The sequence below is a fragment of the Janthinobacterium sp. GW821-FHT03C10 genome (genome assembly GCF_059420865.1).
Window position 1 is genome coordinate 398,833 of sequence record NZ_JBWKUN010000004.1, and the last position, 221,773, is coordinate 620,605.

Below are 221,773 nucleotides of genomic sequence, written 5' to 3' on the forward strand. Positions count from 1 at the left end.
TGAAGGGCGCGCCGAACCGCTTTATCTACGGCACCTCGAAGGCGGCCGTGGTGGGCATGACCAAGTCGGTGGCCGCCGATTTCGTCACGCGCGGCATCCGCTGCAATGCGATCTGCCCCGGCACCATCGAGTCGCCCTCGCTGAAGGAACGCATTGCCGCCCAGGCGGCGGCGACGGGCGCGAGTGTCGATGAAGTGCAAGCCGCTTTCGTGGCCCGCCAGCCGATGGGCCGGGTGGGCAGGGCAGAGGAAATCGCCGCCCTGGCCGTGTATCTGGCTTCCGACGAATCCGCCTTTACGACCGGCATGACTCACGTCATCGATGGCGGCTGGTCTAACTAAGGACATCCGACCAAACCTACTGCGCGTCGCGATATGCGGCTTGCGATGCTCACTGTACATTCGTACAGCTGCGCTTCTCGGCCACATCTCGCTTCCGCTCGCTACGGTTTTGTCGGGTGTCGTGAAGGCGCGGGCCTGATTGCTACCGAACTTTTTATGTTGTTTGATGTTTACTTGAAAGTTTAATCATGAAACTGATGCGTTATGGCGCCAAGGGCGCTGAAAAACCTGCCTTGATCGATGCTGACGGCGCCGTGCGCGACCTGTCCGGCGTGTTGCCCGATATTACGGCCGCGACCCTGGGCAAGGATGGCCTGGCGACCCTGGCGGCCATCGATATCGGCAGCCTGCCGGTGGTGGCCAACCCCGGCCGCATCGCGCCGCCTTGGCAGGGCGTGGGCAAGTTTTTATGCGTGGGCCTGAACTACGCCGACCATGCGGCCGAATCGGGCATGGCCGTGCCGTTTGAGCCGGTGCTGTTCATGAAAGCCACCAGCGCCATCATCGGCGCCAACGACGCCGTCGTGCTGCCGCAGGATTCGCAGAAAAGTGACTGGGAAGTGGAGCTGGGCGTGGTGATCGGCACCACCGCGCGCTATGTGAGCGAAGCGGAGGCGCTGTCGTACGTGGCCGGCTACTGCGTTGTCAATGACCTGTCCGAACGCGAATACCAGCTCGAGCGCGGCGGCCAGTGGGACAAGGGCAAGGGCTGCGATACCTTCGGCCCCATCGGCCCCTGGCTGGTCACAAGCGATGAAGTGGCGGACCCGCAAAACCTGGGCCTTTGGCTGGAAGTGAACGGCAAGCGCGTCCAGGACGGCAATACCAAAACGATGGTCTTTGGCGTGGCGAACCTGGTCAGCTACATCAGCCGCTTCATGACCTTGTACCCGGGCGACATCATCAGCACCGGCACGCCACCGGGCGTGGGCATGGGTCAGAAGCCGTCGGCCGTGTACCTGAAACCGGGCGACAGCATGCGCCTGGGGATCGACGGCCTCGGCGAACAGCGGCAGACCGTGCATGCGTGGAATCCGCAGCTGATCGACAGTTAATACGGCAGCAGACCGGCGTGCCGCCAAGATGCTCAGACATCGGCGCGCCGGCCTATGGCAGTGGAGTGGAGGAGACACACCATGAATCAATCCGAAGAGATACTGGCGCTGAACAAGGTCAGCAAGCGCTTTCCCGGCGTGCTGGCGCTGGACAACGTCAGTTTCAGCCTGCGCAAGGGCGAGGCCCATGCGCTGTGCGGCGAAAACGGCGCCGGCAAGTCCACCCTGATGAAGGTGATGAGCGGCGTGTACCAGGCCGACGAGGGGGAACTGGTCTACAAGGGCAAGGTGTGCTGTTTTGCCAGCAGCGTGGATGCGGAGGCGGCCGGCATCGCCATCATCCACCAGGAACTGAACCTGATCCCGCACCTGAGCGTGGCGGAGAATATTTTCCTGGCGCGCGAACCGGTGCGCGGTATCTTCATCGACCGCAAGAAGATGCGCGCTGATGCGCAGGCGCTGCTGGATCGCTTGAAACTGCGCATCGACCCGCGCCAGCTGGTGAAAAACCTGTCCTGCGCGCAGCAGCAGATGGTGGAAATCGCCAAGGCGCTGTCGCTCAATACGGAAGTGCTGATCATGGACGAGCCCACGTCGTCGCTGACGGAAAGCGAGACGGGCCAGCTGTTCGACATCATCAATGAACTCAAGCGCAACGGCGTGAGCGTGGTCTACATCTCGCACCGGCTCGAAGAAATGCAGCACATCATCGACAGGGTGACGGTGCTGCGCGACGGGAAATTCGTCTGCACCGACGATTTTGCCAGCACCACGCTGGACGCCATCGTGGCCAGGATGGTGGGCCGCACCCTCGATGAAAAATTCCCCGACCGCGTCTCGACGCCGACGGCTGAAGTGCTGCTGCGCGTGAGCGATTTGCACCGCAAGGATGTCTTCGGCCCGCTGAGCTTTGATTTGCGGCGCGGCGAGATCCTCGGCTTTTCCGGCCTGATGGGCGCTGGCCGCACGGAAGTGGCGCGCGCCATCTTCGGCGCCGATCCGCTCACCGGCGGCGCGATCCACCTGGGCGACACGCAAGTATCGATCACCAGCCCCATCGACGCCATCGGACACGGCATCGCCTACCTGTCGGAAGACCGCAAGAGCCACGGCCTGGCGGTGCGCATGTCGGTGGCGGCCAACCTGACCCTGACGAATGTTTCGGCGCTGGCCAACCGTTTCGGCTTCATCGATTTTGCCAGGGAAGAGGCGGTGGCGCAGCAGTACATCGCTGCGCTGGGTATCAAGACGCCGACCTCGCAACAGGTCGCCCGCAACCTCTCGGGCGGCAACCAGCAAAAGATCGTCATCAGCAAATGGCTGTACCACGAATCGAAAATCATCTTCTTCGACGAACCCACGCGCGGCATCGACGTGGGCGCCAAGTTCGCCATCTACCAGCTGCTCGACAAGCTCGCATCGGAAGGCATCGGCGTGGTGCTGATCACGTCCGAGCTGCCCGAGATCATGGGCATGACGGACCGCGTGGCCGTGTTTCATGAAGGGCGCATCAGCGGCATCGTCAATACGCGCGAGTCGTCGCAGGAAGAGATCATGCAGCTGGCGTCGGGGCGCGTAGCCAGTCCCGTTCCTGGCCAGACGGCAGTCCACTAAAAACAGAAAGCTTAAAAAAATGAATAAAGAACTGATCCAAAAATTCGCCGCGCTGGGCAGCCTGTCGCTGTTGCTGCTGGTGTTTTCCCTGACCAGCAACGCCTTTTTCTCCGTCAGCAACGGCATGAGCGTGGCCTTGCAAGTGACGTCGATCGCCTACCTGGGCATAGCCGCCACCTGCGTCATCATCACGGGCGGCATTGATCTGAGTTCCGGCTCCGTGCTGGCGCTGGCCGGCGTGGCCGCCGCGCTGCTGGTGAAAAGCGGCGTGCCCGTGCCGGTCGCCATGCTGGGCGGCGTCGTGGTGGGCGCCATGTGCGGCGCCGTCAACGGCTTTTGCATCACGCAGTTGAAACTGCCGCCCTTCATCGCCACCCTCGGCATGATGCTGATCGCGCGCGGCCTGGCGCTGCAGGTGACGGGCGCGCGCGCCATTTCCGGCCTGGGCGAGTCGTTCGGCGAACTGGGTAACGGCGTGCTGTGGCGCATCGAGCGAGACACGGGCGGCACCTTTCCCGAAGTCGTGTTTCCCGGCATTCCGTATCCGGTGGTGCTGATGGTGGTGATCGCCGTGGCCGTGTCCATCATGCTCAGCCGCACCACCTTCGGCCGGCATATCTATGCCGTCGGCTCGAATGCGGAAGCGGCGCGCCTGTCGGGCGTGAAGGTGGGTCGCGTGACCCTGCTGGTGTACACCCTGTCCGGCGCCCTGTCGGGCCTGACGGGCTGCGTGCTGATGTCGCGCCTGGTGACGGCGCAGCCGAACGAAGGCGTGATGTACGAACTCGATGCGATCGCCAGCGCCGTCATCGGCGGCGCCTCGCTGATCGGCGGCATCGGCACCATTTCCGGCACCGTCATCGGTTCCTTCGTCATCGGCATCCTGCGCAACGGCTTGAACATGAACGGGGTATCGAGCTTTATCCAGCAAATCATTATCGGACTGGTCATCCTGCTGACCGTCTGGATCGATCAGAAGCGCAACCGCGCCTGAAGCAGCAGCTGAAAGTAGTCACATCCATAAATCTATAATTACATGAGGACGACAATGAACACCATCAAAGCCATGTCACTCGGTCTGTTGACCGCAGCCTTTGCCCTGAGCGCCAGCGCCGCCTTCGCCGCCCCGGGCGAGATCGCCGTGATCGTCAAGACGACCAATTCCAACTACTGGCAAAACGTCAGGAAGGGCGCCACGGCCAGCGCCGCCGACGCCAAGGGGTACAGCCTGACCTTCCAGGGGCCGGCCTCGGAATCGGCCATCGCCGACCAGGTCAGCATGGTGGAAAACGCCGTCACGCGCAAGGTGGCCGGCATCGTGCTGGCCGCGTCGGACCCGGACGCGCTGGTGCCGGCCCTGAAGAAGGCGTGGGAAGCGAAGATTCCCGTCGTGCTGATCGATTCGCTGGTGGCCGACAGCGGCAAGCGTTATTACCAGTCCTTCCTGTCGACCGACAATGAAGCGGCCGGCGAGCAAAGCGCCAAGGCCCTCATTTCGCAGGTCGGCAAGACGGGCAAGATCGCCGTGATGTCGTACGTGGCGGGCGCCGGTTCCGAGACGGGCAGGGTGGGCGGCTTCAAGCGCTACATCGAAAAGAACTCGCAGCTGCAGATCGTCGGCACGTATTACTCGCAATCGCAGATGGCCACGGCGCTGAACCAGACGACCGACGTGCTGGCCTCGAATCCGGACTTGAAGGGCATCTTCGGCGCCAACGAGCCGACGGCCGTGGGCATGGGCCGCGCCATCGCGCAGGCGGGCAAGGCCGGCAAGGTGATCGCCGTGGGCTTCGACGGCAATGAGGACCTGAAAAACTTCGTCAAGGACGGCACCCTGTATGCGACCGCCGTGCAGGGTTCGTATTCGATGGGCGCGCTGGGCGTGAAAACCCTGGTCAGCCTGATCGAAGGCAAGAAGGTCGCACCGTTCGTCAACACGGGCGTGGTGATCGTCACCAAGGCCAATGTCGATCTGCCGGAAGCGAAGAACGTTTTATATTGAGCCTCAGCTCATCTTCAGGCGCTGCTTCAATTCCTTGAGCAATCGTGGCATGTCGGGACCACGTCGGCTTGCTATTTGGTTCGTCGGCTTACGCCGTTCCGGCTAAGCCGACCTACCCGACCTACCCGGCCTGCGCATGCATCGTGGCGTAGCGTAGGTCGGCTTAGCGCGCAAGCGCGTAAGCCGACATCGCGCCATGCGCCGCCAGGACCATGTCTATTTGGTTCGTCGGCTTACGCCGTTCCGGCTAAGCCGACCTACCCGGCCTACCCGGCCTGCGCATGCATCGTGGCGTAGCGTAGGTCGGCTTAGCGCGTAAGCGCGTAAGCCGACATCGCGCCATGCGCCGCCAGCACCATGTGACTTGCTATTCGGCTTTGCGGCGCTCCTGCGCCCGCTGCCATTCTAGGCCCGGGCGGTCGACGCGGAATTGCAGCAGCCGTCCCTGCACCACTTCCGTCACGTACGCCGTGCGGCCATCGGGGCCGCCAAAGGTGATGTTACTGGGTTTGGCACCGGGCACGCTGATCTCGCGCAAGATGCGGCCCTGCGGCGACAATTTGACGACGCTGCCCTTGCCGTAGCGCGTCACGTAAAGGTTGCCGTCCACGTCCACGCGCATGCCGTCCATGCCGAAATCGTCGAACTTGATCAGCAATCGCTTGCCGCTCAGGCTGCCGTCCGCGGCGATGTCATACATCCAGATATTGCGCTGCACGCTTTCATTTACATACAAAATCTTACCGTCGGGACTCACTTCGATGCCGTTGGCCGTGCCCATGGTGTCGAGCGCCAGTGTCACCGTGCCATCTTGCGCGATGCGCCACACGCGGCCCGTGTTTTCCTTCCAGTTCGGGTCGCTCGCATACAGCACGTCGTCGGCCGTGATGGCGATGTCGTTCGGCTGCGTCATGCGCGGCTCGCGCGCGTGGATGGACAATGCGCGCGTGGCCGGATCGACCAGGTAGATCGTGTGTTCCATGTAGTCGGCCAGGTACATCTGCCCCCGGCTGCCGAAGCGGATACCGTTGGCGATGCTGTTACCGGGCAGGGTCAGGTAGACCTCGCCAGCGCCGCCGGGGCTGACCTTGCCGATGGTTTGCTGGCGCGCAAAGTTGACGGCATAAATATTGCCATCCGCATCGACGGCGGGCCCTTCGATGCCCTTGGTAAAGGAATGCGGGGCGGTCAAGGTGGTGGCGAGGAACAGCGTTTCGTGCGCGGGCTGGCTGGCGCAGGCGGACAGGCTGGCCAGCGCGGCGGCCAGCACGGCGGCGCGCAGCGACGGCAGGGCGGTTCGGAAATCGGGCATCAAGGTTCTCTGTATGGCAAGGGTGGCGTATGTTACCCGACGCACAGCAAGCGGGGCACCATTCTCAGCCTCACCTCAGGCCGCCACGACGACGAGGTCGGGGAAGTCGTCCTGCCAGCCTTCCCACTCGTCTTGCAGATGGGCGTGCATGCCGGCCCGGTCTTGCGCCAGATCAAACGCGTCCGCGCTGGCCAGCAGAAAATGGGCAATGGCGCGCAAGGTGGCCGGGTCGGCCTGGATGGTCACGTCGGAACAGGGCAGGGGCCGTTCTGCGGCCTCGTCCTGCAGATAACAGTGCAGCGAGAAATGTGTGCTCATGAGCTTCGGTGGTTGATGTAGGCGCCCAGCATGGCGTGTGCGTTCAGTGCGGCGCGGGCCGCTTCCAGTTCCCCGGGCTGCAAGTACCAGAAGATCCAGCCGGCATGTTCTTCACAGCGGCCATGGGCTTGCATCGCAGCGCGCAGCGCTTGCCGGCGCCCGGGCGGCAGCGCATCCAGCCCGGCTGGCGTGAAACCATTGATGGGATAGACATCGCGCAGGTGCGCATCTTGCAGCCCGCGCCGCTTGATGGCGGCCCAGTTATTTGCGGGGCAAGGCGTGCCAAAGGTCATCGGGTGGGCCTCGTCGACCTGCCGGTAGCCGAGTGCGTAGCCGGTGCCATAGCCCTGCGTTTCAGCGTAGCAGTATACATATTCGCAATGGTCAAACAGGCCGGGTATGGCCCGCGCACCGTCGAACAGCGGCGCCAGCGCAAGCTTGCTGGCGCGTATGGACAGAATCAGCTCCGAGTCTGACGAATACATGGCCTGCGCGTCGCAGTTGACGGCCTCGTCAGCTTCGTCGGGCGGCACGATACGCGGCGAAAGCAGTCCGATGCTGTTGGTCTCTGGCGCGAACAGCATCTTCTCGTAATATCGCTGTGAGAACTTGACGATCTTGCCGCGCTTGTTACCGTAGCGCTCGACGGGTTCGCCGATGTGCGCGAACCAGGCGAACAGCTGCGCGCTGGCCGTGGCGGGAATAAAGGGGCTATTTTTCTTGAATTCGCCTACGAGGAAGTGATATTGGTCCATGTGTCGTTGGAGTGTATGGGCAACGCGCATGATGCCACGCGCGGAACCACACGGCTAGCGTGCGCACAGCAGGAATGGTGCCGGACGGGCGGGAGAGAAAAAGATGCACGGCAGGACGGCGCAACGGCCGGCTTGAGGCGTATGATGGAAATACGGATGTGGTTGCCGCAAGGCAGTGCGACCGGCACGCGACAGCACGTCCTGCAGGTTTTTTTTCGTGGTTTTGGTAGTAACAACGAGGAGACATCATGGACAAACCCGAATTCATCCTGGCCGCCAAGGCCATGGAAACCCTTGAAATGTATCAAACGTTCTACGGCCATTCGCAGGAATACCAGGCGCACCAGCAAGAGGTATTGAAACTGCTGCGCCACAAGGGCGCCTCCCTGCTGGTGTCCGAACATGGCCCGGCGAAGTTTCTATTGGCGTTCGCCGATGCGCTGGAGGCGGCGGGCTTGCCGGGCGAGTATGTGCCGTTGAGTCGAAGGTAGGAGGGCTGCAGCGCCATGTGCCTGGCCTTGGTTCTACCAAAGTCAGGCAAAATTCAGGCTAGCAGATCGCTCCATGCATTCCTTTTTCCGTACGCAAATCGAGTCCGAAATAGCATGCGTATGCTGCTCCTTTTGTATGAGCGCAGGTAATGTCCCCCCTGCGCAGCTCCCGGTAGTCTGCCGAGGAGCTGCATGCCTGCTCCTGTTTCACGTCGGGCCCGATCTGGGTAAATAGTTCCCGTGCCAATTCCCCTTTGTCCATGATTGCCACTTTTCGGTCGTTTCGCGTGGGCGGCAGCATTTCGGACAAGGTTCCACCATAGATCTGATAGTCACCCCGCAAGGGCCGTGGTTCGCCACTCCAGACCGGCTGCTTGTCAGCGGCTTGCGACGGTGAGAATAGCGCGAGCGCCATGGTGCAGCATGCAAGCCGAGTATTCATCAGTGCTCTCTGATTTCAATGTTCATATGGTCATCGTGCCCTTGCAGAGACCGGACTCGCCCACCGGCGATCGTCTTTTGCACCTCGCCATCGTTAAAGAAGACCTTGGTGACCATGGGATGTTGCAGAAACAGGCGTATCAATTTGATGGTGGCGTTCCGGTCATACACGTCATCAAAGCGCGACACGCGTGCGGACTGGCCTGCCAGTTTGTCTTTACGTAATGGGCGTATATCCATTCTTTTGTGACGAAGTGTGAGTATGTCGCTGCCTATTTGGTGCACACTTTGCCGGATATCAAACCGGGAGTGTATCCATGACCAGGTCACGCAGCTTGCCGCCACGATTGTTGGGAGCGGGCTTCCGGGGATTTTCCTTGCTGCCGCTGGCGATCGCATTTGTCGTGCTGGTGTGCCTGTCGCTCCTGGCGACCCAGTTATGGATGACCTTGCGTGCACGGGAAGTGCAACTGCATGAAGCGGCCCGTGAAAGCGCCAATCTGGCGCAATCCGTTGCCCAGCATGCCTATGACACCATCAAGGAGGCCGATACGGTGCTGGTCGGCCTGGTGGAGCGGGTGGAAACAGATGGTGTCTCCGATCTTGAACTGGCCCGCATCCATAAATTGCTGGTCACCCGCGTAGCCGAGCTGCCGCAACTGCACGGCATCTTCGTCTATGCCAGCGATGGCAGCTGGCTCGTGAACTCTCAGAAAACCTTGTTGAGCAATCTGAATAATTCTGATCGCGATTATTTCAACTACCATCGAACGCATGCTGACCGGGGGCCGTATGTCGGTCCTCCCGTGCGCAGCAAATCGACGGGACACTGGATTGTTACCGTGTCGCGGCGGATCAATATGCCTGACGGAAGTTTCGGCGGCGTGGTGCTGGCGACCATCGATATGCATTATTTCAGGCTGTTTTATGAACGTTTTGCGATAGGCGAAAAGGGCGCCATTTTCATTGCGAATCGCGCGGGTATTCTTTTATTGCGCAGGCCATTCGATGAGAGTTTGCTGGGGCGCGATCTTTCTCAGTTTCCCTTATTTCATGATTATTTACCGAAAAGCCCCGTCGGCACGGCCGTGATCAAGTCGAGAGTCGATGGCGTGACGCGTATCAATAGCTATCGAAGAGTCGAAGAATATCCGCTGGTGGTCTCTGCCGCATTGTCACAGGATGAAGTCCTCGCTGCATGGCGCCTCGATACGGTGATGCAAAACGCCGTGGGCGGGATGCTGGTACTGTTGATCGCGTTTATCGGATACCGCGTGGTGCGGCTGATCGATTTGCGGGTAAAAAGCGAGGCAGGACTGGTCGAGGCGCGCAACGAGTTGGAATTGATCAATGAAACCCTGGCCCGCCTTGCCAGCCAGGATGGATTGACAGGGCTGGCGAACCGGCGCCACTTCGATCAGTCGCTGCTTGCCGAGTTCAGCCGTGCGCAGCGTGAAAATAGCTCACTTGGACTGGTGTTGATCGATGTCGACTTCTTTAAACAATACAACGATATCTATGGTCATGTGGCCGGTGACGAATGCCTGAGAAAACTCGGCAAAGTGGTGGCCTACAGCATGCGCAGGCCGGGCGACCTTGCGGCACGCTATGGCGGCGAGGAAATGGTCATTTTATTGCCGGGGACGGATCTGCCGGGCGCATTGAGGGTGGCGGAAGACGTCCGCCAGGCCATGCAATCGCTGGGAATCGAGCATCGGGGCAATCCTCTCGGCGTGGTGACGGCCAGCGTCGGCGTGGCGGCGTTGATGCCGACGTACCTGGAAAACCAAGCGGTCGAGTTGGTTGAGCTCGCGGATAAGGCACTCTACAAGGCCAAGGCATCGGGGAGAAACCGGGTCTGCTATGCGTCTGCTTGCGACAGTGCCGAGCAGGCTGCGACGGCTTTGGCGTTTCGATAGCCTTTGATGAAGGCTGATGGCGCTGCGTCGGGTTTGCCCTGCGCTGCGCGTGCGCCAGCCTTGTCCATGTACAATCGGCAACATCCGGATCGACGTATCCGCCCCTTGATTGCGGAGCATGCCCCGAAGGTGACAAAAACATTGCAAACCTGGCTGTTGGCCTGGCGGCAAGCCTTCACGTGCGTCGGCCTGGGGCTGCGCGATACTCGTCATGGGGGACTGTGGTGGCGCTCCGCGCTGTGGTGCATGGCGGTCGTGGCGCTGTGGCTGGGACTGTATAGCTATTTCGGCCGTTTTTTTGTCGAACTCGGCGCCATGCTGGCGTTGGTGTCCGTCACCGGCTTGCTGGGCCTGGGCGTGATGGATGGCGTCGGGACACTGGCCAACGGGCCGGCCACCATCTCGCAGATGGGCAATATCGCCGGCGGTCTGGGCAGCGCCGCCAAAGCCATGCTGTCGATAGGCCAGATCGCCCTGGCGCTGCTGGCGCTGGCTGCATTTTTCTACGTGATGGTCTTTATCGTCGGCGCCATCGGCACGGCGCGCTTGCCGCTGCGCTGGCTGTTGCTGGAACGCGCCAAGGCCGTGGCGGCGCGCCGCTATGCCGCGTGGCAGGCGCCGGCCGGCGTGCAACTATCCGCCGCGCGCCCCGCCTGGCGGCGGCGCCTGTTGCTGCTGCTTTCCCTGCTGATCCCCGTGTGGGCCATGTGCGTACTGATTGCGTACTTGCTGGCCTGGAACGTCCAGGCGATCTACGGCGCGGCGGCCGAAGGTGTGCTTGGCGCGGATCGGCAAGCGGCGCTGCGCCGCGAGCAGGGTCCGGCGATTGTTGCCCTGGGCCTGCTGCTGTGCTTGCTGATGCTCGTCCCGGTCCTCAATTTATTGGTGCCAGCCTTGCTGTGCAGCAGCGTGTGCCACTTGCAGCGCCGCGGCTGGCGTGCCAGCGGACACATCAATCAACCTGGAGTGAACAAGGAGTAAGCATGAGTGAACACGCAAGTCGCGGCACCCTCGAGCGCGCCATTCAAATCGCCGCCGCCACCCATGCCGGCCAGACGGACAAGGGCGGCGCGCCGTATATCTTGCACCCCTTGCGCGTCATGCTGCGCGTCGCCCCCGGCGCCCAGCAAATCGTCGCCGTGCTGCATGACGTGGTGGAAGACAGCGACGGCAAAGTCACCTTCGACGACCTGACGCGCGAAGGATTTTCCCAGGAAGTCATCGACGGCGTGCGCGCCGTGACCAAGGTCGAGGGCGAGTCGTACGAGGCCTTCATCGCCCGCGCGGCCTTGAACCCGGTCGGCAAGGCCGTCAAGCTGGCGGATCTGGCTGAGAATAGTGACTTGTCGAGGATAGGGGAGCCGACGCAGAAGGATATGGAGCGGGTAGCAAAGTATCGAAGGGCTATTAAGCAACTCATATCGTAGCAATGATTTTTTCATGCCGAGATCGTATCCGAGTGGATCTGGCCCCCGGGATCACCGGGTACGGGCAAGAGCCTTGCGGATGGCTTGCTCGATGGGACGGTCTATCAGTGCCAGGACGATGACCACGACAGCGGTAACAATCAGTCCCTCGAGTAAAGCTGGATCCGGGAAAAGTTGCTGATTGGCTATAGGAGCGGGCACTGTTGCACGCTTCCAGAGAAGCAGCGCCAGGGCGGCGCCAGCGGCGAGCAGCATCGCCGGTCGACGATGGTGCAAGCGGGCGATCTGCCCCATCAGCAGCAGCGCGATACCCCACGCAAAAGGATAGAAGCCGTGATCGAACAAGATCATGCGCTCATCATAGTATGCGCCGGTGTACCAGGCAAAACGGGAGAAGCCGAAAAGACCATAAGCGACGAGGGCCACTGCCAGCACGAGGAAACTGGAGGAAAGCAGGCGAGCAATTTTCATGGTTGGGATTTCTTTGCCAATGCTTCGAGATCGCGTTCGGCCAGATGGTGCTTCTGCTTGGTGACTTGGATAATCTTGCCTTTGCTGAAGATAACTCGCTGGCCATGCCTGTAATCCTGCTCACTATTTTTTTCGCCGCCGCCATTGATGTTCGGGTTGGCCTGGTCGGCGTGACCGATAACAACGGACGCAGACTTGCCCGCTTTGGCAAGTTGCGTCGAGAAGTCCGCCGTGATGCTTGATAATGTCTTGGGCCACCCGGATCTGGTGCTGCTCAATGGTGCTGGACTTGTCGCTTGCTTTGTAAGCTTTGATGACATTGCGAGTGGCCCGGCGCTATTGTCGCCTGGTGTTGCTGCGCCACCCCATAAAAGTAAGCGAACTTTACGTTTGTAGGGGACGGGAACGACGGACTCCTTTTCATAGTTAGTCTTGACCTTGTCGAGCATCATGCCCCCTGTTTTTTCTTTTCGGCGTCTTCGCCAAAATAAACGGACAATTCCTCTGGCTGGTAGGTCGCCACCCGTTCGCATAAACCATCTTCATCGGTGAGGCTGGTGTAGACTGAACCATCGGGAGCTTCGATGTAATAGGCAAGTTCCGGGATCGGCTCGCCCGTCTTGTGATCAACGACCCATATCTGTTCATCCGGGCTATCGTCCGGGAATTTTGCCAAAGCCGAGGCTGCGGCACCAGCAGCAGCCACCAGTGCCGGGGTGGCGGCAGCTTTCGAGGACCCCGCACCCGCGTCGCCGCTGCTCCACTCCACCGTATCGGTAAACTGTGTAGGGTTGAGAGTCGCGCCGCAAGCGGTCTTCATGCCTGCCACGGTGACGCCCCTCCCGTACAGGATCGTGGTGAGAACGCCCTCGGCAATGGGGAAGATGCCTTTGCACTTGGGACATTGAACTTTGTGTCCGATATAAGCGATGGGCTAGCCCATGCATATGTCCGTCGTCGAGCCTTCCAGCACAACGCTGCCATGGCTTGTCGGGTCACCCTTGCGTATGATTTCACCGGCCATGAGAGTCCCAATTTTTAGTATTATTAAATATAGCATATTTATTAATTGCATTAGCTTTAAGCTGGTGTTCGGTTAATTTGGGCCATTTTTGGAACGCAGGGAGTGGGATATAGAAAAACACATGCCTGAAGACATCTACGTTGGGGAGGACGGTGAGTCGTGGCTTTACCGTTTTCCGGACGAGCTGACGAGCCTTCTCGCAAACTCAAGTGCGGATGGGTTGGAGAGCGCATCAGAGCAATGGGCAAAAATTGAAGAGATCGACTGTAATGCAGCAGATTTGCGACCGCTCTTGAAGGATTTTCAATCGCTCGCACGGCAGGCCGCCACCACGGGACAGTCCATTTATCTTTAGGGCTGTCTCTAAGGCGTCTTTGTGGCAACCGTACCATCGCTGAAAGATCCGCGTTGGGGCGGACACTCGCCAATTCGTCTGGTCGCACAGGTTCCGTAGTGCAGACTCAAGCCGGCGACGTAGTGGCAAGCGATAATTGGCTGCTGGATTTAAGCCCCTCGCTGTTTTAATCTCTGGGCCCGCTGGCTCAGCTACAAGTCAGGTTGCGACATGGAGCATTCGTTTTCACGCTTGATAATTGCGGCTGGTGTGGCTTGTTTAGTCATGGGCATGGCCGCTATTCAACAAATGCGGCTTAATCGTCCCATCGGTAAAGTAAAATATTTTCTGCTTAAATTAGCGGCGTTAGTCTGGCTAGTGAGTGGACTATTTGTCGGAACGCTCTACAGTCACGGAGTCGATGTGGCGTGGTACATTTTTGGTGTCGCCGTTAGCCTGGCCGGATGTGCCGTTGCAGGCATTGTGGTGTTTGCTTGGCCTTTTTTCACAGGACGTAAGCCGGACAGTTAATATACTTTATGAAGTTGCATCACTTATGAATTTAGTTGCAGACCGACATCTTTACGCTATATGCAAACCGATTCTATGAACCAAACTCTTGGCTTTGCCTCACTAATTGGCTTTGCAAGCGCACTGATTGTGCACATTGCGGCATTGATGGGAGTCAATGTGTCTGATAAGTTTCCTGCGATCTGGTGGCTGCACGTCGGCATTTTCGTTGTGTTCATTCCGTTTGTCTTCTCCAGTCGAAAGTCACTCGGCCCCAAACCAACGTTCGCTGAACTACGCGCAGCTTTTCCAAAGTGGGTGGTCGGACTGGGACTCTGTATTTCTGCTTACGCATTGGTGAATTTTGCACTCTTCATGATGAAAGCGGCGGGCGGCAATCCTTCGATCGTTGACGGGAAATTTGTGCTATTGAACCGTGGAAATTTCATTCGCGAACTGACCGCCGTGGAGTATTCCACTTTCAAGGTAAATCAAGTGCGTGGTTTCTCCGGGCACTGGCTAGTGTTCTACTTTGTGCCATTTGCGTATTTTATGTTCCATAAGAGATCTGAACCATTCAATTCGACGCCTTCGGCGCGGCTGCATTGATGCATGGGATTTTTCTGTCCAAGTGGCCGTATCAAGCAATACTGATGGCGGTAACGACGCCGAAACTGTCGCAGTCCAGGCGCCATCAATCGTCATGACCCGAAAACACAATGAGACTGGGCTGCCGAGGTCGCTGTTATGAAGTCCGGCCTGCCCGGACGTGTGGGGGGGAAGCGGACGGAGCCGATTAGCGCTGCGAATCGCCATCAGTAGCCTAAGGCCGCGATCCTCAGCGCGGGAATTTATACCGTACCAGCAGCGTAGGTCCTTTGCCGCCGGGTGGCGTCAGCAGTATCTCGTCACCCGGCTGCATCTCTTCATACATTACCGTGCAACAGGTCGGCATCGAGTGGCCGCGCGCGGGATAAACGCCAACGTCGGTGTGCAGGTTCGCAGCGCGGACGTCCACGCTGGTCTCGCCGGCCTTTCCTGCTTCTTTCAGCAGCTTGCGCAGTGCGGTGACGAAGTCCCCTTTGCTGAGTCTGGCCGGTGCCTGGTTTGTTTGCGGGCGAGCGGTTGCGTCGTTTTTCATGCGATTTCCTTCAGTGTATACATTCCCGCCACTATATCATTGGCCCCTGATGGAGCGAGGGTCAGGTCCGGCATTCGCACACAGCCTGAGCAGCCAACGTTGTCGTTAGGAAAAACCGCCGGCGGCGCAAAACCTAGCCGGAAGAATCGGAGAGGGTTGCGTTTGCAGGCGCAACCCGGTTTTGCGGCGCCGAGCTGCGCTCGCCGAAGGCCCCGCAAAACCCCCGCGCCCGTACCGGACGCGGATGCGCTGCCCGCGTTCTGCATGCATGGAACAAATAAAAAGGGCCTCCCCGCCAAAACGGGGAAGCCCTTTTATTTATTCAGTGGTGGAGACGGCGGGAATCGAACCCGCGTCCGCAAGCACTCCACAGACAGTTCTACATACTTAGCACTATCATTTAATTTAACTCAGCCAGCACGGATGTGCACGTTATGGGCAAGCGAGTTACCTATTATTTAGTCGGACGCTAAGTAACCCAGCATACGACGAGTCCCTGTAAATGACTCTAGAGCTTTTGACGGCCCACCCCAGGGACGAGGTGTTCTAGAGCTAACAGCGATTAAGCTGCCAGTGCGTACGAGTTATCGTTTGCAGTTAAGTTTTTTCTGGGTGTATTTACGAGGTAACCAGCCCTCGGTATGCCCTGCGCTGCTTTGCAACCCACGTCGAAACCAGGTCGTCCCCACAGAACCTTCATTGTAGCGCAATCTTCACACTCTTGCATGATGCATTCGCGGTAATGTAGTGGTTGTATTTACGAGGTGGCCAGCCCTCGGCATGCCGTGTGCTGCTTTGCAACCCACGTCGAAACCAGGTCGTCCCCACAGAACCTTCATTGCAGCGCAATCTTCACGCTCTTGCATGAGGCACTCGCAGTAATGGATAGACGGCCAGGCAGGCGCAGTTTCAAGCCATCAAGCCGCCAGCTGCCGCTCCTGCGCCGCCTTCACCACGCCAGTCACCAGTTCCAGCAACGCTTGCGGCGTATCGAGCAGGTGGTCGGCGTTCCAGTGTTGCGGCTCGACGGGGCCGCAGTAGCCCCAGGCGCAGGCCACCGTGCGCATGCCGGCGGCGCGGCCGGCCTGGATGTCGCGCAGGTCGTCGCCCACGTACCAGCACTCTTCCGGCGCCAGGTCCAGGCGGCGCGCCGCTTCCAGCAGGGGCGCGGGATGGGGTTTCGGGTGCGCCATGGTGTCGCCCGAGATCACGCAGCCGGCGCCGCCCAGGCCGATCTGGCCCACCAGCGGGTCGGTGAAGCGGGCGGCCTTGTTGGTGACCACGCCCCAGGCCAGGCCCAGCGCCTGCAGGCCGTCGAGCATGGCGGGGATGCCGTCGAATAAACGGCTTTCCACCGCCAGGGCCGCTTCGTAATTGTTCAGGAAGCCGTCTTTCAGGGCTTCGTAGCCGCTTTCGCCAGGGGCTATGCCATACGACGCGCCTATCATGCCGCGCGCGCCGGCCGAGGCCGTGGGGCGCAGGATGTCATACGGGGTCGGCGCCAGGCCGGCGCGCGCGCGCAGCAGGTTGATGGCCGCTGCCAGGTCGGGCGCGGTGTCGGCCAGGGTGCCGTCGAGGTCGAACAGGATGGCGCGCGGGGCTGGCAGATGGTCAGTGATCATGGCGGGCAAATTGTGTCAAGTGGGAATGAAAAATGGCGGCCGCAGCCGCCTTGTATTGTGCGTGATGGTTACAGCGGCCGGGTGCAGGCGACCAAATAATTGACGCTGGTATCGCTATTAAGTGAGTAAATCTTGGTCAGTGGATTGTAGCCCATGCCACGCATGCTGTTGACGTCCAGGCCGGCGCTGCGCACGTATTGCGACAGTTCGGCCGGGGTGATGAATTTGTCATAGTCGTGCGTGCCTTTCGGCAGCAGGCGCAGCAGGTATTCGGCGCCCAGGATGGCAAACAGGTACGCTTTCGGGTTGCGGTTCAGGGTCGACAGGAAGACGTGGCCGCCCGGTTTCACCAGCGTGGCGCAAGCCTTGACGATGGCGGCGGGGTCCGGCACGTGCTCGAGCATTTCCATGCACGTCACGACGTCGTACTGGCCCGGCTCTTCCTCGGCCATGGCTTCGGCGGCGATCAGCTTGTAGCGTACCTTGGCGCCTGATTCCAGGCTGTGCAGGTCGGCCACCTTCAGGGCCTTGTCGGACAGGTCGATGCCCGTCACGTCGGCGCCCTTGCGGGCCATCGATTCGGCCAGGATGCCGCCGCCGCAGCCGATGTCGATCACGCGCTTGCCGGCCAGCGGCACTTTCGCGTTGATCCATTCCAGGCGCAGGGGGTTAATTTCGTGCAGGGGACGAAACTCGGAAGTGGGGTCCCACCAGCGGTGGGCCAGCTCACTGAATTTTTGGATTTCGAGAGGGTCGGCGTTCATAGGTCGAATAATAGCGGCAATTTTACAATTGGGCAGCCACGGACGAAAAAAAACCCCGCCGTGGCGGGGTTTTTCATGCTGTTCTTGACTTGCGCGATGACTCGCGGCAAGTCCAGGGGTTCAGCTATTACTTGTTGCGGGTACCAACAACTTCGATTTCCACGCGACGGTTTTTCGCACGGCCTTCGGCAGTTTTGTTGTCAGCAACAGGTTGTTTCTCGCCTTTGCCTTCGGTGTACACGCGGTTGCTTTCAACGCCTTTGGTGACCAGGTAGGCTTTGACAGCATCAGCACGACGTACCGACAGTTTTTGGTTGTAAGCATCGGTGCCGACGGAGTCGGTGTGACCCACAGCGATGATGACTTCCAGGTTGATGCCGCCCAGTTGTGCGGTCAGCTCGTCCAGCTTGGCTTTGCCTTCTGGCTTCAGCGTAGCTTTGTCGAAATCGAAGAATGCATCAGCGGCGAAGCTGACTTTTTCCGAGGTAGGAGCAACGACGACTGGCACTGGCACGACTGGTGCTGGTGCTGGAGCTGGTACGACTGGCGCTGGAGGTGCTACGCATTTGCCGTCTTGCAGGGTTTCTGGCTCTACGCACAGTGGCACGTCGCAACCTGGCACTGCGTCAGCAGGTGTCCAGTAGCCGGTGCGCCAGCACAGGCCGAATGGGTCACGCACGATCACGCCGCGGGCATCTTGCACGTAAGCGCTTTTTGGGCTTGGTGCTTTGATGTCAGTGGTAACTGGCGCGAATGGTGGGGAGGTTGGGGTTTGGGCCGAAGCCGAGCCAGCAATCACTGCGGATGCAGCGAAAAACAGCGTTACAAATTTATTCATTCTTTTTTCCTTTCGGGGGGTGATATCCGCAGAACAACACTGCGCTACTGGTGCTACGTGCCAAGATTTTATCATGTAGACCATATGCGCTCGTTTCAGATTGCGAAACTAGCAATTAACTTCCCAGTCATTTTGCCACACGCATCAGGGGCACACGACCGTGGTTAAATCAAAGCTTGCCCGATTTTAGACCGTGCGTTGTTTTTGCGCAACGAAAATGCCCATTTGTAACGCATCTGTAACAATTGATCGTTTTTTTTGCCACTTTTAAGGGCAGATGTCTTGAACTGATATTGCCATTGTGCATTATCGACAGGTCAATATGCGCGGCCCCGGCGCAAACTGGCAATCTTGCCGGTATGGCCAATTTGTACAGGTAGCTGGGCGCGCATGCTAAAATCGTGCGCTTGACTGTTAAGAGTGCCGGGCAAATGCCCACGGCGGCACTGCATGGCCAGCACCTACCCTTGCGGTACCCGTACTGGCCTTGCCGTCAGCCCGCCGATTTGTTCTGGCACTCTGCGACATGGAAGCCGGGCCACGCCAGCAGCGCGCGGCGCGGCGTCCACGACGACAGCCACCCAGGATATGCAGTATTGCGTCATACATTGCGTAACAGATAAGTTAACCACAGCCTGAGATCAGTCGAACCGCCAATGGATCAATTCGCAAAAGAAACAATTCCTATTTCCCTCGAAGAAGAGATGCGCAAGAGCTACCTCGATTACGCCATGAGCGTGATCGTCGGCCGTGCCTTGCCCGATGCGCGCGATGGCTTGAAGCCAGTGCACCGCCGCGTCTTGTTCGCGATGCATGAAATGAATAACGTGTGGAACCGCCCTTACGTCAAGTGCGCCCGCGTGGTCGGCGAAACCATGGGTAAATACCATCCCCACGGCGATGCCTCGATCTACGACACGCTGGTGCGCATGGCGCAAGATTTTTCGCTGCGCTACATGCTCGTCGATGGCCAGGGCAACTTCGGTTCCGTCGACGGCGACGGCGCCGCGGCGATGCGTTACACCGAGTGCCGCCTGGACAAGATCGCCAGCGAGCTGCTGGCCGATATCGACAAGGATACCGTCGATTTCCAGCCCAACTACGATGGCAAGGAAAAGGAACCGACGGTCTTGCCGACGCGTATCCCGAACCTGCTGATCAACGGCTCGTCCGGTATCGCCGTCGGCATGGCGACGAACATTCCGCCACACAACATTACCGAAGTCATCGACGGCGCGCTGCACGTGCTGCGTAACCCCGAATGCACGATCGATGAATTGATCGAGCTGATCCCGGCGCCGGACTTCCCGACGGCCGGCATCATCTATGGCGTGTCCGGCGTGCGCGACGGCTATCGCACGGGCCGCGGCCGCGTCGTCATGCGCGCCAAGACGCACTTCGAGGAATACGGCAAGGATGGCGGCCGCATCGCCATCATCGTCGACGAACTGCCATTCCAGGTCAACAAGAAATCCTTGCTGGAACGCATCGCTGAAAACGTGCGCGACAAGAAGCTCGACGGCATTTCCGACATCCGCGACGAATCCGACAAGTCGGGCATGCGCGTGGTGATCGAGCTGAAACGGGGCGAAGTGCCGGAAGTGGTGCTCAACAACCTGTACAAGCAGACCCAGTTGCAAGACACCTTCGGCATGAACATGGTGGCCCTGGTCGATGGTCAGCCGAAGCTGCTGAACCTCAAGCAGATGCTGCAATGCTTCCTGTCGCACCGCCGCGAAGTGGTCACGCGCCGTACCGTGTTCGAACTGCGCAAGGCGCGCGAACGCGGCCACGTGCTCGAAGGCCTGGCTGTCGCGCTGGCCAACATCGATGACTTCATCGCCATCATCAAGGCCGCGCCGACGCCGCCGATCGCCAAGGTCGAGCTGATGGCCAAGGCCTGGGATTCGTCCGTCGTGCGCGAAATGCTGGCCCGTACGGGCGACGGCACGACGCCGGGCGGCGTGGATGCCTACCGTCCGGAAAACCTGCCGAAGCACTACGGCATGCAGGCCGATGGCCTGTACAAGCTGTCGGACGACCAGGCGCAGGAAATCTTGCAGATGCGCCTGCAGCGCCTGACGGGCCTGGAGCAGGACAAGATCGTCAACGAGTACAAGGACGTGATGGAACATATCGCCGACTTGCTCGACATCCTGGCCAAGCCGGAACGCGTCACCGTCATCATCACCGATGAAATGACGGCGGCGAAGAACGAATACGGCGCCGGCAACAAGGACGTGCGCCGCTCGCAGATCGAGTTGAACGCGACCGACCTGGAGACGGAAGACCTGATCACGCCGCAGGACATGGTCGTGACCCTGTCGCACACGGGTTACATGAAGGCGCAGCCGATCACCGAATACCGCGCACAGAAGCGCGGCGGCCGCGGCAAGCAGGCCATGGCGACGAAAGAGGAAGACTGGATCGACCAGCTGTTCATCGCCAATACGCACGACTACATCCTGTGCTTCTCGGATCGTGGCCGCATGTACTGGCTGAAGGTGTGGGAAGTGCCGCAAGGCTCGCGCAATTCGCGCGGCAAGCCGATCGTCAACATGTTCCCGCTGCAGGACAACGAAAAGATCACCGTGATCCTGCCGCTGTCGGGCGAGAACCGCACGTTCCCGGAAGACCATTACGTGTTCATGTCGACCAGCCTCGGCACCGTGAAAAAGACGCCGCTGAAGGACTTCAGCAATCCACGCAAGGCCGGCATCATCGCGGTCGACCTGGACGACGGCGACTTCCTGATCGGCGCGGCGCTGACGGACGGCCAGCACGACGTGATGCTGTTCTCCGATTCGGGCAAGGCAGTGCGCTTCGACGAAAACGATGTGCGTCCGATGGGCCGCACGGCGCGCGGCGTGCGCGGCATGAACCTGGAAGAAGGCCAGCACGTGATCGCCCTGCTGGTGGCCGAGAACGAGCAGCAGTCGGTGCTGACGGCCACGGAAAACGGCTACGGCAAGCGTACGCCGATCACCGAGTACACGCGCCATGGCCGTGGCACGAAAGGCATGATCGCCATCCAGACCAGCGAGCGCAACGGTAAAGTGGTTGCCGCGACACTGGTCGATGCCAGCGATGAAATCATGCTGATCACCACCGGCGGCGTCTTGATCCGCACCCGCGTGTCGGAAATCCGCGAGATGGGCCGCGCGACGCAGGGCGTGACCCTGATCGCCGTGGAAGACGGCACCAAGCTGTCCGGCCTGCAGCGCGTGGTGGAAACGGATATCGACGAAGTCGAGCTGACGACGGAGGCGGGCACGGATGCCGCACCGGCAGCGGCCGAACCAGCCGATCCTGTCGACCCGGCCCAGCCGGAGTAAGATGATTGGGGCTCTTTCGGGAGCCCCAATTGCTATTGGCGTGCCTTTTCCTGGCGCCGCCAGCACAATTTCGTAGGTCGGCTTAGCCCGTCGGGCGTAAGCCGACATGCATCGCCGGCAGTGCCCTTTTACCAGTCATTCAACATCCCGCATGCCATGAGAAAAATCGTCGCCACCTTCTTCGCCGCGTTTTCGCTGGCCTTTCTTGCGACCCTGCCGGCCCTGGCCCAGAGCACGCAAGCCACGCCCGCCCGCCAGGCGGCGCCCAGCCCCGCCATGAAAGTGGCCGTGCGGCGCATGCTCGACGCGATGCAGTTCCCGCAGCTCACGCGCAGCATCTTCGACCAGATGCTGCAATCGGTGCCGGCCATGATACGCCAGTCGGCGCAGCAGCAAATCAACAGCAACCCGAAACTGGATGATCAGCGCAAGGCGCGCGCGCTGGCCAGCGCCGAGGAAGAAATCCCCCTCGCCATCGCCACCCTGACGCAGGTACTGGCCGACCCGACCCTGATCGACGAGCTGGGCGACGAGATGGTGCCCCTGTACGCGCGTTTTTACACGGTGCCGGAAGTCGAGCAGCTGACGGCCTTCTACAAGACGCCGCTGGGACGCAAGATGCTGGCCACCATGCCGCAACTGTCGGCCGAGTCGATGGCCATCAGCCAGCGCGTGCTGATCCCGCGCGTGAACGCCGTGCTTGACCAGGTCATGCGGGCGGCCACGCAGTCGCCCCAATAAGATTCCCATTTTGCCAAGGACCGTATCGTGACCCATATCTACAATTTTTCAGCCGGCCCCGCCGTCCTGCCCAAGGAAGTGCTGGCGCAAGCGGCCTTTGAAATGCAGGACTGGCATGGCAGCGGCATGTCGGTGATGGAAATGAGTCACCGTGGTCCCGAATTCATTTCGATCTACCAGCAGGCGGTGGCCGACCTGCGCGAGCTGCTGGCCGTGCCCGAGAACTATAAAATCCTGTTCCTGCAGGGCGGCGGACTGGGCGAGAACGCCATCATCCCGATGAATCTGGTGGGCCTGGCCGCGCAGCAGCCGGCCACCGTGGACTTCGTGCACACGGGTTCGTGGTCGGGCAAGTCGATCCAGGAAGCGGCTAAGTATGCCAGCGTGAACGTGGCCGCGTCGTCCAAGGCTGCCAGTTTCACGGGCGTGCCGCCCGTCGCCGAATGGAAGCTGACGCCGGGCGCGGCCTACCTGCACATCTGCACCAATGAAACCATCGACGGCGTGGAATTCCAGCAGGCGCCGAACGTGCCGGTAGGCACCACCATCGTGGCCGACATGTCCTCGCACATCCTGTCGCGCGTGATCGACGTGTCGCAATACGGCGTGATCTTCGGCGGCGCGCAGAAAAATATCGGCCCGGCCGGCTTGACCCTGGTCATCGTGCGCGAAGACTTGCTGGGCAAGGCATTGCCGATGTGCCCGTCGGCTTTCGACTGGACCATCGTGGCCGAGCATGAGTCGATGTACAACACGCCGCCCACCTACGGCATCTATATCGCCGGCCTGGTTTTCCAGTGGCTCAAACGCCAGGGTGGCGTTGCAGCCATGGAACAGCGTAATATTGAGAAAGCGGCGCTGCTGTACGCGGCGCTCGATGCGGACGACTTCTACCAGAACCGGGTCGACCCCGCATACCGCTCGCGCATGACCATCCCGTTCTATCTGCGCGACGAAAGTCTGAACGACGCATTCCTGGCCGGCGCCAAGCAGCGCGGCCTGCTGCAACTGAAGGGCCACAAGTCCGTCGGCGGCATGCGTGCATCGATCTATAACGCGATGCCGATTGAGGGCGTGCAAGCCCTGGTGAATTATCTGAACGAGTTTGCCGGACGCTGAGTCGCTTAAGCGACCGCGCCGGCCCGCCGCCGGCGCAGGCCGCGCGGCCATCATTGAAGTACAGCTGACGAAACAAACAACCATGACCGATAAATTGAAACCGCTGCGCGAACAGATCGATGCGATCGACGCGCAAATCCTCGAACTGCTGAACCGCCGCGCGCAAATCGCCCAGCAGGTGGGCCACGTGAAGGCCGAGACGCAGGCGCCCGTGTTCCGCCCCGAGCGCGAGGCGCAGGTGCTGCGCGGCGTGGCCGAGCGCAATCCCGGTCCCATGGGCGATCGCGAAGTGCAGACCATCTTCCGCGAAATCATGTCGTCCTGCCGCTCGCTGGAAAAGCGCGTCACCGTGGCCTACCTTGGCCCGGCCGGCACCTTCAGCGAACAGGCCGTGTATCAGCAGTTCGGCAGCGCCGTTGAAGGCTTGCCGTGCGCGTCCATCGATGAAGTGTTCCGTTCCGCCGAGGCGGGTACGGCGGACTTCGGCGTGGTCCCGATCGAAAATTCCTCGGAAGGCGCCGTCAACCGCACGCTGGACATGATGTTGCAGACGAGCCTCATCATCAGCGGCGAGGTGGCGATCGCCGTGCACCACAGCCTGATGACGAAGAGCGGCAACATGGACGGCGTCACCTCGATTTGCGCCCATTCGCAGGCGCTGGCGCAGTGTCAGGTGTGGCTGAACCAGAATTATCCGCACGTCGCGCGCTACGCCGTGGCTTCGAACGCGGAAGCGGCCCGCATGGCCGGCGAAGACGGTAGCGTCGCGGCGATTGCCAGCGAACTGGCCGGCGCGCAGTACAAGCTGGGCGTGGTCAAGGGACATATCCAGGACGATCCGCACAACCGCACGCGCTTTGCCGTCGTGGGCACCTTGCAGACGGCGCCGTCGGGCAAGGACCAGACCTCGCTGGTATTGGCCGTGCCGAACAAGGCGGGCGCCGTGTACCAGCTGCTGGCGCCCCTGGCCAAGCACGGCGTATCGATGACGCGCTTCGAGTCGCGCCCGGCGCGCATGGGCAGCTGGGAGTATTATTTCTATGTCGATGTGGAAGGCCACGTGCAGGACGCGGCCGTCGCCCAGGCGCTGGCCGAGCTGCAGAGCAATGCGGCGTTTTTCAAGGTGCTGGGGTCGTATCCGGTCAGTCTGTGACTTCGTTGACTGGTGTCGGATTACGCTGCGCTAATCCGACCTACGGTAAGCTGTAGGTTGGGTTAGCGCAGCGTAACCCAACAACAACAGTCACCAGCCTAATCATTCACCAACTTTTAAAGAGCACCATGTCTAAAAATATCGGTCCAGAATACGTCCGCGCCATCGCCCCTTACCAGAGCGGCAAACCGATCGCGGAAGTCGCGCGCGAATTCGGCCTCGACGAGGCAGCCATCGTCAAGCTGGCGTCGAATGAAAATCCGTACGGCATGCCGGAATCGGCGAAGCAGGCGATGATCGCCGCCATCGATGACCTGGGCCGCTACCCGGACGCCAACGGCTTCGACTTGAAAGCCGTGCTGTCGAAGCGTTACGACGTGCCGGCCGACTGGATCACCCTGGGCAATGGCAGCAACGACATCCTGGAAATCGCCGCGCACGCGTTTGTCGAGCACGGCCAGTCCGTCGTGTACTCGCAATACTCGTTCGCCGTGTACGCGCTGGCCACGCAAGGCCTGGGCGCGCGCCACATCGTCGTGCCGGCGCAAGCCTACGGCCATGACCTCGACGCCATGGCGGCGGCGATCGCCGACGATACGCGTCTGGTCTTCATCGCCAATCCGAACAACCCGACCGGCACCTTCCTGACGGCCGCGCAGCTGGAAGCCTTCCTCAAGAAAGTGCCGGCGCACGTCGTCGTCGTGCTCGACGAGGCGTACAACGAATTCCTCTCGGCCGACGAGCAGTACGAGTCGACGGCGTGGGTGCGCCAGTATCCGAATCTGGTGGTCTCGCGCACCTTGTCGAAGGCGTATGGCCTGGCCGGCCTGCGCATCGGCTTTGCCATCGCCCAACCGGTGCTGACGGACCTGATGAACCGCATCCGCCAGCCGTTCAACGTCAACTCGCTGGCGCAGGCGGCCGCGATTGCCGCCCTGAACGACAAGGCCTTCCTCGAACAAAGCGCGCGCAACAACGCGGCCGGCTACCAGCAATTTACGGAAGCGTTTGCGCAACTGGGCCTGGAATACGTGCCGTCGCACGGCAATTTCGTGCTGGTGAAGGTGGGAGACGATGATGCGGCAGGCGCGCGCGTCAACCTGGCGCTGCTCAAGCAGGGCGTGATCGTGCGCCCCGTCGGCAGCTACGGCTTGCCGCAATGGCTGCGCATTTCCATCGGCCTGCCGCAGGAAAACGCCATCTTCATCGCCGCGCTGACGAAAGCGCTGGCCTGACCGTATGACGACGCCTGCACTGAACAAGGTCGTTATCTTTGGCGTGGGCCTGATCGGCGGCTCGTTCGCGCGCGCCCTGAAGCACGCGGGCGCGGTCGCCACGGTGGTCGGCATGGGCCGCTCGCCGGCCTCGATGGCGCGCGCGCTGGAACTGCGCATCATCGACGAAATCGGCGGCGATATGGCGCAAGCCATGGCCGGCGCCGACTTGGTGCTTCTGGCCGCGCCCGTGGCGCAGACGGGCACCATCCTGGCCTCCATCGCGCCGCACCTGCAGCCGGGCACCGTCGTGACTGACGCGGGCAGCACGAAAAGCGACGTGGTGGCGGCCGCGCGCGCAGCGTTGGGCGGCAAGGTGGCGCAATTCGTGCCCGGGCACCCGATTGCGGGACGCGAGACGAATGGCCCCGACGCGGCCATCATTGATTTATATCAAGGCAAGAAGGTGGTGCTCACGCCGCTGGCGGAAAATAGCGCCGCCGATGTGGAACGGGTGGCGGCCGCGTGGCGCGCCTGCGGCGCCATCCTGCACACCTTGAGCCCCGAAGAACACGACAAGGTGTTTGCCGCCGTCAGCCATCTGCCGCATTTGCTGGCTTTTGCGCTGGTCGACGACATCGCCAACAAACCGCACGCGGGCCTGCTGTTCCAATACGCGGCCAGCGGCTTTCGCGACTTTACGCGCATCGCCGGCTCATCGCCGGAGATGTGGCGCGACATCAGCCTGGCCAACCAGCCGGCGCTGCTGCATGAACTGGACGCCTACCTGGCGCAGTTGACGACCTTGCGCGCCCACCTGGCCGCGAACGACGGCGCCGCCATCGAGGGCGTGTACGCGAACGCCCAGCACGCGCGGCAGCAATGGATCGAGGCGATCGAAACGGCGGAAATGCCGGCCGCGCCCACACGATAAATACTCAAGGATTCCAGCATGACCCAGACCAAGCACTACCCCCACCATATCGATCTGAAGCCGGTGATGCACGCCGAAGGCACGGTGCGCTTGCCCGGTTCGAAAAGCATTTCCAACCGCGTGCTGCTGCTGGCCGCGCTGGCCAAGGGCACGACGAAGATCATCGACCTGCTCGCCTCCGACGACACCTTCGTCATGCTGACGGCATTGACGTCGCTGGGCGTCAAATGGACGCAGGATGAATTGACGGGCGACCCGGCCACGGCGCACCAGGTGCACCACGTGGAAGGCTGCGGCGGCGCGTTCCCGCACCACGAGGCGGACCTGTTCATGGGCAATGCCGGCACGGCGATCCGCCCGCTGACGGCGGCGCTGGCCGTGATCGGCGGCGACTACACCCTGCACGGCGTGTCGCGCATGCACGAGCGCCCCATCGGCGACCTGGTCGACGCGCTGAACGCCGTCGGCACGCAGATCGAGTACACGGGCGAGCAGGGCTTCCCGCCGCTGCGCATCCGCCGCGGCCACATCCACGCGCAGCGCATCGCCGTGCGCGGCAACGTGTCGAGCCAGTTCCTGACGGCCCTGCTGATGGTGGCGCCGCTGATGGCGCGCGACCATGCGGTCACCATCGATGTCACAGGCGAGCTGATCTCGAAGCCGTATATCGAGATCACCCTGAACCTGATGCGCCGTTTCGGCGTGACGGTCGAGCATGACGGCTGGCAGTCGTTCACCGTGCAACCGGGTCAGCAGTACCAAAGCCCGGGCACGATCCACGTCGAGGGCGACGCCTCGTCGGCCTCGTACTTCCTGGCGGCCGGCGCCATCGGCGGCGGTCCCGTGCGCGTGGAAGGCGTGGGACGCGACAGCATCCAGGGCGACGTGCGCTTCGTCGAAGCCTTGCAGCAGATGGGCGCGACCATCACCATGGGCGAGAACTGGATCGAGGCCCGCTCGAACGGCGTGCTGAAAGCCGTCGACATGGACTTCAACCATATCCCCGACGCGGCCATGACGATCGCCGTGGCGGCCCTGTACGCGGACGGCACCTCGACCTTGCGCAACATCGCCAGCTGGCGGGTGAAGGAAACGGACCGCCTGGCCGCCATGGCGACGGAATTGCGCAAGCTGGGCGCCGAAGTGGAAGAGGGCGCCGATTACCTGCGCGTGACGCCGCCGGCCGAGATCCAGGCGGCGACCATCGACACGTATGACGACCACCGCATGGCCATGTGCTTTTCGCTCGCCTCGCTGGACGGCGCCGCCCGCCGCGGCAACGAGATGCGCATCAACGACCCGAAATGCGTGGCCAAGACCTTCCCCGAGTATTTCGCCGCCTTCGCGGGGATTGCCAAAGATACATTAATTTAATTGATAAATAATACAATGCCGAACTCCACCATCCCAGTCATCGCCATCGACGGCCCCACCGCTTCCGGCAAGGGCACGGTGGCGCACCGCGTGGCCGACAAGCTGGGTTTTCATTACTTGGACTCGGGCGCGCTGTACCGGCTGACGGCCCTGAGCGCGCTGCGCCGCGGCACGGACTTGCGCGACGAGCACGCGCTGGCCAAGCTGGCTGAACACTTGCCTTGCCACTTTGCCAATGGCGAGATCCTGCTGGCGCAGGAAAACGTCACCGAGCACATCCGTGCCGAGGAAGTCGGCAACACGGCGTCGAAAATTGCCGTGTTGCCAACGGTACGCCAGGCCCTGGTCAGCTTGCAGCTGGGTTTTCGCAAGACGCCTGGCCTGGTGGCCGATGGGCGCGACATGGGCACGGTGATCTTCCCGCATGCCCAATTGAAGGTGTTCCTCACGGCCAGTGTCGAGGCGCGCGCGCAACGGCGCTACAAGCAATTGATAGACAAGGGTTTTTCTGCTAAGATGGAAGACCTTCTGATGGATTTGCAGGCGCGGGACGAACGTGATACTCACCGTGCGATTGCGCCGCTGGTCCCCGCGGAAGGGGCGCATGTCCTCGATACGTCGGAAATGACGGCAGATGATGCCGTTGAAGCCGTGTTGAAATGGTATGCAGCTGCAGCAAAATAGCGTGTTGTTGTGCTATGTGGTGCCCGTTGACGGCTCCTGGCCTGTCCGGGTGTGTCAAAAACCTAACCCAGTTTAAGTCGCATCGTGCGATCTCTGCTGGATAACCTGTGTGAACCCTATGTCTACTGTTACAACTAACGAATCTACCGGTATGGAAAGTTTTGCTGCGCTCTTCGAGGAATCGTTGTCGCGTCAAGATATGCGCTCCGGCGAAGTTATTTCCGCTGAAGTCGTGCGCCTCGACCACAATTTCGTGATCGTGAACGCTGGCCTCAAATCCGAAGCATTCATCCCTGTCGAAGAATTCAAGAACGACCACGGCGAACTGGAAGTCAAAGTTGGTGACTTCGTTTCCGTGGCGATCGAATCGCTGGAAAACGGTTTCGGCGATACCATCCTGTCGCGCGATAAAGCCAAGCGTCTGGCTTCGTGGCTGGCTCTGGAAAAAGCGATGGAATCGGGCGAAATCGTCGTCGGTACCGTCAATGGTAAAGTCAAAGGCGGTCTGACCGTGTTGACCAACGGCATCCGCGCATTCCTGCCGGGCTCGCTGGTTGATACCCGTCCTGTCAAAGACACCACCCCATTCGAAGGCAAGACCCTCGAATTCAAAGTGATCAAGCTGGATCGCAAGCGTAACAACGTGGTTCTGTCCCGCCGCGCCGTCATCGAAGCTTCGATGGGCGAAGAGCGTCAGAAACTGATGGAAACGCTGAAAGAAGGCACGGTCGTGACCGGCGTCGTCAAAAATATCACCGACTACGGCGCGTTCGTGGATCTGGGCGGTATCGATGGCCTGCTGCACATCACCGACCTGGCATGGCGCCGTGTACGTCACCCGTCGGAAGTACTGACGGTTGGCCAGGAAATCACCGCCAAGGTCCTGAAGTACGATCAAGAGAAAAACCGTGTTTCGCTGGGCGTGAAACAACTGGGCGACGATCCTTGGACCGGTCTGTCCCGTCGTTACCCACAAAGCACCCGTCTGTTCGGTAAAGTAACGAACCTGACCGACTACGGCGCGTTCGTTGAAGTGGAACAGGGTATCGAAGGTCTGGTACACGTTTCCGAAATGGACTGGACGAACAAAAACGTTGCTCCTAACAAAGTTGTCCAACTGGGCGACGAAGTAGAAGTGATGGTTCTGGAAATCGACGAAGAGCGTCGTCGTATCTCGCTGGGCATGAAACAGTGCAAAGCCAATCCATGGGACGACTTCGGTGTTACCCATAAGAAAGGTGATAAAGTCCGCGGCGCGATCAAATCGATCACCGACTTCGGCGTGTTCATCGGCCTGGCCGGCAACATCGACGGTCTGGTGCACCTGTCCGACCTGTCCTGGACGGAAACCGGCGAAGAAGCCGTGCGTCGCTTCAAGAAAGGTGACGAACTGGAAGCCATCGTTCTGGCCATCGACGTTGAGCGCGAGCGCGTTTCCCTGGGCGTCAAGCAACTGGAAGGTGACCCATTCAACAACTTCGCAGCCATGAACGACAAAGGCTCGCTGGTAACCGGCACCGTTAAATCGGTTGAGCCTAAAGGCGCCGTGATCCAACTGTCCGAAGAAGTCGAAGGCTACCTGCGCGCTTCCGAAATCTCGCGCGACCGCGTTGAAGATGCTGGTACGCACCTGAAAGTCGGCGACACCGTCGAAGCAATGGTGTTGAACATCGACCGCAAAGCCCGTGGTATCCAACTGTCGATCAAAGCGAAAGACAACGTGGAAACCCAGGAAGCCATGCAGAAGATGGCAGCTACCGACAACAACGCAGCTTCGGGCACCACCAGCCTGGGCGCCTTGTTGAAAGCTAAGTTCGATAACAAGAACTAAGACTTCGCGGATACTGGCAGATGACAAAGTCCGAGCTGATCAACCGCCTCGCTGAGCGTTATTCTCAGCTGGTGGCGAAAGATGCGGAGTATGCCGTCAAGACCATTCTCGATGCGATGACCAACGCCCTGGCGACCGGTCAGCGTATCGAGATCCGCGGTTTTGGCAGTTTTGCCCTGAACAGCAGGCCCCCGCGCATCGGCCGCAACCCGAAGTCCGGCGACAAGGTGATGGTTCCTGAAAAACGGGTACCCCACTTCAAACCGGGCAAACAGTTGCGCGAGCGGGTGGACGCGATGGTCGGGCAACCGATCATCGAGGATTAATCGTCTGCTGGAAGGCGACATAAAGAGCGGCGTCCTTGGATGCCGCTTTTTTTTGTTAATATGCTGTAGAGCACTGCTCAAACCTACTGCGCGTCGCGCTTTGCGGCCGGCGATGCTCACCGTACTTCAGTACGGTTGCGCTTCTTGGCCACAAATCACTGCCGCTCGCTGCGGTTTGATCAGCACTCTACGTTTGTGCCATGTGGCACGGGCATTTTTTTGTTCACTCTGGACCTATCGATGAAAATCATCTCCACCATCGTTGGCTGTGTTCTTTTCGTCCTGTTCTTCAGTTTTGCGCTGAAGAATGCGCAGGTTGTCGACCTGCATGTTTTCCTCAATTATGAAATTCGCGGCCCCCTGGTCCTGATGCTGCTGGGCTTTTTTGTCGCCGGCGCCAGCCTGGGCGTATTGGCCCTGACGCCGACCGTGTTCCGTCACCGCCGCGAAGCGAGCAAGCAAAAAACCACCATTGCCGCGCTGCAGACCGTTGGCGTGGCCAGCAATGTCCAGCCGCAACCGGACAGCGTGAGCGCGCAGTAAGCGCCGCCGTCGCTCCTATCTCTCTTACTCGAATAAAAACAATCGCATGGATTTTGAACTCTGGTGGCTCTTGGGTATCCCCGTGTTTTTCGCGCTGGGCTGGATTGCCGCGCGCGTGGACATTCATCAACTGGTGTCCGAATCGCGCAGCCTGCCGCGCAATTACTTCAAGGGCTTGAATTTCCTGCTCAATGAGCAGCACGACAAGGCCATCGACGCCTTCATCGAAGTCGTCAAGCTGGACCCGGAATCGGCCGATATGCACTTTGCGCTGGGCAACCTGTTCCGCCGCCGCGGCGAAACGGAGCGCGCCATCCGCGTGCACCAGAACTTGCTGGCGCGCCCGGACTTGCCGCTGGAACAGCAGGGCCACGCCGCCTACGAGCTGGGCATGGATTACCTGAAGGCGGGCTTGCTGGACCGCGCCGAAGAAACCTTCAACAGCCTGGTCGACACGCAATATGCGGCCCAGGCGCGCCGCGCGCTGCTGGAAATCTACCAGCGCGAAAAGGAATGGCCACGCGCCATCGAAGCGGCCGTGGGCTTGCAGGAATCGGGCGCTGGCGCGCGCCAGAAGGAAATCGCCCAGTTCTATTGCGAACTGGCGCATGACGCGCTGGTGCACATGAAGCCGGACGACGCCATGCCGCTGCTGGAAAAAGCCCTGCAGACGGATCGCAAGAGCGTGCGCGCCACCATTCTGACGGGCGACGTGCTGCTGGCGCGCGGCGACGTGGAAGGCGCGCTGACCACCTGGCGCCGCGTGGAGCAGCAAAGCGTGCCGCACGTGGCCCTGGTGGCGCAGCGCCTGATGGATGGCTACACCAAGGTGGGCCGTGCACAGGAAGGCGTCAACCTGCTGCGTTCCTACCTGGAAGAGGCGTCGTCGATCGACCTGATCGAAGTCGTCTTCAAGGCCGTCATCGAACTCGACGGTGTGGAAGCGGCGAAGCAGCTGGTCAGCGCCGAGCTGCGCCGCACGCCGACCCTGCTGGGCCTGGATAAGCTGCTGGAAGCGCGCATGATGGATGCGCCTGCCGCCATCTGGTCGGAACTGTCGATGGTGAAAAACCTCGTGCACGGCTACACGCAGAAGCTGGCCCGCTACCAGTGCAGCCATTGCGGCTTCAAGGCGCGCCAGTTCTACTGGCACTGCCCTGGCTGCAACAAGTGGGAAACCTACCCGCCGCGCCGCACAGAAGAACTTAACGTCATGAACTGATTCGTACACGTCACCTTGCCCTGAGCAATGTGGCGTGTACTTCTATGTAAGACCTGCTTTTTATCCATACGGTACATCCATGAAAATCACTATTATCGGCACCGGCTATGTTGGCCTCGTGACCGGCGCCTGCCTGGCGGAACTGGGCAACGACGTCTTTTGCCTCGACCTGGACGCACAGAAGGTCGCCTTGCTCAACAGTGGCGGCATCCCCATCCATGAACCTGGCCTGGAAGAAGTCGTGGCGCGCAACCGCGCCGCCGGGCGCATGACCTTTTCCACCGACGTCGAGGCCGCCGCCGCGCACGGCGCGATGCAATTCATCGCCGTCGGCACGCCGCCCGATGAAGACGGCTCGGCCGACCTGCAATACGTGCTGGCGGCCGCGCGCGGCATCGGCAAGTACATGACGGACTTCAAGGTCATCGTCGACAAGTCGACCGTGCCCGTCGGCACGGCCGAAAAAGTGCGCGCCGCCATCCAGGGCGAACTCGACGCGCGCGGCGTGGCCGCCACGTTCTCGGTGGCGTCGAACCCGGAATTCCTCAAGGAAGGCGCGGCCGTCGAAGACTTCATGCGTCCGGACCGCATCGTCATCGGCGTCGACGCCACGCCGGACGGCGAGCGCGCGCGCGAATTGCTGAAAAGCCTGTACGCGCCGTTCAACCGCAACCACGAGCGCACCTACTGGATGGATGTGCGCTCGGCCGAATTCACGAAATATGCGGCGAATGCCATGCTGGCCACGCGCATCTCCTTCATGAATGAGCTGGCGAACCTGGCCGACAAGGTGGGCGTCGATATCGAGGCCGTGCGCCACGGCATCGGTTCCGACCCGCGCATCGGCTACAGCTTCCTGTACGCCGGTTGCGGCTATGGCGGTTCCTGCTTCCCGAAAGACGTGCAGGCGCTCGAGCGCACGGCGCGCGGCCACGGCCAGGAATTGCTGATCCTGCGCGCCGTCGAAGCCGTCAACGACCAGCAGAAGCAGGTGCTGGGACGCAAAGTGGTCACTCGCTTCGGCGAAGACTTGACGGGCCGGCATTTCGCCGTGTGGGGCCTGGCCTTCAAGCCGAATACGGACGACATGCGCGAAGCGTCGGCCCGCGTGCTGCTGGCCGACCTGCTGGGACGCGGCGCCAGCGTGGCCGTGTACGACCCCGTCGCCATGGCCGAGGCGCGCCGCGTGCTGCAGCTCGATTTGACGCCGGCGCAATTGGCCAGGGTGCGCTTTGCCGACAGCCCGAAGGATGCGCTGCAGGACGCCGATGCGCTGGTCATCGTGACCGAGTGGAAAGCCTTCCGCAGCCCCGACTTCGAGCAGGTCAAGGCGCGCCTGAAGCAGGCCGTGATCTTTGACGGGCGCAACCTGTTCGAGCCGGCCGTCATGGCCGAGAATGGCATCGAATACCACGGGATCGGTCGCTCGATCCTGACGCGCGCATGAGCGCCCAGGAGGTGGTCGCCTTGACGGCGCCGGCCGCGCTGGCCCAGGTACGCCTGCTGGTGGTGGGCGATGTGATGCTGGACCGCTATTGGTTCGGCGACGTCAGTCGTATTTCGCCGGAAGCGCCCGTGCCCATCGTGCGCATCGAGAAGCGCGAAGAGCGCCTGGGCGGCGCGGCCAACGTGGCGCGCAACGCGGCCGCGCTGGGAGCGAAGACGAGCTTGCTGGGCGTGGTGGGCGACGACGAGGCCGGCAGCCAGGTCGAGCGCCTGCTCGAGGGGGGCGGCATCCACAGCTATCTGCAGCGCGATGCGGCCATTTCCACCATCATCAAGCTGCGCGTGATCGGCCGCCAGCAGCAGATGCTGCGCATCGACTTCGAGGATGCGCCCAGCGATACGGTGCTGCGCGACAAGCTCAAGCAATTCAATGCCCTCTTGCCGCACTACGACGTGGTGATCCTGTCGGACTACGCCAAGGGCAGCCTGGTGAACGTGGCCGAGATGATCAAGGCGGCCCGGGCGGCCGGCAAGATCGTCATGGTCGACCCGAAAGGCGATGATTTCAGCCGCTATACGGGAGCGTCAGTGCTTACTCCGAATAAATCGGAACTGCGCCGCGTGATCGGCAACTGGAGCACGGAAGAGCAGCTCACGGAACGCGCGCAGCAGATGCGCGCGCAGCTGGGCCTGGACGCCTTGCTGCTGACCCGTTCCGAAGAAGGCATGAGCTTGTACACGGCCGACGAGGTGCTGCACATGCCCACCGATGCGCGCGAAGTGTTCGACGTCTCGGGCGCCGGCGACACGGTGATCGCCACCATGGCGGCCATGCTGGGTGCCGGCATGGGCCTGGGCGACGCCGTGCGCACGGCCAACCGGGCCGGCGGCATCGTCGTCGGCAAGTTGGGCACGGCCACCGTCACCCGCGACGAGCTGTTTCCGCAGTAAGTATGCTGTATCGCCTGCGCCGGCCTGTTTGATCTGGCGCAGGTTCTCCCACCGTTCCGCCGTCCCGTCTTGTCAACCGTATCACGTCCCAGCCGTTAAAGCCGTTAAGGCGCTGCTCTTCCTTTGCGTTCGAGTCATCTTGAAACCACATTACGGAGAGATACCCATGTTCAAAAAAATACTGCTGGCCATCGCCACCTTGATCGCGACGATGGGCTTTGCCTTTGCCCAGGTCGATGTCAACAAGGCGGACCAGGCGGCACTCGACAGCGTCAAGGGCATCGGCCCCGTCACGTCGAAAGCCATCATCGATGAGCGCGCCAAGGGCGGCGCCTTCAAGGATTGGGCCGATTTCGAAAGCCGCGTGAAGGGCATCGGTCCGAAAAGTTCCGTAAAGCTGTCGGAAGCGGGCTTGCAAGTGAATGGCCAGGCCAAGTCCGGCGCGCCCGCGGCGCCCGCGACGGCGGCGAAAGCTGCCCCGGCAAAAGCTGCTGTGAAGGAAGTTGCAGCGAAAGAAGCCGCACCGAAGCCAGCTGCTGCGACCGACACCGCTGCGGCGCCGGCCAAGACAGCCGCTGAAGCGAAAAAAGAAGCTGCTGCCGCGAAGAAAGAAGCCAAGGCTGCCGCCGCTGCCGCCAAGAAAGAAGCCGCCGCGGCCAAGGTGGTGCCCGCCGCCGCGCCTGCCGCCGCCGATGGCGCCGCGCCAGTGAAGACGGCCGCCGAAGCGAAGAAGGAAGCTGCCGCTGCCAAGAAAGAAGCGAAGGCTGCTGCCGCTGCCGCGAAGAAAGAAGCGAAACTGGCTGCCGCCGAGGCGAAGAAGGCAGAAGCAGAGAAAAAGTAAGCGTGTTGCTGTAAGGCGTGTTGCGTGGTGGTGCCGCGCAGCACGAAAAGAAACCCCCGCGTGGTACCGGCCGCGCGGGGGTTTTTTTATTCTGCAGCCTGGACTTCTTGCTTGCCGGTGTGCCGGAATGGCGCAGCCAGTTGCCCCGCCAGCGTCTTTGGCATGGGAGCCTCGATGCCGCAGGCGGCCGGCCAGGCGCGCGGCAGGTGATATGTGCCGAACAGCCGGTCCAGCAGGGGCAGGGTCGAGGCGTAGTTGCGGTTGATGTGCTCGAATTTGCTGTGATGCCAGTGGTGGAAGGCGGGCGTGGCTACCAGCCATTCCAGCGGGCCGAAGCGCCAGCGCAGGTTGGCGTGGATGAAGAAGCCCCAGACGGTACCGATCAGCAACAGCAGCACGGGTGCGGCGCTGCCTGCCGCACCGGGGCTGGCCAGGCCCAGCAGATACAGGGGTGTCAGGCCGAACAGGCGCGTGACGACCATGTCGACGGGATGGGTGCGGGTATTGGCGAGGAAATACAGCTGTTCCGTGCTGTGGTGTACGGCGTGGTAGCGCCACAGCCATGGAATTTCATGGCTGAGCCTATGCCCCCAGTAAGTGCCGACTTCGCCAATCAGCAAGCCCAGCACGAGCTTGCCCCACAGGGGCAGGATAGACAAGGTGGCGGGAATGGCGTCTGGCAGCCAGCGCTGGCCAGCGACGGCGGCCAGGGCCAGCGGCACGGCCAGCAAGGCGGCCGGCAGCAGGCTGCTGATGAAATAAAAACCCAGGTCGCTGAACAGTTCCGTGCGGGAACGCCCCGCACGGGGTTGGCCAAAGAAGCGCTCGAGCGGCACGAAGAGCGCGGCCAGCAGCACCAGCCACAGGCTCAGGCGCAGTACATCGACGACGATGCCAGGCAAGGTGGTCAGCAGGCTCATTTGATTCCGTCAAACAATGGCAAAGTGTCGCTGTCTCAGGCCGCACGGGCCGTCTTGCGGCGGCGCGTCATGAAAGCCAGCAAGCCCAGGCCGCCGATCAGCATGCCCCAGGTCGACGGTTCCGGCACGGCCGAGACCAGCGACACGCCATCGAGCAGCATGAACGGCGGCGCGCCCGTCGGGCTGCCCTTGGCCATGAACGACAGCAATTCGCTGCTGTTCGTGGCCGTGAAGGTCATGCTGGCCTGGTGCCAGCCCGTGAAGCCCTGGCTGACATTGGCCAGGGATGCCGTTTGCTGCTTGCTGCTGCCCAGCGCAACGTCCCAGTAATTGATGGGATTATCGCCGCGGAAACCCACTTGCTGGCCAGCGCCGTACGAAAAGCTCAGGACGTAGGCCTGGCCGGCCACCAGGCCGCTCACCTGCTGCGTGACGGGGCCAGGAAAATAATCCCAGTCGGCGGCCAGCACATTGCCGCCCGTGGGGCTGACGCCCAGGCCGTTTTGCGGGCCGCGGCCGCTGTAGGAGTTCGGTCCCCACAGGGCCAGCGCCGTCGCGGCGTTGGTGTCGTCGATGTTGTTGCCGTTCAAGACGAAGTTATAGCCCTTGCTGGACCAGTCGCTCAGGTAGGTGCGGTCGTCGCGGGCGTATGTGCCTTCGTTCAATTGTTTCGAGGTGCCGTTACTGGTCAGTTCAAAATCGCCATTCTTGACCAGGTTGGTCGTGGCGGCCTGGGCGGCAGTGACGCACAGGGCGGCGGCCAGCGCCAGCAGGGTAGATGTTTTACGCATATACAGCTCCAAAAGGGACAGGGTCGTGTTGCAGTCTGTCGGCGAGCTTTTGGCCAACGTTGGATTCAATCGCGGAAGGGGCGAGAAGGGTACTTCAGGGACAGCGGCGGTGTCTCGTTGACGCCATTGACGCGATTATAGCAGTGTTTGGCAAAACGGCATCTAACATGTCTCGAAAACAACAAATATTTTTAAGTGGCAACCTTGTCAGGATTAACGTTTTTATATGCCATGCGCCTCTACAGCTGCGACTCGATCGGCAGCCAGCGCATCACGGATATCAGCAGGCGGCGCCAGAAGCCCGTTTCAGGGTCCTGTGTCCACACTTTGGCGGGCTGCTCGGTGGCGTCGGCCCAGCGCAGGGCGCCGTTGTCGAGGAACAATCGATAGCTGGTGTCGCTCGCCGTCGAGTGCAGGAATAGCGCGCGCATGTCGGCCGCCAGCGCGGCATCGTCGAACAGCACGCCCATTTCCGTGTTCAGCTGGGCCGAGCGGGGATCGAGGTTGAAGGAGCCGACGAAGCCCCGCTGGCCATCGACCACCACGGCCTTGGTATGCAGGCTGGCGCGGCTCGACCCCATCAGGCTGATGCGCTTGCGGTGCTGGGTCTTCAATTCAAACAGGGCGACGCCGCCATCGAGCAGCGCCTGGCGGTAGCGCGCATAGCCCGCATGCACGAGGGCCACGTCGGTGGCGGCCAGCGAGTTGGTCAGCACCTGGACCTGGACGCCGGCCGCGACTTTTTCGCGCAGGCTCTGCGTCAGCGCCGCGCCGGGCACGAAATAGGGCGAGGTCAGCAGCGCTTCTTCGCGCGCGTCCGTCAGCAGGGGCAGCAAGCTGTGCATGAGCCAGTGCTCGCTGCGCTGCAAACTGGCCATGGGCGCGGCTTTTTCCGGCGGGTCCGACAATACCTTCACCTGCGCGCTCCAGTGCAGGCGCAGGCGTCCGTCCAGGTGCGCCTGCAACTGGCCCGCATCGGTCAGCTGGCGCAGATACGGCGAGGCGCCCAGCTCGCCCGTGAGGGCATCGAGGCGGGCGCGCACAGTCTGCAGTTCCGGCGCGCCTGCATCCTTGCCGGCGTGCAAGGCGCCGATGGGGAGGACGGCGCGGCTGTTCCAGAAGCGGTCGAAGATGTCGCTCGTCTGCTGGACGGCGGGGCCCACCAGCAACAGGTCGGCATCCTGGAAATTGACTTGCTCGGCGGCGTCAAAATATTCATCGCCGATATTGCGCCCGCCGACGAGGGCGACCCTACCGTCGACGATCCAGGCCTTGTTGTGCATGCGCCGGTTCAGGCTGACGGCGCGCAGTGCCATTTCCACGGCGCGCAGCCAGATGCCGTCGCGGTTGCGACTTGGATTGAAGATGCGCACGTCGATCAGCGGATGGCTGTCGAGCGCGAGGATGGCGGCGTCCTGGCCGCGCGCATTGATATCGTCGAGCAACACGCGCACGCGCACGCCGCGGTCGGCTGCGCGCAGCAGTTCGCGCACCAGCAGGCGTCCCGTGACGTCGTTATGCCAGATGTAGTACTGCAGGTCGATGCTGCGGCCCGCTTCGCGCGCGCTCAGTGCGCGCAGGGCAAACGCTTCCAGATTGTCGTCAATCAGGGCCGTGCCGCTGTGGCCCGGGCGTTGCGCCAGCTGCGGCGCCAGCACGCGGTCGAGCAGGGTGGCATCCGTCGCCACGGGCAAGGCCGTGCCCGGCGCGCCCAGCGAGCGTTCGGCGAAGCGCCCGTAGCTGTACAGGGCAGCGATGCTGAGCACGGCAAACAAGGTGGCCAGCAACAGCAATTTGACGAGCATGCGGCGCACCGTCAGCGGAGCGCGCGCAGGCTGCGGCGTGCGGGATGGAGGACGGTCTGGCGCATGCTGTGTCTTTCGTGAGCGACGGGGAGTGGCCGATTGTAGCAGTTTCTACAATGCACGATTTGCGACCTGGGACATCCTTGCTTGCCGTCAAAAATGCGAGAATGATCACTTGTTAATGATCGGGAGACGGCGGCATGGTACGGATTTTGACGGCAATGACGGCAGCCATGCTGTCGGCTAGTGTGGCGGAGGCGCCGGGCGCCGAACCGGCACAGCAGCAGATACGGCAGGTGGTGGCCGACATCTCGCCGCAGCGCATCGAGGCGCATGTGCGCAAGCTGGTCGGTTTCGAGACGCGCCACACCATGTCCGATACCGTGTCCGACACGCGCGGCATCGGCGCGGCCCGGCGCTGGATCAAGGCCGAGCTGGAGCGCTGTGGCGCGCAGGCGGGCGGACGTCTGCAGGTAGCGTTCGACAGCCATGTCGCGCCCGTGTCGAAACGCATCGCGCGGCCGACGGAAATCGTCAACGTGGTGGCGACCCTGCCCGGCAGCCAGCCGCAGTCGGCCGGTCGCATCTATGTCGTCAGCGGCCATTACGATTCGCGCGCCACCGACGTGATGGATGCGCAGGGCGACGCGCCCGGCGCCAACGACGACGCGTCCGGCACGGCGGCCGTGATCGAGATGGCTTGCGCGATGGCGCGCTACCAGTTCGACGCCACGCTCGTCTTCATGGCCGTGGCGGCCGAGGAACAGGGTTTGTTGGGTTCCGGCCATTGGGCGCAGCAGGCGAAGTTGAACAAGCTCAACATCGCCGGCATGCTCAACAACGACATCATCGGCAGTTCGCGCGCGGAAGACGGCAGCGTCGATGGCGGCCAGGTGCGCCTGTTTGCCGAGGGCATCCCGGCCGTGAAGGAGATGAGCGACGGCGTGCGCGCCCTGGTGGCGACGGGCGGCGAAAACGATTCCATCTCGCGCCAGCTGGCGCGCCATGTGAAACAGGTGGGCGAGCGCTACGTGCCCGGCTTCAAGGTCAACGTCATCCAGCGCGCCGACCGCTACCTGCGCGGCGGCGATCATATGCCGTTCCTGGCGCAAGGCTACGCGGCGCTGCGCTTCACGGAACCGCACGAGGATTTTGCGCATCAGCACCAGGATGTGCGCGTGGAAAATGGCGTGCAGTATGGCGACCTGCCGCAATTCGTCGACTACGACTACGTGGCGAAAGTGGCGCGCGTGAATGCGGCGGCGCTCGCTTCGCTGGCCCTGGCGCCGGCCGCGCCCGCCGGCGTGCAGGTGCGCACGGCCCAGCTGGAAAACGCCACCGCACTGGTATGGCAGCCGAACACGGAACCGGACCTGGCCGGCTACCGCATCGTCTGGCGCGCCACGACGGCAGACCAGTGGCAGGGCGCGCAGGACGTGGGCAAGGTCACCGAGGCCAAGGTCAAGCTGTCGAAAGACAACTATTTCTTTGGCGTCCAGGCCATCGATCGCGACGGCAACGTCAGCGTGGCCACGTATCCCATGCCGCTGCGCTGATCAGGAGCCGACGGGCAGGCGCGCAAGAAAGCCGTGGATCTGGGAAACGACCGCCGCGCCTTCGCCCACGGCAGCGGCCACGCGCTTGGTGGAACCGGCCCGCACGTCGCCGATGGCGAACACGCCCGGCACGCTCGTTTCCAGCGCGGCCCGCTCCGGCAAGCCCGGTGGCGGGTAGGGTAAATGCGCGGTGTGGCCGTGGGCGCGGCATTCGGCGCGCGTGACGTCGAAGCCCGTGCGGATGAAACCCTGCTCGTCGACGGCGACGGCGCAGTCGTGCAGCCAGTCCGTGTTCGGATCGGCGCCGACAAACAGGAACACGCGGCGCACGGCGCAATCGCACTCTTCCCCCGTGTGGTTGTTGCGCCAGCGCACCTCCGTCAAGCCATCGTCGTCGCCCTCGAGGGCGATGATTTCCGTATGCGTATGCAGGGCGATGTTGGGCGTGGCGGCGATGCGCTCGATCAGGTAGCTCGACATGCTGGCCGCCAGGCCCTCGCCGCGGATCACCATGTGGACTTTGGCGGCGTGGCCCGAGAGGAACACGGCGGCCTGGCCGGCCGAGTTGCCGCCGCCGACGAGGATGATCTCTTCCTGCCGGCACAGCTTGGCTTCGATGGGCGAGGCCCAGTAATACACGCCACGTCCCTCATACGTTTTCAGGTTGGCCAGCGAGGGGCGGCGGTAGCGCGCGCCGCACGACAGCACCACCGTGCGGGCGCGCACCTGCGTGCCGTCGCACAGATTGACGCGCAGGGGCCAGGTGTCGCACAGCAGGTTGGCGGCGCTGGCCGGGGTGGCGATCTCGACGCCGAACTTTTGCGCCTGCACATAGGCGCGCCCCGCCAAGGCCCGGCCGGAAATGCCGGTGGGGAAACCCAGGTAATTTTCGATGCGCGCGCTGGCGCCCGCCTGGCCGCCGTACGCGCGCTGTTCCAGCGCCAGAACCGATAGGCCTTCCGAGGCCGCATACACGGCCGTGGCCAGGCCGGCGGGACCGGCGCCCACCACCAGCACGTCGAAGAGTTTGTCGCCGGATAAATCGGGCAGCATGCCCAGGCAGCGTCCCAGTTCCGCATTGCCGGGATTTTTCATGATCTTGCCGTCCGGACAGACCACCAGCGGCCACTCCTGCGGCGTGGGCTGGTAGCGACCGGCCAGCGCGGCGGCGGCCGCATCGCTGGCCGGATCGAGCACCGTGTGCGGATGGCCATTACTCGACAGAAAACTTTGCAGGTGGAACAGATTGCCATTGCCGCGCGGGCCCACCAGCACGGGGCCGCCCGAATTCGATTCGATCAGCGCCACGCGGCGCAGGATCAGGGCGCGCACGATGCGTTCGCCCATCTCCGCTTCGGCGACGATCAGCGCGCGCAAGGATTCCGAACTGATGTCGAGCAATTCCACCGGCCCCACGGCGCTGCCGTTGACGAGGGTGGGGCGGCCGGACAATTGCGCCACCTCGGCAATGAAATGGCCGACGCCCACTTCGCGCAACTGCGACGCCTGCCCCAGCACCTCGTGGCGCTTGATGCTGACCCGGCCGGACAGTATCACCAGCATGCCGAAGCTGCTGCTGCCCGCCTCGAACAGCGTCTCGCCATCGGCGAAGCGCCGCAGCGTGCCATAGCGCTGCAAGCGCTGCAGTTCGAGCGCATTGAAGACGGGCGAGATCTGGTGGCTGCGGCCCTGCAAGTCGAGCGTGGCGAACTGGACGGGATCATCCTGCGTCGTTTCGGGAATGAATTCGGGTGTGCTGCTGGCCATGGCGGGTCCGTTCGGAGGCTGAATAAGCAAATAACAAAAATAACTAACAGTGACGAGTCTAGCGCATGCGGCGCCCGCCCGCCGCAATATCCCTTGCGCACGCCCGGAAATGGCGGGGCGGCAAGCGCCATGCGGCCAGTGGCGGCGCAGCCGCGCACGCGCGCGGGCCCGGATGCCCCCGCCGATGAGCGATACGCCGTCCAGCATCTCATATTAGAATGGGTCCTTGTTGAATCCACTCAAACAGACACGATGGCTTACAAGACACTTGAAGATACGATAGGCAATACCCCGCTGGTGCAGCTGACGCGCTTGCCGGGCGCCGATGCGCTTGCGCGCAACAACGTCATCCTCGGCAAGCTGGAAGGCAACAATCCGGCTGGCTCCGTGAAGGACCGCGCGGCCATGTCCATGCTCAAGCGCGCGGAAGAGCGCGGCGTCATCAAGCCGGGCGATACGCTGATCGAGGCGACCAGCGGCAATACGGGCATCGCGCTGGCCATGGCCGCCGCCTTGCGCGGCTACAAGATGCTGCTCTTGATGCCAGACAACCTGAGCGTGGAGCGCCGCCAGAGCATGGCCGCCTACGGCGCCGACATTTTATTGACGCCGAGGACGGGCGGCATGGAATATGCGCGCGACCTGGCCGAGCAGATGCAGAAGGATGGCCGCGGCGTCATCCTTGACCAGTTCGCCAACGAAGACAATTCGCGCGCCCACTATGAAAGCACGGGACCGGAAATCTGGCGCGATACGCATGGCCGCGTGACGCATTTCGTCAGCGCCATGGGCACGACGGGCACCATCATGGGCGTGTCGCGTTACCTGAAAGAACAGAATCCCGCCATCCAGATCATCGGCGCCCAGCCCGAGGAAGGTTCGCAGATTCCCGGCATCCGCAAGTGGCCGGAAGCGTACTTGCCGAAAATCTACGACAAGTCGCGCGTGGACCAGGTGGAATACGTGAGCCAGGGCGTGGCCGAGCGCATGGCGCGCAGCCTGGCGGCGGAAGAGGGCTTGTTCTGCGGCATCTCGGCGGCCGGTGCGTGCGAAATCGCGCTGCGCATCTCGCAAACGGTGGAAAACGCGACCATCGTGTTCGTCGTCTGCGACCGCGGCGACAGATATCTGTCCACAGGTGTTTTTCCTGCGTAACGGCGAAGGATGTGAAGTGAGGTCGGCCAGAACGGCCTGAGAACTGCTGGAAATACCCCCTCCCCTGGCGGGGAGGGAAAACCTGCGAAACCGGCAGGATCAGCCTTGTGGCGTTTCGCCTTCTTTTGGTTTGAATTGCTTGTCGCTGATGCGGAATTTGTTACGACGGTCACCCATCAGGTAACGCAGGTCGCGGATGCTCAGATCGCTGACTTCGTGCATGCGGATCAGCAGCGATGCGCCGACCGGCAGGCGGTGATGGCGGATTTTGCTGATGACCGGTGGCGCCACTTCCAGCGCGCGGGACAAGGCTGCGTCGTTTTTCAGGCGCAGGTTTTCGATCAGGGTATCGAGCAGTCTGTTTGGGTTGTACTGGAGCAGATCGTCGGAGTCCGAATCGCTGTTCATATCAATGCCGACTTGGTTTGTCATGATGTTATTGTTCCTTCTGTAGTTGCACTGCAAAGTAAAAAACACTCGGAGCTCGCTCTTGCTGCGTTCATGTTCATTCTTTACTAAAAGGAACGAATTCACACACGGTACGATCCGGGAGACAGTTTTTCATGATATATACACAATTGTACAACAGGATTCAATTTCAAGCTGGAAAGCCCGATAATCTTGCCTTGTACAGAATTGGTGTTGTCTAGTTGCAACACCTATTTATTCTTTATTATGCTCTATGATAGAACAAAAATTGTACTTTGACAAAAGTTAAGTATAAAACCATTACTGCATCCCGTGCCGCACAAAGGCTGGCGAGCGAGGCTGGCACATGTTATCGGCCCTACCATAGTCTTGTTTGCTGGCCGCTTCAACATCCCTTACGCTTTCTTACAAGTAATATTATAACTTTACACTGACTTTCGGTTAGCGTGCGCGCACTTGGCTGATGGCCCTGCCCAAGTCGATCACTGACATGGCATAAAAATAACTTCTGTTGTACTGAGTTATAGCAAAGAAGTTATTGGTTGCCAAGTGATACTCAGTTGCTTCTGAACCATTTTGTAAATCGATCAGGCCGAACAACATGTTCTGGGGCGTGGACGGGGCGGCACTCACGCCGGCCTCCTGTAATTCCGCCAGCCGGTACTTGGCCTGCAAGCCCTGGCCGATGAACTTTTCCCACGTGCGGCTGGCCGAGACGGTGACGGGATACGTGCTGATGGCGGGGTCGTCGCGGCGCCAGCCATGTTCGACGAGGAAATGCGCGACGCTGCCGATGGCGTCGGCCGTGGAATTGCGCAAGTCGATGTGACTATCGCCATCGAAGTCCACCGCATATTTCATGATGCTGCTGGGCATGAATTGCGGCAAGCCAATGGCGCCCGCATACGAGCCAAGCAGGGTCAATGGATCGATGCCATCCTTGCGCGCATACAGCAGCGCGTTTTCCAGTTCGCCCTTGAAAAATTCCATGCGCGCGGCGCGGTTCGGGCTTTCCGGATAGGAAAACGCCAGGGTGGTCAGCGCGTCGAGCACGCGGAAACGGCCCGTGTTGCGTCCGTACACGGTTTCCACGCCGATGATGCCGACGATGATCTCGGCCGGCACGCCATATTCGCGCTCGGCGCGCGCCAGCGCTTGCGCATTCTCTTCCCAGAATTTCACGCCCGCATTGATGCGCACCGGTTCGATGAAGCGGGCGCTGTACGCTTGCCAGTTCTTCGGCTTGCCGGGCGGGGCCGGTTTCATCAGCTGCACGGTCGACTCGACATAGCGCACCTTGCCGATCAGGGTATCGAGTTCGGCGCGGTCAAAGCCATGCTTGGCGGACATTTCATCGAGGAAGGCGCGGACTTCTTTCCAGTTGGCATAGTCGACGAATTCGCCTTCGAAGTCGAATTTTGCCGGTGCTTTTTTAGCTGCCGCCTTGGCGGGCGGGGCCTTGGCCGCGCGCACGGCACGGGCGCGGTCGGCGGCGGAAATGTTGCTGTTTTCGCCGGCGTGCGCGGTGGCCAGGCACAGGGGAAGGGAGAGGAGCAGGGACAGGGCGGAGGTTTTGATCGGTAACAAGGAGCGTCTCATCGGCATTGGGTTAACAGGCGGCGCAAGCTGCGCCGCGCGCGGAGTTGTTCGTCTGGGTTGGCATTACCATACTTCATCGCGGCATAGATTGCCAGAAACTGTGCGATGGCGGCGTGCGCCTCTTGTGTGGCCTGGCCCGCGGCCAACCTGGCAGCATAACCGTGCGGGCCTTCATGCGGCGCACGGCTGTAGCCGCGCCGCGCCTGCTGGCGGCAAAACTGCGCGTACAGGCGGTCGAGCGGATCGCCTTGCCGCGCCTGCCGCCACCAGACCAGTGCGCCGGCCACGGCGGACAGCAGGGCCAGCACGGCGCAAGCGAGTGCCAGCTTGTTCGCTGGCAAGTTTCTCAAGCCATCGAGCATGGCGCGCTGGCGCTGCGGCGTGGTGTCGAGCACCCAGCTGCTCCAGGCGTGCTCGGCTTGCTGCCATTGCTGGCGCCACGCGGCGAGCGCCCCTGGCGCGCCGCCGTCGAGGCCGGCCAGGGCGCGCCACGCCGTCAGCGGCGACGGGGGCGGCGGCAGGGCGGCGTCGAGGTTGCGCTCCGTGCGCAGGGGGGCGACGGCGCCGGTGGGATCGATGCGCACCCAGCCCCGGCCCGCCAGCCACACTTCGCTCCAGGCATGGGCGTCGGACTGGCGCACGCTCAGGCTGTTGCCGGTACCGTTGCGCAGGCCGCCCTGGTAACCGGTGACGACGCGCGCGGGAATGCCCATGGCGCGCATCAGCACGACAAAGCTGCCCGCATAATGTTCGCAAAAGCCCGCCTGCGTGCCAAACAGGAAGTCGTCGACGCCATGCTTGCCCAGCAGCGGCGGCTGCAGGGTGTAGCGGAAGGGCGCGCGGCGGAAGTGCTCGAGCACGGCGGCGACGGCATCGGCGGGCGCCAGCGCCTGCGCGCCATGGCCGCGCAGGGCGCCGGCCCAGGCCACGCTGCGCGGATTGCTGCCAGCGGGCAAGGCCAGCCATGGCTGTTGCTGCGCGGCCGGCAAGCCGGCCTGCAGCCGGTAACGCGGCTGGGAACTGACGCGATAACGCACGGTCGAAGTAATGGGCTGGATGGTCAGCACTTCCAGCGCGGACGAGACGACATACGGGTTGCCGGGCAAGCGTTCGATGCTGCGCGGCACGTCGAGCGCGAAGATGCGCCGCTGGCCGCTCGCCTGCAAGGTCACTTCATATTGGCTGGGCTGGCCTTCCAGCGCGATGTCGATGCGGCTGTCGCCGGCAGGCGCGTGCCCTTTCGCACCCCGGCGCGTCCAGGTGGCGCCGTCGAAGTCGCCCAGCACCACGCCGCGCCAATACAGCTGGTCTTGCGGCGGGAGCGGTGTGGAAAATCGCGCCGTGAAAACGGGTGCGCTTGACAGGGCCAGCGAGGCAATGGCACCCGGCTGCATGCTGTCGGACAAGCCCGTGCGCGCCTGCGCACCGTCCGATGCGGCGCCCCACAAGGGGCCGTCCACGCGCGGCAGGGCAAGAAACATCAGGGCCGACAGGGGGATGGCCAGCGCCAGCATGCGTCCCAGCAAGGCCAGCCTTTGCGCCAGGCGCGGCTGCACGGCGCCGTACTGGGCCGACAGCAGGGCGGCCAACAGGACGATGACGGTGGCCAGCATCCAGACGGCGCTGAGGATGCCTTGCGCATGAAAGAAGTTCGCCAGCAGCAAAAAGAAACTGAGGAAGACGAAGACGAAGATGTCGCGCCGGCCATGCATTTCCAGCGATTTCAAGGCCAGCAGCAAGGCCAGCAGAGCCACGCCGGGATCGCGTCCCAGTACGGTGCCATAGCTGGCGTACACGCCGGCGATGCCCAGCAGGGCCAGCGGTGCGAGCATCGCCAGCGGCGGCTGGCGCCGACCCCGCACGGTGATCGCGGCGCGCCACAGCAGCAGGGCGGCGGCCGCCGCCGACAGCCACGGGGGCAGGTGCAGCGCGTGCGGCGCCAGCACCATGGCGGCGGCCAGCAACAGCAGCACGATGTCGGCCTTGTCACGCGGCAAGTTTGCTAGCCATTGCCTCATGCCATGACCTCATGCTGTGGCAAGCCGTGCAGGGCCAGCGCGCGCAGGCAGGCGTCGCGCTGGCTGGCGCCCAGGCCCGGCGCCACGGTCAGTGCGCCCAGGCGCAAGCCGTACGGCAAGCCCGTGCGTTCGGCCTGCAGCACCCAGGCGGCCAGGCGCGACAAACGCGCTTCCGGCGCCAGCGCGTGCAGGGCGGCGTGCTCAAGCATGATGCTGCCGTGAGCCATGCCGGCGGGCGCGTCGACGGCAGGCTCGAATTGCTTGCTGAAGACATGCTCACCGTCATGGCGGGCGATCTGGCGCCAGGCCAGGCGGTGCAAGGGATCGCCGGGCTTGTAGGCGCGCACGCCGGCCAGCTCCAGGACGCCGCCGGGCGAGTCTGGCGGCCGTGTCTGCTTTGCCTGCCGCACCGTGCCGGCAGGCAAGGGCAGCGGCGGCGCGTTGTGCTCGGGCTGCGGATACACGAGTACGCGGGCATCCGGCTGCCAATGGCACCAGGCAATAAACAGGCCCAGCGGAAAACTGCCGGACAGGCGCACGGGAGGAGCAGTGAGCCAGCCGCGTTGCGGCGCCTCCACGACGATGCCGACGGCCGTTTCCCCGTGGGCGGCGATGTCGGCCAGGCTGGGCGCTGCCGGTGAATCGCTGATGGCCAGGTGGATCGCATGGCGCGGGCGCGTACTGCGGTTGATCAGGCGCAAGGTGAACGAGGCGTGGCTGCCCGCGAACACGGGGCTGCCCGGCGTGGCGGCCAGCGCCAGGCCCGCCAGGTTGCGGCTGGTAAACAGCATGTCGGCGATGGCGCAGGCGGCGGCGAAATATGTGAGCGCATAACCGAGGCCCAGGCGGTAATTGACGGCGGCGATCCACAGCGCCAGCAGCAGGGCGGCAAACGCCAGGCCCGCGCGCGAAGGGCGGACGTGCACGCGCTGCGCGCCCAGCCAGGGGCGCGGCGGCAGCCAAGAGACATTGCGCCAGCGCATGCCGGTCAGACGGGTATGCTCAACAGCATGTGCTGCAGCAGCGCGCGGCTATCTGTGGATCCTTGCGCCGCATGCAGGCGGTGGGCGCAGACGGGCAGCAGCACGGCTTGCACGTCGTCGGGCGTGACGTGGTCGCGTCCGGCCAGGGCGGCCCAGGCGCGCGCCGCCTGCAGCAGGGCCAGCGCGGCGCGCGGGCTCAGGCCATCGGCAAACACGCCCGGCGCGCGGGTGGCGTGCACGAGGGCCAGCACGTAGTCGACGACGGCGGCCGAGGCGTGGATGGCGCGCAGGCCCGCTTGCGCCTGCAGCAATTCTTCCGCGTTCATGACGGCCGGCAAGGTGTGCAGCATGGCGCGGCGGTCGGCGCCCAGCAGCAGCGCCCGTTCGGCGGCCGCATCGGGGTAGCCCAGGGTGACGCACATGAGGAAACGGTCGAGCTGCGATTCGGGCAGGGGGAAGGTGCCCAGCTGGTGCGCGCAGTTTTGCGTGGCGATGACGAAAAACGGCTGCGGCAGCGCATGCGTGACGCCATCGAGCGTCACTTGCCGCTCTTCCATCGCTTCGAGCAAGCCCGATTGCGTCTTCGGCGTGGCGCGATTGATTTCGTCGGCCAGCAGCACCTGGGTGAACAGGGGGCCGGGATGAAAGAGGAAACTGGCGCTGCCGCGGTCATACACGCTCATGCCGGCCACGTCGGCGGGCAGCAGGTCGCTGGTGAATTGCTGGCGCTTCCATTGCAGGCCCAGCGTGATGGCCAGCGCATGGGCCAGCGTCGTCTTGCCCACGCCGGGCACGTCTTCGATCAGCAGGTGGCCGCCGGCCAGCACGCAGGCGAGGGTCTGGCGGATCTGCAAGTGTTTGCCGACGAGAACTTCGCCGATCTGCTGTGCGGCCTGGTGTATTTTCGAAAACATGCTATTTCTATCACAGTAAGACGGATTATTTAATTTACAATCGCTTTGGCCAGGTCAAACGGCGCCGCCCGCCACCTGCGCGCTCGTGGTAGATTAGAGAGGCAGCAAGGACGGCAAGGGCGGCACAGACCAGCCAGTGATTTTATGCGAGAACGCGCAAGGCGGACAGGAATGCCATGCGGTGTTCCCGGAGAATGGATAGAGACAGAGGTAACCAGTACAGCGCATGAGCACAGCCATTTATACCCATCCCGATTGCCAGCGCCATGAAATGGGCGACTGGCACCCTGAATCGCCGGCCCGCTTGCAGGCCATCAACGATCAATTGATCCTCGCGCACATCAGCGACCTGATCGAGCATCGCGACGGCGCGCGTGCGCAATTGTCCGATATCGAGCGCAACCACAGCGCCACGGCCATCGGCCTGGTGCGCGACAATGTGCCGCCCGAGGGCGACTACTATCCGCTCGACGGCGACACCCTGCTCAACGCGCACAGCTACGAGGCGGCGCTGGCCGCCGCTGGTTCGGCCGTGGCCGCCACGGATGCCGTCATCGATGGCGAGATCAGCAACGCCTTTTGTGCGATCCGCCCGCCCGGCCACCATGCGCGGCCCAGCGAACCCATGGGTTTTTGCCTGTTCAATAATATCGCCATCGCCGCCAAGCATGCGCTTGACGTGCGCGGTCTCGAGCGCGTCGCCATCGTCGATTTCGACGTGCACCATGGCAATGGCACGGCCGAGTCCGTGGCGCACGATCCGCGCATCCTGATGGTGAGCTTTTTTCAGCATCCGTTCTATCCGTACAGCGACGTGGAATCGTATACCGACACGCGCGTCAACGTGCCCGTGCCGGCTCGCTCGAAGGGCGACGCCGTGCGCCAGCTGGTGCTCGACCACTGGCTGCCGGCGCTGCACCGGCAGCAGCCGCAGATGATTTTCATTTCCGCCGGTTTCGACGCCCACCGCGAAGACGACGTGGGCGGCATGGGCCTGGTGGAGGCCGACTATACGTGGATGACGCAGCAGATGATGGCCGTGGCCCATCAGTATGGCAAGGGCCGCATCGTCAGTTGCCTGGAAGGGGGCTACAACCTGTCGTCCTTGGGCCGCAGCGTGGCGGCGCACGTGAAGGCGCTGGCGGAACTGTAACGGTGCAGCGCACTACAGCAAGGTGGGACGGCTGCCGGAGTTCGTGTGGCGGTGGGTCTGGTAGTCGAGCGCGTCGCCGGCCATGAAGCGGCGCCAGGCTTGCGTGTAGACGAGCGATGATTTATCCGCATCAAAACTGTCGAGCTGCAGCATGTCGCGGTGGTGCTTGATTTCATTGACCAATTGGTCATACAGCATTTGCAAGCCATAGCTGTCGGCGCTCTGGCGTTTCAATCGCTCTTCCAGCTGCGCCACTTGCCCCTGCAATTGCCGGCATTCCCTCTTCCAGTCATTGCGCGGCACGCGCTCGGGCGCCTTGCCAGTGTGTTCCTTCATCATATCGAACTATCCCCATCGTCTATCTCCCTGCACCTGGCGCTAGCCAGCCTGGAAATAATTGCTTTTCATTTAAGAGGCGATATTAGAGCACACTTTTTTATTACTCTCAGTAAATATAAAAATCCTTGTGGAAATATTTGACCTGGCTCGCCCGGTGCGCATCACTGGCGCTGCACCGCCTTCAACGGCGCCGCAGGGGCGGCGCCGGCCATTTTTTCGTCGTCGGCGTAGGTCAGGGTCAGCAGGGTATTGTCGTCCCAGCCCACGTCATGCAGCGGCGGCACGTAGCGCTGGCGGTCTTCCGTGACGCGGATGTCCAGCGTGCGCTCGCCCGAGCGCGCCTGCACGGCAAGCAGCTTGCGGGCCACGGGAAACGGCACGTGGATCAGCGACGAGTGGCACGGCCCGCCGGCCAGGCGGAACAGGTTGCGCCGGACAAACGGCAGATCATCCTGCTCGACGGCCCAGCGGATTTCGCATTCCAGACGCAGGTCGCCCAGGCGGCGCACGTTCTGGGGCAGGCCCGGCGTGTGGATGTCGGCGCGCCAGCGCAGGGTGTCGCGCTTCTTGTTGCTGACCAGGTCGGCATTCGCATCGTAGGCGGTCTTGTCGCGCGTCAAGGTGAAGCCGCCGTCCGCGGCCAGCGGCACGGGGATGGACAGGTTGTCGGCCGACAAATGCAGGGTCACGCCATCGAGCCTGGCCTTCGGCGTGGCGGGGATCAGCATGAAACGCAGCGGCGCGCCCGGCGCCAGGCGCTGGTGGTCGGCATACGCATCGAGTCCCTTGAGCATGGTGCGGTAGGGGCGCAGGTCGGGATCGCGCGTGCCTTGCACATCGACAATCTGCTGCATTTCCTGGTTCACTGCATCGCCTGGCCCCGCCGGCTGTTCCTGGGCCATGGCGGGCAGCAGGCAGGCGCAAAGGGGGGCGAGGAGGAGGAAACGGGGAAGATGCATGGAAGGCGTGCCAGGTTGTGCTTGCAATGGGGAAACCGGCCAGGCTGGACGGACTGCGGATATTATCATTCGTGTAACTGCTAAATTATCACCAATTGTCTCGTTCGCGTCGCACGGCTGGCGCTGGCGGCGGAAAATGGGACGTCGCGGCGGCAACCACGTAAAATAGCGGATTGACCGAACGATTTTGAAAGCAAGAGCATGGCGATACAATGGTACCCAGGACACATGAACGCGGCCCGCAAGAAAGCGGCCGAAACCATGGAAAACACCGATCTGGTGATTGAAGTGGTGGACGCGCGCCTGCCGGCAGCCAGCTGCAATCCCATGGTGGACGAGCTGCGCCTGTTCCGCCAGCGCCCTTGCCTGAAAATCCTCAACAAGACCGACCTGGCCGACCCTGCGGCTACCGCCTCCTGGGTGGCGTACTTCAATGCCCAGGAAGGCGTGACCGCGTATGCGATGACGACCAAGAAGCCGGGCGACGTGGCGCGCATCCCGGAACTGGCGAAATCGCTGGCGCCGCACCGCGGCGTGCCGACGAAACCGCTGCGCATCATGATCATGGGCATCCCCAACGTGGGCAAGTCGACCTTAATGAACGCGCTCTTGAAAAAACGCGTGGCCAAGGTGGGCGACGAGCCGGCCGTCACAAAAATGCAGCAAAAGCTGTACCTGGACAAGAACACCATCCTCGTCGACACGCCCGGCATGCTGTGGCCGAAGATCGCCATCCCCAGCGACGGCCTGATGCTGGCGGCCAGCCACGCGATCGGCTCGAACGCGCTGATCGAAGAGGAAGTGGCCGTGTTCCTGGCCGAGGAATTGCTCAAGCGCTACCCGGACTTGCTGGCAACCCGCTACGGCACCAAGATCGGCGAAGTCGACGCCATCGGCGTGGTCGAGGGCATCGCCGCCAAGCGCGGCTTCCGCATCAAGGGCGGCGACTATGATTTCGAGAAAGCGTCGCACACCTTGCTGCTCGACTACCGCAGCGGCATCCTGGGCCGCATCTCGCTGGAAACGCCGGACACGCGCGCGGCCCTGCTGGCCCAGCATGCGGCCGAAATGGCGGAAAAAGCGGCCAAGGCAGCGGAAATCGCGGCCGAAAAGGCGAAGAATGCGGCGCGGGGCAAGCGCGGCACCTGATTCAAGTTATACCCTCTATGTAAAAAGCGCCGCGACATCACTGTCGCGGCGCTTTTTTTATGCGGTGACGGATTATCCGAATCTGAAACTGGTCACCGCCAGCGCGCCAAAGAAATCCTCCTCGTGGTACGCCACGTGGGCCGCTTCCTGCTCGGCCGCGCCGAGCGCCACCATCAGCGGCAGCAGATGGTCTTCCTGCGGGTGGGCCTGGCGCGCGGCCGGCGCCCGGTCCCAGGCCAGCAGCTGTTCCAGCCTTTGTTCAGGCGGCAAGGCCATCGTCTGGCGCAGCCAGGCGTCGAACTGGTGCGAGGCGACGGCGCCCGCCTGGCCGAACTGGCGCAGGTTGTGGTAGCTGAGGCCGCTGCCCAGTATCAGCACGCCTTGCCGGCGCAGGCCGGCCAGCGCGCGGCCCACCTCGAAGTGCGTGAGCGGGTCGTAGCCGTGTTTCAGCGACAGCTGCACCAGCGGCACGTCCGCTTTGGGGTAGATGGGGAACAGGGCGCTGAAGGTGCCGTGGTCGAAACCGCGCTCGTGGTCGAGGCGCGCCGGATGGCCGGCCGCGTCGAGCAACTGTTTGACCTGTGCCGCCAGTTCCGGCGCGCCCGGCGCCGGGTACTGGATTTGATACGTGTGCGGCGGAAAGCCCGAATAATCGTAGATCATGCCTGGCTTGGGGCTGGCCGAGACGAGAAACTGCGGCCCTTCCCAGTGCGCCGTGACGACCAGCACGGCTTTCGGGCGCGCGCCGATCTGGCGCGGGATATCCTGCAACGATGCTTCGAGCACGTCGTAGCGCCCGCCGAACTGGTCCTTCATGAACGGCCACGGGCCGCCGCCGTGCGACAGGAAATACGTGGGGAAGGTGTGCTTTTGCATGGCGGCTCCGGAGTGGAATGACTGATGCTGTCGATGATAGTCATGCGCGGTCAGTTGATCAAGATCGCAATTATTGATATATCATTTCCATTTTGTTGATGATGGGGCAGTCATGGATACCTTGCGCAGCATGCGCGTGTTTCGCGCCGTGGTGGAGCTGGACAGTTTCGTGCGGGCCAGCGAGCGCCTGGACCTGTCGCCGGCCATGGTCAGCAAGCACGTGATGCACCTGGAGCGCCACCTGGGCGCGCGGCTGCTGAACCGCAGCAGCCGCCACCTGAGCCTGACGGAAATCGGCAAGGTGTATTTTGAACAGTGCCGCGACATGCTCGACAACCTCGACGAAGTGGAAGCGACCGTGGGCCGCACGACGGTGGTGCCGCGCGGCATGCTGCGCCTGAGCGCCCCCGTCTGGTTCGCCAACGCCATCTTTACGCGCACCCTGGCGGCTTACCGCGAGCGCTTCCCGGAAGTGACGTTCGACATCGATTTGAGCGGGCGCGTGGTCAACCTGGTGGAAGAGGGATTTGACCTGGCCCTGCGCGTGAGCCAGGCGCCGTCGCCGGCCCTGATCGCGCGGCCCATCGGCAGCATCGCCTTCCACCTGGTGGCCGCGCCCGCCTACCTGGCGCGCGCGGGCCGGCCGCAGCTGCCGCAAGACCTCACGCAGCACGCCATGATCAGCTATTCCTTGTTAGCGAACGGCAATGAGCTGGCCTTCGACGGGCCGCAGGGACGCGAGACGGTAAAGTTTACGCCCGTGCTGCAATGTAATAACGAAAGCTTGCTGCACGCGGCCGCGCTCGACGGCATGGGCATCGCCCTGTTGCCGTCGTGGCAAACGGATGCGGACCTGGCGGCGGGGCGGCTGGTGCGCCTCTTCGACGATTTCAAGCTGGCGGGCGGCAAGGTCTACGCCGTCTACACGAGCCGCCGCTACCTGTCCTCGAAGGTGCGCACCTTCATCGACTTCCTCGCCGATGAAGGGCGCCTGGGGGCTTGATCACGCGAGCGAGCGCTTCACGTCGATCAGCGCGAACAGGCGCGCGCTGCGCATCCACGCCAGCACCAGCGCCGCCAGCTGCGTCGCCAGCAAGCCGGCCGCGATGGCCAGCGGACCGGGGCCGGCCAGGTTCAGCCGGGCCACGCCCAGCAGCGCATACAGGCCCAGTCCCAGCACGGTGATGACGAAGTAGATGGCCAGACAGGCCAGCGGACGCCGGCGCAGCATGCCGAGACCCCGCCACCAGGCCTTGACGGCCGACGTGCGGCGCCGGTCGACGGCCAGCGCCGCGCGGCCCGCGTCGAGCGTGGCGCAGGCCAGCAGGAACAGCACGCCCGTGAACAGCAAGGCCAGGTGGCGGGCCAGGTCGGCGTCCGCTTCCAGGATGGCTGTCGCCGTGTGCCTGCCGGCCAGTTTCAGCGCGCCGGCACCGATCGCCAGCGCCACGCCCAGCGGCACGATGCTCCACAGCAGCATGCGCAGCATGCGGCCGTATTCGCTGAAGGCGCCCGTCAGCAGGGCACCGAAACCCGGTGGCGCGGGGGCGCGCGCGGCCGTCGCCACCAGGCCGCTCAGCAGCGGCGACAGCAGCAAGGCCAGCACGATGGCGGCGATGGCGGCCTGGCTGATGGCGGCCCCGTTGCGTCCCGCATTGGCCACCAGGTCGGCCACGGTCATCAGGTCGAGCTTGTGCGCCAGGGCCGCCGCATGCACGGCGTTATCGAGGCTGGCGCCCAGGGTGCGCCAGATGGGAATGACGGCAACGATGGCGGGAATCAGCAGCAGGCCCGCCCATAGCAGCAGCAAGCGCCATTGCAGGGCGGCGCGGCTGGCGCGCATGGTCAGGGTCAGGCCGCTGGCCCGTGTCGTGGAAGTGGCGCTCATACGATGGCGATCAGGGAAAGCAGGTATTGGAAGGCGGCGGCGATATCGAGGCCCCAGCGCCGCGCGGCGGACGTGTCGGCTTTCAGGGTGCGGCCGTCATCGAGCTTGTTGACGTCGAGGTAGTGCACGCGGTCGGGATCGAGTTCGGCAGAGACAGCCTTCACGGGCTTGCTCCAGGTGTAGCGCTGCCACAGCTGCTCGTTGTCCCATACCACGCGTTCGGAGCTGCCGTCGGCGAATTTCACCTGCAGCACCTGCGGCACGGGCGCGCCGCGGCGGCGCAGCACCACGCTGGTCAGATAGGGATACGGTCCCGTGCCCGGCTTGGCGTCCGGATGCGCCTCGTCCCACGCTGCGCGCACCTTGTCCTCTTCCTTTTCCAGCGCCTCGGGCGTGCGTTCCACGCGCTTGCCGTTCACCAGCGCCAGGCCGGCCAGCGGCGTCTGCTCTTCGCTGGTGAAGCTGCCGATGCGGTCGTCGATATTCGCGCTGGCATGGACTTGCTGCGCGAAGACTTGTTCCACGATGCGGCGCTGGCCCGTCGCCTCGGCCAGCGCTTCGCGCAGGTCGGCCACGCTGGGGTGGCGGAATTTCCACTGTTCGTAATAGGCCTTGAAGCCCCGTTCCATGGCCTCGCTGCCGATGCGCGCTTCCAGGTCGCGCAGGGTGACGGCCGTGCGGCTGTACACGGGCCCCACGCCCTGCAGGCGGTTCCAGGCATTCTGGCCCAGCGGGTCGGCCGCATCCTGGCGTGGCGCGGCCATGCGCTCGGCCTCGAAGACCTTGAAGGCGGGAGCGAAGCCCAGGCGCTTGAGCAGGGGCGTGGTGGCGTGGATGTCCTGGCCGCGCGCGCGCAGCATGCGCTGGTCCCAGTACTCGTTCAAGCCTTCGTCGAGGATGGGTTCCTCGAACTCGTTCGATGCCAGGATGCCGTAGAAATAGCCATGGCCGAATTCGTGGATGGTGACGAAGTCGAGGCCGAATCCGGCGAGGGTCTTCGGCTGCAGGCTGGCGTAGCTCGCGGCTGTGATGAAGGTCGGGTATTCCATGCCGCCCGCTTCGGCCGCATTGAACGGCGGGATCACCACCGTCAGGGTCTTGTACGGATACGGGCCCAGGGTGCGCGAGAAATAGGTGAGCGAGTCCTTGGCCGCCTGCAGCGCCGGCGCCGCATTCGATGCATATTCGGGCGGGTACAGCACCTGGATGGCCACGGGAGGGCTGCCAGGACCGCTCCAGCTGCCCGTCAATGGCGGCGCGCTGCGCTTGTCGGCCGTCCAGGCGAAATCGTGCACGTCGCCCTGCACGTAGTGATGCGTGAGCATGCCGTCCTTTTCCTGCGGCGCGCCCTGCAGTTCGCCCGTGGCGCCCACCGTGTAGCCCTTGGGCACGGTCAGCTTCACGTCGTAGTGGCCGAAGTCGGCGTAGAACTCCGAATTCAGGTGGAATTCGTGCGCGTTCCAGCGCGGCGCGGTGGCGCCCCGTTCGCCGGGCAGTTCCAGCACGGCGATCTTCGGGAACCACTGGCCCACCAGGTGGAAGCTGCCGAAATAGCCGGTGCGCGCGATGACGCGCGGAAGCTGGTCGAAGAAGCGGATGTCGAGCGTCGTCTCGGCGCCCGGCGCGACGGCCTGCGGCAAGTCGACGCGCACGACGGTGCGGTCGGTGGCCGGGCCGTTGTCGGGCTGGACGAAATGCCAGGGCGCCCTGGCGCCGTTCTGCGTCATGCTGCGCAGTTCCATGTAGCCCCACTCGCCGTCGCGCGTGCCGACGCCCGAGCGAAAGCCCGTGTCGAACTTGCGCTTTTCGGTGAAGAAGGTCGAATGCTCGCCTTCGAACGCATTCAGGTACAGGTGCAGGTACACGCTGCTGACGGCTTGCGCGCTGCGGTTGCGCCAGCGCAGTTTCTGCCGGCCGTCTATCGTGTGCTTGACGGGATCGAGCGTCGCTTCGATCTGGTAGTCGACCACGCGGTCCGACAGGGTCGCTTGCGCGCCCGTGCGCGCGCCGCCCCAGGCGTTGCTGGCGCTGGGCGTGCTGACGGCGGCCGCATGCGGCGAAGCCAGGGCGATGCCGTCGGCGGACGGCGCCAGCGGCAAGGGCGCGCCGGCCGGCTTGCCGTGGTCCGGCTGGGCGAGCAGCTCGGCCTGCAGGGCCAGGCCTGCCAGCAGCAGGGCGGCGATGGCAAGGGCTTTGAGCTTGCCTGGGAGGGGGACAAGGCGGCGGCGCGGCGTGCTACGACTTTCCATGCGTGACTCCCACAGTGGCTTGTTGATTTTCAAATGCGGTCGGCTGCGCCCAGGATCGCCGGGCGCTCGTTAATATACCTGTAAAAATTACAAATAAGCAATAAATTATGCTGGCAGCCCCGCTCGCTGTTGCGGCGCCGCGCGCCGTGCGTATAATGATTCGCTTTTGCCATCCTCCCGTTTCACTACCGTGCGTGCCCCGGTAGCGCACCCAGCTTTCCGCCATGATGCCTGCCCCTTCCGTCCTGACCATCGCCACGCGCACCTTGCTGTTGTGCGCCCTGGTCATGCCGGCGTGCGCGCAGGAGCTGGTGCCGCCGCCCGTGCCGCAGGCCGGCGTCACGCACGGCGACTTGTCCGCCGAACTGGCGCAGGGCGGCCAGCACAGCGTGCGCGCCGCCCTGTCGCGCGACCAGGACGGCATGTCGCTCGACGCGGCCATCGACGGTCTGCGTAACGGCAATTACCGCGATGGCAGCGTGTTTCACCAGCGCGGCTTCAACGGCGGCGCGGAATGGAAGCTGCGCCAGGGCCGCTTCGGCTTCAGCGCCGACCAGTTGAAGCAGGACACCCGCTATCCCGCGCCCGAGGCGCCGTTCCTGTCCTTGCTGGCGGCCCGCCCGGAAGACCTGTACCGCTATGAGGTGCGGCGCGCCAGCGCCTTCGTGCAGCGCTATGTGGGCAGTTTCGAGCTGGGCGTGGAATTGTCGCAGCGGGAAAAGCGCGCCACGGCCCACTATGCGGGCGAGGATGGCAGCAGCGAGTCGAGCTACAGCAGCCGCCGTCGGCAACTGGCGCCCCGCGTGCGCCATTACGGCAAGGTGGGCCGCGTGGGCACGGATACGGAAGTGGGCCTGGACCTGATGCAGTGGCAGCGGCGCTCGGGTCGCGCGGGCGATGCGCAGCGCCGCCAGTACTCGCGCGCGCTGCTGCTGCGCGAAGAGCTGGCCTTCGGCGGCGCGTATGCGCCGCGCCTGCTGCTGGGACTGCGGCATGAACAGTTCCAGCTCGACCCGGCCGACATGCCGGCCGGCGGCAGCGACTGGGAAAACCAGAATGCCTGGGACTTGCAGGGCAGCCTGCAGCTGCGCCCGCAGCTGAGCGTGTATGCCAAGGCCGCGCGCAGCTACCGCATCGACGACGATGGCTATACCCGCGCCGGCTACCGCCCCCTGGCGGGACAGCTGCGGCGCGAAACGGAGGTGGGCGCCACCTACGGCGACGCGGCGCGCAGCGCTTCCGTGCGCGTGTTCGGCGAGCGCCTGAGCAACCAGATCGTCTTCGACCAGAGCCTGGGCCAGCTGGGCTTTGCGGGCAACCTCGATCCCTCGCGCCGTGCCGGCATCGCCATCGAGGCCAGCATGGCGCTGGCGCGCGACTGGCGCCTCGACGCCCAGGTGCGCCAGGTGCATGCGCGCTATGACGATTACGCTTACGACGGCCCGGACATCGCCCTCGTACCGAAGACCCTAGCCAGCCTGCGCCTGTACTGGACGGGGCAGGGCGGCGCCAGTGCCGACGTGGGCGTGCAATGGCTGCGCGCTTTGCGCTACGGCCCCGATTTCGCCGGCAGCTGCCTGGCGCAAGTGCCCGCGTTCGCCACCGTGGACGGGCGCTATGTGCGCAAGCTGGGCACGTGGGAGCTGGAACTGGCCGGCAGCAACCTGGCCAACCGCCGCCATTACGGCGATGCGCCGGGCTGCCGCTCCAGCATTTACCTCAACGATGCGCGCCAGCTGCGCGTGTCGGCGCGCTACCATTTCTGAGGCAGCGGCGCGGCGGCGCTTAAAAGCGGCTTAATCGGGCGCAAACGGGGTGCGTAAAAGCGATTTTTTTCCGGCCGGGCCTCATCGCCCGGCGCAAAAAGTGGTAATCTCGCCCCGTTCACGACCACTTATGATGAAGGATTATTATGCGTTTTCTGCGTTTCTTGCGTCCCCTGCTTGCCGCCGTCACCCTGGTGGCGGCCACCGGCGGCGCCATGGCGGCCGATACCGGCTTTACCACGCTCCCGACGCCAGTGCGCACGGACACGGGCAAGAAGGTGGAAGTGGTCGAGTACTTCATGTACTCCTGCCCGCATTGCTATGCGCTCGATCCGCTGATGCACGACTGGGTCAAGAAGCAGGGCGACAAGATCGCCTTCCGCCGCATCCATCTGGCCTTCTCCGGCCCGAAGGATCCGCAGGCGCATGCCTATGCCACCCTGGAAGCGATGGGCCAACTGGACCAGTTCCACGACAAGATCTTCCGCGCCATCCACGTCGAGCGCAACCGCCTGAACCGCGATGACGCCATCCTCGACCTGCTGGTGAAGAACGGCATCGACAAGGCGAAGTACCTGGACATGTTCAACTCGTTCGGCGTGCAGACCAAGCTGAAACGCAACGAGCAATTGATCGCCGCCAGCAAGATCGACAGCGCGCCGACCATCGTCATCGACGGCCGCTTCGTGACGTCGCCGGCGCAGTTGTCGCGTCCTGGCCAGTCCGAGCCGCAGACCCAGGCGGCGACCCTGCGCGTGATGGATGAACTGGTGGCGCGCGTCCTGAAAGAGCGCGCTCCCGCGCCAGCGAAGAAGTAACACTGGAGAACACCATGAAACAGCTGCCCTGGACCCTGTGCGTGCTGGCCCTCGCCCTCGTGGCGTGGTTGTCGATTGCCATCGTCAACGTGGAAAACCAGCGCAATGCGCTGGCCAGCAAGGCTTGCGTGGACCCCGCGTTCAAGAACGAGGTCGATGTGAAATGCCTGGCGTCCGTGCAGACGCGCGAACACTGGTGGCAGCACCTGACTTACGCCATGACGCACTTCCGAAATTGAGTGCGCCTGCCAGAAAAACCCGCCTTGCGCGGGTTTTTTTTCGTCCGCGTATGATGACGCCACAACCATCGAGGAGGGACAATGAAGGAAGTGATCCTGATTACGGGCAGCAGCCGCGGCATCGGCGCGGCGACGGCGCTGCTGGCGGCGCGCCAGGGCTATGCCGTCTGCGTCAACTATGTGCGCGATGCGCAGGCGGCCGGGGAACTGAGCGCGCGCATCGCGGCCGAGGGCGGCGAAGCCATCGCCGTGCAGGCCGACGTCAGCGATGAAGCGGACGTGGCGCGCTTGTTCGATGAAGTCGATGCGCGCCTGGGCACGCTCACGGCGCTGGTCAACAACGTGGGCGTGCTGGAGCAGAAATGCCGGCTCGTCGACATGTCCGTGCAGCGCCTCGAGCGCGTGCTGCGCACCAACGTGATCAGTTATTTCCTGTGTTGCCAGCAGGCCGTGCGGCGCATGTCGACGGCGAACGGCGGGCAGGGCGGGCGCATCGTGAATGTCTCGTCGGTGGCCGCGCGCATCGGCTCCCCGGACGAATACATCGACTACGCGGCCTCGAAAGGCGCCGTCGATACCCTGACCCTCGGGCTGGCGAAGGAAGTGGCGGCCGAGGGCATCCGCGTCAACGGCGTGCGGCCCGGCATCATCTACACGGACATCCACGCCTCTGGCGGCGAACCGGGGCGGGTGGCGCGCCTGGCATCGGGCGTGCCCATGCAGCGGGGCGGCCTGCCGGAAGAAATCGCCGACGCCATCCTGTACCTGCTGGGGCCGGGCGCGACGTATGTGACGGGCAGCATCCTCGACGTGGCCGGCGGGCGCTGATTTTCAACGCATTTTCAACTTATTTTCAACCCTTGCAAGCAATTGCTTCAAGCGCGGGACCAATTATCAAGCAGGGCAAGCGAGTCCAGAATGACGGGGTGCTTGCGCACGCCGATCAACTCATTTGGAACCACCATGCCCACTTTTGCTCCCGCCATCCTGGCCCTGTCCCTGCTGGCCGCCGCGCCAGCCCATTGCGCCGCCAATCTGCCCATGCCCGCCCACCTGTCCGGCGCGCAAGCCGACGCCACGGTGGCGCTGGCCGCGCGCCGCTATGCCGCGTTCTGGGAAAGCGGCGATCCGGCCCTGGCGCGGCTGGCACTGGCCGACGATTTTATGGACCGCACCTTGCCTGCGGGCCGGCCTCAGGGACTGGCCGGCCCGCTGCAGGCGTCGCAGGTGTTCCACGCGGCCGTGCCGGACTTGAAGGTGGCCATCGAGGAGATGCTGGTGGCGGGCGACCGGGTGACTTTGCGCTTGCATTTCACGGGCCGCTTCACGGGCGTCTTCCCCACGCCGCAGGGACCCTTGCAGGGGCAGGGCCAAGCCATCGATTTCCATGCGTTTGATTTATATCAGGTCAATGCGCAGGGGCGCATCAGCGATAACTGGCACCTGGAAGACAACCTGACCCTGCTGCGCCAGCTGGGCGTGCTGCCGCGGTAAGGATGGCCGTCAGGCTTGCAGCGCGGCGAACTGCCGCACGAGGAAGTCGGCCAGCAGGGCGACGCGCGGCGGCTGGAAGCGGCTGCGCCGGTACAGCAGGTTCAGGGGGACGCTGTCGGCAAAGTAATCGTCGAGCACCGTCTGCAAGCGCCCCGCGCGCAGGTCGTCGCCGATGTCGAGCAGGGATTTGTAGGCATAGCCATGGCCGGCCACGGCCCAGCGGCGGATGATTTCGCCGTCGTTGCTGTGCCAGTCCCCCGGCAGGCGCAGGCTGTGGCGCTTGCCGTCTGCGCGGTAGCGCCATTCCTGCGGCGCGCCGTCGCCCGCCGTGAGCACGAGCGTGGGCAGCGAGGCCAGGTCGCGCGGCATGGCCGGCACGCCCACCCTGGCGGCCAGCGCGGGCGCCACGCACACGACGCGCCGTCCCGGGTGCAGCAGGCGCGCCACCATGTCGCTGTCGGGCAGCTCGCCGTAGCGGATGGCCAGGTCGATATCGTCCTGCACCAGGTTGGCCGTGATGTCCGTCAGGGTCAGCGCATGGCGCAGCTGCGGGTGCAGCGCGGCGAAGCGATCGAGCATGGGCAGCAGCAGCTGGCGGCCGATGTCGGACGGCGCGGAGATCCGCACCACGCCGCGCACGGCGCCGTCGCCTCCGTGCAAGCCGTCTTCCGCCTGCGCCAGCAAGTCCAGCGCCTGCTCGCTGTACTGGCGGTAGTGCAAACCCTCTTCCGTCAGGCGCAGCTGGCGCGTGGTGCGCTCGAACAGGGTGGCGCCCAGCGCCGTTTCCAGGCGCGCGATGGCGGCGCTGGCGGCGGCCGGCGACAGGCCGTGCTTGCGGCCGGCCGCGGAAAAGCTGCCCAGCACCGCGGCGTCGAGGAACAGGGCGATTTCCGCCAGGCGTCCGGCGCCGCCGCGCATCATGATCATGCCGGGTGCGCGGCCGCAGGCTTGGGCGCAGGCGCAGAATGGGGCGCCGAGTGGGGCGTGATCACGACGGTGCAGGTGGTGCCGGCCACCAGGACCTGATTCCTGTCTTGTTCATCTATGTGGATGCGCACGGGCACGCGCTGCGCCAGGCGCACCCAGTTGAAGGTGGGGTTGACGTCGGCCAGCAGTTCGCGGCCCGTGGCGGCGTCGCGGTCGGTGATGCCGCGCGCGATGCTCTCGATGTGGCCGTGCAGGGTGCCGCCGCTCATCAGGTTCATTTCCGCCTTGTCGTCCTGCGCCAGCATGCCCAGCTTGGTCTCTTCGAAGTAGCCGACGACGTAGTACGAGGCGCTGTCGATGACGGCCAGCTTGGCCGCGCCGACGGCGGCGAAATCGCCCTTGTGCACGTTCAGGTTCGTCACGTAGCCGCTGACGGGGGCGCGCACGGTGGTGCGTTCCAGGTTCAGTTGGGCCAGCGTGCGCGCGGCCACGGCGGCCTGCACTTGCGACGAGGCCGAGCTGGCGGCGTAGGCCGCGCTTTCGCGGCTTTCCGTCGAGATGATGCTGGCGTCCAGATTGGCGCGGCGCTGCGCTTCCTTGCCGCGGCGGCCCATTTCCGTTTTTTGCGCGGCCAGCACGGCGTCGGCCTGGGCCAGCGCGCTGGCATAGCGTTCCTTGTCGACGACGAACAGGATATCGCCCTTTTGCACCACCTGGTTGTCGCGCACCAGCACCTCCGTGACGGTGCCGGCCACGTCGGCGCTGATGTTGACGATGTCGGCCTTGATGCGGCCGTCGCGCGTCCACGGCGATTCCATGTAGCGGTCCCAGACGGTCTTGCCTATCCACAGGGCTGCTGCCAAGAGCAGCAGGGTGATTGCATAGCGGGTCAGTTTGCTTACCATGTCGGCAGCCTTTCCTTGATGGGTTGAACAGTTTTTTTTATTTGTAAAGCGATAGAGCCAGCGCGCCGAAGATGGCGATGAAGATGCACAGCCGCGCCAGCGACGGGTGCCACACCATGCGGTACACGCCCAGCCAGCCCAGCACGCGGTCGAGCAGGGTTTGCAGGCCGATGCTGAGGATGAACAAGGGCAGCAGGGTAGGAATCAGAATTCCGAACAGGGCGAATTCACGCGGCATGGTGGTCTCCGGCGCCAGGCGCCATGTGGTCGAGTAATGAGGTGTAGATCGAATGCAGGTCGGCCAAGGCCGTTTGCAACCGTGCGCTGCGTTCGGCTGTCGCTTCCGCTTCCGCTTGCGCCGCGCGCACCACGGCGCCCGCCTGCAGGGTGGCGTCCAGCGCCGCTTGCAGTTGCGCATCGCCGCGCGTGCGCAGCCAGGCGGCGATGCCGTCCACGCACTGCTGCAGCGCATGGCGCGTGGCGCCCGGGCGGGCGGTCGCGATCAGTTCGCGCAATTCGATCACGGAATGGCCGATTTCCAGCAGGGTCAGGGCCTGGCGCACGACGGCGCGCGTGGCCTCGCCCGGCGCCGGTCCGGCCGCCGCATTGAGCTGGCTGAGCAGGTCGCGCACGCGGTTGTCGAAGCGATGCTTGACGCGTCGCGCCGGCGCCGTGCACGCCTGCAGCGCTTCGCGCCACAGGGCCGGGCCGATGTGGTCCTTGTGGCCCATCGTGTGCTCGGGCAGCAGCACGGCAAACACGAGGGCGGCCAGCATCAGGCCGACGATCAGCGCCATGCCCGTGTTCAAAAAGGCCGCGCCATCGACGTGCATCAGATTCGTCGGCGCCATCTGCGTGATGAAGGTGGACACGCCCAGGCCCACGCCCAGCTTGGCGGGATTCGTCATCAGGTACAGGCCGACGGCGAGGAAGGGCGCAAAGCTGAGCACCAGCATGGGGAAGCCGTCGCCGTGCACCAGCACGAAATACACGCAGACGAGCGACAGGGGCATGGCGATCAAAAAGCCCGTCAGCACTTGCCGGATCATCAGGATGGGGCGCGGCGAGGACGAGGCCAGCGCGCAGAACACGGCCGCCATCAGCATCGCCGTGCTGGCGTAGGGCCAGGCGAGGAAGTAGGCGCCCAGCGCCAGCAGGGCCAGGCTGATGCCGGCGCGCGCGCCGCTGGCGAGCACCAGCGCGGGCGGCGTCTTCGGCGCATACGCCTGCGGCGTGCTCACGTCGAGCGGCGTGTCGTGCACGAGGCTGAAATACACTTCGTGAAAGCGGCTCATGTCGCGCGCGAAGCGCTCGAGCAGCTCGCAGACGGTGTCGAAATCGATGCGCTGCGCATGCGCGATGGCCGCGCCGTCGATGTCCGCGCGCGCCTGCGCCAGCGCCGTTTGCAGATGCCGCTGCATGGTGTCGAGCGAGTCTTGCGACGGCGTCGCTTGCAGCGCCTCGGCGACGATGGCGTACAGCGGCGCACAGGCCTGCATGACCTGGGTTTCGCCATCGCGCTGCAGGCGGTCGAACAGACGGTGGAAGGTATAGAAGGTGGTCAGCGCCGTCATGAAGGTGGCGTTGAAGGCGTGCAGCTTGCGGTTCTGCGCGCGCACGTGGCTCACTTTGCTGGTGACTTCGAACAGCGCGGCCGAGCGCCCCAGTTCCAGCGCCGCCACGTCGGCGGCAAACTGCAGATGCGTCAGTTCCACCTGCGCCGGCGTGAGCTTTTGCTGCAGCACGTCATGGCAAAAGGCGAGGAATTTGCCGTAGCGGGCCTGCACCGTGCGCATCACCTGCGTGCCCTGGTGGCGCGGCAGCAGTACGCTGGAGACGGCGGCCGAGCAGATGATGCCCAGGCCCACTTCAGCCACGCGCGTGACGGCCAGCGAGAATACCTGCATCGGCTGCTCGATGGCGGGCAGCACGATCATGCAGGCCGTGTAGCCGGCCAGCACGTACACATACGATTGGGCGTTGCGGTGCAGGGCCGAGCCGCTCGTGCACAGGCCCACCCACAGGGCCAGGCCGGCGAACAGCAGCACGGGCTGCTGCGGGAACAGGCCGATCAGGGTCAGCGCGGCCGTGCATCCCAGCAGGGTGCCGCACAGGCGGTAAAAGCTTTTTTCCAGCACCATGCCGCTGCTGGGCAGGGCCAGGATGATGGTGGTGGTCATCGCCGTACTGGGCGAGTCGAGGCCCAGGCGGTAGGCCAGCCACAGGGCGCAGAACGCGGCGATGAGGGTCTTGCCGACGTAGATCCAGCGTTCGCCTTCCGTCGCGCGCCAGTCCTGCAGCGCCAGCGCCAGCCAGTGGGCCGCCCGGCTCAGGGGGCCATATGTGGGTTTTGTTGCTGTGGCTGGCGTCATCGATAGGCTATCAGTTCTGGTTGTTGAGATTGTTCAGGTTGCGCAGCTGGCGCATGTACAGCTTGTCGAGCACTTGCAGCTCTTCTTCCGTGAACCCGTCGTACAGGGCCGAGGTTTCCTGGTACACGTCGGGCAGCGCCGTTTCGATCAGCGCGCGGCCCTTGTCGGTCAGCGAAATCATCACGGAGCGGCGGTCGCCGGGGCGCGTGCCGCGGTGGATCAGGCCACGCGTTTCCAGGTCGTTGCACACGCGCGTCAGGTTGGCCGGCTTTTCATGGCAGGCCATGCCCAGGGTGCAGGCGTTCGAGGTTTCGTCGTCCGTGCCGTACAGCACGGCCAGCACCATGTAGCTGGCATCGACCAGGTCGTGCTTTTTCAGCGCGGCATTGGTCAAGTCCTTCATGCCTTTTTGAATGTGGTACGTCATGCGCAACAGGCGCATCAGTTCCATGGGGAAGCCTGGCATGCGCGTGCGGATGTTTTGCAGCCGCTTGGAGGTGGCGTCAAAAGCGGTCATGTCATATTCCTTCATGTGTGAATAAAGCTCCGATTGTATCTTGTTGGGCTAGGGCAATGCCAGGATTGCAAGCTTAGATCCCGCCTCCCAATGCATTCATCAAGGAAACGTACAGATCGAGCTCGCGCGCCCCATTTTGCGCCTGCTGCTGTTCTTCCGCCAGCAGCGCCACTTGCGTGTTGAGCATGGCGATGGCGTCGCTCATGCCCGCCTTGTAGGCTTTTTCCGCCAGGTCGCGCGCGCGCTGCGCCGTGGCCAGCGCCTGCACGGTCAGCTGGTGCTGCTTGGCCAGCGATTGTGCTTTGGTGACGGCGTTGGCCACGTCCGACATGGCGTTGATGACGGTGGCGTTGTATTGCTCCACGGCGCCGTCGTACACGGCCGTCTGGCTGCCCAGCTGGGCGCGCAAACGGGCGCCGGCAAAGATGGGCAGGCTCAGCGCGGGAGAGGCGCCGCGGATGTCCGAGTTGGCGTCGAGAAAATGGCTGAAACCGAAGGCCTGGAAGCCGGCAAAGGCCACCAGGTTGACGTTCGGGTAGAACTCGGCCTTGGCCGCATCAATGCGCTGCGCCGCCGCTTCCACTCGCCAGCGCTGGGCGGCGATGTCGGGCCGGCGGCCGATCAGGTCGGCGGGCAGGGCTGCGGGAATGGCCAGCGGCTGGTCCAGGCGCAGCACGGGGCGCGTGAGCGCGGCGCCGGCGCCCGGGCCCTTGCCCGCCAGCGCGGCCAGCTGGTTGCGCAGCAGGGCCAGCGACTCAGCCGACTGCTCCAGCTGGCGGCGTCCCGCGGGCAAGGTGGTTTCGATCTGCGCCACGTCAATGTCCGTGCCGATGCCGGCCGCCTTGCGCTGGCGCGTGATGTCGAGGATGCGGGCGCGCTGCGCCAGGCTGCGTTCGATCACGTCCTGCAGCTGGAATTCATACGACAGCTGGATGTAGGTGCGCACCAGCGCCGTTTCCAGGGCCAGGCGGGCCATCTGCGATTCGGCCGACGCCATCTGCACGTCGCCCAGGGCGGCGGACAGGGCGGCGCGGTTGCGGCCCCACAGGTCCAGGTCGTACGAGGCCGTGACCGTGGCCTGGTTGCGCCACGCGTAGTTGCCGGCCAGCGGCGCCGGCGTGCTGCCGTGCTGCGAATACAGTTCGCGGTTGATGGAGACGTTCGCGTCCGCCTGCGGGCGGGTCTTGTCTTCCGCCGCACCGGCCAGCGCCTCGGCCTGGCGCACGCGCGCCTGGGCGCCGCGCAGGGTGGGGCTGTCGGCCAGCGCCTGCTCCATCAAACGGTTCAATTGGGGGTCGTGCAAGTCTTGCCACCATTGCGTGCGCGGCCATTGTATGGCGGCGCTGGCGGCGGCATCCATGGCCTGGCTGCCCTGCAGTTTATTGGCGTCGAGCATGGCCGATTGCGGCGCGATATGGCCCATGTCGGCGCAAGCGCTCAAGGCAAGGATCAGGCTGGCGGCAAGCAGACGGCGGTGCAGGGACATGCAGGAACTCCGGGAGAGATATGTTGGGGGTGCTGCTGGGGAATCACAGCTCGCCGCGGGGAGCTTCGGGAGTGGCCCGAGTGCTGCGCCGCAACTGAGTTGTTACTGACTGAAACCGGCTGACTGGTTTCTTATTGCACGACGTGCTTGGCCGTTTGCGCGACATCAAAGTCCGCTTCCGTTTGCGGGATCAGGCCAGCCTTGCGGGCGGCGTAGAACTCGGCCATGACTTGTTCGCGCGTCACCTTGCTGGCGGCGGTGGCCGGCGTTTTCGGATAGTCGACTTCGCTGGTGGCGATTTCGCCGGCGTTGCGGGCACGGATGTATTCGGCCGTGACGTCAGCGCGCGTGAGTTGCTGGCTGGCAGCGGCAGGCGCGGCGCTTTGGGCGAAAGCCGAAGTGGCGGTGGTGATGGCAAACAATGCTGCGATGAGTGATTTGGCTTGCATGATAAGACTCCAAAATGTGCATGATGGCTGGGTGGATGGGCCGGATCGCCACGTACCGGTCGGTTCGGCGGCGCTGCGCTGGTGGGCGCCGTGCCGCCGATGAAGCAATTTCTGGATGAGAAGATGCTTACTTGAATTAACTATAGCAATGAATAGTACATTTGTGAAGTAATTTCTGAAAATATTTGTGCGCCGCCGCATTTTCCCCTCGTAAAAGGCCGGGCAGGCGTGCGCCGCTGGACTGGCCAGGAGAGTAAGCTGGTTTTTTTGTTAACGGGAGTCAGCCATGAGCAGCAGCACACTCGATCCGGACAATTTGCCCGTCACGCCCGACCGCGTCCTGGGCAGCGGCCATGGCAAGGGCGCGCTCGGTCCCAGCGACAGTTCCGACAGCGGCAGCGACATGCAGGGCGTGCCCGGCCAGGATGTTGAAGCGTTGGAGAACGACAGCGATGCGGCCGGCACGGGCGAACGGGCCGGCGTGGAGCCGCGCAATACGGCGCCCGATGGCGGCGACATCGACGTCGATCATGTGGAAAGCCTGGCGCCCGTAACGCCGGCGGAGGAGGGCGAGGGGGAATTGCCGCCACGAATTACTGTCCCTCCCGCGCCATCGGCGTAAAATGCGGGCAAGGCGGCATGCGCGCCGCCATGGCCAGCCGGCCTGCACAGGATAGGATGTCAGAGGATGCAAACGCAGATGTCGGAAGAGAAAGAAAAAGACTTGATGTCGATGTACCGCGAGACGCGGCCACGCGAGTTTTTTGGCGAAAAAAGTAACACCAATCACCTGGCCTGGAGTGCGCTGGTGATCTTGCTGGCGCTGGCGTTCTGGCTCGTCGTGGCCCTGGCGGCGGCGGAAAACCAGCGCTATGCCCTGGAAACGAAGGTGTGCCAGGATCGCGTGTTCCCCACGGAAATCGACACGTCTTGCCTGAAACAGGTCAGGTCGCGCGATCACTGGTGGCAGCACGTGGGCCACGCGCTGCTGCGGATGGGCGCCTGACCCGGGTGTGAGCCGGCGGTGGTGGGAGCCGCCGCAGTGACAGGGGAACGGGGCGACAGGTAAATGGGGCAATAGTGCGACAGTGCGGGAGGCGCCATGCCACGCGATCACTCGCGCGAGCAGCCGCAATGGCTGCTGGCGCGCCACAGTGCCTTGACGGCGCGACAGTTGCTGCGCGCCTATGGCTTGCTATGCCTGTTTTCCCTGACGATTGCCGCCGCCTTTGCGCTGCGCGGCCTCTGGTACATTCCCGTCTTTTCGTTCGCCGAGCTGGGCCTGGTGGCCGTCGCCCTGCTGCATTACCTGCGCCATGCGCGCGACTATGAGCACATCGCCCTGCGCGATGGCGAACTGATCATCGAACAGGTCAGCGCCGGCCACTGCCGGCGCCACCACTTTTCGCCATGGCGCACGCGCGTCGAAGTGCCGTGCTGGCCGCGCCAGTTGATACGCATCAAGGATAGCGGTCATGGCGGCGCGCAGGTGGACGTGGGCGTCTTCGCCACGCCCGAACGGCGCCGGCAGGTGGCGCAGGAGCTATGCGCGCTGCTGCCAACGCCCCTGTCGCCGCCAGCGCTGCCCTGAACGCCTTACACGGCCCGCGACGGGCCTTCCCACAGATTGATATGGCCTTCGCGTGCCTGCACGTCGATGGCGGCCAGCTCGTCGGCCGTGAACGACAATTGCTGCAGCGCGGCCACGTTTTCGCGGATTTGCGCGCTGCTGCTCGCGCCGATCAGGGTTGAGGTGACGCGCGCATCGCGCAGCACCCAGGCCAGCGCCATCTGCGCCAGGGTCTGGCCCCGCTGCGCGGCGATCTGGTTCAGGGCGCGCACGCGGGCCAGGTTTTCCGCACTCAGGTGCTGTTGCAGCAGCGAGCCGCCGCCGGGGCGGTTGACGCGCGCATCCTGCGGCACGCCATCGAGGTATTTGTCGCTCAATAAACCCTGCGCCAGCGCCGTGAACGTGATGCAGCCCATGCCCTGTTCTTGCAGGGTGTCGAGCAAGCCGTCTTCCTCGATCCAGCGGTTGAGCATATTGTAGGCCGGCTGGTGGATCAAACACGGCACCTTCCACTCTTTCAGCAGGGCGGCCGCCTCGGCCGTCTTTTGCGGCGAATACGACGACAGGCCCACGTACAGTGCCTTGCCCTGCTGCACGGCGGTCGCCAGCGCGCCCATGGTTTCTTCCAGCGGCGTGTCGGCGTCGTAGCGGTGCGAGTAAAAGATGTCGACATAGTCGAGACCCAGGCGCCGCAAGCTCTGGTCCAGGCTGGCCAGCACGTATTTGCGCGAACCGCCGCCCTGGCCGTACGGGCCCGGCCACATGTCCCAGCCCGCCTTGGTGGAAATGATCAGCTCATCGCGGTACGGTAAAAAATCGTCGCGCAGCAGCTTGCCGAAATTGCTTTCCGCGCTGCCGTAGGGCGGGCCGTAGTTGTTGGCCAGGTCGAAATGCGTGATGCCCAGGTCGAAGGCCGTGCGCAGCATGTCGCGCTGCGAAGCCAGATTGTTGCTGTCGCCAAAGTTGTGCCACAGGCCCAGGGACAGCAGCGGCAGTTTCAGCCCGCTGCGCCCGCACGTGCGGTATGGCATGCTGTCGTAGCGGTTCTCGGCGGCGTGGTAGGTCATGGCATCTCCTTGTAAATGAATCGCCTATTTTGGCGCAAAATCAAGGTGTGCGTGCGTGCGCCTTGCGCGCGGCGGGACGCGCCTTACAATGGGCGTTCAGGAATCTCGCAAGGAGCGGTCATGGAAATCGAATTGAAATTGCTGCTGGCGCCGCAAGACGCGCCCCGCCTGCGCGCCCACCCGCTGCTGGCGCAGGCTGCGCAAGCAGAGGTGCAGGTGCTGCAGATGCACGATATCTATGTCGATACGCCCGATTTGCAGCTGTGCCGCCACCACGCGGGCTTGCGCGTGCGCCAGGTGGACGGGCACTGGGTGCAAACCCTGAAGGCGGGCGGCACGGTCAACGGCGGCTTGCACAGCCGCCACGAATGGGAAGGCGACGTGCCGGGGCCGCAGCCGGATCTGGCCGCGCTCGACTCTGCCATCGGCCGCAAGCAGCCCGTCCGCGCGCTGCTGCGCCAGGACGCCGTCCGCGACGCCTTGCGGCCCGTGTTTACCACGCGCATCGAACGCACCGTCTGGCAGCTGCGCACGCCGCAGGGCGACCAGATCGAATGCGTGCTGGACCAAGGTGTCATTGAAAGCGGCGTGGACGGGGCCGATGGTGCCGATGGTACCGTATACAGCGTGCCCGTCAGCGAGGTCGAACTGGAATTGAAGCAGGGGCAAGCTTCCAGCCTGTTCGACGTGGCGCTGGCGCTGCTGCGGGACGTGCCGCTGCAGCTGGGCCACATGAGCAAGGCGGAACGCGGTTACCGCCTGGCGGTGCCGCAGCCTCTGCAGGCGGTCAAGGCGCAGCCGCTGGCGCTGGACGCGGCCATGTCGGTGGAACAGGTGTTTGTGGCCATCGCCGGCAATTGCCTGGAACAGGTCAGCGGCAACCAGGATGGGGTGGCGGCGGGCGAGGACGTGGAAAGCGTGCACCAGATGCGCGTGGGACTGCGCCGTTTGCGTTCGGCGCTGGGCATGTTCAAGTCCCTGCTGGTGCTGCCGGACGCCTTGAAGGCCGAACTCGACTGGCTGGGCGGCGCGCTGGGCGAGGCGCGCGATTGGGATGTGTTGGCTGGCAATACCCTGGCGCAGCTCGACGGCGAGGCGCAGGCCGATGCGGCGGCGCTGGCACAGGCCGCGCACGCGCAGGCGCGGCTCAAGCACCAACTAGCCGCCCAGGCCGTCACCTCGGCGCGCTGCACGGCCTGCATGCTGGGCTTGCAGCGCTGGCTGCAGGCGCGCGCCTGGCGCGATGGCTGTTCCGCGCGCCAATTGCGGCGCCTCGATGCGCATGTCTCGCCGTTTGCCCGCGCCACCTTGCGCAAGGACCAGCGCCGCCTGATGAAGCGCGGCAAGCGCCTGCTGCATGCCACGCCGCAGCAGCGCCATCAAGTGCGCATCGCGGCCAAGAAGACGCGCTATGCGACGGAATTCTTTGCCTCGCTGTTTGCGGGCCGGGCCGTGAAACCGTATGTGGGGCGCTTGTCGGCCTTGCAGGATGAACTGGGCTGGCTCAACGACGTGCAGGTGGCCGACCGGTTGCTGCAGCAATTGCCCGAAGTTCAGGCGGGCCAGGCCGACCAGGCTGACCAGCCAGCCCAGGACGGATTGCGGCTGCACGCGGCCTTCGTGCGCGGCTATCTGGCGGCGCGCGCGCAGGCGGACGGCAGCGATGGCCGCATGCACAAGGCCTGGCGGCGCTTCAAGGCGGCCCGCTTGCCGGCCTGAATCCGCTTTTATCGGGCGTGAGGCCCGGCCAGATCAAACCAGGCTAGGCCAGCGGGCGCTGCAACCGGCGCTCGAGGATGGCCAGCGGCGACTTGTGGGGCGCTGCCATGGCGCGCACGGGCAGCAGCCAGGTTTGTTCCAGCGCATGCTGTCCCCGCAGGGCCGCGTGCGATACGGCGTCGCTGAAGACGATCCACGTCTGGCCCGGCGCGAACGCGTGCGTTTGCTGCTCCACCTGCGCCTGGTAATCGAGATCGGCCTTCATGGCGTCGTGCAGCTGCAGCATGTAGTGATCGTAGGCCGTGCGCCGCGACTTGGTGACGCCCAGCCATTGCAGCAGCGCCGCCAGCACGGGTTGCGGACGCTTAGCAAGGGGTAGAAAACGCTGCGCCACCTGCTCGAACGGCGCGCCCAGTTTCCACACGCGGGGCGCGCCGCGCGGATCGATGTTGGTGAAGACGCGCAGGATGCGCCGGCCCTGCGTGGGTGAGGAAGGAAAGCTGTCGACGTGCAGGCGCGTATCGTCCTTGCGCCACGAGGTGATGCGCCCGGCGATTTCCACGGGGCGAAAGCTGCCCTTGCCTTGCTGCAGATGAGGAACATAGCCGGGCAGCAAGCCGGCCAGCAAGTGCCGCGTGTGCCGCGCATAGCGCCGCATCAGCGCGGCCAGCAGGGCCGCATCGCAGGCCTCGCCCTGGCCGCGCACGCCGCGCGCCGCTTCCCAGCTGATGTTCTTGGCGCCGCTGGCGCTACCCACAGCGCCGTCGAGCAGGGCATGCTCTTCCGGTTGCAGGGGAAAGCCCAGAGCCGGCAAGAGCAGCACTTGGCCATCTTCGAGCGCCTGCAGCGCCGCCGCTTGCTGCGCGGCGCTGCCGCTGGCGTCCCACCGGGACAGGGAAATGTCGATGAGCTTGCTCATGGCGCAAACGGGAAGACATGGGAGCGGCCAGTATGGGCGCTTGCCGCCCGCTCCCGTTTGCGCTGGCGCAGACTTACATCACAGTTTGCTGTTCTGGCAGCCGGCGCTCGCGCATTCGCGCACGCGGTCCTGCAGGAATTGCGCGCGTTCGATGGTGGTCTTGGTGGCGCAATCGAGATTCACATAGAAGCCCGACGATTCGCGTTTGGAGCAGCTGTCGTTGCGGTTGGCGATCCATGCCAGCTGGCCCGATTTCAGCTTCTGCTTGCCGCCGGCATCGAGCTTGGCGGCGAGTGTCTTGTAGTTGGCGTTGAGTTCCTTGTCCGCTTCCTGGTACACCTTGTTGAGGCAATACAGGCCGTCGAAGTCGTTGCGCGGCGTGTCGCAGGCCGAGTTGGCGAAGGCGGAACCGGAGGCAAACACGAGCAGGGCAAGGATGCATTTTTTCATGGCGGGCTTTCAGGAAGTGGTGGGGCAGGATCGGTGAGCAGTACAGCGCTCTTGCGCATCGTATAACATTTTCTGTCGAGGCCGCGGACGCTTGCGGGCGTGTCCGCCAGCCCCGCCAGCGCCGTCAGTAGGCCAGGCGGCCCGGCACGCTCACTTCGACCTGCGTACCGGCGCCGGGCCGGCTGTCGATGCGCAGGCTGGCCCCGATGCCGGCGGCGCGCTCGCGCATGCCGACCAGGCCCCAGTGGCCGGGCCGCTGGCCCGTTTGCGCCACGGCGTCATCGAGGCCGCAGCCGTCGTCGCGCACGCGCAGGGTGAATGCCTGCTCCGCATAGTCGAGTTCCAGCACGATGTTTGCCGCCTCCGCATAGCGCGAGGCGTTGAACAGCGCTTCGCGCGCGATGGCATAGACCTCGTCATGCACGCGCGGCTGCAGGCGCCGGCAGCTGCCGCTGACGTGCACCGTGAAGGCGTGCGCGCGGTGCTCGGCCAGGCCCTTGCCGAATTGCTGCAGCGCCAGCCGCAGTTCGTCCGGTTCGGCCGAGGCGCGCAAGTCCATGATCTGGTCGCGGCCTTCGATCAGCAGCTGGTCGGCCAGGTTGAGGGTGCCGTCGAGGCGCGCCCGTTCGCGCGTACCCTTGGGCAGCATGTCCGCATGCGCATGGAACGACAGGATCAGGCCCTGCACGCTTTGCAGCAGGGTGTCGTGCAGCGAGCGGGCGATGCGCGAGCGTTCGGCCAGGCGCTCCTGCAAGCGTTCCTGCAGCCGCTCCTGCATGTTGCGCGTCAGGTGGCGGATGCGCAGCACATAGCCGCCGTACAGCAGCAGCGCGGCGCCCAGCGCCAGCAGCAGCACGAACCACGGCGTCTGCACGAAGGCGGGCGCGATGACGATGTCAAGTTTGGCTCCCTGCGTGTTCCACACGCCGTCTTCGTTGGCGGCCGTGACCTCGAAGCGGTAGCTGCCCGGTGCCAGGTTGGTGTAGTACGCTTCGCGCCGTCCCACGGCTTCCTGCCAGCCCGCGTCCACGCCCGCCAGCCGGTAGCGCAGGCGCACGCGTTCCGGCATCGACAGGCTCAGCGCCGTGAAGCCGATCTCCAGGGTCTTGCTGCCTTGCGGCAGCTGCAGCGGCTTGCCATCGTCGAGCGCGTAACGCGCGCCATTGGCTTGCAGGGTATGGATCTGCACGGGCGGCGGCAGGCGATTGCGGCGGATATGCAGCGGGTCGAGCATGGCGATGGTGGCCGAGGTGGAGAACCACAGCTTGCCGTCGGGCGCATGGATCAGCGACGGCACGGGGCGCAGCTGCGAGGCATGGCCCTGCAAGCCGTCGAGCGCGTCGAAGCGTTCCGAGACGACGGCGCTGCCGTCGCGCATCCACGCGGACAGGCTGGCGGCGCCGATATGATCGATGCCGTCCGCGCCATGCAGCCACAGGTCGCCGTCCGGCAGGCGCACGATGCCCGACACGCCGCGAAACGCCGCGCCGCGCAACATATGGAAACGGCCGGCGCGGTACAGGGCCACGCCGTTTTCGCCGCCGGCCCACATCGCGTCGCCATCGCGGTACAGCTGCAGCACCGTGCCCACCTGCAGGCCCTCGTCAGCGCCGAGCCGCCTGACGGCGCCCGCCCGCTGGCCGTCGGCCACCAGACTGACGGTATTGTCGGCATGGCCCAGCCAGACGGTGCCGGCGCCATCGATCGCCATGGCCGTGGTCAGCACCGCCGGCAGGCCGGACAGGCCGCCGTTGGCGCTCCATTTTCCTGCGTTCAGGCGAAACAGGCCGCCGCCGGAAAACGAGGCCCACAGGGCGCCCGAGCGGTCCTGCTGCAGCGCCTGCGGATCGAGTCCCAGCACGGGCGGCACCACGCGCGTCATGCTGCCGTCGCGCGCGCGATGGTGCAGCTCCTGCTCGTTGCCCAGCCACAGCGTGCCGTCGGGCGCCCAGTGACTGGCCGCCAACGCCCCTTTCAAGATCACTTTTTTCACCCCGTCGGCCGTAAAGCTGCGCACGTCGCCCACGTAGTCGCCGATCCACACGTCGCTATCGGGTCCCGCCAGCATGCCGGGATGGTCGAAGGGCACGGCGACGGGCAAGGTCTGCAGGCGGTTCGGCCGCAGCCGGTCCAGGCCCGTCGAGGTGCCGAACCACAGATTGCCCTCGCGGTCCTGGAACGACGTTTGCGGCAGCGGGCCGCTGATGCCGTTCTGGCGCGTCAGGCGCTGGGCCGGCAGACTGGGACCGGAAGGGTCGAACTTGCGTTCGATGCCATCGGGCTGCATCAGCCACATGGTGCCGGCGCGGTCGAAGCGCATGCCGTTGCCCCTGGCGTCGGGCCGGATGGGCGCATCGCCGCGCGGCGCGCTGGTGCGCACGCGGTAGTAATTGCTGTGCGTGTCGACGGCCCAGATGGCACCATCGGGCGCTTCGTCCATGCTGGTGAGCATGGTGCGCGGCCAGGCATGGGAAAAACGCGCCTGGCCCGGCTTGCGGAAAAAGACGCCATGCATGGTGCCCATCCACTGCGTGCCATCGCGTCCGAACAGGATCTGGTACACGCGCTTGTCGGGCAGGCCCACATTGGCGGCTTGCGCGACGAAGCGGTCGGCGCCCGGCGCCAGGCGCGCCGCGCCATCGCGCGTGCCGACCCAGATGGCGCCGTCGGGCGCCGCCTCGATATGGAACACGGCGCCCGGCGGCAAGCCGTCCGCTTCGCGGTAGGTGCGCGCGCCACCCCGGCGAAAGACGCTGACGCCGCCGAGACGGTAGCCGACCCACACGGCGCCGTCCGGCGGCGTGGCCAGGCCCAGCACATTGCTCGACGGCAGGCGGTGGCCGTACACGCTGTCGACGCGGTCGAAGCGCACGCCATCGTAGCGGTACAAGCCGGTGGCCGTGGCGATCCACAGCCAGCCATCCTGGCCCTGGGCGAATTTGAGGACGTCGACGGGCGCGCCTTGCAAGGCGCCCCAGGCATTGTGGGTGTAGTCGGACAGCAGGGGAGCGGCCGCGCATGCGTGCAGATGGCACGCCAGCAGGGGCAACAGCAACAGGCGGCGCAGCAGGCGAGCGGACATCGGTGCAGAGGAAGATGGCGGTGGCAGGGCAGTGATTGTAGCGCAGCGCCGTGCGTTTCAGCAGGCAAAAAAAAGCCTGCGCGGGATGGCGCAGGCTTTTTTCGCCCTACGTTGACAAGGACCGCTTACGCGAAGTTCTTGGCAACGAAGTCCCAGTTGACCAGGCCCCAGAACGTTTCCACGTACTTGGCGCGCAGGTTGCGGTAGTCGATGTAGTAGGCGTGTTCCCACACGTCGCATGTCAGCAGCGGCTTGTCGCCGGTGGTCAGCGGGCAGCCGGCGTTCGAGGTGTTGACGATGTCGACGGAGCCGTCGGCTTTTTGCACCAGCCAGGTCCAGCCCGAACCGAAGTTGCCCACGCACGACTTGGTGAATTCTTCCTTGAACTTGTCGAACGACGACCATTTGGCGTTGATCGCGTCAGCCACGGCACCCGTAGGCGCGCCGCCGCCGGCCGGCTTCATGCCGTTCCAGTAGAAGGTGTGGTTCCATACTTGCGCTGCATTGTTGAAGATGCCGCCCGACGATTTCTTGATGATCTCTTCCAGCGACAGGTTCTCGAACTCGGTACCCTTGATCAGGTTGTTCAAGTTGGTGACATACGCCTGGTGATGCTTGGCATAGTGGTATTCCAGGGTTTCTTTCGAAATATGCGGCGCCAGAGCGTCCATTTCATACGGCAGTGGTGGCAGAGTATGTTCCATGTGATGTCCCTTTATGGTGAGTATTCGGAGTCTACCGGCCTGCGGCCGGAGGGTTGAGCCAAGCTTGCTTGAAGCAGGCATTCTTGCTGAACGAGCCACTATTGTAAAGCGGATGCGCCATTGCTGCAGATTCCGGCATGCGTTGCGGATGCGGGTGGCGTAGTGATTCTCGTTCAGCCTGAATTGGGCGGAAAAGTTCCCCGCCGTAAGCCTTAGCGGATCCGCCGCGTGGTCTCGCGTACGATCAGTTCCAGCGGCGGAATGGCCGCCTGCACGGCTTCGCCATTGATCAGTCCCAGCAGCGCTTCCGTGGCGATGCGGCCGATGTCGTACAGGGGCTGGTGGATGGTCGTCAGCGGCGGCGTCGTGTAGGACGAGCCGGGCAAGTCATCGAAACCGACGAGCGAGATATCGTCGGGCACGCGGATGCCCTTGCGGTACAAACACAGGCGTACGCCATAGGCGGACAGGTCGTTGGCGGCGAAGACGGCGCTGAACTGCTGCTGCGTATCAAACAAGTGGTTCATGGCCAGCATCCCGCTGGCCTCGTGGAAATCGCCTTCCGCCATCAGTTTCGGGTCGATGGCGATATCCGCTTCGCGCAGCGCGCGCTGGTAGCCCGTCAGGCGCTCGGCTGCATCCGTGTTGTTGGCTGGCCCGGCCACGAAGGCGATGCGGCGGTGGCCCAGTTCGATCAAGTGGCGCACGGCCAGGTAGGCGCCGTATTCGTTGTCGAGCTTGAAGCCGATGGCGCTCCTGGTCGCCAGCAGGCGGCCCGTCGAGACGATGGGCCGCTGCTGCGAGAAATCGAGCACGCTCTCGTCCGAGATGCGCCCCGACAGCAGGATGATGCCGTCGACCTTTCGCGCCAGCAGCAAACGGATGCGGTCCGCCTCTTCCTGCGCATTCCAGTGCCCGCTGACGATGACGGACGCATAGCCCGTGTCCTTCAAGCCATCGTCCACGCCACGCAGGCTTTCGTCGAAGAAGGGGCTGGAAATATCCTGCACCACGATGCCGATGGTCATCGAGCGGCCCTTTTTCAAGCCCTGCGCCATCTGGTTCGGCGCGAATTTCATGTGCGCGATGGCCGCCAGCACGGCGTCGCGCTTGTCGTCGGAGACCCTGGCCGTGCCGTTCAGGATGCGCGACACGGTGCTGGGCGACACGCCGGCCTGGCGGGCCACGTCGAGCAGGGTGGAGGGAGAGGCGGCGTGGTCGCTATCGTTCAAGGCGGTTCCTGGGTATCAAGATGGCTGGTCGTCAGTGCTCTGAAAACCTTTTCAGCGAAAGATTACCATAAATGGCCGATAACGACCGCAGGTCGGGGTAGGTCGGCGTAGGTCGGGTTAGCCCTGCGGGCGTAACCCGACACATCACGGCCAACAATATTGTCGGATTACGCGCTTACACGCTAATCCGACCTATGCTTGAAAACGTTTTCACAAAAAACAACGGCGGCTCAAATGACGAATTTTTGCGCTTTTTCATAGGAGAACACGTGCCACGGCGTGCAGCTTGCCACACCACCGTCGATAAAAATGACAACTTTTTCGGTTGACTTGGTTTTCTTTGCGGTGTTAAATGGACACATGTTGTGAAAACGTTTTCAAGATAGAAGACGCTCAATAATCGGAGATGAAATAATGAAGTCAAGCATCCTTGGCGCTGCCCCCCTGGCCGCGCTGACCCTCGCCTGTGGCGTGGCCGCCGCAGCCGCCCCGCCTGCCGCACAGCCGCCGGCGCTGGCCCCCGCCACGATCACCGTCGCCTCGTTTCCCGACCTGGACCGCGCCGTCAAGACGGCCTTGCCCCTGTGGGAAAAGCTGTACCCGCAAGTGAAGGTCAAGCTGGTCAGCCTGCAGATCGACGATCACCATAACTCGATGACGACGGCGCTGGCGGCCGGCGCGCGCCTGCCCGACGTGATGGCCATCGACTTCCGCTATGTGGGCAGCTTCGCCGAATCGAAGGGCATGGAAGACCTCTTGCTGCCGCCCTACGGCGCAGGGCAGTACCGCGCTCAGTTCGTGCCGTTCACCTTCGTGCAGGCCACCAGTTCGCGCGGCACCCTGGGCGCCATGCCGGCCGACCTGGGACCGGGCACCCTGTTCTACCGCAAGGACCTGATGGACAAGGCGGGCATCAAGGAGGCCGACCTGACGCAATCGTGGGAATCGTACATCGCCGCCGGCAAGAAGCTCAAGGCCGCCACCGGCACCTATCTGCTGGCCGGTGCCAGCGACCTGGCCGACATTTATATACGCGCCAATCTGAAGGATGGCGAAGGCATCTACTTTGGCGACAAGGGCCAGGTGCTGGTCGACTCGCCCCGTTTCATCAAGGCCTTCGAACTGGCCAAGGCGGCGCGGGTAGCCGGCATCGATGCGCGCACCGTGGCCTGGACGGGCGAGTGGGCCGAAGGCTTCAAACGCGACAAGGTGGCCAGCCAGATGATGGGTTCCTGGCTCAGCGGCCACCTGGCCAAATGGCTGGCGCCCGATTCCAAGGGCCAGTGGCGCGCGGCCAACCTGCCGGCCGGCGCGTTGGCGTCCTACGGCGGCTCCTTCTACGGCATCCCGAAAAAGGCGGCCTACAAGGCGCAAGCGTGGGAATTCATCAAGTTCATGACCGTCAACAAGGATATCCAGCTGCACTCCCTGAAAGAGATCGGCGCCTTCCCGTCCCTCAAGGCGGCATATGCCGACCCGATGATGGACGAGCCGCAGCCGTATTTCGGCGGCCAGAAGACGCGCCTGCTAGCGCGCGACACGGCGGCGAAGATTCCCGTCATCCGCGTCGACAAGTTCGACGCCGTGGCGCGCGACATCGTCAACATGGAACTGGAAAGCGTGCTGGCGCAAAACAAGGATATCAAGACGGCGCTGGCCGACGCCAAGGCCCTGATCACCCACCGCGCGCGGCGCTAGGAACAGCATGAACACGACCATGCCTTGTGCCGATGGCGCCGCCGTCCCGGCGCGGCCCGCCAAAAAACGCTTCAACATGAAAAAATGGGCGCCGTACATTTTCATCAGCCCCTTCTTCATCCTGTTCGCCGTCTTCAGCCTGTTCCCGCTGCTGTTTTCCATCTACCTGTCGTTCAACCAGTGGGAGGCGGCCAGCGGAGTGGAAGCCATGCAGTGGGTGGGACTGGACAACTACAAATACGCGCTGAGCGACCCGTGGTTCTTGCGCTCGCTGGGCAATACGTTGTGGCTGGCGCTGGCCTCGGGCGTGCCGCAGCATCTGGTGGCCATCCCGCTGGCGGCGTTCATCCACAACAGCTTCAAGCGCTCGCGCAACCTGGTGATCGGCATTTACTTTTTACCGTTCATCACCTCCAGCGTGGCCATCGCCATGGTCTTCAACACCCTGTTTTCGCGCGACTATGGCCAGATCAATGTGCTGCTCCAGTGGTGCGCCAGCCTGCCGCTGGTGGGCGGGCTGTTTCCGGCGGAATCCATCGACTGGCTGGGCAGCTCGCTGTTCATCAAGCCGGCCGTCGCCTTCGTGATTTTCTGGCGCTACCTGGGCTGGAACCTGGTGCTGTACCTGTCCGCGCTGCAGGTGATACCGAAGGATTTATATGAAGCGGCCACCATCGACGGCGCCTCGACACGCCAGCAGTTCTGGTACATCACCCTGCCGCAGCTGCGCCCCATGATCTACCTGGCCGTCACGCTCACCATCATGGGCAATCTGCAGCTGTTCGAGGAACCGTTCGTGCTGGTGGCCGAATCGAGCGGCGTGAGCCAGTCGGTGATGACGACGGCCATCTTCGTCTACAAGACGGCGTTTTCCTCGGGCGACTTCGGCACGGCGTCGGCCATTTCCTGGCTGCTGTTTTTGATCATCGCCAGCACCACCTGGGTGAATAACCGCATCTTCAGCCGCAATGAACGTCAAGAACGCAAGGAGGCACGATGAAAACCACGCGCTGGACGGCCTATGCCATGGTGGCCATCGGCGCCCTGATCATGGTCGCGCCGTTCTACTTCATGTTCGTCTTCGCCACGCACACGAGCGCCGAGATCTACAGCCTGCCGCCGCCGCGCTGGTTCGGCACGGCCCTGCTGAACAATCTGGAACTGCTGCAGGAGCGCCTGCCGTTCTGGCGCAATATCGGCATCAGCCTGTACGTGGCCCTGATGACGACCGCGCTGACCCTGTTCTTTTGCTCGCTGGGCGGTTATGCGTTTGCCATGTACGAATTCCGCTTCAAGCGGCCCTTGTTTACCCTGGTGATGGCGTCGATGATCATTCCGTCGTTCATGAACATGATCCCGACCTTCATGCTGATGGATTTCCTCGGATGGCTGGACCAGCCGCGCGCCCTGTACGTGCCGGGCGCGGCCGGCGCGCTGGGCATTTTCCTGATGCGCCAGTACATCGGCACGGCGATTCCGAAGGACCTGATCGAGGCGGCGCGCATCGACGGCTGCGGCGAATTCGCCATCTACTGGCGCGTCGTGCTGCCGCTGATCGGCCCCGCCATGGGCACCCTGGGCCTGATCACCTTCATCAACTCGTGGAACAATTTCATCACGCCGCTGGTCGTCATGCGCTCCGTCGAGAACTACACGATCCCGCTGGCCCTGCGCAGCATGCAGGCGCCGAACAACACGGAGTGGGGCGCGCTGATGACGGGCGCCGCCATCGCCGTGCTGCCGCTGCTGCTGATGTTTTTTGTCGCCTCGAAGCGCCTGATCGAAGGCTTGACGCAGGGCGCCGTCAAAGGCTGATCCACACATTTATCTCAACCCCTCACACTGACATGACGACCATGCACAACGACGACATCGACACCAACTTCCCCGCCACCTTCACCTGGGGCGTGGCCACCAGCGCCTACCAGATCGAGGGCGCCGCCGCCATCGACGGCCGCGGCCCGTCCATCTGGGATACCTTCAGCCACACGAACGGCAAGATCATCGACGGCAGCAATGGCGACGTGGCTTGCGACCATTACCACCGCTATGCCGAGGACGTGGAGCTGATCGCCAGCCTGGGCGTAAACGCCTACCGCTTTTCCATGTCCTGGTCGCGCGTCCAGCCGACGGGTTCCGGCGCGTGGAACGAGGCCGGCTTTGATTTTTACTCCCGCCTGCTCGATGCCCTGGCCGCCAAAGGCCTCGATGCCCATCTGACCCTGTACCACTGGGACTTGCCGCAAGCCTTGCAGGACGAGGGCGGCTGGCTCAACCGCGCCACCTGCTACCACTTCGCGGCCTACGCGGCCGAGGTGGCGCGCCGCTTCGGCCACAAGGTCGCCAGCATCGCCACGCACAACGAGCCGTGGTGCACGGCCGTGCTGGGCCACGGCACGGGCCAGTTCGCGCCCGGCATGGCCGACCCGGCCGCCGCCGTGCAAGTGTCGCACCACCTGCTGCTGTCGCACGGCCTGGCGATGCAGGCGATGCGCGCCGTGAATCCGCCCGCGAAGCTGGGCATCGTGCTCAATCAATGGACGGCCACGCCGGCCACCGACAGCGCCCAGGACCGCGAGCTGGCCGAACTCGAATATGCGCGCTCGGTGCAGTGGTATATGGACGCCATCTTCAAGGGCCGCTACCCGGCCCTGGCCCTGAAACACGTCGATGCTTCTGCTTTGGCTATCTTTGAAAACGATTTCATGGATATCAAGCAGCCCATCGATTTCCTCGGCGTGAACTACTACACGCGCGCTTACATGAGCGCCGAGACGCCGCCGCGCAAGCCCGAATGCAAGCTCGGTGTCAACGACATGGGCTGGGAAACCTATCCGCAAGGCTTGACGGAGCTGCTCGTCGGCCTGCATCGCGAATACCAGCTGCCGCCCGTCTACATCACGGAAAACGGCATGGCCGTGGCCGACAAGCCCGTCGGCGGCAAGATCCATGACGCACCGCGCATCGAGTACGTGCGGCTGCACCTGGACGCCTTGCGCGCCGTGATCGCGCAGGGCATCGACGTGCGCGGCTATTTCTACTGGAGCCTGATGGACAACTTCGAGTGGAACTCGGGCTACGCCAAGCGCTTCGGCATGCTGTACGTCGATTACGCCACGCAGCAGCGCAGCTTCAAGGACAGCGCCCTGTGGTACCGCGATTTTATTATCGCCCAGCGCGCCGCCCATGCGCCGGCCCTGGCGGGGGAGCACTGACATGGCCGCCATTTCCCTGCGCGGCATCCGCAAGACCTACGGCGACGGCCCGGAAATCGTCAAGGGGCTCGATCTCGATATCCACGACGGCGAATTCATGGTCTTCGTGGGACCGTCCGGCTGCGGCAAGTCGACCCTGCTGCGCATGATCGCGGGACTGGAAGACATCAGCGCGGGCCAGCTGCGCATCGGCGACCTGCTGGCCAACGACGTGGCGCCGGCCGAGCGGGGCATCGCCATGGTCTTCCAGAGCTACGCCCTGTACCCGCACATGACGGCGCGCGACAACATGGGCTTTGCCCTCAAATTGGCGGGCAAGGGGGAGGCCGAAGTGCGCGCGGCCGTCGGCAAGGTGGCCGAGATCTTGCAGATCACGCACCTGCTTGACCGCAAACCCAAGGCCTTGTCCGGCGGCGAACGCCAGCGCGTGGCCATCGGCCGCTCCATCGTGCGCCAGCCCAAGGTGTTCCTGTTCGACGAGCCGCTGTCCAACCTCGATGCCTCGCTGCGCGTGCAGACGCGCATCGAGCTGGCCAAGCTGCACCAGGAGCTGGGCACGACGATGATCTACGTGACGCACGACCAGGTCGAGGCCATGACCCTCGGCGACAGGGTCGCCGTCTTCCACGGCGGGCACCTGGAGCAGGTGGGCGCGCCTTTGGAGCTGTACCGTCATCCGGCCAGCCAGTTCGTCGCCGGCTTCATCGGCGCGCTGCGCATGAACTTCTTGCCGTGCGCCGCCGTCCCGGCCCTGGCCAGCCAGCTTGGGGGCGAGGCGGGCATGCTGGTCGGCATACGCCCCGAACACCTGCGCCTGGTGCCGCGCGAGGAGGGCTATGCCGCCACGGTGACCCTGATCGAGCAGCTGGGCGATGCGCAGATCATCCACGCGACGCTCGAGGGAAGTTCGCATGCGGTGGCCATCAAGCTGCACGGCGAGGCGCGCCACGCGCTGGCGCAGGGCAGCGCCATCGGCTTCGCGCCGGAAGAAGGCCATGCCTTTCTGTTCGACACGGCCGGGCGCGCCGTGGCCACCCATAGACCCCGCACGGAGGCGACATGACTTCAGATTGACACCCAAAAAATGTGCAGCAGTAGCCAAAGAGCTATGTGATCATCATTCAACCAGCGGTACAGGAGACAACAACAATGCAACAGCTCAAACGCAATACCATCGCCCTCAGCCTGGCGCATGCGACCTTCGCCCAGTTCATCTTGCTGGGCAGCGGCGCCGCCATGGCCCAGGAGGCTGCAGCCACGGATGCGGCAAAACCGGCAGCCGAACAGATGGACCGCATCGTCGTCACGGCCACGCGCCGCAATACATTCGTGCAGGAGACGCCGCTGGCCGTCACCGCCTTCAACCAGGACACCCTGCAAAACAATCAAGTGAAAGACCTGGCGTCGCTGGCCACCATGGTGCCCAGTCTCGTCGTCGAGCAGCATGGCGACTCGGGCGGCGTGCACGTCTACATGCGCGGCGTCGGTTCGGCCAACCACACGGAGCTGGGCGACCCGGCCGTCGCCTTCTATGTCGACGGCGTGTATTCGCCGCGTCCCCAGGGCGCCACGGCGCTGATGTACGACTTGAGCCACGTCGAGGTGGCGCGCGGACCGCAGGGCACCCTGAACGGCCGCAATTCGACGGCCGGCGCCGTCAACCTCGTCTCGGCCGCGCCAAACACATCGAAGTTCATGGGCTCGGCCGGCATCACCGTGGGCGACTACCGCCACCTGCAGACGCAGGGCATGCTCAATATCCCGTTCTCCGACGACGTGGCGCTGCGCATCGCCGCCATCAAGGATAGCCACGACGGCACGGTGGACTTCCGCCGCGGCTCGAACGTCATGCCCGGTACGGCCAAGTATGGCGCCGGCGACCAGATGGGCGTGCGCGCCTCGCTGCTGTGGAAGTTCACGCCGCAGCTGCGCGGCACCTTCATCGCCGACTACTTCCTCGACCAGGGCGCCGGCAACGTCTATCTGGCGGCCGAACCGAAAGGGGGCGAGAAGCTGCGCTCGGCCCTGATCGACACGCCGGGCACGCTGGACCAGTCGATTTTGACCTACAAGGGCAAGCTCAATTACAAGCCGACGGATGCGCTGGACTTCACGTACCTGGGCAGCTGGAGCCGCTACAAGCGCCAGAACAGCAACGACGCCGATGCGGGCCTGTTCCCCGGCTTCAAGTCGGAAAACCGCACCGACTGGGCGCAGTTCGACAGCTATTCGCACGAGCTGCAGGCGCGCTCGGACGACGATGCGCCGTTCCAGTGGGTGGCGGGCCTGTTCCTGTTCAATGAAAAGAACAAGGTGCGCTTCGATATCGACCGCAGCCAGATTTCGCAGGCCGCCGTGCAGCAGGATATCGCCAACGGCGCCGTGATCTTCGTGCAGCCCACCGTGGGCCAGTATGCGTCGTCCATGTCCTTCATCCAGGGCGACCGCCAGCTCAAATCGAAGGCCGTCTTCGGCCAGGTCAGCCAGCAGCTGACGGACCAGATCAAGCTGACGGCTGGCGCGCGCTACACGAAGGACCATAAATTCGACATCGGCGGCCAGAACTGGGCGTGCCCGAACTGGCCCGCGAACACGCCGCTGGGCACCACCGTGCTGACTGCCGACCAGCTGCGCCAGCTGGTCACGCCGGGCACGGGCCTGGCCAACACGCACAATATCGGCCCCGGCGGCGCCATCACGGCGGCCGCCTGCGGCAATACGCCGGGCGACAATACGGCCGACCTGAAATACGGCCAGGCCACGTGGCTGGGCCGCATCGAGTACAAGCTGCGTCCGGACATTTTGCTGTTCGGTTCCGTGACGACGGGCTTCCATTCGCCGGCCATCGGTGACGGCGGCGCCACCACCAAGCCGGAAAAGCTGACCAGCTATGAAATCGGCTTCAAGTCGGACTTGCTGAACCGCGAACTGACCCTGAACCTCGATGCCTTCCTGATGAAGTACAAGGACAAGCTCGAATCGCAGGTGGTCAACAGCGTGCTGGCCAACTTCAACGCGGCCGGCGCCACCGTCAAGGGCCTGGAAGCGGAATGGGTGTGGCGGCCAACGAAGGTCGACCGCCTGACGGGCAACGCCACCTGGCTCAAAGCCGTGTATGACGATTTTCTTTCGTGCGACGTCGATGCGGCGCGCGCGAATGGCCAGTCCTGCGGCTCGACGGCGCCCTTGGTGAACGTGGGCGGCAGCACCATGAAGCATGCGCCGAAGTTTTCCACCACCGTCCAGTACGAGCACGATTTCGCCGTCGCCGGCGGCCAGCTCACGCCGCGCGCCTCGATGCACTATGAAACCATGTCCTACGTGGGGGCGGGCGCGTTCAACGGCGACGTGCCGGGCCATGCGGGCGTCAAGCGCCAGGAAGCCTACACGACCCTGGACCTGAGCCTGCGCTTCCAGCCGGCGAACAAGGCGTACACGGTGGAAGCGTTCGTGCAGAACGCCACCGACAAGGCGGTCAAGCTGGACGTCAATGAAATCTGCACGGACGTGGGCATGCCATGCCAGCCGACGCAGCAGATCTACGGCGCCTTCTACAACGCGCCGCGCACGTTTGGCGCGCGCGTGTCGATGAAGTTTTAAATGCGGTAGTGTGAAAGGGCAGTTGCAGCAGCAGTCCACTCAGTAGGGGAAGGTGTTGGGCCGGGGAGCTTCCCCGGCCTTTTTTATGCCGGCGCCTATTCCAGAGTTGCCTGCACGCTGGCGATGCCGATCTGCGCGCTGCCGTCGGCCAGGCGCACGTTGACGTTCTGGCGCGCCTGCAGCTGCGCCGGCGAGCGCACGATGTTTCCCTTTTCGTCGCGCAGGATGGCGTAGCCGCGCTCCAGGGTGCGCTGCGGATTCAACAGCTCCAGCTGCGCCGCCAGGCCGTCGAGGCGGTGGCGCCGCTGGCTGAGCAGCTGCGCCATGGAAGCGCCGCCGCGCCGCTGCATCTCCACCAGGCGCGCGCGCGGCGCCGCGACGTCGGGCCGCAAGGCGGCCCAGCGGCTGCGCAGGCGTTCCAGTGCGTACTGCGACTGGTTCACGGGCGCGCGCGCCGCGTGCGTCATGGCCGTGGACAGGGCCAGCAGCTGCAGGCGCTGCTGCCGCAGCTGCGCCTTCGGGTTGAGCAGGCGGCGGCTGTGGCGGTCCAGGGTCTGCGCCGCGTCGTCGAGGCGGCGGCGCATGGCGCGGCGCAGGTCGGCCGCATCGGCGCGCAAGGATGCCATCCAGTCGGCGCGCGGCGTGGCCGCCAGTTCGGCCGCCGCCGTCGGCGTGGCCGCGCGCAGGTCGGCCGCGAAGTCGGCGATGGTGAAATCCGTCTCGTGGCCCACGCCGCTGATCACGGGCATGGAACAGTCGGCGATCGCGTATGCCACGGCTTCATCGTTGAACGACCATAAATCCTCGATGCTGCCGCCGCCACGGCACACCAGCAGCACGTCGCACTCGGCCCTTGCTGATGCCGTGCGGATCGCTTGCGCGATCTTTTCCGGCGCCTGCTGGCCCTGCACGGGCGTGGGATACAGGATGATGGACACGTGCGGCGCGCGGCGCTGCAAGGCAATCAGCACGTCGCGCAGGGCCGCCGCCTGCGGGCTGGTGACGATGCCGATGCTGCGCGCGAACATGGGGATGGCGCGCTTGCGCTCCTGGTCGAACAGGCCCTGCGCGGCCAGCTTTTCCTTCAGGCGCTGGAACGCTTCGTACAGGGCGCCCACGCCGGCGCGGCGGATGGCTTCCACGTTGATCTGGTAATCGCCGCGCGCGCCGTACAGGGTGACGAGGGCGCGCACTTCGACCTTGTCGCCTTCGCGCGGCGTGAAGCCCGCGTACTGGGCGCGGCCGCGGAACATCACGGCGCGCACCTGGGCGCCATCGTCCTTCAGGGTGAAATACCAGTGGCCGGAGGCGGCGCGCGTGAAGTTGGAAATCTCGCCGGCGATCCAGGTCAGGGGAAACGAGCGCTCGAGCAGGCGCGCGACGGCCTGGTTCAGGGCGCTGACGGTCAGCACGGGCGGGGCGGCAAAGCCGCTGTCAGTCGGGGTGTCGGTCATCATAAAGCTGGGGGCGGGAAGGGAACTGTCCACATATTATCGGCGAGGTCATGCTTATGTCATATATCGTGCAAAACAACAAGATCTATTTCTAAGTAATTGATTTCATGATGAATTCCCGTATGCCTGATTTGCGTGCACAGGGAAAAAATCCTTTAATATCAAGCACATCAGTGCCGCCCCTTCCACTTACGCACAAAGTTATCCACAGAAAGTGTGCGGAACTTTTTGCCTTGGACAAACGTTAGCGGAGCGGCTCCTTTATTCCCATAAAAGTGCCTTGCTACATTTTTGCGCAAGGAAATAAAGTGCATAGGAATCAAGCGCTTAGTATGCCATGCATGGCCTTGCGCACAATCTTATCCACAAAAAATGTGCAGAACTCCCGCGCGGCGCTGGATTTATCCACCGGAATGCCCACGGCATGGCTTGCCTGAATTTTGCGCAGCATGAAAATAGCCATATAGATCAAGGGTCTAGCGTTCGACCGTGCGCCTTGCTCACAATCTTATCCACAGAATATGTGCAAAACCGCATAAACCGTTTCGTCTTTTCCTGGTGTTTTCCACGGCGCGAGCAGGCGCTTGCGCTGCCTTATTTTTCAGCATCGAAAAAAACTCCTTTAAAATCAATGCTCTTGCGTGGAGTCAATCGGCTTGCTCACAATCTTATCCACACTTTATGTGTGGAACTGCCTTCTCGGTGGAAAACTGTCTTTTTGCCGTGAAATGTGATGCTGAAAAGCGTGCTTTTCCGCCCTTGCTACATTTTTATGCAAGGCAATAAAAACGATATAAATCAATGTACTTAGCGCCTATCTTTGAGCTTGCGCACAATCTTGTCCACAGATTGTGTGCAGAACTTTGACGCTCCATCTGCCGCCGATTACGCGCTGCCTGCCACTTTTTTGCGCATCGACTTAATTTTCTTTAAAATCAATGACTTAATTGAATTTCACGGCTTTGCGCACAATCTTGTCCACAGTAAATGTGCAGAACTCTGCAAGTATTAATTTATTGACATTGACTACTGTCGATAAGCTGCTATGCCTGTATTTTGCGCAGCGCGATAATTCCCATGCAAATCAAGGGCTTGCATGCTGGACTTCATGCTTGCTCACAATCTTATCCACACAAAATGTGCAAAACTGTGCGCCGGCAGCGTGCTGGGGACAAGTGCCATGCAGGCGCCACTTGCCGCCGGCGCGGCAACGCGCTACATTGCGCCATTCCCGCGCGGACGTACAATCGGTCTTCGGCGCTCGGTACAATACAGGCTGTCCAGGCGGTCCATCGCCTTCCCTTTATCAGGAGTTTCTTTTGCTCGCTATATTTCAAGCCGCTGGCTGGCCCATCTGGCTGTTGTTGATCGCTTCCATCGTCGCCCTGGCCCTGATCATCGAGCGCCTGCTGTATTTGCGACGCGCCAAGATACTGCCACGCAAGCTGTTCGATGAAGTGGTGCAGGTATATCGCAGCGGCAAGATCACGCCGGACACGGTGGCCAAGCTGGAAGACAATTCGCCGCTGGGCGTGGTGCTGGCCGCCGCCCTGCGCAACGTCGACGCGCCGCGCGAGGTGATGAAGGAATCGATCGAAGAGGCGGGCAGCGGCGTGGCCCACACGCTGGAACGTTTCCTGACGACCCTGGGCACCATCGCCACCCTGGCCCCGCTGATGGGCCTGTTCGGCACGGTGGTGGGCATGATCGAAATCTTCGGCTCGCAAAACGCCAGCGGCTCGAATCCCGCCCAGCTGGCGCACGGTATCTCGGTGGCCCTGTACAACACGGGCTTCGGCCTGGCCATCGCCATGCCGACCCTGGTCTTCTACCGCCATTTCCGCGCCCTCGTCGACAGCTTCGTCATTGACATGGAGCAGCAAGCAGTCAAGTTCGTCGACATCGTCCACAGTGGCCGCAAATGAACTTCCGCAAAGGCAAGGGGCGTGAAGACCCCGAAATCAACCTGATCCCGTTCATCGACGTGCTGCTGGTGATCCTGATCTTCCTCATGGTCAGCACCACCTACAGCAAGTTTACGGAGCTGCAGATCACCTTGCCGACGGCCGATGCCGAGCAAGCCAAGGACAAGCCGCAACAGATCGACGTCACCGTCGATGCCAAGGGCAATTACACGGTCAACCGCGAACCCATATCGTTCCGCGACGTGGCCGGCCTGGCCGACGCCCTGCAGGACGCGGCGAAAGCGGCCAACGGCGGCAAGGCGCCCGCGCAGACGCCCGTGGTGGTGGTCAACGCCGACCAGTTCGCCATGCACCAGATGGTCATCCACGTGATGGAAGCGGCGCGCCTGGCCGGCTATGAAAAGCTGACGTTCGCGGCGCAGGCGGGCGGCAGCAAGTAGGTCGGCGCTTAGCCGGAACGGCGTAAGCCGACACAAGCCGCAGCCGAGCATGTCGGATTACGCTGCGCCTGGCGGCGCGGCTAATCCGACCTACACCATTTTTACGTCTTCCTTCATGCCCACATCCTCCCCCGCCAAGCTTGAAACCACATTCACCCGCGCCTGGTTGTCGCGCGGCCCGCTGGCGTGCGCGCTGTGGCCCGTTTCCCTGCTGTTCGGCGCCCTGAGCGCCATCCGGCGCGGCCTGTATCGCGCCAACATCATCAAATCCGCGCGCCTGCCCGTGCCCGTCGTCGTCGTCGGCAATATCTTTATCGGCGGCACGGGCAAGACGCCGCTGACGATCTGGCTGGTGCAAGCCTTGCGCGAGGCGGGCATGCGCCCGGGCGTCATTTCGCGCGGCCATGGCAGCGCCGACCGGCTGCCGCGCGCCGTCACCGCCGCGTCCACGCCGCAGCAGGTGGGCGATGAGCCGCTGCTGATCTTCCAGCGCGGCGGCTGCCCCGTGATGGTGGGGCGCGACCGCGCGCAGGCGGGCAGGGCGCTGCTGGCCGCGCATCCGGACGTCGACGTGCTGGTGACGGACGACGGCTTGCAGCATTACGCCTTGCGGCGCGACGTGGAAATCGTGCTGTTCGACGGCCGCGGCGCGGGCAACGGCTGGCTGCTGCCGGCCGGCCCGCTGCGCGAACCGCCGCGCCGCCGGCGCGACGTGACGGTGATCAACGCGCCCGCGCTGGCGCCGGCGCTGGTGGACCAGGTCGCGCCCAAGGGCGGCCTGGTGGTGCAGATGCGGCTCGATGGCGATGTGGCCGAACGCTTGACAGACCGCAACGAGCGCGTGCCGCTAACAAACCTGGCGGCCGGCGGCCAGCGCATCGTGGCGGCGGCCGGTATCGGCAACCCCCGGCGTTTCTTTGCCATGCTGCGCGGAGCCGGATTGGACTTTGCGGAACTGCCCTTGCCCGACCATCACGACTTTCTCGACCAGCCATTCGCCGCCCTCGACACGGATGTGATCTTGATCACCGAGAAGGATGCAGTAAAATGTGCGCAAATTGAATATCTCAAAGATGACCCGAGACTGTGGGTCGTCCCCGTCAGTGCGCGCATCGATAGCGCGCTGGCCCAACAAATTGTGGAGAAATGTCGTGGACGCTCGACTGCTTGATATCCTGGTCTGCCCTGTTTGCAAGGGTCCGCTTGAACACGATAAGAAGGCGCAGGAACTGATTTGCCGCGCCGACCGCCTCGCCTATCCTATCCGCGATGGCATCCCCATCATGTGGGCGGACGAAGCGCGCACCCTGCAAGACGCAGTGGAATAACGATGGCGTTCATCGTCATCATCCCGGCCCGCCTGGCTTCGACGCGCCTGCCGAACAAGCCGCTGGCGGACCTGGGCGGCAAGCCCATGGTGGTGCGCGTGGCCGAGCAGGCAGCCCTGTCCGGCGCCGCGCGCGTCATCGTCGCCACCGACCATGCATCCATCCGCGACGCCTGCGCCGCGCATGGCGTGGAAGTGTGCATGACGCGCAGCGACCATCCGTCGGGCACGGACCGCATCGCCGAAGTGGCGCGCACGCTCGATCTGCCGCCGGACGCCGTCGTCGTCAACCTGCAGGGCGACGAACCGCTGATCGACCCGGCCCTGCTGGCCGCCTGCGCGGCGCAGATCAGCGCCGCCGTCCCCATGGCCACGTGCGCCCATCCGCTGCACGAGGTGCTTGAGGCCTTCAATCCGAACGTCGTCAAGGTGGTGCTGGACAAGGCAAACCGCGCCTTGTATTTTTCGCGCGCCACCATCCCCTGGCACCGCGACGGCTTCGCCCAGTCCCGCGAGAACCTGCCGCAAGGCTACGTGCCGCTGCGCCATATCGGCCTGTATGCGTACAGCAATGCATTTTTGCAAACGTACCCCACGCTCTCCGCTTCGCCGCTGGAAGCGATCGAGGCGCTGGAGCAGCTGCGCGTGCTGTGGCATGGCTATGCCATCGCCGTGCATGTCACGGACTCGGCCCCGGCCGCCGGCGTGGACACGCCGGAAGATCTTGCCAGAGTACAGGCGCACTACCAGCACGCCACCTGAGAAAACACCCATGGCTGCCTTGCCCTGGACGTGTTTCAGGTGCCGTGCGTGCGCGAGAAAAATTTTATGCGGGGCCTGCCACAAAAAACCACATTTTGAAACACCTGCTTCGCTAATTGTTGGCTTTGATCAATCAGGGCATAGCAATTCGACAGCAAACTGGCGCTTCGGGGATTTTTTGTGGTAAGTTTCGTAGGGAAAGATAGCCATAGCAACATCATCTAAAAATAATTACACATACCACCATCCAAAATCTGTTTTTTAGGAACTTTTCAATGCGTCTGATACTTTTAGGAGCACCCGGTGCCGGCAAGGGCACCCAAGCTAACTTCATCAAAGAAAAATACAATATTCCACAAATCTCCACGGGCGACATGCTGCGCGCGGCGATCAAGGAAGGCACCGAACTGGGCCTGGCAGCGAAAAAGGTCATGGATGCGGGCGGCCTCGTGTCGGACGACATCATGATCGGCCTGGTCAAGAACCGCCTGCAGGAAGCCGATTGCGCCAATGGCTACCTGTTCGACGGCTTCCCGCGCACCATCGCGCAAGCGGACGCCATGAAGGATGCCGGCATCAATGTCGACTACGTGCTGGAAATCGACGTGCCTGACGCGTCCATCATCGAGCGCATGGACGGCCGCCGCAGCCACCCGGGTTCGGGCCGCGTCTACCACGTCAAATTCAATCCGCCCAAGGTCGACGGCATCGACGACATCACGGGCGAGCCGCTGATCCAGCGCGACGACGACAAGGCGGAAACGGTCAAGAAGCGCCTGGACGTGTACCACAACCAGACCAAGGTCTTGCTCGGCTACTACAACGACTGGGCCAAGTCCGGCCTGCCGGGCGCGCCGAAATACCGCCGCATCGCCGGCGTCGGTCCGGTCGAGCAAATCCGCGACAGCGCATTTGCCGCCCTGGCGGAATAAGCAGTGTTTGAAAAGCGGACCTGAGTGTCCGCTTTTTTTGTGCCCGCGCTTCAGGCGGGCGCCGTATCGTTTTCGTGGTTCAGTTTTTTTGCAGGTCGTGTTTTCCTGGCTGCGCGTGCCTACCCGGTGCGGTCTGCAGCTGTCGGCAATGACGTCGGATAAAAACAGAAGGGGACGATATGGCAGCCAGTTTGTGGTTTGCGGTAGCCTGCGGCGTGGTCGCAGTCATCTATGGTTTGGTGTCGCGTAGCTGGATCCTGCGCCAGGATCCCGGCAACGCGCGCATGCAGGAAATCGCGCTGGCCATCCAGCAGGGCGCGGCCGCCTATCTGGCGCGCCAGTACCGCACCATCGCCATCGTCGGCGTGGTGCTGCTGATCGCCATCTATGTGCTGCTTGGCCTGCACACGGCGCTGGGCTTCCTGATCGGCGCCGTGCTGTCGGGCGCCTGCGGCTTCATCGGCATGAATGTCTCGGTGCGGGCCAATGTGCGCACGGCGCAGGCGGCCACCCTGGGCATCAACCAGGCTTTGAGCGTGGCCTTCAAGGGCGGCGCGATCACGGGCATGCTGGTCGTCGGTCTGGGCTTGCTGGGCGTGACCCTGTTCTACTGGCTGCTGGTGAAGACGGGCGCGCCCGGCCTGACCCAGCATGACCTGATCAAGCCTCTGATCGGCCTGGCCTTCGGCGCCTCGCTCATTTCCATCTTCGCGCGGCTGGGCGGCGGCATCTTCACCAAGGGCGCCGACGTGGGCGCGGACCTGGTGGGCAAGGTCGAGGCGGGCATTCCCGAGGACGATCCGCGCAACCCGGCCGTCATCGCCGACAACGTGGGCGACAACGTGGGCGACTGCGCCGGCATGGCGGCCGACCTGTTCGAAACCTATGTCGTGACCCTGATCGCCACCATGCTGCTGGGCGCGCTGCTGATGGCCGAAGCCAGCAGCACGGCCATCCTCTATCCGCTGCTGCTGGGCGCCGTTTCCATCCTCGCCTCCATCGTCGGCTGCTCGATGGTCAAAACGGCGCCCGGCAAGAAGATCATGTCGGCCCTGTACACGGGCCTGTGGTGGGCGGCCGGCCTGTCGCTGGTGGGCTTTGCCGTGGTCACGTGGCTGCTGTGGCCCGACGACGCCATGCGCTACAAGATGCTGGGCGCCACCGTCGTCGGCATCGTGCTTACGGGGCTGATGGTGTACATCACCGAGTACTACACGGGCACGGACTTCAAGCCCGTGCGCCATATCGCCGAAGCGTCGACGACGGGCCACGGCACGAATATCATCGCCGGCCTGGGCGTGTCGATGAAGTCCACCGCGTATCCGGTGCTGGCCGTCTGCATCGCCATCCTCGTGTCGTACCAGCTGGCGGGCCTGTACGGCATCGCCATTGCGGCCACCTCGATGCTGTCGATGGCGGGCATCATCGTCGCGCTCGACGCGTACGGCCCCATCACCGATAACGCGGGCGGCATCGCGGAAATGTCGGGCTTGCCCGACTCCGTGCGCGCCATCACCGATCCTCTGGATGCCGTCGGCAACACCACCAAGGCCGTCACCAAGGGCTACGCCATCGGCTCGGCTGGCCTGGCCGCGCTGGTGCTGTTCGCCGACTACACGCATGCGCTCGAATCCGTGGGCCAGCACATCACGTTCGACTTGTCGAACCCGATGGTCATCGTCGGCCTGTTCATCGGCGGCCTGATTCCCTACCTGTTCGGCGCCATGGCGATGGAAGCCGTGGGCCGCGCGGCCGGCGCCGTGGTGGTCGAGGTGCGCCGGCAGTTCCGCGATATCAAGGGCATCATGGAAGGCACGGCGCGGCCCGAATACGACAAGGCCGTCGACATGCTGACGGCATCGGCCATCCGTGAAATGATCGTGCCGTCGCTGCTGCCCGTGGTGGTGCCCATCGTCGTGGGCATGCTGCTGGGGCCGGCGGCGCTGGGCGGCCTCTTGATGGGAACGATTGTGACGGGTCTGTTCGTGGCCATTTCCATGACCACGGGCGGCGGCGCCTGGGACAACGCCAAGAAATACATCGAGGATGGCCATTTCGGCGGCAAGGGTTCCGACGCGCACAAGGCGGCCGTCACGGGCGACACGGTGGGCGACCCGTACAAGGACACGGCGGGTCCTGCGGTGAACCCCTTGATCAAGATCATCAATATCGTGGCCCTGCTGCTGGTGCCGCTGCTGCCGGCCACGGGCTGGCTGGCCGTGGCCGCGCCGGCACCCATCCACGCGCCCGCGCCGCCCATTCTGGCGCCGGCCACGCCGGCGCAGGTCTTGCCGGCGCAATAAAACCCGTGCCATCTCAAACAGCCCCGTGTCACGGGGCTGTTTCACGTCTTGCACATCAAAATTTCCTGGTTTTCATATCGTTCGGGCGGGGCTGGTACGGCGGCCCGTGGTACCGCTATCCTTACGGACGCACGGTCGTGGTGCCGCCGCTGTCCGTCACGCCTCCCGTGTATGTCGAACAGGGCGGGGTGCCGACGGCGCCGATGTGCTAATACTGCCGCCATCCGCAAGGCTATTTTCCCTACGTGACCAGTTGCACGCTGCCGTGGCGCCGGCGTGGGAGCGGGCGCGGCCGACAGTTCCGCGTACGGCATGCAGCGCCGCGATGACTACGCCTACCACTGTATGCGAGCGGCCACAAGGTGTCCGTCGCCGGGCGGATGCGCAGCAGCGTGCCGGCGAATGCCGCCACGCCGCCGCCCCGTGATTAGAACCGCGAGGTCAGGCCGACGAACATGCGCCGTCCCGGCACGTAGTAGTCGACCAGGCCGTCGGCCATCGGACCTTTCTTGAACAGATTTTGCACGCCGCCGCGTACCGTCCACTGGGGCGTGACCTTGTACGACACGACGGTGTCGACGATGGTGTAGGCTTTGTCGGCCAGCTTGCCCGCGTCGAGTTCCTTGCCCGTGTACTGGGCCGACACTTCGCCGAACAGCTGGTCGTTGACTTGCCAGCCCAGCGCCGAATACCACGACAGCTTCGGCGTCGACAGCAGGTTGGCGCCCGTGGTCAGGTTTTTCGCTTCCGCCATGTAGGTGACGTTGTTACGCCAGTCCAGGTTTTTCGTCAGCGGGATGGTGGCCGTCGCTTCCAGGCCGCTCGTGCGCGCCTTCTGGATATTCGTCATCTTGGTCCACCAGCGCTTCTGGTAGAAACCCAGCGGCGCATAGTCGATCTTGTTCTTGAAATCCGTGTGGAAGTACGTCAAGCCGACGTCCCAGCCATTCTGTTCCCACGCCACGCCGATCTCGCCGGCCGTGCTCGTTTCCGGCTTCAAGTCCGCATTGCCGGCCATGTAGCAGCCGCCCGTGACATAGCCCAGGGGCTTGAGGCTGCCGCAACCGCGTCCGCCCGACTGGGTGGCCGCCGCCGGCGAGTTTTCCTTCAGGCTCGGGGCGCGGAAGCCTTGCGATACGCCGCCCTTGATGGTCCAGGCGGGAGCAGGGTGGTACACGAGGTACAGGCGCGGGCTGTAATGGTTGCCGAACTTGCTGTGGTGGTCGAGGCGCAGGCCGGCCGTGGCCGTCAAGTTGTCGCGCAGGAACAGCTGGTCTTCCGCAAACAGGGCAGAGGTGGTGCCGGACAGGGTGGCGCCGCTGACGGGCTTGCCCAGGTAATCGGTCGGCACGGTGCCGATGGTGTCCGTATTCGTCAATTCCTGGTGCTTCCACTGGCCGCCCATCACCAGCATCTGCTCGATGCCGCCCCAGCCGACGCGCTTTTCCAGGCTGGCGTCGAGCGTGCTGTCCTTGGATTTCGCGATCGTGCCGACGACTTCGTTGTCGAAATCGTTGTGATACAGGTTCACCACGGCCTTGCCGAAGTCCCAGCGGCCCTCATAGCCGATGCTGGCGCTCTTGCGTATCAGCTTGCTCGCGCCCCAGGCGCCGAACAGTGGGTAGCCGTCCGCGTCGAGCGTGGTCGAATCCGTCGATTGCTGCTTGCCGTAGCTGGCGTCCAGCGACAGGTTCTGCTTCTTGTCCAGCGCCCAGTTCAGCTGGCCCGAGACAGTCTGGTTGCGTTCGCCGCCGATGCCGCCCGATTTGCCGATGGCCTTTTCGTCGGGATTCTGGCGCGTCTGGCCCACGCCCAGGCGCATGCCCACCGTGTCCGACAAGGGACCGGCCAGGTTCAGGCCCAGCTGGTGCGCCGTGCCGCGGCCGCTGTCTTGCGGCTGCGTGTAGTTGGCCGTGGCCGAGCCGTTCCACTTGCCCGGCACCTTGCGCGTGATGATGTTGATCACGCCGCCCATGGCGTCCGAGCCGTACAGCGAGGACATGGGTCCGCGCACCACTTCGATGCGCTCGATCATGTCGGGCGAGATCCAGTTCAAGTCCTGGCGGCCCAGGTCGGGACGGTAGGCCGTGTCGGCCGAGCTGCCCACGCGCTTGCCGTCGACGAGTATCAAGGTGTATTTGTCGGGCAAGCCGCGCAGCTTGATCTTCGATTCCTCGCCCACCGGGCTGGTGCCGCCCGTCACGCCGGGGATGCGGCGCAGCAAGGTATTCAGGTCATACACGGGCTGGCGCTCGATTTCCTCGCGCGTGATGACGCTGATGCTGGCCGGCGCATCCTTGATGTCGATGGCCGTGCCCGATGCCGTGACCACCACCGTGTTCATGGTCGGATCGGCGGCCGCATTGCCTTCGGCCCAGGCGCTGCCGACGGCCAAGGACAGCAGGCAGGGCAGGAGCAGGGTGGCGCAATGGATGGGGCGGGCGGGCGTAACAGGATGAATGAATGCGGGACTACGCTGGATCATGGTGAACTTTCCGGATGTTGTTATTTCCTGGCTGCCTTCCGGGTGGCTCGGGTATGAATGAAAAGATAGTAAATTGCGCTCGAATTCCGCTAATGAGAATAAGAATCGTTCTTATTGTAATGCCATCCTGGCAAGAAGGAAAGTGCTGAAAGGAAATAAAACACCGTTGCAGCATGTGCGTGGCAGCCGCAGACGTGAGAGTGTTGCCCTCGCTGGCATTTGGCGCGGCGTGTGCCAATAATGAAAGCGGTAGGATCGATGCTTGGAGAGGGGGTATGAAGAAGATTACAAAAACCATGCTGGCGCTGGCCGGCGCCCTGCTGCTCGCTGGCGGCCATGCCTGGGCACAGGAGCCGGCGGCGTCCGATGAACTGCCCGTGTGCCGGCTCGACCCGCGCGACAGCAGCAAGCTGGCCGTGGAACCGTGCCGCCCGGCGCCGCCCGTGCAGCCGCGCCGCGCCGTGGCGCAGGTGATCGGCCGCATGCCGGCGCAGCCGGCGCCTCCCATTGTGCCCATGGCGCCCATGGCGCCCCTGCCGCCCGGCCCGGCCGTGCCGATGCCGCGCACGCCGCAGCCCATCGGCGCATGCGACACGGGCGGCTGCCGCGATGCCGCCGGCGCGCGCTACAACGGCGCGGGCAACGCCACGCTCGATGCGAACGGTCGCATCTGTCACCGCAATGGCGCTTTCATGCAGTGTTTTTAAGCTTGCCAGTCGCCGGCGCTGCAAGTTTTCGCTCGGTGACGGCAAAAATGGCTACAATTGTCGCCGACATTACGTTTACGTAAACGTAATAGCGTAATAATGGCATTGTGCATCAACCATCAGGCGCCGGGAACACGGCCCTTATCACTCAGGAGATTTCATGCAGATTCAGGACAATGTATTCATCATCACGGGCGGCGCATCGGGTTTGGGCGCGGCCACGGCGCGCATGGTGACGGCCGCTGGCGGCAAGGTCGTGCTGGCCGACGTGCAGACGGAGGCGGGCCAGGCGCTGGCCGCTGAGCTGGACGGCGTGTTCGTGCAGTGCGACGTGACGTCGGAAGAGGACGGCCTGGCCGTGGTGGCCGCGGCTACCAAGCTCGGTACCTTGCGCGGCCTGGTCAACTGCGCCGGCGTGGCGCCGGCCGTGAAGACCGTGGGCAAGGATGGCCCGCATCCGCTGGCCCTGTTCCAGAAGGTCGTCAACATCAACCTGGTGGGCACCTTCAATATGTGCCGCCTGGCGGCCGACGCCATGGCGAAACAGGACGCGACGGCGGAAGGCGAGCGCGGCATCATCATCAACACGGCTTCCGTGGCGGCCTATGATGGCCAGATCGGCCAGGCGGCCTACGCCTCGTCGAAGGCGGCCGTGGTGGGACTGACCCTGCCGATGGCGCGCGACCTGTCGCGCAACGGCATCCGCGTGATGACGGTGGCGCCCGGCATCTTCGAGACGCCCATGCTGCTGGGCATGCCGGCCGAAGTGCAGGATGCGCTGGGCAAGATGGTGCCGTTCCCTTCGCGCCTGGGCAAGCCCGGCGAATACGCGCAGCTGGTGCAAGCCATCGTGGAAAACGTCATGCTCAATGGCGAAACGATCCGCCTGGACGGCGCCATCCGCATGCAGCCCAAATAAGCGTGGCGTGATTTGATGTAGGATACCCCCGTATGGGGCGTACAGCCTTGCTCGGCTGTGCGCCCTTTTTTTATCGGAGAAACCATGATCGCATTGAAGCCGCTGGCCCTGAGCCTGACCTTGCTGGGAGCCCTCGCTGCCAGTCCCGTATTTGCCGAAGTGCCGCAGAAGGCGCCGGAAATCGCCACCGCGTATGCGGAAAAAAGTGGCTGGGCGGCGCAGAAATTCATGGTCGCCGCCGCCAATCCGCTGGCCGCCGATGCCGGCTACCAGATGCTGAAGAAGGGCGGCAGCGCCATCGACGCGGCCATCGCCACGCAGCTGGTGCTCACCCTGGTCGAGCCGCAATCGTCGGGCATCGGCGGCGGCGCCTTTTTGCTGTACTCCACGGCCAAGGGCGTGCAGGCGTTCGACGGGCGCGAAACGGCGCCTGCCGCCGCCGATGAGCACCTGTTCCAGAATGCGGACGGCAGCCCCGTCTCGCGCGCCACGGGCGTGGTGGGTGGGCGTTCCGTGGGCGCGCCGGGCGTGCTGCGCATGCTGGAGCTGGCCCACAAGGAGCATGGCAAGCTGCCGTGGGCGACCCTGTTCGGCCCCGCCATCAAGCTGGCGCACGGCGGCTTTCCCGTCAGCCAGCGCCTCAACGGCCTGTTGACCTGGGACCAGGCCCTGAAGCGCGACCCCGTCGCCGCCGCGTATTTCTATGACGGCGAGGGCAAGGCCTGGCCCGTCGGCCACGTGCTGAAGAACCCGCAGCTGGCGCGCACCCTGCGCGAAATCGCCCGCGGCGGCGCCGACGCCTTTTACAACGGCCGCATCGCGCGCGACATCGCCGCCAAGGTGGCGTCGCACCCGAGCAACCCGGGCAAGCTGACGGCGGCAGACATCGCCGGCTACCGCGCCAAGGTGCGCGAGCCCGTCTGCAGCGACTACAAGGCCTGGACCGTATGCGGCATGCCGCCGCCATCGTCGGGCGGCATCGCCATCGCGCAGATGCTGGGCATGCTGGAAGTGAAGGACATCCGCCCGTATGCGCCCGTCGACGGCGTGCTCGATGCGCAGGCGATCCACCTGTTTTCGGAAGCGGGGCGCCTGGCCTACGCGGACCGCAACCGCTACGTGGCCGACACGGACTTCGTGCCGCTGCCGGGCAAGGGCATCGCCTCGATGCTCGACAAAACCTACCTGGCGCAGCGCGCCGCCCTGATCGGCGACAAATCCATGGGTAAAGCCTTGCCCGGCACGCCGCCCGGCATGCAGGTGGCGTGGGGCATGGACAACGCCTTGCAGCGTCCGTCGACGTCGCACCTGGTGGCCGTGGATGCTTTTGGGGGCGGCCTGTCGATGACCACCAGCGTGGAAGACGCGTTCGGCTCGCGCCAGATGGTCGATGGCTTCCTGCTGAACAACCAGCTGACGGATTTCTCGTTCGATTCGCGCGATGCCGATGGCCCCATCGCCAACCGGGTCGAGGCGGGCAAGCGTCCGCGCAGCGCCATGTCGCCCACCCTCGTGTTCGAGAAGGGCACGCACAAGCTGGTGCTGGCGACGGGCTCGCCGGGCGGCTCGTCCATCATCAACTATGTCGCCAAGGTCCTGGTCGGCACCATGGACTGGGGCTTGAATGTGCAGCAGGCGATCAGCCTGCCGAACTTCGGCAGCCGCAACGGTCCGACGGAACTGGAAAAGGGCCGCGCGCCGGCCGCCCAGGTCGAGGCGCTGCAGGCGATGGGTCACGAGGTGCGCGTCATCGAACAGAATTCCGGCTTGCAGGGCATCATGCGCCTGCATGCGCATGGCAAGGATTTCTGGTTTGGCGGGGCGGATCCGAGAAGAGAAGGGATGGTCCGAGGCGACTAAACTTTTCCACAAAGCATCAAGACCCTGCTAATCTGCCGGCATGGGAATGCAAAATAAAACAGGCTTGATACTCACGGGAGGGGGCGCCCGTGCCGCCTACCAGGTGGGCGTGCTGCAGGCGATTTCGGCGATTCTGTGGGAAGCGGGCTGGGCGCCGGCGCGCAACCCGTTCGATATCATTTGCGGCACCTCGGCCGGCGCCATCAATGCCACGGCGCTGGCCTGCCGTGCCGACAACTTCGGCGAAGGCGTGCAAAAGCTACTCGATGTGTGGCAGCACATCGAGGTCGAGCAAGTGTACCGGGCCGATTCGCTGGGCGTGATCCGCTCGGGCGCGCGCTGGCTGTCCTTGCTGTCGTTCGGCTGGCTGCTGCGCCAGTGGCATGCGTCGCCGCCCAGTTCCCTGCTCGACAATACTCCGCTGGTCAGCCTGCTGCACCGCATGCTCGACCTGCCGCGCCTCGATGCTGCCCTGGCCGACGGCCTGCTGCATGCGCTGGCCGTGACGGCGTCGTCGTACTCGGGCAGCCGCCACATGACGTTTTACCAGACGGCCGAGGATATCGCGCCATGGGTGCGCACGCAGCGACTGGCCTTGCCGGACCAGATCGGCGTGGAGCACTTGCTCGCCTCGGCCGCCATCCCTTTCATTTTTCCCGCCGTGCCCCTGTACGTGGGCGGCCAGCGCGAATACTGCGGCGACGGTTCCATGCGCCAGCTGGCGCCCATCTCGCCGGCCATCCACCTGGGCGCGAACAAGGTGCTGGTGGTGGGCGCGGGGCGCATGACGGAACCGGCACCGGCCGCCTCCGAAGCGGCGCGCTACCCGAGCCTGGCACAGATCGCCGGCCACGCGCTGTCGTCGATCTTCCTCGATGGCCTGGCCGTCGACATCGAGCGCCTGAACCGCATCAACCTGACCCTGTCGATGCTGCCGCCCGAGTTGCTGGGCAAGACGGCCTTGCGGCCTGTGGAATTGCTGGTCATCGCTCCGTCCGAGCGGCTCGACGCCATCGCCAGCCGGCATATCGGCAGTTTGCCGCGTCCCATCCGCACCATGTTGTCGGGTATCGGCGCGGCCGAAGCGCGCGGCGCGGCGCTGGCATCGTATTTATTGTTCGAATCGACGTATACTAACGAGCTGATCCGTCTTGGACAGCGCGATACGCAGGCCCGCAAGGACGATGTACTGGCGTTTTTTGGTTCTTGAGACGGCCCCCGGAACAGTTGCGGGAGTTTTCGCGTTTTTTTGACAGGACGATTGTGCAGGTATTTCGACGTGTTTTCGATGTTGCCTTACTGTTAATTCTGCTGCTGGGCGGTCCGGCCATGGCCGCGCCTGCGCCCACCCTGCGCTTCGACCAGCTCAGTGTCGACCAGGGCCTGGCGCAGGAATCGGTACTGGCCATCGCCCAGGACCGGCAAGGCTATATGTGGTTCGGCAGCCAGTCTGGCCTGAGCCGCTACGACGGCTACCGCATGGTCGTCTACAAGAATATCGAGGGCGACAAGACCAGCCTGGCCGATAACTGGGTGGGCGAGCTGCATGTCGATAGCCAGGGCCAGCTGTGGGTGGGCACCGACAATGGCCTGGACCGCTTCGACGCCGCCAGCCAGACCTTCATCCACTACGTGCCGGCCGAAAAGAGCAAGCGCGGCAACGGCAACCGGCATATCCACGCCATCCTCGACGATGGCGCGCGCGGCTTCTGGATCGCCACCTCGGACGGCTTGCAGCATTTCGACCCCGCCACAGGCGTCTTCCGCACCTGGCACCATGAAGAAGGCAACCCGCACAGCCTGGGCGACAATGAAATCAAGGCGCTGGCGCTGGACGCGCAACGGCGCCTGTGGATCGGCACGGTCACGGGGCTGGACATGCTGGCGCCGGGCAGCGAGCGCTTCGAGCATTTCGCCGTCGATGCGATGCCCGGCTCGAAATACAACGTGATCCAGTCGCTGCTGGTCGACCGCCAGCAGAATCTGTGGATCGGCACCATGGCCGGCGCCGAGCGCTGGCGCCTGGGCGGCGCCGGCCAGCCGCCGCAGGCGCGCGTGCGCCTGAGCGAAAAACAGGGTTTTTCCGCCATCCGCGTGGCCAGCCTGTACCAGGACGTCGACGCCACCGTCTGGCTGGGCAGCAATGCCGATGGCCTGTTCCGCTGGCTGCCCGACAGCGACACCTTCCTGCAGTACCGGCACCAGACGGGCGACAAGTTCAGCGTCGCCGACAACCAGCTGTCGTCCTTGTACCGCGACCGCGCCGGCACTTTCTGGGTCGGCTCCTGGTACAACGGCGTGAGCCGGGTCGACCTGGGCAGCGGCGGCTTTGCGCGCATGGCGCGCGCGCCCGGCGACGTGGGCGCGCTGGCGGACAAGAAAGTGCGGGCCGTCGCCGACGCGGGCAATGGCAAGCTGTGGCTGGCCACCAAGGGCGGCCTGAAACTGTACGACACGCGCGACGGCAGCTCGCGCCTGTTCGACCTGCGCAGCTCGCCCGGCATGTCGCGCGACGAGCAGATCACCACCCTGTACAAGGGGCCGGACGGCACCCTGTGGGTGGGCGGCTCGACCGGCTTGCACCGCTTCGATCCGGCGCTGGAACGCTTCTTCACCATGCGCTTTGCCGCCGGCGACCCGAACAGCGACACCATCCGCAATGTCGTGAGCGACCGCAGCGGCATGCTGTGGGTCTCGACGCGGGGCGGCGTGCACCGTTTCGACCCCGTGAGCAAACGCTTCACCACCTACCGCCACGATCCGGCCGACCCGAACAGCCTGTCCGACAACATGGTGCGGCCCGTGCTGGAAGACGGCAAGGGACGGCTGTGGATAGGCTCCTTCCACGGCCTGGACTTGCTGGACCGCGCCAGCGGCCGCTTCCGCCATTTCCGCCACGATCCGCAAGACCCGCATAGCCTGAGCCACGACGAAGTGCATTTCCTGCACGAAGACAAGCGCGGCGTGCTGTGGGTGGGCACGGCCAACGGCTTGAACCGCATGGACGTCGACGCCAAGGGCGGGATCCGCTTCCGGCGCTTCCTGCGCAAGGATGGCATGGCCGACGATGCCGTCGCCAGCATCCTCGGCGACGACAATGAACAGCTGTGGCTGAGCACCAACAGCGGCATCACGCGGCTCGACATGCGCAGTGGCCTGTTCCGCAACTACGACAGCGCCGACGGCACGGTGGAAGGCTCGTACTTCGATGGCGCGGCCTTGCGCGCGGCGGACGGGACCATGTATTTCGGCGGCTTCAACGGCATGACGGCGTTCGTGCCGCAGGATATCCACGACAACCGCGTGCCGCCGCTGGTGGCCATCACGGAACTGCAGATCTTCAACAAGCCGGTGGCCATCGGCCGCGGCGAGTTCGCGCACGTGCTCGGCACGGCGATCGACCATACGCGCAAGCTCGTGCTGACCAGCCGCGAAAGCGTCTTTTCGCTGGAATTCGCGGCCCTGCATTTCGCCGCGCCCCAGCGCAATATGTTCGCCTACCGGCTCGAAGGCTTCGACCAGGACTGGGTCATGACGGATGCGGGGCGGCGCTTTGCCACTTACACCAACCTCGATGCGGGCGACTACGTGTTTCGCGTCAAGGCGGCCAACAAGGACGGCGTGTGGAACGAGAGCGGCGCCACCCTGGCCATCACGATCCTGCCGCCGTTCTGGAAGACCTGGTGGTTCCGCACCCTGATGGCGGCGCTGCTGCTGGGCGCCGTGTACGTCGCCTACCGTCAGCGCGTGCGCGCGCTGCGGCGCCAGCAGAACGAGCTGGAAAAACTGGTCGGCGAACGCACGGCCGAGTTGCAGAGCAAGGAAATCGAAGTGCTGGCCCAGTCGGAAAAGCTGGCGCAAGTGAACAGCAGCCTGACGAAAAACGAGGAAAGCCTGCGCCAGGCCAAGCGCAAGGCCGAGGATGCGACGCGCCAGAAGTCGGAATTCCTGGCCAACATGAGCCACGAGATGCGCACCCCGCTGGCCGGCGTCATCGGCATGCTGGGCTTTGCCCTGCGCGACGAGCAGCTGCACGACGCCACGCGCGAGCAGATCCTGCGCGGCCAGGCCAATGCCCAGTCGCTGCTGGTGATCATCAATGACCTGCTCGATTTTTCCAAGATCGAGGCGGGCAAGCTGAGTATCGAAAACATCGACTTCGCGCTCGGCGCGGCCATCGAGACGGTCGTCAGCCTGTTCGAGGAGCAGGCGGCCGCGCGCAGCATCGGTTTCTCCATCGATTTCGCGCCCGACCTGCCGCCCTTCGTGGTGGGCGACCCGACCCGCTTGCGCCAGGTGCTGGTCAACCTGGTCGGCAATGCTTTCAAGTTCACCCAGCGCGGCGGCGTCAGCGTGTGCGTCGAGCGGGCCGGCGTGGCCAGCGGCAGCGGTGGACGCCGTGTCAACCTGATCCGCTTTAGCGTCAGCGACAGCGGCATCGGCATCGATGCGGACGCGATGGCGCGCCTGTTCCAGAAGTTCGAGCAGGCCGACGCCAGCACCACGCGGCGCTACGGGGGCACGGGGCTGGGCCTGGCGATCTGCCGCCAGCTGGTCGAACTGATGGAAGGCGAGATCGAGGTGGCCAGCACGCCGGGGCAGGGCAGCACGTTTGCCTTCACCTTGCCGCTGGCCGACGGCGTGGCGCCGCCGCTGGTGCCGCAGGTGGCGCTGGCGCCGCACAGCCACCAGTTGCGCGTGCTGTGCGCGGAAGACTTCCCCACCAACCAGATCATCATCCGCGTCATGCTCGAGGAACTGGGACACCGGGTCGACGTGGTCGCCAACGGCATGCTGGCGGTGGCGGCTTGCGTGCACACGCGCTATGACCTGATCCTGATGGACGGGCGCATGCCGGAAATGGACGGCGCCACGGCGACGCGTCTGATCCGCGTGGGCGGCTGGCCGGACCAGCCCGTGCGCGACCAGGAACTGATGATCGTGGCCCTGACGGCGAACGCCAGCGAAGAAGACCGCGGCCGCTACCTGGGCGTCGGCATGGACGATTTCCTCAGTAAACCCGTGGACGAAGCGGCGCTGCATGGCTTGCTGGCGCGCGCCATCGAGCGCCAGCTGCAGCGCGGGTTCATGTTGCCGCGCATGCCGTCGAACGCGCCGCGCGCTAGCGCGCGGGGGCAGGCCGAACTCGACGCCCTGTTCGGCATCGCGCCGGCCATCCCCGCCGTCGCGCCTGCGCAATCCGGCCGCGGCGGCGAACTGCAGCGGCGCATCCGCGTCGCCTTCGTCGCCGACCTGGAGGGGCGCTTGCGCGAACTCGACGACGCCCTGGCCGCGCAGGACAGCGACAACGCCGGGCGCCTGCTGCACGGATTGAAGGGCAGCGCCGCCTATCTCGATGAAACGCAGTTGCACATGCTGTGCACGGAAATGGAGGAGGCGGCGGACGGCGGGCGCTGGACCCAGGTGGCCCTGCATTTGCCGCAATTGCGCACACTGTTGGCGCAAATAGCCGTTTCGGGCAAGAAAATGTAAAATAGGCAATGCCGGCCATCGGGCGCGCGGCGAAACTGGGTAGAATACGGCCAGGCCCCTGACGCCGCCGGCAATGGAGAACGCAATGAAAGTACTGGTGGTTGACGACGATGTCGTGTCGCGCATGGTATTGATGCATCTGATCGACAGCTGCGGCGTGCACGATATCGTGGAAGCCGAAGATGGCGCGGCGGCGTGGGAGCAGCTCGAAGGCGGCTTGCGCCCCGCGCTGTGCTTCTGCGACCTGCGCATGCCGCGCCTGTCCGGCATGGAGCTGCTGCAGAAGATCCGCTCCGACAGCGCGCTCGATGCCATGCCGCTGGTGCTGGTCTCGTCGGCGAATGACCACGACACGGTGCGCGACGCCGTGCAGGCCGGCGCCGCCGGCTATATCGTCAAGCCTTTCCAGCCGGAGCAGGTGCGCCAGCATATCGACGCCTGCTTCGACGTCTCGGCCTTGCCGGCCGAGGCGCCGCGCGACACCTTGCAGCGCCTGGGTATCGACGGCGAACGCCTGCTGGCCTATCTGACGGGCTTTCAGGGACAGATAGTCGCCGCCAGCGAACAGGTCGACGCCTTGCTGGCGCGCGGTGAACCGGCGCAGGCGCGCCAGCAGCTCGAACGGCTGCACCTCGGTTGCCGCACCCTGGGCTTGCACGGCGCGGAAGCCGGCATGAGCGCGCTGCTGCAGTCGGCGGTGCTCGATGGCGAGCAGATGCAGGCTGCCCTGGCCGCGCTGGCGCGCAGCGCGGCGCAGCAGGCGCGTTTGCTGCGCCAGGACGGCGCCGACTGATACACCATAACAAAACCTACTGCGCGTCGTGATTTGCGGCTTCCGATGCTCACTGTGCATCCGCACAGCTCCGCTTCTCGGCCACAACTCCCATCCGCTCGCTACGGTTTTGTTAGGTGTGTTGAAATTGCTGTTTCTGCTTGCTGGAAAAATACTTTAGGTTTAAAGTATCTGCTTCCGGGCCTTGTGCACGCGCCCGCCACCAGCCAGGATGAGCATGAGCAGCGACCCTTCGCCTACCACCGCATCTCCCCAGGATGATTTTGCGCGCGCGCACCTGCCGCCGCGCGCACTCTGGCCGCAGCTGTGCCTCGACTTGCCCGGGCTGCAGTATCCGGCGCGTCTCAATTGCGTCGCCGCGCTGCTTGATGCGGCCGTGGCCAACGGCGGCGGCGGCGAGCGCACCGCCATCCTTGCCGACGGCCAGCGCTGGAGCTACGCCGAGCTGGCGCGCCAGGTCGACCGCATCGGCCACGTGCTGCACGCCGACCTGGGCCTGATCCCCGGCAACCGCGTGCTGCTGCGCGGCGCGAATACCCCGATGATGGCCGCCTGTCTGCTGGCCGTGCTGAAGGCCGGCTGCATCGCCGTGCCCACCATGCCGCTGCTGCGCGCGCGCGAACTGTCCACCATCCTGACCAAGGCGCAAGTCAATGCGGTGCTGTGCGCGCAGGGCCTGCGCGGGGAGCTCGACGGCTTGCCCGGCCTGCCGGCCATGCTGTGCTTTGGCGCCGCCGATGCGGAACTGGAACGGCGCATGGCGGCCCACGATGCGCCATTTCCCGCGCACGACACGGCGGCCGACGACGTCTGCCTGATCAGCTTTACCTCGGGCACGACGGGCGTCCCCAAAGGCACCATGCATATGCACCGCGACCTGCTGGCCATCTGCGACTGCTTTCCCCGTTCCATGCTGCAGGTGCGCGCCGACGACATCTTCATCGGCACGCCGCCGCTGGCTTTTACTTTTGGCCTGGGCGGCCTGCTGCTGTTTCCCCTGCGTTTTGGCGCGGCCACCGTGCTGCTGGAAAAACTCACGCCCGAGACCCTGCTGCGGGCCATCGGCGCCTATCAAGCCACCATCTGCTTCACGGCGCCCACCTTTTACCGCCAGATGGCGCCCCTGGCGGCCAGTTACGACTTGCGCAGCCTGCGCTTGTGCGTGTCGGCCGGCGAAGCGCTGCCGCTGGCCACGCGCGACGCCTGGCAGGCGGCGACGGGACTGGCCATGACGGACGGCATCGGCGCCACCGAAATGCTGCACATCTTCATTTCCGCCACGGGCGAGGGCATCCGCCGCGGCGCCATCGGCAAGGCCATTCCCGGCTACCAGGCGTGCATCGTCGACGATGCGGGCGTGCCGCAGCCGCCCGGCGTGACGGGCCGCCTGGCCGTAAAAGGCCCCACCGGCTGCCGCTACCTGTCCGACCCGCGCCAGCGCGAGTACGTGCAGAACGGCTGGAACCTGACGGGCGACACCTTCGAGATGGATGCCGACGGCTATTTCTATTACCGCTCGCGCAGCGACGACATGATCGTCTCGGCCGGCTACAACATCGCCGGCCCGGAAGTGGAAGAGGCGCTGCTGCGCCATCCTGCCGTGGCCGAATGCGGCGTGGTCGGGCGCGCCGATGCCGAGCGCGGCCAGATCGTCGAGGCGCACATCGTGCTCAAGGAGGGCTGCCAGGCCAGCGACGCGCTGGCGGCCGAACTGCAGGACTTCGTGCGCCAGCAGATCGCCCCGTATAAATACCCGCGCGCCATCCATTTCCTGCCTGCGCTGCCGCGCACGGAAACGGGCAAGCTGCAGCGCTTCAAACTTCGCACGGACACCCCATGAATATCGTCTGTATCGGCGGCGGCCCCGCCGGCCTGTATTTCAGCCTGCTCATGAAAAAGCAGAATCCGCATCACCGCATCACCGTCATCGAGCGCAACCGCCCGTACGACACGTTTGGCTGGGGCGTGGTGTTTTCCGACCAGACCCTGGGCAACCTGGCCAACGCGGACGAGCCGACGGCGCGCGCCATCCTGCAGGCGTTCAACCATTGGGACGATATCGAGATCCACTTCAAGGGCGAGACCGTGCGCTCGGGCGGCCATGGCTTTTGCGGCATCGGCCGCAAGCGCCTGCTCAATATCCTGCAGGCGCGCTGCGAGGAACTCGGCGTGCAGCTGGTGTTCGAGACGGAAGTGCGGGACGACCAGGCGATCGCGCGCCAGTACGGCGCCGACCTGGTGATCGCCAGCGACGGCTTGAACAGCCGCATCCGCACGCGCTATGCGGCCAGCTACCAGCCCGAGATCGACCAGCGCCATTGCCGCTTCGTCTGGCTGGGCACGCGCAAGAAATTCGAGGCGTTCACGTTTGCCTTCCGCCAGACGGAATTCGGCTGGTTCCAGGCGCATATCTATCAATATGACGGCGAGACATCGACCTTCATCGTTGAAACGCCCGAACACGTGTGGCGCGCCGCGGGGCTCGATAGCATGAGCCAGGAAGAGGGCATCGCCTTTTGCGCAGCGCTGTTCGCCGAGGAACTCGACGGCCATGAGTTGCTGAGCAATTCGCCGCATTTGCGCGGCTCGGCGCAGTGGATCACCTTCCCGCGCATCGTCTGCCGGCAATGGGTGCACCGCCAGGACGGTGTGCCCGTCGTGCTGATGGGCGACGCGGCCCACACGGCGCATTACTCGATAGGCTCGGGCACCAAGCTGGCGCTGGAAGACGCCATCGAGCTGGCGCGCTGCTTCGCCCAGCATGGGGATAGCGCCGCTGCGCTTGCCGCCTACCAGCAGCTGCGCGCCATCGAGGTGCTGAAGATCCAGAGCGCGGCGCGCAATTCCATGGAGTGGTTTGAAAATGTCGAGCGCTACAGCGCCATGGAAGCGCCGCAGTTCGCCTATTCGATGCTCACGCGCAGCCAGCGCATCTCGCATGAAAACCTGCGCCTGCGCGATCCCGCCTACGTGGCCGATTATGAGTCGTGGCTGGCGCGGCGCGCGGGCGAGCAGGCCGGCGTTGTATTTCCGCAAGAACCTTTGCCGGATCAGGCCGTGCCGCCCATGCTCACGCCCTTCCGGCTGCGCGGCGTGCTGCTGAAAAACCGCATCGCCGTCTCGCCGATGGCGCAGTACAGCGCCGTCGACGGCGTGGCGGGCGACTACCATCTGATGCACCTGGGCGCGCGCGCCATGGGCGGCGCCGGCCTGGTGTTTGCCGAGATGACGTGCGTCTCGGCCGACGCGCGCATCACGCCCGCCTGCCCCGGCATGTACAGCGAGGCGCACACGCAGGCCTGGCGGCGCATCGTCGATTTCGTGCACGCGAACAGCGATGCGAAGATCGCCCTGCAGCTGGGCCACGCGGGGGCGAAAGGCTCGACGCGGCCCATGTGGGACGGCATCGACCTGCCGCTCAAGGATGGCAACTGGCCTTTGACCTCGGCCTCGGAGCAGCAGTATCTGGCCGGCGTGTCGCAAACGGCGCGGGCGGCCACGGAAAACGACCTGGCGCGCATCGAGCACGACTTCGTGCGCGCCACCCTGGCCGCCGCCGTCGCCGGTTTCGACTGGCTGGAACTGCATTGCGCGCACGGCTATCTGCTGTCGAGTTTTATTTCGCCGCTGACCAACCGCCGCACGGACGAGTATGGCGGCAGCCTGGAAAACCGCTGCCGCTATCCGCTGCGCGTGTTCCGCGCCATGCGCGCGGCCTGGCCGCAGGATAAACCGATGAGCGTGCGCATCTCGGCCCACGACTGGGTCGAAGGCGGCATCACGCCAGACGATGCGGTCGTCATCGCGCGCCTGTTCAAGCAGGCCGGCGCCGACCTGATCGACTGTTCCTCGGGCCAGGTCAGCAAGCTCGAACAGCCGGTCTACGGGCGCATGTTCCAGGCGCCGTTCGCCGACCGCGTGCGCAACGAGGCAGGCATCGCCAGCATGGCCGTCGGCTCGATCTTTGAAGCGGATCACGCCAACAGCATCATCGCCGCCGGGCGCGCCGACCTGTGCGCCGTGGGCCGCCCGCACCTGGCCAACCCGGCCTGGACCCTGACGGAAATGGCGCGCATCGGCTACAGCGGCGCAGGCGCTGGGAAAGGCGCAGCCTGGCCGAAACAGTACCGGCTGGGCCAGCAGCAGCTGGAACGCAATCTGCAGCGCGAGCGCCAGCTGGCCGCCGCCAACACGGGCCTCACCCCGCAACAGGTGGCCGCGCGGCTGCTGGAAGGATGACATGAGCAAGGAAGCATTGATGGACGCATTATCAGGAAAGCATGCGCTGGTGACGGGCGCCGGCAGCGGCATCGGCCTGGCCTGCGCGGGCGCCTTGCTGGACGCGGGCGCCAGGGTCACCCTGGCCGGGCGCGATGGCGCGCGGCTGGCGCGCGCGCGCATGCAGCTGGAAGAGGCGGGCCATGCGGGTCGGGTGGCCATCTGTGTGCTCGACGTGGCCGTGGAAGCATCCGTGCAGGCGGGCTTCGCGCAGGCCGCCGCGCATTTCGGCCGCATCGATATATTGATCAATAACGCGGGCCAGGCGCATGCGGCTCCTTTCGGCAAGACGGATGCCGCCATCTGGCAGCAGATGCTGGCCGTGAACCTGACGGGCGTGTTCCACTGCTGCCAGGCGGCCATGCCGGCCATGCTGGACGCGGGCTGGGGGCGCATCGTCAACGTGGCGTCGACGGCGGGCTTGAAAGGCTATCGTTACGTCAGCGCCTATGTCGCCGCCAAGCATGGCGTGATCGGCCTGACGCGCGCACTGGCGCTGGAAGCGGCGCCGCGCGGCGTCACCGTCAACGCCGTCTGCCCCGGCTACACGGAAACGGACATGGTGGCGCAGGCCGTGCAGAACATCGTGCGCAAGACGGGGCGCGGCGAAGACGCGGCGCGCGCGGAACTGGCCGCTGCCAATCCGCAGCAGCGGCTGGTGCAGCCGCGCGAAGTGGCCGATGCGGTGGCGTGGCTATGCCTGCCCGCGTCGGCCGCCATGAATGGACAATCGATCGCCGTCGCCGGCGGCGAAGTCATGTAGACAATGGATAAAATGGATAATCAACGCGACCTCCAGCAGGCAGAACCCGTGCTGGACCTGGCCAGCCGGCTGACGCAGGACCACCACCAGTCGCTCAAGCTGTGGCTGCGCATGCTCTCGTGCACGGTGAAAATCGAGAACGAGGTGCGCACGCGCTTGCGCGCCACCTTCGGCATCACCTTGCCCCGCTTCGACTTGATGGCGCAGCTGGAACGCTTTCCCGATGGTTTGCGCATGGGCGAGCTGTCCAGGCGCATGATGGTCACGGGCGGCAATATCACGGGCATCACCGACCAGCTGGAGCAGGAAAAATTGGTGGCGCGCGTGGTCGACCCGAAAGACCGCCGCTCGTACAGCGTCAAGCTGACGCCGGCCGGCCGGCGCGCCTTCGACGAGATGGCGCGCGTGCATGAGGGCTGGATCGCCGAATTGCTGCACGGCGTGACGCCGGACGACAAAAACCAATTGATCGACCTGCTGTCGCACATGAAGCAGCAGCTGAATAACACCTCAATAAAGGACTGAGCATGCGCCATCTACCCGGCCAGCCGCAAGACCTGCCAGGCAACCGCGCCAGCCTGGCCGGCTACGCCGCGCGGCATTTTCTGTTTGCCGTCGACGCAGGCGTCGCCACCTTGACCCTGCACCGGCCCGAGCGCAAGAATCCGCTCACCTTCGATTCGTATGCGGAATTGCGCGAGCTGTTCCGCGCGCTGGCGCATGCGGACGACGTCAAGGCCGTGGTCATCACGGGCAGCGGCGGCAATTTTTGCTCGGGCGGCGACGTGCACGACATCATCGGCCCGCTGACGCAACTCGACATGCCCGGCCTGCTGGCGTTTACCCGCATGACGGGCGACGTGGTGAAGGCCATGCGCGCCTGTCCGCAACCCATCATCGCCGCCATCGACGGCATTTGCGCGGGCGCCGGCGCCATGCTGGCGCTGGCTTCCGATATCCGCATCGGCACGGCGCGCAGCAAGACGGCCTTTTTGTTTACGCGGGTGGGCCTGGCCGGTTGCGATATGGGAGCATGCGCCTTGCTGCCGCGCGTGATCGGCCAGGGCCGCGCCGCCGAACTGCTGTACACGGGGCGCTCCCTGGCTGGAGCCGAGGGCGAGCGCTGGGGCTGGCTCAACCGCCTGGTCGAGCCGGAGGAGCTGGCCGAGGCGGCGCAGCTGTTCGCCGCCGGCCTGGCCAGCGGCCCCACCTTCGCGCACGGCATGACGAAAAAAATGCTGCAGCAGGAATGGAACATGGGCGTCGACGAAGCCATCGAGGCGGAAGCGCAGGCGCAAGCCATCTGCATGGCCACCAACGATTTTCACCGCGCCTATCACGCCTTCGTGGCGAAAGAAAAACCGCAGTTCGAGGGCGATTGAGATGCAAAATACACGCGACACCACTTACCTGGAATGGCCTTTTTTCGAGGCGCGCCATGCCGAACTTGAGCGGCACCTCGATGCCTGGGCGGCGCAGCACCTTGGCGACGAGCATGGCGCCGACGTCGATGCCGCTTGCCGCGCGCGGGTGGCGCAACTGGGGCAGGGGGGCTGGCTGGCATACGCCACGGGTACCGATGGCAAGATCGATACGCGCGCCATTTGCCTGATGCGCGAAACCCTGGCGCGCCACGACGGCCTGGCCGATTTCGCTTTTGCCATGCAGGGACTCGGCTCGGGCGCCATCGGCCTGTTCGGCAGCGCCGGGAACAAGGAGCGCTATTTGCCGGACGTGGCCAGCGGCAAGCGCATCGCCGCCTTTGCCCTGTCCGAGCCGCAGGCGGGCTCTGACGTGGCGGCCATGGCGTGCGCGGCGCGCCGCGACGGCGACGACTATGTGCTCGACGGCGAAAAGACGTGGATCTCGAACGGCGGCATCGCCGACTTCTACGTCGTCTTTGCCCGTACGGGCGAGGCGCCGGGCGCGCGCGGCATCAGCGCCTTCATCGTCGATGCCGACAATCCCGGGCTGGAAATCGCCGAGCGCATCGCCGTCATCGCCCCGCATCCGCTGGCGCGCCTGCGTTTCAATCATTGCCGCGTGCCCGTGTCGCAGCGCCTGGGCGAGGCGGGGCAGGGCTTCAAGGTGGCGATGGCGACACTGGACGTGTTCCGCACCTCGGTGGCCGCGGCCGCGCTGGGCTTTGCGCGGCGCGCGTTTGACGAGGCGCTGCGCCACGCGACAAAGCGCCAGATGTTCGGCCAGACCCTGGCGGACTTCCAGCTGACGCAGGCAAAATTGGCGCAGATGGCCACCGGCATCGACGCGGCCGCGCTGCTGACCTACCGCGCCGCCTGGCAGCGCGACCAGGGCCGCAAGGTGACGAAGGAAGCGGCCATGGCCAAGCTGACGGCCACCGAGACGGCGCAGCAGGTGATCGACGCGGCCGTGCAGCTGTTCGGCGGCATGGGCGTCGTCAGCGGACATCCGGTCGAGCGCCTGTACCGCGAAATCCGCGCCTTGCGCATCTACGAGGGCGCCAGCGAAGTACAGCAACTGATCATCGCGCGCGAACTGCTGCGCGAGGCGGCCAGCGCATGAACCCCATGGACAACGAGGAAAACACAATGCAAGTGCTGCAACCACCAGGATGGGCCAGGCCGCGCGGCTATGCGAACGGCGTTGCCGCCAGCGGACGCACGGTGTATGTCAGCGGCATGATCGGCTGGGATGCGCAGGGGCAATTTCATACGGACGACTTCGCGGGACAGGTGCGCCAGGCACTGCAGAACGTCGTCGCCGTGCTGGCCGAGGCGGGCGCCTTGCCCGAGCACATCGTGCGCATGAACTGGTATGTACTGGACAAGAAGGAATATGTGGCGGCATATCCACACATTGGCGTTGCCTACAGGGAAATCATCGGCAAGCATTTTCCAGCCATGACGGCCGTGCAGGTAGCGGGATTGATCGAGGATAGGGCCAGGGTGGAGATCGAGGTGACGGCGGTGTTGCCTGGCTGAATTTCTGCTATGAAATATTGCGTATTGGCATCTAAATAATAAATATAAAAATATTATCTATCGTGTTATATTTGGCAATCGGAGCATGCGCCGGTTTTAAATACTGACAGTCGAGGTAGAAGATGCGCAATAATTTTAGAGTGGTGAGAAGTGTGGTGCTGGCCTTGGCCGGTATGGGTTTTTCCCTGGGCGCGCAGGCGGGACCCGGTACTTCGCTACTCTCTCCCGGCTATCAGGCGCAGCTGGAAACCTGGCTCGGCGAAGGCCATCTGGCACTGACGAACATCTATAGCAAGGCAACGGGTGATACTTCGCTCGATTTTCACAAGGCTTCCGATGGCAAGGGGCGCACCTTTTCCGTCATGGAAGCCACGAATTCATCGGGCAAGACGTGGCTGGTGGGCGGCTATAATCCGCAAAGCTGGAGTTCCAGCGATGGCATGCATGTCACCATGGATGACAGCCAGCGCACGGCCTTCCTGTTCAATCTGACGGCCGGCTTCATGCTGCCGCAACTGAAGCAGTATTTCAATGGCGATGGAATCGGCAAGGACCAGACCTACAATCAGGCCAATTATGGACCCACGTTTGGCTATGGCCACGATTTGTATGTGCCGCAGGACCTCACGCATGGCGGCAGTTCCTTTCTCTATACCTATAATTATCTGGGCCAGCCATCGACCGGTGTCAGCTTGCTAGACGGTTCTACCTGGCATGGCAACGATGTGACCTTCGGCGCCATCCAGGTATTTGCCATCAGTGCCGTGCCGGAGCCGGGAACGTATGGAATGCTCATGGCAGGATTGCTGCTGATCCTGGCGCGCCGCCTTGGCAAACGTGCGGTTGGCAATGTGCACAGTGGTAAATGACGCTGAAAAAAACATTGTGCAGTATGCCGTCCTGTGCCAGGCAAGCCGTCGCAGGACGGCGGGTTGGGTGCTAGCCCGCTACTCATGGGGACGGTAAAGCGAACAGGTTCGAAACCTGTTGCGAGATCGGCCTGGCGCTTGGTCCGCATCTGCCGGATTGGCGAGCGTGAGCCCCGTCACAAGGATGCCGGACGCCCCCATATTCCTCTGTACACCAATTTATTACCTGTAGGAAGACGCGGTGCTATTTAACTCATTTGCTTTCTTTTTGATCTTTTTGCCATTGGCCCTGTTGGGATATTTTGCTCTGTCAAAGTATTCTTTACGCGTATCGATCATTTTTTTGCTGTTGGCCTCCCTAGCATTTTATTGCTATTGGGATATTCGTTTCCTGCCGTTGCTAGCCCTGTCCATCTGTGTCAACTTTGCGGTCGGACGTCGTATTTCACAGCGTTATGAGCAGGGACTCCGTCGGCCTGCGAAGGCGTGGCTTGTCTGCGGCCTTGTTTTCAATCTTTCCTTGCTGATCTTTTTTAAATATTTTGATTTTCTGATAGAAAATATCGCGGCCCTGACCGGGGCGCCGTTGACGCCGATCGGTATCGTGTTGCCAATCGGTATATCGTTCTTCACGTTTACGCAGATTGCGTATCTGGTGGATTGCCATACCGGTAAAGTGAAAGAGTATCAACCGGAAAGTTATGGCCTGTTTGTCACGTATTTTCCGCACCTGATTGCCGGCCCCATTTTGCATCATAAAGATATGATGCCGCAATTTTCACAGCCGGAGTCGCACGTGCTGCGGCATGGGCGCATCGTCGTCGGACTGGCGTTTTTCACCATAGGCCTGTTCAAGAAAGTGATACTGGCTGACGGCGTGGCACGTTATGTCGCCCCGGTGTTCGATGCGCACCACCAGAATCTGAGCATGCTGGAAGCCTGGGCCGGAGCCCTGGCGTATACCTTCCAGCTATACTTCGACTTTTCCGCCTATTCCGATATGGCATACGGCCTGTCCTATATGTTTGGCATCGTACTGCCCATCAATTTCAACTCGCCGTACAAGGCGGTTTCCATCATCGATTTCTGGCGTCGCTGGCACATCACGCTATCCACTTTCCTGCGCGATTATCTGTACATTCCCTTGGGGGGGAATCGCCAAGGCGCCTTCCAGCGCTACCGCAATCTGTTCCTGACCATGCTGTTGGGTGGCTTGTGGCATGGCGCCAACTGGACTTTTCTCGTATGGGGCATGCTGCACGGTATTTACCTGATTATTAATCATGCGCTACGCCATGCTCTTGGTGGACGCAGCAATCTGCCAATACGCGTTGCCGGCAGCATCGCCACTTTCCTGGCCGTCGTCTTGGCCTGGGTCTTTTTCCGTGCCAGTTCGGTGGAGGTGGCACTGGATGTGCTGCAAGCCATGAGCGGCAGCACCCTGACGCCAGCGATGCAGGGGGCGATGCTGGGAATCGACAGGATTATGGCACTGCAGAGCTGCCTATGGTGGTTGCTGGCTTGCGCGGCCATTGCCTTCTTCATGCCCAATGCCTACGACCTGCTGGGCCGCGGCATTTTGCGCAGGCAGGAAGAGCGCCTGTCCGGGCGAAACGGCAATATTGCCTTGGGTGCGCTGTTGATCCTCTGTCTGCTTTTGCTGGCAATTAGCGAAACGCGTGGCATTTCTGAATTTCTTTATTTTAATTTCTAAACCATATGCGTCCTTTATTCGCCATAGGCTTGGGCATGCTGGCAACGGTGCTGGTGCTCGAGGCCGTCCTGCAATGCTTGCCTGTCTCGTCCGGCTTGCGGCTGGAAAATAGCGACCCGCAAATTCCATTTCGCCGCTATCTGGCGCACCAGCCCTATGTGTACTCGTATGGTTGGGCGTTGAATAATGCACGCAGCGGCGTGATCAATGCCCAAGGGGCATCGAATTCGCGCGACTTCAAGGATGGCGCTGCCGTACTGGTGCTTGGTGACAGTTTTGTCGAGAGCCTGATGCTCGACTATCCCGATACCATGCAGGGACAGCTGGAGCATGCGCTTGGCGGCGGGGTGTATGCGGCCGGTAGTTCCGGCAATGGCCTCGCCGATACGCTGGCCATGGCGCGCTATTATGTGCCGCGCGTGCATCCGCGCACGGTGGTGCTATTTGTCGATGGCAGCAATCTTGCCTCCTTGCTTGAGGCGGCAAAACGTGGCCACAATCAGATCGAACCCGGCCCAGATGGCTTGCACATGGTGCAAACACCGTATAAGGAACCCAAGATCAAGCGGGTGGTGTCCTATTCGGCATTGGCGCGGTATTGTTATTACAATCTCAAGTTGCCGGATTGGCTGTCATCGACGCTGCGCCGCAAGAATCCGCCATCGGCGGCTCCATTGCCGGTCCGGGATACGGCGTCGCGGGCATTGGTGCTCGACTACTATCTGACACAGCTGCGTGCCATCGAAGGTAGTTCCACGGTACAGTTTTTATTTCTCGTCGATGGTGAGCGGGGCCTGCTGTACGACGGGCGCAAGGGCAAGCCGTCCTGGCAGGACGACGATCGGGCATTTTTCCTTGGCCGTTTGAAACACCATGGCTATGCAGCAATCGACATGCAACCTGTGTTCGCGCGGCATTGGGAGGCACAACGCGAGCGGATGGACTTCGCTCCCATGGATGCGCATTGGAATAAGGTGTCCCATGCGCTGGCGGCCCAGCAAATCTTGTCCCGACTGAAGCAGGTGGCCGCAGCGCCATAGCGTGCGCGCAATGGCAGGCGCGTTGCTCGAGCCGTCCGCTTGCCACGCTGTCAATGGCGGGCGCTTGCCTGTATAATGCCGCTGCGCGTGTCGCCATCGTACAATGGATAGTACAAGGTCCTCCTAAGACTTAAATGCAGGTTCGATTCCTGCTGGCGACACCACATTCCACGCAACGCGCGCCGGTGGCCTGAGTTCATGCTGGCCGCAATGTACTGGTGGTGCCGAGTTGTCGGTACAATGCGTGCTTCATTCATCCAATCGGCAGCTGTTTGGCGCACCACGCGGTGTGCAGGGAACGGCGCCCGAACACCTTTACTCATTATGGCTGTCATTTCTCTTTCATCGGCGCAACTTGCGTTCGGTCACGTCGCGCTGCTCGATCACGCGGAATTTTCACTGGAAACCTCGGAGCGGGTCGGCTTGATCGGCCGTAACGGCACGGGTAAATCGTCGCTGTTGAAGGTTATTTCGGGCAAGTTCAAGCTCGATGACGGCTTGTTGGTGATGCAACAAGGCATCAAGATCGCCTATGTGGAGCAGGAACCGCAATTCGACCCGGAAATGTCCGTGTTCGACGCCGTCGCGTCCGGCATGGGCGAATCGCAGGCGTGGCTGAAGGAATACGATGCGTTGACGGGCCAGTTTGGCCAGGGTAATGACGACGAACTGATGGAACGCATGCACGACATCCAGGTCAAGCTCGATGCGGCCGATGCGTGGAGCTTGCCGAACAAGGTAGAAACCGTGCTCGACCGTTTGAACCTGACGGGCGACATGGCCATGAAAACCCTGTCCGGCGGGATGCAGAAGCGCGTGGCGCTGGCGCGCGCGCTGGTGTCGGCACCCGACGTGCTGCTGCTCGATGAGCCCACCAACCATCTGGACTTCAGTTCCATCCTGTGGCTGGAAGGCTTGTTGCGCGACTTCAAGGGCAGCGTGCTGTTCATTACCCATGACCGCTCCTTCCTCGACAACGTCGCCACGCGCATCATCGAGCTGGACCGCGGCCATTTGCTGTCGTACCCGGGCAACTTCACGGCGTATCAAGTGCGCAAGGCGGAGCAGCTGGAAATCGAAGAGGTGGAAAACGCCAAGTTCGACAAGTTCCTGGCGCAGGAAGAAGTGTGGATACGCAAGGGCGTCAAGGCCCGCCGCGTGCGCGACGAAGGCCGCGTGCGCCGCCTGGAAGCGCTGCGCCTGACGCGTAATGCGCGCCGCGAACAGCAGGGACAAGTAAAACTGGACGTGTCGGCCGGCGAACGCTCGGGCAAGATCGTGGCGGACCTGGAAAACGTCTCGAAGATCTACGGCGACAAGGTCATCGTCAAGGATTTCAGCGCCACCATCTTGCGTGGCGACAAGGTCGGCCTGATCGGCGCCAACGGCGCCGGCAAGACCACCCTGCTGAAGATGATCCTCGGCGAAGAGCAGTCGGACACGGGCACCATCCGCCTGGGGACCAAGCTGCAAGTGGCGTATTTCGACCAGATGCGCACGCAGCTGAACGAAGAGGCGAACCTGATGGAAACCATCGCGCCAGGCAGCGACTGGGTCGAGATCAATGGCCAGCGCCGCCACGTGATGACGTATCTGAACGACTTCCTGTTCGCGCCGGAACGTGCCCGTTCGCCCGTCAAGTCGCTGTCCGGTGGCGAGCGCAACCGTTTGCTGCTGGCGCGCCTGTTCGCCAAGCCGGCCAACGTGCTGGTGCTCGATGAGCCGACCAATGACTTGGATATCGATACCCTGGAATTGCTGGAAGAGTTGCTGGAAGAATACACCGGCACCGTCTTCCTCGTCAGCCATGACCGTACCTTCCTCGACAACGTCGTCACGCAGGTGATCGTCGCCGAAGGCGAGGGCAAGTGGCGCGAATTCGTCGGCGGCTACACGGACTGGGAGCGCGTGCGCACCTTGCCGATCGCCACGGCGCCCGCCAGCAAGCCGGCCGTGAAGGTCGAGACTGCCGCACCTGTTGCCAAACAGAAAAAGCTCAGCTACAAGGAGCAGCGCGAGCTGGAAGAGCTGCCGAAATTGATTGCCAAGCTGGAGGACGAGCAGTCGGTGCTGGCCGCCGAGCTGTCGCATCCGGACTTCTACAAGAAGACGCCGGCCGAAGGCAAGCGCCTGAACGCACGCGTGGCCGAGATCGAAGGCGAATTGCTGGAAGCGCTGGAAAAGTGGGAGCAGATCGAGGCGCGCGCCAACGGTTGATGCTTTTTTGCATGCCCCCGTTGTAATTAAGTCAGGATTATTTGCCACGGCAACGGTTCAGCTTGATATAATTATATAATTATATTTATTACATCGGAGGATGCATGTTTGTTATTAAAAACACGCACGCCGGACCACCGCGTCCGGCGCGCGGTTCCACCTCCGGTGCGCATCAGCATGTTTGACCGCGCCGCCTTGCCCCGGGTAGCGCCATTCCTGGCCTATCTCTCCTTCATCTTCATCGCCGACATGCTCGGCCGGCTTGGCTTTGCCGCGCAGGAGCTGCGCTGGCTGTATGCCGTCAAGATCGGCGTCGTGCTGGGCATGTTGTTGTACTGGCGCCGCAGCTACACGGAACTGCGGTGGACGCCGCTGGGCGCGCGCGCCCTGGCCGTGGCGTTGGCCACGGGGATTGTTGTTTTTTTGTTGTGGATTAATCTGAGTGCCAGCTGGATGACGGTCGGCAGCGCCGATGGCTTCGATCCGCGCAATGACGGCCAGATCGAGTGGAGCCTGGTGGTGCTGCGCATCGCTGGCGCGGCCCTGGTGGTGCCCGTGATGGAAGAGCTGTTCTGGCGCTCCTTCCTGCTGCGCTGGATCGATGCCCCTGATTTCCTGACATTCCAGCCACGCCTGGCCAGTGCTAAGGCGTTTATTATCAGCGTGGTACTGTTTGGTTTCGAACACAATTTGTGGCTGGCCGGTATCGTTGCCGGTGCCGCTTACAGCTTGCTGTACATGCGCAGCCAGAACCTGTGGTCGCCCATCCTCGCCCATGGCGTGACGAATGGCGTGCTGGGCCTCTGGATTGTTTCCGGTGGACACTGGACTTACTGGTAATATTACCAATCAACTGTTTGCTCTCTTAAAGACAATGCCCATGTTGAATTCATCGTATCATTGCCAGGCCCGTATCGGGCAATCGGGATTGCATCGCAACCGTTTGGCCTCGCTTCTGGCTCGCATATTGCCCGCTACGCTGATGGCGGCCGGTGGCGCGGCATGCAGTTTGCCGGCTGGCGCCGCCATCAGCGATACGATCTCGCCTTTTATCGCGACGACGTATTCTTACGATAACAATTTATTCCGGCTTGATGATAACGTGTCCGGCTTCGATGGCCAGCGCTCGGACACTTCGCGCCAGGTGCAAGCGGGGTTCCTGATTAATCGCCCGATCGGACGGCAACGCCTGACGGGCCAGGTAAAGTGGTCGCGCGTCTATTTCGATCACTTTGATCAGCTCGACTATACGGGCAAAGACTATCTGGCCGATCTGGAATGGCATATTGCCAATCATCTTGAGGGTCACGTGGGCGGTAGCTACTCGCAGACACTGACCCCGTTCAGCGATTTGCAGAGCACGGATCGCAACCTGCGCACGATTCGTCGTGAGTATGCGAATGGCGGTTGGCGTTTTCATCCAAGCTGGCGAGTGCGTGGCGGTGTTTCGCGCGATAAATATACTTATGATTCCATGGCGCAAAAATTTTCCAATCGGCAGGAAGACGCCGTGGAACTGGGTCTGGACTATTTGCCGGCCAGCGAAAGCCGGATCGGGATACAGTTGCGCCACCTGAAAGGGGAGTATCCGAATCGCGCCAGCCTGGTCGGATTTGGCGTTGATCAGGGCTACGAGCAGGACGAGGTCAAGGCCAACATTTATTGGCGCCTGAGCGGTATTACACAAGTGCAATTGCTCGGTGGCTGGGTGAAGCGCAAGAACAAGATATTCTCTGGACGCGACGCCAGCGGCGCCAACGGGCGCGTCACCGTATATTGGGCCCCGCTGGGCAAGGTGCGTTTTACGGGCAGCGTGTGGCATGAGTTTGCCGCCGTGGAAAATTCTCTGATTAGCAGCAGCCTGAACAATGGTGCCAGCCTGGCCGCTGCCTGGGATATTTCGGCCAAGGTCCGCATGGATGCACAATTGCGGCGCGAGAAGCGAGATTTTGCCGCTGCGAGCGGCTTGGTGTTGCCTGTTGATGTCAAAGATACCACGAAAACGGCCAGCATCGGCCTCACATATGCGCCCCGGCCGAATATCCAGTTGGGCATCAGTGCTTTCCGTGATGAGCGCAAAGGCGCACCGATCGTTAATACCAGCACCTATCACGCTAATGGCATTTCCTTCAATGCCAGTGCCCAGTTTTGAAGAGCATCATGACGGTTAATGATATACCCCTGATTTCTTTTTTCCAGCGCATCCTCGATCCATTGATCATCATGGGTACGCTGTACCTGCTGTCAGTCCTGTCGGGCTCGCCTTTCACCGGTTATTCGCTGGTATTGATGATCCTGGCGTTCTTTATTTCATCATCTGTATTCCAGTATGTCGACCCGTATCGTACGTGGCGCAGCGGTCGCATGCTGGCCTACGCCCGGGATGTTTTTGTCAGTTGGACCATTACCGCCCTGATTCTGATCTTTCTCGGCTCGGCGACGGGACTGGCGTTTCATTTCGACCACGAATTGGTGCTGGCCTGGTTTCTGCTCACCCCATTCATCTTGTTGCTCAGCCATCTTGCCGCACGGCGCATGGTGGCCGATCCCGGCCGCGACAGCGAAGTGCGCTCGGTCGTCATCATCGGCGCCAATGACGCCAGCCTGAAGTTCGCCGCGACCGTCGAGCGCAATCCGAACCTGTTCATGAGTGTGCGCGGTTTTTTTGACGACCGCACCGATGACCGCTGGCCCGAGAAGATGCGGGAGCCCATGCTGGGCAAAATGGCCGATATCGCCGCCTATGTGCGCGAACACAATATCAAGATGATATTCATCAGCCAGCCCATTTCGGCCCAGCCGCGCATCCGCAAGATGCTCGACGAACTGCAGGACACGACGGCCTCCGTGTACTTCTTGCCAGATATATATATATTCGATCTGATGCAGGCGCGCTTCGACAACGTGGGCGGCATGCCGGTAATCGCCATCCGCGAGTCGCCGTTCACGGGGTTTAACAGCATGGTCAAGCGCGGTAGCGACATCGTGCTGGGCTTGTTGATCCAGATCATGTTGTTGCCGGTGATGCTGATCATTGCCATCGCTGTGAAGATGACCTCGAAAGGTCCTGTGATCTTCCGTCAGCGCCGCTACGGCCTGTATGGCGAGGAAATCATCGTCTATAAATTCCGCTCGATGACGGTCAGCGAGGATGGCGACAAGGTGGTGCAGGCCACCAAGAACGATCAGCGCGTGACGCGCATTGGGGCCTTTCTGCGCCGTAGCTCGCTCGATGAGTTGCCGCAATTTATCAATGTGTTACAGGGCCGCATGAGCATTGTCGGTCCCCGTCCCCATGCGGTGGCGCACAATGAGCAGTACCGCAAGCTGATCAAAGGCTACATGCTGCGCCACAAGGTCAAGCCCGGCATTACCGGCTGGGCCCAGGTCAACGGCTTGCGCGGCGAGACGGAGACGCTCGACAAGATGGAAGCGCGCATCCATTTCGACCTCGACTATCTGCGCAACTGGTCCCTGTGGCTCGATTTGTGGATCATCATGCGGACTGTCAAGGTTGTATTGAAGCGAGATAACGCACATTGATGTGTGGCAAAGTACACGGCAATGTTGAATTTGTTTTGCGCTCAATCAATACACGATAAAATGGACGCAGAAGAATGATGCCAATTGCCCCGCGCTGTGGCCAGGTGCGCTTCTTGTACGGGATGCCGCTGGCCCACGCCATGGCTTGCGGAGAATCGCGATAGCGAAGATATGCGACAGTCACCATTGTCATGTGGCACTTCGGTCTTGGCTTGCCTTCACCCAGTGTCGTGCGGCGTGACATCAGTTTGCATTTTGCGTCGGCCCCATCTTTGCCGACATACGCCGCTGCGGCGTTCAGATTCGTTGCCTGCGACCCAGCACAGGACAGCCTACGGAAATTATCGCTTCAAAATATTCTTCTAGGAAATTTTTTCAGTTAAGCATAATTTTTTGATCATGCGACACTAGAAACAGTTGTATTAAAGCCTTCTTAATAGATTTTTAAGCAAAAATATTTCCCTTGCAGCTTGCATCTTGTGTATCATATTTACAATATTGATAATTATTTGCCATGGCGTGCTAATTGTTGCCATTACATGTCTTTCGTGCAACGTTTTTGCAAATAAATATTGCGTTATGCACTACAATGACTGAATTTTCAATAATGAAATCGAAGGAGCCATCTTGAAGCATTTTCACAACTCTCGTTTGACCATGCGTACACCAGCCGTCAATGCCCGCTTGTTGTGCGCCGCGCTGGTCGTGTTGGCGGCGGCCGGGTTGTCCGCCTGCGGCGGCAAGGAAAAGAAGGCAGGCCAGGCTCTGGCCAGCGTCAACGGCGAGGAAATCACGGTATTGCAGCTGAATGAGGAGCTGCAACGTGCGAACGTGCCTGCGGCGCAGCAGGAAACCGCCACCAAGCAGTTGCTCGAATCGCTGATCGACCGCCAGTTGCTGCAGAACGAAGCCGTCAAGGATAAGGTTGACCGCGATCCCAAGGTCGTGCAGGCCGTCGAGCGGGCCAAGGCCTTGATTGTGGCCCAGGCTTACATGCAAAAACGCATCGGTAATATCGCCAAGCCCACGGCAGCCGAGGTGGAAGATTACTTTAAAAAGAATCCGCTGTATTTTAGCCAGCGCAAGCAATTCGACATGCGCGAACTGATCATTGCTACATCCGACATGAATGATGAGCTGAAGAAGGCCATGGATAGCGCGAAGTCGCTGGAGGAGGTGGCGGCATGGCTGGACGCGAACAAGGTCAAATATGGCCGTACACAGCTGTCGCGTAGCAGCACCGACCTGGCCCCGGAACTGAGCACCAAGCTGTTGGGTATGCCGAAAGGCCAGTTGTTCATCATCCGTGAAGGCGATCGTACCTTGCTGATTTCGCTGGTTGATATCAAGGACAGCCCGATCACCCTGGCGCAAGTGACACCGCAGATCGAGCAGTTCCTGTTCAATAAGAAGAACAAGGACGCGGCAGACGCCGAGATCAAGCGTCTGCGCGCAAGTGCGAAGATCGAGTATCTGAACAAGACGGAGGCCCCGGCTGCGGCATCAGCTCCTGCCGTCTCTGCTCCGGTGCCTGCGCCAGTGGCGGCGCCGGCGGTGCCCGTTGCAGCGCCGGCGGCGCCCGCTGCCGATGCCAGCGAGGTCAATGCGCGTGGCGTGGCAGGCTTGAAATAAGACGTCGGCAGGTATTTTGGCGGTTCAACGGATGTTATTAAAAGGATAGAGCAAATCATGAAACGACTCGCAATGTGGATGGCCGCCGTGCTGATGGCCTGCAGTATGGGTGTGGCGGGCGCGGCGGAGGTATTGCTGGGCGCTGGCGATGTGCTGAAAATTTCCGTGTATGGCAGTCCCGACCTGGGCCTGGAAACGCGCGTCAGCGAAGCTGGCAGCATTACTTTCCCGTTGGTTGGGACGGTGCAAGTGGGTGGTTTGTCCGTTGCCGGCGCAGAGAAAAAGCTGGGCCAGGCGCTGGAGAGCGGCGGCTTCCTGCGCAAGGCGCAAGTCAATATCATCGTGACGGCCTTGCAGAGCCAGCAGGTATCCGTGCTGGGGCAGGTGAATCGTCCCGGCCGCTATCCGATCGAGGGCAAGCGCAGCCTGCTCGACATCCTGGCCATGGCCGGTGGCCAGAGTCCTGATGGCGGCGACGTGGTGAGCCTGATTCGCAAGCGCAATGGCAGCACCACCAAGGAAACCATCGACATCGTCGACATGATGCGCAGCGCCGATCTGGCGCGTGACTTCGAGCTGACGGGGAACGATGTCCTGTACGTCGAGCGGGCGCCGCGTTTTTACATCTATGGTGAAGTGCAGCGTCCTGGTGCGTTCCGCCTGGAGCGCTCGATGACGGTCTTGCAGGCTTTGTCCGTCGGTGGCGGGTTGACGCAGCGCGGTACCGAGCGTGGCGTGCGTATCAAACGTCGCGATGCTGCCGGCGTGATGCAAATACTCGACGCCAAGCATGACGACACCATTCAAGTCGATGACATCGTGTATGTCAAAGAAAGCCTGTTTTAAGCGACATCGTTCCGACCCGCGGTCCAATCTGGCGCGCGCTGTTTTATTAATATGAGAGTTGACCATGAATTTTCACCAGTTTTTACTCGTCTTGTTTGCGCGCAAACGAATCTTGCTATTCACTTTGCTCATCACGGTCGGGGCGACGGTGGTGGTCAGCCTGGTGCTGCCCAAGACCTACAAGGGAACGGCGTCGCTGTTAATAAACTACAAAGGGGTTGATCCCGTCACCGGCCTGGCATTGCCGATGCAACTGTTGCCGGGGTATATGGCGACGCAAATCGACATTATCAGCAGCAAGAATGTGGCGCTGAAAGTAGTAGATCACTTGCGGTTGGCTGAAAGCCCGGCTGTCATCGCGCAGTTCAATGAAGCTACGGAAGGCAAAGGAACCGTGCGCGACTGGCTGGCCGATCTGTTGCTGGCCAAGCTGGAGATCGTTCCGTCGCGCGAAAGCAGTGTCGTCGATATCAGTTTCCAGGGCAACGATCCGCAGTTTGTTGCCGCCATTGCGAATGCCTTTGCCGATGAATACCAGAAAACCAGTATCCAGTTGAAAGTCGATCCCCTGAAAAAGGTGGCCGTGTATTTCAATGAGCAAACGAAGCTGTTGCGTGACAATCTCGAAGTGGCGCAAAGCCGCCTGTCGAAGTATCAGCAGGAGCATGGCATCGTCAGCGTCGATAACCGTCTTGACGTCGAATCGAATCGCTTGAATGACCTGTCGGCGCAGCTCGTGGCCGCGCAAGGCCAGGCGATGGAAGCCTCGTCGCGCCAGCGCATGGCCGAAGGCAATGCCGGCTTCGAGTCGCCGGACGTGGCGTCGAACCCGTTGGTGCAGAATCTGAAGCTGAGCCTGGCAACGGCTGAGTCCAAGCTGGCCGAGATGGCGCAGCGCCTGGGACGCAATCATCCGCAATATGAAAGCCTGAACGCGGAAGTCGAGCGCATGCGCCGCGAACTGGCGGACGGCACGCGCGTGACGTCCAGTTCGGTCAGCAAAAACGCCGGCATCCTGCAGCAGCGCGAAGGCGCCGTGCGTGCGGCGCTGGCGGCGCAAAAGGATAAAGTCCTGGAATTGAACCGCACCCGCGACGAAATGGGCGTCATGCAAAAGGATGTCGAGAGCGCACAGCGCGCCTTCGATATCGCCTCGCAGCGTTTCTCGCAAACCCGTATCGAGGGGCAATCGGAGCAATCGGATATCTCCCTGCTCAATCCTGCCGTGGCGCCGATCAAGCCGGCCGGTCCGAAAGTACTGTTGAATACCTTGCTGGCACTGTTTTTGGGGAGTTTGCTGGGCGTGGGCTTTTCCTTGCTGGCCGAAATGCTGGACCGTCGCGTACGTTCCGAAGCCGATTTGAGCGATTTGTTGCAGTTGCCGGTGCTCGGCTCGATCGATTGGAGCGCGCCGACCCGTCCCCGCCTGAACCGCTTCAAATCGTTGTTGCCTCGCAGCTTGCGTCTTAATTAAGTATTGGAAATAATATGAATCCAGCATTGCAACCGCTCGTCTCCGCCGTGCCACGGACGGCCGATTCCAGCATCGGTAGCCTTTTGCTTGCTTCTGGCAAGATTACGCCGGAGAGTGCCGAGCGCGTCCTGCGCATGCAGAAAGAACTGGGCATCCGTTTTGGCGAGGCGGCGCAGCGCCTGGGACTGGTGACTGAGGCCGATATCCAGCAAGTTCTGGCACGGCAGTTCGACTATCCCTATCTGCAGCAGGGCGAGGGCAAGTATTCGGACAAGCTGATCGCCGCATATCAACCGTTCAGTCCGCAAGTGGAAACCCTGCGTGCCATCCGTAGCCAGTTAATGTTGCGCTGGATGGCTCTGGGCCGTAAATCGCTGGTCGTGGTCGGTGTCAACGATGGCGACGGGGCGAGCCTGTTTGCCGCCAACCTGGCCGTGGTGTTTTCCCAGCTGGGCGAACAGACTCTGCTGGTTGACGCCAATCTGCGCAATCCCAGCCAGCATGAAGTGTTCGGTCTTGATGCGCGCCAGGGCTTGTCGGATATCCTGGCTGGCCGTGCCGAGCGCGATGTGATCACGCGCATCGAATCGTTCGTCGACTTGTCCGTGCTGGGGGCCGGTACCCTGCCGCCAAATCCGCAGGAACTGCTGAGTCGTCCCGCGTTTTCCGCCTTGCGCACGGAACTCGAGTCTTCCTATGACGTCGTGCTGTACGATTCGGCGGCATTTTCGCTGGGATCCGATGCCCTGGCGCTGGCGGCACGCACGGGCGGAGTCCTGCTGGTGGCGCGCAAGAACCACACGCCGGTCGCCGACATCAATGCCATGACGGAACAGATGCTGCACAGCGGCGCGCAAGTGGTCGGCTCGGTCCTGGTAGATTTCTGATGAATACGAGCACTCGAATGAGCTTGGCACCAGCTCTGCAACGGCGTGATCAGCTGCTGGAATGGCTGCCCATCGTCATCGGCTTCGCAGTGCTGTATCTCCCCTCGTTTTATACCCTGTTTACTGGTGTCTGGGCCACTGAAGAGCAGGCGCACGGCCCCATTATCCTCGCGCTGTCCATCTGGCTGCTGTGGCGTCAGCGCGAACAGATCCTGGCCGTTGCGCAATACAATCGGGCACCGCTGTCGGGTTGGCTGATGTTGACCGTCGGCTTGCTGCTGTATATCGCTGGCCGTTCGCAGCAAATACTCGCTTTCGAGATCGGTTCTTTCGTGCTGATCGTGGCAGCGATTCTGGTGCTGAAATTGGGCATGCGCTCACTGCTCGTCGCCTGGTTTCCGTTCTTTTTTATGCTCTTCATGATACCGCTGCCCAGTGCGGTGGTCAGTGCGCTGACCCTGCCCATGAAAATGGCCGTATCGTATGTCTGCGAGCATATCTTGTACTGGCTTGGCTACCCGATCGCGCGCACCGGCGTCATTCTTCAAATTGGCCAATACCAGCTGCTGGTGGCCGATGCCTGCGCCGGTTTGCAAACCTTGCTGACCCTGGAGGCGCTGGGCCTGTTCTATCTGAACCTGGTGCGCCATACTTCCGCCATCCGTAACATCGGTCTGGCGATCCTTATCATTCCCATTTCATTCACTGCCAATGTGATGCGTGTCGTGGCACTGACCTTGATTACGTATTACTTCGGTGATGCGGCCGGGCAGGGCTTCCTGCATGGCTTCGCCGGGATGGTGCTGTTTGTCAGCGCCCTGATACTGATCCTCAGCCTGGATTCCCTTCTGCAATGGCTGGCACGCGTGTGGCATGCCCGAAAGGCGGCATCATGAAAAAAAGCACCATCACCAGCCTGACCATCGGCACCCTGATGCTGGCCGGCGCCCTGTGCACCAAGGCGGTTACGCCAACGGTGCGTCTGGCCGACACGCGTCCGCAAATCGTCCTCAGTACGGTGATTCCTACCAAGTTTGGCGATTGGCAGGAAGATGCGAGCCAGGTCGCTGCCGTCGTCAATCCCACCACGGTGGCGGAACTCAACAAGATATATGCCGAAACCCTGTCGCGCACCTATGTGAACGGGCAGGGCGAACGCATCATGCTGTCGATCGCCTACGGTACCGATCAGCGCGACAATCTGTCCGTGCATTTCCCGGAAGGCTGTTACGGCGGGCAGGGCTTCGCTGTGGGGCAGACCAATCAGGTTTCCTTGCCGACGATGGCCGGCGCTATCCCGGTCTCCCGCACGGTTGCAACCTTGAATAATCGCATCGAACCGATTACCTATTGGGTTGTCGTGGGCGACAAGGCGGTGCCGAATTCCTGGGAAGTCAAGAAGGTCAAGCTGGCCTACGCGGTGCGCGGCTTGATCCCCGATGCCACCTTGATGCGTGTCTCGAATATCAATAGCGATACGGAACAAGGCTATCGATTGCAGCAGGCCTTTGTCGATCAGCTATTGCAGGCGATGCCGGCCGATCTGCGCGGCCATTTTGCCGGCACTTCGCACTAAGCGCTACGCTGTCGGCGTTTCACCTTATTGAGCCCGGCGTCCGCGCCGCGCATGGAATACATATGAGTTTTTTGTCCCAGAAACTGCGATGGAATGGCGGATCTTCGCGCGCCGCACGCAGCAAGCCCGGCAATGCAAGGACGGGTATCACTGGATTGACCGCCGCCATGCTGGTGCTTGGCGGCCTTGCGACGGCACTACTGCTTGGCATGGTGATTGCGCTAGGAGCTATCCAGTTGACAGCCATGCTGGCCGGTTTGCTGATCTTCATACCGATCCTGCTTTTTATCGACACCAAGAAGTTAATGCCGATTATGTTCGTCGTCGTGTTTTTGATTGCGGGGTCGATTCAATTTTTCTTCAATATCCGCATGGCGACATGGATGGCCAGCGGCCTGTGCGCGCTTTTTTTGGCCAGGGTCATTCTTGAGGTGAGCCTGTCGAACCGGTTGCGCAAGGAGAGCATCGCCGAGAACGCGCGCGGCGCCACCTATGTCCTCGCCGCAGCCTGGATCTATCTGGCATTCTATGCTTTCAGTATCTTTCTTGGCCATGCCAAGACGGCCCAGCTGATTTCCGTATTGCGTTTCTGCCTGCCCATTTTTGGCGTGCTGTTCGCCATGTACTGGTTCGAGTGGTCGGACAAGCGCCTGCTGACGTTGTGGTGGATGATCGTCTGGATCGTCTTGGCGCAACTTCCGCTGGTCATCTACCAGCACTTCTTCATGATGTCCAGTTTGGGCTGGGACGGCGTCGTGGGTTCCTTTGGCACGAGCATGAGTCCGGTGTTGGTGCTATTTACTGTCGCCGGCATGTTGTACATGCTGGCCCGCTGGGTGCGCGGGATTACCCCTGTCTGGCAAGTGGTGTGCGTATTTGTGATCGGTCTGGCGATTATCCTGCTGGGGGAAGTCAAGGCAGTATTCCTGTGGCTGCCATTCGGCGTCTTCTGGGTATTGCGCCGCCGGGTGATGAAGAACCTGATGGCGTTTATTGTTTTCGTGGCATTGATGTCCGTGATCAGCTCGGGCATCTTCATGACCTATCACGCTTTATATTGGGGCGCGGTGACCAAGACTGAAACCACCGAGGATAAACTCAATACGCTTGGCGGTTATGTGGTCAACCCGAACAATATTAACTATGTCACCGGTGAAATCAGCCGCGGCGCCACGCTTGCACTGTGGTATTACGATCCCATGCCCACCATTCAGGAGCGGCTGATCGGCTATGGCCCGAGTGCGAGCCTGACCAGCCAATCGGTAGGACGCGGCGTCGTGGCTGCCCGCTACCGCTTGCTGCAGATAGGCTCCACGGGCCTGGCGACGTTGCTGTGGGACGTGGGCATATTGGGGACGCTTGCCTATCTATCCATCTTTATTCTTGGCACATTACTGGGTATCCGCTATGTCGCACGCAGCGGCGCCAGCGCCGAGCGCCTGGCGATTGCCGATACCAGCACCATTATGCTGATGCTCTTCCTGAGTACGCTGGTATACAACCGCACGCTGATCGACGAGCCGCCCATGCAATTGCTGTGTTTTTTCTGCCTTGGTTGCATCGTGCAGTTCGTGCGTTATGGTCAACCGGTGGCCAGTCTGCCGACAGCCGGGGCTGCGGTGGCGGAGCATGACAAGACCTTGCGCGGGATACCAGCGTAGTCATGAGCAAGGTAAGCAAGTCCTTTGGCAACCTGGTAAAAAATAGTTCCATGATGTTCCTGCTGAATGTGGCGGGGGCAGGAGTAAGCGTCATCACCATTCCCGTCATGCTGGCGATCGCTGGCGTGCAGGCGTATGGCCATCTGGTGCTGGTGCAGTCCATCGCCCTGACCGTGTTTACCGTATGCGGATTCCAGTACTGGCAGGGCATGCTGGTGGCAATGCCAGGCCATCAAATAGACAGCAGTGCCTTGCGTGCCGCGGTGCTCAAAAGCCTGCGCTTCGAATTGCTGGCGCTGCTGGCCGTGCTGCTGGTCTCCGGCGGCCTGGCGATGTCGACGCTGTCGCAGGTGGCCCAGTTTTCCTGGGGCGACCTGCTGCTGCTATCGCTGGCGGCCGTCTTTCCCGTCATCGGCACCCACAGCGCGTACTTCCGACTGGTCAACCGCTACAACGTGCTGATGTTTGCAGGCTTCCTGACCAATTTGATCAAACTGGCCCTCCTGTTCGGCGTCTCACGCTACCAGCCGGACTTGTCGAGCATGATCCTGGCCTACACGATTCCGGAAGTCATTCGCTGCTTGCTGCTTTTCCTGCTCATCTTTGGCAGCCGCAGCGGCATTGCCGGTACGCTGCCGTACGCCGCCTTGCGCCAGGAGCGTCTGATGGAAGCGGGGAAGTGGAGCACGCTGCAAGCGATCTGCGACTTGCCGGTGGTGCAGCTGGACCGCGTCATTATCGGTTTTTCCTTGCCCGGTGAAAATTTGGGCGTCTTCAGCATCCTGAAGCGCATCTATTCGCTCGTCAATCTCGCCACGGCACCGTTCTATACCACCTCGATTCCCGAGTTTGCCGCGCGCGCCAACGCCGGCGACCTGGCTGGTGCCTTCAGCCTGTGGCACAAGACGATGAAGATGCTGTTTTGCGTGACGGCTGCGGCAGGTGTGGCGTGCTATGTCAGCAAATTTCTCTGGATGCCGAGACTGTTTCCCGTGCTGCAGGGATACTTGCCCGAGTTCACTGTCGTCCTGTTGACGGCCGTGATTGCTGGTACGTTTGTGACGACGCACGCGTTCTATTGGGGACTGGGAAAGCTGCGCCAGTCCACCATCATTTCAGTGGGGACAAACTTGCTATATCTGCTACTATTATGGTTGCTCACTGTGCAATTCAGCCTGTTTGGTGCTGTTTTTTCCTTCCTGATTCACGTCGTCTTTGTCGCTCTGGTGAAGATTGTTTTGCTCCAAAAAATTGCTGTGAGAAGCCCATGATTCCTAAAGTTATTCATTATTGCTGGTTTGGCCGGGGTGAAATGAGCGTGCTGCATCGCCGCTGCATCGAATCATGGAGAAAATACTGCCCTGAATATGAGTTGAAGTTATGGAATGAAGATAATTCCGATATCGACAATGCATATTGTCGCGAGGCGATCATTCAGAAAAAGTGGGCCTTTGTTGCCGATTGGGTGCGCTTCGATGTGCTGGCCAGGGAAGGCGGCATCTATATCGATACTGACCTCGAACTGATCAGTTCACTCGATGGGCTGTTGGACGTGCCCGGCTGCCTGATGGCGCGCGAAACCAAGTGCGAGGAAGGTATCGGCTTTGGTACCGGCTTCCTGGCCTGTGAAGCCAACAACCCCGTGATGATACTGGCGCGCGATCTCGTGCTGCGTGAGCTGGTGCCGCGCCGCGTGTTTGCCACCTCTCCCGTTATCTTGAAAAGAGCGGTGGACATGCATGGCGGTCAGCATGCTACGCTGCTCGACCCGGTGACTTTTTATCCCTTTAATCCACATGATCGCAGTTATCCGAATAATGCCATGCAATTGATGTATAGCGACATTACACCGGAAACACTGGGTATTCATCATTACGGATTGAAGGCATCGTGGATGAGCAGCAGATTAAAGCGGATTATCTTTAAAATCATCAAACGCATGGCGTTGCAACGGCGCTGGGATATTTCGTTTGCACCATTTGGTGATTTGAATAGAATGCCGACAAAATAATAATTCTTTTTTTATTCTCAGTCCTGTCCGTTTCGCGGGAATACATCGCCTGGTCGGCCATCGCCGCTGTTTTCCTGCGCGGCCAGGATGGTGCCGCCTCGGTATCGCGGGGGAGCCAGGCCTGGCGCGCTTGGCAAGGATGGCTGGCTGGTTTGCCGATGCCGGAATTGCGGATACTGGAATATATGAGAAAATAATTAATAGTATTTATCTCAAGTTACTATTTGTTATTTTCTAATATTCATTGTCCAATATTTTAAAAAGTGTAATTTTATTTTATTTTGTTTTCTTTGTTGCAATTGAGTCATCTGGAAAATAATTTTTTTGCGTGGTTTTTTTATTTCTTGAGTTATTTGTTGGCCTGAAACAACGTGGTTTGTGGGTTGAAAGTGTATAGTGGTCGAATTAATGGCGCAGGCGAGAAATCATATTCAGGTGTTAATGAAATTGATGCAAGGCCGAATAATTGGTGGCCTGGCGCAGCGTCCACTTCTCCGTTGAAATTTCCGCCTGTGTCGAATCGTCTTTTGAGGGAGCCAACAATGATGTTCAATAAGCCGCTTCTTTCCGTCAGCCTGGCGCTGGCGACAAGTGTGTTTGCGGCACCCAGCCGCGCGGACTGGGCTGAGGCAGCGGATCTGTACGTGGTGCGGCCAGCGCCAGTGGATCGCCAGTCACAGGCGCAGAATCCACCGGCCTTTGCCTGGGCGCGTTACCCTGGTGCAATCAAGCCCGCCTACTATATGCTGGAAGTAAGCAAGAGTGGCACCGTCGTCGCCAACTACACATCCACACGTAATTTCTACCTGCCATCGAAGGCTTTAGCGATCGGCCAGTATTCCTGGCGCGTGCGTCCGAATACCAAGGTTGACTGGTCGACGCCACGCAGCTTTACCATCGACAGTTCTGCGCAACTATTCGAAGTGCCAGAAAACGATGCCATCAAGGCCCGCCTGCTCGCCCATGCGCGACCACGCCAGCAAGCGCCCGACTTCCTGCCGCAGGCATCCTGGTCGAGCGCCATGCAGGCTGCACGGGGGCCGGCGGTTGCCCGGCTGAGTCTGCAGGTGAGCAATCAGATAGAAGGGCAGGTGGCCAGCCTGACCGCGCCGACCGATGCACAGTGGCCGCTGACGTCGACCACGCCAACGGCGGCGCGTACCGCCTATATCGCGCAAATTACGCGTTCGATCGGCAATACGACCAACCAGGCCTTGGGCGCAGCCCTGTTGTACCGGATCACGGGAGAGTCCAAGTATCTGCAGGAAGCGTTGACGCGCGGCGATCAGCTGGCGGCGCTCGACCCTGACGGCATGACCAGTTATGTCAATCACGACATTGCCACGCGCAGCATCATGCTGGCACTGGCCAAGGTGTCGGATTTGATTGCGCCACAGCTGAACAAGGATGCGGCGCGCAAGGCGCGCTGGATGGCGGCGATCAGCGCCAGGGTTGCCCCGATGTATGCCGACCTTACCCGCGACAACTACCGTCTCGACGATGAACCGTACGATTCCCACGGCACGGTGGCGATGGGCTACCTGGCCGTTATCTCTGCCCTGACGATGGGCGATATCCCTGCGGCCACGACCTGGTTCGATTTTGCATTCCGCTCCTACGTCAATTCGATCTATGTCTGGAGCGGCCCGGAAGGCGGTTATTCGAATGGCACCTCCTATGCGATGTTCAGCACCGATTATGCATTGCAGTTGTGGCAGCCACTGATCGAGTCGACGGGGGTGAATATCTTCGACAAGCCCTGGGCCAAAGGGTTCTCGCGTTACCTGATGCATTTCCTGCCGCCGGGCGCCCCTGGTCAGGTTTTTGGCGACCAGAGTGAGGGCGATATTTACAACTTTGTGTTGAAGGGTTTTTCCGCGCGCATCAAGTCGCCGAATGCCGCGTGGTATGTCAAGAATATCGTCGGCGAGGAAGCGGACCTGACCTTGCTGCAGGCGCCATTTCCTCTCCCTGTCGATACCGTCAAGGAAGCGCCGGTTCCGCCACCGAACGCGGCTTTGTACCCGAGCATCGGCTGGGTTGCCATGCATAGCAATCTGGCGGACAGGGCACGTACTTCCGTGTATTTCAAGTCCAGCCCCTACGGTTCCTATAACCATAGCCATGGCGATCAGAACTCGCTCGTCATCGACAGCGGCGGACGCCGCCTGCTGATCGAGTCCGGTTATGAGGACTATTACTATTCGCCGCTGGTGCTGTCATGGTATCGCCAGACCAAGTCGCACAATGCGATTACCTTCAATGGCGGTATCGGTCAGGTCATCGACAAGAATACGCAAAACCTCGCCATGAATGGCAAGATCACGGCGTTTTCGACCACGCCGACACTCGATTATGCGGCTGGCGATGCCACGTTGTCGTATGGCGGAGCGCTCAGCTCGGCCGTGCGCAAGGTCTGGTATCTGCGCGGGCAGGATGCGGTCGTCGTTGTCGACAGGCTGGCGGCGCCGGGCCCGCTGTCGTTCGAATGGAACCTGCATGCGGGTGGGCCGATTCTCCGGGAAAGCGCCACGGCGGTGAAGATCACCAAGGTGGATCGTACCTTGTGCGTCAGTTCGCTCGGGAAGGAAGGCAATGCTTATCAGCTGCGCTCGGGCCCGCCGCCCAAACCGGGCACGACGGAAGACCATGGTGCGTTCGTCAGCACGGTGGCGGCCAAAAACGCGGAATTCATCGTACTGCTCGATGTCGGATGCAAGCGTCCCAAGGTCACGCTCACCACGAATGCGACGGGCAAGTCGTTGACGGTGGGTGCGCAGACGATCACCATCCCCAACTGAGCGAGGGAGGGGAACGCAGCGGGCATTGCCATGCGATGCCCGCCCGGATCAGCCTGCGGCTACCCGCAGGCTTTTTTTATGCGGACAGCAAAACTGCCCCGTCTTTGCCGCGGCTTCAGGGTTGCCTGCCATGTACGGGACCGCTCTCGCGAACGGGAAGCGCTCATGGCATTGTCTGACGCGGGCGCAGCCCGCGCGGCGACGCCAATTGGCTTTTGCCATCCATGAATTGTGATATATAATGCAATTTTTTTGTGGCTGACTTTGTGTTCCCGCCGCGTCTCTCTTCACTTTTCCCCCTCCTCGTCGACCATGTCCTTACATATCTTGCAGTTCGTGCCCGAGGCCCTGCCCACGTTCCGCGCCGATGTCAGCGTTTTGTTTGGCAAGTACTTGCCGCAGCATCAGGTGCTGTGCGATGTCGTCGGCAAGGCTTCTGCCGCGTCGCCCGAGCTGCAGGGCTTTCGATCTGTGCGCCGGCCGGCCTACCACCGCAGCCGCGCCCGCCGCGAACTGGCCTATTTTTTTCTGAGTTTGCGTGCATTGCTGCAAGTACGGCGCGGCAGGTGCGATGCCATCCAGGTACGCGACATGGTGCCGCTGGGTCTGCTGGCCATGCTGATCGCACGTTGCAAGGGCATTCCGTTTTATTACTGGGTCTCGTACCTGATGAGCGAAGGACGCATCGAGCGGGCGCAGGAGCAATTGCGGCAAGGCGCCGGCCTGCGCAGCCGGCTGGTATTGTGGAAGGGCCAGCTGGAGCAGGCTCTTCTCTACAAGGTGGTTTTGCCACGCGCGCAACATGTTTTCGTGCAAAGCGACGCCATGCTGGCCTTGCTGCAGGCGAAAGGCATCGCGGCGCAGCGCATGACGGCCGTGCCGATGGGGGTCGACATGGCGCTGCTGGGCAGGTCGCAGCCTCAGCCGCGCCGGCCGGAAGGCTGGGAGGCGGTACCGTTGATCGCTTATCTGGGCACCCTGGACAAGGCGCGCCAGCTGGAGCGGGTGATTGACGCGCTGGCGATCGTGCGCATGACCTCGCCGTCCACCTGTTTATTGTTGATTGGCAACTCGCCCACGCCACACGATGAAGTCCAGCTACTCGCGTATGTGCGCCAGGCGGGCTTGGAACAGGCGGTCCGCATCACGGGTTGGCTGCCTTCGGCGCAGGCGTGGCAGTTGCTGGTCGCCGCTGATGCGGCGGTCTCTTATGTTCCGCGCGGGCCCCTGTACGATGTCAGTTCACCGACCAAGCTGCTTGAATATCTGGCACTGGGCATGCCTGCGGTGGGCAACGACATTCCCGACCAAGCGCACGTGCTGGAAGCGAGCGGGGCCGGCTGGCTGACCACCAGCGATCCGCTTGCCATGGCGCAGGCATTGAACGAAATCCTGGCCGACCCCGTCGCGGCCCGCCAGCGCGCAGCCGGCGGCCCGGCTTACATCGAGGCGCACCGCAGTTACCGCGAACTTGCCGCGATGCTGGCGTGCCGCTACCAGGCCTTGCTGCCGCTCGCGTCCCGGGTCCGCTAGCTAGCGGACCGGCATCACCAGTTAGCGGACCGGCATCACCAGTTGTACGGTGTGTGCAGGCCGCTCCTGATCGCCAGTTTGCGCACCCTGACCTTGGCATCGAGCAGCGCCTGTTTGATGGCCGAGTCGATACGGCCCCAGCCGCGGTAACTCCAGAAGACGGTGCCGGCGCGCTTGCCTTCGCTGCCAAAGCGGCCCTTGGCCGCGAACCAGCGCCGGTACTGCGCATCGTCCATGCCCGCAAATGGTGTGCGTTGTTGGAGTTTTTCATCCTCTGCCGCCATCGCGGCACCCAGATAGGACAGGCGCTGTTCCTGCGGCGCGTAACGCAGCCAGTGCGAGCGCAAGCCGGCTGGCGTCAGTTCCAGCATCAGTTGTTCGCATACGGCAGGCGTCTTGTAGTGCAGCTTGCGGCCGCGGAAGTCGACTTGTGGCAACAGCAAATTACCGAGCGAGTAGGCGATGCTGCCATGCTTGTAAACTTCGTAACCCTGCGCCACGTGAGGATGGTGGCCGATGACATGGTTCACGCCCGCATCGATCGCCTGGCGTGCCCATTCCCGGTCGGCCGGCTGCGGGAACGTGGCCAGCTCGTAGCCCCAGTGCATGAAGGCGATCAACGTGGCATGCGGGAAATCGCGCCGCAATTGATGCAGCAGGGTCAGCGCCGCCGCAGGCTGGAAGAGCAGCGCCTCGTCATCCTGGCGGTCGCGCCGAGGTTCAGGCAAGGGAGAGCAGGCGGCAAAGAGCACATACTGCTGCTCCCCGACCTGGAATTCGCACCAAGGGTGTTCGCGCGTGCCGAACGCGGCAATGGAATTTGCCGCCAACATGGCCTTGCTGGACCCGATGCCGCCCACATAGTCCGAAATGTGGTTGTTGGCGAGGCCACAGGCGCGCACCTTGAGCGCCTTGAGCGTATCGATGACGCTGGCGTGCGAATACAGGTTGAACTTGTATTCGTTGTGCACGCTGCTCGCTTCGGCACTTGCAGCGAGGACGCCGCCTTCGAGGTTGACGACCATCTGGCCGTGCGCGCACAGGCGCTGCAACGCATCAAAGGCGAGCACATCGGCTTCAGGCCAGGCCAGGTCGCCGGCAACAAAAAGACTCATCGGGATACTTTCAAAAGATCTTGGTAGGCATCGGCCAGGCGGGCAATCGCTTGTTCCGTAGAAAATAGCTGACGGGTGCGCTGCATGGCCGCACGGGATAGCTCCGGCCAGCGCCCTTGCTGCCACAGGGCGGCAATGGCGGCCGCATAGGCGCCGGCCTCCGCGTCGAAAGGGACGACCATGCCGGCGGCGCCGATCACCGAGCGGTTGAAACCGTTATCCGTGGCGACGGGAACGCAACCCATGGCCATCGCTTCGGTCAGCGCGTTCGAGTGGCCCTCGCCATGGTGGCGTGTGGGGAAAATAAAGATGTGCGAGCGGCCCAGCGCTTCGAGCACTTCTGCCGACGGCAGCGACCCGAGCCACTGTGCGCCCACCGGCGCATACTCGCTGCGCAGATTGGCGATCAGCTGCGCGTCGCCCGGGCCGATGATGGCGATCTCGCAGTCCACTCCCTGTGCCTGCAGCAGTTGTGCCGTCTGCAAGGCGGTGGCGACGCCCTTTTCCAGGTTAACCCGCCCCACATACACAAGCCGCAGCGGCGATGTGCGCTCGCAAGAGCGTTGCGGTAGGCTGCCTGTCGCGATATGGTTGGGCAGATAAAATGCCTTGCCGCCTGTTGTCTCGGCAACGAAGGGCGCATAGTCCATGCCTTCGATCATGATCTGGTCTGCGCTGCACAGCAGGCGTCGGAACAGCCAGCGGTACAGGGGGCCGAGGCGGGCATAGTGCTTGTGCATGGAGCCGGCGCGAATATCATAGATCGTCTTGACGCCATGCCTGCGCGCCTGGCGCAGCAACAGGATTTCGCCGATTGCAAAGTGTTTGTACAGGCCCGTCAAGTGCAGGATCTTCGATTCAGGCCCTGGTTTGCTCATGGCGCGGATCTGCCGCCGCAGGGCCGCAAAGCCGCTCAGGTAGCCACGCAGTTTGGCCAGCGCGTTACCTCGCGGTTGAGGGTAATACAATTCATGCACGATGGTGCCGCCAGCGCGCAGGGCATCGATGGTGCGCCGGTTGCATGCTTCGTAGCCACCTACGGGCGTTGCGCCGGACAACGGGATGGGGCCGCAAAAGAGTATTGTGGCTTTCATCGTCTCTCCGCCAGAGCCTTGGCGCCAGGCCATTCTTGTACGATCCACTTGAACTTGCCGCTCGATTGCAGCGCCAAATCCTCCACCAGCACGATGTCAACTGCTACTTTCAGGCTTACATACTTGTCGAAATGTTCGCGCAAAGCCAGTCCGTCGGTGTTCGTATAGCCATGGTCTGGCACCACGCGCAATTGCCATTGCCCCGGGCCAACCTGCGCCACCTGCGTTTTTTTGATGTTGGCGAGAAATTTGACGGCAAAGGTAATGATGCCCGCACTGATGGGCGTGCCTTCGCTGTCATACAGCTGATCCTCAACCTTGCCGGAGGATAGTTCGATACGGCGATAATGCCTGCCGCAGGGGCAGGCACCCGATACCCAGCGTGCGCGGTCGGCAATGCGGTAGCGCACCAGCGGCATCGCATGGTTATGCAGGGTGGTCCCGACCACGTAGCCGAAATCGTCCGTGGGCCGATCGTGCTGATCCAGGATTTCCACGTAGGAATATTCTGGATGCAGGTGGTAGTACCCATGTTCGCACTGGCCGGCAAAGGCGATGCGTTCGGCCATGCCGTAGAAGTCGAATACCTTGCAGCCAAAGGCGCGTTCGATTTGTTCGCGCTGGGCCGGGTAGACGGGTTCGGAACCGGTGACGACGCCGCGCAGGCGTAAGGGGTGTGCCAGTCGTTCTGCCGCGCGCGCCAGCTCAAATGCTGCCGATGGATAGGCCCGCAACTGTTTGGCCCCGACGCGGGCTATGCTGTTGAGCATATCCTCGGCCGTGTCCCGGTTCATGTGGCGCGTCGATACCAGCAACTGCTTGCCGAAACGGTCCCATAGCCAGGGCTGCGCATCCTGCTGGCTGATACCGATGACCTGGTCCCCCCGCAAGATGGCTTGTGCCTGGCCATTTTCATGGCCGGCCCAGTGCCAGAACTGCAGCTGAAACGCTTCTTCCCAGATAATCGAATCGATGCTGCGGAACACTTCCAGCGGCGTGCCGGATGAGCCGCTGGTTTTTCCCTGTGCCCACCATGGACGGCGTTTCCCCCCGTTCGGATAAAAACTGTCGCGTCCGGAGACAAGGTCGGGTTTGCTGATCACGGGGTACGTCGCGCTCAGCCAGTCGCGGACGGGTACATCGGCAGGTACCTCGGCCATGCGGGCATAGCGAGGCAGTCGACGCGCGCTCGCGAGAGTGGTGCGCAGCAGGCTTTCCTGACGTGCCATCAACTGTTCCGCAGACCAGTGCTCGCGTGCGACCAGCGCGCGTGCACGGGCCAGGGCAAAGGGATTGCGGCGTACCAGATGGCGTGTCAGGAACGATAAATTTTTCGTAACTGGAAAAGGCATACGTGAGCTTCTTAGATAGGAGGGTTCCGGCGCACACAGGTGGTGGGTGATACGGGTCGATTATGTTGACGTATATGAAATTTTTCCACTTGCCCGGACTATAGCGTTATCGGGCCATCTCCGTCAAATGGGTAAGTAAAATAGGCTTTCTCACAGGCATCATGCGTGGGGTGGGGGATGTTGCTCGGCGCCATAGACTTCGCAGTTTTGCTGCAATACGGTATTATCATGTCATTGAATTAATAATAATTCCACAAGGAAATTCCTGCCGGTGTGCATTGGATGCGCTTGAAGATGGCAGGCAACAACATGAAAAGAATGGAACGGTAAGGGTATGACGTCGATCGCATGGAAAATCAACCGCATGAAGCTGATGGGCGCACCCGAAATTGCCTGGCGGGTGCAGCAATTGCTGCAAAAAAAAGCCAGCAAACTGGGCATCGGCTTGCTGCGCCGCGTGCCAGCGCCGCAATTGACGCGTCTGGGCCTGCCCTTCCTGGCCGGTGACGGCCGCGACACGGATATCGCCTCCTTGCGCATCGCGGCCGATGCCGTGCTGGCGGGCTGCTGGAATGTCTTCGCCCTGCGTGGCGCGGAGCTGGGTTTTCCGCCGGAATGGAACCGCGATCCGAAGACAGGTACCGTGGCGCCGCTGACCTTGGGCAAGCAGATCGATTACCGCAGCGAAAAAGTGGTCGGCGATATCAAGTATCTGTGGGAACCGAACCGGCACCTGGAGCTGGTGGCGCTGGCACAGGCATGGACAGTGACGGGCGAGCAGCGCTACGCCGATGGCGCGCGCACCTTTCTGCAGTCGTGGTTCGAGCAATGCCCGTATCCCATGGGCGTGAACTGGACCAGTTCGCTTGAACTGGCGCTGCGCCTGTTGAACTGGGCTTGTGCCTGGGAATTGCTGGGTGGTGCGGCTTCGCCGCTGTTCCAGGGCGAAGCGGGGCAGCGTTTCCTGCAGCAGTGGCTTGCCGCCATCTACCAGCATGCCCACTTCATCGCCGGTTATTTTTCGCGCCATTCGTCGGCGAACAACCATCTGTTCGGTGAATATATGGGCTTGTTTGTGGCCAGTAGCGTGTGGCCTTGCTGGCCTGAAAGCGCGAAATGGCAGGCGCTGGCGCGCCAGGGGCTGGAAGAGGAGGCGCTCAAGCAAAATACGCCAGATGGCGTGAACCGCGAACAAGCCGTCTATTACCAGCATGAAGTGATGGACATGATGCTGCTGTGCCAGAGGATAGGGCAGGCCAACGGCGCGGGCTTTTCCGTGGCGTACCTGCAGCGCCTGGAGCGCCTGGCCGACTTTATCGCTTCTCTCATGGACGTGGAGGGCAACGTGCCGATGACGGGCGATGCCGACGATGCGCAGATGGTGCGCCTGGCGCACGAGGATGGCTGGCATCGCTACCGCTCGTTGCTGGCCAGCTGCGCCGTGTTGTTTGGCCGCGCCGACTTCAAGCGCAAGGCCATGCATTTTGACGACAAGAACCGCTGGCTGTTTGGTGTGGCGGGCTTGCAACAGTGGCAGGCGCTTGATGGCCGCTTGCCGGAGGCGCCCGTGATGGCGTTTCCGGACGGCGGCTACTTTTTGCTCGGAAGCCAGTTTGGCACGGCCGATGAAGTGCGCCTGGTGGCAGACTGCGCACCGCTCGGCTACCTGTCCATTGCCGCGCATGGCCATGCCGATGCATTGGCCTTTACCCTCTCCGTCGCCGGTGAGGAATTGCTCACCGATCCAGGTACCTACGCCTATCACACGCAAAAAAAATGGCGCGACTACTTCCGCAGCACGCCCGCGCATAACACCGTATCTGTCGACGGGCAGGACCAGTCTGAAATCGGCGGCAATTTCATGTGGCTGAAAAAAGCCAATGCGCGCATGATTGCTCATGAAACGAATTCTGAGGTGCAAGTTTTTGAGGGCGAACACGATGGCTACAGCCGCCTGGCCGATCCCGTGCTGCACCGGCGTCGTATCGAATTCAACTTTAATAATAAATGCATTGTTGTAAAAGACATATTACAATGTACAAATGTACATGATATTTCCGTGCATTGGCAGTTCGGCGAACATTGCCTGGTCACCGTCAACGACGGGCAATTGCAGGCACAGGGCCAGCGGTCCTGCTTGCGCATGCGCTGTTCGCATGGAACGCTGGAGGTATTGCGCGGCAGCGAGACGCCGCCTGGCGGCTGGATATCGCGCCGCTTCGACGAGAAATCACCGATTGCCAGCGCCGCCTGGCGCATGCGGGTGCAGGGGACAACTGAAATCGTGACGTACATCGAGCTGATGCCGCAGACGTCGCCGGCTAATTCGCCGGCTAATCATTAAGGGAGCATATTTTGAAAATCAGTATTTTTGGCCTCGGCTACGTGGGTGCGGTCTCTGCCGGTTGCCTGGCAACGGATGGGCATGAAGTGATCGGCGTCGATCCGAACAAGACCAAGGTCGACCTGATCAACCAGGGCACCACGCCCATCATCGAGAAGGATATCGGCGAGATGATCGCCGCCACCGTGAAGAGCGGCCATTTGCGCGCCACGGCGGACGTGCGCGACGCCGTCTTCGGCTCGGACATGTCGCTGATCTGCGTGGGTACGCCTTCGCAGCTCAATGGCAACCTGGACCTGAGCCACGTGCGCAAGGTGTGCCAGGAAATCGGCGCCGCCATCGCCGAGAAGGACAGCTTCCACGTCGTCGTGGCGCGCTCGACCATGCTGCCCGGCTCCATGCGCGCGCTCGTCATTCCGACCCTGGAAGCGGCATCGGGCAAGGTGGCCGGCGTCGATTTCGGCGTGTGCAACAACCCGGAATTCCTGCGCGAAGGCACGGCCGTCTACGATTACTACAATCCGCCGAAGACGGTCATCGGCGAATCCGATGAAAAGGCGGGCGCGCTGCTGGTGCAGCTGTATGAAAAGATGGATGCGCCGCTCGTGCGCACGGACGTCGAGACGGCCGAAATGGTGAAATACACGGACAACACCTGGCACGCCGTCAAAGTGGCGTTCGCCAACGAGATCGGCAATATCTGCAAGGCCGTCGGCATCGATGGCCACAAGGTGATGGAAATCTTCTGCCAGGACACCAAGCTGAACCTGTCGCCGTACTACATGAAGCCGGGCTTTGCCTTCGGCGGATCCTGCCTGCCGAAAGACGTGCGCGCGCTGACCTACAAGGCGCGCAGCCTGGACCTCGATTTGCCCTTGCTTAACTCCATCCTGCCGTCGAACCAGCGGCAAGTGGAAAAGGGCATCAAGATGATCGTCGACAAGGGGGCGCGCAAGGTGGGCATCCTGGGCTTCTCGTTCAAGGCCGGCACGGATGACTTGCGCGAGTCGCCGCTGGTCGACGTGATCGAGTATCTGCTGGGCAAGGGCTACGAACTGAAGCTGTACGACAAGAACGTCAACCTGGCCGCCCTGACGGGCGCCAACCAGGATTACATCCTCAATCACATCCCGCACATCTCCAAGCTGATGGTGACGAGCATGCAGGACGTGCTCGATTTCGCCGACACCATCGTCATCGGCAATGGCGCGGCCGAATTCAAGACCGTGCCCGCCAGCCTGCGGCCGCACCAGCACATCGTCGATCTGGTGCGCATCAGCAAGGATCAAAGTGGAGAGCAATATGACGGCATCTGCTGGTAAGCCCGTGGCTGCCCAAGCAAGGCGGGTGCTGATCCTGGTGGAAAACCTGCCGTCGCCCTTCGACCGGCGCGTGTGGCAGGAAGCGACCACCCTGCATGCGAATGGCTATGACGTGTCGATCATCTGCCCGACGGGCAAGGGCTACGAGTCGCGCTACGAAGCCATCGACGGCATCCATATCTACCGCTACCATCTGCCGCTGGAAGCGGAAGGGGCGAAGGGCTACCTGGTGGAATATTCGCTGGCGCTGTTCCATACTTTCCGCCTGGCGTGGAAAGTGCATTTCGCGCGCGGATTCGATGTGATTCACGCCTGCAATCCGCCCGATTTGCTGTTCCTCATCGGCGGCTTCTTCAAGCTGACGATGGGCAAGCGTTTCCTGTTCGACCACCATGACATCAATCCGGAACTGTACGAAGCGAAGTTCGGCCGCCGCGATTTCTTCTACAAGCTGATGGTGCTGTTCGAGCGCTGGTCGTTCCAGAGCGCCGACGTGTCGATCGCCACCAACGAGTCGTACAAGAAGATCGCCATCGAGCGGGGCGGCATGAAGCCCGAGGATGTCTATGTGGTGCGCAGCGGACCCAAGCTGGACCGCCTGCGCGTGCTGCCGCCCGTGCCGGAACTCAAGAAGGGCCGCACTTACCTGGTCGGCTACGTGGGCGTGATGGGCGCGCAGGAAGGCATCGATCTCCTGCTGCAGGCGGCGCAATACATCGTGCAGACCTTGAAGCGCGAAGACGTGCAGTTCGGCCTGGTGGGCGGCGGCACCTCGCTGGAACAGATGAAGCAGATGGCGCAGGACATGGGCATCGGCGACTACGTGACTTTCACGGGGCGCGTGCCGGACCAGCAATTGCTGGAAATGCTCAATACCTCGGATGTGTGCGTGAATCCCGACGTGGCCAACGACATGAACGACAAGTCGACCATGAACAAGATCATGGAATACATGGCCCTTGGCAAGCCGATCGTGCAGTTCGACCTGGTCGAGGGCAAGGTTTCGGCACAGCAGGCATCGCTGTATGCCTTGAAGAACGATCCCATCGACATGGCACGCAAGATCGTCGAGTTGCTGGATGATCCTGCCCGCCGCGAGCAGATGGGCGCGTTCGGCCGTCATCGCGTCATCAATGAGCTGGAATGGGAATATGAGGCGCCCAAGCTGCTGGCCGCGTATGCGCGCCTGTTTCCCGCTGCCGTGACCGCGGCGTCGGTAACGCTGAGCAAGGATGGCCGCTGACATGGGCCGCCCAATCAGCCATCCCCAATCCTGATGGAGCAAGCCCGACAATGAAAGCAATGATACTGGCAGCAGGCAAAGGTACGCGCGTGCAGCCCCTGACCTACGATTTGCCCAAGCCGATGATCCCTATCTTGGGTAAACCCGTGATGGCGTACCTGGTGGAACATCTGGCGCAGCATGGCGTGACCGACATCATGGTCAACGTCAGCTACCTGCATGAAAAGATCGAGGAGTATTTCGGCGAAGGCCACCAGTTCGGCGTGCAGATCGGCTATTCCTTCGAAGGCTATACGAACGATGCGGGCGAGGTCGTGCCGCAACCGCTGGGTTCGGCCGGCGGCATGAAGAAGATCCAGGAGTTTGGCGGCTTTTTTGACGACACGACGATCGTGCTGTGCGGCGACGCCTTGATCGACCTCGACCTGGAATCGGCCCTGCTTGAGCACCGCCGCACGGGGGCGCTGGCCTCCGTCGTCACCCTGGAAGTGCCGTGGGACAAGGTATCGAGCTACGGCGTGGTGGTCAGCGACGCCGCCGGACGCATCCGCGCCTTCCAGGAAAAGCCGGCCCAGGCCGATGCGCTGTCCAATTGCGTCAGTACCGGTATCTATATTTTCGAGCCGGAAGTGCTGGACCTGATTCCCTGCGACCGCCCCTTCGATATTGGTTCGGAACTGTTTCCCTTGCTGGTGGAAAAGGGCTTGCCGTTCTATGCGCAAAAGCGCCAGTACAACTGGATCGACATCGGCAGCGTCAAGGATTACTGGGAAGTGCTGCAAAGCGTGCTGATGGGGGAGGTTGCCCAATTGCATGTGCCTGGCACGCAGATTGCCGATGGGGTATGGGCGGGCTTGAATACCCGCATCGACTGGAGTGGCGGGACGCGCATCGAGGGCCCCGTCTACATCGGCTCGGGTTGCCGCATCGATGCGGGTGCCGTCATCGTCGGGCCCACGTGGATCGGCCATGGCAGCCATGTCTGCGCCGGCGCCGAAGTGGTGCGCAGCGTGCTGTTCGAATACACGCGCGTGCTGCCTGATGTGGTGCTCGATGAAATGATCGTCTTCAAAGATTATAGTGTCGACCGCGTCGGCCGGATGCGCCATGTTTCCGATGCGCAAGCCCATGCCTGGGGCAATGCGCGTGACCGGCGCAGCTTGCGCCGCGCGGAAACGTCGCCGGCCCTGTATGCTGCCCAATAAAATGTTTGTGAAGTGAAGCTATGAAAATTTATCCAGTTATCCTGTCCGGCGGTTCGGGCACCCGTTTATGGCCGCTGTCGCGCGCCGTATTGCCCAAACAACTGTTGCCGCTGGTAACGGACAAGACCATGTTGCAGGAAACGGCGCTGCGCGTGCAGGGCCTGCCCAACCGCCGCGCCGGCGATAGCGGGGTGGCCGGTTTTGACGTCATGCCGCCACTGGTAGTGTGCGGCAATGAGCACCGCTTCATGGTGGCCGAGCAATTGCGCGAAATCGGCTTGCCGCCGCTGGGTATTTTGCTCGAACCGGTGGGGCGCAACACGGCGCCGGCCGTGGCCGTGGCGGCGCAATACCTGCTGGCCATCGACCCGCAGGCGCTGATGCTGGTCTTGCCGGCCGACCATGTCATCACGGACGTGGCCGCGTTTCACCAGGCCATCGCCGAAGCGGCCCTGCTGGCGGCCGACGGCGCCCTGGCTACCTTCGGCATCGTGCCGACGGCGCCGGAAACGGGTTATGGCTACATCCGTAGCGGCGCACCCGTGAGCCAGGGGGCCGCGGGTTGCAAGGTCGAGCGTTTCGTGGAAAAGCCGGACTTGGCCACAGCGCAGTCGTTCCTTGCCGCTGGTAATTATTTCTGGAACAGCGGCATGTTCCTGTTCCGCGCCGAACGCTACCTGGGCGAGCTGGGGCAATTCCAGCCCGCCATGCTTGCCGCCTGCGAGACGGCCGTGCGCGACGGCTACCGCGACCTCGATTTCTGCCGCCTGGAAGAGAAGGCCTTCGCCGCCTGCCCATCCGATTCGATTGACTATGCCGTCATGGAACATACGGCGCATGCGGTGGTGCTGCCTGCCGCCATTGGCTGGAGTGATGTCGGCTCCTGGTCAGCCTTGTGGGAAGTGCAGCAGGGCGATGCCGACGGCAACGTCGTGCGCGGCGACGTGTATCTCGATGGCGTGAGCAATTGCCTGGTGCGCGCCGAGCGCCGCATGGTGGCCGTGCTGGGCGTGCAGGACCTGGTCGTGGTGGAAACGGACGACGCCATCCTGGTGGCGCACAAGGACCAGGTGCAGCGCGTGAAACAGGTGGTCGACCACTTGAAGCAGGCGGGACGCAGCGAACACGTGCAGCACCGTAAGGTGTACCGCCCATGGGGCAGTTATGAAGGCATCGATATCGGCGAACGCTTCCAGGTCAAGCGCATCACCGTCAATCCGGGCGGCAAGCTGTCGCTGCAGATGCACCACCACCGTGCCGAGCATTGGGTCGTCGTCAGCGGCACGGCGCAAGTCACGTGCGGCGACAAGGTGACCTTGCTGACGGAAAACGAATCAACGTACATCCCCATCGGCATGACGCACCGGCTGGAAAACCCGGGCAAGCTGCCCTTGCACCTGATCGAAGTGCAGTCGGGCAGTTATCTGGGCGAGGACGACATCGTGCGGCTGGAGGATGTCTACCGGCGCGTCTGATTACCTTGTTGACGATATCCGCGCAGCGAAACTATTGGCTTAAGGAATGATGCTATAAAGTAACTTTTAATTAAACAATAGTTAACATAAAAAATTGCTTTATGCTATGATTCTGCCTGGTTTGATCAGATAACTCATGCGGAAGCGCTGGCGCTTCCGCATTCACGTTGAGTGGAATCGCATGAAGAAAAATACGTATTCGGTGCTGGCCGCGCTGGCCTTTGCCGGTTCAGCTTTATTCGCGCAGGCAGCCTGTGCCGCGCCCGTCGACATCAGCTCCACGCCTGGCGCCGTCAATCTGGCAGCGGGCGGTTCGCTGACCTTTGGCGACAAGTTCAAAAACAATCAAAAGAGCAATTTTTTCAATGACCTGTTCACGTTCAACGTGGCACAGGCCAGCGACCTGAGCGTGGTACTGAACTCGCGCAGCAGCAGCGCTGCGAATGGCCTGAACCTGACGGGTTTCGGCTTGTACAGCAGTGTTGGCAATACCTTGCTGCTGGGCGGCGATCAGTTGTTGACCGGCATTAATGACAAGTGGACCCTGTCGTACGCCAATCTGGCTGCCGGTTCCTACTATCTGAAAGTCAGCGGCAACGTGGTGTCGAACACGGGCGCGGCTTTCAGCGCGAATGGCAGCCTGATATCGGCCGTACCGGAACCTGGCACGTATGCGATGTTGCTGGCGGGCCTGGGTCTGCTGGGCTTCATGGCACGCCGTCGCCAGAAGGCGGCTTGAGCCCTGCCTGGCTGATTGGCATCCTCGTTTGCGTTTCCATCCCGCAACTGGCATGAGCCGGTTGCAGTCATCTTGGTGAAAAGTATGAAAAAATTCCTGAAATCCCTGTTTGTGGCCGCCATGTTTGCCGGCAGCAGCCTGGCCGCCCATGCGGCGCCGGTTGACATCAGCCACGCCACGGTGGATCTGACGCAAGACTTGCTCGATTATTCCAGCAGTGACCTGCTGGGCTCGTTTTCGCTGGCATCCGGCCAGTTGGCCGGCGCGGGCAATAACTTTTTCAGCGACAAATTCACGTTCAGCGTGACCGGTTTGAATGACCTGAGCGCGCTGGCGACGTCGCTCAAGCCGAGCGCCAACTCCGGCCTGACGCTGACCGGTTTCAGCCTGGGCAACGCCAGCGGCATTCTGTTTCATGGCGCGCTAGACCTGATCAATTTCACGGCGCAGGACCAGGCGTGGTCGCTGCAGTCCGGCTCCACGCCTTTGGCTGCTGGCAATTACTTCCTGCAAATTGACGGTTATGTCGCTTCGCCAACTGGCGGCAGCTATAGCGGCATCCTGGCCGTCACGCCGGTACCGGAACCGGAAACCTACGGCATGTTGCTGGCGGGCTTGGCTTTGGTCGGCTTCATGGCGCGCCGCCGCAAGTTGCAAGTCTGAAAGATTTAATTTTGCATGTAAAAAACGGAGGCTGAGGCCTCCGTTTTTTTTTCGCAGGCTGATGTGGAGCTATAATCGTCACGCACAGTGGGTGGCTGCGGCATGGCTGCTTCGATCTTCCTCAACGACGATATTGACCTTGCATAAATCTCTCTTCCTTTCGCTGGCGCTGGCCGCCGGCATCGCACGTGCCGATGCGCCGTCCATGCCCCTGGGATTGCATGCCGCGCAATTGGCTGTCGTAATCAATGACGCCGAGCCGAACAGCATCGCGGTGGGCGAATATTACCGCCAGGCGCATGGCATTCCTCCTGCAAACGTGGTGCACGTGAATATCCCGAATCGCCCGCGCAAGCTCAGTGCGGAGCAGTTTGCGCAGTTGAAGGAGCGTATCGATGCCCAATTGAAGCCCCATATCCAGGCCGTGCTGATGGTGTGGAGCGCGCCCTACGCGGTCGAATGCAATTCCATCACTTCCGCCTATACCCTGGGCTACGATGCGGGGCAGTGCGCGAAGACGTGTGACGCCGGCAAGCCCAGCACGTATTTCAACAGCAATGTGCCGCAACCGTTTACGCAGATGGGCATGCGCCTTTCCATGCTGCTGCCCGTCGACTATGTGGAAGAGGCCAAGGCCGTGGTGGACCGCGGGACGGTCAGCGGTTTTTCCGTGCCCGCCGCCAGCGCGTATTATCTGACCACCAGCGAAAATGCGCGCAACAGCCGTGCCGCCTTTTTTCCGCCTGCCGGGATCGTGCGCCAGCGCAAGCTGACGGTCAAGAACATGAAGGCCGATGTGCTCGATGGCGCGCAGGACATCATGGTGTACCAGACGGGCATGGCCAAGGTCGCCAAGCTCGATACCCTGCGTTTCCTGCCCGGCGCCCTGGCGGATCACCTGACTTCGTTCGGCGGCGATCTGCAGGGAACGGCGCAAATGAGCAGCCAGCGCTGGCTGGAGGCGGGCGCAACGGCCAGCTACGGGACCGTCAGCGAGCCGTGTAACTATTGGCAGAAATTCCCGAATTCGACTGTCTTGCTGCGGCGCTACCTGACAGGGATGACGGCGCTGGAAGCGTACTGGGGCAGCGTGGCGTGGCCAGCGCAAGGCCTGTTTATCGGAGATCCTCTGGCGGCGCCGTATGCCGCGTTCCGGCGCCGCTAGGCCCCCAACGCGTTCCGCCGTAGACATAAAAAAAGGCTCTTGCGAGCCCTTTGTCTATGCCTGCATGCTGCTGCGGCGCTTGCGGCGCGCGGCCAAGGCGGCCATGCCCAGACCAACGAGCAGCATGGCGTAGGTTTCTGGTTCAGGCACGGCGACTACTGGCGGCAAGATGGGGTTGGGAGCGTTGCGTCCGTCGATGCCGCCACCGGAGCCACCGGAGCCGACTCCGCCATTGCCTGCAGGTGCAGGCCGGCCGCCGTCGGACGATACCATCAGCGGTTCATACATGGCGGAGGCTGCGCGGCCCACTCCGCGATAGCCTTCGCTGCCGGTAATCGCTTCACTGGTTTCTTGCGCAACAAAGTCGCGCGTGCCTGCACTGTAGTCAAAGCCATCTTGCTTGATGCCTGTCCCCAGGCCGTTGCGGCTGGCACGGCCGTTCGTATCGAACTGGCTCAAATCATGGCCGCGACTGTCGAAATGCGGCTTGCGCAGCACTTGCGACGATTCCGTGTCGCCGAATTCGGGTAGCGAGCCCTTGCCGTCATTGGTGCGCCAGCCCATGCCGACGGCACCATTGGCCAAGCGGCAGGCACTGTAAGTGCTGTTCATGTCGGCTTCATTGGCACCGCCATTGGTTCCGGTGCTGCTTGCTTCGCAGCGCTTGTCGTCGGTTGCCGCCGGTGCCGCCGCTTGCGCGCGCGCGTAGCCCGCACTCAATGCCAATGCGGCGGTGATCAGGGATAGCTGGATGGTGGTGCTGAATTTTTTCATGGTGTGTTCTCGCTAGGTGTTCATGCTGGCAATGCCTGCATGCCGCTTGATCCGTTTTGTCCTGCAACAGATTCAAGGCCGTTCATCGACTCGGATGGACCGCATTCCGAGGAGTCAGGCGTGGACTGGGCCTTCCCCATCGTGCTAACTGCATATTTTCTAATAGGCAAGCTTTTAAAACTTGCAAGGAATAAAACTTATTTAATAGAAATATATCATGTTTTGGCTAAACATGCAGTTCCAGCTTGCGCCCAGGTCCCGTCTGTTGCGGGTTTGATACTTGCTGAAAAAATAAACACATGTGGCTTTTACTCCGTTCGGCTTAATCAAATGTCATCAAGTCGTCATCCCGGGCCTTTAATATGCAAATAACAAGTCTCAAATACTTTTGTTAATTGTGGCGCGCCGGCCCATCATGCGGGACCGGCGTCATCTATTTACCGACCGGGATCCTCATGCACACCTCGTTTTCCCCCTTGCGCACGCCGCTGCGCCTGACCGTCATGGCTACCCTGCTGGCCAGCCTGTCCGTGCCAGCCCTGGCGGCTTCCGATATCGTCATCAGCCAGGTGTATGGCGGTGGCGGCAATACGGGGGCGCTGTACCGCAACGATTTCATCGAACTGTTCAACCGCGGCGCCAGCCCCGTGAACCTGAGCAACTGGAGCGTGCAATATGCGTCGGCTGCCGGTTCGAGCTGGGCCGTGACGGCCTTGCCGGCTATCGATTTGCAACCGGGCCAGTATTTGCTGGTCCAGCAAGCCAAGGGCACGGGCGGCACGCAGGATTTGCCCGCGCCGGATGCGTCGGGGAGCCTGGCCATGTCCGGCACGGCCGGCAAGGTGCTGCTGAGTAATAACAAGACGGCCCAGACGGGCACCAGCCCCACGGGCGCCGCCGTCGTCGACCTGGTCGGTTTCGGCACGGCCAACGGTTTTGAGGGCGCCGTCGCGCCTGCCCCATCGAATACCCTGTCGATCGCGCGGGCGAATGGCGGCTGCGGCGACACGGACGATAACAGCGCCGACTTCGCCGCCGGCAGCGTGACGCCGCGCAATACGGCTTCGCCGCTGAATGTCTGCGGCGGCCCCGTCGTGCACCAGATCATCACCAGCTGCCCGGCCAGCCTGGCGCTGGCGCTGGGCAATGGCGGCAGCGCCGTGCTGCGCGCGTCCGACGTGGATGGCCTCGTGAATGCTGCTATCTTGAGCTCGCCGGCCGTGGCCGGCATCAGCCTGGCCAATTTCAGCGCGGCCGGCGTGGCGGGCGAGAGCGCCAGCGTGAGCCTGCTGGTGGCCGCTGGCGTGCCGGTGGGCAATTATCCCGTCGTCGTCCAGTTCAGCAACGACCAGCAGCAAACGGCGTCATGCAAGGTCGACGTCGCCGTGCAGGGCCTGGCCGCCATCAGCCACACGATTCCGCAAATCCAGGGCAGCGGCGCGGCCAGCCCCTACGCCAATTCCGTGCAGACGACCGAGGGCGTCGTCACACTGAAAGTGGGTACCGGTTTCTTCATGCAGGACGCGGCCGGCGACGGCGACCCGTCGACCTCGGACGGCATCTTCGTGTACACGGGCGCGACGGCCACGACGGTGCAGCCGGGCGAACTGGTGCGCGTGACGGGCACGGTGTTCGAGTACACGCCGTCGGGCGCGAAAAATTCCTATACGGAATTGAAGGACGTGACGGCCATCCTCACGCAAAGCGCGGGCCACGGCATCGTGCCGGCGAATGTGACCTTGCCGAACGAGAACCTGGCGGCCGTGGAAGGCATGCTGGTGCGCTTCACGCAGCCGCTGACCGTCTCGCAAAACGCCTACCTGGGCGCGCGCGGCGAACTGAGCCTGTCGGCGGGACGGCGCGAAGTGCCGACCAACCGCTATCCGGCTGGATCGACCGAGGCGCAAGCCTTGATCGCCGCCAATGCGAACAACCTGATCGTGCTCGATGATGGCATTTTCGTGGCGCCGCCGACGATACCGTATATCGGCCAGGACAACACCGTGCGCAGCGGCGACACGGTGGCCGACCTGACGGGCGTGGTGGATTTCGGTGCCATCGGCGGTGGCGGGGCCGCGTATAAATTGCAGCCGACGCAGACGCCGCAATTTTCGCGCGACAACCCGCGCACGGGCAGCCCGGAACTGCCATCAGGCAACGTCAAGGTGGCCAGCGCCAATGTGCTCAATTTCTTTACGACCTTTACCAATGGCAATAACGTGTTTGGCCAGACGGGGCAGGGCTGCACCGTGGGTTCTTCTACCACCAAGAGCAATTGCCGCGGCGCCGACAACCTGGCCGAGTTCGTGCGCCAGCGCGACAAGATCGTGGCCGAACTGAAAGCCGTCGATGCGGATGTGGTGGGTTTGATGGAAATCCAGAACAATGGCGAAACGGCCGTCACCTACCTGGTCGAGCAGCTCAACGCGGCCATCGGCGGCGTCACCTACGCCGTGGTGCCGAAGCCGGCTGCCACGGGCACGGACGCCATCCGCGTGGCCATGATCTACAAGCCTGCCAAGCTGGGCCTGGTGGGCGGCGCCCTGTCGGACGCCAACGCCATCAACAACCGTCCGCCGATGGCACAGACCTTCCGCGCCGCCAACGGCGAGAAATTCTCGCTGATCGTCAACCACCTGAAATCGAAGGGCAGCTGCCCGTCGAGCGGGCTGGACGCGGACCAGAACGATAGCCAGAGCTGCTGGAACGCCACCCGCGTGCAGCAGGCCCAGCGCCTGGTGGGCAGCTTCGTGCCGCAGGTGGCGGCCGCTGCCGGCGACGCGGACGTGCTCGTCATCGGCGACTTGAATTCGTATGGCGCGGAAGACCCGATACAGGTCATCACGGGCGCCGGCTTCGTCAATGAACTCGAACGTTTCGTGCGCCCGTCCGGCATGCCGTATTCGTACGTGTTCGGCGGCCAGAGCGGCTACCTCGACCATGCGCTGGCCAGCGCCTCGCTGAGCCCGCAAGTGGCCGGCGTGGCCGAATGGCATGTGAATGCGGACGAGCCGGAAGTGATCGACTACAACATCGATGCGGCCAAGCCGCAAGACCTGTACAACGCCTTGCCCTACCGCGCCTCGGACCACGACCCCGTCGTCATCAGCCTGGACTTGCAGCCCGCCTACCGCGACATCACGGCCGCCGTCTCGACGTCTAGCTCAGGCCTGACGTTCAACCGCGCGACGCAAAAGTACACGGGCACGTTCTCGTTCACCAACACGGGCACGGCGGCCATCAGCGGCCCGTTCCAGGTGGTGTTCGGCGGCTTGCCGGCCGGCGTGACCCTGGCGAACGCCACGGGCAGCCATGCGGGCGCCGCCTATGTCACCGTCAATGCGGCCAGCCTGGCGCCGGGCGCGACGGCCTCGTTCGCCGTCAGCTTCACCAATCCGTCGAAAGTGACGATCAATTACTCGGCCAGCATCTTCGCCGGCAACTTCTAAGGACTTGACCATGTTGACAGCAAAATTCAATCTCACCCTGCGCCGTGCCGTGCTGGCCGCCCTGCTCGCTGGCAGCAGCAGCCTGGCGCTGGCGGACCCGCTCGCCTACCGCGTGGAAATCGATACGAGCGCCTTTTCCGGCGCCGGTTTCCTCGACTTCGCCTTTATCGCCGGCAACAGTCCCGCACCGGGCGCCAGCGCCGTGCTCAGCAACTTCTCGGGCGCCTTTGGCGCACTGGAATCGCTGGAAGGCAATGTCAGCGGCAGCTTGCCCGGCACTTTGACCTTCGGCAACAGCGGCGCCTACAACGACTGGTTTCACAACGTGACCCTGGGCGGCAAGTTCGGTTTCAACATCGTCTTTGACGGCGACTTCCTGAACACGGCCGGCAACGCAGGCACGACGTTCGGCGTGGGCTTGCTCGACTACACGGGCATGGCTTACCTGGGCAATGCGAACGGCAATCTCGTGCAATTCGAACTGACCCCGCTCAATGGCGGCTTGCCCGCCAGCATCGCCGGCAGCACGTATGCGAGCATCGCTTCGATCTCGGCCGTGCCGGAAGCGTCGGAATGGATGATGCTGACGGGCGGCCTGGCGCTGATCGGTTTTGCCCTGCGCCGCCGCCAGCCCGTCTTGCCGGCATAAGGTACAGTTGTCCCGCCTGAACACAGCGTGCCCCTGGTGCGCTGTGTTTTTTTTCGCCTATTTATTTGGAATAGCTATAAATCAGGAAACTAAATTGTATTAGTCAGCGTTTTACGCTTGATGCATAGTCAAAAACTTGTCGGGCCGTCTAGTTTTTCATGGAGGGCCGCCAACTTTTTCGGAAGGATGCATCATGCGCCGTCATATTCTGCTGCTCGATCCCGCGCCCGCCATGCAAGCCTTGCTGCTGCATAACCTTGAAGGGGCCGGCTACCGTGTCAGTTGCGCCCTGGATGGGCGCGGCGCGCAGGCGCTGATGGCCGTGGATGCGCCCGACTTGCTGCTGCTGGAATGGGAATTGCCTGACGCGTCCGGCATCACGCTGCTGCGCCAGCTGCGTCAGGACGACGCACTGTGCGACCTGCCCATCATCATGGTCAGCGCGCGCGACAGCGAACAGGACAAGGTGCTGGCGCTGGAAAGCGGTGCCGACGATTACCTGTGCAAGCCCTTCGGCCCGCGCGAGATGCTGGCCCGCGTGCACGCGCTGCTGCGCCGGCGCGCGCCATCGGCCTTGCGCGCAGGCGCAAGCACGTCCGGCGCCAGCGTCTTGCGTCTCGATCCGCATACCCTGCGCGTGACGGCCGGCAGCGTGCCCGTCAGCCTGGGCCGCGTGGAATTCAAATTGCTGCATTTCCTCATGGATCATCCCGGACGCGTGCATAGCCGCGCGCACCTGCTGGACCAGGTGTGGGGCCATGCCGCCTATCTGGATGAACGCACGGTCGATGCCCACGTGGGGCGCTTGCGGCAGGCGCTGCAGCCGGGCGGCTGCGGCCACCGCATCGAAACCGTGCGCGGCAGCGGCTACCGTTACCTGGCCGCCGATGTCGCCAGCGCGGCCGTGTGCGCATGATGCTGCTGACGGGGCGGGAACAGGAATACCTGCTGCACGCCATCCTCCGCGCGCATGGCATCGCCGAGTCCGGCGATTTCTTTCTCTGGAGCCAGGGGCCGCTGCAAGCGCTGTTGCCGCACGACATATTAATCTGCGCCCAGCTGGGCGCCGACGGGGCCGTGCTGCGCAGCGAAGCCTGGCACAGCATCGTGCCCGATCACGCGCAGTTGCGCGAGCGCCAGGGCCAGCTGGCGCGCCTGGCGCTGGCCTGGCGCGCGGGCGGCCAGAGGGCGGGCGTCATCGATGGCGTGCTGGTGCACGGCAGCGTGGGCGAGGGGGGCGGCAGCTTCTTTGCCCTGTTCGCCATGGGAATCGTGGACGCGGCACGCCAGGCCTACGCGCTGGAATTGCTGCTGCCCTACCTGCACCTGCACTGGCTGGCGCTGCCAGGCAGCCGGCTGGCGCCCTTGACCGGTCCGTGCGCCACGCGCGCAGCCAGTGCGCGCGAACTGGAAGTGCTGCACTGGGTGCGCGAGGGGAAGAGCAATGACGAGGTGGGGCAAATCCTCGGCATCAGCGGCACCACCGTGAAAAGCCATTTGCAGCGCATCTATAAATTATTGGGCGTGAGCAACCGCACGCAAGCCGTCTCGCGCGGCATCGCGCTGCGCCTGCTCAGCCATTAGCGCTGGTCCTGTATTTTATTCTTGCCATTGCCGCCGCCATCCTGCGTGTGTTCGATGCTGCCGGGCGACACCCGTGCCACCTCCGGGCTCGCTTGCAGGCGCGCCACTTCGTCCGTCGTCAGCATGGCGGCAAAGCCATTGAAGGCCACGGTGTAGCGATATTGCACTGGAGCATCGGGCACCAGCGCCAGCACGGCGCGCTGCTGCGCTTCGAGCTGGGCCGTGTAGCGCCGCGCGGCGTCGCTGTTCGTATCGAGCCCATGCACGCCGTCCGCCTGCGAGGCCAGCGGCGGGGCGCGCAATTGCACCAGATACGACAGCCGCGCTGCGGCGGCCTGCGCCGCGACAGGCAGCGCATGGACGCTGACCATGCCGGCCAGGATGGCAATACTGAGGCGAAATGCGGACATGCAAGCTCCCTTGGCGCATGGCGCCCATGCGCCGATTGTACGCGCGTCGCGCATAAAAAACGCGCCCCGCAGGGCGCGCCGTCGTGTTATGGCCTGGAATGGCCTGGAGCGATGCCGTTACAGCTTGGCGTCCGTTCTTACGTTGCGCTGGCTGGGGACGGCCAGCGGCAGCGGGTTGTTGGTCTCCACCGACAGCACGGTGGTGGAGGCTGCCGCGTTGTTGCCATCAAGGAAGACTACGCCGCCCAAGTAGCGCTTGCCCGTTTCCAGGCCCGACCAGCTGACGCCGGCCGTGGCGCTGCCGCCCACGTACACCTTGCTGGGCAGGGTGGCTTTCAGGTTGCCGCCCTTGTCGGCTGTCGTGACGACGGCCGACGACAGACCGAAGCCGGTCGATACGCCATTTGCCAGTTCATAGCCGATCACGCACACCTTGTAGCTGCCTGCCGCCGGGGTGGTCACGGTGATCGCTTCGTTCGAGCCGGCCGTGGCCGAGGTGGCGACGGTCGCGCCGGCGCCGTTGAGCAGCAGCAGGTCGAGGTCGTTGCCCGTGCCTTCGGTCGTGTCGCGGTCGAAGATTTCGAAGCGCGCCACCACCGTGCTGGCGGGAATGCTGACATTGACCACGCGCGCGCCGCTGCCGCCCGTCTTGCACGCGGCAGCCATCTGCTCCAGCGTGTCGACACTGCCCGGCGCGGCCTGGCTGATGGTTTGCGCGCTGCGCGCCACTTCCTTCAGGCCGCCCGTCGCCGCGCCCACCTTGCCGGCAAAGCCGGTGGACAGGGTCAGCGAACGCAGGCCGCTGACCTTGTCGGCCTGCAGCAATGCCGGCGACTGCACCGCGCGGCCCGAGCGGGCCGTGACGGGGCTGCGCACCGTGTGCACGCCGTCGCTCCACACGAGGGCGCCATACTGCCAGGCGTTGTCCGGCGCCGTGGTGCGCGTCAGTGTCACGGTGAAGGATTTGGTTTCGCCCGGCGCGAGCACCAGGCTGGACGGTGCTACCACCACGCTGTAGCCGCTGACCGAGGCGCTGGCCGTGTAGGTGGCGCTGCCGCTGCCCACGTTGGTGACGCGGCGCGTCACCGTTTGCGTGCCCAGCACGTTGCCGATGGTGATGGACGGCACGTTCAGGTTGTAGCCGGCGATGGTGCCGCCCGCGCATTCGGCCGACATGCCGACGCCGCACATGTATTTCTTGTAGTCGGCCAGGCTGGCGTCATACACGAGGCCGGGATCGGTCGCCTTGTTCGGCGTCACGTGGCCGGCGCCCTGGCCCCATGGCAGGATGCCGCGCGCGTCGCCCGCCTGGATGTCGGGCAGGGTGGTGCTGCCGGTCGTCATCAGGGCTGATTTGATGGCGGCAGGGCTCCAGTCCGGATGCTGCTGGCGCAGCAGGGCAGCCAGGCCGGCCACGTGCGGGCTGGCCATCGAGGTGCCTTGCAGGAAGATGTAGGCTTGCGGCGGCACCAGGCTGCCATCCTGCACGGCGTCGCGCTGGGCGCGCGACAGGGCAGGCGTGCCGCCGGCCAGGATGTCCACGCCGGGCGCCGTGACGTCGGGCTTGAGCAGGTTGGCGTCGTACAGGTTCGGGCCGCGCGACGAGAAGTCGGCCACCACGGGCGCGGCGGGGCCGTTGCCATTGGTGACGAAGCGCGAGATGGCCGCCGTGGCCGCGCCCGTTTGCGCCTGGGCGTTGATCAGCGCGCCATCGGCGGCGCTCACGTGCACGGCCGGCAGCACGTGCGGGTCGGACACCAGGCCTACGCCCGTGTCGACCAGCACCATGCCGGCGCCGCCCGCTTCCAGCACGGCGACGCCCTTGTCGGTACGCGCCGTGGTGCCGCGCAGGCAGCTGACGACCTTGCCGGCCACCTTGGCCGGGTCCAGCAGGGCCACGCCGCCGTTGTCGCCGGCGCGGTAGCACAGCGCCAGTTTTTGCGCATCGGCGCCGGGCAAGCCCGCATCCTGTGCGCGGATCAGGGTGGTGGCCGGCAGCGGATTGTAGTTGAGCGAGGCGCCCGTGTACTTGGCGCCATTGCCCAAGGTTACGGTGGCCTGGTTGGCGCGGTTGTGCGTCGAGGCGGCCACGGTGGTGATCCAGGGGCTGACGTGGGCCACGGTATTGGCCGGCCCCGCATTGCCGGCGGAGGCGGCAACGAAGACGCCCGCGTTCGACGCGTGCAGGAAGGCTTGTTCGACGGGGTCGTTGACGCTGCTGCCGCCGCTGATCGAGTAATTGATCACGTGCACGCCGTCCTGCACGGCTTTTTCGATCGCCGCCACGCTGTCGCCGCCGTAGCAGCCGTTTTTCGCGCCGGTCGGCTGGGTGGCCAGGTTGTACGACCAGCAGACCTTGTAGACTGACAGGCGGGCGCGCGGCGCCACGCCGGAAATGGCGCCCAGCGGCGAACCGCTGACGGTGACGGGCACGCCCGCATTGCCGCCCGCCGTGGACGAGGTGTGCGTGCCGTGGCCGCCTTCGCCATTCGGGTCGCCGATGGAGTCGCGCGGCGAGGTGTATTCGCTCCAGTGCTGGATCTTGTCCGTCTCGGTCAGGCGCACGGCGTTGAAATACTGCGCGCCGAGCAGCTTGTTGTTGCAGTGGTCTTGCGTAAAGCCTTCGCCCGTCTGGCAGCTACCTTTCCAGGCGGCCGGCGGCACGCCATATGCCAGGGTGGCGTTCGGATCGAAGGTGGGCGTGCCGTTGGCGTCGACCTTGTCCGCATACGACAGGTTTTCCGGCCACACGCCGCCATCGACGATGCCGATGATGATGTCTTCGCCCGCATGCTGCTTGCCGCCCAGCTGGCTCCACAGGCCGCCCGGCTGGTCCAGGCCCAGGAAGGTGGGCGTGTAGTTCGTCTGCAGGGCGCGCGGCTCGTCGGGGGCGATGCTGGCCACCTCGCCGCTGGCCTGCAGCTGGCGCACTTCGGCGTCCGTCAGCAGCGCGGAAAAGCCGTTGAGGACGATCTTGTACTGGTATTGCACGGGGGCGGCGGCGACCAGCGCTTGTACCCGCGCCTGTTTCTGTTCGAGGTAATCGCCGTACAGCTGCACTTCCGCGCTGGCCAGGTCGAGGCGGCCGCCGGCGGCTGGCTGGGTGGCGCCCAGACCTTCCACCGAGCCGGCGTAGGAAGCGATCGGTTTATCGGTCAGCTGCACGATGTAGGGACGGCGCAGGTCGTCGGCGTGGGCCTGGAAGCTCAGGCTGGCAAACAGGCTCAGTACGGCGAGCGAAATGGGGCGTAGAGCGGGACGGAATGTCATGTGGGTTTTCCTGGTAACGGTAGCGGGAATCAAAGGGGCGGATCAGGCTTGACGGCGGCGGCGCGCCACGAAACCGATGCTTGCCAGGCCCAGCAGCATCATCGCGTAGGTCGATGGCTCCGGTACCGAGGCGACGATATTGTCGAGCGCAAACTGACCCTTGTTGGTGCTGAAGGCGTTGCAACTGCCGGCCGTGTTGCAAGTGAAACCGAAGAAGGCCAGCGAGGCGAACTGCTGGCTGCCGAAGTTGGCGCTGGTGTTGTAGCGCTGGAACTGGAAGTTGCCGCCCAGCGGGCCGCCCAGCTGGTACGTTTCATACAGGGAAGAGCCGTCCGCATAGAAGCCTTGCACGCGCAGCAGACCGGCGACGGCCGGATAGGTGACGCCCTGGGCGTAGCCGATGAAGCTGGCGTCGAAGCCCTGCAGGCTGATGCTGCCGCCCGTCTTCAGCGGATCCAGGTAGACGATGCCGTCGTTGAGGGATGCATAGTAATTGCTCGTATTGTTGCTCGGGCACGCCATGCCGCAGGCGGCCGGGTCCGTGCCGTCGAACACGGCGCCGACCAGGTCGCCATAACTGGCGCCGGCGGCATTCGAGGCACCCGTCAGCAGGAAGTTGCCGAATTCCAGCGAGTCGCCGTGGCCGACGAACTGGCTGTCGAGGTTGTCAAAGTTGATCACGTCCGCGATGGCGGCGGGAGCCCAGGCGGCGGACAGGGCCAGGATGGCGGCGCCAGTCCACTGCTTGGCCGAGAAAGGACTTGCTGCGGCAGTTGCCTTCGAATGCACAATACGAGTCATGAATTTTCCCTTGGTGATTATGTAGGATGCAATATGTTTTGCGTCTGGGATGCTCTCTCCTGCGCGGCCGGCGGATAGGACCAATGCGGACCAATGCGTAGAAAATTGACTTTTACTATAGCAAAAGAGGCAATTGCATTGTTTGATATTCTTTCAAATTTAATTTGAAAGTTACAAATAATGAATGAATAAAATTCATCATTTACTATGACTTGGCAACCAAAAGTAGATAGTTTCCGCATTGAAAATAGTTGAATAATTGACTAGCCAGTCAAGCGCGCGCGGCGCCGTGGCGGTTTCGCGCACACTGGATGGTTTCCGCAGGAATTTGTTGTTCACAGTGCAAAGAAAAGATTGTATTAACCATAACCGGCATGGTAGGCTGATAAGCATCAGGCAAGCGCGTGTCGCCCGTGCGTGGCCATCCGCCGCGCGCAGCGACGCAATGTATTGAAGGTAGGCAATAAGGAGTTACCGGATGCATGCAGCACACAGGCAGAATCTTGCGGCAACGCGCCAGGCGCGCGGCTTTACCTTGCTCGAACTGCTGGTGGTCATCGTGATCATCGGCTTGCTGGCGGCCTATGTGGGCCCCAAGTATTTCGCCCAATTGGGCAAATCCGAAGTGACGGTGGCCAAGGCGCAGATCGAGGCATTTGAAAAATCGCTCGACACCTACCGCCTCGACGTGGGGCGCTATCCGACCACGGAAGAGGGCCTGGCCGCGCTGCTGGCCGCGCCGCCCACCGCCGGCACGCGCTGGAATGGTCCCTACCTGAAAAAGGCCGTGCCGCTCGACCCGTGGGGCCATGCCTATCAATACCGCGCGCCCGGCAGCAAGGGCGAGTACGACATCGTCTCGATGGGCAAGGATGGCCAGCCCGGCGGCAGCGGCGAAAACGCCGACATCAGCTCGCAATAGCGCCAGCGCCATTCTTTTTCCTACGGACAAGCCATCATGCAGTTTGAAGTACGCGCGCTTTCCACGGACCAGGCCGTTGCTACCTTGACGACGTGCGTGATCGATGGCCGCGACGAGGCGGACGCGCGCCGCCAGGCCGAAGCGCGCGGCCTGTTCGTCAGCGCCATCCGCCCCCTGCGCGCCACGCCGTTCAGCGCCGCCGGGCGCCAGCGCGCGCGGGCCTTGCCCCTGCTGCTGTTCAGCCAGGAATTGCTGGCGCTGCTGCAGGCGGGCCTGGGCATCGTCGAGGCGCTGGAAGCCTTGCTGGAAAAGGAAGCGTCGCCGGCCACGCGCAGCGTGCTCACGCGCCTGCTGGAAGGCTTGCGCGAAGGCAAGCGCTTTTCCGCCGTGCTGGCAGAGCAGGCCGAGCTGTTTCCCCCCTTGTATATCGGCATCGTCAAGGCGGCGGAAGGCACGAGCGACTTGCCGCGCGCGCTGTCGCGCTACATCGACTACCAGCAGCGCATCGATACGGTGCGCGCCAAGATCGTCAGCGCCGCCATCTATCCCGCCATTTTGCTGGCCGTGGGCGGCGGCGTCAGCGCCTTCCTGATCAGCTATGTGGTGCCCCGTTTCGCCGAGGTGTACCAGGGCGCCGGGCGCAATCTGCCGTGGATGTCGCAAGTGATGCTCAGCTGGGGCCAGTTCGTCACCGAACATGGCCTGCTGCTGTTGCTGGGGCTGCTTATCACCGGCAGCGTACTATTGACCGCCGTGCGGCGCGTGCTGCGCCATGGCGGCGTGGCGCGCCTGCTGGCGAAGCTGCCCGGCATCGGCGAGCGCGTGCGCATCTATGAACTGTCGCGCCTGTACCTGACCCTGGGCATGTTGTCCGAAGGGGGCATCACCATCGTGCAGGCGATTGCCACCGTGCAAGCGATGGTCTCGCCGGGCATGCAGGCATCCTTGCAGGGCGCGCGCGCGGCCATCGAGGCGGGCCAGCCCCTGTCGTCCGCCTTCGAGCAGCATCAACTGACGACGCCGATTTCGCTGCGCATGCTGCGCGTGGGTGAGCGCACGGGTGACATGGGCCCCATGCTGACGCAGTCGGCGGCCTTTTACGACGGCGAAATCAGCCGCTGGATCGACCGGTTTACGCGCACCTTCGAACCCTTGCTGATGGCCGCCATCGGCCTGGTGGTGGGCGCCATCGTGATCCTGCTGTACATGCCCATCTTTGACCTTGCCGGCGATATCTCATGATGCCCTCCGCAGCCGAATCCACCGTGGCCATCGCGGCCATCGACCCTGCGCTGCTGCAGCGCGCGCGCATCCTGAGCCGGCAATCGAAGCGCAGCCTGGTCGAGGAATTGCAGGAACTGAGCGGCATCGAGGCGCGCGCCGTGGTGCGCGAACTGGCGCGCCCGTTCGGCCTGGACGTGCTGGAAACGGCCGACATGCTGGCGTTGTCTCCCGCCTTCGATGTGCTGCCCCTGTCGCAGGCGCTGGCGCGCCACAGTGTGCTGCTGCGCGGTGCCGACGGCCAGCTGGTGGGCGTGATCGCCGACCCCTTCGATCTCGACCTGCAAACCTGGCTGAGCGCGCGCGCCGGGCAGGGCGTGTTGAACGTGCGCCTGGCGCTGCAGGCCGACATCGGTGCCTACCTGTCGAAGCAGGAAGAATCGGCGCGCGCCGTCGACAACCTGCTGCCCGGCGCGGCGAACGACGCGCGGCGCGACGGCAAGACGGCGGCCGTGCTGTCGTTCGCCAGCGTCTCGGAAGCGGCCAGCCCCGCCGTCAAGCTGGTCAACTCGACTTTATATGACGCGCTGAAGGCGGGCGCCTCGGACATCCACCTGGAAAGCACGGCCGGCGGCCTGGCCGTCAAGTACCGCGTCGACGGCGTGCTCGATCACGCCACGTCCGTCAACGGCATCGAGGTGGCCGAGCACATCATCTCGCGCCTGAAAGTGCTGGCCGAACTCGATATCGCCGAGCGCCGCGTGCCGCAGGACGGCAGCTTCCGCGTCGAGTCGGGCGGGCGCGAAATCGATTTGCGCGTCTCCATCATGCCCAGCATCCATGGCGAGGACGCCGTCATCCGTATCCTCGACAAGCGCGCCATGATCGAGGCGTACGGCGCCCTGACCCTGGAAGCGCTGGGCTTTGACGCGCCGTCGCTCGAAGCCCTGCGCGCGCTGGCGCAGGAAGCCTACGGCATGCTGCTCGTCACCGGCCCCACGGGCTCGGGCAAGACGACGACCCTGTATGCGGCGCTGACGGAAATCCACAACGGGCGCGAAAAGATCATCACCATCGAAGACCCCGTCGAATACCAGCTGCCAGGCATCCTGCAGATCCCCGTGAATGAAAAGAAGGGACTGACCTTTGCCAAGGGCCTGCGCTCTATCCTGCGCCACGACCCCGATAAAATCATGGTGGGCGAGATCCGCGACCGCGAGACGGCGGAAATCGCCGTGCAATCGGCCCTCACGGGCCATTTGGTGCTCACGACCGTGCATGCGAATAATGTGTTCGACGTGTTCGGCCGCTTCACGCACATGGGCATCGACCCGTATGCCTTCGTCTCGGCCCTGAACGGCATCTGGGCGCAGCGGCTGATCCGCACCAACTGCCCCCATTGCGCGGTGGAGTACACGCCCGACGACGCGGAACTGGCCAGCGTGGGCCTGGCGCGCGCCGACGTGGCGGGCTATGAATTCAAGCAGGGCAAGGGCTGCGGCGACTGCCGCGGCACCGGCTACAAGGGGCGCCGCTCGATCGCCGAAATCCTCGTGCTGACCGATGAAATCCGCGAACTGATCGTCGACAAGAAGCCGATCCGCCAGATCAAGGCGGCCGCGTATGCGAACGGCACGCGCAGCCTGCGCCTGGCGGCGCTGGAGCTGGTCAGGCGGGGCGCCACCACCATCACGGAAATCAAGAGGGTCACCCTGCATGCGTAGAGGACTTGGACAAGCGCTGCGCCTGGGCGTGGCGGCGGGCAAGGTGAGCCTGTGGCGCAGCAGCCGCTGGCGCGCGCCCGCCTGGACGCCGCTGGGCGAAGCCGCGTATGCGCCGGACGAGTCGCTGCATGGCGACTTTGCCGCCCTGGGCCAGGCGCTGGCGCAGTTGCTGGAGCGATTGCTGCCGGCGGGTCAATACGCGGGCTGGCCATTGTCCGTGGTGCTCGACGATGGGCTGGCGCGCCTGTGGCGGGTGGACCTGCCGCAGGGCGCCGCGCGCCTGGCCGACATCGAGGCCGCCGCCGCGCTGCGCTTCCAGTCGCTGTATGGCGATGTGCCCGGCTTGTGGCACAGCAGCCTTGCCTGGGATGCGCGCGCGCCGTTTTTCTGCGCCGTGCCGCGTGCGCTGCTGGCGCAGCTGACGCGCGTGGCGGCCGAACGCAAGCTGGCCCTGATCTTTATTACACCGCAATTTGCGCGCCACTGGAACCGCTGGCACGGCGCGCTGAAACCGGGCGCCTGGTTTGGCCAGTTGCAGGAAAACGCCTTGACCCTGGGCGTGCGGCACGATGGCAGCCTGCTTGCCGTGCGCGCGCTGCCCGTGCCGCAGGACGCGGGCAGCGACTGGCTGGCGCAGACGCTGGCGCGCGAAGCGCTGCTGCAAGGCGTGCCCGCGCCGGCGCTGCTGCAGCTGTGCGGCGCGCCGCCGCCCGCATGGCTGGCGCCGGCGAAAGCGCTACGCTGCCAGGTTTTTTCCACGCCGGACGGGGATGGCGCCTTGTCGCCGGCCGCCCGGCTGGCGCGCAGCGGAGGCGTGGCATGACGCGCCTCGATATCGATTTCGCGCCGCCCGGCTGGCGCCGCAGCCTGCACCGCGTGCCCGCCTGGGCCTGGTTCACGGGCGCGCTGGGCCTGGCTTTGATCGCCACGGCAGCGTGGGCCGGCAGCGCCGCGCTGCAGCACCAGCAGGCAAGCGAGGCACGCTGGCTGCTGGCGCAGCAGCGCGTGACGGCCGCCATGCAGGGGCCTGCGCCTGCGCCGCAAGTGCCGATCGCGCCCGCGCAGGCGGCGGCCGTGAATGCGGCCATCCTGCAATTGAACCTGCCGTGGCGCGATCTGCAGGATGCGCTGGCCAGCGCCACGCCGCCCGCCATCGCGCTGCTGGCGCTGGAGCCGGACGCGCGCAAGCGCGTGCTGAAGATCACGGCGGAAACGACCGGCAGCGACGCCATGGTGGCCTACATCGCGCAATTGAAGCAGCAGGAGCTGTTCGGCTCCCGCGTGCAGCTGCTGCGCCATGAAATCAACGCGCTCGATCCGAACAAGCCCTTGCGCTTCCAGCTCGAAGCGCGCTGGGGTACGCCATGACGGCCATCGACATCAACATCTTGCGCCTGCGCGCGCAATTGCTGCTGCGCCGCCTGGGCGTGCCCGCCTGCCTGGCCGTGCTTCTGCTCGCGCTGGGGATCGCCGCCTGGGCGTGGGCGTGGCAGCAGCGCGCCGTGGCGGCGCGGCTGGAAGCGCGGCCCTTGCCGCAGCCATCGCTGGCCGTGGCGGTCTTGGCGCCGCCGGCGACGGCCAGCGAGAACCTGGCGCGCTTTTATGCCGCCCTGGGACAGCAGCGCCACGCGGAGCAGCAGGTCAAGCAGCTGTTCGACCTGGCCGCGAAAAACGGCTTGTTGCTGGCGCAAGGCGAATACAAGAGCGGCTACGACAAGGCCAGCAGGGTCGCCACCTGGCAGGTGACCTTGCCGCTGAAGGGCAGTTACGCGGCCGTATCGCAGTTCGCGCTGCAGGCGCTGCGCGCTGTCCCCTTCGCCTCGCTCGACGAACTGAGTTTTCGCCGCGAGCAGATCGCCGATACGCAACTCGAAGCGCGCCTGCGCCTGACCTTTTATCTGACCGATACGCCTGGCGTTGCGGGAGAAACACCATGACCCCGCGCCATTGGCTCATGCTGGCCGGCTTGCTGGGCGCGGGCGCCTTGCTGCTGTTCGGCGAGCGCCAGCCCGTGTCCAGCGTGGCGGAAGCCGTGGAGCGGGCCGTCGCGCCTGCGCCCGCGCGCCATGCGGCCGCCAGGCCGCCAGCCGCGCAACCGGCCATCCTGGCCCTGCTGCCGCGCAGCGAAGTGGCGGGCGAGGATGGCGACACCTTCGGCGGCGCCGGCGCTGTCTTCCAGAGCCAGAACTGGAATCCGCCGCCGCCGAAGGTGGTGGCCGTCGCCCCGCCGCCGCCACCGCCGCCGATGGCGCCGCCGCTGCCCTTCGTCTACCTGGGCAAGGCGGCCGCCGACGGCGCATGGGAAGTGTTTTTGTCGCGCGCCGACAAGACATATATCGTGCGCGCCAATACCGTCATCGATGGCGCCTACAAGGTCGTGACGATCGCGCCGCCCGTCATGACGCTCACCTATTTGCCGTTGAACCAGGTTCAGCAGCTCAACATTGGAGTACTCGAGTGATGCCTCGTTCCTTTTCATCGGCGCCGTTGCTGGCGCTGCTGGTGCTGCTGTCCGGCTGCGCAGGGCAGCAAGCCTACCGCGACGGGCGTGAGCTGATTGCGCAAGATCAAATCCCGGCCGGCCTGCAAAAGCTGCAGGAAGCGCTGCAGCAGGACCCCGGCAACGCGCAGTACCGCAGCGCCTGGCTGCAGGCGCGCGAACGGGCGACCAGCAGCCGCTTGCAACAGGCCGAGCGCCAGGCGCAGGCGGGCCAGGGCGAGCTGGCGCGCGCCTCTTTCCTGAGCGTGCTGGAAATCGATGCGCAGAACGAGCGCGCCAACAGCGGCTTGCGCGCGCTCGAACGCGAGCAGCGCCAGGGGAAATTGCTGTCTGAGGCGCGCACGGCGTTTGAGGCAAAACAATACGATCCGGCGCGCCAGCGCCTGAACGCCATCCTCACCGAGCAGCCGAGCCACGCCGGCGCGCGCGCGCTGCTGCGCGAGGTCGATGAAAAAACGGCGCCGCCCATCGTCGAATCGGGTCTGGCCAAATCGTACAAGCAGCCGATCACGATCGAGTTCCGCGACGCGCCGTTAAAACAGGTGTTCGAGCTGATCGCGCGCCGCTCGGGCCTCAATTTTGTCTTCGACAAGGACGTCAAGGCGGATGCGAAGACCTCGATCTTCCTGAAAAACAGCACGGTGGAATCGGCCGTCTACTTCCTGCTGGTGACGAACCAGCTGGAGCAGCAGGTGATGGATGCGAACACGATCTTGATCTACCCGAACGTGGCGGCGAAATTGAAGGAATACCAGGAAGTGCTGGTGAAAACCTTCTTCCTGGCGAATGCGGATGCCAAGCAGGTGGCCAACACGCTCAAGACCATCTTGAAGACGCGCGACGTGGTGGCCGATGAAAAGCTCAACCTCGTCATCGTGCGCGACACGCCCGAGGCGATCCGCCTGGCCGAGCGCCTGATCGCGCTGCAGGACGTGCCCGAAGCGGAAGTGGTGCTGGAGCTGGAAATCCTCGAAGTCAAGCGCAGCCGCCTGCTGGAACTGGGCGTGGCCTGGCCGACGAGCCTGACCCTGACGCCACTTTCCACTTCGGGCGGCGCGGGGCTGACCATCAACGATTTGAATAACCTGAACCAGCGCACCATCGGCGTGAGCGACCTGTCCGTGACGGCGAATGCCAAGAAGACGGATGGCGACGCGAATATCCTGGCCAATCCGCGCATCCGCGTGCGCAACCGGGAAAAGGCGAAGTTCGTCATCGGCGACAGGGTGCCCGTGGTGACCACCACCATTTCGCCGGGCACGGGCGGCTTCGCTTCCGAGTCGATCAGCTACCTGGACGTGGGCTTGACGGTGAATGCCGAGCCGACCATCTATTTGAACAATGAAGTGGGCATCCGCATTTCGCTCGAAGTGAGCAACCTGGGCGCGGCCACCACCACCCGCAGCGGCTCGACCCTGTACCAGATCGGCACGCGCCAGGCCTCGACCATGCTGCAATTGAAGGATGGCGAAAACCAGGTGCTGGCGGGCCTGATCAACAATGAGGAGCGCAGCTCGGGCAACAAGGTGCCGGGCCTGGGCGACATCCCCGTGCTGGGGCGTTTGTTCGGCAGCAGCAAGGACGACAGCCAGAAGACGGAAATCGTGCTGTCGATCACGCCGCACCTGGTGCGCACGGTGCAGCGTCCGGAAGCGAAGGAATCGGAATTCTCGGCCGGCACGGAAGGCAGCTTCCGCCGCCGTCCCGACATGGCGGCCAAGGCGCCCACGCAGATGCCGGGTACGGTCATCGTGCGTTCCGGCCCGTCCGCCGTCGGCATGCAGCCGGCGCCGCCGCAGCCACTGATGACGCCCGGACAGCTGCCGGCGCAGCCGCAGACGGTGCCCGCGCCGGAAGTGGCGCCGTCGCCCGAGCCGGCCGCATTGCCCTTGCCGATATCGTCCGGCCAGCCCGTGCCGCTGCAGGCGGCGCCCTTGCCCCTGTCGTCGAGCCAGCCGGTGCCCGTGGTGCCGCCGCCCGCCAAATGAGCGTGGTGCGCGCGCAGGGCGGCTTCACCCTGATCGAACTGCTGGTGACCCTGGCCATCCTGGGCGTGCTGGCCACCCTGGTGATCCCCGTCACGCAAGTGACGGTGCAGCGGCGCCAGGAGCAGGAATTGCGGCGCGCGCTGCGCGAGATCCGCCAGGGGCTCGACGCCTATAAGCGGGCCGGCGACGAGGGCCGCATCCTGCGCGCGGCCGATGCCAGCGGCTATCCGAAAAGCCTGGAACTGCTGGTCGAGGGCGTGCCGGACCAGCGCAATCCGAAGCGCAGCAAGCTGTTTTTCCTGCGCCGCGTGCCGCGCGACCCGTTCAATGGGGACGCGGGCTTGAGCGATGCGCAAACCTGGGGCAAGCGCAGCTACGCCAGCGAAGCGACCGAGCCGCGCGAGGGCGACGATGTGTACGATGTGTATTCCACCTCCGGCAAGACCGGCTTGAACGACGTGCCTTACCGTCTATGGTGAACCATGCCCGCTGAAAACGCCCCGCGCCGCGCGCGCGGCTTTACCCTGATCGAACTGCTGGTCGTGCTCGGTATCGTGGCGCTGCTGCTGACCCTGGCCGTGCCGCGCTACTTTCCCAGCCTCGACAAGGCGAAGGAAACCGTATTGGCCGACAACTTGCGCAACCTGCGCACGACCATCGACCAGTTCCACGGCGATACGGGGCGCTACCCCGATTCGCTGGAGCAACTGGTGGAAAAGAAATACCTGCGCGCCATGCCCATCGATCCCATCACGGACAGCGACAGCAGCTGGCTGATCGTGCCGCCGCCCGACGACACGCCGGGCCAGGTGTATGACGTGAAAAGCGGCGCGCCCGGCAAGGATCGCAGCGGCACGCCGTTCGCCGACTGGTAGCGGCCATGTACCGTTCTGCGCGCCGCCAGCGCGGTTTTACCTACCTGGGGCTAATCATCCTGGTGGCCGTCCTGGGCCTGACAGGGGCGGCTGGCCTGAAGATGGGTTCCTTGCTGCAGCGCCAGGCGGCCGAGCAGGAATTGCTCGACATCGGCGCGCAGTTTGCGGATGCCCTCTACAGCTATGCGGCCGCCACGCCGCCGGGCCAGCCGCAACAGCCGCCGACCTTGGCCGCCTTGCTGCGCGATCCCCGTACGCCCCAATTGCGCCGGCATCTGCGCAAGTTGTTCGTCGACCCCATCACGGGGCGTGCCGAGTGGGGCTTGCTGTACCAACCCGGCAGCAACGGCATCATTGGCGTGCACAGCCTGTCGAAGGCAGCGCCATTAAAGGTTGGCAATTTCGAGGCCAGGTTTGCCGGCTTCGAAGGCAAGGCCCATTTTTCGGAGTGGCACTTTATGCTGGAGGCCCGAGGGCAAACCACCCCGGCTGCGGCGGTGTCGGGCATGCCGGCGGCCGAGGCGCCTGGCATCGCTCCCGCTTTGCCGGCAGCACCGTTGTTTTCCCGCCCTGTTACCCCACCGCAAGAACAGCCACCGCCAGAGCCAGTTGAGCAGCCTGACGCGCAAAATGTCGATGAAAACACGGCCGAGCAGGCACTTTCACCGTAAAACATGGGAAAAATAGATGTATGCACTGGCAACTATTTTTCTCCAGAAATTCATGGATAGTGGCAAATATTTCATTATGAAAATAGTTATCTCAAACGAAACTTCGATAAAATATTTATAAGTAATTTGATGTAATTATGCTACCATCCTGTTCAGTACTTCCGGTACTAAAACTATTGGTGGCCTGCGCATTGCAGCCATAAATTACTTTTTAAGGGATAAGCTATGAAATTGAAATTTATCGCTGCAGGCATCATGGCAGCAGCATCGTTCAGCGCGTCGGCGGCAACCTACGACCTGGGCATCCTGGACCCAACCGGTTCGGACACCCTGTCGGCTTTCACGACGAAGTTCGCTATCAATTCGGAGATCAATGATTCGTGGACCTTCCAGTTGCTGGCCCCATCGTCGACCTCGTTCGGTGCACTGCAAACGTTCTCTGTTGCTAACGGCGCGATCAAGGATTTCGCCGCTACCCTGGTCGGCTATGGCGACCTGGCCAAGAGCACAGCTAGCGGTATCCAGAATCTGAGCTGGGCAGGTCAATTGGCCGCAGGCACTTACACGGTGCAAGTCACGGGCCTGACCCTGGTGAAAAATGTTCAGTACGTAGGCACGGTTTCGGCCCTGCCAGTACCGGAACCAGAAACCTATGGCATGCTGCTCGGCGGCCTGGCGCTGGTTGGCGCCGTGGCACGCCGCCGCGCCAAGAAAGCTGCTTAAGCTTACGCTGTAATGAAAAAAACCCGCTTCGGCGGGTTTTTTTTTCGTCTGGATCATTTGCGCAAGGCGAGACGCCGGCAACAACATCCTGCGCAATCTGGACAAGCTGTGCAGGACCAGGCGCCAAGTCGAAGACAGTACGCCAGTACGGCAAAGCTCCGGCAAGAATGTCCTGCGCAATCTGGACAAGCTGTGCAGGACCAGGCGCCAAGTCGAAGACAGTACGCGAGTATGGCGAGACGCCGGCATCAACATCCTGCCGCAATCTGGACAAGCTGTGCAGGACCAGGCGCCAAGTCGAAGACAGTACGCGAGTATGGCGAGACGCCGGCAACAACATCCTGCGCAGCTTGTCACGCGTGGCGCTTGAAGTCGCGGAAGCGGAAGCCAACGAGGAACAAGGTGGCAAAGTACGCCACGCCGCACAGGGCCACCACCAGGGCCAGCGTGCCGGCCCGCAGCAGCGGATGGGCTTGCATGGCGATCCAGTCGATGCGCGTGGCACCCAGGACTGCCACGCCGCCCATGACGCAGAGCGCCGGCAGCAGGCGCAGGAAAAACTTGGCCCAGCCCGGTTTCGGCTGGTAGATGCCGCGCTTGCGCAAGCCCCAGTACAGGAAGCTGGCGTTCAGGCAGGCGCCCAGTCCGATCGACAGGGCCAGACCGGCCACGGCGATGTAGGGCACGAATAGCAGATTCATCAGCTGCGTGGCGATCAGCACGCCGATGGCGATTTTCACGGGCGTGCGGATGTCCTGGCGTGCATAGAAGGCGGGCGCCAGGGTTTTCACGAGGATGATGCCGATCAAACCCAGGCTGTAGGCCACCAGCGGCTGCGTCGACATGGTCACAGATTCCGCCGTAAATTTGCCATAATGGAAGAGGGTGGCGATCAGCGGCGTGGCCAGGGTCGCCATGCCGACTGCGGCGGGCAGGGCCAGCAAAAAGGTCAGGCGCAAGCCCCAGTCCAGCAGGGCCGAGTATTCCGTCTTGTCGCCATCCACGTTCGCTTTCGACAGGCTGGGCAGCAAGATGGTGCCCAGGGCCACGCCCAGCATGGCGGTGGGGAATTCCATCAGGCGGTCCGCATACGACAGCCAGGAAATGCTGCCTTCGGCCAGACGCGAGGCGATGCTGGTGTTGATCATCAGGCTGATCTGGGCGGCCGAGACGGCGAACACGGCCGGTCCCATCTTTTTCAGCACGCGGCGCACGCCGCCGTCGGACAGGCCGATGGCGGGATTGATCGACAGACGCGGCAGCATGCCGATCTTGATCAGCGCGGGAATCTGGATGGCCACCTGCAGCAAGCCGCCGGCGAACACGGCGATGGCCATGGCGTAGATCGGCTGTTTTAAATATGGCGCGAGGAACAGCGAGGCGGCGATGAATGATAAATTCAGCAGCACCGGCGTAAATGCGGGAATCTTGAATTCGCGCCAGGTGTTCAAGATGCCGCCGGCCAGGGCCACGAAGGACATGCAGGTAATGTAAGGGAACATCAGCCGCGTCATCCACACGGCCGCGTCGAAGGCGCCCGGGTCCTTGGACAGGCCCGTGGCGATCACGTAGACGAACCACGGCGCGCCGGCGATGCCGATGGCGGAGACGAGCAGGGTGGCCCAGACGAGCGTGGTGGCCACATGGTCGGCCAGTTGCTTGCTCGCTTCCTGTCCATGCTGGTTCTTGTATTCAGACAAGATCGGCACGAAGGCTTGCGAGAACGCGCCCTCGGCAAACAAACGGCGCAACAGGTTGGGAATGCGGAAGGCAACAATGAAGGCGTCCGTGTAGGCGCCGGCGCCAAAGGCGCGCGCGAACAGGCTTTCGCGCAATAATCCGGTTACACGGGACAGCATGGTCATGCTGGAAATGGCGGCGAGGGTTTTAAGCAAGTTCATGGGGCCAGATTATAGCCGGGCGCGGTACTGGCAAACGGTTAAAATATGGTAACAATTGCCGCCGATTCGCCCTTGCCAGGCCCATTTTCACGTGTTTTTGACGCGATACCCGGTTTTTTGATTTGCCCCCGCTTGAAAATATCGCTATAATCGAAGGCTGTACAGAATTCTGTTACGCAGACACTAATGTTTGACAGGCACTGGTTTGGCACACATGGTTCGGCAGACGCACAGAACGCACCGGTTGGCAAACACTAATGTTTGCAAACGCACTTTGACCCTGTTTTAGGAAATTCCATGGCAAATACCGCACAAGCGCGCAAACGCGCTCGTCAAGCAGTTAAGCAAAACGCACACAATTCGTCCCAACGTTCGACCTTGCGCACGGCTATCAAAGCTGCTCGCAAAGCGATCCAGGGCGGCGACAAGGCAGCTGCTGCTGCAATCTTCCAGGCATCCGTGTCGACCATCGACCGTATCGCTGACAAGAAGATCATCCACAAAAACAAGGCAGCTCGCCATAAGAGCCGTCTGGCAGCCGCTTTGAAAGCACTGTCCGCTTAATATTCGCCAGCAGGCAAGCCGCCACGGCGGCCTTGCCTGTGCCGGTACACTGGCACTGGTTGAAAAGCAAAAACCCGCAGATTCGTTCTGGCGGGTTTTTTCGCGTTTTTCACCGTTTTCTTGCGGGTTTTTTGTGCTTCCGTCCGCTATCGGACGGGGCGCGACCTAGCGTGCCGCCGGCAGGTTGCCGATGCTCATGCCCGGCTTGATGTTCTTTTGCTTGAACCAGCCCAGGTGCATTTCCAGCGCATAGCGCACGGGCACGGTCTTCGTGGAGCAATGGCTGTCGAGCGTGTGCGGCTGCATGTCTTCGATGTTGACGATCTTGCCGCCGGCATCGATAAAGGCCACCGACAGGGGCAGCGGCGTGTTCTTCATCCACATGCATTGCGTCGATGGGTTGCCAAAGACAAACAGCATGCCCGCATTCGCCGGCATCTTTTCACGGTACATCAACCCCTGTTCGCGTTGCTCTTCTGTCGCCGCCACTTCCGCCTGGATCAGATGCATGCCGGCCGACAGCTGCAAGCTCTTTGTTTGCGCCTGGGCCATGCCGGCGCAAGACAGCAGGGCGATGGACAGGCTGAGGCGGCGAAGGGGATTTTTCATGGGGCGGGATGGGCGGCTGCGAAGCGGCGATTAAGCCATGCTGGCGGCCGCCTGGTCAAGCGTGTTGCTTGGCCGCATCGAAAACGTGGGGTTACAGCAACATGGTCGCCGCCGTCACCCCGGGAACGGCGTTTATTTCACTGGTTTGCCCGCTTCAGCGGCCGGCTGCTTCGTCTTGCGCGCCTGGGGAATCAGGCGCGGCGCGTCGGTTGCGGCCGAGGCCTTGGCGGATGCGCCGGAGCGGGCCGCGTCCGTCGCTGCCGATGCGTTGACGGAGGCCGACGCCGGCGGCACGGGCTTGCTGGCATCGGTGGCGGCCGATGCGTGGCTGGCTGCCGATGCGGGTGGCGGCTTGACGGCATCGGTCGCGGCGGAAGCGTGCACCTGGGCGCCCGACTGGGCCAGTGCGGCGCCGGCAAGCAGGGAAGCGGCCAGGGTGAATATTACTTTTGTCATCATCTTTCCTTTTCCGTCATGTGAAGGTCAGATGATTTTAATGCATTATCTAAAAATAAATAGTGCTTATTGGAAAAATTTCAGCAAGGAAAACCGTTTTTCTTGTGCCGTTCACATTTTCCCAATGTTCTCGGCCGGCACCTCGCACCATTCGCCGGGCAACAGCGGATGGCTGGCCAGCGAGAACGGGCCGATGGCGCTGCGCACCAGGCGCAGGGTGGGCAGGCCGACGGCGGCCGTCATGCGCCGCACTTGCCGGTTCTTTCCTTCTTTTAAGGTGATCGCCAGCCATGAAGTGGGCTTGTCGGCGCGCGCGCGGATGGGCGGATTGCGGGGCCACAGCCAGTCCGGCTCGGCGATGCGCACGGCCTTGCATGGCTTGGTGATGAAGTCGCCCAGGTCCAGCGGCGCCTGCAGGCGCGCCAGGCTGGCCGCATCGGGCACGCCGTCGACCTGCACCAGATAGGTTTTCGCTTCCTTGCGGTCCGGGTGGCTGATCTCGTGCTGCAGGCGGCCGTCGTCCGTCAGCAGCAGCAAGCCTTCGCTGTCGGCGTCGAGCCGGCCGGCCGGGTAGATGCCGGGAATGGTGAGGTGGTCGGCCAGGGTGGCGCGGCCGTCCTGCGGCGAAAACTGGCACAGGACCTGGAATGGTTTATTGAAGAGGATGAGTGGCATGCTGGTAGAGGAATTGATGTAGGCGAGGGTGGCTGCTGGTTGGCGCCGCAAAAGCGTGGCGCCCTGTAAGATAGTGGTGCATAATGTGAAATATAAGTCTTATGTCTTATAGAAGACATGGGCCGTATGGCAGCGAGGTTCTTTGGCGCCGCGGATGGCCCGGCTGTTCTTTCCTGCTAAAGTGCGTTGTTGCCGCCCTGTTCGGACTTGTTTTTGTAAACTCTGCAACCGCAGAGCGCGTCGCCGGCCAGTGTTATCCGCCTGCGGCGTGTCCCACTTCGGAGATCACGATGTATCAACATATCACTGTACCTGCTGACGGCCAAAAAATCACCGTCAACGCCGATTTTTCGCTGAATGTACCAGATAATCCCATCGTTCCCTTCATTGAAGGCGATGGCACGGGCATCGATATCAGCCCGGTCATGATCAAGGTGATCGACGCGGCCGTGGCCAAGGCCTACGGCGGCGCGCGCAAGATCAGCTGGATGGAAATCTACGCGGGCGAGAAATCGACGAATGTGTACGGCCCCGATGTGTGGCTGCCGGAAGAAACCTTGCAGGTGCTGAAGGATTACGTGGTTTCCATCAAGGGCCCGCTGACCACGCCCGTCGGCGGCGGCATCCGCTCGCTGAACGTGGCCCTGCGCCAGCAGCTCGATCTGTATGTCTGCCTGCGTCCCGTGCGCTACTTCACGGGCGTGCCGTCGCCCGTGAAAGAGCCGGAAAAGACGGACATGGTGATTTTCCGCGAAAACTCGGAAGATATCTACGCCGGCATCGAATACCAGCAAGGCTCGCCCGAAGCGAAGAAATTGATGGATTTCCTGGTCAATGAAATGGGCGTGACGAAAATCCGCTTCCCGGCCACGTCGGGCCTGGGCATCAAGCCCGTGTCCATCGAAGGCACGCAGCGCCTGGTGCGCAAGGCCATCCAGTACGCGATCGACAATGACAAGCCCTCCGTGACGATCGTGCACAAAGGCAACATCATGAAGTACACGGAAGGCGGCTTCCGCGACTGGGCGTATGCGCTGGCGCAAAAGGAATTCGGTGCCGAGCTGATCGATGGCGGTCCATGGTGCAAGTTCAAGAATCCGAAGACGGGCCGCGACATCATCGTCAAGGACTCGATCGCTGACGCGTTCCTGCAACAGATCTTGCTGCGTCCGGCCGAATACAGCGTCATCGCCACCCTGAATCTGAACGGCGATTACATTTCCGACGCGCTGGCGGCGCAAGTGGGCGGCATCGGCATCGCGCCGGGCGCCAACCTGTCCGATTCCGTCGCCATGTTCGAGGCGACGCACGGCACGGCGCCGAAGTACGCGGGCAAGGATTACGTGAATCCCGGTTCCCTGATCCTGTCGGCGGAAATGATGTTGCGCCACATGGGCTGGCTGGAAGCGGCCGACCTGGTCATTTCTTCGATGCAAAAGTCGATCGCCTCGAAGCGCGTCACCTACGATTTCGCCCGCCTGATGGAAGGCGCGACACAAGTGTCGTGCTCCGGTTTCGGCGAGGTCATGATCGAGCACATGTAAAAGAGGGGCGGGCAGGGTGCAGCGCACCCTGCGGACGAAAAAAAACCCCGCTTCAAGGAAACGGGGTTTTTCACATCTGAGGGCCGGCGATGCTTAGGCTGCCTGGATGTTGGAAGCTTGCTTGCCTTTAGGGCCTTGCGTGACTTCGAATTGAACTTTTTGACCTTCTTTGAGGGTCTTGAAACCGTTCATGTTGATCGCGGAGAAATGAGCAAACAAATCTTCGCCGCCATCATCTGGAGTGATGAAGCCAAAACCTTTGGAATCATTGAACCACTTAACTGTACCTGTTGCCATAAAAAGAACTTTCAAAATTAAAACAAATCACACGAGCCATAAAAGCAAGAAGCTTCTTGCCCCCTCCTCGACGTCTCACTTCTTATCAAGCTGTACATTACTGCAACAGTCGATACAGCATTGTTGGCGGAATAAATAATGAAGTCAAGCGCTTTTCCATCGATATTGCCAAATTCTTCACGAGAACCAAAAAAGCAACTCTTGATTTTGACAGCAAGGTCGCCATCTGCGCAATATTAAGAAAACGCGTAAGATTGAAAACAATTGGAAAGGCGTAGATATTGCGCATGACAACCACTGTGAAAGCATTAGAATAAGCGTATGGCAACCAAGCACGACACAGAAACCCTGCTGGAGCGGCAAGTGCTGAAGCCGCCACCGCTCTACCAGGTGGCCTTGCTCAATGACGACTACACCCCGATGGAATTTGTGGTGGCCATCATTCAGGAGTATTTCAACAAGGACCGTGAAACGGCGACGCAAATCATGCTCAGTGTTCATCGCTACGGCAAAGGAGTGTGCGGCGTGTTCTCTAAAGATATAGCGTGTACCAAAGTGGAGTTCGTTTTAACGCATGCGCGCAAGGCGGGGCACCCCCTGCAGTGCGTGATGGAGGAAGTATGATTGCGCAGGAATTAGAAGTAAGTTTGCACATGGCGTTTGTCGAAGCTCGGCAGGCACGGCACGAATTCATCACGGTTGAGCATTTACTGCTGGCACTGCTGGACAATCCCTCCGCTGCCGAGGTATTGCGTGCCTGCGCGGTCAATATAGAGGACCTGCGCAAGACCCTCACCAATTTCATCGGCGATAACACGCCGACCGTGCCTGGCACGGGCGAAGTCGACACCCAGCCGACGCTTGGTTTCCAGCGCGTGATCCAGCGCGCCATCATGCACGTCCAGTCCGCCTCGAACGGCAAGAAGGAAGTCACGGGCGCCAATGTGCTGGTGGCCATCTTCGGCGAAAAGGATTCGCATGCGGTCTACTACCTGCACCAGCAGGGCGTGACGCGCCTGGACGTGGTCAATTTCATTTCGCACGGCGTGCGCAAGGACCAGTCGACGGAAAGCGCGAAAGCCTCCGAAGGCGTGGAAGAAGCGCCCGTCGACGGCCAGCCGAAGGAAAGTCCGCTCGACCAGTTCACGCAAAACCTGAACAAGGCCGCCGCCGAAGGCAAGATCGACCCGCTGATCGGCCGCGAGGAAGAAGTCGACCGCGTGATCCAGATCCTGTGCCGCCGCCGCAAGAACAATCCGCTGCTGGTGGGCGAGGCGGGCGTGGGCAAGACGGCCATCGCTGAAGGCCTGGCTTACCGCATCACGCAAAGCGATGTGCCGGAAATCCTGCAGAATGCCGTCGTGTATTCGCTGGACATGGGCGCCTTGCTGGCCGGTACCAAGTACCGCGGCGACTTCGAGCAGCGCCTGAAAGCCGTGCTCAAGCAGTTGAAGGATAATCCGAACGGCATCCTGTTCATCGACGAGATCCACACCATCATCGGTGCGGGCTCGGCGTCGGGCGGCACGCTGGACGCATCCAACCTGCTGAAACCGGCGCTGGCCAACGGTCAATTGAAGTGCATCGGCGCGACCACGTACACGGAATTCCGCGGCGTGTTCGAGAAAGACCATGCGCTCTCCCGCCGCTTCCAGAAAGTGGACGTCAACGAGCCGACCGTCGAGCAAACCGTGCAAATCCTGCGCGGCCTCAAATCGCGCTTCGAAGAGCACCATGGCGTCAAATACTCGGCCTCGGCCCTGTCGACGGCGGCCGAACTGGCGGCGCGCTTCATCAACGACCGCCATCTGCCGGACAAGGCGATCGACGTCATCGATGAAGCGGGCGCGGCGCAGCGCATCCTGCCGAAGTCGAAGCAAAAGAAAACCATCGGCAAGGCCGAGATCGAGGACATCATCGCCAAGATCGCGCGCATTCCGCCGCAAACGGTCAACCAGGACGACCGCAGCAAGCTGCAGACGATCGACCGCGACTTGCGCAATGTCGTGTTCGGGCAAGATCCAGCCATCGACGCGCTGGCCTCGGCCATCAAGATGGCCCGTGCCGGCCTGGGCAAGACGGACAAGCCGATCGGCTCCTTCCTGTTCTCCGGTCCGACCGGCGTCGGCAAGACCGAGGTGGCCAAGCAATTGGCCTTCATCCTCGGTATCGAGCTGATCCGTTTCGACATGTCCGAATACATGGAGCGCCACGCCGTCAGCCGCCTGATCGGCGCGCCGCCGGGCTACGTCGGTTTCGACCAGGGCGGCTTGCTGACGGAAGCGATCACCAAGAAGCCGCATGCGGTCTTGCTGCTCGATGAAATTGAAAAAGCCCATCCGGACATTTTCAATATCCTGCTGCAAGTCATGGACCATGGCACCTTGACGGACAACAATGGCCGCAAAGCCGATTTCCGCAACGTGATCATCATCATGACGACCAATGCGGGTGCGGAAAGCCTGCAAAAGACGTCGATCGGCTTCACCAATTCGAAGCAGGCCGGCGACGAGATGGCCGACATCAAGCGTATGTTCACGCCGGAATTCCGCAACCGCATCGACGCGACCATCAGCTTCCGCGCGCTGGACCAGGAAATCATCCTGCGCGTGGTCGACAAGTTCCTCATGCAGCTGGAAGAGCAGTTGCACGAGAAAAAGGTCGAAGCCGTGTTTACCGAGAAGCTGCGTGCTTTCCTCGGCAAGAAGGGCTTCGATCCGCTGATGGGCGCGCGGCCGATGGCGCGTTTGATCCAGGACATGATCCGCAAGGCGCTGGCCGACGAACTGCTGTTCGGCCGCCTGGTCACGGGCGGACGGGTCACCGTCGACCTCGACGACAAGGAGCAGGTCTTGCTGGAATTCCCGGAACCGCCAGACGCGGCGCCGACGGCGGCACCGGAAACGGTGGAAGTGGAATAAACTTCCTGCTGTCAACAAAAAACCCGCGCACGCAAGTGATGCGGGTTTTTTTACGTTTTTATGGGCAATAAAGAAGGTTTTAAGAAGGTTTTCTTTGGCCGTAGTTATGCCAGAATTGCTGTCCGGTATCGACATGATGTCCATGCCACCTGACTGCTATCTGGATGCTCACATGAAAATTTCCCGTACTCTTGCCTTCCTGTTGTTTTCCGCCGGCTTGCTGGGCAACGCCGCCGCTGCCGCGTCCGCCGGCAGTTATTTCCGTTTTCCCGCCGTGCGCGGCGATACCGTCGTCTTCACGGCCGAAGGCGACTTGTGGAAAAGCAATCTACGCGGCGGCGCGGCGCAGCGTTTGACCACGCATCCCGGCTATGAAACGAACGCGGCGATTTCGCGCGACGGCCAGTGGCTGGCGTTTTCCGCCGCCTATGAAGGGGCGCAGGAAGCGTATGTGATGCCGCTGGCCGGCGGCTTGCCGCGCCGTATTTCCTTTGATAATGGCGGCGTGTTGGTGCTGGGCTGGACGGTGCAGGGCGAAGTGCTGGTCAGCACGCAAAATACGGACGGTCCCGCCTCGCGCCGCATCGTCGCCGCCATCGATCCCGTGAAACAGACGCGGCGCGTGTTTCCCGTGGCCGACGCCAACGACGCCGTGCTCGACGATGCCGGCAAGACGCTGTTCTTCACGCGTTTCGGCCTGGCCATGACGAACGACAATGTACGCAACTACCGGGGCGGCGCGCATGCCACGCTGTGGCGCTATGAGCTCGACGGCAAGGGCGAGGCTGTGCCCATGCATACGGAGCCTGCCGTGTTGGCGGGCAACAACAAGCGCCCCATGTGGTGGCAGGGCCGTGTCTATTACATCAGCGACGCGGGCGGCAGCGACAATCTGTGGAGCATGCTGCCCGACGGCTCCGACCGCCGCGCCTTGACCGGCCACACGCAGTGGGACGTGCGCAACGCGCAGCTGGGCGACGGCAAGATTGTGTATCAATTGGGCGCAGACCTGCGGGTACTGGACCTGGCCGCAGGGATGGACTCATCGCCATTGCCGATCAGCCTCGTGTCCGATTTCGACCAGCAGCGCGCGCGCCAGATCCGCTCGCCGCTCGATACCTTGAGCAATGTCCAGCTGTCCGGCAAGGATGAGCGCATCATCCTCACCGCTCGCGGGCGCGTCAGCATCGCCGGCACGGGCAGTCAGCGCCGCGTCGACATCGCCATTCCCGAAGGGGCAAGGGCGCGCGATGCCGTCTTTTCCAGCGACGAGAAATCCGTGTTCGCCATCGTCGACACGAGCGGCGAGAACGAAATCTGGAAGTACGCCGCCGATGGCTCGGGCAAGGGCGAGCAGCTGACGACGCAGGGAGACAATCACCGCTGGAAGCTGTACCCGTCGCCGGACGGGCGCTGGCTGGCGCACACGGACAAGAAGGGCCGTTTCTGGCTGCTGGACCTGGCCGCCAGGGGCAACCAGTTGATCGATGACGCGGGCAAGGCGGGCGTGGACAAGCACGACGAAGTGCAATGGTCGCCCGACAGCCGTCACCTGGCCATCGTGCGCGTGGCCAGCAACGAGCAGCGCGATCAGATCGGCCTGTATAACCTCGCATCGAAGCAGTTGCAGTTCGTCACCAGCGACCGCTATACCTCCGCTTCGCCCGTGTTTTCGCCGGACGGGCGCTGGCTGTATTTCATGTCGGCGCGCAATTTCCAGCTGGCCAACGGTTCACCGTGGGGCGACCGCAACATGGGCCCCGTGTTCGACAAGCGCATCGGCGTGTATGCGCTGGCGCTGCAGCCGGGCAACCGTTTCCCCTTCCAGCCCGACGATGAGCTGAGCCGTCCGGGTGTAAAACCGGCCGAGACGGATGATGAAAAGGCGGCCGAATCGGCGGCGGAAAAGGCATTGGAAAAGGCGGGCGGCAAGACGGCCGTGAAAAAAGCGTCGGCCACCCTGCCGGACGTCGTCTTCAAGGGACTGGCCGGGCGCCTGTATGAGGTACCGCTGGCCGCGGGCAATTACAGCGCGCTGGCCATGGATGACAAGCGCCTGTATTTCCTCGAACGGGAAAGCGGCGAGAACAAGTCCAGCCTGAAGACTTTGGCGATTGGCAATACCGGCTCCAAGCCGGAACTGCTGGTGGCCAATGTGCGCGAATTCGATCTGGCGCAGGATAAAAAGCATTTGTATTACCGTACGGCGGTAGCTACGGGCCCGGGCGAGATGCTGGTGATCGAGGCGGGCGCCAAGCTGCCGTCCGACCTGTCGAAGGCGAAGGTAAAAGTCGACGACTGGACGTTTGTGTCGAACCCGCGCCTGGAATGGAAGCAGATGTTCAACGACGCGTGGCGCTTGCACCGCGACTTCCTGTACGACGCGAAGATGCGCGGCGTGGACTGGAAGGCGGCGCGCGACAAATACGCGCCGCTGGTCGAGCGCGTCACGGACCGCGCCGAGCTCAATGACGTGCTGGGCATGATGGTGGCCGAAGTGGGCGCCCTGCATTCGCAGATACGTCCCGGCGAATTGCGCCGCACGGAGCAGGAAGGCGCGCCGTCGGGCTTGGGCGCCGTGCTGGCGCGGACAAACGAGGGCTACCGGGTCGAGCATGTCTACCGCAGCGAGGCGGAACTGCCCTCAGCGCGCGCACCGCTGTCGCGGCCCGAAGTCGACGTGCGCGAAGGCGACGTGATCACGGCCGTCAACGGCAAGGACGTCCTGGGCGTGCGCGACATCAGCGACCTGCTGCTGAACCAGGCCGACAAGCAGGTCTTGTTGCAGGTCAAGCGGGGTAATGGCAAGGGCGCGCCGCGCGCCGTCATCGTCACGCCCGTCAACATGGCTAAACAGACGGCGCTGCGCTATGGCGACTGGGAATTGAGCCGCGCCGAGCAGGTGGCCACCGTCTCGCAGGGACGCATCGGCTACCTGCACCTGCGCGCCATGGGCGCCAATGACATCGCCTCGTTCGCGCGTGATTTTTACGCCAACATCAACCGCGAAGGCCTGATCATCGACGTGCGGCGCAATAACGGCGGCAATATCGACAGCTGGATCATCGAAAAACTGCTGCGCAAGGCCTGGGCCTACTGGGCGCCGCCGGGCGTGCAGCCGTCGTCGAACATGCAGAACACCTTCCGCGGCCATCTGGTGGTGCTGGTCGATGAACTCACGTATTCCGACGGCGAGACCTTCGCCGCCGGCATCAAGGCATTGAAACTGGCGCCGCTGGTGGGCAAGCGCACGGCCGGCGCCGGCGTCTGGCTGAGCGACAATACGCGCCTGGCCGACAATGGCATGGCGCGCGTGGCGGAAAACGGCCAGTTCGGCATCGACGGCCAGTGGCTGATCGAAGGCGTGGGTGTGGTGCCGGACGTTGAGGTGGAAAATCCGCCGCACGCCACCTTCAATGGCGCCGACCGCCAGTTGGAGGTGGCGCTCGACATGCTGGCGAAAAAGCTCAAGGAGCAGCCGCGCCCCGCGTTCCAGGCGCAGCCGATCCCCGCGCTCAAGTAGTCCGACTACAGGCCGCAGGCGGCCTTGAACTGCTGCGCGCGGCGGCGCGGCACCTCGATCACGCTGCCGTCCAGCAGGCGCAGGTCGAGGCCGTCGGCGGCGTTCGGCGCCACCTGCGCCACCTGCGCCAGGTTGACGATCTGGCGCCGGTTGGTGCGCAGCATCAGCGGCTGCTGCGCGCCGAAATGCACGCGTGTGTGTGCCTTCCGATTCCAGCAGGCGGATATCGTCAAACGCGACAAACCAGCAGCGTTCCCCATCCTTGATGAAGACCTTGCGACAGCGCGGTGAAGTAAAACACCGTCCAGGTCAGGAAGACCCCGAACCAGAACAGCAGCGCGCCGGGCAGCCAGGCCAGGCCGCGCAAGACATCGGGCGGATACATGACGTGGAAGGCGGCCGTCACGCTGGCCGTCTGGATGAGGGCCAGCAGGGCCAGCGCCGGCACGATGCGTTTCCAGCGCAAACCGTTCGCCGCCCAGCCGCGCCGGCGCAGGACGCCGTGCCACAGGTGCGACAGCAGCAGCCCGTCCAGCGATCCCCAGCAGGCAATCGTCACGAGATGCGCAGCTGCGAGGAACCGCCATACACGCTGTTGAACAGGGCGAGCGCGCCCCAGCCGATGATGCGTTCCACGTCGGCCGGCGCGCTGGCCATGCTGGTGACCGCGCGGCGCTGGCTGGCGGCGTAGGTGACGTCATCCTGTGTGCGCATGGCTGCTTGCATCTGCGCTGCCATGGCTTGCAGCTGCTGCGGCGTGGCGTCTGGCATTTGCGCCGCGCCCAGTGCCGGCAGCGAGTCGACGATCAGCAGCTTGCCCGTCCGGGCCGGGTGGTCGATGGCCATTTTCAGGGCCAGGAAGCCGCCAAGGCTATGCCCGAGGATGGCTGGCCCAGTTTTTCCGCCACGATGTAGGCGGCCAGCTGCTGCTCCGCCTGCGCCAGCAAGTCGCCTTCGATGGGCGCCACGCCGGCAAAGCCGGCCAGGGTCAGCACGTGGCATTGACGCGCGGTGTGCGGCCCGCACAGGCGCGCCACCGTGCCTTGCCAGACGTCGCCCGACGAGGCCAGGCCGGGAATCAGGATCAGCGGGCGGCCCTGGCCCGTGACGTCGACCGTGAATACCGTGGGCGCGGCGGCCAGGCTGGCGCTGGCCAGCAGCACGGTACTGAGCAAGATCAATGTTTGCAGTGTGCGTTTCATGGGGTACTCCTCCTAGCGGCGCGGGCGTTCGGCCGCCAGCGCCGCGGGATGAGCGGCGGCAGGGCGGGATGCGTGGCTCAGATCCACGCATCCTGGCCCTGGCAGTGTTCGGGATGGTAGGTCAGGTATTGCACCATGCGCGGCGCCGGGCCGCGGTTGGGCGTGGCGCAATGGGGCAGGGCCTGGTGCCAGATGATGAAATCGCCAGCCATGCCTTCGACGGGCACGGGCCGCAGGTCTTCGACGGCCCATTCGCGCGGCTGGCGCCCGGGCGGCACTTGCCGCAGCCAGTCGGCCACGTGCCGCTGGAAGCCGGGCACGCAGTGAAAGGCGCCGTGCTGCGCCGGACAGTCGCTCAGGTACAGCATGCCTTGCAGTTTGAACGGAATCGGTTGTTGCAGGCTGACGTCCCAGTGCAGGGCGCTGCCAAGGAAGCGGTGCTGCGGCGTTTCCGGCGGATTGAAGCTCACCTTGTCGATGCTGGCGTAGATACCGGTGCCGACGCCGTACAATTGTTGGTAGGCGTGGCGTATGTGCGCGCCGTGGCGGTTTTCCTCGAGGGCCGGATGGTCGGAAAACTGCAGCATCAGGCCCCGTTTTCCCGGGTGCGGCCGGTACCACGATGCCGGCTCGTCGGGGGAGGCGCCCAGGTAGTCCCAGATGGCCGTTTGTGCGGCGAGACACTGCGCGCGCGGCACGGCACCGCGCAGCACCAGATAGCCGTGCTCGTCGAAATGGCGCAGCTCGGCGGCGGACAGCACGTCCTGGTGGGGACTGGCGGCGTGCGCCGGACGGACGCGCGTGCGGCCAGCCAGCCACGCCTGGAAGGCTTCCAGCGTCGGGCGTTGCTGATACAGGAAGTGCAGCGCGTCTTCCATGGAAATGCCGCGCGCGTACAGGGCCTGGATGTCCCGCTGGTCGCGGGCCAGCCCCTGCTTGCCTGTCGCGCCGGCGTGTCCCGTGCAGCGCTGCCATAAATCGTGCAGGTGAGGCCAGTCTTTCATGATGTTGTTCGTCTGGGTGAAAAAATCAGCCGGCGCGCAGGCGGCGCCACAAGGTGGTGCGGCTGATGCCGAGGTAATGGGCGGCGGCGTCGCGGCGCCCGCCGAAGCGCGCCAGCACGGTGCTGGCGCTTTCGTCCTCCAGGCGCGGCGCGGCGGTCGCCGGCGCCGGTGCCGCCGTGCCGCCTGCGTTGCCCAGTTCCGGCGCCACGCCGAGCACGAAGGCGGGAGTGAGCGCCTGCAGCGGTTCGGCGGCCAGGAACAGGGCCAGGCGCTCGGCCAGGTTGCGCAGTTCGCGCACGTTGCCGGGCCAGCCGTAGCGGCGCAGCAGCGGCGCGCAAGCCTGGATTTCCGCGTGCAGGTTGGGGTGCGGACGGGCGCCCAGCGCGGCCAGCGCGTTTTTCAGCGACCATTCGGCCAGGCCGGGAATGTCGCCGGCGCGTTCGCGCAAGGCGGGCAAATGCAGTCGCAGCACGGCCAGGCGGTAGAACAGGTCGGCGCGGAAGCGTCCTTCGCGGATGCGTTGCTCCAGGTCGCAATGCGTGGCGCTGATGATGCGCACATTGATGGCGATGGGCCGCGTGCCGCCCACGCGCACCACTTCACGCTCTTCCAGCACGCGCAGCAGCCGCGTTTGCAGGGCCAGCGGCATTTCGCCGATTTCGTCGAGGAACAGGGTGCCGTGGTTGGCCGCCTCGAACAGGCCCGCATGGCCGCCCCGGCGCGCGCCCGTGAAGGCCCCGTCCTCGTGGCCGAACAGTTCCGATTCCAGCAAAGATTCGGCGATGGCACCGCAATTGATGGCGATGAAGGGCCGGTTCGCGCCCAGGTTGCGCGGGCTTTCGCGGTGGATCGCCTGCGCCACCAGTTCCTTGCCGCTGCCCGTCTCGCCCTGGATCAGCACCGTCGCCGGCGAGCGGGCGTACAGCACCACCGACTGGCGCAGCGCTTCCATCGCCTCCGATTCGCCGCGCAAATCGTGCAGGCCATGGCGCGCGCGCAGGGTGTCGGCCACCACCGCGCGCCGCCCCCGGTTTGATTCGATCTGGGTCAGGCGCGCCAGTTCCAGCGCATCGTCGAAGGCGCGCCGGATGGCCGTGGCCGAATACACGAAGACGGCGGCCAGTCCCGCTTCCTCGGCCAGGTCGGTGACGAGGCCCGCGCCAACGACGGCCTTGACGCCCTCGGCCTTCAGTTCATTGATCTGCGCGCGCGCGTCTTCCTCGGTGGCGTAGGTGCGCTGCGCGATCCGGAAGCCGAAAGTGGCGGCAAATTCGGCCAGTTCCGGCATCGGGTCCTGGTAGGTGACGACGCCGATGTGCGGCGAAATGCGCCGCGCGCGCGCCAGCGCCTGCATCACGTCGTAGCCGCTGGCCTTGGCGATGATGACGGGCACCGACAGCCGGCCTTTCAGGTAGGCGCCGTTGGAACCGGCCGCGATGACGGCGTCGCAGCGCTCCGTGGCCATGCGTTCGCGGATGTGGCGCACGGCGTCGTCGAAGCCCAGGTTGATCGGTTCGATCGTCGCCAGGTCGTCGTATTCGAGCGTGATGTCGCGGAACAGGTCGAACAGCCGCGAGACGGAAACGGTCCAGATGACGGGTTTGTCGCGGTGGTCGAGCGGAGGTTGGGGAGGGCGGCGCATGCTTTATTCTAAACGATTTGTTTCAATTTTTTGCCATGCAACGCCGTTGCAACGGGCGTGTTGCACATGCGCTGTGGCGTTTCAGATATTGCCAATAAGGAATATGAAAAAACGGCGGGAAACTGGTTTATGATCTAGCAGCACCATGATGCTTGGAAGAATGTGTTTCCCCAGGCACATGTTCACTTTGTCTTTAACCATCCATGGTGTCCATGAAGCGCGTACCGACCAGTCCCGATTTCATCGCCGATGCCTTGCAGCTGATCGCCTTGCCCGCGTGCGCCTGCGATGCCTGCGGCATGGTGGTGGCGGCGAATGGCGCCTTGAACGCCTTGCTGGGCAGGGATGTGACGGGCCGCCTGCTGGCCGACTGTTTTACGGACGCCTACCGCGCGTCGAGCACGAGCATGCTGCGCGGCGCGCTCGGCGCGGCCGGGCGCGAGCGGCACTGGGACAGCAGCCTGCAAGGGGAGGCGGGCGCCATCGCCGTGCAGGTCTGGTCCAGGCCCCTGCTGGTGGACGATGGCTTGCCGGGCGCGACCCTCGTGTTTGCCGACATCCGCGTGCAGCAGCGCGACCAGCAAGCCTTGCGCAAGACCTTGCTGGAACAGCAGGCGATCCTGGAAAGCGCCGCCGTCGGCATCGTGTTTTCCAAGGGGGGCTTCATCGAGGAGTGCAATATCCGCGCCGCCGAGATGCTCGGCTATGCGCGCCACCAGCTGACGGGCATGCCGGGCGCGGTGCTGTACCGCTCCGCCGAGCATTGCCGCGCGCTGGGGCTGGAAGCGGCGCCGCTGCTCTCGAAGGGCAAGCCATACCGCACGGAGCTGGAATTGCGGCGCCAGGACGGCACCTTGTTCTGGAGCCGCCTGCACGGGCGCGCCGTCGATCCCCTCAATACGCATGACGGCACGGTGTGGATCATCGAGGATATCAGCGACCATCGGCGCGATGAAGACCAGCTGCGCCGCGCCATGCTGGAAATGCAGGCCGTAATGGACAACGCGCCGCTGGCCATCGGTTTTCAGCGCGACAAGGGCGTGCTGCGCTACAACCGGCGCTTCGCGGAATGCTTCGGCTTCGATGGCGACAGCGGCGTGGGCCTGGCCGTCGCCGACCTGTATCCGTCGCGCGCGGCCTACGAGAACGTGGTGCGGCAGGCCGCGCCCCTGCTGCGGCGCGGCTTGCCGTTCCAGGGCGAGATGGAGATGCGCCGCCGCGACGGCTCGACGTTCTGGGCGCTGGCGTATGGCTATGTGCTGAATCCCGAGAGCCAGACCGACCGCGCGCTGCGCGACACGATCTGGCTGTTCGACGACCGCAGCGCGCAGAAGGCGGCCGAGGAGGCCACGCGCCAGCTGATGCTGGAGCAGCAGGCCATCCTCGACAATGCCTCCGTCGGCATCCTGTTTTCGCGTTCGCGCCTGATCCTGCGCTGCAATCCCCGCTTCGCCGAAATGTTCGGCTACGCGCAGGAGGAGATGAAGGGGCTGCCCGCCGCCGAACTGTTTCCCTCGCCCGCCGCCTACGAGGCGTTTGGCGTGCAGGCGACGCCGCTGCTGGGGCAGGGCTTGCCGTACGAGCAGGACGAGTCGCTGTTCCGCCGCCGCGACGGCAGCCTGTTCTGGTGCCGCATCCGCGCCAAGGCCGTCGACCAGACGCACAGCGAGCAGGGCGCCATCTGGATCCTCGAAGACATCACGGCCAGCCGCCAGGCACAGATGGAGGTGGCGGCCATCATGACGAATGCCTCGGTGAGCATCCTGTACACCAAGAACCGCCAGATCACGCGCTACAACCTGGGCTTTGCGGCGATGTTCGGCTACAGCGGCGATGAGGCGCTGGGCCTGCCCGGGCGCGCGCTGTACGTGTCGCAGCAGTCCTACGACCTGCTGGGCGCGGCGGCCTTTCCCTTCCTGTCGGTGGCCAAGCCCTTCCAGACGGAAGTGGAGATGATGCGCCGCGACGGCAGCACCTTGTGGGCGCAGCTGATCGCCTATGTCGTCAATCCGGACGATCCCGCCGCCGGCACCATCTGGATCATCGAGGACCGCACGGAAGCGAAGCGCGCCGAAGAATCCCTGCGCAACGCGCTGCTGGAAAACCAGGCCATCCTCGACAGCGCCGTGCTGGGCATCTCGGTGGTGGAGGGCGGCCACAATTTGCGCGCCAACAGCAAGATGGAAGAGCTGTTCGGCTATGGACCCGGCGAGATCAACGGCCTGTCGGTGCAATCCCTGTACCCCGACGTGGCCGCGTGGAAGGCGGCGCGCGGCGAGACGGCGCGCGATTTCGAGGCGGGCAGGGTGCACATGTCGGAGTACCAGCTGGTGCGCAAGGATGGCAGCCGCTTCTGGGCGCGCCTGTCCGGCCGGCCGTTCGACCTGGCGCATGCGCATGGCCGTTCCGTGTGGCTGGTCGACGACGTGACGGCGCGCCGCGAGGCGGCCGAGGCGGTGCGCCGCGCGCGCGACGAGCTGGAATTGCGGGTGCAGGAACGCACGGCCGAACTGGCCGGCGCCAACCTGCTGCTGCAGGGCGAGATCGTCGAGCGGCGCCAGGCCGAGGCGCGGGTGCACCACATGGCCTACCACGACAACCTGACGGGCTTGCCGAACCGCGCGCTGCTGTCGGACCGGCTGGAGCGGGCCATGCTGGCTTCGCAGCGCTCGGAACGCAAGCTGGCCGTGATGTTCATCGACCTCGATCGTTTCAAGACCATCAACGATTCGCTGGGCCACATGACGGGCGACCTGCTGCTCAAGGAAGTGGCCGCCCGGCTGTGCGGCGCCGTGCGCGCCAGCGACACGGTGGCGCGCCTGGGCGGCGATGAATTCGTCGTGCTGGTGCCGGGCATCCGTGGCGCCGATGAAGCGGCGCGCGTGGCCGAGAAGATCATCGAGGCGCTGACGCCCGCCTTTCCGCTCGATGGGCACGTGCTGCACGTGACGCCGTCGATCGGCATCTGCCTGTATCCGGACGATGGCGGCGATGTCGACGCCCTGATGCGCCATGCCGATGCCGCCATGTACCACGCCAAGGGCAACGGCCGCAACAACTACCAGTTCTTCACGCAGACGATGAATCAGGCGGCGGCCCTGCACTTCGACCTGGAAAGCAGCTTGCGCACGGCGCTGGCGCTGCAGCAGTTCGAGCTGTTTTACCAGCCCGTCATCGATATCGCCACGCGCCGCCTGCACGGCATGGAAGTGCTGCTGCGCTGGCGCCGTCCGGGCCACGGCCTGGTGCTGCCGGACCGCTTCATTCCCATCATGGAGGAGAACGGCCTGATCGTGCCGGTGGGCGAGTGGGTCATGCGCCAGGCGTGCGAGCAAAGCATGGCCTGGCAGCGCCAGGGCTTGCAGCCGGTGCCCCTGGCGGTGAATCTGTCGCCGCGGCAGTTCATGCACAAGGGCCTGGTGGCGGCCATCGGCGCCGTCGTGCGGGAAACGGGCATCGATCCGGCGCTGCTGGAATTCGAGATCACCGAGACGGCGCTGATGCAGCACGGCGAGCATACCCTGGAGATTTTGCGCCAGATCAATGGCATGGGCTTGCGCCTGTCGATCGACGATTTCGGCACCGGCTATTCCAGCCTGGCCTACCTGAAGCGCTTCCCCGTGAAGAAGGTCAAGATCGACCGCGCCTTCATCAAGGACCTCGAGCACAGCGCGGAAGACCGCGCCATCGTGGCGGCCATCATCGCGCTGGCCGACAGCCTGCAATTGTCGGCCGTGGCCGAGGGCGTGGAAACGGAGGAACAGTTCGCCCTGCTGCAGGCGCACGGCTGCCGCTATGCGCAGGGCTATCTGTTTTCCGCGCCCGTGCCAGCAGCGAATGCGCAGTCGCTGCTGGAGCGGATAGCCGTCTAGTTAATCAATCGTCGCCACGACGGGCGCATGATCGGACGGCTGTTCCCACTTGCGCGGCACGCGGTCGATCACGCAGGCCGTGCAGCGGCCTGCCAGGGCGGGCGAGAGGAGGATGTGATCGATGCGCAGACCCTTGTTCAGGCGGAAGCCCAGCTGGCGGTAATCCCACCAGCTGAACGATTTTTCCGCCTGCTCGAACAGGCGGAAGGCATCCGTCAGGCCGATGTCGAACAGGCGTTGCAGGGCGGCGCGTTCCTTGTCCGAGACCAGCACCTGGCCTGCCCAGGCGACGGGGTCGTGCACGTCGCGGTCGTCGGGGGCGATATTGTAGTCGCCGACGACGGCCAGTTGCGGGTGCTGCTGCGCTTCTTCGGCCAGCCAGTCGTGCAGGGCGGACAGCCAGCCCAGCTTGTATTCGTATTTGTCCGAGTCGACGCTCTGGCCGTTCGGCACATAGGCGCAGACGACGCGCACGCCGGCGATGGTGGCGGCCAGGATGCGCTGCTGCGCATCGTCATAGCGCGGGTTGTTCTTCACCACGTCGGTGATCGGCAGCTTCGACAGGATGGCCACGCCGTTGTAGGTCTTCTGGCCGCTGAAGACCACCTGGTAGCCGGCCGCCTCGATGTCGGCGACAGGGAACTTGTCATCCGTGAGCTTGGTCTCTTGCAGGCACAGTATGTCGACCGGGTTGTCGGTCAGCCACTGCAGCACTTGCGGCAGGCGCACTTTGAGCGAGTTGACGTTCCAGGTGGCGAGTTTCATGGGAAAAATCCTTGCTTGAGTAGGTGACGATTGGGTGGCGATAGGCGCGAATCTTACCGCATGCGTGCCGATGGCGTCCTGCCCCGCCTGCCGGGCACGGGCTGTATCGCCTGACAGCGCAAAAGCGGTAGCAATAAAGTATTTTCATTTAACCAATCGTGACGCATGAATATTATGTTTTTGTGTATCATTGATCAACCACTCTGCTTGATTTGGCATAAGTGGCTGGCGTGGCAGGCTGCGTCTCGCCGCTTGACGCGACAAAGGTGTAAAGTTTCTGGCTAAAACGCGATAAAAACTACTAAAATGGCACAATGTAACAACTGTGTCATACGGCTTTGTTACAGCCAAGTTAAGAACCGAACAGGAAGCAGTTGTAATTCGTTGTAATTGCTATTCCGATTACATGACCACTGTGCCGGGGACGGAACGTTAATTCCGCCCTTGGCGCCGCCAAACTTGTTATATAAATTGCAGTACTATATCTATGAGACTGTTTTGCGACATCAATAGATGGTACTATTTTGAAATGTTGCAGTTTTAATAGTGAGACTTGCGCGTAGCATTTGCAAAGGAAGAAAATGCGAACTGCATTTGAAGCGTGGGCGCAGCGTGACGGCCACATTGTGCGGCGAAGAGAAGACAAACCGGATGAGTACCTGATTTTCGAGACCCAGCGCCGCTGGGTTATCTGGCAGGCAGCTCTGACGCATGGCAAGACGGCGACCAAGCCGCGTGTGAGCGCGGCCGAAAAGGCGGCGAAAGCCCAGCGCGCGCTGGAAATGTCCTCCGATGAAGCGACCGTGCGCAACAAGGTGCTCAATGAGGTGCTCGATGCCTTCAGCGGCGCCGATGGCGCGGCCGGTATGGAAGGCATACTGAAAGTGATCCAGGGCCTGAAGATGAAGCAGAAGGCACTGGCCGACGACAAGAGCGAAGATTCAACGGCTTGAGGGGACGGCGATGCGTTATCGGCACTACAAGGGCGGCATTTATGAGCTGGTGTGCGAAGCCACGCTGGAAGCGGATCTGACGCCAATGATCGTGTATCGCGCCGCGGATGGTTCCATCTGGACCCGGCCGAAGGACGTGTTCTTTCAACTGATCGAAGTCGAAGGCGTCATGGTCCAGCGTTTCGCTCCCATCAACTGATGGCCGCCTGCGTGCGTGCCCGGGATTCTTTCATGCGTAAATTGCTGCCTGCCGCCTTGGTGCTGGCCTTTGCCTGCGCCGCGGCGCATGCCGAAACCATCGGTTCGGTCGACACGGTGTTCAAGCTGATCGGCCCTGACCATAAGATCGTCGTCGAAGCGTATGACGATCCCCGCGTCGCTGGCGTCAGCTGCTATCTGTCGCGCGCCAAGACGGGCGGCATCAAGGGCGCCGTCGGCCTGGCCGAGGACAAGGCCGATGCGGCCGTGGCTTGCCGCCAGGTCGGGCCGCTGCAATTCAAGGGCAAGCTGCCGCGCCAGGAAGAAGTGTTTACCGAGCGTGCCTCGATCTTCTTCAAGCACGTGCGCGTCGTGCGCATGGTCGACAGCAAGCGCAATGCGCTCGTCTACCTCGTGTATTCCGACCGCCTGATCGAGGGCAGCCCGAAAAACAGCGTCACCGCCGTCGCCGTGCCCGGCGACCAGCCTATCCCCGTCCGTTAAGCGAGCTTCCCATGCGCCTGCCGCTGTCTGCTCCCCTTGCCGTCAGGACGCTGCTGCTGCTCGGCCTGGGCGGCTGCGCCACCCTGACGGGCAATACGGAGCAGATGGTGCTGGTGCAAACCATCCAGGACAACCGCGAGCTGACGGGCGCCGGCTGCATCCTCAGCAACGACGTGGGCAAGTGGTTCGTCACCACGCCCGGACGCATCACCATCCGCAAGAGCCAGGAGCCGTTGAAGGTCGATTGCCGCAAGCACGGTTCGCCCGCCGTCGCGACGGACGACCACATCGACCCCAAGCTCAATGGCAGCGTCTGGGGCAATGTCATCCTGACCCTGGGCGTCGGCTATTTCGTCGACCGCAACACGGGCGCCGGCTTCGACTACCCATCGATACTGACCATCGTCATGCAGGACCCCGCGCGTCTGGCGCCGCCGCCCGCGCCGATTTCCGCGCCAGCGCCCGCACCCGCCGTGCCGGAAACGGTGGTGCAGCCGAAGGTGGCACCGTCGCCTTTGCCCAATCCCGTCGTCTACTGATTAATATCCCACGCATGAAAAAACCGCCAGGGTCAGTGACCGTGGCGGCTGTCTTCTTGCGTAACGACGCCTGACAAAACCGTAGCGAGCGGGAGCTAGTGGTGGCCGAGAAGCGCAGCTGTACTTTATGTACAGCGAGCATCGCCGGCCGCCAATAGCCCCGCGCAGCAGGTTTGGTCTGGCGTTCTCTTAGACGCGGTTGATCAGGAAGGTCGTCAGCAGTGGCACTGGACGGCCGGTCGCGCCCTTCGATCCGCCCGATTTCCATGCCGTGCCGGCGATGTCCAGATGCGCCCAGGTGTACTTCTTGGTGAAGTTTTCCAGGAATGCCGCTGCCGTCACCGAACCGCCGCCTGGCGTGCCGATGTTGGCCAGGTCGGCGAAGTTCGACTTCAGCTGTTCGTTGTACGCCTCTTCGATCGGCATGCGCCATGCCGTGTCGCTCGACTGCTTGCCCGCTGCCAGCAATTCATTGGCCAGCTGGTCATGCGCCGCATCGCTGCGTGTAAACAGGCCGCTGTTGTGGTGGCCCAGGGCGACGACGCAGGCGCCCGTCAGCGTGGCGATGTCGACCACGGCTGCCGGCTTGAAGCGTTCGGCGTAGGTCAGCGCGTCGCACAGCACCAGGCGGCCTTCGGCGTCCGTATTCAGCACTTCGATGGTCAGGCCGTTCATGGAGGTGACGATGTCGCCCGGCTTGGTGGCGCGGCCCGATGGCATGTTTTCGCACGCGGCGATGATGCCGATGACGTTCAGCTTCAGGTTCATTTCGCCGATGGCGCGGAAGGTGCCCAGTACCGAGGCGGCGCCGCACATGTCGTACTTCATTTCATCCATGCCAGGGCCGGCCTTGATCGAAATGCCGCCCGTGTCGAAGGTGATGCCCTTGCCGACCAGGACCACTGGCGCATCCTTGGCCTTGCCGCCCATGTGCTTCAGGACGATGAATTTCGGCGGCTGTTCGCTGCCGTTGGTGACGGACAGGAAGCTGCCCATTTTCAGCGCTTCGAGCTGTTTGCGGTCCAGTACTTCGACTTCGAACTTGTAATCCTTGGCCAGCTGCTTGGCCGTGCTGGCCAGGTAGGTCGGATTGGCGATGTTCGCCGGCAGGTCGCCCAGGTTGCGCGTCAGGTCGGAGCCATTGGCGATGGCGATGGCTTGCGCCAGCGCGCCGCGCGTGGCCGCCGTTGCTGGCGCGGCCAGGACGATCTTGCGCACGCCTGCCGGCGCCGGATCTTTTTTGCTTTTTTGCGAGTCGCAGCGGTATTCGCTGTCGTGGGCGGCTTGCACCACGCAACGGATTGCCCAATTTACGTCGCGCTCTTTCACTTCCGCCAGCGGTAATGCGATAATGGCGTCCGCAGCGCCCAGCGAGCCGAAGGCCTTCAGTGCGGCTTGTACGCCGGTCGTGAAGCTTTTTTCGCTGACAGTGTCATCGCTGCCCATGCCTACCAGCAGAACACGTTCGGCGGCGACGCCATCGACTGCGCGCAGCAGCAAGGTGCTGCCAGGCTTGCCGCTGATGTCGCCGGACTTCAGCGCAGCCGAAATCGCACCCTTGCTGTCCAGCGATTTTGCCGCTGGCGACAGTTTTTTGTTTTCGAATACCGCAACCGCGATGCATCCGCTTTTGGCCGTGCCGAGGGTGCTCTTGGTATCGAATGCTTTTATGCTAAAGTCCATTTGGTTCTCCGTTTTCATTTACTAGTAACGTGTTACTCAACTAACTGATCCGAATTATAAACTCCGAATGATCTTTCAACGCGCCCTTCGACGTGAATTGGCTAGTGCCGCCGGGGCCACCTTCACTGTTTTGTTCAGCATCCTGCTCACCTGGATGCTGATCGGTATTCTCGGCAAGGCGGCGGGAGGCAAGATTGCATCGTCCGACGTCATGTCCCTGATGGTCTTTTCCGCCCTGATGCAGCTGCCGACCATCATCATCCTCACCGGTTTCATTTCGGTGCTGATGGTCGTCACGCGCAGCTACAAGGAGTCGGAGATGGTGGTGTGGTTCGCCTCAGGCCTGAGCCTGTCGCGCTGGATCTGGCCCGTGCTCAGTTTCGGCCTGCCGCTGGTGCTGGCCACCGGTATCCTGAGTTTGTACGCCACGCCGTGGGCGCAAAAGAAAAGCGATGAATATGTGGCGCGCTTTGAAAAGCGCGAAGACCTGCAGAAAGTCACGCCAGGCCAGTTCCGCGAATCGGCCGGCAGCAACCGCATCTTTTTCGTCGAGGGCGTCAGCGGCGAGAAGAACGTGGTGCAGAACGTCTTCGTCAATACCGTCGATGAAAAAGGCAGCGCCGTCGTCGTCGTCGCCAGAGAAGGCGTGATCAATACCGACGCCAAGGGCGAACGCTTCCTGGTGCTCAAGAGCGGCCGCCGCTACCAGGGCGTGCCGACACAGGCGGACTTCCAGACCATGGAATTCGAGCAGTACATCATGCGCATCGAGAGCAAGCAGCAGGAACTGGGCGCGGAACTGGGCGTGCGCGCCATGAGCACCATGGCGCTGGTCGCCGATCCGAATCCCTATACCATGGCCGAGTTGCTGTGGCGCGTCAGCGCGCCGCTGATCGGCCTGATGCTGATCCTGCTGGCCATTCCGCTGGGCTTTGTCAATCCGCGCGCCGGCAGTTCGGCCAACCTGATCATCGCCCTGCTGATTTTCTTCACCTACAGTAACCTGATCAAGGTCATCGAAGCGAGCGTCAAGCAGGGCCGCCTGACCTTCGGCCTGGCCTGGTGGCCGCTGCACCTGCTGGCGGCGCTGGCCGTGGTGGCGCTGTTTGCCTGGCGCCTGAATGTGAACCACCGCTACCATCCGCTGGTCCTGCTGGCGGCCTTCAAGCGCGCGCGCCGCGCCGGCAAACCAAGTAAAGCGGCATCGAAATGAAGATCTTACAGCGCTATTTTGCGGTCTCGATATTCCAGGCGGTGCTGTTCGTGCTGCTGGCCTTCCTGGCACTGCAAGCCTTCATCGACCTGACGGGCGAGCTGCCCAAGGTGGGCCGCAACGGCTATACCATCCAGTACGCCTTCCTGTACGTACTGGTGCTGGTGCCGGGCCACGTGTACGAGGTGATGCCGATCGCGGCGCTGATCGGCACCATCTACACGATGGCGCAATTTGCCGCCAGTTCCGAATTCACCATCATGCGCGCATCGAGCATGTCGACGGCGATGGCTGCCGGTTTCCTGTTCCGCATCGGTATCGTCTTCGTCGTCATCACCTTCATCTTCGGCGAGTTGATCACGCCGCGCACGGAGCCGCTGGCCGAACGCCTGAAGCTGACTTCGCGCGGCGCGGCCGTGTCGAGCGAGTTTCGCTCGGGCCTGTGGACCAAGGACATGGTCAAGAGCGACGGCCTGACGGGCACCGTCACCGGTTCGCGCTTCTTCAACGTGGGCGAAGCGCGTCCCGACGGCCAGCTGAAAAACGTCAAGCTGTATGAATTCGACACCGATATGCGCTTGCGCACCCTCACCGTCGCCAAGGGCGCGACGTATCAGGGCAATAATATCTGGCGCCTGACCGACGTGACGGAAACCTCGTTCTCGAACAGCGCGGCGACCTCGCCCGGCTTCGAGCCGAAGCTGGAAAACTACTATGCGCAGGAAACGAGCCTGGTGCGTACGGTGCAAAGCGCCAGCAAGGACATGACGTCGGAAGTGACGCCGAAGATCCTGACGGTGTCGGCGTCCGATCCCGAGCGCATGTCGGCCAGCGAGCTGGCCGTGTACACGCGCCACCTGGCCGAGAACAAGCAGGAAACGGAGCGTTTCCGCATCGCTTTCTGGAAAAAACTGATCGATCCGCTGGCCATTTTCGTACTCATGGCGCTGGCGCTGCCGTTCGCCTACATGCATACGCGCAGCGGCGGCATCAGCTTGAAGATTTTCATCGGCATCATGATCGGCGTGAGCTTCATGCTGGTCAACACGCTGTTCTCGCATCTTGGCTTGCTCAGCACCTGGCCGGCCTTCCTGACGGCGGTGGCGCCGAGCGCCCTGTATCTGCTGCTGGCGCTGGGCGCCCTGTGGTGGGTGGAGCGGCACTGATGGAGACCAACGTGAAACAGGCGCTGATCTTGTTTGCCCATGGCGCGCGCGCCGCATCGTGGGCCGCCCCATTCGAGCGCTTGCGCGACCTGACCCAGGCGCGCATGCCCGGCGCCAGCGTGCACCTGGCCTTCCTGGAACTGATGACGCCGCGCCTGCCCGAGCTGGTGGCGAGCCTGCTGGCCGAGCTGCCCGCCGGCGCCATCCTCGACGTCACCGTGGTGCCCGTGTTCCTGGGGCAGGGCGGGCATGTGCTGCGCGACTTGCCGCTGCTGCTGGAAGAACTGCGCCAGCAGCATCCGGCACTGCGCCTGAAGGTGGTCGAGGCGGTGGGCGAGAACGCCAGCGTGCTCGCCGCCATCGCCGATTACTGCGTGGCGGCGCCAGGTTCCAGCCCTCTGCCTTGAGCGGCATCGACATCGTCTACCTGTGGGTAGACGGCGCCGATCCCGCCTGGCGCGCGCGCCGGCGGCACGCATATGCCGCCTGGGCGCAGGCGCATCCCGGCCAGCTGGCCTTGCACGGCAACGTGGCGGGGCGCTACCGGGACAACGGCGAACTGCGCTACAACCTGCGCGCGCTCGAGCGCTTCTTCCCCGGCCACGGCCACGTCTACCTGCTGACGGACCGGCAAGTGCCCGCCTGGCTGCGCGCATCAAAGCGCCTGACGGTGATCGATCACGCGAGCCTGATGCCCGGTGCATCCCTGCCCGTGTTCGATTCCGGCCATATCGAATCGTACCTGCACCATATTCCGGGCCTGTCCGAACGCTTCCTGTATTTGAACGACGACGTATTTTTCGGCGCGCCGTTCGAGCCTGCATTCTGGTTTGGCGGGGACGGGGACAGGCGTTTGAGCGTTTTCACGGAAAGCGCGCTGCACGATGCGGTGCCGGGCTTGCGCGCCGACGTGGCGGCGCCCGTCAACTGCGCCACGTTGTCGCGGCAATGGCTGTCGGCGCAGTATCCCGCTTACCGGCATGAACCGCGCCTGTATGCGCATGCGCCGCGGCCCATGCTGAAAAGCGCGCTGCATGAATTGGAAGCGCTGGCGCCGGCCATGTTTGCCAGCGTGCGCGCGACGGTGTTCCGCTCGTGGCAGGTGCCGGCCTTGCTGCCCGACCTGGTGCCGCGCTGGATGGTGCATCAGGGGATTGCGCGCTCGCGCATGCTCGACCCGCTGCATATCGCCAGCGGCGATGCCCAGGCGCCGCGGCAGCTTGAGGAGCTGGCGGCGCGTTTCGGCAGCTTGCCGTTTTTCTGCATCAACGATACCTGCGACGAGGCCCAGGACGACGACCCGCGCCTGCTGCGCGTGGCCGCCACCTTGCAGCGGCTGCTGCCGCTGCCGTCTTCATTTGAAATGGCTTAGCGCTTGCCCTTGGGCGCCAGGCTGATGCGGGCGGCGGCCGTGCTGTCGGACAGCGAAGCGAGGAACAGCAGCAAATAGGCGCCCAGTTCGAAGACTTCCTCACCCAGCAGCGCGTAGGCGTCCGGCATGCCATGGAAGACCTTCTTGTCGAACGGCCAGCCGGCCACCATCAGCAAGCCGCCGATGGCCGTCAGGATGGTGATGCGCATGCTGAAAATCAGGCCCGCATGGGCAAACACCTTGCGCGCGCGCGGCGCGAAAAAGATCAGCACGCGTATCAGGATCAGCAATTCCACCACGCGCAGGGCTTTTTCCAGCTGCGCCCAGGCGGGCGCCGTGCCGAATTGGTCGATATCGAGTTCGCGCAGCAGGAAGCCGAACAGCAGGGCCGACAAGCCGGCATGCATGAGGAAGCGCAAGGACTGGCGGTCAGGCTCTTGCCATGCCCGCACGCCGTGCACCGTGCAGGCCAGGGCCAGGAACAGCGCCTGCAGCCATTCCAGCAAATGGTTTTCATCGTCGATATTCGGAAACACCGTCCACAGGGCGATGGAGGCGAGCATGCTTAGCAGCACAGCGCTGGCGACGCCGGCATTGCTGCGGCTGAGCGAAGTCAGGGCTTCGCGCATGGAAGTGAAATTCATGTGTGGTCGTAAGGCTAAAGTTGCGCGGCGCGGTATTGCAGCCTGCGGGCGCAGCTTTTTTCGGGGAGATTGCATGGCGGTTTCCGTCAGCCGGAAGACCGCGCGGCAAGCGCTATGGCGGGGCGAAGCGTGATTTTATTGCTATCACGCAACAACTTCTCGAGAAAAGATGCGTGAGCATCGTATCATGTTTCTTCTGAAGACGTCGGTTACTGACTTTAAAGTCGGTAAAATACGCTGTGTTTATTCAAGCATGGCGCGCCAGCATGGCCGCCGTTTCTGCGATGGGCTGGTGCGCGCGCGCGGCCATGGCGTCGCCCAGCATCACCAGCACGGGGCCGTGGGTGTCGCCCAGGCCATGCGCCAGGGCGCTCAGCGTCAGGCGCACGATGCGCTGGTCCGGGCGGCTGCAGTTTTCAATCACCACCACGGGGGTATCGGCCCGACGGCCCAGGGCCAGCAGGCGCTGCGCCGTGGCGATGGCTTCGCGTCCGCCCATGTATTGCACCAGGGTGTCGCAGTCGGGAATGCGCGTCTGCTCCGGTTCGCCCGGCGCCGTGCTGGACGTGAAAAAGGCCACGCTGCGCGACACGCCTCGCTTGGTCAGCGGCTGCTGTGTGGCGGCCGCCGCCGCCAGCGCCGTGGTAATGCCGGGCACCACTTCGACGGCGATGCCCGCCTCTTCCAGCGCACGCAATTCCTCGTCGGCACGGCCGAACAGCATGGGGTCGCCCCCTTTCAGGCGCACCACGACGGCGTGCTTGCGGGCATTGTCGACCAGCTGCTTGTTGATAAACGCCTGCGCCGTCGATAACTGGCCGCAGCGCTTGCCGACCAGGATCTTGTGCGCCTGCGGGCACAGCTCCAGCATCTCGCTTGTCACCAGCGCGTCGTGCAGCACGACGTCGGCCTGCGCCAGCAGGCGGGCGCCGCGCAAGGTCATCAGGTCTTGCGCGCCGGGGCCGGCGCCGATCAGGTAGACCTTGCCGGGGAGTGATGGGGAGCTGTGCATATGGCTGCCTTTCCTGGACGAAGCGGGTTAGAGTCGGACCATGCCGGCCGCGACGGTCTGGTGGGTGACTTCATCGATCAGGATGAATGCCCCCGTGGCGCGGATATCGGCATACGCATCGGCCGCCAGCGCCTGCTGCACGTTCAGACTGATGCGGGCGATGTCGTTGAGCTTCAAGCCTTCGGCCGGATGGCGCTGCTGCGTGTTGATGTCGAGGATCGATTCGATCGCCGTCACCTTGGCCGCCGTCTGCTTGGTGCCGTGCTTGATCCAGTACTTGCGGCGCAGGTCCAGCGCGTCTTCCGACAGCCAGCATACGTCGGCCACCACCTGTTTCAGCAGGGTGGCAGGGCGCTCGCTGCTGGCCAGCAGGTCGCCGCGCGAGATATCGAGGTATTCATTCAGCAGCAGGGTCACGGACTGGCCCACCACGGCCGTCGGCAGCGAGCCGTCCAGGGTGACGATATCTTTCACTGTCGCCGTCTGGCCCGACGGCTGCACCACCAGGGTGTCGCCGATGCTGACCTTGCCCGCCTCGATGCGGCCCATGTAGCCGCGGAAGTCGTTCGCTTCGTGGCCGTTGTGGCGCGCCACCAGCTGCACCGGGAAGCGGAATGGCGTGTCGTGCGACTCGTCGTAGACGGACAGCGATTCGAGCAGCTCGATCAGGGTCGGGCCCGTGTACCAGCCCAGCTTGTCGCCGCGTTCGACGACGTTGTCGCCCGTCAAGGCCGACAGCGGAATCGGCGTGATGTCCTTCAGCCCCAGCGACTGGGCGAATGTGCGGTAGGCCGCGATGATGCGGTTATAGACCGTTTCATCGTAGTCGACCAGGTCCATCTTGTTGACGGCCACGACCACGTGCTCGATCTGCAGCAGATGGGCAATCGTCGAATGGCGCTTGGTCTGGATCAACAGTTCCACGCTGCCGTCGTCACCGAGTTTCACCTTCGACACGTCGATCAGGATGATGACGGCGTCGGCCGTGGAAGCGCCCGTGACCATGTTGCGCGTGTACTGCTCGTGGCCCGGCGTGTCGGCGATGATGAACTTGCGTTTCGGCGTGGCAAAGTAACGGTAGGCCACGTCGATGGTGATGCCTTGCTCGCGTTCCGCTTCCAGGCCGTCCGTCAGCAGCGACAGGTCGACCGTGTCGCCCACCGTGCGCTTGTGCTTGGAGCGCGACATGGCGTCGAGCTGGTCGGCGAAGATGCCCTTGCTGTCGAACAGCAAACGGCCGATCAGGGTGCTCTTGCCGTCATCGACGGAACCGGCCGTGATGAAGCGCAACATGCCGCGCTCCAGGCTGTCGGTGAGAGTGGTGTTCTGGATTGCTGCGTTCATTAGAAATACCCTGCTTTCTTGCGTTTTTCCATCGAGGCTTCGGAAGTCTGGTCATCCATGCGGGTGGCGCCCCGCTCCGTGATTTGCGTGATTGCCGTCTCGGCGATGATGGCGTCCACCGTCGCCGCGTCGGACGACACGGGGCAGGTGCACGAGATATCGCCCACGGTGCGGAAGCGCACGACTTGCGTTTCCACCGTTTCGCCGTCGCGCGGCGGCGTCAGATCCGTCAGCGGCACCAATAAACCGTTGCGCGGGATCACCTGGCGCTCGTGCGCGAAGTAAATCGGCGGCAATTCCAGTTGCTCGCGGGCGATGTATTGCCACACGTCCAGTTCCGTCCAGTTCGAGATGGGGAAGACGCGCATGTTTTCACCCGGATGCACGCGCGTGTTATACAGGTCCCACAGCTCGGGGCGCTGGGCTTTCGGGTCCCAGGCGCCGAATTCGTCGCGGAAGGAAAAGATGCGTTCCTTGGCGCGGGCCTTCTCTTCATCGCGGCGCGCGCCGCCGATGCAGGCGTCAAAACCGTGTTCGGCGATGGTTTCCAGCAAGGTCACGGCTTGCGCCGCGTTGCGCGAATCCGTGGCCGGATTGCGCAGGCGCACGGTGCCGCGCTTGATCGAGTCTTCCACGGAGCCGACGATCAGGCGCTCGCCCAGCTGCGCCACCTTTTTATCACGGAAAGTGATGACTTCCGGGAAGTTATGGCCCGTGTCGATATGCACGAGGGGAAACGGGAACTTGCCCGGGCGGAAGGCCTTCTCGGCCAGGCGCAGCAGGACGACGGAATCCTTGCCGCCGGAAAACAACAGGGCGGGATTGGCCGATTCGGCCGCCACTTCGCGCATGATGTGGATGGCTTCCGATTCAAGGCTGTCGAGGTGACGCTGGTTCAAAATATTGCTCATATGGATGCTTTCTTGTTCTGCTGAGTCTGTTGTGTCTGTTCAGGCTGCCACGGATTTGATGCGGATCAACTTGCCGTCCACCATGTGCAGGCCGCATTCCTTGGAATCCGGGTTTTCCCACCACCAGCGCCCGGCGCGCACGTCTTCGCCCGGCTGCACGGCCCGCGTGCACGGTTCGCAGCCGATGGACGGGTAGCCCTGGTCGTGCAGCGCGTTGTAGGGCACGTCGTTGGCACGGATATAGTCCCACACATCCTGCTCGGACCAGTCGGCCAGCGGGTTGAATTTCGTCATCGCGTGCGCCGCGTCGTCTTCCTGCACGTGCAATTCGGCGCGCGTGGTGGACTGGGCGCGGCGCTGGCCCGTGACCCAGGCCTTGTTGCCCGCCAGGGCGCGGCCCAGCGGCTCGACCTTGCGGATGCGGCAGCATTCGCGGCGCATCTCGACGCTGTTGTAAAAGGCATTCAGGCCATTCTGTTCCACGTAGGCGGCCACCGCTTCCGGCCGCGGGCGGTACAGGGTGATGTCGTGGTCGTAGCGGGTTTTCACCTTGTCGAGCACGGCCAGGGTTTCCTGGTGCAGCCGGCCCGTTTCCAGGGAAAAGATGCCGATGGGCAGCTTTGCCTTGAGAATCATGTCGGTCAGCACCATGTCTTCGGCTGCCAGGCTGGACGCGAACACGGCCGGCGAAAAATCCGCGGCGATGCGTGTCAGCGTTTGCTCGGTGGCGTCAATCAAAGAAGTCAGATCGCTCATGATGGGTCCTCAGATGCCGGCCGCGTTGTCGAGGTCAGGATTCTGGCCTTCGCGGTGGTGGCGGCGGAACAGCGGCGATTTCTGGTCCCACGACGCCTGGTAGGTTTCCGAAAACACGGATAATCCTTTCAGCGCGTCATGGATGCTGCGGTCCGGACGTGTCGCATACGCATCGAAGCCGACCCTGTGCATGGAAAACAGCTGGTCGCGCAGCACGTCGCCGATGGCGCGCAATTCACCCTGGAAACCCAGGCGGGCGCGCAGGTTGAAGGCGATGGAATAGCCGCGGCCATCCGTGAATTTCGGGAAGTCCACGCCGATGACGGGCAGTTGCGCCACATCGGCCGCCAGCTCTTCCGGCCGCTCGTCGCTGGCCAGCCAGACGCCGATGTCGGGCAGGCGGGCCGCCAGGGTTTCGCGCTGGGCTTGCCACACGGGCAGCGGCACGATGACCTTGCCTGCAGGCACGACCACCGTTTCCGGCGTGTCCGTCTCATCGAGGCGCAGCAAGCCCCAGGTATTCGGCACCACGGCGGCGTTCTTGATGATTTCTTCGCGTACTTCAAACATATTCGTCTTCTCCCACCAGGTTGCCGACCGTGATCGGCGTTGCATATACGTGTTCCTTGAACGGCGCCAGGCCCAGGCGCTGGGCCGTATCGACGAAGCGCTCGCCTTCGTGGCGGTCGCGCACGTAGACGTGCAGCAGGCGGCCGATGACTTCAGGCATCTGCAGGGAAGAGAACGATGGTCCGATGATCTTGCCGATGGCCGCGTTGTTGCCTTGCGCGCCGCCAATCGACACTTGATACCATTCGCTGCCATCCTTGTCGACGCCGAGGATGCCGATGCTGCCCACGTGATGGTGGCCGCAGGCATTGATGCAGCCGGAAATATTCAGTTCGATCTCGCCGATGTCGTGCTGGAAGTCGATGCTGTCGAAGCGTTCCGCGATGGCGGCCGCGATCGGCAGCGACTTGGCGTTGGCCAGCGAGCAGAAATCGCCGCCCGGGCAGCAGATCATGTCCGTCAGCAAACCGATGTTCGGCGTGGCCAGGCCGTGCGCCTTGGCTTCCTGCCACAGTGCGAACAGTTTCGACTGTTCCACGTCGGCCAGCACCAGGTTTTGCTCGTGCGTCACGCGCAGTTCGCCAAAGCTGTAGCGGTCGGCCAGGTCGGCCACGAAGTCGATCTGCTCGGCCGTCGCGTCGCCCGGCGGCACGCCGGTTTTCTTCAGGGACAGGACCACGGCCACGTAGCCGGGGCGCTGGTGCGGCTTGACGTTGCGCGCCAGCCAATTTACATAGGCCTTGTTGTCCGCGTGTTCGGCCTGGTAATCGAGTTCTGGCAGGGCAAGGTAGGCGGGCGGATTGAAGAAGTCCGCCACGCGCTGCATTTCCTCGGCCGTCAAGGTTTCCGGGCCATCCTTCAAGTCGACCCATTCGGCTTCCACCTGGCGCGTGAATTCTTCCACGCCGATGGCCTTCAACAGGATCTTGATGCGCGCCTTGTATTTGTTGTCGCGGCGGCCGTGCAAGTTGTACACGCGCATGATCGCCTGGATATACGTGAGCAAGTGCTGCCATGGCAGGAAGTCACGCACGACGCTGCCCAGGATCGGCGTGCGGCCCATGCCGCCGCCCGCCATCACCTTGAAGCCCACTTCGCCGACTTCGTTGCGCACGGCCGTCAGACCGATGTCGTGCACGGCGATGGCGGCGCGGTCTTCCTCGGCGCCATTGATGGCGACCTTGAATTTGCGGGGCAGGGCGATGAACTCGGGGTGGAAGGTGCTCCACTGGCGCAACACTTCCGCGTACGGGCGCGGATCGATGATTTCATCGGCGGCGACGCCGGCGAACGGGTCCGATGTTGTATTACGGATACAGTTGCCGGAGGTCTGGATCGCGTGCATTTCCACGGAAGCGAGGTCCGTCAGGATGTCGGGCGTTTGTTCCAGCTCAATCCAGTTGAACTGGATGTTCTGGCGCGTCGTGAAGTGGCCATAGCCGCGGTCGTACTTGCGCGCGATGTGCGCGAACATGCGCATCTGCTTCGCCGACAGCAAGCCGTACGGTACGGCGATGCGCAGCATGTAGGCATGGCGTTGCATATACAGGCCGTTTTGCAGGCGCAGCGGAATGAATTCCTCTTCCGTCAGTTCATTGGCGATACGGCGCGCAACCTGGTCTCGGTACTGGGCGATGCGTTCTTTGATGATGAGGTGGTCGTACTGATCGTAATGGTACATATCAATTCCTAAAAAAGCCGGGGTGCTGGAAGACTGCCTGGGATGATGTTCTTGATACTGCTCTTGTCACATGGTCGGTCATTAATAGATTAGCTTTACTGCCACGCCGGTCAAGGTCATCGCCAGCAGCACGCGTAAAAACTTTTCCGGCACGGAGCGGGCGACCCAGGAACCGAGCGTGATGCCGGGCAGGGAGCCGACCAGCAAGGAAGCCAGCAATTCCCAGTGGATGGAGCCGAGCCACCAGTGGCCCAGCGCGGCGATGGCCGTCAGGGGCACGGCGTAGGCGATGTCGGTGCCCGCCACTTCAGCCGAGCTCATGCGTGGATACAGCATCACCAGCAAGGTTGCGCCGATGGCGCCGGCGCCGATTGACGACACCGTCACCAGCACGCCCAGCACGGCGCCGGCGATGATGGTCGCAGCGGCAAGCTTGTTGCCTTGCAATTGTTTCTCAGGGTGGGCATTAATCCAAGCCAGCATGCGGCCCTTGAAAATGAGCGCCACGACGGTCAGCAGCACGGAGCCGGCGATCGAGTAACGGATGATCTGGCCGATTTGCGGCGACAGGGTGCCGAACGATTTCAGCGCCAGGGTCGCGACGACGGCGGCGGGCAGGGCGCCGATGCACAGGCGCTTGACGATATCCCAGCGGATGGTGCCGCGCAGGCGGTGCGTCAGCGTGCCGGCGCTCTTGGTGATCGAGGCGAACGCCAGGTCGGTGCCCACCGCCACGGAAGGCGGTACGCCAAACAGCAGGGTTAACAGCGGCGTCATCAGCGAACCGCCGCCCACGCCGGTCATTCCTACCAGTAATCCTACGGCAAATCCTGAGACTATATAAGACAAAGTCATGCTTGCACCCCCAAAGTACCCGCAATAGTAATAAACTTAGTGTTTAATCCAAACTACTAAGTACGCATTTGCTTATATGCGATATGCGTATATGCATGCATGCAAAATCATGGGTAGGGCGGAAACTCGGCAAATCACGGCAATCTAGGGCAAACCAGCAATGAATCTCCATCAACTGCGCTTCGTGCGCGAAGCGGTCCGGCAGAACTATAACTTGACGGACGCCGCCAAGGCCTTGTTTACGTCGCAACCGGGCGTATCGAAAGCCATCATCGAGCTGGAGGAAGAGCTGGGCGTGGATATTTTTACGCGCCACGGCAAGCGCATCCGCGGCCTGACGGAGCCCGGCCGTCTGGTGCTGGAGTCGGTCGAGCTGATCATGCAGGAAATCGACAGCATGAAGCGCATCGGCAAGGAATTCGCGGCGCAGGACAGCGGCAGCTTCACCATTGCCACCACGCATACGCAGGCGCGCTACACCTTGCCCAAGGTGGTGCAAGCGTTCATGCTGAAGTTCCCCAAGGTCAGATTGTCTTTACTGCAAGGCAATCCGCGCCAGATCGCCGAGATGGTGCAGCGCGACCAGGCGGATCTCGCCATCGCCACGGAATCGATCGCCGCCATCGATGGTTTAATTACCTTGCCATGCTATCAATGGGAGCATGTGGTGGTGGTGCCCCTCGATCATCCGCTGCTCAAATCGAAGTCCGTGACCCTGGAAGAAATCGCCGCCTTCCCCCTGATTACCTATGACAGCGCGTTTGCCGGGCGCAACAAGATCGACCATGCTTTCGTGCTGCGCGGCCTGAAGCCGGACATCTTGCTGGAAGCCATAGACGCCGACGTGATCAAGACTTATGTCGAGTTGGGCATGGGGATTGGTATCATAGCGGGTATGGCTTTCGATGCGGAGCGCGACAAAGGCTTGCGCGCCATCCCTGTCGGGCACCTGTTCGGCATGAATGTGTCGCGCGTGGCCGTCAAGCAGGGCGCGTATTTGCGCAGCTATATCTATACCTTTATCGAGTTGCTGACGCCGACCTTGAACCGCAAGCTCATCGAGCAGGCGATGAGCGGTGATAAAGAGCACTACGAACTATAACAATGCAGGAAGTCGGCCGGGCGAGGTGCCTGGCCAAGATTATTTAAGAAGAGAAGAAACAATGATTACCGATCAGCTTGCCAAATATTACGCCACCATCGCGCAGCAGTACGAGCGCGTCTATGACAAGCCCGAACGCCAGGAAGACCTGGAAGTGTTGCGCGACAAGGTCGCCGACGTGCTGGAAGGCCACACCGTGCTGGAACTGGCCTGCGGTACCGGCTACTGGACGGAAGTGGTCGCCGAGTCGGCCGAGTCCGTGCTGGCCACCGATATCAACGATGAAATGCTGGCGCTGGCCCAAAAGCGCGGCTTGCCCGACAACGTCACCTTTGCCAAGCTCGACGCTTTCAACTTGCCCGATGACATGCTGGGCAAGTTCACGGCCGTGTTCGCGGGCTTCTGGTGGTCGCACGTCAAGCGCGAAGACCAGGACAAATACCTGAAGCAATTGCGCAGCAAGCTGGGCAAGGACATCCTGCTGGTGCTGATCGACAATTCCTATGTCGATGGCAGCAGCACGGTCATCGCGCGCACCGACCTGGAAGGCAATACCCACCAGTTCCGTACGACGGATGGGGGCGAGCGCTATGAAGTGCTGAAGAATTTCCCGTCGGATAGCCATCTGCGCAAGAAGTTTGCCCACTCGGCCCGCGAAATCCGCATGAAGCGCCTGGAATACTACTGGCTGCTGAGCTGCCGTCTGAAGTAAGGCTGGCACGGCAAGACAAACCGCCTGCGGGCGGTTTTTTTTCGTCTGTTGTTTTTATCTGACAAGATGTTGTTCCAAAAAACAACATCTTGTCGATGTCATATTGTTGAAGTATTTCGTGGGCATGATTCGGTTCAGCAGCTCAGCAGCAGCTCATCTTGTCCAACCTAATGTAGAGATTCTCAAGTGAAAAAAATTACTCTGGCAGCATTGATCGTCGGCACCTTCGCAGCAGCTACGGCGCAAGCACAATCGAACGTCACCGTCTATGGTCTGGTTGACCTCGGTATCGCCAAGACCACTGGCCAGCCGACGGTACAACGCGAAAACAATGCATCGCGCCTCGGTTTCAAGGGTACGGAAGATCTGGGTGGCGGCCTGTCCGCAATTTTTAACCTGGAAAGTGAATTCCTGGCCGACACCGGCGCGCAAAAAGGCGTGCTGTTCGACCGTCAAGCCTACGTGGGCTTGAAAGGCGCTTTCGGTACCGCCATCCTGGGCCGCACCAAGAACCTGGTCGATGGCACCATCGCCCGCGTCGACCCATTCAACACCTACGGCGTGGTCGGCAAGAACAATGAAACCCTGCTGCGTTCGGGCGTCGGCACGTCGCGCGTCAACAATGCCGTGACCTACAACAGCCCAAGCTTTGACGGTTTCGTGGGCAGCCTGCAATATGTGCTGAGCGAAGTCAACAGCGCTGACGCCGGCGTGATCGGCCTGGCAACCTACGACAATGGTCCGATCAGCCTGCACGCCGGCTACGAGAAAGCCGTGCAGGCAACGGCTACGGCAGCCAAGGCTGACCTGTGGTCCATCGGTGGCGGCTATAAATTCGGCCCAGCCAAGATCACGGCCGCCTACTCGAAAGGCGACACCAAGGTTGCCACGACTGGCGAATTCAAGTCCTACCTGGTCGGCCTGAACTACACGGTGGGCGGCGGCGATGCCAAAGTGTCGTATGGCAAGCAAGAACAGAGCAACAACAAGTTCAAGGATCAGGATACCATCAAGGAATTCGGCGTCGGCTATGACTACCACCTGTCGAAGCGCACCGACGTGTACGCTTACGCTGGCCGCGAGCGCGTCAAGTCGCTGACCTCGTACCAGATTGGTCTGGCACACAAATTCTAAGCATCGTTCGATGTGACGAAGCAAAGGCGCCTGCGGGCGCCTTTTTTATTGCATCGCCGCGGCTGCCGCTTCTGCCTGCATGGGCAGCGAGATGTCGATGCGTGTGCCGCCCAGCTCGCTATCGGCACCGATATGGATGCTGCCGTTCAAGCCCCACACCCGTTCGCGCATGCCCAGCAAGCCCAGTGCCGTGGCTTTTTCCATGTCGTGTTCGGCAATGCCGCGGCCGTCATCCTGGATGGTGATCGCCAGCGAGGAATCGATGCGGTGCAGGGCGATGGTGATGTGGCTGGCCTCGGCATGGCGCGCGATATTCGTCAGCGCTTCCTGCACGATGCGGTAGATGGCCGTGCTGCGCGCATCGTCGAGCACGAGGTCGGCCTCGTCGGCCAGCAAATCGAAATGGATGGCGCGGCGCAGCAGGAAGTCGTGGCGCAGTTTTTGCAGTGCAAAATACAATCCCCCTTCATCGAGCGCGCGCGGGCGCAGGTTGCTGGCGATGCGCCGCAGCGAGGTGATGGCCGTCACCAGCAAACCGTCCATGCTGTGCAGCAAGGCTTGCAGGGGCGCGGTGGTGTCCGTGTGCTGGCGCACCAGGGTCAGGTCGACGCGCAAGGTGGCAAGCAATTGCCCCAGGTCATCATGCAGTTCGCGCGCGATATGCTTGCGTTCTTCTTCGCGGATGGTTTGCAGCGCGCTCGACAATTCACGCAGTTGCGAAAAGGAGCGGGCCAGCTGTTCATGCATCTGCTGACGCGCCGTAATGTCGCGCACGATGATGGTAAATACGCTATGGCCATCTTCCTGCATGGCCGAGAGCGATCCTTCAAGGGGAAACATGACTCCATCGCTGCGCCGTCCCGTCAAGGTGTAGTCGGTGGCGCGCCGGCCCGTCAGGCGCAGTTCCTGGCTGATGTCGCCAAACGGCGGCTCGCCATCGTGCTTGCCCAGGCCACCCAGGGTACGCAAGTCGCGCAGGATGTAGTGGCCCAGGCGCATGCCGCGCATGCCGGCCGGCGTGTCGTCGAACAATCTGGCCGCCGCCGCGTTCGCATGCAGGATGATTTGCCGGCTGTCGATGCTGATGATGGCGTCGCTGGCGCTGTCGATGATGGCCTGGCCGCGTGCCTGCTGTTGCCGGCGGGCTTTCAGTGGGGGAAACAAGCACAGCAAAAGCGCCGCCGCCATACCCAGCGGCAAGATGCGCAGCAGTGCGGGACTGCCTCGGTCGGGCATGGGGTTCTCCTTGCGAACGTGTACGAAGGCAGGCAAGACGGTGCTGGGAGGTTGGACTTTATCTAGCCTATGCCTGCTGGCGCGGCGCGGCTTGATGTGGCGCAGGAAGGGGAAAGGAAGAGATCAAGGCGCCGCACCGACCTGGGCCGGGCGGCGGCGAGCGATTTACATTTGCTTGAACAGATGCAGGAAGCTGCGGCTGACTTCGAGCTTGTCGGATTTGCCTTTGATGAGTACCAGGTGGCGGCCGCGGATGTCGCGCGTCACGCCTTCGATGGCATTCACGTTGACCAGGGTGGCGCGGTGGATTTGCCAGAACAGCGAAGGATCGAGCTCTTCGGCAAGGTCGCGTACGGGCTTGCGGATCAGCGCTTCATACTTGGCCGTCTGTACGCACGTGTATTTCTCGACAGAACGGAAGAACAAAATCTCTTCCACGGGGATCATGCGCAAGTCCTGGCCGATGCTGGCCTGTATCCATTGCAAGTAAGCGGGCTTGGCCGTGATTTTCTCCGCCAGTTGCGACAGCATGGCCGTGACGCTGCTGTTGACGTCCAGGGCCGGCTTGTTCAAGTGTGTTTTCAGGCGCTCTACCGTCACCAGCAAGCGCTCATGCTCGGGCGGTTTGAGCACGTAGTCGACGGCGCCCCGCTCGAAGGCTTCGACGGCATGGCTATCATAGGCCGTGACGAAGACGATATGCGTCTTGCTGCCTATTACTTGCGCCGCTTCCATGCCTGTCTTGCCCGGCATGCGGATATCGAGGAAGGCAAAGTCCGGCTTGAGTTGTTCCACCAGTTCGATCGCTTCGTCGCCATTCTTGGCTTCGCCGATGATTTCCAGTTCAGGCCAGGCCTGGCCCAGGCGCAGGCGCAGCTGGTCGCGCATCAGTCTTTCGTCGTCGGCAATAATAGCGGTAGGCATAGGTCTCAAGTGTGAACAGGCGAAGATTGATTATTCAATGATTTAGCGTTTTTATCAACTGTCTTATTTGGACAATTGATATGGCACTTCGATCACCGCACACACGCCGGACGGTTGATTTGGCGTAATGGTCAGGCTGCCCTGGTCGCCATGCAGCAGCTTCAGGCGTTCGCGGATGGTGGGCAAACCCAGTCCCGTGCCATCGCTGGGTACCACGCCAAAGCCGAGGCCGTCGTCGGTGACCGTCACGCGCAGCTTGCTGTGCGCCACTTCGGCCACGATGCGCAGGGTGCCGCCTTCCGGTTTGACTTCCAGGCCGTGCTTGATGGCATTTTCCACCATCGATTGCAGCATCATGGGCGGGAAGGCTGCGCTGCGCAGGCCGTCGGGAATCTGGAAGTCGACGGTCAGGCGTTCTTCCATGCGCATTTTGAGCAGGTTCAAGTACGCTTGCACCATGTCCGCTTCACGGCCCAGGTTGGTAATCAGGGCGTTGTCTCGCATTTGCGGCAGCACGGCGCGCAGATACTGGATCAGACTGCGCTGCATCTTGGCCGCGCGCGGCGGGTCGACCTGGATCAGGTGTTCGACGGAGGCAAGCGTATTGAACAGGAAGTGCGGCTCGACTTGCGCCTGCATCATCTGCATCTTCGCTTCGCTGAGCTGGCGCTGCATGGATTCGCGCTCGGCCGCTTCGTTGGCCGTGACGGTTTCCGCTTCGGCGCGTTTCTTGCCGCCGACCAGGGCTTTCATGGCGAACAGGGCCAGTACCAGCAGGGAGACAAAGCTCTTGAACCAGGTCGAGGCTTGCTGGTGATAGCGCGACACCTTTTGCTCCGCCGCATCATCGACGGCTTCTTCGATGGCATTCGACAACTCTTCGCCGATTTGTGGCGGTAATTCAATATGGACTTCTTCCCCCGAAGCATTGGTGGTCACCGGATAGTTGGGCTTGGCAGGGGCGGCTGGTGGTTGCGGCGGTTCCGGCGGCACGGCACTGGCTTTTGCATCCGCCTCGGCGGCATCGGCTGGATCGCTGGCCGCCTCGGCCGTGCTGCTGCGCCGGTTCTTGCCGTTGCGGGGATTGAAATGGATGCCCGTATCGTCGATCAGGATATTGGTTTCCCCTGAACCCTTGTTGCTGCGTTTATGCGACTTGATGACCACTTCTTCGTCCGGGCTGGACGAGAACAGCTCATCTTGCAAAATGGAACCGGCGATCAGAGCCAGTGCAGCGAACAGGAAGAATTTCCACCAAGACAACTGAGTAACCCAGGTCGTCGTCGCGTCGAATGCCCGTTGCAACCAAGCGAGGATGGTTTTCAACAATTGGGGCAGGCTGGAAATCGGAAGCATGGGGGCACTTTCAAGTACAAGAGTTAATCGACGCAGCAGGCAAGTTTAACCCCTTGTTGAGTAGCGTCAGAGTCTGATGTTGCCACTGTGCCTAAAGACCACGAACTACGCCAGCCGATTGCGACAGGCTGCACAAAAAGGCGCTTGAAGTGAAGACTATGCTTGCTGGGCGGCGAAGGCGGGAAAATAGCGCTTGCGGGCCGCGCGGGGCAGGGCTATAATTCGCCCCCTCGCTGAACGACGCATGCAAATGCTGAGTACGGTGAGAAAAAGAAGGAGTTGACGGATGTAGTGAAATGCTTCATACTCTTCCTTCTTCGCAGCTGACAAACACAACGCTTTGTCGATAGCGCGAAAGTAGCACCGAATACCGTTCTTTAACAATTAACAGTCGATAAGTGTGGGCATTTGATGTAAGTGCAGCGCTGCGCAAGCAGTGTAAAACTTAAAATATCAAATGTTCACGAATAAATAAATGAAATAGGACGCTTCGTAAGAAGTGGCCTGTCAGTTTTTTGAGTGAGCGACCCGTCAGCAATGACGGTGCCTGTAAAAGGGCAAAGTAACAGAGATTAAACTGAAGAGTTTGATCCTGGCTCAGATTGAACGCTGGCGGCATGCCTTACACATGCAAGTCGAACGGCAGCACGGAGCTTGCTCTGGTGGCGAGTGGCGAACGGGTGAGTAATATATCGGAACGTACCCTGGAGTGGGGGATAACGTAGCGAAAGTTACGCTAATACCGCATACGATCTACGGATGAAAGTGGGGGATCGCAAGACCTCATGCTCGTGGAGCGGCCGATATCTGATTAGCTAGTTGGTAGGGTAAAAGCCTACCAAGGCATCGATCAGTAGCTGGTCTGAGAGGACGACCAGCCACACTGGAACTGAGACACGGTCCAGACTCCTACGGGAGGCAGCAGTGGGGAATTTTGGACAATGGGCGAAAGCCTGATCCAGCAATGCCGCGTGAGTGAAGAAGGCCTTCGGGTTGTAAAGCTCTTTTGTCAGGGAAGAAACGGTGAGGGCTAATATCCCTTGCTAATGACGGTACCTGAAGAATAAGCACCGGCTAACTACGTGCCAGCAGCCGCGGTAATACGTAGGGTGCAAGCGTTAATCGGAATTACTGGGCGTAAAGCGTGCGCAGGCGGTTTTGTAAGTCTGATGTGAAATCCCCGGGCTCAACCTGGGAATTGCATTGGAGACTGCAAGGCTAGAATCTGGCAGAGGGGGGTAGAATTCCACGTGTAGCAGTGAAATGCGTAGATATGTGGAGGAACACCGATGGCGAAGGCAGCCCCCTGGGTCAAGATTGACGCTCATGCACGAAAGCGTGGGGAGCAAACAGGATTAGATACCCTGGTAGTCCACGCCCTAAACGATGTCTACTAGTTGTCGGGTCTTAATTGACTTGGTAACGCAGCTAACGCGTGAAGTAGACCGCCTGGGGAGTACGGTCGCAAGATTAAAACTCAAAGGAATTGACGGGGACCCGCACAAGCGGTGGATGATGTGGATTAATTCGATGCAACGCGAAAAACCTTACCTACCCTTGACATGGCTGGAATCC

General features: G+C 62.9%; 198 protein-coding genes, 1 tRNA gene, 1 rRNA gene and 1 other RNA gene (1 of these 201 cut by a window edge). 128 read left to right on the top strand and 73 right to left on the bottom strand.

Annotated elements, in window-relative coordinates; genetic code table 11:
* The 5 genes from AC07VH_RS16065 to AC07VH_RS16085 form a co-directional block, all read left to right on the top strand.
* On the top strand, positions 1–341 hold the final stretch of the coding sequence (locus tag AC07VH_RS16065; RefSeq protein ID WP_494788654.1) for an SDR family oxidoreductase. 415 nt of this gene lie to the left of the window's left edge; 341 of the gene's 756 nt are visible here — the last part of the coding sequence; the start codon falls outside the window, past its left edge; the stop codon is at positions 339–341.
* Positions 342–529: 188 nt separating this feature from the next.
* Complete coding sequence (locus tag AC07VH_RS16070) at positions 530–1,396, top strand: fumarylacetoacetate hydrolase family protein (RefSeq protein ID WP_494788655.1); 867 nt, start codon at positions 530–532, stop codon at positions 1,394–1,396.
* 81 nt (positions 1,397–1,477) lie between these two features.
* Positions 1,478–3,010, top strand: a complete 1,533-nt coding sequence (locus AC07VH_RS16075; protein WP_494788656.1) for a sugar ABC transporter ATP-binding protein — start codon at positions 1,478–1,480, stop codon at positions 3,008–3,010.
* Between the two features lie 19 nt (positions 3,011–3,029).
* Complete coding sequence (locus AC07VH_RS16080) at positions 3,030–4,004, top strand: ABC transporter permease (protein WP_034759656.1); 975 nt, start codon at positions 3,030–3,032, stop codon at positions 4,002–4,004.
* A gap of 72 nt (positions 4,005–4,076) precedes the next feature.
* Positions 4,077–5,012: an ABC transporter substrate-binding protein gene (locus tag AC07VH_RS16085; RefSeq protein ID WP_494788750.1), complete on the top strand. Its 936-nt coding sequence runs from the start codon at positions 4,077–4,079 to the stop codon at positions 5,010–5,012.
* Between the two features lie 367 nt (positions 5,013–5,379).
* Here the strand turns inward: AC07VH_RS16085 and AC07VH_RS16090 are convergent, their stop codons facing one another.
* The 3 genes from AC07VH_RS16090 to AC07VH_RS16100 form a co-directional block, all read right to left on the bottom strand.
* On the bottom strand, positions 5,380–6,324 hold the full coding sequence (locus tag AC07VH_RS16090; protein WP_494788657.1) for an SMP-30/gluconolactonase/LRE family protein: 945 nt from the start codon (positions 6,322–6,324) through the stop codon (positions 5,380–5,382).
* Positions 6,325–6,399: 75 nt separating this feature from the next.
* A complete protein-coding gene (locus AC07VH_RS16095; RefSeq protein ID WP_489628564.1) occupies positions 6,400–6,642 on the bottom strand; it encodes an Imm32 family immunity protein in 243 nt (80 codons plus the stop codon).
* Positions 6,639–7,397, bottom strand: coding sequence for a hypothetical protein (locus AC07VH_RS16100; protein ID WP_494788658.1), 759 nt, complete (start codon positions 7,395–7,397; stop codon positions 6,639–6,641). Before AC07VH_RS16100 ends, AC07VH_RS16095 begins: the two co-directional genes overlap by 4 nt.
* 248 nt (positions 7,398–7,645) lie before the next feature.
* On the opposite strand from AC07VH_RS16100, the gene AC07VH_RS16105 reads away from it, so the two are divergent.
* Positions 7,646–7,888, top strand: coding sequence for a hypothetical protein (locus tag AC07VH_RS16105; RefSeq protein WP_034781982.1), 243 nt, complete (start codon positions 7,646–7,648; stop codon positions 7,886–7,888).
* 441 nt (positions 7,889–8,329) lie between these two features.
* On the opposite strand, the gene AC07VH_RS16110 is transcribed toward AC07VH_RS16105, so the two are convergent.
* Positions 8,330–8,569: a hypothetical protein gene (locus tag AC07VH_RS16110; RefSeq protein WP_494788659.1), complete on the bottom strand. Its 240-nt coding sequence runs from the start codon at positions 8,567–8,569 to the stop codon at positions 8,330–8,332.
* A 77-nt stretch (positions 8,570–8,646) separates the two neighbouring features.
* Here AC07VH_RS16110 and AC07VH_RS16115 point away from each other — a divergent pair, with 77 nt between their 5' ends.
* The 3 genes from AC07VH_RS16115 (at position 8,647) to AC07VH_RS16125 (ending at position 11,675) form a co-directional block, all read left to right on the top strand.
* Complete coding sequence (locus AC07VH_RS16115; RefSeq protein WP_494788660.1) at positions 8,647–10,248, top strand: diguanylate cyclase; 1,602 nt, start codon at positions 8,647–8,649, stop codon at positions 10,246–10,248.
* 129 nt (positions 10,249–10,377) lie between these two features.
* Positions 10,378–11,229 (top strand): hypothetical protein, encoded by an 852-nt coding sequence (locus AC07VH_RS16120; RefSeq protein ID WP_494788661.1) that lies wholly within the window; start codon positions 10,378–10,380, stop codon positions 11,227–11,229.
* Positions 11,230–11,231: 2 nt separating this feature from the next.
* Positions 11,232–11,675, top strand: coding sequence for a hypothetical protein (locus AC07VH_RS16125; protein ID WP_494788663.1), 444 nt, complete (start codon positions 11,232–11,234; stop codon positions 11,673–11,675).
* 51 nt (positions 11,676–11,726) lie between these two features.
* Here the strand turns inward: AC07VH_RS16125 and AC07VH_RS16130 are convergent, their stop codons facing one another.
* From AC07VH_RS16130 to AC07VH_RS16140, 3 genes are read right to left on the bottom strand one after another with little or no spacing between them, the layout of a single operon-like run.
* Positions 11,727–12,146, bottom strand: coding sequence for a hypothetical protein (locus AC07VH_RS16130; RefSeq protein WP_489628558.1), 420 nt, complete (start codon positions 12,144–12,146; stop codon positions 11,727–11,729).
* Complete coding sequence (locus AC07VH_RS16135) at positions 12,143–12,598, bottom strand: hypothetical protein (RefSeq protein WP_494788664.1); 456 nt, start codon at positions 12,596–12,598, stop codon at positions 12,143–12,145. Before AC07VH_RS16135 ends, AC07VH_RS16130 begins: the two co-directional genes overlap by 4 nt.
* Positions 12,595–13,077 (bottom strand): PAAR domain-containing protein, encoded by a 483-nt coding sequence (locus tag AC07VH_RS16140; protein WP_494788751.1) that lies wholly within the window; start codon positions 13,075–13,077, stop codon positions 12,595–12,597. The genes AC07VH_RS16135 and AC07VH_RS16140 overlap by 4 nt, the downstream gene beginning before the upstream one ends.
* 214 nt (positions 13,078–13,291) lie before the next feature.
* Between AC07VH_RS16140 and AC07VH_RS16145 the strand changes: the two genes are divergently transcribed.
* The 3 genes from AC07VH_RS16145 to AC07VH_RS16155 all read left to right on the top strand — a co-directional run bounded on the left by AC07VH_RS16145 (position 13,292) and on the right by AC07VH_RS16155 (position 14,623).
* Positions 13,292–13,525: a hypothetical protein gene (locus AC07VH_RS16145; protein WP_489628556.1), complete on the top strand. Its 234-nt coding sequence runs from the start codon at positions 13,292–13,294 to the stop codon at positions 13,523–13,525.
* Positions 13,526–13,735: 210 nt separating this feature from the next.
* Complete coding sequence (locus AC07VH_RS16150) at positions 13,736–14,035, top strand: hypothetical protein (protein ID WP_475415719.1); 300 nt, start codon at positions 13,736–13,738, stop codon at positions 14,033–14,035.
* 75 nt (positions 14,036–14,110) lie between these two features.
* Positions 14,111–14,623 (top strand): hypothetical protein, encoded by a 513-nt coding sequence (locus tag AC07VH_RS16155; protein ID WP_494788665.1) that lies wholly within the window; start codon positions 14,111–14,113, stop codon positions 14,621–14,623.
* A 229-nt stretch (positions 14,624–14,852) separates the two neighbouring features.
* Here AC07VH_RS16155 and AC07VH_RS16160 read toward each other — a convergent pair whose 3' ends face one another.
* The 5 genes from AC07VH_RS16160 to ompA form a co-directional block, all read right to left on the bottom strand.
* Positions 14,853–15,155 carry an HNH endonuclease gene (locus AC07VH_RS16160; RefSeq protein ID WP_494788666.1) on the bottom strand — a complete coding sequence of 101 codons (303 nt, stop codon included), beginning with the start codon at positions 15,153–15,155 and terminating at the stop codon, positions 14,853–14,855.
* A 326-nt stretch (positions 15,156–15,481) separates the two neighbouring features.
* Positions 15,482–15,842, bottom strand: a transfer-messenger RNA (tmRNA) gene (ssrA, locus tag AC07VH_RS16165).
* Positions 15,843–16,072: 230 nt separating this feature from the next.
* Positions 16,073–16,777: an HAD family hydrolase gene (locus tag AC07VH_RS16170; RefSeq protein ID WP_489628518.1), complete on the bottom strand. Its 705-nt coding sequence runs from the start codon at positions 16,775–16,777 to the stop codon at positions 16,073–16,075.
* A gap of 68 nt (positions 16,778–16,845) precedes the next feature.
* Positions 16,846–17,541, bottom strand: a complete 696-nt coding sequence (gene ubiG / locus AC07VH_RS16175) for a bifunctional 2-polyprenyl-6-hydroxyphenol methylase/3-demethylubiquinol 3-O-methyltransferase UbiG (protein WP_230538500.1) — start codon at positions 17,539–17,541, stop codon at positions 16,846–16,848.
* A gap of 127 nt (positions 17,542–17,668) precedes the next feature.
* Complete coding sequence (gene ompA, locus AC07VH_RS16180) at positions 17,669–18,379, bottom strand: outer membrane protein OmpA (RefSeq protein WP_436542644.1); 711 nt, start codon at positions 18,377–18,379, stop codon at positions 17,669–17,671.
* Between the two features lie 656 nt (positions 18,380–19,035).
* Between ompA and gyrA the strand changes: the two genes are divergently transcribed.
* The 15 genes from gyrA (at position 19,036) to AC07VH_RS16255 (ending at position 36,093) form a co-directional block, all read left to right on the top strand.
* Positions 19,036–21,714, top strand: a complete 2,679-nt coding sequence (gene gyrA, locus AC07VH_RS16185) for a DNA gyrase subunit A (RefSeq protein WP_475415714.1) — start codon at positions 19,036–19,038, stop codon at positions 21,712–21,714.
* A gap of 156 nt (positions 21,715–21,870) precedes the next feature.
* A complete protein-coding gene (locus AC07VH_RS16190) occupies positions 21,871–22,455 on the top strand; it encodes a DUF2059 domain-containing protein (RefSeq protein WP_475415713.1) in 585 nt (194 codons plus the stop codon).
* 27 nt (positions 22,456–22,482) lie between these two features.
* Positions 22,483–23,574 carry a 3-phosphoserine/phosphohydroxythreonine transaminase gene (serC, locus tag AC07VH_RS16195; protein ID WP_494788667.1) on the top strand — a complete coding sequence of 364 codons (1,092 nt, stop codon included), beginning with the start codon at positions 22,483–22,485 and terminating at the stop codon, positions 23,572–23,574.
* Positions 23,575–23,656: 82 nt separating this feature from the next.
* Positions 23,657–24,727, top strand: coding sequence for a prephenate dehydratase (gene pheA / locus AC07VH_RS16200; RefSeq protein ID WP_475415711.1), 1,071 nt, complete (start codon positions 23,657–23,659; stop codon positions 24,725–24,727).
* Positions 24,728–24,855: 128 nt separating this feature from the next.
* Positions 24,856–25,962: a histidinol-phosphate transaminase gene (gene hisC / locus AC07VH_RS16205; protein ID WP_475415710.1), complete on the top strand. Its 1,107-nt coding sequence runs from the start codon at positions 24,856–24,858 to the stop codon at positions 25,960–25,962.
* Positions 25,963–25,966: 4 nt separating this feature from the next.
* Positions 25,967–26,875 (top strand): prephenate dehydrogenase, encoded by a 909-nt coding sequence (locus AC07VH_RS16210; RefSeq protein WP_494788668.1) that lies wholly within the window; start codon positions 25,967–25,969, stop codon positions 26,873–26,875.
* Between the two features lie 18 nt (positions 26,876–26,893).
* Positions 26,894–28,249: a 3-phosphoshikimate 1-carboxyvinyltransferase gene (aroA, locus tag AC07VH_RS16215; protein ID WP_475415708.1), complete on the top strand. Its 1,356-nt coding sequence runs from the start codon at positions 26,894–26,896 to the stop codon at positions 28,247–28,249.
* A 15-nt stretch (positions 28,250–28,264) separates the two neighbouring features.
* Entirely contained in the window at positions 28,265–28,933 is a 669-nt protein-coding gene (cmk, locus tag AC07VH_RS16220) for a (d)CMP kinase (RefSeq protein ID WP_494788669.1), read from the top strand.
* A 118-nt stretch (positions 28,934–29,051) separates the two neighbouring features.
* Positions 29,052–30,764, top strand: coding sequence for a 30S ribosomal protein S1 (gene rpsA / locus AC07VH_RS16225; RefSeq protein WP_071650172.1), 1,713 nt, complete (start codon positions 29,052–29,054; stop codon positions 30,762–30,764).
* 20 nt (positions 30,765–30,784) lie between these two features.
* Positions 30,785–31,090, top strand: a complete 306-nt coding sequence (locus AC07VH_RS16230) for an integration host factor subunit beta (RefSeq protein WP_008446215.1) — start codon at positions 30,785–30,787, stop codon at positions 31,088–31,090.
* Positions 31,091–31,330: 240 nt separating this feature from the next.
* Positions 31,331–31,633: a LapA family protein gene (locus AC07VH_RS16235; protein WP_077400759.1), complete on the top strand. Its 303-nt coding sequence runs from the start codon at positions 31,331–31,333 to the stop codon at positions 31,631–31,633.
* Between the two features lie 46 nt (positions 31,634–31,679).
* Entirely contained in the window at positions 31,680–32,855 is a 1,176-nt protein-coding gene (lapB, locus tag AC07VH_RS16240) for a lipopolysaccharide assembly protein LapB (RefSeq protein ID WP_034782020.1), read from the top strand.
* 79 nt (positions 32,856–32,934) lie between these two features.
* Positions 32,935–34,302: a UDP-glucose dehydrogenase family protein gene (locus AC07VH_RS16245; RefSeq protein ID WP_475415706.1), complete on the top strand. Its 1,368-nt coding sequence runs from the start codon at positions 32,935–32,937 to the stop codon at positions 34,300–34,302.
* Positions 34,299–35,252: a D-glycero-beta-D-manno-heptose-7-phosphate kinase gene (rfaE1, locus tag AC07VH_RS16250; protein WP_475415705.1), complete on the top strand. Its 954-nt coding sequence runs from the start codon at positions 34,299–34,301 to the stop codon at positions 35,250–35,252. The genes AC07VH_RS16245 and rfaE1 overlap by 4 nt, the downstream gene beginning before the upstream one ends.
* 166 nt (positions 35,253–35,418) lie before the next feature.
* A complete protein-coding gene (locus AC07VH_RS16255) occupies positions 35,419–36,093 on the top strand; it encodes a ComEA family DNA-binding protein (protein WP_494788671.1) in 675 nt (224 codons plus the stop codon).
* 86 nt (positions 36,094–36,179) lie between these two features.
* Here the strand turns inward: AC07VH_RS16255 and AC07VH_RS16260 are convergent, their stop codons facing one another.
* The 3 genes from AC07VH_RS16260 to AC07VH_RS16270 all read right to left on the bottom strand — a co-directional run bounded on the left by AC07VH_RS16260 (position 36,180) and on the right by AC07VH_RS16270 (position 39,609).
* Positions 36,180–37,013 carry a sterol desaturase family protein gene (locus tag AC07VH_RS16260; RefSeq protein WP_475415703.1) on the bottom strand — a complete coding sequence of 278 codons (834 nt, stop codon included), beginning with the start codon at positions 37,011–37,013 and terminating at the stop codon, positions 36,180–36,182.
* 35 nt (positions 37,014–37,048) lie between these two features.
* Positions 37,049–37,804: a PEP-CTERM sorting domain-containing protein gene (locus AC07VH_RS16265; RefSeq protein ID WP_475415702.1), complete on the bottom strand. Its 756-nt coding sequence runs from the start codon at positions 37,802–37,804 to the stop codon at positions 37,049–37,051.
* A 239-nt stretch (positions 37,805–38,043) separates the two neighbouring features.
* Positions 38,044–39,609, bottom strand: coding sequence for a phospholipase D family protein (locus AC07VH_RS16270; protein WP_494788672.1), 1,566 nt, complete (start codon positions 39,607–39,609; stop codon positions 38,044–38,046).
* Positions 39,610–39,809: 200 nt separating this feature from the next.
* Between AC07VH_RS16270 and AC07VH_RS16275 the strand changes: the two genes are divergently transcribed.
* On the top strand, positions 39,810–41,165 hold the full coding sequence (locus AC07VH_RS16275) for a M20/M25/M40 family metallo-hydrolase (RefSeq protein ID WP_494788673.1): 1,356 nt from the start codon (positions 39,810–39,812) through the stop codon (positions 41,163–41,165).
* On the opposite strand, the gene AC07VH_RS16280 is transcribed toward AC07VH_RS16275, so the two are convergent.
* A complete protein-coding gene (locus AC07VH_RS16280; RefSeq protein WP_494788674.1) occupies positions 41,166–42,932 on the bottom strand; it encodes an FAD-dependent oxidoreductase in 1,767 nt (588 codons plus the stop codon).
* Between the two features lie 252 nt (positions 42,933–43,184).
* Here AC07VH_RS16280 and cysM point away from each other — a divergent pair, with 252 nt between their 5' ends.
* On the top strand, positions 43,185–44,087 hold the full coding sequence (cysM, locus tag AC07VH_RS16285; RefSeq protein WP_475415698.1) for a cysteine synthase CysM: 903 nt from the start codon (positions 43,185–43,187) through the stop codon (positions 44,085–44,087).
* 99 nt (positions 44,088–44,186) lie between these two features.
* Here the strand turns inward: cysM and AC07VH_RS16290 are convergent, their stop codons facing one another.
* From AC07VH_RS16290 to AC07VH_RS16310, 5 genes are all read right to left on the bottom strand, one after another.
* Positions 44,187–44,519 (bottom strand): hypothetical protein, encoded by a 333-nt coding sequence (locus tag AC07VH_RS16290; RefSeq protein ID WP_034751784.1) that lies wholly within the window; start codon positions 44,517–44,519, stop codon positions 44,187–44,189.
* Between the two features lie 438 nt (positions 44,520–44,957).
* A complete protein-coding gene (gene mltB / locus AC07VH_RS16295) occupies positions 44,958–46,103 on the bottom strand; it encodes a lytic murein transglycosylase B (protein WP_494788676.1) in 1,146 nt (381 codons plus the stop codon).
* Positions 46,104–46,111: 8 nt separating this feature from the next.
* The gene (locus tag AC07VH_RS16300; RefSeq protein WP_494788677.1) at positions 46,112–48,112 is read right to left on the bottom strand and encodes a transglutaminase TgpA family protein; all 2,001 of its coding nucleotides are present in this window, start codon (positions 48,110–48,112) and stop codon (positions 46,112–46,114) included.
* 17 nt (positions 48,113–48,129) lie between these two features.
* Positions 48,130–49,116 carry a DUF58 domain-containing protein gene (locus AC07VH_RS16305; RefSeq protein ID WP_494788678.1) on the bottom strand — a complete coding sequence of 329 codons (987 nt, stop codon included), beginning with the start codon at positions 49,114–49,116 and terminating at the stop codon, positions 48,130–48,132.
* 5 nt (positions 49,117–49,121) lie between these two features.
* Entirely contained in the window at positions 49,122–50,030 is a 909-nt protein-coding gene (locus AC07VH_RS16310; protein ID WP_494788679.1) for an AAA family ATPase, read from the bottom strand.
* Between the two features lie 226 nt (positions 50,031–50,256).
* Between AC07VH_RS16310 and AC07VH_RS16315 the strand changes: the two genes are divergently transcribed.
* A complete protein-coding gene (locus AC07VH_RS16315) occupies positions 50,257–51,183 on the top strand; it encodes a histone deacetylase family protein (RefSeq protein WP_475415693.1) in 927 nt (308 codons plus the stop codon).
* Positions 51,184–51,195: 12 nt separating this feature from the next.
* Here the strand turns inward: AC07VH_RS16315 and AC07VH_RS16320 are convergent, their stop codons facing one another.
* Both AC07VH_RS16320 and AC07VH_RS16325 read right to left on the bottom strand, forming a co-directional pair.
* On the bottom strand, positions 51,196–51,522 hold the full coding sequence (locus tag AC07VH_RS16320) for a hypothetical protein (RefSeq protein ID WP_475415692.1): 327 nt from the start codon (positions 51,520–51,522) through the stop codon (positions 51,196–51,198).
* A gap of 161 nt (positions 51,523–51,683) precedes the next feature.
* Entirely contained in the window at positions 51,684–52,481 is a 798-nt protein-coding gene (locus tag AC07VH_RS16325) for a hypothetical protein (RefSeq protein WP_494788680.1), read from the bottom strand.
* A gap of 228 nt (positions 52,482–52,709) precedes the next feature.
* Between AC07VH_RS16325 and ylqF the strand changes: the two genes are divergently transcribed.
* Positions 52,710–53,630, top strand: a complete 921-nt coding sequence (gene ylqF, locus AC07VH_RS16330) for a ribosome biogenesis GTPase YlqF (protein ID WP_494788681.1) — start codon at positions 52,710–52,712, stop codon at positions 53,628–53,630.
* Between the two features lie 72 nt (positions 53,631–53,702).
* Here the strand turns inward: ylqF and AC07VH_RS16335 are convergent, their stop codons facing one another.
* Positions 53,703–54,506 carry a DODA-type extradiol aromatic ring-opening family dioxygenase gene (locus tag AC07VH_RS16335; protein ID WP_494788682.1) on the bottom strand — a complete coding sequence of 268 codons (804 nt, stop codon included), beginning with the start codon at positions 54,504–54,506 and terminating at the stop codon, positions 53,703–53,705.
* Positions 54,507–54,618: 112 nt separating this feature from the next.
* Here AC07VH_RS16335 and AC07VH_RS16340 point away from each other — a divergent pair, with 112 nt between their 5' ends.
* The gene (locus tag AC07VH_RS16340; RefSeq protein WP_494788683.1) at positions 54,619–55,509 is read left to right on the top strand and encodes a LysR family transcriptional regulator; all 891 of its coding nucleotides are present in this window, start codon (positions 54,619–54,621) and stop codon (positions 55,507–55,509) included.
* Here AC07VH_RS16340 and AC07VH_RS16345 read toward each other — a convergent pair whose 3' ends face one another.
* Both AC07VH_RS16345 and AC07VH_RS16350 read right to left on the bottom strand, forming a co-directional pair.
* Positions 55,510–56,394 (bottom strand): hypothetical protein, encoded by an 885-nt coding sequence (locus tag AC07VH_RS16345; protein WP_494788684.1) that lies wholly within the window; start codon positions 56,392–56,394, stop codon positions 55,510–55,512.
* Positions 56,391–58,643, bottom strand: coding sequence for a M1 family metallopeptidase (locus tag AC07VH_RS16350; protein ID WP_494788685.1), 2,253 nt, complete (start codon positions 58,641–58,643; stop codon positions 56,391–56,393). Before AC07VH_RS16350 ends, AC07VH_RS16345 begins: the two co-directional genes overlap by 4 nt.
* Positions 58,644–58,867: 224 nt before the next feature.
* On the opposite strand from AC07VH_RS16350, the gene AC07VH_RS16355 reads away from it, so the two are divergent.
* The 5 genes from AC07VH_RS16355 (at position 58,868) to AC07VH_RS16375 (ending at position 62,960) form a co-directional block, all read left to right on the top strand.
* A complete protein-coding gene (locus AC07VH_RS16355) occupies positions 58,868–60,409 on the top strand; it encodes a TonB-dependent receptor domain-containing protein (RefSeq protein ID WP_494788686.1) in 1,542 nt (513 codons plus the stop codon).
* Positions 60,410–60,555: 146 nt separating this feature from the next.
* Positions 60,556–61,227: a thiol:disulfide interchange protein DsbA/DsbL gene (locus AC07VH_RS16360; RefSeq protein WP_070219418.1), complete on the top strand. Its 672-nt coding sequence runs from the start codon at positions 60,556–60,558 to the stop codon at positions 61,225–61,227.
* Positions 61,228–61,241: 14 nt separating this feature from the next.
* Positions 61,242–61,466 carry a hypothetical protein gene (locus AC07VH_RS16365; protein WP_489628495.1) on the top strand — a complete coding sequence of 75 codons (225 nt, stop codon included), beginning with the start codon at positions 61,242–61,244 and terminating at the stop codon, positions 61,464–61,466.
* 81 nt (positions 61,467–61,547) lie between these two features.
* Entirely contained in the window at positions 61,548–62,294 is a 747-nt protein-coding gene (locus AC07VH_RS16370) for an SDR family oxidoreductase (RefSeq protein WP_494788687.1), read from the top strand.
* A gap of 135 nt (positions 62,295–62,429) precedes the next feature.
* A complete protein-coding gene (locus AC07VH_RS16375) occupies positions 62,430–62,960 on the top strand; it encodes an ester cyclase (RefSeq protein ID WP_475415682.1) in 531 nt (176 codons plus the stop codon).
* A gap of 9 nt (positions 62,961–62,969) precedes the next feature.
* Here the strand turns inward: AC07VH_RS16375 and AC07VH_RS16380 are convergent, their stop codons facing one another.
* The 7 genes from AC07VH_RS16380 to AC07VH_RS16410 form a co-directional block, all read right to left on the bottom strand.
* Positions 62,970–63,887, bottom strand: a complete 918-nt coding sequence (locus AC07VH_RS16380) for a LysR family transcriptional regulator (RefSeq protein WP_489628492.1) — start codon at positions 63,885–63,887, stop codon at positions 62,970–62,972.
* Positions 63,884–64,792, bottom strand: coding sequence for an efflux RND transporter periplasmic adaptor subunit (locus tag AC07VH_RS16385; protein ID WP_489628491.1), 909 nt, complete (start codon positions 64,790–64,792; stop codon positions 63,884–63,886). The genes AC07VH_RS16380 and AC07VH_RS16385 overlap by 4 nt, the downstream gene beginning before the upstream one ends.
* Positions 64,793–64,829: 37 nt before the next feature.
* Complete coding sequence (locus AC07VH_RS16390; RefSeq protein ID WP_070224633.1) at positions 64,830–65,030, bottom strand: DUF1656 domain-containing protein; 201 nt, start codon at positions 65,028–65,030, stop codon at positions 64,830–64,832.
* Complete coding sequence (locus AC07VH_RS16395) at positions 65,020–67,164, bottom strand: FUSC family protein (RefSeq protein ID WP_494788688.1); 2,145 nt, start codon at positions 67,162–67,164, stop codon at positions 65,020–65,022. The genes AC07VH_RS16390 and AC07VH_RS16395 overlap by 11 nt, the downstream gene beginning before the upstream one ends.
* Before the next feature lie 10 nt (positions 67,165–67,174).
* A complete protein-coding gene (locus AC07VH_RS16400; RefSeq protein WP_070224646.1) occupies positions 67,175–67,681 on the bottom strand; it encodes a MarR family winged helix-turn-helix transcriptional regulator in 507 nt (168 codons plus the stop codon).
* A gap of 73 nt (positions 67,682–67,754) precedes the next feature.
* Positions 67,755–69,167: an efflux transporter outer membrane subunit gene (locus tag AC07VH_RS16405; protein ID WP_489628490.1), complete on the bottom strand. Its 1,413-nt coding sequence runs from the start codon at positions 69,165–69,167 to the stop codon at positions 67,755–67,757.
* Positions 69,168–69,298: 131 nt separating this feature from the next.
* Entirely contained in the window at positions 69,299–69,616 is a 318-nt protein-coding gene (locus tag AC07VH_RS16410; protein ID WP_071650291.1) for a DUF4148 domain-containing protein, read from the bottom strand.
* Between the two features lie 286 nt (positions 69,617–69,902).
* Here AC07VH_RS16410 and AC07VH_RS16415 point away from each other — a divergent pair, with 286 nt between their 5' ends.
* From AC07VH_RS16415 to AC07VH_RS16425, 3 genes are all read left to right on the top strand, one after another.
* A complete protein-coding gene (locus AC07VH_RS16415; RefSeq protein WP_475415677.1) occupies positions 69,903–70,238 on the top strand; it encodes a hypothetical protein in 336 nt (111 codons plus the stop codon).
* Positions 70,239–70,304: 66 nt separating this feature from the next.
* Entirely contained in the window at positions 70,305–70,622 is a 318-nt protein-coding gene (locus AC07VH_RS16420; RefSeq protein ID WP_475415676.1) for a hypothetical protein, read from the top strand.
* Positions 70,623–70,718: 96 nt separating this feature from the next.
* Entirely contained in the window at positions 70,719–71,207 is a 489-nt protein-coding gene (locus AC07VH_RS16425; RefSeq protein ID WP_475415675.1) for a DUF2244 domain-containing protein, read from the top strand.
* 5 nt (positions 71,208–71,212) lie between these two features.
* Here AC07VH_RS16425 and mgrA read toward each other — a convergent pair whose 3' ends face one another.
* Positions 71,213–72,253 carry an L-glyceraldehyde 3-phosphate reductase gene (gene mgrA / locus AC07VH_RS16430; protein ID WP_494788689.1) on the bottom strand — a complete coding sequence of 347 codons (1,041 nt, stop codon included), beginning with the start codon at positions 72,251–72,253 and terminating at the stop codon, positions 71,213–71,215.
* A gap of 120 nt (positions 72,254–72,373) precedes the next feature.
* Between mgrA and AC07VH_RS16435 the strand changes: the two genes are divergently transcribed.
* Entirely contained in the window at positions 72,374–73,972 is a 1,599-nt protein-coding gene (locus AC07VH_RS16435) for a CYTH and CHAD domain-containing protein (protein WP_475415673.1), read from the top strand.
* Positions 73,973–74,015: 43 nt separating this feature from the next.
* On the opposite strand, the gene kdoO is transcribed toward AC07VH_RS16435, so the two are convergent.
* The 5 genes from kdoO to AC07VH_RS16460 all read right to left on the bottom strand — a co-directional run bounded on the left by kdoO (position 74,016) and on the right by AC07VH_RS16460 (position 80,359).
* Positions 74,016–74,891 (bottom strand): Kdo hydroxylase KdoO, encoded by an 876-nt coding sequence (gene kdoO, locus AC07VH_RS16440; protein ID WP_494788690.1) that lies wholly within the window; start codon positions 74,889–74,891, stop codon positions 74,016–74,018.
* A 78-nt stretch (positions 74,892–74,969) separates the two neighbouring features.
* The gene (locus AC07VH_RS16445; protein WP_489628486.1) at positions 74,970–75,341 is read right to left on the bottom strand and encodes a lysozyme inhibitor LprI family protein; all 372 of its coding nucleotides are present in this window, start codon (positions 75,339–75,341) and stop codon (positions 74,970–74,972) included.
* A 124-nt stretch (positions 75,342–75,465) separates the two neighbouring features.
* Positions 75,466–78,423 (bottom strand): sensor histidine kinase, encoded by a 2,958-nt coding sequence (locus AC07VH_RS16450; protein WP_494788691.1) that lies wholly within the window; start codon positions 78,421–78,423, stop codon positions 75,466–75,468.
* 125 nt (positions 78,424–78,548) lie between these two features.
* Positions 78,549–79,127: a superoxide dismutase gene (locus tag AC07VH_RS16455; protein ID WP_070224622.1), complete on the bottom strand. Its 579-nt coding sequence runs from the start codon at positions 79,125–79,127 to the stop codon at positions 78,549–78,551.
* 212 nt (positions 79,128–79,339) lie between these two features.
* Positions 79,340–80,359 carry a LacI family DNA-binding transcriptional regulator gene (locus AC07VH_RS16460; protein ID WP_475415669.1) on the bottom strand — a complete coding sequence of 340 codons (1,020 nt, stop codon included), beginning with the start codon at positions 80,357–80,359 and terminating at the stop codon, positions 79,340–79,342.
* 414 nt (positions 80,360–80,773) lie between these two features.
* Between AC07VH_RS16460 and AC07VH_RS16465 the strand changes: the two genes are divergently transcribed.
* From AC07VH_RS16465 to AC07VH_RS16490, 6 genes are all read left to right on the top strand, one after another.
* Positions 80,774–82,057, top strand: a complete 1,284-nt coding sequence (locus AC07VH_RS16465) for an extracellular solute-binding protein (RefSeq protein WP_494788692.1) — start codon at positions 80,774–80,776, stop codon at positions 82,055–82,057.
* Positions 82,058–82,064: 7 nt separating this feature from the next.
* The gene (locus AC07VH_RS16470; RefSeq protein WP_489628483.1) at positions 82,065–83,057 is read left to right on the top strand and encodes a carbohydrate ABC transporter permease; all 993 of its coding nucleotides are present in this window, start codon (positions 82,065–82,067) and stop codon (positions 83,055–83,057) included.
* A complete protein-coding gene (locus AC07VH_RS16475) occupies positions 83,054–83,872 on the top strand; it encodes a carbohydrate ABC transporter permease (RefSeq protein WP_034751746.1) in 819 nt (272 codons plus the stop codon). Before AC07VH_RS16470 ends, AC07VH_RS16475 begins: the two co-directional genes overlap by 4 nt.
* Positions 83,873–83,904: 32 nt before the next feature.
* Positions 83,905–85,272 carry a GH1 family beta-glucosidase gene (locus tag AC07VH_RS16480; protein ID WP_494788693.1) on the top strand — a complete coding sequence of 456 codons (1,368 nt, stop codon included), beginning with the start codon at positions 83,905–83,907 and terminating at the stop codon, positions 85,270–85,272.
* A gap of 1 nt (position 85,273) precedes the next feature.
* Entirely contained in the window at positions 85,274–86,335 is a 1,062-nt protein-coding gene (locus AC07VH_RS16485; protein ID WP_494788694.1) for an ABC transporter ATP-binding protein, read from the top strand.
* An 86-nt stretch (positions 86,336–86,421) separates the two neighbouring features.
* Positions 86,422–88,872, top strand: coding sequence for a TonB-dependent receptor (locus tag AC07VH_RS16490; protein WP_494788695.1), 2,451 nt, complete (start codon positions 86,422–86,424; stop codon positions 88,870–88,872).
* Positions 88,873–88,967: 95 nt separating this feature from the next.
* Here AC07VH_RS16490 and xseA read toward each other — a convergent pair whose 3' ends face one another.
* Positions 88,968–90,329 carry an exodeoxyribonuclease VII large subunit gene (xseA, locus tag AC07VH_RS16495; RefSeq protein ID WP_494788696.1) on the bottom strand — a complete coding sequence of 454 codons (1,362 nt, stop codon included), beginning with the start codon at positions 90,327–90,329 and terminating at the stop codon, positions 88,968–88,970.
* Positions 90,330–90,645: 316 nt separating this feature from the next.
* Positions 90,646–90,777, bottom strand: coding sequence for a hypothetical protein (locus AC07VH_RS16500; RefSeq protein ID WP_475415661.1), 132 nt, complete (start codon positions 90,775–90,777; stop codon positions 90,646–90,648).
* 868 nt (positions 90,778–91,645) lie between these two features.
* Between AC07VH_RS16500 and AC07VH_RS16505 the strand changes: the two genes are divergently transcribed.
* The 7 genes from AC07VH_RS16505 to AC07VH_RS16535 all read left to right on the top strand — a co-directional run bounded on the left by AC07VH_RS16505 (position 91,646) and on the right by AC07VH_RS16535 (position 98,015).
* On the top strand, positions 91,646–92,251 hold the full coding sequence (locus AC07VH_RS16505; protein WP_070224614.1) for a MotA/TolQ/ExbB proton channel family protein: 606 nt from the start codon (positions 91,646–91,648) through the stop codon (positions 92,249–92,251).
* Positions 92,248–92,691, top strand: a complete 444-nt coding sequence (locus AC07VH_RS16510; RefSeq protein ID WP_494788697.1) for an ExbD/TolR family protein — start codon at positions 92,248–92,250, stop codon at positions 92,689–92,691. The genes AC07VH_RS16505 and AC07VH_RS16510 overlap by 4 nt, the downstream gene beginning before the upstream one ends.
* Before the next feature lie 115 nt (positions 92,692–92,806).
* The gene (gene lpxK, locus AC07VH_RS16515) at positions 92,807–93,862 is read left to right on the top strand and encodes a tetraacyldisaccharide 4'-kinase (RefSeq protein ID WP_489628478.1); all 1,056 of its coding nucleotides are present in this window, start codon (positions 92,807–92,809) and stop codon (positions 93,860–93,862) included.
* Positions 93,843–94,019, top strand: a complete 177-nt coding sequence (locus AC07VH_RS16520) for a Trm112 family protein (RefSeq protein WP_010395789.1) — start codon at positions 93,843–93,845, stop codon at positions 94,017–94,019. Before lpxK ends, AC07VH_RS16520 begins: the two co-directional genes overlap by 20 nt.
* A gap of 2 nt (positions 94,020–94,021) precedes the next feature.
* Positions 94,022–94,780, top strand: a complete 759-nt coding sequence (kdsB, locus tag AC07VH_RS16525) for a 3-deoxy-manno-octulosonate cytidylyltransferase (protein WP_489628477.1) — start codon at positions 94,022–94,024, stop codon at positions 94,778–94,780.
* A 275-nt stretch (positions 94,781–95,055) separates the two neighbouring features.
* Positions 95,056–95,712 (top strand): adenylate kinase, encoded by a 657-nt coding sequence (gene adk / locus AC07VH_RS16530; protein WP_034782090.1) that lies wholly within the window; start codon positions 95,056–95,058, stop codon positions 95,710–95,712.
* A 179-nt stretch (positions 95,713–95,891) separates the two neighbouring features.
* Positions 95,892–98,015 (top strand): sodium-translocating pyrophosphatase, encoded by a 2,124-nt coding sequence (locus AC07VH_RS16535; RefSeq protein ID WP_494788698.1) that lies wholly within the window; start codon positions 95,892–95,894, stop codon positions 98,013–98,015.
* A gap of 427 nt (positions 98,016–98,442) precedes the next feature.
* Here the strand turns inward: AC07VH_RS16535 and AC07VH_RS16540 are convergent, their stop codons facing one another.
* Positions 98,443–100,500 carry a TonB-dependent receptor domain-containing protein gene (locus AC07VH_RS16540; protein WP_494788699.1) on the bottom strand — a complete coding sequence of 686 codons (2,058 nt, stop codon included), beginning with the start codon at positions 100,498–100,500 and terminating at the stop codon, positions 98,443–98,445.
* Between the two features lie 275 nt (positions 100,501–100,775).
* Here AC07VH_RS16540 and AC07VH_RS16545 point away from each other — a divergent pair, with 275 nt between their 5' ends.
* The 32 genes from AC07VH_RS16545 to AC07VH_RS16700 all read left to right on the top strand — a co-directional run bounded on the left by AC07VH_RS16545 (position 100,776) and on the right by AC07VH_RS16700 (position 142,080).
* Entirely contained in the window at positions 100,776–101,207 is a 432-nt protein-coding gene (locus tag AC07VH_RS16545; protein WP_494788700.1) for a hypothetical protein, read from the top strand.
* A 160-nt stretch (positions 101,208–101,367) separates the two neighbouring features.
* Positions 101,368–102,126, top strand: coding sequence for a 3-hydroxyacyl-CoA dehydrogenase (locus AC07VH_RS16550; RefSeq protein ID WP_494788701.1), 759 nt, complete (start codon positions 101,368–101,370; stop codon positions 102,124–102,126).
* 84 nt (positions 102,127–102,210) lie between these two features.
* Positions 102,211–103,986: a gamma-glutamyltransferase gene (gene ggt, locus AC07VH_RS16555; protein ID WP_494788702.1), complete on the top strand. Its 1,776-nt coding sequence runs from the start codon at positions 102,211–102,213 to the stop codon at positions 103,984–103,986.
* 40 nt (positions 103,987–104,026) lie between these two features.
* Positions 104,027–105,196, top strand: a complete 1,170-nt coding sequence (locus AC07VH_RS16560; protein WP_034751717.1) for a patatin-like phospholipase family protein — start codon at positions 104,027–104,029, stop codon at positions 105,194–105,196.
* 119 nt (positions 105,197–105,315) lie between these two features.
* Positions 105,316–109,479 carry a hybrid sensor histidine kinase/response regulator gene (locus tag AC07VH_RS16565; protein ID WP_494788703.1) on the top strand — a complete coding sequence of 1,388 codons (4,164 nt, stop codon included), beginning with the start codon at positions 105,316–105,318 and terminating at the stop codon, positions 109,477–109,479.
* 85 nt (positions 109,480–109,564) lie between these two features.
* On the top strand, positions 109,565–110,272 hold the full coding sequence (locus AC07VH_RS16570) for a response regulator (RefSeq protein WP_475415650.1): 708 nt from the start codon (positions 109,565–109,567) through the stop codon (positions 110,270–110,272).
* Positions 110,273–110,489: 217 nt separating this feature from the next.
* On the top strand, positions 110,490–112,112 hold the full coding sequence (locus AC07VH_RS16575; protein ID WP_494788704.1) for an AMP-binding protein: 1,623 nt from the start codon (positions 110,490–110,492) through the stop codon (positions 112,110–112,112).
* Positions 112,109–114,511 (top strand): bifunctional salicylyl-CoA 5-hydroxylase/oxidoreductase, encoded by a 2,403-nt coding sequence (locus tag AC07VH_RS16580; RefSeq protein WP_494788705.1) that lies wholly within the window; start codon positions 112,109–112,111, stop codon positions 114,509–114,511. Before AC07VH_RS16575 ends, AC07VH_RS16580 begins: the two co-directional genes overlap by 4 nt.
* Before the next feature lie 19 nt (positions 114,512–114,530).
* A complete protein-coding gene (locus AC07VH_RS16585) occupies positions 114,531–115,313 on the top strand; it encodes an SDR family NAD(P)-dependent oxidoreductase (protein WP_494788707.1) in 783 nt (260 codons plus the stop codon).
* Between the two features lie 12 nt (positions 115,314–115,325).
* Positions 115,326–115,838: a MarR family winged helix-turn-helix transcriptional regulator gene (locus tag AC07VH_RS16590; RefSeq protein ID WP_475415646.1), complete on the top strand. Its 513-nt coding sequence runs from the start codon at positions 115,326–115,328 to the stop codon at positions 115,836–115,838.
* A gap of 2 nt (positions 115,839–115,840) precedes the next feature.
* Positions 115,841–116,695: an enoyl-CoA hydratase family protein gene (locus tag AC07VH_RS16595; protein WP_475415645.1), complete on the top strand. Its 855-nt coding sequence runs from the start codon at positions 115,841–115,843 to the stop codon at positions 116,693–116,695.
* A gap of 1 nt (position 116,696) precedes the next feature.
* Positions 116,697–117,857: an acyl-CoA dehydrogenase family protein gene (locus AC07VH_RS16600; RefSeq protein WP_494788708.1), complete on the top strand. Its 1,161-nt coding sequence runs from the start codon at positions 116,697–116,699 to the stop codon at positions 117,855–117,857.
* A 26-nt stretch (positions 117,858–117,883) separates the two neighbouring features.
* Positions 117,884–118,276, top strand: a complete 393-nt coding sequence (locus AC07VH_RS16605) for a RidA family protein (protein WP_475415643.1) — start codon at positions 117,884–117,886, stop codon at positions 118,274–118,276.
* A 122-nt stretch (positions 118,277–118,398) separates the two neighbouring features.
* Entirely contained in the window at positions 118,399–119,145 is a 747-nt protein-coding gene (locus AC07VH_RS16610; protein WP_475418330.1) for a PEP_CTERM-anchored TLD domain-containing protein, read from the top strand.
* A gap of 241 nt (positions 119,146–119,386) precedes the next feature.
* Complete coding sequence (locus AC07VH_RS16615; protein WP_494788710.1) at positions 119,387–120,859, top strand: MBOAT family O-acyltransferase; 1,473 nt, start codon at positions 119,387–119,389, stop codon at positions 120,857–120,859.
* A 35-nt stretch (positions 120,860–120,894) separates the two neighbouring features.
* Positions 120,895–121,899 (top strand): hypothetical protein, encoded by a 1,005-nt coding sequence (locus AC07VH_RS16620; RefSeq protein WP_489628461.1) that lies wholly within the window; start codon positions 120,895–120,897, stop codon positions 121,897–121,899.
* Positions 121,900–121,988: 89 nt separating this feature from the next.
* Positions 121,989–122,063, top strand: a tRNA-Arg gene (locus AC07VH_RS16625).
* Between the two features lie 160 nt (positions 122,064–122,223).
* Positions 122,224–124,116 (top strand): ATP-binding cassette domain-containing protein, encoded by a 1,893-nt coding sequence (locus AC07VH_RS16630; RefSeq protein ID WP_494788711.1) that lies wholly within the window; start codon positions 122,224–122,226, stop codon positions 124,114–124,116.
* Between the two features lie 177 nt (positions 124,117–124,293).
* The gene (locus tag AC07VH_RS16635) at positions 124,294–124,956 is read left to right on the top strand and encodes a CAAX prenyl protease-related protein (protein WP_475417363.1); all 663 of its coding nucleotides are present in this window, start codon (positions 124,294–124,296) and stop codon (positions 124,954–124,956) included.
* Positions 124,957–124,996: 40 nt separating this feature from the next.
* Positions 124,997–126,268, top strand: a complete 1,272-nt coding sequence (gene epsL / locus AC07VH_RS16640; RefSeq protein WP_494788712.1) for an XrtB/PEP-CTERM-associated polysaccharide biosynthesis outer membrane protein EpsL — start codon at positions 124,997–124,999, stop codon at positions 126,266–126,268.
* 8 nt (positions 126,269–126,276) lie between these two features.
* Positions 126,277–127,659: an undecaprenyl-phosphate glucose phosphotransferase gene (locus tag AC07VH_RS16645; protein WP_475418204.1), complete on the top strand. Its 1,383-nt coding sequence runs from the start codon at positions 126,277–126,279 to the stop codon at positions 127,657–127,659.
* A gap of 657 nt (positions 127,660–128,316) precedes the next feature.
* The gene (locus tag AC07VH_RS16650) at positions 128,317–129,291 is read left to right on the top strand and encodes an EpsD family peptidyl-prolyl cis-trans isomerase (RefSeq protein ID WP_489628458.1); all 975 of its coding nucleotides are present in this window, start codon (positions 128,317–128,319) and stop codon (positions 129,289–129,291) included.
* Between the two features lie 57 nt (positions 129,292–129,348).
* Entirely contained in the window at positions 129,349–130,137 is a 789-nt protein-coding gene (gene epsE / locus AC07VH_RS16655; protein WP_475418429.1) for a polysaccharide export protein EpsE, read from the top strand.
* 64 nt (positions 130,138–130,201) lie between these two features.
* Positions 130,202–131,611 carry a chain length determinant protein EpsF gene (epsF, locus tag AC07VH_RS16660; RefSeq protein ID WP_099389373.1) on the top strand — a complete coding sequence of 470 codons (1,410 nt, stop codon included), beginning with the start codon at positions 130,202–130,204 and terminating at the stop codon, positions 131,609–131,611.
* A gap of 14 nt (positions 131,612–131,625) precedes the next feature.
* Complete coding sequence (epsG, locus tag AC07VH_RS16665) at positions 131,626–132,498, top strand: chain length determinant protein tyrosine kinase EpsG (RefSeq protein ID WP_099389372.1); 873 nt, start codon at positions 131,626–131,628, stop codon at positions 132,496–132,498.
* Between the two features lie 17 nt (positions 132,499–132,515).
* A complete protein-coding gene (gene xrtB, locus AC07VH_RS16670; protein ID WP_489628457.1) occupies positions 132,516–133,394 on the top strand; it encodes an exosortase B in 879 nt (292 codons plus the stop codon).
* Complete coding sequence (gene epsI / locus AC07VH_RS16675; protein WP_475417489.1) at positions 133,391–134,074, top strand: exosortase-associated protein EpsI, B-type; 684 nt, start codon at positions 133,391–133,393, stop codon at positions 134,072–134,074. Before xrtB ends, epsI begins: the two co-directional genes overlap by 4 nt.
* Before the next feature lie 62 nt (positions 134,075–134,136).
* Positions 134,137–135,735, top strand: a complete 1,599-nt coding sequence (locus AC07VH_RS16680; protein ID WP_494788713.1) for a hypothetical protein — start codon at positions 134,137–134,139, stop codon at positions 135,733–135,735.
* Between the two features lie 50 nt (positions 135,736–135,785).
* The gene (locus tag AC07VH_RS16685) at positions 135,786–137,006 is read left to right on the top strand and encodes a lipopolysaccharide biosynthesis protein (RefSeq protein WP_494788714.1); all 1,221 of its coding nucleotides are present in this window, start codon (positions 135,786–135,788) and stop codon (positions 137,004–137,006) included.
* Positions 137,003–137,746, top strand: coding sequence for a glycosyltransferase family 32 protein (locus AC07VH_RS16690; protein WP_494788715.1), 744 nt, complete (start codon positions 137,003–137,005; stop codon positions 137,744–137,746). The genes AC07VH_RS16685 and AC07VH_RS16690 overlap by 4 nt, the downstream gene beginning before the upstream one ends.
* A 512-nt stretch (positions 137,747–138,258) precedes the next feature.
* The gene (locus tag AC07VH_RS16695; protein WP_494788716.1) at positions 138,259–140,547 is read left to right on the top strand and encodes a DUF4962 domain-containing protein; all 2,289 of its coding nucleotides are present in this window, start codon (positions 138,259–138,261) and stop codon (positions 140,545–140,547) included.
* A gap of 336 nt (positions 140,548–140,883) precedes the next feature.
* Positions 140,884–142,080, top strand: coding sequence for a glycosyltransferase (locus AC07VH_RS16700; protein ID WP_494804028.1), 1,197 nt, complete (start codon positions 140,884–140,886; stop codon positions 142,078–142,080).
* 35 nt (positions 142,081–142,115) lie between these two features.
* On the opposite strand, the gene AC07VH_RS16705 is transcribed toward AC07VH_RS16700, so the two are convergent.
* The 3 genes from AC07VH_RS16705 to AC07VH_RS16715 are packed head-to-tail and all read right to left on the bottom strand — an operon-like array spanning position 142,116 to position 145,641.
* Positions 142,116–143,195, bottom strand: a complete 1,080-nt coding sequence (locus tag AC07VH_RS16705) for a CapA family protein (protein ID WP_489628449.1) — start codon at positions 143,193–143,195, stop codon at positions 142,116–142,118.
* Positions 143,192–144,322, bottom strand: a complete 1,131-nt coding sequence (locus AC07VH_RS16710) for a glycosyltransferase family 4 protein (RefSeq protein WP_494788719.1) — start codon at positions 144,320–144,322, stop codon at positions 143,192–143,194. The genes AC07VH_RS16705 and AC07VH_RS16710 overlap by 4 nt, the downstream gene beginning before the upstream one ends.
* Entirely contained in the window at positions 144,286–145,641 is a 1,356-nt protein-coding gene (locus AC07VH_RS16715) for a phenylacetate--CoA ligase family protein (protein WP_494788720.1), read from the bottom strand. Before AC07VH_RS16715 ends, AC07VH_RS16710 begins: the two co-directional genes overlap by 37 nt.
* A 334-nt stretch (positions 145,642–145,975) precedes the next feature.
* Between AC07VH_RS16715 and AC07VH_RS16720 the strand changes: the two genes are divergently transcribed.
* The 8 genes from AC07VH_RS16720 (at position 145,976) to AC07VH_RS16755 (ending at position 155,797) form a co-directional block, all read left to right on the top strand.
* A complete protein-coding gene (locus AC07VH_RS16720; RefSeq protein ID WP_494788721.1) occupies positions 145,976–147,985 on the top strand; it encodes a heparinase II/III family protein in 2,010 nt (669 codons plus the stop codon).
* A gap of 11 nt (positions 147,986–147,996) precedes the next feature.
* Positions 147,997–149,307: a nucleotide sugar dehydrogenase gene (locus tag AC07VH_RS16725; RefSeq protein ID WP_475415848.1), complete on the top strand. Its 1,311-nt coding sequence runs from the start codon at positions 147,997–147,999 to the stop codon at positions 149,305–149,307.
* Entirely contained in the window at positions 149,288–150,550 is a 1,263-nt protein-coding gene (locus AC07VH_RS16730) for a glycosyltransferase family 4 protein (protein ID WP_475415849.1), read from the top strand. The genes AC07VH_RS16725 and AC07VH_RS16730 overlap by 20 nt, the downstream gene beginning before the upstream one ends.
* 50 nt (positions 150,551–150,600) lie before the next feature.
* The gene (locus AC07VH_RS16735; protein WP_475415850.1) at positions 150,601–151,755 is read left to right on the top strand and encodes a nucleotidyltransferase family protein; all 1,155 of its coding nucleotides are present in this window, start codon (positions 150,601–150,603) and stop codon (positions 151,753–151,755) included.
* Positions 151,756–151,775: 20 nt separating this feature from the next.
* Positions 151,776–153,230 (top strand): mannose-1-phosphate guanylyltransferase/mannose-6-phosphate isomerase, encoded by a 1,455-nt coding sequence (locus tag AC07VH_RS16740; RefSeq protein ID WP_494788722.1) that lies wholly within the window; start codon positions 151,776–151,778, stop codon positions 153,228–153,230.
* Positions 153,231–153,411: 181 nt separating this feature from the next.
* Positions 153,412–153,969 (top strand): FxDxF family PEP-CTERM protein, encoded by a 558-nt coding sequence (locus tag AC07VH_RS16745; RefSeq protein WP_475415852.1) that lies wholly within the window; start codon positions 153,412–153,414, stop codon positions 153,967–153,969.
* Positions 153,970–154,053: 84 nt separating this feature from the next.
* Positions 154,054–154,632 carry an FxDxF family PEP-CTERM protein gene (locus AC07VH_RS16750; protein ID WP_475415853.1) on the top strand — a complete coding sequence of 193 codons (579 nt, stop codon included), beginning with the start codon at positions 154,054–154,056 and terminating at the stop codon, positions 154,630–154,632.
* A 133-nt stretch (positions 154,633–154,765) separates the two neighbouring features.
* The gene (locus AC07VH_RS16755; RefSeq protein WP_494804029.1) at positions 154,766–155,797 is read left to right on the top strand and encodes a TIGR03790 family protein; all 1,032 of its coding nucleotides are present in this window, start codon (positions 154,766–154,768) and stop codon (positions 155,795–155,797) included.
* Between the two features lie 54 nt (positions 155,798–155,851).
* Here AC07VH_RS16755 and AC07VH_RS16760 read toward each other — a convergent pair whose 3' ends face one another.
* Positions 155,852–156,571, bottom strand: coding sequence for a PEP-CTERM sorting domain-containing protein (locus tag AC07VH_RS16760; RefSeq protein ID WP_494788723.1), 720 nt, complete (start codon positions 156,569–156,571; stop codon positions 155,852–155,854).
* A 455-nt stretch (positions 156,572–157,026) separates the two neighbouring features.
* On the opposite strand from AC07VH_RS16760, the gene AC07VH_RS16765 reads away from it, so the two are divergent.
* The 4 genes from AC07VH_RS16765 (at position 157,027) to AC07VH_RS16780 (ending at position 162,253) form a co-directional block, all read left to right on the top strand.
* Positions 157,027–160,020 (top strand): ExeM/NucH family extracellular endonuclease, encoded by a 2,994-nt coding sequence (locus AC07VH_RS16765; protein ID WP_494788724.1) that lies wholly within the window; start codon positions 157,027–157,029, stop codon positions 160,018–160,020.
* Between the two features lie 10 nt (positions 160,021–160,030).
* Positions 160,031–160,669 carry an NF038129 family PEP-CTERM protein gene (locus AC07VH_RS16770; protein WP_489628439.1) on the top strand — a complete coding sequence of 213 codons (639 nt, stop codon included), beginning with the start codon at positions 160,031–160,033 and terminating at the stop codon, positions 160,667–160,669.
* A 193-nt stretch (positions 160,670–160,862) separates the two neighbouring features.
* Complete coding sequence (locus AC07VH_RS16775; RefSeq protein WP_494788725.1) at positions 160,863–161,585, top strand: winged helix-turn-helix domain-containing protein; 723 nt, start codon at positions 160,863–160,865, stop codon at positions 161,583–161,585.
* On the top strand, positions 161,582–162,253 hold the full coding sequence (locus AC07VH_RS16780) for a LuxR C-terminal-related transcriptional regulator (RefSeq protein ID WP_494788726.1): 672 nt from the start codon (positions 161,582–161,584) through the stop codon (positions 162,251–162,253). Before AC07VH_RS16775 ends, AC07VH_RS16780 begins: the two co-directional genes overlap by 4 nt.
* On the opposite strand, the gene AC07VH_RS16785 is transcribed toward AC07VH_RS16780, so the two are convergent.
* The 3 genes from AC07VH_RS16785 to AC07VH_RS16795 all read right to left on the bottom strand — a co-directional run bounded on the left by AC07VH_RS16785 (position 162,250) and on the right by AC07VH_RS16795 (position 166,734).
* Positions 162,250–162,663, bottom strand: a complete 414-nt coding sequence (locus AC07VH_RS16785; RefSeq protein ID WP_494788727.1) for a protease inhibitor I9 family protein — start codon at positions 162,661–162,663, stop codon at positions 162,250–162,252. The two genes, AC07VH_RS16780 and AC07VH_RS16785, sit on opposite strands and share 4 nt — an antisense overlap.
* 117 nt (positions 162,664–162,780) lie before the next feature.
* The gene (locus tag AC07VH_RS16790) at positions 162,781–165,933 is read right to left on the bottom strand and encodes a S8 family peptidase (RefSeq protein WP_494788728.1); all 3,153 of its coding nucleotides are present in this window, start codon (positions 165,931–165,933) and stop codon (positions 162,781–162,783) included.
* Between the two features lie 42 nt (positions 165,934–165,975).
* Entirely contained in the window at positions 165,976–166,734 is a 759-nt protein-coding gene (locus tag AC07VH_RS16795; RefSeq protein ID WP_494788729.1) for an NF038120 family PEP-CTERM protein, read from the bottom strand.
* Positions 166,735–167,212: 478 nt separating this feature from the next.
* Between AC07VH_RS16795 and gspG the strand changes: the two genes are divergently transcribed.
* The 12 genes from gspG to AC07VH_RS16855 all read left to right on the top strand — a co-directional run bounded on the left by gspG (position 167,213) and on the right by AC07VH_RS16855 (position 177,358).
* Entirely contained in the window at positions 167,213–167,656 is a 444-nt protein-coding gene (gene gspG / locus AC07VH_RS16800) for a type II secretion system major pseudopilin GspG (RefSeq protein ID WP_475415177.1), read from the top strand.
* A 36-nt stretch (positions 167,657–167,692) separates the two neighbouring features.
* Entirely contained in the window at positions 167,693–168,898 is a 1,206-nt protein-coding gene (locus AC07VH_RS16805) for a type II secretion system F family protein (RefSeq protein ID WP_494788730.1), read from the top strand.
* Entirely contained in the window at positions 168,895–170,601 is a 1,707-nt protein-coding gene (locus AC07VH_RS16810) for a GspE/PulE family protein (RefSeq protein ID WP_494788731.1), read from the top strand. Before AC07VH_RS16805 ends, AC07VH_RS16810 begins: the two co-directional genes overlap by 4 nt.
* A complete protein-coding gene (locus AC07VH_RS16815) occupies positions 170,594–171,424 on the top strand; it encodes a hypothetical protein (protein WP_494788732.1) in 831 nt (276 codons plus the stop codon). The genes AC07VH_RS16810 and AC07VH_RS16815 overlap by 8 nt, the downstream gene beginning before the upstream one ends.
* Positions 171,421–171,969 (top strand): ubiquitin family protein, encoded by a 549-nt coding sequence (locus AC07VH_RS16820; RefSeq protein WP_494788733.1) that lies wholly within the window; start codon positions 171,421–171,423, stop codon positions 171,967–171,969. Before AC07VH_RS16815 ends, AC07VH_RS16820 begins: the two co-directional genes overlap by 4 nt.
* Positions 171,966–172,538 carry a hypothetical protein gene (locus AC07VH_RS16825; protein ID WP_475415182.1) on the top strand — a complete coding sequence of 191 codons (573 nt, stop codon included), beginning with the start codon at positions 171,966–171,968 and terminating at the stop codon, positions 172,536–172,538. Before AC07VH_RS16820 ends, AC07VH_RS16825 begins: the two co-directional genes overlap by 4 nt.
* Positions 172,535–173,062 carry a hypothetical protein gene (locus AC07VH_RS16830; protein WP_475415183.1) on the top strand — a complete coding sequence of 176 codons (528 nt, stop codon included), beginning with the start codon at positions 172,535–172,537 and terminating at the stop codon, positions 173,060–173,062. Before AC07VH_RS16825 ends, AC07VH_RS16830 begins: the two co-directional genes overlap by 4 nt.
* Positions 173,062–175,089 (top strand): secretin GspD/PilQ domain-containing protein, encoded by a 2,028-nt coding sequence (locus AC07VH_RS16835; protein ID WP_494788752.1) that lies wholly within the window; start codon positions 173,062–173,064, stop codon positions 175,087–175,089. Before AC07VH_RS16830 ends, AC07VH_RS16835 begins: the two co-directional genes overlap by 1 nt.
* A complete protein-coding gene (locus AC07VH_RS16840; protein ID WP_489628427.1) occupies positions 175,086–175,568 on the top strand; it encodes a type II secretion system protein in 483 nt (160 codons plus the stop codon). Before AC07VH_RS16835 ends, AC07VH_RS16840 begins: the two co-directional genes overlap by 4 nt.
* Positions 175,569–175,571: 3 nt before the next feature.
* The gene (locus tag AC07VH_RS16845) at positions 175,572–175,964 is read left to right on the top strand and encodes a type II secretion system protein (RefSeq protein ID WP_326457288.1); all 393 of its coding nucleotides are present in this window, start codon (positions 175,572–175,574) and stop codon (positions 175,962–175,964) included.
* A 5-nt stretch (positions 175,965–175,969) separates the two neighbouring features.
* Positions 175,970–176,635 carry a type II secretion system protein gene (locus AC07VH_RS16850; RefSeq protein ID WP_489628426.1) on the top strand — a complete coding sequence of 222 codons (666 nt, stop codon included), beginning with the start codon at positions 175,970–175,972 and terminating at the stop codon, positions 176,633–176,635.
* A 225-nt stretch (positions 176,636–176,860) separates the two neighbouring features.
* On the top strand, positions 176,861–177,358 hold the full coding sequence (locus AC07VH_RS16855; RefSeq protein WP_475415186.1) for an FxDxF family PEP-CTERM protein: 498 nt from the start codon (positions 176,861–176,863) through the stop codon (positions 177,356–177,358).
* Positions 177,359–177,711: 353 nt separating this feature from the next.
* Here AC07VH_RS16855 and murJ read toward each other — a convergent pair whose 3' ends face one another.
* Complete coding sequence (gene murJ, locus AC07VH_RS16860; RefSeq protein WP_494788734.1) at positions 177,712–179,259, bottom strand: murein biosynthesis integral membrane protein MurJ; 1,548 nt, start codon at positions 179,257–179,259, stop codon at positions 177,712–177,714.
* Positions 179,260–179,556: 297 nt separating this feature from the next.
* Here murJ and rpsT point away from each other — a divergent pair, with 297 nt between their 5' ends.
* Positions 179,557–179,823, top strand: coding sequence for a 30S ribosomal protein S20 (rpsT, locus tag AC07VH_RS16865; protein WP_010395935.1), 267 nt, complete (start codon positions 179,557–179,559; stop codon positions 179,821–179,823).
* A 165-nt stretch (positions 179,824–179,988) separates the two neighbouring features.
* On the opposite strand, the gene AC07VH_RS16870 is transcribed toward rpsT, so the two are convergent.
* The 3 genes from AC07VH_RS16870 to AC07VH_RS16880 all read right to left on the bottom strand — a co-directional run bounded on the left by AC07VH_RS16870 (position 179,989) and on the right by AC07VH_RS16880 (position 181,563).
* The gene (locus AC07VH_RS16870) at positions 179,989–180,432 is read right to left on the bottom strand and encodes a DUF192 domain-containing protein (RefSeq protein ID WP_475415188.1); all 444 of its coding nucleotides are present in this window, start codon (positions 180,430–180,432) and stop codon (positions 179,989–179,991) included.
* Between the two features lie 132 nt (positions 180,433–180,564).
* On the bottom strand, positions 180,565–180,888 hold the full coding sequence (locus AC07VH_RS16875) for a hypothetical protein (protein ID WP_475415189.1): 324 nt from the start codon (positions 180,886–180,888) through the stop codon (positions 180,565–180,567).
* A 111-nt stretch (positions 180,889–180,999) separates the two neighbouring features.
* A complete protein-coding gene (locus tag AC07VH_RS16880; protein ID WP_494788736.1) occupies positions 181,000–181,563 on the bottom strand; it encodes a pseudouridine synthase in 564 nt (187 codons plus the stop codon).
* A 290-nt stretch (positions 181,564–181,853) separates the two neighbouring features.
* On the opposite strand from AC07VH_RS16880, the gene icd reads away from it, so the two are divergent.
* A complete protein-coding gene (gene icd, locus AC07VH_RS16885; RefSeq protein WP_070253571.1) occupies positions 181,854–183,107 on the top strand; it encodes an NADP-dependent isocitrate dehydrogenase in 1,254 nt (417 codons plus the stop codon).
* Positions 183,108–183,200: 93 nt separating this feature from the next.
* Here the strand turns inward: icd and cspE are convergent, their stop codons facing one another.
* Positions 183,201–183,404: a transcription antiterminator/RNA stability regulator CspE gene (cspE, locus tag AC07VH_RS16890; RefSeq protein ID WP_010395943.1), complete on the bottom strand. Its 204-nt coding sequence runs from the start codon at positions 183,402–183,404 to the stop codon at positions 183,201–183,203.
* A gap of 321 nt (positions 183,405–183,725) precedes the next feature.
* Between cspE and clpS the strand changes: the two genes are divergently transcribed.
* The 3 genes from clpS (at position 183,726) to AC07VH_RS16905 (ending at position 189,848) form a co-directional block, all read left to right on the top strand.
* The gene (gene clpS, locus AC07VH_RS16895; protein ID WP_034751577.1) at positions 183,726–184,028 is read left to right on the top strand and encodes an ATP-dependent Clp protease adapter ClpS; all 303 of its coding nucleotides are present in this window, start codon (positions 183,726–183,728) and stop codon (positions 184,026–184,028) included.
* Positions 184,025–186,325, top strand: a complete 2,301-nt coding sequence (gene clpA / locus AC07VH_RS16900; protein WP_475415190.1) for an ATP-dependent Clp protease ATP-binding subunit ClpA — start codon at positions 184,025–184,027, stop codon at positions 186,323–186,325. Before clpS ends, clpA begins: the two co-directional genes overlap by 4 nt.
* Positions 186,326–186,497: 172 nt before the next feature.
* The gene (locus AC07VH_RS16905) at positions 186,498–189,848 is read left to right on the top strand and encodes a S41 family peptidase (RefSeq protein WP_494788737.1); all 3,351 of its coding nucleotides are present in this window, start codon (positions 186,498–186,500) and stop codon (positions 189,846–189,848) included.
* A gap of 5 nt (positions 189,849–189,853) precedes the next feature.
* Here the strand turns inward: AC07VH_RS16905 and AC07VH_RS16910 are convergent, their stop codons facing one another.
* From AC07VH_RS16910 to prpR, 6 genes are all read right to left on the bottom strand, one after another.
* Positions 189,854–190,012: a LytTR family transcriptional regulator DNA-binding domain-containing protein gene (locus tag AC07VH_RS16910; protein WP_489628423.1), complete on the bottom strand. Its 159-nt coding sequence runs from the start codon at positions 190,010–190,012 to the stop codon at positions 189,854–189,856.
* 65 nt (positions 190,013–190,077) lie between these two features.
* Positions 190,078–190,407, bottom strand: coding sequence for a hypothetical protein (locus AC07VH_RS16915; protein WP_489628422.1), 330 nt, complete (start codon positions 190,405–190,407; stop codon positions 190,078–190,080).
* Positions 190,404–190,694, bottom strand: coding sequence for a hypothetical protein (locus AC07VH_RS16920; protein WP_494788738.1), 291 nt, complete (start codon positions 190,692–190,694; stop codon positions 190,404–190,406). Before AC07VH_RS16920 ends, AC07VH_RS16915 begins: the two co-directional genes overlap by 4 nt.
* Positions 190,695–190,696: 2 nt before the next feature.
* Positions 190,697–191,050, bottom strand: coding sequence for a hypothetical protein (locus AC07VH_RS16925; protein ID WP_494788739.1), 354 nt, complete (start codon positions 191,048–191,050; stop codon positions 190,697–190,699).
* Between the two features lie 77 nt (positions 191,051–191,127).
* The gene (locus AC07VH_RS16930) at positions 191,128–192,054 is read right to left on the bottom strand and encodes a phytanoyl-CoA dioxygenase family protein (RefSeq protein WP_494788740.1); all 927 of its coding nucleotides are present in this window, start codon (positions 192,052–192,054) and stop codon (positions 191,128–191,130) included.
* Positions 192,055–192,079: 25 nt separating this feature from the next.
* Positions 192,080–193,696, bottom strand: a complete 1,617-nt coding sequence (gene prpR / locus AC07VH_RS16935) for a propionate catabolism operon regulatory protein PrpR (protein WP_494788741.1) — start codon at positions 193,694–193,696, stop codon at positions 192,080–192,082.
* Between the two features lie 212 nt (positions 193,697–193,908).
* On the opposite strand from prpR, the gene AC07VH_RS16940 reads away from it, so the two are divergent.
* Positions 193,909–197,568: a sensor domain-containing protein gene (locus tag AC07VH_RS16940; RefSeq protein ID WP_475415196.1), complete on the top strand. Its 3,660-nt coding sequence runs from the start codon at positions 193,909–193,911 to the stop codon at positions 197,566–197,568.
* Here AC07VH_RS16940 and xth read toward each other — a convergent pair whose 3' ends face one another.
* On the bottom strand, positions 197,569–198,333 hold the full coding sequence (xth, locus tag AC07VH_RS16945; protein ID WP_475415197.1) for an exodeoxyribonuclease III: 765 nt from the start codon (positions 198,331–198,333) through the stop codon (positions 197,569–197,571).
* Between the two features lie 581 nt (positions 198,334–198,914).
* Here xth and AC07VH_RS16950 point away from each other — a divergent pair.
* From AC07VH_RS16950 to AC07VH_RS16965, 4 genes are read left to right on the top strand one after another with little or no spacing between them, the layout of a single operon-like run.
* Positions 198,915–199,286, top strand: a complete 372-nt coding sequence (locus tag AC07VH_RS16950) for a phiTE_015 family protein (protein ID WP_092798511.1) — start codon at positions 198,915–198,917, stop codon at positions 199,284–199,286.
* Between the two features lie 10 nt (positions 199,287–199,296).
* Positions 199,297–199,485: a DUF1653 domain-containing protein gene (locus AC07VH_RS16955; RefSeq protein WP_034782199.1), complete on the top strand. Its 189-nt coding sequence runs from the start codon at positions 199,297–199,299 to the stop codon at positions 199,483–199,485.
* A gap of 32 nt (positions 199,486–199,517) precedes the next feature.
* Complete coding sequence (locus tag AC07VH_RS16960; RefSeq protein WP_230538379.1) at positions 199,518–199,988, top strand: CreA family protein; 471 nt, start codon at positions 199,518–199,520, stop codon at positions 199,986–199,988.
* A gap of 11 nt (positions 199,989–199,999) precedes the next feature.
* On the top strand, positions 200,000–200,527 hold the full coding sequence (locus tag AC07VH_RS16965) for a hypothetical protein (RefSeq protein ID WP_494788742.1): 528 nt from the start codon (positions 200,000–200,002) through the stop codon (positions 200,525–200,527).
* A gap of 189 nt (positions 200,528–200,716) precedes the next feature.
* Here AC07VH_RS16965 and AC07VH_RS16970 read toward each other — a convergent pair whose 3' ends face one another.
* Positions 200,717–202,210 (bottom strand): leucyl aminopeptidase, encoded by a 1,494-nt coding sequence (locus tag AC07VH_RS16970; protein WP_475415200.1) that lies wholly within the window; start codon positions 202,208–202,210, stop codon positions 200,717–200,719.
* A gap of 67 nt (positions 202,211–202,277) precedes the next feature.
* Between AC07VH_RS16970 and lptF the strand changes: the two genes are divergently transcribed.
* The 4 genes from lptF to AC07VH_RS16990 are packed head-to-tail and all read left to right on the top strand — an operon-like array spanning position 202,278 to position 205,961.
* Entirely contained in the window at positions 202,278–203,423 is a 1,146-nt protein-coding gene (lptF, locus tag AC07VH_RS16975; RefSeq protein WP_475415201.1) for an LPS export ABC transporter permease LptF, read from the top strand.
* A complete protein-coding gene (gene lptG / locus AC07VH_RS16980; RefSeq protein ID WP_475415202.1) occupies positions 203,420–204,589 on the top strand; it encodes an LPS export ABC transporter permease LptG in 1,170 nt (389 codons plus the stop codon). The genes lptF and lptG overlap by 4 nt, the downstream gene beginning before the upstream one ends.
* Complete coding sequence (locus AC07VH_RS16985) at positions 204,589–204,996, top strand: sirohydrochlorin chelatase (RefSeq protein WP_070219474.1); 408 nt, start codon at positions 204,589–204,591, stop codon at positions 204,994–204,996. The genes lptG and AC07VH_RS16985 overlap by 1 nt, the downstream gene beginning before the upstream one ends.
* Positions 204,993–205,961: a Stealth CR1 domain-containing protein gene (locus tag AC07VH_RS16990; RefSeq protein WP_494788743.1), complete on the top strand. Its 969-nt coding sequence runs from the start codon at positions 204,993–204,995 to the stop codon at positions 205,959–205,961. The genes AC07VH_RS16985 and AC07VH_RS16990 overlap by 4 nt, the downstream gene beginning before the upstream one ends.
* On the opposite strand, the gene AC07VH_RS16995 is transcribed toward AC07VH_RS16990, so the two are convergent.
* The 8 genes from AC07VH_RS16995 to AC07VH_RS17030 form a co-directional block, all read right to left on the bottom strand.
* Positions 205,958–206,605, bottom strand: coding sequence for a hypothetical protein (locus AC07VH_RS16995; protein WP_494788744.1), 648 nt, complete (start codon positions 206,603–206,605; stop codon positions 205,958–205,960). The genes AC07VH_RS16990 and AC07VH_RS16995 overlap by 4 nt on opposite strands.
* Positions 206,606–206,852: 247 nt before the next feature.
* Complete coding sequence (cobA, locus tag AC07VH_RS17000; RefSeq protein WP_475415206.1) at positions 206,853–207,617, bottom strand: uroporphyrinogen-III C-methyltransferase; 765 nt, start codon at positions 207,615–207,617, stop codon at positions 206,853–206,855.
* Positions 207,618–207,644: 27 nt separating this feature from the next.
* The gene (locus AC07VH_RS17005; protein ID WP_494788745.1) at positions 207,645–208,961 is read right to left on the bottom strand and encodes a sulfate adenylyltransferase subunit 1; all 1,317 of its coding nucleotides are present in this window, start codon (positions 208,959–208,961) and stop codon (positions 207,645–207,647) included.
* Positions 208,961–209,878, bottom strand: coding sequence for a sulfate adenylyltransferase subunit CysD (gene cysD / locus AC07VH_RS17010; RefSeq protein WP_475415217.1), 918 nt, complete (start codon positions 209,876–209,878; stop codon positions 208,961–208,963). Before cysD ends, AC07VH_RS17005 begins: the two co-directional genes overlap by 1 nt.
* A 33-nt stretch (positions 209,879–209,911) precedes the next feature.
* Positions 209,912–210,628: a phosphoadenylyl-sulfate reductase gene (locus tag AC07VH_RS17015; protein WP_489628408.1), complete on the bottom strand. Its 717-nt coding sequence runs from the start codon at positions 210,626–210,628 to the stop codon at positions 209,912–209,914.
* Between the two features lie 9 nt (positions 210,629–210,637).
* Positions 210,638–211,198: a DUF934 domain-containing protein gene (locus AC07VH_RS17020; protein ID WP_475415209.1), complete on the bottom strand. Its 561-nt coding sequence runs from the start codon at positions 211,196–211,198 to the stop codon at positions 210,638–210,640.
* Entirely contained in the window at positions 211,191–212,879 is a 1,689-nt protein-coding gene (locus AC07VH_RS17025; protein ID WP_494788746.1) for a nitrite/sulfite reductase, read from the bottom strand. Before AC07VH_RS17025 ends, AC07VH_RS17020 begins: the two co-directional genes overlap by 8 nt.
* An 81-nt stretch (positions 212,880–212,960) precedes the next feature.
* Positions 212,961–213,734 (bottom strand): sulfite exporter TauE/SafE family protein, encoded by a 774-nt coding sequence (locus tag AC07VH_RS17030; RefSeq protein WP_475415211.1) that lies wholly within the window; start codon positions 213,732–213,734, stop codon positions 212,961–212,963.
* A 160-nt stretch (positions 213,735–213,894) separates the two neighbouring features.
* On the opposite strand from AC07VH_RS17030, the gene AC07VH_RS17035 reads away from it, so the two are divergent.
* From AC07VH_RS17035 to AC07VH_RS17045, 3 genes are all read left to right on the top strand, one after another.
* Complete coding sequence (locus tag AC07VH_RS17035; protein ID WP_086138738.1) at positions 213,895–214,836, top strand: CysB family HTH-type transcriptional regulator; 942 nt, start codon at positions 213,895–213,897, stop codon at positions 214,834–214,836.
* 61 nt (positions 214,837–214,897) lie between these two features.
* Positions 214,898–215,548, top strand: coding sequence for a class I SAM-dependent methyltransferase (locus tag AC07VH_RS17040; RefSeq protein ID WP_436499149.1), 651 nt, complete (start codon positions 214,898–214,900; stop codon positions 215,546–215,548).
* Positions 215,549–215,734: 186 nt separating this feature from the next.
* On the top strand, positions 215,735–216,682 hold the full coding sequence (locus AC07VH_RS17045; RefSeq protein WP_489628407.1) for a porin: 948 nt from the start codon (positions 215,735–215,737) through the stop codon (positions 216,680–216,682).
* Positions 216,683–216,727: 45 nt separating this feature from the next.
* Here the strand turns inward: AC07VH_RS17045 and AC07VH_RS17050 are convergent, their stop codons facing one another.
* From AC07VH_RS17050 to AC07VH_RS17060, 3 genes are all read right to left on the bottom strand, one after another.
* Positions 216,728–217,918 carry a PAS domain-containing sensor histidine kinase gene (locus AC07VH_RS17050; protein ID WP_475415213.1) on the bottom strand — a complete coding sequence of 397 codons (1,191 nt, stop codon included), beginning with the start codon at positions 217,916–217,918 and terminating at the stop codon, positions 216,728–216,730.
* A 165-nt stretch (positions 217,919–218,083) separates the two neighbouring features.
* On the bottom strand, positions 218,084–218,842 hold the full coding sequence (locus AC07VH_RS17055) for a LytR/AlgR family response regulator transcription factor (protein WP_494788747.1): 759 nt from the start codon (positions 218,840–218,842) through the stop codon (positions 218,084–218,086).
* A gap of 63 nt (positions 218,843–218,905) precedes the next feature.
* On the bottom strand, positions 218,906–220,198 hold the full coding sequence (locus tag AC07VH_RS17060) for a sensor histidine kinase (protein ID WP_494788748.1): 1,293 nt from the start codon (positions 220,196–220,198) through the stop codon (positions 218,906–218,908).
* 574 nt (positions 220,199–220,772) lie between these two features.
* Between AC07VH_RS17060 and AC07VH_RS17065 the strand changes: the two genes are divergently transcribed.
* Positions 220,773–221,773: ribosomal RNA gene (locus AC07VH_RS17065) — 16S ribosomal RNA — on the top strand; the annotation flags it as partial.

Bases quoted from the DNA above. Each gene is read 5' to 3' on its own strand.
- AC07VH_RS16070 (WP_494788655.1), top strand. From the start codon at position 530: ATGAAACTGATGCGTTATGGCGCCAAGGGCGCTGAAAAACCTGCCTTG.
- AC07VH_RS16075 (WP_494788656.1), top strand. From the start codon at position 1,478: ATGAATCAATCCGAAGAGATACTGGCGCTGAACAAGGTCAGCAAGCGC.
- AC07VH_RS16080 (WP_034759656.1), top strand. From the start codon at position 3,030: ATGAATAAAGAACTGATCCAAAAATTCGCCGCGCTGGGCAGCCTGTCG.
- AC07VH_RS16085 (WP_494788750.1), top strand. From the start codon at position 4,077: ATGTCACTCGGTCTGTTGACCGCAGCCTTTGCCCTGAGCGCCAGCGCC.
- AC07VH_RS16090 (WP_494788657.1), bottom strand. From the start codon at position 6,324: ATGCCCGATTTCCGAACCGCCCTGCCGTCGCTGCGCGCCGCCGTGCTG.
- AC07VH_RS16095 (WP_489628564.1), bottom strand. From the start codon at position 6,642: ATGAGCACACATTTCTCGCTGCACTGTTATCTGCAGGACGAGGCCGCA.
- AC07VH_RS16100 (WP_494788658.1), bottom strand. From the start codon at position 7,397: ATGGACCAATATCACTTCCTCGTAGGCGAATTCAAGAAAAATAGCCCC.
- AC07VH_RS16105 (WP_034781982.1), top strand. From the start codon at position 7,646: ATGGACAAACCCGAATTCATCCTGGCCGCCAAGGCCATGGAAACCCTT.
- AC07VH_RS16110 (WP_494788659.1), bottom strand. From the start codon at position 8,569: ATGGATATACGCCCATTACGTAAAGACAAACTGGCAGGCCAGTCCGCA.
- AC07VH_RS16115 (WP_494788660.1), top strand. From the start codon at position 8,647: ATGACCAGGTCACGCAGCTTGCCGCCACGATTGTTGGGAGCGGGCTTC.
- AC07VH_RS16125 (WP_494788663.1), top strand. From the start codon at position 11,232: ATGAGTGAACACGCAAGTCGCGGCACCCTCGAGCGCGCCATTCAAATC.
- AC07VH_RS16130 (WP_489628558.1), bottom strand. From the start codon at position 12,146: ATGAAAATTGCTCGCCTGCTTTCCTCCAGTTTCCTCGTGCTGGCAGTG.
- AC07VH_RS16135 (WP_494788664.1), bottom strand. From the start codon at position 12,598: ATGATGCTCGACAAGGTCAAGACTAACTATGAAAAGGAGTCCGTCGTT.
- AC07VH_RS16145 (WP_489628556.1), top strand. From the start codon at position 13,292: ATGCCTGAAGACATCTACGTTGGGGAGGACGGTGAGTCGTGGCTTTAC.
- AC07VH_RS16150 (WP_475415719.1), top strand. From the start codon at position 13,736: ATGGAGCATTCGTTTTCACGCTTGATAATTGCGGCTGGTGTGGCTTGT.
- AC07VH_RS16155 (WP_494788665.1), top strand. From the start codon at position 14,111: ATGAACCAAACTCTTGGCTTTGCCTCACTAATTGGCTTTGCAAGCGCA.
- AC07VH_RS16160 (WP_494788666.1), bottom strand. From the start codon at position 15,155: ATGAAAAACGACGCAACCGCTCGCCCGCAAACAAACCAGGCACCGGCC.
- AC07VH_RS16170 (WP_489628518.1), bottom strand. From the start codon at position 16,777: ATGATCACTGACCATCTGCCAGCCCCGCGCGCCATCCTGTTCGACCTC.
- ubiG (WP_230538500.1), bottom strand. From the start codon at position 17,541: ATGAACGCCGACCCTCTCGAAATCCAAAAATTCAGTGAGCTGGCCCAC.
- ompA (WP_436542644.1), bottom strand. From the start codon at position 18,379: ATGAATAAATTTGTAACGCTGTTTTTCGCTGCATCCGCAGTGATTGCT.
- gyrA (WP_475415714.1), top strand. From the start codon at position 19,036: ATGGATCAATTCGCAAAAGAAACAATTCCTATTTCCCTCGAAGAAGAG.
- AC07VH_RS16190 (WP_475415713.1), top strand. From the start codon at position 21,871: ATGAGAAAAATCGTCGCCACCTTCTTCGCCGCGTTTTCGCTGGCCTTT.
- pheA (WP_475415711.1), top strand. From the start codon at position 23,657: ATGACCGATAAATTGAAACCGCTGCGCGAACAGATCGATGCGATCGAC.
- hisC (WP_475415710.1), top strand. From the start codon at position 24,856: ATGTCTAAAAATATCGGTCCAGAATACGTCCGCGCCATCGCCCCTTAC.
- AC07VH_RS16210 (WP_494788668.1), top strand. From the start codon at position 25,967: ATGACGACGCCTGCACTGAACAAGGTCGTTATCTTTGGCGTGGGCCTG.
- aroA (WP_475415708.1), top strand. From the start codon at position 26,894: ATGACCCAGACCAAGCACTACCCCCACCATATCGATCTGAAGCCGGTG.
- cmk (WP_494788669.1), top strand. From the start codon at position 28,265: ATGCCGAACTCCACCATCCCAGTCATCGCCATCGACGGCCCCACCGCT.
- rpsA (WP_071650172.1), top strand. From the start codon at position 29,052: ATGTCTACTGTTACAACTAACGAATCTACCGGTATGGAAAGTTTTGCT.
- AC07VH_RS16230 (WP_008446215.1), top strand. From the start codon at position 30,785: ATGACAAAGTCCGAGCTGATCAACCGCCTCGCTGAGCGTTATTCTCAG.
- AC07VH_RS16235 (WP_077400759.1), top strand. From the start codon at position 31,331: ATGAAAATCATCTCCACCATCGTTGGCTGTGTTCTTTTCGTCCTGTTC.
- lapB (WP_034782020.1), top strand. From the start codon at position 31,680: ATGGATTTTGAACTCTGGTGGCTCTTGGGTATCCCCGTGTTTTTCGCG.
- AC07VH_RS16245 (WP_475415706.1), top strand. From the start codon at position 32,935: ATGAAAATCACTATTATCGGCACCGGCTATGTTGGCCTCGTGACCGGC.
- rfaE1 (WP_475415705.1), top strand. From the start codon at position 34,299: ATGAGCGCCCAGGAGGTGGTCGCCTTGACGGCGCCGGCCGCGCTGGCC.
- AC07VH_RS16255 (WP_494788671.1), top strand. From the start codon at position 35,419: ATGTTCAAAAAAATACTGCTGGCCATCGCCACCTTGATCGCGACGATG.
- AC07VH_RS16260 (WP_475415703.1), bottom strand. From the start codon at position 37,013: ATGAGCCTGCTGACCACCTTGCCTGGCATCGTCGTCGATGTACTGCGC.
- AC07VH_RS16265 (WP_475415702.1), bottom strand. From the start codon at position 37,804: ATGCGTAAAACATCTACCCTGCTGGCGCTGGCCGCCGCCCTGTGCGTC.
- AC07VH_RS16270 (WP_494788672.1), bottom strand. From the start codon at position 39,609: ATGCTCGTCAAATTGCTGTTGCTGGCCACCTTGTTTGCCGTGCTCAGC.
- AC07VH_RS16275 (WP_494788673.1), top strand. From the start codon at position 39,810: ATGGTACGGATTTTGACGGCAATGACGGCAGCCATGCTGTCGGCTAGT.
- AC07VH_RS16280 (WP_494788674.1), bottom strand. From the start codon at position 42,932: ATGGCCAGCAGCACACCCGAATTCATTCCCGAAACGACGCAGGATGAT.
- cysM (WP_475415698.1), top strand. From the start codon at position 43,185: ATGGCTTACAAGACACTTGAAGATACGATAGGCAATACCCCGCTGGTG.
- AC07VH_RS16290 (WP_034751784.1), bottom strand. From the start codon at position 44,519: ATGACAAACCAAGTCGGCATTGATATGAACAGCGATTCGGACTCCGAC.
- AC07VH_RS16305 (WP_494788678.1), bottom strand. From the start codon at position 49,116: ATGCGCTGGCGCAATGTCTCTTGGCTGCCGCCGCGCCCCTGGCTGGGC.
- AC07VH_RS16310 (WP_494788679.1), bottom strand. From the start codon at position 50,030: ATGTTTTCGAAAATACACCAGGCCGCACAGCAGATCGGCGAAGTTCTC.
- AC07VH_RS16315 (WP_475415693.1), top strand. From the start codon at position 50,257: ATGAGCACAGCCATTTATACCCATCCCGATTGCCAGCGCCATGAAATG.
- AC07VH_RS16320 (WP_475415692.1), bottom strand. From the start codon at position 51,522: ATGATGAAGGAACACACTGGCAAGGCGCCCGAGCGCGTGCCGCGCAAT.
- AC07VH_RS16325 (WP_494788680.1), bottom strand. From the start codon at position 52,481: ATGCATCTTCCCCGTTTCCTCCTCCTCGCCCCCCTTTGCGCCTGCCTG.
- ylqF (WP_494788681.1), top strand. From the start codon at position 52,710: ATGAACGCGGCCCGCAAGAAAGCGGCCGAAACCATGGAAAACACCGAT.
- AC07VH_RS16335 (WP_494788682.1), bottom strand. From the start codon at position 54,506: ATGCAAAAGCACACCTTCCCCACGTATTTCCTGTCGCACGGCGGCGGC.
- AC07VH_RS16340 (WP_494788683.1), top strand. From the start codon at position 54,619: ATGGATACCTTGCGCAGCATGCGCGTGTTTCGCGCCGTGGTGGAGCTG.
- AC07VH_RS16345 (WP_494788684.1), bottom strand. From the start codon at position 56,394: ATGAGCGCCACTTCCACGACACGGGCCAGCGGCCTGACCCTGACCATG.
- AC07VH_RS16350 (WP_494788685.1), bottom strand. From the start codon at position 58,643: ATGGAAAGTCGTAGCACGCCGCGCCGCCGCCTTGTCCCCCTCCCAGGC.
- AC07VH_RS16355 (WP_494788686.1), top strand. From the start codon at position 58,868: ATGATGCCTGCCCCTTCCGTCCTGACCATCGCCACGCGCACCTTGCTG.
- AC07VH_RS16360 (WP_070219418.1), top strand. From the start codon at position 60,556: ATGCGTTTTCTGCGTTTCTTGCGTCCCCTGCTTGCCGCCGTCACCCTG.
- AC07VH_RS16365 (WP_489628495.1), top strand. From the start codon at position 61,242: ATGAAACAGCTGCCCTGGACCCTGTGCGTGCTGGCCCTCGCCCTCGTG.
- AC07VH_RS16370 (WP_494788687.1), top strand. From the start codon at position 61,548: ATGAAGGAAGTGATCCTGATTACGGGCAGCAGCCGCGGCATCGGCGCG.
- AC07VH_RS16375 (WP_475415682.1), top strand. From the start codon at position 62,430: ATGCCCACTTTTGCTCCCGCCATCCTGGCCCTGTCCCTGCTGGCCGCC.
- AC07VH_RS16380 (WP_489628492.1), bottom strand. From the start codon at position 63,887: ATGATCATGATGCGCGGCGGCGCCGGACGCCTGGCGGAAATCGCCCTG.
- AC07VH_RS16385 (WP_489628491.1), bottom strand. From the start codon at position 64,792: ATGGTAAGCAAACTGACCCGCTATGCAATCACCCTGCTGCTCTTGGCA.
- AC07VH_RS16390 (WP_070224633.1), bottom strand. From the start codon at position 65,030: ATGCCGCGTGAATTCGCCCTGTTCGGAATTCTGATTCCTACCCTGCTG.
- AC07VH_RS16395 (WP_494788688.1), bottom strand. From the start codon at position 67,164: ATGACGCCAGCCACAGCAACAAAACCCACATATGGCCCCCTGAGCCGG.
- AC07VH_RS16400 (WP_070224646.1), bottom strand. From the start codon at position 67,681: ATGACCGCTTTTGACGCCACCTCCAAGCGGCTGCAAAACATCCGCACG.
- AC07VH_RS16405 (WP_489628490.1), bottom strand. From the start codon at position 69,167: ATGTCCCTGCACCGCCGTCTGCTTGCCGCCAGCCTGATCCTTGCCTTG.
- AC07VH_RS16410 (WP_071650291.1), bottom strand. From the start codon at position 69,616: ATGCAAGCCAAATCACTCATCGCAGCATTGTTTGCCATCACCACCGCC.
- AC07VH_RS16415 (WP_475415677.1), top strand. From the start codon at position 69,903: ATGAGCAGCAGCACACTCGATCCGGACAATTTGCCCGTCACGCCCGAC.
- AC07VH_RS16420 (WP_475415676.1), top strand. From the start codon at position 70,305: ATGCAAACGCAGATGTCGGAAGAGAAAGAAAAAGACTTGATGTCGATG.
- AC07VH_RS16425 (WP_475415675.1), top strand. From the start codon at position 70,719: ATGCCACGCGATCACTCGCGCGAGCAGCCGCAATGGCTGCTGGCGCGC.
- mgrA (WP_494788689.1), bottom strand. From the start codon at position 72,253: ATGACCTACCACGCCGCCGAGAACCGCTACGACAGCATGCCATACCGC.
- AC07VH_RS16435 (WP_475415673.1), top strand. From the start codon at position 72,374: ATGGAAATCGAATTGAAATTGCTGCTGGCGCCGCAAGACGCGCCCCGC.
- kdoO (WP_494788690.1), bottom strand. From the start codon at position 74,891: ATGAGCAAGCTCATCGACATTTCCCTGTCCCGGTGGGACGCCAGCGGC.
- AC07VH_RS16445 (WP_489628486.1), bottom strand. From the start codon at position 75,341: ATGAAAAAATGCATCCTTGCCCTGCTCGTGTTTGCCTCCGGTTCCGCC.
- AC07VH_RS16450 (WP_494788691.1), bottom strand. From the start codon at position 78,423: ATGTCCGCTCGCCTGCTGCGCCGCCTGTTGCTGTTGCCCCTGCTGGCG.
- AC07VH_RS16455 (WP_070224622.1), bottom strand. From the start codon at position 79,127: ATGGAACATACTCTGCCACCACTGCCGTATGAAATGGACGCTCTGGCG.
- AC07VH_RS16465 (WP_494788692.1), top strand. From the start codon at position 80,774: ATGAAGTCAAGCATCCTTGGCGCTGCCCCCCTGGCCGCGCTGACCCTC.
- AC07VH_RS16470 (WP_489628483.1), top strand. From the start codon at position 82,065: ATGAACACGACCATGCCTTGTGCCGATGGCGCCGCCGTCCCGGCGCGG.
- AC07VH_RS16475 (WP_034751746.1), top strand. From the start codon at position 83,054: ATGAAAACCACGCGCTGGACGGCCTATGCCATGGTGGCCATCGGCGCC.
- AC07VH_RS16480 (WP_494788693.1), top strand. From the start codon at position 83,905: ATGACGACCATGCACAACGACGACATCGACACCAACTTCCCCGCCACC.
- AC07VH_RS16485 (WP_494788694.1), top strand. From the start codon at position 85,274: ATGGCCGCCATTTCCCTGCGCGGCATCCGCAAGACCTACGGCGACGGC.
- AC07VH_RS16490 (WP_494788695.1), top strand. From the start codon at position 86,422: ATGCAACAGCTCAAACGCAATACCATCGCCCTCAGCCTGGCGCATGCG.
- xseA (WP_494788696.1), bottom strand. From the start codon at position 90,329: ATGATGACCGACACCCCGACTGACAGCGGCTTTGCCGCCCCGCCCGTG.
- AC07VH_RS16500 (WP_475415661.1), bottom strand. From the start codon at position 90,777: ATGCTGCGCAAAATTCAGGCAAGCCATGCCGTGGGCATTCCGGTGGAT.
- AC07VH_RS16510 (WP_494788697.1), top strand. From the start codon at position 92,248: ATGAACTTCCGCAAAGGCAAGGGGCGTGAAGACCCCGAAATCAACCTG.
- lpxK (WP_489628478.1), top strand. From the start codon at position 92,807: ATGCCCACATCCTCCCCCGCCAAGCTTGAAACCACATTCACCCGCGCC.
- kdsB (WP_489628477.1), top strand. From the start codon at position 94,022: ATGGCGTTCATCGTCATCATCCCGGCCCGCCTGGCTTCGACGCGCCTG.
- adk (WP_034782090.1), top strand. From the start codon at position 95,056: ATGCGTCTGATACTTTTAGGAGCACCCGGTGCCGGCAAGGGCACCCAA.
- AC07VH_RS16535 (WP_494788698.1), top strand. From the start codon at position 95,892: ATGGCAGCCAGTTTGTGGTTTGCGGTAGCCTGCGGCGTGGTCGCAGTC.
- AC07VH_RS16540 (WP_494788699.1), bottom strand. From the start codon at position 100,500: ATGATCCAGCGTAGTCCCGCATTCATTCATCCTGTTACGCCCGCCCGC.
- AC07VH_RS16545 (WP_494788700.1), top strand. From the start codon at position 100,776: ATGAAGAAGATTACAAAAACCATGCTGGCGCTGGCCGGCGCCCTGCTG.
- AC07VH_RS16550 (WP_494788701.1), top strand. From the start codon at position 101,368: ATGCAGATTCAGGACAATGTATTCATCATCACGGGCGGCGCATCGGGT.
- ggt (WP_494788702.1), top strand. From the start codon at position 102,211: ATGATCGCATTGAAGCCGCTGGCCCTGAGCCTGACCTTGCTGGGAGCC.
- AC07VH_RS16560 (WP_034751717.1), top strand. From the start codon at position 104,027: ATGGGAATGCAAAATAAAACAGGCTTGATACTCACGGGAGGGGGCGCC.
- AC07VH_RS16565 (WP_494788703.1), top strand. From the start codon at position 105,316: ATGGCCGCGCCTGCGCCCACCCTGCGCTTCGACCAGCTCAGTGTCGAC.
- AC07VH_RS16570 (WP_475415650.1), top strand. From the start codon at position 109,565: ATGAAAGTACTGGTGGTTGACGACGATGTCGTGTCGCGCATGGTATTG.
- AC07VH_RS16575 (WP_494788704.1), top strand. From the start codon at position 110,490: ATGAGCAGCGACCCTTCGCCTACCACCGCATCTCCCCAGGATGATTTT.
- AC07VH_RS16580 (WP_494788705.1), top strand. From the start codon at position 112,109: ATGAATATCGTCTGTATCGGCGGCGGCCCCGCCGGCCTGTATTTCAGC.
- AC07VH_RS16585 (WP_494788707.1), top strand. From the start codon at position 114,531: ATGGACGCATTATCAGGAAAGCATGCGCTGGTGACGGGCGCCGGCAGC.
- AC07VH_RS16590 (WP_475415646.1), top strand. From the start codon at position 115,326: ATGGATAATCAACGCGACCTCCAGCAGGCAGAACCCGTGCTGGACCTG.
- AC07VH_RS16595 (WP_475415645.1), top strand. From the start codon at position 115,841: ATGCGCCATCTACCCGGCCAGCCGCAAGACCTGCCAGGCAACCGCGCC.
- AC07VH_RS16600 (WP_494788708.1), top strand. From the start codon at position 116,697: ATGCAAAATACACGCGACACCACTTACCTGGAATGGCCTTTTTTCGAG.
- AC07VH_RS16605 (WP_475415643.1), top strand. From the start codon at position 117,884: ATGCAAGTGCTGCAACCACCAGGATGGGCCAGGCCGCGCGGCTATGCG.
- AC07VH_RS16610 (WP_475418330.1), top strand. From the start codon at position 118,399: ATGCGCAATAATTTTAGAGTGGTGAGAAGTGTGGTGCTGGCCTTGGCC.
- AC07VH_RS16620 (WP_489628461.1), top strand. From the start codon at position 120,895: ATGCTGGCAACGGTGCTGGTGCTCGAGGCCGTCCTGCAATGCTTGCCT.
- AC07VH_RS16630 (WP_494788711.1), top strand. From the start codon at position 122,224: ATGGCTGTCATTTCTCTTTCATCGGCGCAACTTGCGTTCGGTCACGTC.
- AC07VH_RS16635 (WP_475417363.1), top strand. From the start codon at position 124,294: ATGTTTGACCGCGCCGCCTTGCCCCGGGTAGCGCCATTCCTGGCCTAT.
- epsL (WP_494788712.1), top strand. From the start codon at position 124,997: ATGTTGAATTCATCGTATCATTGCCAGGCCCGTATCGGGCAATCGGGA.
- AC07VH_RS16645 (WP_475418204.1), top strand. From the start codon at position 126,277: ATGACGGTTAATGATATACCCCTGATTTCTTTTTTCCAGCGCATCCTC.
- AC07VH_RS16650 (WP_489628458.1), top strand. From the start codon at position 128,317: ATGCGTACACCAGCCGTCAATGCCCGCTTGTTGTGCGCCGCGCTGGTC.
- epsE (WP_475418429.1), top strand. From the start codon at position 129,349: ATGAAACGACTCGCAATGTGGATGGCCGCCGTGCTGATGGCCTGCAGT.
- epsF (WP_099389373.1), top strand. From the start codon at position 130,202: ATGAATTTTCACCAGTTTTTACTCGTCTTGTTTGCGCGCAAACGAATC.
- epsG (WP_099389372.1), top strand. From the start codon at position 131,626: ATGAATCCAGCATTGCAACCGCTCGTCTCCGCCGTGCCACGGACGGCC.
- xrtB (WP_489628457.1), top strand. From the start codon at position 132,516: ATGAGCTTGGCACCAGCTCTGCAACGGCGTGATCAGCTGCTGGAATGG.
- epsI (WP_475417489.1), top strand. From the start codon at position 133,391: ATGAAAAAAAGCACCATCACCAGCCTGACCATCGGCACCCTGATGCTG.
- AC07VH_RS16680 (WP_494788713.1), top strand. From the start codon at position 134,137: ATGAGTTTTTTGTCCCAGAAACTGCGATGGAATGGCGGATCTTCGCGC.
- AC07VH_RS16685 (WP_494788714.1), top strand. From the start codon at position 135,786: ATGATGTTCCTGCTGAATGTGGCGGGGGCAGGAGTAAGCGTCATCACC.
- AC07VH_RS16690 (WP_494788715.1), top strand. From the start codon at position 137,003: ATGATTCCTAAAGTTATTCATTATTGCTGGTTTGGCCGGGGTGAAATG.
- AC07VH_RS16705 (WP_489628449.1), bottom strand. From the start codon at position 143,195: ATGAGTCTTTTTGTTGCCGGCGACCTGGCCTGGCCTGAAGCCGATGTG.
- AC07VH_RS16710 (WP_494788719.1), bottom strand. From the start codon at position 144,322: ATGGCCTGGCGCCAAGGCTCTGGCGGAGAGACGATGAAAGCCACAATA.
- AC07VH_RS16715 (WP_494788720.1), bottom strand. From the start codon at position 145,641: ATGCCTTTTCCAGTTACGAAAAATTTATCGTTCCTGACACGCCATCTG.
- AC07VH_RS16720 (WP_494788721.1), top strand. From the start codon at position 145,976: ATGACGTCGATCGCATGGAAAATCAACCGCATGAAGCTGATGGGCGCA.
- AC07VH_RS16730 (WP_475415849.1), top strand. From the start codon at position 149,288: ATGACGGCATCTGCTGGTAAGCCCGTGGCTGCCCAAGCAAGGCGGGTG.
- AC07VH_RS16735 (WP_475415850.1), top strand. From the start codon at position 150,601: ATGAAAGCAATGATACTGGCAGCAGGCAAAGGTACGCGCGTGCAGCCC.
- AC07VH_RS16740 (WP_494788722.1), top strand. From the start codon at position 151,776: ATGAAAATTTATCCAGTTATCCTGTCCGGCGGTTCGGGCACCCGTTTA.
- AC07VH_RS16745 (WP_475415852.1), top strand. From the start codon at position 153,412: ATGAAGAAAAATACGTATTCGGTGCTGGCCGCGCTGGCCTTTGCCGGT.
- AC07VH_RS16750 (WP_475415853.1), top strand. From the start codon at position 154,054: ATGAAAAAATTCCTGAAATCCCTGTTTGTGGCCGCCATGTTTGCCGGC.
- AC07VH_RS16760 (WP_494788723.1), bottom strand. From the start codon at position 156,571: ATGAAAAAATTCAGCACCACCATCCAGCTATCCCTGATCACCGCCGCA.
- AC07VH_RS16765 (WP_494788724.1), top strand. From the start codon at position 157,027: ATGCACACCTCGTTTTCCCCCTTGCGCACGCCGCTGCGCCTGACCGTC.
- AC07VH_RS16770 (WP_489628439.1), top strand. From the start codon at position 160,031: ATGTTGACAGCAAAATTCAATCTCACCCTGCGCCGTGCCGTGCTGGCC.
- AC07VH_RS16775 (WP_494788725.1), top strand. From the start codon at position 160,863: ATGCGCCGTCATATTCTGCTGCTCGATCCCGCGCCCGCCATGCAAGCC.
- AC07VH_RS16780 (WP_494788726.1), top strand. From the start codon at position 161,582: ATGATGCTGCTGACGGGGCGGGAACAGGAATACCTGCTGCACGCCATC.
- AC07VH_RS16785 (WP_494788727.1), bottom strand. From the start codon at position 162,663: ATGTCCGCATTTCGCCTCAGTATTGCCATCCTGGCCGGCATGGTCAGC.
- AC07VH_RS16790 (WP_494788728.1), bottom strand. From the start codon at position 165,933: ATGACATTCCGTCCCGCTCTACGCCCCATTTCGCTCGCCGTACTGAGC.
- AC07VH_RS16795 (WP_494788729.1), bottom strand. From the start codon at position 166,734: ATGACTCGTATTGTGCATTCGAAGGCAACTGCCGCAGCAAGTCCTTTC.
- gspG (WP_475415177.1), top strand. From the start codon at position 167,213: ATGCATGCAGCACACAGGCAGAATCTTGCGGCAACGCGCCAGGCGCGC.
- AC07VH_RS16805 (WP_494788730.1), top strand. From the start codon at position 167,693: ATGCAGTTTGAAGTACGCGCGCTTTCCACGGACCAGGCCGTTGCTACC.
- AC07VH_RS16810 (WP_494788731.1), top strand. From the start codon at position 168,895: ATGATGCCCTCCGCAGCCGAATCCACCGTGGCCATCGCGGCCATCGAC.
- AC07VH_RS16815 (WP_494788732.1), top strand. From the start codon at position 170,594: ATGCGTAGAGGACTTGGACAAGCGCTGCGCCTGGGCGTGGCGGCGGGC.
- AC07VH_RS16820 (WP_494788733.1), top strand. From the start codon at position 171,421: ATGACGCGCCTCGATATCGATTTCGCGCCGCCCGGCTGGCGCCGCAGC.
- AC07VH_RS16825 (WP_475415182.1), top strand. From the start codon at position 171,966: ATGACGGCCATCGACATCAACATCTTGCGCCTGCGCGCGCAATTGCTG.
- AC07VH_RS16830 (WP_475415183.1), top strand. From the start codon at position 172,535: ATGACCCCGCGCCATTGGCTCATGCTGGCCGGCTTGCTGGGCGCGGGC.
- AC07VH_RS16835 (WP_494788752.1), top strand. From the start codon at position 173,062: ATGCCTCGTTCCTTTTCATCGGCGCCGTTGCTGGCGCTGCTGGTGCTG.
- AC07VH_RS16840 (WP_489628427.1), top strand. From the start codon at position 175,086: ATGAGCGTGGTGCGCGCGCAGGGCGGCTTCACCCTGATCGAACTGCTG.
- AC07VH_RS16845 (WP_326457288.1), top strand. From the start codon at position 175,572: ATGCCCGCTGAAAACGCCCCGCGCCGCGCGCGCGGCTTTACCCTGATC.
- AC07VH_RS16850 (WP_489628426.1), top strand. From the start codon at position 175,970: ATGTACCGTTCTGCGCGCCGCCAGCGCGGTTTTACCTACCTGGGGCTA.
- AC07VH_RS16855 (WP_475415186.1), top strand. From the start codon at position 176,861: ATGAAATTGAAATTTATCGCTGCAGGCATCATGGCAGCAGCATCGTTC.
- murJ (WP_494788734.1), bottom strand. From the start codon at position 179,259: ATGAACTTGCTTAAAACCCTCGCCGCCATTTCCAGCATGACCATGCTG.
- rpsT (WP_010395935.1), top strand. From the start codon at position 179,557: ATGGCAAATACCGCACAAGCGCGCAAACGCGCTCGTCAAGCAGTTAAG.
- AC07VH_RS16870 (WP_475415188.1), bottom strand. From the start codon at position 180,432: ATGAAAAATCCCCTTCGCCGCCTCAGCCTGTCCATCGCCCTGCTGTCT.
- AC07VH_RS16875 (WP_475415189.1), bottom strand. From the start codon at position 180,888: ATGACAAAAGTAATATTCACCCTGGCCGCTTCCCTGCTTGCCGGCGCC.
- AC07VH_RS16880 (WP_494788736.1), bottom strand. From the start codon at position 181,563: ATGCCACTCATCCTCTTCAATAAACCATTCCAGGTCCTGTGCCAGTTT.
- icd (WP_070253571.1), top strand. From the start codon at position 181,854: ATGTATCAACATATCACTGTACCTGCTGACGGCCAAAAAATCACCGTC.
- cspE (WP_010395943.1), bottom strand. From the start codon at position 183,404: ATGGCAACAGGTACAGTTAAGTGGTTCAATGATTCCAAAGGTTTTGGC.
- clpS (WP_034751577.1), top strand. From the start codon at position 183,726: ATGGCAACCAAGCACGACACAGAAACCCTGCTGGAGCGGCAAGTGCTG.
- clpA (WP_475415190.1), top strand. From the start codon at position 184,025: ATGATTGCGCAGGAATTAGAAGTAAGTTTGCACATGGCGTTTGTCGAA.
- AC07VH_RS16905 (WP_494788737.1), top strand. From the start codon at position 186,498: ATGAAAATTTCCCGTACTCTTGCCTTCCTGTTGTTTTCCGCCGGCTTG.
- AC07VH_RS16910 (WP_489628423.1), bottom strand. From the start codon at position 190,012: ATGCTGCGCACCAACCGGCGCCAGATCGTCAACCTGGCGCAGGTGGCG.
- AC07VH_RS16920 (WP_494788738.1), bottom strand. From the start codon at position 190,694: ATGGCCATCGACCACCCGGCCCGGACGGGCAAGCTGCTGATCGTCGAC.
- AC07VH_RS16925 (WP_494788739.1), bottom strand. From the start codon at position 191,050: ATGAAACGCACACTGCAAACATTGATCTTGCTCAGTACCGTGCTGCTG.
- AC07VH_RS16930 (WP_494788740.1), bottom strand. From the start codon at position 192,054: ATGAAAGACTGGCCTCACCTGCACGATTTATGGCAGCGCTGCACGGGA.
- prpR (WP_494788741.1), bottom strand. From the start codon at position 193,696: ATGCGCCGCCCTCCCCAACCTCCGCTCGACCACCGCGACAAACCCGTC.
- AC07VH_RS16940 (WP_475415196.1), top strand. From the start codon at position 193,909: ATGAAGCGCGTACCGACCAGTCCCGATTTCATCGCCGATGCCTTGCAG.
- xth (WP_475415197.1), bottom strand. From the start codon at position 198,333: ATGAAACTCGCCACCTGGAACGTCAACTCGCTCAAAGTGCGCCTGCCG.
- AC07VH_RS16950 (WP_092798511.1), top strand. From the start codon at position 198,915: ATGCGAACTGCATTTGAAGCGTGGGCGCAGCGTGACGGCCACATTGTG.
- AC07VH_RS16955 (WP_034782199.1), top strand. From the start codon at position 199,297: ATGCGTTATCGGCACTACAAGGGCGGCATTTATGAGCTGGTGTGCGAA.
- AC07VH_RS16960 (WP_230538379.1), top strand. From the start codon at position 199,518: ATGCGTAAATTGCTGCCTGCCGCCTTGGTGCTGGCCTTTGCCTGCGCC.
- AC07VH_RS16965 (WP_494788742.1), top strand. From the start codon at position 200,000: ATGCGCCTGCCGCTGTCTGCTCCCCTTGCCGTCAGGACGCTGCTGCTG.
- AC07VH_RS16970 (WP_475415200.1), bottom strand. From the start codon at position 202,210: ATGGACTTTAGCATAAAAGCATTCGATACCAAGAGCACCCTCGGCACG.
- lptF (WP_475415201.1), top strand. From the start codon at position 202,278: ATGATCTTTCAACGCGCCCTTCGACGTGAATTGGCTAGTGCCGCCGGG.
- lptG (WP_475415202.1), top strand. From the start codon at position 203,420: ATGAAGATCTTACAGCGCTATTTTGCGGTCTCGATATTCCAGGCGGTG.
- AC07VH_RS16985 (WP_070219474.1), top strand. From the start codon at position 204,589: ATGGAGACCAACGTGAAACAGGCGCTGATCTTGTTTGCCCATGGCGCG.
- AC07VH_RS16995 (WP_494788744.1), bottom strand. From the start codon at position 206,605: ATGAATTTCACTTCCATGCGCGAAGCCCTGACTTCGCTCAGCCGCAGC.
- cobA (WP_475415206.1), bottom strand. From the start codon at position 207,617: ATGCACAGCTCCCCATCACTCCCCGGCAAGGTCTACCTGATCGGCGCC.
- AC07VH_RS17005 (WP_494788745.1), bottom strand. From the start codon at position 208,961: ATGAACGCAGCAATCCAGAACACCACTCTCACCGACAGCCTGGAGCGC.
- AC07VH_RS17015 (WP_489628408.1), bottom strand. From the start codon at position 210,628: ATGAGCGATCTGACTTCTTTGATTGACGCCACCGAGCAAACGCTGACA.
- AC07VH_RS17020 (WP_475415209.1), bottom strand. From the start codon at position 211,198: ATGTTTGAAGTACGCGAAGAAATCATCAAGAACGCCGCCGTGGTGCCG.
- AC07VH_RS17025 (WP_494788746.1), bottom strand. From the start codon at position 212,879: ATGTACCATTACGATCAGTACGACCACCTCATCATCAAAGAACGCATC.
- AC07VH_RS17030 (WP_475415211.1), bottom strand. From the start codon at position 213,734: ATGACTTTGTCTTATATAGTCTCAGGATTTGCCGTAGGATTACTGGTA.
- AC07VH_RS17035 (WP_086138738.1), top strand. From the start codon at position 213,895: ATGAATCTCCATCAACTGCGCTTCGTGCGCGAAGCGGTCCGGCAGAAC.
- AC07VH_RS17040 (WP_436499149.1), top strand. From the start codon at position 214,898: ATGATTACCGATCAGCTTGCCAAATATTACGCCACCATCGCGCAGCAG.
- AC07VH_RS17050 (WP_475415213.1), bottom strand. From the start codon at position 217,918: ATGCCCGACCGAGGCAGTCCCGCACTGCTGCGCATCTTGCCGCTGGGT.
- AC07VH_RS17055 (WP_494788747.1), bottom strand. From the start codon at position 218,842: ATGCCTACCGCTATTATTGCCGACGACGAAAGACTGATGCGCGACCAG.
- AC07VH_RS17060 (WP_494788748.1), bottom strand. From the start codon at position 220,198: ATGCTTCCGATTTCCAGCCTGCCCCAATTGTTGAAAACCATCCTCGCT.